Source organism: Mesorhizobium sp. P2_E9 (genome assembly GCF_056403815.1).
This window is the reverse complement of the sequence record NZ_JBFUET010000003.1, coordinates 55,135-280,006: the sequence shown is the minus strand read 5'-3', so window position 1 is coordinate 280,006 and position 224,872 is coordinate 55,135. Positions and strand designations below refer to the sequence as shown.

The following is a 224,872-nucleotide window of genomic DNA, read 5'->3' as shown; positions in this document are numbered from 1 at the left end:
GATTTCATCCAGACCGACGCGGCGATCAACCGCGGCAATTCGGGCGGACCGCTGTTCAACAGCGCCGGCGAGGTCATCGGCATCAACACCGCGATCATCTCGCCGTCCGGCGGCTCGATCGGCATCGGCTTCTCGATTCCCTCGCAGCTTGCCTCGGGTGTCGTCGACCAGTTGCGCCAGTTCGGCGAGACGCGGCGCGGCTGGCTCGGCGTGCGCATCCAGCCGGTGACGGACGACATCGCCGAAAGCCTCGGCATGGCGACCGCCAAGGGCGCGCTGGTCGCCGGCGTCATCAAGGGCGGACCAGTCGACAACGGCACCATCCAGGCCGGCGACGTCATCATCAAGTTCGATGGCAAGGACATCCATGAAATGCGCGACCTGCCGCGCGTCGTCGCCGAAAGCCCCGTCGGCAAGGCCGTCGACGTGCTGATCGTGCGCAAGGGTGTCGAGCAGACTGTGAAGGTGACGCTCGGCCGGCTCGAGGATGGCGAGAAGCTCGCCAGCGGCGAGAACGGCAACACCGACCAGGACAAGGGCGACAAGGCTCCGGCCGTTTCGACCGCTTCGGTGCTCGGCATGACCGTCGGCGAACTCAATGACGAGACGCGCAAGAAATTCAGCATCGCCGCCGATGTTTCCGGCGTCGTCATCACCGATGTGGCTAAGGACTCGGCCGCCGCCGAACGCGGCATCCAGCCTGGCGAAGTGATCACCGAGATCGCGCAGGAATCGGTCGCCACGCCAAAGGACGTCATGGACCGAATCGGCGCGCTGAAGGAGCAGGGCCGCAAGAACGCGCTGTTGATGCTGGCGTCGAAGACCGGTGAGTTGCGCTTCGTGACGATCCGGATGGATTGAGATTTCAATCCGTCGATTTCAAAAAAGGCGGCTAACCAGCCGCCTTTTTTCTTGCCTGCCAATTCTCGCGCGCCAGCCGGTAGAGCACATGCCGCTTGAGCGCGGGATGACTGTCGGGAATGCCGGGATGATCGAAATCGGCCGAGGGATCGGCTGTCATGCCGAGGCGTTTCATGACGGCGGTCGAGCGGTGGTTTTCCGTGACGGCGAAGGAGACGATTTCGCCGACGGCCAATGTCTCGAAACCGTAGGCCAGCCAGGCTTCCGAGGCCTCGGTGACATAGCCTTTGCCCCAGAATTCGGGGGCCAGCCGCCAGCCGATCTCGATCGTACCCGCCGGCAGGGACGGCACATGATCGGTATCGAGGAGGCCGACGAAGCCGATGCATTCGCCCGTTTCGATGATCTCGGCGGCGGCGAACCCGTAGCCATCCTCGGCGATCCAGGCGCGCAATTCGTCCATCTTGGCGTCCGCCTGGGCGCGGTCGCGGCGAAACGGGAAGAACTCCATGACCCGTTCATCGGAATTGATGCGATGGAAGAGTTCGCGGTCGCGATCCTCCCAGTTGCGCAGGATCAGGCGCTCGGTACGCATTGGTATCATTCGGCGAATTCTTCCTGGCGATAGCCTTGCAGATAGAGCAGGGCCGTCAGGTCGCCATGGTCGATGCGAACCTTCGCCTGCGCCGCCACTGTCGGTTTGGCGTGAAGCGCGACACCGGTTCCGGCGAGGCGGATCATATCGAGATCGTTGGCGCCATCGCCGACGGCAATGGCATCGGCCGGCGTCAGGGCGAGGCGCGCCGAAATCTCGAGCAGGGCGTCGGCCTTGGCGGCGCGGCCGAGGATCGGCTCGCCGACCAGTCCGGTGAAGCGTCCGCCCTGTTCGAGCAAGCGATTGGCGCGGTTTTCCTGAAAACCGAGCATGGCCGCGATGCGCGTGGTGAAGACCTCGAAGCCGCCCGAAACCAGTGCCGTCCAGGCGCCGTTGGCGCGCATGGTCTGGACGAGCGCACGGCCGCCCGAGGCCAATGTCAGCCGATTGGCGACGATGCGGTCGACGACGGCGGCATCGAGCCCCTTCAACAGTGCGACGCGCTCACGCAAGGCCGGCTCGAAGGCGATCTCGCCATTCATCGACCGCGCGGTAATCGTGGCAACGCGATCCTTGACGCCGATCTCGTCGGCCAGTTCGTCGATGCATTCCTGGTCGATCATGGTCGAATCCATGTCGGCGATGAGGATTTTCTTGCGCCGCCTTTCGGCCTGCTGGAGGATCACATCGACCGGTTCGGCGGCCAATGCGGCGCGGAGCGCAGCGGTGGTGTCAGCGGCGTCAGCCTCTTGCGGCAAGGCAAGATCGCAGGCAATGCCTTCGGCCAGCCAGACGACAGCGCTTGCGCCCACCGACCGCGAGGCCATATTCGCAAGCGACGGCGACAGAGCGCGGTCGGCGGGACGGGAAACAAGCGTGGCAATGAGCGGCATGGAGAATTCCGGCACGGATGCGGGCGAAGGCCGCGTGAAGAACGCGATCCTGATAGCCGGGCCGACCGCCAGCGGCAAGTCGGCACTGGCGCTCGATCTGGCCGAACGCTCGGGCGGCGTCATCGTCAACACCGATTCCATGCAAGGCTATTCGGTGCTCGACGTGGTGACCGCGCGGCCGGAGGCGGCCGACCTCGCACGCGTGCCGCATTTTCTCTACGGCCACGTCCATCCCGGTACCGCCTATTCGACGGGCGCGTGGCTGCGCGATGTGATGAAGCTCATCGACGATGGAATGCTGTCGCGGCGGCCGGTTTTCGTCGGCGGCACCGGCCTCTACTTCCGCGCGCTGGCCGAGGGTATCTCGGAAATGCCCGACATTCCGCCGCGCATCCGCGACCGCTGGCGCTACGAGTTGAAGGAGCAAGGCGCAGTCAAGCTGCACAGCCTGCTGCTGCGCGAGGATTCGAGAGCCGCGATGCAACTCAAGCCAACCGACAGCCAGCGCGTCGTGCGGGCGCTCGAGGTGCTCGACGCCTCCGGCCGGTCGATCCTGGATTGGCAGGCAGAGCGCGGCCGGCCGCTCATCGACAGGCAGACGGCGCGTTTCCTGGTCATCGAGCCGGACCGGGCCGCGCTTGTTGACCGCATCGAGAGGCGCTTTGACCAGATGCTCGACAAGGGCGCGCTGGAGGAAGTCAGGCAGCTCACAGCTCTTGGCCTCGATCCGGACCTGCCGGCGATGAAGGCGATCGGCGTTCGCGACCTGCAGGCCGCGATGGCCGGACTAACCAGCTTCCCCGAGGCGATCGAGCGCGCCAAGATCGCAACCCGGCAATATGCCAAGCGGCAGGCGACCTGGTTTCGCCATCAGCTGGGGCCGGAATGGCAGAGATTACGCCCCGGTGACGATCTCGAAACCACGATCCAAACACTTGTTGCTAATGCAACTTAAAAAGTTGACCCTGAGGGAAGGGTTCCCGCCGAAGTTGTCGGAATTAACGCTCCGTAAGGCGGGGCGTGCCATAAGGTCGATGGGCACTTTTGCATTGGGGAGCAGATGCGTTTCCATAAGGCGGAATCCGCATTTTTCGTCTTTATTTTCGTGATCCTGGCTGCGGGCCTGGTGACGCTGCACGCCTATGGACTCTTGCAATCCTTCGCCACGGAACTCCATACGCAGTCAGGCCTGGACAAGGTCATCTACCTCAACAAGCTGTTGTTCGCGACGGGCGTGCTGCTTGCGACCGCGCTGTTTTTCGGCATCTTCTTCATCTATCCGCTGATCCGCAAACAGGCGACGGAAGAAGGCAAGCTGCGCGCCATGACGGTTTCGCTCAGCGCCCGCTCCGAAACGCTCGAGCACGCCGCCCTGACCGACGGTCTGACCGGTATGCAGAACCGGCGGTATTTCGACGATGCGCTCAAGGAATATCTCGAGGAGTTCCGGCGCATCGAAAAGCCTGTCGGGCTGATGATCCTCGATCTAGACCATTTCAAGCAGGTCAACGACACCCACGGCCACGATGTCGGCGACGAGGTGCTCAAGGCTGTCGCCAGCTGTCTCAAGGACATGACACGTTTCCACGATGTGGTGGCGCGGCTGGGCGGCGAGGAGTTTGCCGTCGTCACGCCCAATATGGAGGCGGAACTGCTGGCCAAGTTCGCCGAGCGCATCCGCAAGGCGATCGCCAACATGTCGATCCTTTCGGGCAATGTGCGGCTCAAGATCACCACCAGCGTCGGCCTTGCCGTCTGGGACCGCAAGGAAACGGCCGAGGAATTCTATCGCCGCGCCGACCGCCAGCTCTATGAAGCCAAAAGGCAAGGCCGTAACCGCGTCTGCGCCTAAAATCCCATCATTGAATTCGTCAGGCCGGCCGTCTGCTGCCGTTTTCTGCGCTTCCGGTGCTGACGGACTTAATGTCCGCTCCGCTCCGGTTCTCGAAAACAGCCCCAGCCGATTGGCCTGACGAATTCCCTGACGGGATTTACCCAGGCTGGCCAACGAGCTTGGCCCTTGGATGTTTGACGTAGGTGCTCAGAGTTATCGGCAGACGGACTTGACGCCAGGCTCAGTCGTTCTGGGGGCGCAGGCCGAAGGTGGCGGGCTTCAGGCCGTAGCGCATGTCGAAATCGTCGTCCGATGGCGCGCGGGTGGCCGGCGGCTTGCGGTAGTCTGGGTCGCCGGCCTGCCGGCTGGAGTCGACCACTTCAGCGAAAGCCATCGCCTGCGGCGTCGGTTTCGGCACGTTGCGCAGCCGCTCGACGATCGCCACCAGATCGACATCGTCGCTGGCCTTTGGCGCCTCGGTCTCTTCGCGCTTGGACGTGCCGGGAAGCAGATGGCTGGGCAGTCTTTCGAACTTCAGTCGCATGGTCGTCGCGACACCTTCGCCGAAGGCAATGGCTTCGCGCTGGCCCATCGACGACAGGAAGGCAAGCGTCGAGGCGGACGAGTCGGCGATGGCCGAACGGATGATCGCCTGGTCCTGCTCGTTGGCGAGCCGCATGGCGAAGAAGGTCGAGCATTGCGACAGGATGGTCGGGTCAAGCTCACCCGGACGCTGGGTGACGACGCCGAGATAGCAGCCATATTTGCGGCCTTCCTTGGCGATGCGCGACAGCGCGTGCCTGGTCGGCGCGAAGCCGAGGCGCGGATCGGCCGGCATATAGCGATGCGCTTCCTCGCACAGAAACAGGAGTTGCAGCTTGCCCTCGCTCCACAGAGCGAGGTCGAAAGCCAGGCGCGCCAGCACCGAACAAACGGAGTTGACCACTTCGGAGGGCATGCCGGCCATCTCGAAGCAGGTCACCGGGCGGCCGTGATGCGGCACGCGGAAAATGTTGCCGATCGTTTCGTGGATGGTGTCCTCGATCAGGCGTGAACTGAACATGAAACGGTAGCGCGGATCGGCAGCGGCCGATTCGATGCGCGTCTTCAGCGATTTGAGCGTCGGACGCTCGTTCTTGCTTTCGAGCATGCCCATCCGCTCGTCGATCTGCTTGAGCAGGTCGGCGATGCGGTAAGGCACAGGCGTATCGGCGGTCAGCGCATCATTGCCGCGCCTGAGATAAGCACCTGAATTCGGGTTGCGGTAGAGGTTCTTGGCGAGTGGGATGAGGTCGCGCAGAGCGTCGATCTCCTCCGCGTCGGTCTCACGACCGCGAAACAGCACCTCGGCGAATTCCTCGAGCTTGAACATCCAGAACGGCAGGTCGAGCGTCTTGGAATCGACCCTGACGCAGTATTCGGGTAACGAGCTCGCGAACTCGTTGTGCGGATCGAGGATCAGGATGCGCAGATCCGGCCGCGCCGCGATCGATTTGCGCAGCAGCAGCGAAACGGCCGTGGATTTGCCGACGCCGGTGGTGCCGACGACAGCGAAATGGCGCGCCAGCGTGTCGTCGATGGCGATGTTGGCGGCGATTGTCTCGTCCTGCGCCAGCGAGCCGATGGTGATGGAATGGCGGCCGGCGAGATCATAGACCGCCTGCAGGTCGCGGGTGCGGATGCGATGCGCGACGGCACCGATATGCGGATAGGCGGTGATGCCGCGGTCGAAGATCGGCTTGGCGCCGGGCTCGGCACCATCGCGCACTTCTCCGATCAGCTCGATGCTGACCTCGATGGGGTTCTGGCCCTCATTGCTCCAGGCGCGGTTCGATTTGCCGATCGCGTAAACGAGACCCACGGTTCGCGTCGTGCCCAGATTGATCGAGATCATCTTGCCGACCGTCCATAGGCCGGTCACAGACCCGTCAATGTCATCGGCATAGGCGGCGATGGTGGCGCGCGCGCCGTCGCATTGCACGACATTGCCCAGGATGCGCCGGTCGTTCTGCTCTGCGTTGCGGCGCTCCTGCGATGTCGGTTCGCCGACGGAAGCTTCGCGTTCGACATACATGGACAGACCAATCCCCATTTCCCTGGAGATCGGACCCTACCGGAATGGGGTTAAGGTCGGATGAGGTCGGATGGTGTAGAGAGGATTAAGCTCCTGGCGAAAATTGTCGCCAAATGGCTCTTCTCCAATACACGTCTTTCACTATAATGGACGAATGGATGATATAGCGAACGACATTTCCTCGACCATCGGCAGGCGGATCCACGCCGAAAGGGCCATGCGGGATTGGTCGCTGGCCAAGCTCGCCGAGCGGTCCGGCGTTTCCAAGGCGATGCTGAGCACGATCGAGCGCGGCATGACCAGCCCGACGGCGGCCCTTCTGGTGCGCATCGCGGCGGCCTTCGGCATGACGCTGTCGACCCTCATCGCGCGCGCGGAATTGCAAGGCGGCGGGCTGCTGCGCGAGGCCGACCAGCCGCTGTGGCGCGATCCCGATACAGGCTATGTCAGGCGGCATTTGTCACCGGCCAGCGACATGCCGCTCGAACTGATCAAGGTGCATTTGCCGGCGGGCGCCAGGGTCAGTTTCCCGGCGGCCTCCTATGCCTTCATCAAGCAGCAGATCTGGTTGATTTCCGGACGGCTCGACTTCACCGAGGGCGATGTGGTGCACCAGCTCGAACCTGGCGACTGCCTGGCGCTCGGCGCGCCGTCGGACTGCACCTTTCACGCCCCGGAGGCGGGCGCCGACTATCTCGTCGCGCTGGTCAGGGGCTGAGATCATGGCGCGACGGCCAAAACGCTCCCACAATGGGGGGCCGCCTCTTGATGAGTATAAGGGACCACCCTGGGGCAAGGGCGATCCTTACATCTTCCTGGCCTGGCAGGCCGCGCACGCCAAGGCGTGGAAGGCGCCAAGCCGCGAAGTCATGCTGATGCGCATGGACAAGGCCGAGCGGCTGGGCCTGACCTATGAGGAATACACGCTCGAGATCCTCGAGCGCGGACGGCATCTCAGGGAAGAAGACACCGAGCGCATCAGCGCCATCAAGGCAGCGCGCAAGCGGCGGCGCGTGCGTCATCTCGACTGATGTCGGCACGCTGTCGAACCCATTCATCGTTTCCAGGGGAGCAAGCATGAATTCCATCGAAATCGGAGCCCTGGGCGCCAGTGCGGAAACGCTGGCAATGCTGGCTGATCTGCTGGTCGAAACGGTTGCCGGCGGTGGTTCCGTCAGCTTCATGCATCCGCTGGCGGCGGAAGCGGCAAGCATATTCTGGGAGCGATCGCTGGACGCGGCGGCGAGAGGGGAACGAGTGGTGCTTGGCGCCTGGGACGGTAAGGTCCTTGTCGGCACGGTCACGCTGCTGCTCGACTTCCCACCCAACCAGCCGCACCGGGCAGAGATCGCCAAGCTCATGACACGTCTTGATCACCGGGGCAGGGGCGTCGGTACGCGTCTGATGCGGGCCGCCGAGCGTCTTGCCGTCGAGAAGGGGCGCACGCTCTTGGTTCTGGATACGGCGACGGAAGAGGGCGCTTCTGGCCTCTACGAAAAACTCGGTTTCACCTTGGCCGGCGAAATACCGGACTTTGCGCTGAAGCCGCATGGCGGGCTGACCGGCACGCTGATCTACTGGAAGCGCATCGGCGCCACGTCGCTATAGAGCCCGCGCCGGTCAGGCCGAGGCCTCTCCCGAGAGGTGCCCCAGCAGCCACTGGCGGAAATCCTGCTCGGCACCAGTCAGGCGCGCGGTCGATGCTCTGGTCAGGAAGTGGCCCGAGGTGCTGGAGAGCTCGAAATCGGAAAGCGGCACCAGGCTTCCGCTCTTGAGCGCCGCGTCGACAAGCGGCCGCGAGCCCAGGAGCACGCCGGCCCCGGCGCTAGCTGCTTGCATAGCGGCGACGAAACTGTCGAAGCGGTGCGACCGCTGGGGGTGGCCGGCCAATCCGGCCGCCGCGAACCATTCCGCCCACATTTCGCGCGCGCCGGCGACCAGAAGCAGTGGCAGGGAGGTCCAGTCGGCGGCACCGGCCAAAGCTGGGCTTGCGACCGGCACAAGCCGCTCGGTGGTCAGCCTGTCGGCTTCGCGCCCGGGAAAGGAGCCGTTGCCAAAACGGATGTCGAGCGCCGAGCCTGGCAGGTCGTAGTCGGTCGGGCGATGGATCGTCACCAAATCGAGCTGGATGCGCGGCAGCGCCTCGGCCAGATCGGGCAGCGCTGGGACCAATACCAGCAAGGCGAAGGAGATCGGCACCCGGATCGAGACGGTCTGGACGGCGCGCGGCTCGAACAGCTCCGTCGTGCTGCTGGAGATGGTGGCGAAGGCCGACTGGATGTGGGGCAGGTAGGCGGCACCCTCCGGCGATAGCGCGACGCCTCGCGCCAATCGCGAGAACAGACGCGTCTTCAGCCGATCCTCGAGCAGCCGGATATGCTGGCTGACGGCCGCCTGTGTGAGGCCGAGTTCGGCTGCTGCCGCCGTGAAATTCGACAGCCGCGCCGCTGCCTCGAAACTGCGCAGCCAGTCGAGGGGAGGCAAGGCCGGGATGGTTCTTTGAGCCATTAGTTATTTGATGCCATTGGCCAAAAAATGATAATTTGAGTTATGCCTTTCGCACGGCCAACATGCAATCGAAACCCTGCGGATCGGGCCGTGGGGTGCAACGGACAGGAACGGCATCTCCCATGCTCACCCACGCGCTGGTTGGCGACGAAGGCAAAACAATCGAACTTGGCTGGGAGGACGGGAGGCGCACCCGCTTTCACGCCATGTGGCTGCGCGACAACGCGCTGGACGACAAGACGCGCAGCGCCGGCAACGGCCAGCGGCTCATCACCATCCTCGACATTCCGGCCGAGACAAGGATTGGCGCGGCAGCGATCAAGGGTGGCGCGCTGGAGGTCAGCTTCGTGCCGGAAGGAAAGACCGTCAGCTTTCCCGCGCAATGGCTGAACGCCAACGCCTATGATCGCGACGAACGCCGCCAGCCCGGCTGGACAGGCGATATCATTCAGCGCTGGACCAAGGCGACGATGCAGAATTCGGTGCCGCGCGCCCGATACGCGGCAGCCTTTCACAGCCGCAGCGTCCTGCGCGAATGGCTTTCGGCGGTGAGGACCTACGGCTTTGCGGTGATGGACGGCCTGCCGGCCGAATCCGGTTCGCTGTGCAAGGTCTCCGATCTGTTCGGCTATATCAGGGAGACCAATTACGGGCGCTGGTTCGAAGTGCGCGCCGAGGTCAATCCGAACAATCTCGCCTACACCAATCTCGGCCTCCAGGCGCATACCGACAATCCCTATCGCGATCCGGTGCCGACGCTGCAGATCCTGTCCTGCATCGAGAATACGGTGGAGGGCGGCGAATCGAGCGTCGTCGACGGTTTTGCCGTCGCGGCCGCGCTGCAGGCTGAAAACCCCGAAGGCTTCCGGCTGTTGAGTTCCTGTCCGGCACGCTTCGAATATGCAGGCTCCTCGGGTGTGCGGCTGCAGGCGAAGCGGCCGATGATCGAACTCGGGCCGGATGGCGAGCTGATCTGCATCCGCTTCAACAACCGCTCGCTTGCGCCTGTCGTCGGCGTGCCGTTCGCCGACATGGATGCCTATTATGGCGCCTATCGCCGGTTCGCCCAGCTGATCGAGGATCCCTCTTTCGAAGTGACGTTCAAACTGGAAGCTGGGCAGGCCTTCATCGTCGACAACACGCGCGTCATGCATGCCCGCAAGGCGTTTTCGGGCACCGGCAAGCGCTGGCTGCAAGGCTGCTACGCCGACAAGGACGGCCTGTTGTCGACGCTTGCCGCGATCGAGCACAGCTTCAAGGAGGCCGCGGAATGAGCGGCCAGGATTTGAACGCGGACACCATCGTCGAGTTTATCGCCGACATCTTTGAACGCCGGGGTGCCGAATCCTATCTCGGCGAACCTGTCACCATGTCGGAGCACATGCTGCAGGGCGCCTGGTTTGCCGAGCAGGACGGCGCGCCGGAAGCGCTGGTGGCAGCGGCACTGCTGCATGACATCGGCCACTACACCAGCGAGTTCGGCACCTATTCGCCCGAGGATGTCGAGGACAAGCATCACGACGAGGCCGGCGGCGAGGTGCTGGCGCCGTTCTTTCCGCCTGTCATCGTCGAATGCGTGAGGCTGCACGTCGCGGCAAAGCGCTATCTCTGCGCCACCGACCCGACCTATTTCGGCAGGCTTTCGCAGGCGTCTGTCCATACGCTGTCGCTGCAGGGCGGGCCGATGAACGCCGAGGAGGTGGCCGAGTTCCGCAAGAATCCTTTCCATGAGGAGGCGGTGCGGGTTCGCAGGTGGGACGAAGCCGGCAAGATCGCCAACATGAAGACGCGGACGTTTCGCGATTATGTGCCGTTGCTGCAGCGCGTCGTGCGCGATTTTGCCAATCGCATCTGACGGCGGTTCATCACCAGGAGGGGACAGCCATGTGTTTCTGCTTCGATGGTGAAGGTGCGGTCAGGTCGCACAGGCCAGACAACTGTCGGGAACGTGCCGCAGGCGCTCCTGAGGGGCTGCGGGCGCCTGTTGGCGAGACGCTCCTCTTGGAGAGATGGGGCGTCTCGACGTGGCCGGTAAGTCCGAACCGGTCGAGCCTCGCACTTGAGCAACTAACGACGGTGTAGCTTTGGTGCGGCATTCGCCGTACCAAAGCTGGTTGTTCCTTGTTCGGTCTCGCTATCCCTTGTGGTGCACCTTCTGCAGCCCGTAGACCGGCGTCGCCAACCCTGCCTGTCTGGCCTTCAATTGCAGCGCCAGGAACTGCGAATAATGGCGCGACTGATGCAGATTGCCGCCATGGAACCACAACGCTTCCTGCTGCGTCGGCTTCCACATGTTGCGCAACTCGCCTTCCCAGGGGCCGGGATCCTTGGTGGTGTTGGAGCCGAGGCCCCAGCATTTGCCGACCTTGTCGGCGGTTTCGCGAGAGATCAGATCGGCGGCCCAGCCGTTCATCGAGCCGTAGCCGGTGGCGTAGACGATGAGGTCCGCGGGCAGTTCCGATCCGTCACTGAGCAGAACCGAATGCTGCCTGATCTCTTCGACGTCGACGCCGCTCTTCAGCTTGATCGAACCATCGATGATCAATTGGGAGGCGCCGACATCGATATAATAGCCGGAGCCGCGCCTGAGGTACTTCATGAACAGGCCGGACTCGTCGTCGCCCCAGTCGAGCATGAAACCGGCCTTTTCCAGTCCCTTATAGAACGCCGCGTCGCGTTTCTTCATCTCGGCATAGGCCGGGATCTGGAATTCGTGCAGGATCTTGTAGGGCAGGGACGCAAAGATCAGATCGGCCTTTGCCGTGGTGATGCCGTTCTGCACTGCCTGCTCCGAGTAGAGCGAACCCAGCCCGATTTCCATCAACGTGTCGGATCTGGAGATATGGGTGCTCGAGCGCTGCACCATGGTGACGTCGGCACCGGCTTCCCATAGTGCGGCTGCGATGTCGTGGGCGGAATTGTTGGAGCCGATGATAACGGCCTTTTTGCCGGCATAGGCGTCGGGGCCGGGGTGCTTCGAGGAGTGGTGCTGGTCACCCTTAAAGTTTTCCATGCCCTTGAATTTTGGCAGATTGGCCTTGCCGGACTGTCCCGTCGCCAGCACCAATTGCTTGGGCTTCAAGGTGATGTCCCTGCCGTCGCGGTGGACGACGACGGTCCATTCCTTCTTCTTGTCGTCATAGGAAGCGCTCTTGGCCTCGGTCGAGGACCAGTAGTTCAGCTCCATCACCTTGGTGTACATTTCCAGCCAGTCGCCGATCTTGTCCTTGGGCGAGAAGACCGGCCAGTTCTTCGGGAAATCGATATAGGGCAGATGGTCGTACCAGACCGGATCGTGCAGGCAGAGCGACTTGTAGCGCTTGCGCCAGCTGTCGCCGGCCCGCTCGTTCTTCTCGACGATGATGGTCGGCACACCGAGCTGCCGCAGCCTTGCGCCGAGCGCAATACCGCCCTGGCCGCCGCCGATGATGAGCGTATAGGGCTGCGTCTTGAAGCCGAGTTCGGCGGCTTCCTTCTCGCGCTCTTCCTTCCATGTCGGACGGTTCTTGCCCGAGCCATGCTTGGCACCCATCGGCCGCGCGAAGCCGGCCTTCTCCTCATGACCTTTCAATTCGGCCATGGTGGTCAGCAGCGTCCAGATCTTGCCGTCCTTCAGCCTGACATGGCCAAAGCCGCGCGCCAATTCGGTCTCGAAACTGATCCAGCCCTCGATCAGCCCGCCGCTCTCGGTCGCGTCCTCACCCTTGGCGAGCGTCCAGTGTGACGGCTTTGTCCTCGCCAACTGGCTTTTCAGCATGTCGCGGACCTGGTCCTTGCCTTCCATGGTCTTGATGTTCCAGGTGAAGGTGACGAGGTCGCGCCAGTAGCAGTCGTCCTGGAAACAACCGACCGCCTTCTCGATGTCATTGGCGGCCAGGGCGGCGCCGAATTGGTCGAGCAGGTCGGACAGTTTCTTGTTTGGGGCCTTGTCGAGCATAAGTCTTCCTCCGTGAAATCCTGGCCGTCATGGTGGCTCCTCCCGAGCCGGACGATCAAGTATCGGCAGAGACGGCGGCCTTCGTCACGCCCCACCATAGTTTCACGTGGCTTCAAGGACTTATCCGGAAAACGCTGCGGCCTAACTGGTCGGGGAGCGCCTTGCCGAGGGCGATGGAAGGGACGTTGCGGTTTGCGCGATGGCGGCACGATGTGGCGTCGGTCGCGAAATCGTGACGGCCATCTGTCGAATTGCGAAACACCTTCATCGCCGACGCGATTTTTGCCGTTGACAGGCTGCCTTGCCCGCCCTTAGTGTCCGCGACCATGAAAAAGGCACTCATTCTCGTAGGAAGGCGCGTGGGCAAGGCGGTGTAACCGCCGGGCGAAAACCTCCCATGCGCAACACACAGGCTCCCTCGGGGGCCTTTTTTATTGCCTGAAACACGACTAAACGACCAACAACACCCAAATGGCAACGCCCAGATGGCGACAGTACGGGACCAGACCGATGAGCAACGGACAGAGTGAGCGGCGCGAAATGACGGGCGCCGAAATGGTGGTGCAGGCGCTGAAGGACAATGGCGTCAAGCATGTCTTCGGCTATCCGGGCGGCGCCGTCCTTCCGATCTACGACGAGATCTTCCAGCAGGACGAGGTCGAGCACATTCTGGTGCGCCACGAGCAGGGCGCGGGCCATGCGGCCGAGGGCTATGCGCGCTCGACCGGCAAGGCCGGCGTCATGCTGGTGACCTCCGGCCCCGGCGCCACCAATGCGGTTACGCCGCTGCAGGACGCGCTGATGGATTCGATCCCGCTGGTCTGCCTGACCGGGCAGGTGCCGACCTCGCTGATCGGTTCGGATGCCTTCCAGGAATGCGACACGGTCGGCATTACGCGCCCCTGCACCAAGCACAACTGGCTGGTGAAGGACGTCAACGAGCTCGCTGCGACCATCCACGAAGCCTTCCATGTCGCCACGACCGGCCGTCCCGGTCCGGTGGTGGTTGACATCCCGAAGGACGTGCAGTTCGCCAAGGGGTTTTATGTCCCGCCGCAGATCGCGCCGCGCACCAGCTATCAGCCCAAGGTCCAGGGTGACCTGGAGAAGATCAAGGCAGCCGTCGAGCTGATGGCCGGCGCCAAGAAGCCGATCATCTATTCGGGCGGCGGCGTGATCAATTCAGGCCCGGAAGCGAGCCATCTGCTGCGCGAACTGGTCGATCTCACTGGCTTCCCGATCACCTCGACGCTGATGGGCCTCGGCGCCTATCCGGCATCGGGCAAGAACTGGATGGGCATGCTGGGCATGCATGGCACCTATGAAGCCAACATGGCCATGCATGATTGCGACGTGATGATCTGCATCGGCGCGCGCTTCGACGACCGCATCACCGGCCGACTGACGGCGTTCTCGCCGAACTCGCGCAAGATCCACATCGATATTGATCCGTCGTCGATCAACAAGAACGTGCACACCGAAGTGCCGATCATCGGCGATGTCGGCCGCGTGCTGGAGGATATGGTGCGGCTGTGGCGCGCGAGCGCCAAGGCAGACAAGAAGGCGCTCTACCCCTGGTGGGAGCAGATCGCCAAGTGGCGCGGTCGCGATTCACTCGCCTACAAGATGAACCACGACGTGATCATGCCGCAGTATGCGATCCAGCGGCTCTACGAGCTGACCAAGGGCATGGACACCTACATCACCACCGAGGTCGGCCAGCACCAGATGTGGGCGGCGCAGCACTATCATTTCGAGAAGCCGAACCGCTGGATGACATCGGGCGGGCTGGGCACGATGGGCTACGGCCTGCCGGCGGCGCTTGGCGTGCAGATCGCGCATCCCGACGCGCTGGTCATCGACATTGCCGGCGATGCCTCGGTGCAGATGACGATGCAGGAGATGAGCGCCGCGGTGCAGCACAATGCGCCGATCAAGATCTTCATCCTCAACAACCAGTATATGGGCATGGTGCGGCAGTGGCAGCAGCTGCTGCACGGCAACCGGCTGTCGCATTCCTACACCGAAGCGATGCCGGACTTCGTCAAGCTGGCCGAGGCCTATGGCGGCCATGGCATACGCTGCGAGAAACCGGACGAGCTGGACGACGCCATCAAGGAGATGATCTCGGTCAGGAAACCGGTGCTGTTCGATTGCCGCGTGGCGAACCTCGCCAATTGCTTCCCGATGATCCCGTCGGGCAAGGCGCATAACGAGATGCTGTTGCCGGACGAGGCAACCGACGAGGCGGTGGCGAATGCCATCGACGCCAAGGGCAGGGAACTGGTGTAGCCGACAAGCCGGGGCAGGGCTGTCGCGAGAAGCCGTGCGGGAACAGAGAGTTAGATCAAGAGTTTGAAATCGAGATTCATGTCATGAACGCACAGCTACAACCGACCGGGTCGGCCTACTTCATCGCCAAGGAAACCGAGAAGCCGGAGAACCACACGCTTTCCGTGCTGGTCGACAACGAGCCGGGCGTGCTTGCCCGGGTCATCGGCCTGTTTTCCGGGCGCGGCTACAACATCGAGAGCCTGACCGTTTCCGAGACCGAGCATGAAAAGCATCTGTCGCGCATCACCATCGTGACGCGCGGCACGCCGCATGTGCTGGAGCAGATCAAGCATCAACTCGAGCGCATCGTGCCGGTGCACCGCGTGGTCGACTTGACCGTGCGCTCGCATGAATCCGGCCAGGAGCGGCCGCTGGAGCGGGAACTGGCGCTGGTCAAGGTCGCCGGCACCGGCGAAGCTCGCGTCGAGGCGCTGCGGCTGGCCGACGCGTTCCGCGCCAGCGTCATCGACGCCAACACCGAGCATTTCATCTTCGAGATCACCGGCAAGGGCACCAAGATCGACCAGTTCATCGCCATCATGAAACCGCTCGGCCTGGTCGAAATCTGCCGCACCGGCGTGGCGGCTTTGAACCGCGGCCCGCAGGCGATGTAGCTCCCATCGCATTTCAGACACCCCTGCAAGGATGACAGAGCCTGGCTCGGTCACGGGTAGGCTCTGGCCTTTGTGCGTCAACCGAAAAGAGACAATAGTGCTGACGTATCGGGGGGGATACCATGTCACTCGACGCATTCCTCGCACTGCTCGTCTATGCCTTCGTGACCTCAATCACGCCGGGGCCGAACAATCTCATGCTCTTGGCCTCCGGCGTCAATTTCGGCATTGCCAGGACTGTGCCGCATATGTTGGGCATCAGCATCGGCTTTCTCGTCTTGCTGCTCGCCGTCGGCTTCGGGCTTGGCGCGGTGCTGACGGCATTTCCGGCGCTGCACAACGCCCTCAAGATCGCCGGTGCCGCCTATCTGCTCTATCTCGCCTGGAAGATCGCGATGTCGCGCTCGTTGAGCGGCAAGGGCGCGACGGAAGCGCGGCCGATGCGCTTCATTGATGCCGCCGCATTCCAGTGGGTCAATCCGAAAGCCTGGGTGATGGCGATCACCGCCATGGCCGTCTATGCCAATGCCGAGCACCCGTTCCTGTCGGTGCTGTTGATCTCGATCGCCTTCACCATCGTCAACCTGCCGAGCGTTTCGATATGGGCGGGATTCGGCACGGCGCTGCGTGGATTCCTGTCGGATCCGGTGCGGCTGAAATGGTTCAACATCGCCATGGGCGTGCTGCTGGCGGCGACGCTTTGGCCGATGCTGCGCTAGCCTCAGGACTCATTGATTGGAGCCAGAAGCAGATCGCCGACTTGGAATCTGTTTTGCAGCCCTTGGAAATCCCTCCGCTTCAAGACAAGATCATCCAGTTCTAACTCTTTGTCTTGACGCAATTCCGGACGGAAAACCGTTTCACACTTTTCCTGGAATTGCTTCAGCCTCTTTGGGGGAGCGTCTGATGGAAAGCCACGAGCCGTTTTTACGCGAGGCGATTGCGCTCTCGAGATCCGCGGTGGAACGCGGCGACGAACCGTTTGGCTCGGTGCTGGTGAAGGACGGCGAAGTTATCCTGCGCGCCGAAAACAGCGTCTTCACCGGCCACGATATGACGAACCACGCCGAGTTGAATCTGGTTAAACTGGCGGCGCAACACTACGACACTGCTTTTCTCGCGGACTGCACACTCTACACCAGCACGGAGCCGTGCGCGATGTGCTCCGGGGCGATTTACTGGTCGGGCATCGGGCGTATGGTGTTTGCGTGCTCCGAAGCGCGGCTTGGCGAGATCGCCGGGATCGGGTTGAACGTGCCGAGCCGGGCGGTGCTGCAAACCGGCGCACGCATCGTCACTGTGGTTGGCCCGAACCTCGAAGACGAAGCCGCCGAAGTCCATCAGGAATTCTGGCCGAAGCATCTGGGCAAGGCTTAAAGCCCAGCTTTTGGAGCCTATGACGGGCTTCGACCCGCGACCATAGCTGGCTGCCTATCCATTGTGCAGTGCACATTAAATCTTCGTAATCCCGTGTTTTGGCCCTTTTCCAACAAATGCGTGTCCTATCTATTCGGCGAAATCGCGGCAATCAGCCGTGAGTTGCGCTAGAATACGACCACCTGGCTATGGCGTGTCGGACGGAGAGGCCTTTGTCGATGCGTGGAAAAGTCATTCTTTCATTGCTTGCCGTCGCCTGTGCGGGCGCGGCCTGGCTCTACCTTTCGCCCGAGACGCTGAGCAAGGTTCAGCAACTCATTGGCGTAAAGCAGGTCGCGGTATCGGACAAGGCGGCAACCGACAAGCAGGCAGCAGGAGCCAAGCAAGGGGGCGGCACTGGCGCCCGTTCGGCCTCGATCGTCTCGGCGACGGCAACTACAGCCGATTTCCCGATCCGGCGCTATGCCATCGGCTTCGTCTCCTCTCCGGCAGTGGTCAACATCAATGCGCGGGTCTCCAGCCAGATCGTGTCGATCGACGTCAAGGACGGCCAGATGGTGAAGACCGGCGATGTTCTGTTCTCGCTCGACGACCGCGCGCTGAAGGCGCAACTCGCCAAGGACCAGGCCACGCTCGCCAAGGACCAGGCGATGCTTGCCAGTTCGAATTCCGATCTCCAGCGCGCCAAGGACCTTGTCGCCAAACAGGCCGGCACGCAGCAGACCTACGACCAGGCCGTTGCCGCGCAGAAGGCGGCGGCGGCGACCGTCGATGCCGACAAGGCAACAATCGACGCCGACAATGTCCAGCTCGGTTTTGCCACCATAACGGCGCCGATTGCCGGCAGGCTGGGCGCCGTCAGTGTTGCCGTGGGTGACCTCGTCACCGTCAGCAATGGCAACAGCAGCACGGCGACCCCGCCGGTGACGATCACCCAGATGGACCCGCTGCAGGTGAACTTCAATCTGCCGGAAAGCAACCTAGCGCTGCTGCACAAGGCGCTTGCAAATCCGCAGCAAGGGGCCGTGACCTTGACCAAGGACGGCGACCCGACGCCGGTCGGCAAGGGCACGCTTGATTTCGTCGATTCCAGCGTCGACACCGCGTCCGGCACGATCGCGACACGGGCAAGCATTCCAAACAGCGATCTTTCGCTGTGGCCCGGCCAGTATGTGAATGTCATCCTTGATGCCGGCGTCATGCCGCAGATGACGTCTGTTCCGACCGTCGCGGTCCAGCCCAGCCAGAAGGGGCCGTTCGTCTATGTGGTCAAGTCCGACAACACGGTCGAGCTGCGGCCCGTGCAGGTGGCCCTGACCGAAGGCCAAAACAGCGCCATCAGCCAGGGTGTGAAGGCGGGTGAGAAAGTGGTCACGGAAGGCCAGACGAGGCTGAAGAATGGAGCCGCCGTGCACGAGGGCAACTCGACGGGCGCGCCCAAGGTGGCTCAAGCGACCAACACGGGCGAGGCGGCCCAATGATCTCCGAATTCTGCATCCGCAGGCCTGTTGCCACCCTTCTGATGTCGTTCGCCCTCGTGCTGGGCGGACTGTTTGCCTACAAGTTCCTGCCGGTGGCGGCACTGCCCAGCGCCGAATTCCCGGTGGTCAACGTCTCGGCCTCGCTACCGGGCGCCTCGCCGGAAACCATGGCGACATCGGTGGCGACGCCATTGATCAAGCAGTTCGCGACCATCGCCGGCATCGATTCTATCTCGACCACGAACTCGCTCGGCCAGACCTCGATCGCCATCCAGTTCGTGCTCAACCGCGACATCGATGCGGCTGCGGCCGACGTGCAGGCGGCGATCGCGCGCACGCAGAAATCGCTGCCGCCGCAGATGACGTCACCGCCGAGCTACCGCAAGGTCAATCCGGCCGACGCGCCGATCCTGTTGATGTCGCTGGTCAGTGACACGGTTCCGCTGACCGATCTCGATGCCTTCGCCGAAAACGTCATCTCGCCGTCGCTGTCGACGATCGATGGCGTTGCGCAGGTTTCAATCTTCGGCCAGCAGAAATATGCCGTGCGCATCCAGATTGATCCGACGGCGCTTGCGGCACGCGGCATCTCGATCGACCAGTTGCAGGCGGCGGTCTCATCGGCCAACAGCAATACGCCACTCGGTGTTCTTCAAAACAACAAGCAGCAGCTGACCATCACCGCCAACACCCAGCTGACCAACGCTGCCGGCTTCTCCAACCTCATCATCGCCACCAAGAACGGCCATCCGGTGCGGCTGGGCGAGGTGACCCGCGTCGTCGATTCGGTGCAGACCACGACAACGGCGAGCTGGTATGACGGCACGCGCGCGATCATCATGGCCGTGCAGCGCCAGCCCGACGCCAACACCGTCGACGTCGTCGACAAGGTCAAGGCGATGCTGCCGTCCTTCCAGGACCAGATGCCGGGAGACGCCCAGATCAAGCTGCTGAACGACCGTTCGACCTCCATCCGCCAGGCCGTCAACGACGTGCAGTTCACGCTGCTGTTGACCATCGCGCTGGTGGTCATGGTGATCTTCGTGTTCCTGCGCCGGGTGACGGCGACCATCATCCCGGCCGTGGCAGTGCCGATCTCGCTGATCGCCACGCTTGGCGCCATGTTCCTGTTCGGCTTTTCCATCGACAACATATCGCTGATGGGCCTGACGCTCGCCGTCGGCCTCGTCGTCGACGACGCCATCGTCATGCTCGAAAACATCTTCCGTCATATGGAGGAGGATGGGTTGTCGGCCTTCGATGCATCGCTGAAGGGCGCGCGCGAAATCGGCTTCACCATCATCTCGATCTCGATTTCGCTGGTGGCCGTGTTCATCCCCGTGCTTCTGATGGGCGGCGTCATCGGACGCATCTTCAACGAGTTCGCCGTCGTGGTGACGGTCGCCATCCTCGCCTCGATGTTCGTGTCGCTGACGCTGACGCCGATGCTGTGTTCGCGCTTGCTGTCGGTCACCAAGGCCGATCGCGACAAGCATGGCTCTGGCCACAAGCAGGATTTCGTCACACGCAGCTACGACCGGGTTCTGACATTCTGCTTGCGGCACACCTTCCTGGTGTTCCTGGTCTTTGTCGGCACCGCGGCAGCGTCGGTGTGGCTGATCGAAATCTCGCCGAAGGGCTTCTTTCCGCAGGAGGATATCAGCCAGATCTCGGTGACGACCATCGCGCGCCAGGACATTTCCTTTGACGCCATGGCCAAGTTGCAGGGGCAGGTCGCAAGCGTCTTTTCCCATTCGCCCTATGTTGCGCATGTGGCGTGGTCGGCAGGCAGCGGTAACAATGCATTGAACCAGGGCCAGCTCTATGTGCAGTTGAAGGACAAGAGCCAGCGACCCGACATCGAGAAAGTGCAGGCGGATCTGCGCAAGCAATTGGCTGGCGTGCCCGGCATCGAGACCTACATGCAGCCGGTGCAGAATTTGAGGCTCGGTTCGCGCTCGTCGGCCAGTGCCTACCAGCTCGTCGTGCAGGGCCTCGATACCGGCCTGACCGACCAATGGGCGCAGAAACTGAATGACGCGATGGCGGCCGACCATACGACCTTCACCGACGTCACCAGCGACCTGCAGAACAACGCCTTGCAGGCATCGCTGGTCATCGATCGTGACAAGGCCGCCCAGCTCGGCATCGATACCGACACGCTGCGCTCGGCCCTCTATGGCGGCTTCGGCACCGACCAGGTTTCGACGATCTTCGGTTCGGCCGACAGCTATGAAGTCATCACAGAGCTCGACCCCAAGATCGAGTGGTCGCCCGAGCGCATGCTCGCCATTCAGATGAGAACGGCGAGCGGCAGTCTGGTTCCGCTTGGCGCCTTCGCCCGGGTCGATCGCACGGCCGGCGCCCTGACGGTCAACCAGCTCGGCCAGCTTCCGGCCGTGACCATCTCCTACAATCTGCCGCAGGGCGTCGCGCTCGGCGACAGCGTGACCCGCATCAACGCGCTCAAAGAGCAGATCGGCATGCCGACTGCGATCTCGACCAGCTTTGCCGGCACGGCCAAGACCTTCCAGGATTCTCTGGCCAACCAGGGCCTGCTGGTCGGCGGCGCGATCCTGACCATCTATATCGTGCTCGGCATCCTCTACGAGAGCTTCATCCACCCGCTCACCATTCTCACCGGCCTGCCGTCGGCGGTGCTGGGCGCGGTCGTTGCCTTGCGCTTTGCCGGCATGGACCTGTCCGTCATCGCGGTGATCGGCATCCTGATGCTGATCGGCATCGTCAAGAAGAACGGCATCATGATGGTCGACGTCGCGCTCGAATTGCGACGAGAAGGCATGTCCGCCAAGGACTCCATCCACAAGGCGTGCCTGATGCGCTTCAGGCCGATCATGATGACGACGCTGGCCGCACTGATGGGTACGTTCCCGATCGCGCTCGGCACCGGCGCCAGCGCAGAACTGCGCCAGCCGCTGGGCGTGGCCGTTGTCGGCGGCCTGCTGGCCTCGCAGGCGCTGACCCTGTTCGTGACACCGGTGATCTACGTCTACATGGAGAATTTCTCGGGCTGGCTGGTCGGGCTGTGGTCGAGGGGCAAGGCCAAACCACAGATGGTCAAAGAGAGTGGCGACCAGCCTTCGCTGTTCGGCACCAATGACGACATCCCAGCTGACGCGCAAAAGACCGCCGCCGAATGACAGGCTGACACGGCAAGGATGGAAGCTGGCCCAAGCTGTCGTGCTTGCGGCCGGCAGAGCAGAGCCGTAATTTGTGGCCATGTCCCATGATCATGACCACGACAACGAACTCGATCCGTTTGCCGCCCGCGTGCGGGCGCTGGAAACCATCCTGACCCGCAAGGGATTGATCGATCCGGCGGCGATCGACGTCATCGTCGACACCTACGAGACCAAGATCGGCCCGCGCAATGGCGCCAGGGTGGTGGCCAAGGCCTGGAGCGATCCTGCCTATGCCGACTGGCTCAAGCGCGATGCGACGGCGGCGATCGAATCGCTGAGCTATACCGGCCGGCAGGGCGAGCACATGCAAGCGGTGTTCAATACGGGGGATACGCACAACCTCGTCGTCTGCACGCTGTGCTCCTGCTATCCATGGTCGGTGCTCGGCCTGCCGCCGGTCTGGTACAAGGCGCCGCCCTATCGCTCGCGCGCGGTGATCGATCCGCGCGGCGTGCTCGAGGAATTCGGGCTGACGCTGCCGGCCGCAACCAAGATACGCGTCTGGGACTCGACGGCGGAGCTGCGCTATCTCGTGGTGCCGATGCGGCCGGAGGGCACCGAAGGCTGGAGCGAGGAGCAACTGGCCGAACTGGTGAGCCGCGATGCGATGATCGGCACCGCGCTGGCCAAAGAGCCGGAGGGGGAGCCGGCATGAACGGGCCGCAGGATCTCGGCGGGCAGATGGGGTTCGGCCCGGTCGCGCCCGAACAGGACGAACCCTATTTCCACGCTGCCTGGGAAAGGCGGGCGCTCGGCGTTACGCTCTGCGCCGGCGGCATGGGAGCCTGGAACATCGACGAGAGCCGGCACGCACGGGAATCGCTGCATCCGGCAGACTATTACTCCTCCAGCTACTATCAAATCTGGATCAAGGCGCTGGAGACCTTGCTCAAGCGCCATGGTTTCGTCAGCGAACGCGATCTCGATGCGGGCGAGGCGATCGATGCGGCGGCGACCCCGAAACGGGTGCTGAAGGCGGAAAATGTCCCGGCCGTACTGGCCAAGGGTGGCCCTTGCGACCGGCCGATGGTGCAACCGGCGCGCTTCAAGGCCGGCGACGCCGTGCGGACCAGAAACTTCAATCCGACCGGCCACACCAGGCTGCCGCGCTACGCGCGCGGCAAGCGGGGCACAATCGAGGCGGTGCGCGACGGTTTCGTCTTTCCCGACAGCAACGCGCATGGACAAGGCGAAAACCCGCAATGGGTCTATACGGTGGTTTTCGAAGGCACGGAGATCTGGGGCGAGGGTGCCGATCCGACGCTGACCGTCTCGATCGATGCCTGGGAGAGCTATCTTGAGCCGGCCTGACGGGACCGCCGCCGATTTACCAGCGAGCCTCGATGCGCCTGTCTTCGCCGAGCCCTGGCAGGCCGAGGCGTTCGCCATGACCGTGGCGCTGCACGACAAGGGCCTGTTTTCGTGGGGCGAATGGGCGGATGCCCTGTCGGCAGAGGTGAAGAAGCCGGGTGCGGCAGCCGACGGTCATGACTATTACGAGCTTTGGCTGGCGGCGCTGGAAGGGCTGCTGGCATCGAAAGGATTGGCTGCCAGGTCCGATGTCGACGCGATGGCTGAAGCCTGGGAACGCGCCGCACACGCCACGCCGCACGGCAAGCCGATCCTGCTCGAGAACGATCCCCGCGCCAGCAGATGATCGCGCGTGCGGCTGGTGCTTGTTCCCTTTACGTTCTTGTTTGCGCCTGATAGCATCGTTGTTAGGGGAGTTCGCTACCGCCAGTGTCGATGGTGGTGGCGGCTGTCTTGTCTTTCCCTTGCGAATCCGGTCTGTCGCACTGATGGAATTTTCACCCCAACAGGACGAGGCGCTGCAGGCGGTTGCCCGCTGGCTGCAGGTCGGCAAGCCGCAGCTGTTCCGACTGTTCGGCTATGCCGGCACCGGCAAGACGACGCTGGCGCGCTATTTCGCCGAACATGTCGACGGTCAGGTGCAGTTCGCCGCCTTCACCGGCAAGGCAGCACAAGTGCTGCGCTCCAAGGGGGCGGTCAATGCCCGCACCATCCATTCGCTGATCTACAGGCCCAAGGGCGAGGAATCGGTTGAGAACGAGGTGACCGGCAAGACTTCGATGTCGCCGACCTTTTCGCTGAACCGGCAGAGCCCGATCTCGCGCGCCAAGCTGGTGGTCATCGACGAATGCTCCATGGTCGACGAGCAGCTTGGCCGCGACCTGATGAGTTTCGGCACGCCGATCCTGGTGCTGGGCGATCCCGGCCAGTTGCCGCCGATTTCCGGCGGCGGCTTCTTCACCGATCACGAGCCGGACTTCCTGCTCACCGAAATCCACCGGCAGGCACGTGACAATCCGATCCTGCGGCTGGCGCTCGACGTGCGCGAAGGTCGAGAATTCATGCGCGGCGACTACGGAACGGCGCAGGTGATCGGCAAGGAAGACGTCACCCAGGAACTGGTGCTGAAGGCGGACCAGGTGCTGGTCGGCACCAACCGCACGCGCCGCCGCTACAATCAGCGTCTGCGCGAACTCAAGGGCTTCAATGCCGATTATCCCCAAGCCGGCGACAAGCTGGTCTGCCTGCGCAACGATCCCGCCAAGGGGTTGCTCAACGGCTCGCTGTGGAAAGTGATGACCTCGTCGCGCGAGACGATCAAGCCTGGCATCAACCTGCTGGTGTCGCCCGAAGAGGACGATCCGGACCGCGGCGTCGCCAAGATCAAGCTGCTCAAGGCGGCGTTCGAGGATCCCGACGCCGACATCCCCTGGCAGCAGAAGAAGCGCTTTGACGATTTCGACTATGGCTATGCGCTGACCGTGCACAAAGCGCAGGGTTCACAGTGGAACGAGATCGTGCTGTTCGACGAAAGCTGGGCCTTCAAGGAAACCCGCCAGCGCTGGCTCTATACCGCGATCACGCGCGCCGCCGAGCGGCTGACCATTGTCAGATAGTGCTACGACGATAGCTTTTCTCGCACGCCGACCTGCCGGACCCCAAGCCATTCCCAGGCTTCGGCTTCGTCCTCGGCGTTGAAATGGCGGAATTCTAGGGGCGACGACGTGGGCAAAGCGTGCCGTGCGTCCGGCGTCCAGTCCGGTGTGCCGATCGCCGCGCAACGGTCGATATGCTCCAGTGCGTGGACGGCACCCTGTTTGAGGGTTTCGTCGGAGATGTCGGCCCAATCGACGCCATCGTGATCGACCATGCGCACGGCGACGTCGATTCGCTGGTGGAGCGCGTAGGCCGCCTCCAGCAGGCCGAACAGGTTTTCTGCATCGGCGGCCGAGAGATGACCGACCACATCGATGGCGAACAGGTCGTCGCGACCGGTGTCGATGCGACGGATCGCCGGCACGGATTGCAGGAAATTCACGGTTGGTGCCTCCTTTTGTGGACTAGCGTTGGTCTTCTGGAACACCCGAAACCCCTATCTGTTCCCGTCAAAGACGCTATAGATGCCCAGTCTCAAGCGCGCCGTGGCCGAACAGTGGCGCGCCTCAACCGCCTGTTTTCACGGACGCCAGCCCATGCCTGCAAAGCTTTCCGTCAACCTCAATGCCATCGCCATGCTGCGCAACCGCCGCGATTTGCCGTGGCCCAGCGTGATCGGTGTCGGCCGGCTTGCCCTTGCCGCCGGAGCGCATGGGCTGACCGTCCACCCGCGTCCCGACGAACGTCACACACGGCATTCCGACGTACCCGAGATCAGGGCGCTGATCGACGACGAGTTTCCGCAAGCCGAATTCAACATCGAGGGCTACCCGAGCGAGGATTTCCTGGCGCTTGTGGAACAGCACCAGCCCGAACAGGTGACGCTGGTTCCCGATGATCCGGCACAGGCAACCTCAGACCATGGCTGGAACTTCACGGCACAGGCCGCGTTCCTGACACCGATCGTCAGGCGTCTGAAGAAGGGCGGTTTCAGGGTGTCGCTGTTTTCAGACGCCGATCCTGCCGGTATGGCGGTCGCGCGCGATACCGGTGCCGACCGGATCGAGCTCTATACCGGCCCTTATGGCAGCTACCATTCCAATTCCGAAAAAGCGGCCAAGGAGCTGGAAAGATTGGGGAAAACAGCCGATGCGGCATTTGCCGCCGGTCTCCAGGTCAATGCCGGGCACGATCTGACGGTGGCCAATCTGCCTGCTCTGGCGAAGCGCATTCCGGCATTGGCCGAAGTGTCGATCGGACATGGGTTGACAGCCGACGCGTTGGAGTATGGCATGGCCGGCACGGTGGGGCGGTTTCTCAGAGCCTGCGGCTGGTAGGGGTAGAGCTTCGCCTTGCAGGCATGGCAGCCATAGCGTGCAATTAAGATCGCATCGCAGCATGCGTGAAGCACCGCGCGCTTGTCGGGGAGTGGTCCATGGACCTTGCCAGTCGCGGTAGCGAGGCCGAAACCGTCGATCGATCGAGCCATTCCGGGGCCGAACAGCATAGCACCAAGGTGCTGATGCTGGGTGCGCTCGGCGTTGTCTATGGCGATATCGGCACCAGTCCGATCTATGCCTTCCGTGAGGCGCTTCACGCTTCGCCGGGTGTCGATACGCGCATTCACGTGCTTGGCGTGCTGTCGCTGATCGTCTGGGCGCTGACGATCATCGTGACCATAAAATATGTCGCCTTCGTGCTTCGCGCCGACAACAAGGGCGAAGGCGGTACGTTGTCGCTGATGTCGCTGGCGCGCACCGCCTACCCCAAAGGCGCGCGGCTCATCCTGGCCATCGGCCTTTGCGGCGCGGCGTTGTTTTTCGGCGATTCGATCATAACGCCGGCCATCTCCGTGTTGTCGGCGGTCGAAGGCCTCAGGGTGGTGACCCCGACGCTGGACGCTTACGTCGTGCCGATCACGCTGGTCATCCTGGCCATCCTGTTCTCGGTGCAACGCTTCGGCACGGGAAAGGTGGCGGCGGTGTTCGGGCCGGTGACCGCGCTGTGGTTCCTGGCTATCGGCGTCGCCGGGCTCTATCACCTGATGGACGATCCATCGATCCTGCTGGCCATCAATCCGTATTACGCGGTCGCCTATCTCGTCAGCACACCCACGGCCGCCTTTGTCACTGTCGGCGCGGTGTTCCTGGCTGTCACCGGAGCCGAGGCGCTCTATGTCGATCTCGGCCATTTTGGACGCAAACCCATCGTTCTGGCTTGGTTTTCCGTGGTCTTCCCTTGCCTGCTGCTCAACTATTTCGGGCAGGGTGCCTTTGTGCTGGCCAATGGCGGGAGGCCGACCAATCCATTCTTCCAGATGCTGCCTGACTGGGCGCTGATGCCGATGGTGGGACTGGCGACGGCCGCGACCGTCATCGCCAGCCAGGCAGTCATATCAGGTGCTTTTTCGCTGACCCGCCAGGCAGTGCAGCTCAACCTTCTGCCACGCATCGAGGTGCAGCATACGTCCGAAATGCAACTCGGCCAGATCTACATGCCCCGCGTCAACCTGCTCATCGCGCTCGGGGTGATGCTGCTGGTCGTCGGTTTCGGCAGCTCGAGTTCGCTGGCTTCCGCCTACGGCATCTCGGTGACCGGCGAAATGCTGATGACGACGATCCTGCTGTTCGTTGTCATGCGCAAGTTGTGGAAATGGACACTGGCGGTCGCCCTGCCGCTGACCTTGCTGTTCGGTGTCATCGACAGCGGCTTCTTCCTGGCAAACATCGTGAAGATCTTCGAAGGCGGCTGGGTATCGATCACGGTTGCCTGCCTGATGGGGCTGATCATGGGGACCTGGATACGCGGCACCCGCTATCTCTTCGACAAGACGCGCCGCAACGAGATCCCGCTCGATTTCCTCGCCGCCAATCTGTTGAAGAAGAAGCCGCACCTGGTCTCAGGCACGGCGGTGTTCCTGACCAGCGATCCTCTCAGCGCGCCGACAGCACTGATGCACAGCCTGAAGCACTACAAGGTGCTGCATGAGCAGAATGTCATCCTTTCGGTGGTGACGGCGCCGCAGCCGGTGGTGCCCGACAGCGAGCGGGTCAAGATGGAGACGGTCAACGAGCTGTTCATGCGGGTGACACTGACCTTCGGCTACATGGAACACCCCAACATCCCGCGTGCGCTGGCGATCTGCCGCAAGCAGGGCTGGAAGTTCGACATCATGACGACGTCCTTCTTCCTGTCTCGTCGCTCGCTCAAGGCATCGCCGAATTCCGGCATGCCGGTGTGGCAGGACCGGCTGTTCATCGGCCTGGCGCGCACGGCGGCCGATGCGACCGAATATTTCCAGATCCCGACCGGACGTGTTGTGGAAATCGGTACACAAGTCGCTATTTAAGGCAGATAAGGCAGGTATTATTGAGTGCCAGCCATACCCGCAGCCGCGAATTTAGCCCGTAATCGTTGGATTTACAGGCCATTTCCCAAGAGCCTAGCGTTGCCGGCATGGGAGCCATCACGCGACGGCACTTGATATTGCATTGCAGCAAGCGTAGAGCACCGCGCGCTTATCGGAGTGTCGTCCATGGCCCTTGCCAATACTGGTAGTGAGGCAGAACCCGTCGAACAGTCGAGCCATCCGGAAATCGAACAGCATAGCACCAAGGTGCTGATGCTGGGCGCGCTCGGCGTTGTCTATGGAGATATCGGCACCAGCCCGATCTATGCCTTTCGCGAGGCGCTGGTGGCGTCGTCCCATGGCACCGTCGCTGATCGCGGCGATATCCTCGGCGTGCTGTCGTTGATCATCTGGTCGCTGACGATCACGGTTACGATAAAATACATCATGTTCGTGCTACGCGCCGACAACCGCGGCGAGGGCGGCGTGCTGTCGCTGATGGCGCTGGCACGTGGCAGTTTCCCGAAGCGCTCGGCGGTGATCCTGGGTATCGGTATCGTCGGCGCCTCGCTGTTTTTCGGCGATGCGGTCATCACACCGGCGATTTCAGTGCTTTCGGCGGTCGAGGGCATGAATGTCGTTACGCCTGCTTTCCAGCCTTATGTGGTGCCGCTGACCCTGGTCATCCTCGCCATGGTGTTCGCGGTGCAGCGCTTTGGCACGGGTGGGGTGGGGCTGGTGTTCGGCCCGGTGACCGCGGTCTGGTTCCTGGCCATCGGCCTTTCCGGCCTGAAACATATCATCAACGATCCGGAAATCCTGCTGGCGATCAGCCCGCACTATATCGTCGCCTTCCTGATCCACTCGCCCGACGTGGCCTTCGTCACTGTCGGCGCAGTCTTTCTCGCCGTGACCGGCGCCGAAGCGCTCTATGCCGATCTCGGCCATTTCGGCCGCAAGCCGATCGTGCTTGCCTGGCTGGCGATCGTTTTTCCTTGCCTGCTGCTCAATTATGCCGGGCAGGGCGCCTTCGTGCTGGCCAAGAATGGCATCGTCGGCCATCCGTTCTTCGAGATGAACGAGGGTTGGGCTCTGATTCCCATGGTCGTGCTGGCGACCGCCGCGACGGTCATTGCCAGCCAGGCGGTGATTTCGGGTGCCTTCTCGCTGACCAGGCAGGCGGTGCAGCTCAACATGCTGCCGCGGCTGGAAATCCTGCACACGTCGGAAAGACAGTCCGGCCAGATCTACATGCCGCGTGTCAATCTGTTGCTTGCGCTGGTGGTGATGATGCTGGTGGTTGGCTTCGGCGAGTCCAGCAAGCTCGCCTCGGCTTACGGCATCTCGGTGACCGGCAACATGCTGGTGACGACAGTGCTGCTCTATGTCGTCATGACCCGCATCTGGAAGTGGAAGCTGAGGGTGGCGATCCCACTGACCGCACTGTTCGCCTTCATCGACGTCGGCTTCTTTGCGTCCAACATCGTCAAGGTGTTCGAAGGTGGCTGGGCTTCGCTTGCGGTGGCCTTCACCATCGTGCTGGGCATGTGGACCTGGGTGCGCGGCAGCCGCTATCTCTTCGACAAGACCCGCCGCAACGAGATCCCGCTCGATTTCCTTGCCGGCAATCTGTTGAAGAAGAAGCCGCAGCTGGTGTCAGGAACGGCGGTGTTCCTGACCAGCGATCCACTCAGCGCGCCGACAGCGCTGATGCACAGCCTGAAGCACTACAAGGTGCTGCACGAGCAGAACGTCATCCTTTCGGTGGTGACGGCGCCGCAGCCGGTGGTGCCCGACAGCGAGCGGGTCAAGATGGAGACGGTCAACGAGCTGTTCATGCGGGTGACACTGACCTTCGGCTACATGGAACAGCCCAATATTCCGCGCGCGCTGGCGATCTGCCGCAAGCAGGGCTGGAAGTTCGACATCATGACGACGTCGTTCTTCCTGTCGCGGCGCTCGCTCAAGGCATCCCCCAATTCCGGCATGCCGGTGTGGCAGGACAAGCTGTTCATCGGCCTGGCACGCACGGCGGCCGATGCGACCGAATATTTCCAGATCCCGACCGGGCGTGTGGTAGAAATCGGCACGCAGGTGGCGATCTGATCGGCTTGATCGCCTCGACCTTAGGGAGGCGGCATGAGCGGCGAATTGGTACTTGTCACCGGCGGATCGGGCTTCCTTGGCGCCCACTGTATTGTTGAACTCTTGAAGGCCGGCTACCGCGTGCGCACGACGGTGCGCACCGCCAAGCGGCAAGCCAATGTTCTGGCCATGCTCAGAGCAGGCGGCGTCGAGCCGGGCGACAGGCTGTCCTTTGCCATAGCCGACCTCATGAGCGACGCAGGCTGGCCGCAAGCGGTCGCCGGCTGCGACTATGTCCTGCACGTCGCCTCGCCATTTCCGCCCGGCGTCCCCAAACATGAGCATGATCTGATTGTCCCGGCTCGTGAAGGCGCATTGCGGGTGCTGCGGGCGGCGCGGGACGCTGGTGTGAAACGCGTCGTGCTGACCTCGTCCTTCGCGGCCATCGGCTATGGCAAGATGCCGCCCGGGCCGTTCACCGAAGAGAGCTGGACCGATCCGACGGCCAAGGTCAGCGCCTATGTGAAGTCGAAGACGCTTGCCGAGCGCGCGGCCTGGGATTTCATCGCCGCCGAGGGCGGCAGGCTGGAACTGGCGGTCATCAATCCGGTCGGCATTTTCGGGCCGGTGCTCGGGTCGGACCATTCGACCTCCACCGAATTTGTCCAGCGCATGATGAACGGTGCCATGCCTGGGCTGCCGCGCCTGTCCTTCGGCGTCGTCGATGCACGCGACGTGGCGGACCTGCATGTGCGCGCCATGACCAATCCAGCGGCGAAGGGCGAGCGCTTCCTGGCTGTATCAGGTGATTTCATGACCGTGCGGGAGATCGCGCAGACCTTGAAAACGCGGCTCGGTGATGCGGCGGCACGCGTTTCGACCAGGCAGCTTCCCGATTGGCTGGTGCGGATCGTCGGATTGTTCAACCCGGAAGCCGCGCAGCTGGTGACGGAGCTTGGCAAGGTCAAGAATGCCACCAACGCCAAGGCGGTGCGCATGCTCGGCTGGGCGCCGCGCTCGCGCGAGGATGCGCTGGCTGCCACCGGCGAAAGCCTAATCCGGCTCGGCCTGCTCAAGAAGTAGCGCGGCGGCAGGAAGACCAGCCGCCGCGCGGTTTCAACCGGCCAATGCGGCTTTGTTGGCTTCCAGAAACTGCTTCAGTGTCTGGGGTTTCCTGCCGGAAAGCGTTTCGACCGCGTCCGTCACCATGGCGATGCGGCCGGACCGGGTGTTGGCGTCGAAGGAAACGATGATGCGGGCGAAGTCTTCCGGAAGGCCTGCTGCCTTGACGCCCTCGGTCAGCGCCTCATCCGGCAACTGGATGACCTCCAGCGGCTTGCCGGTGACTTCCGTCACCAGAGTGGCAATCTCGCTCGTGGTATAGGCGTGCGGGCCGGTCAGCGTGTAGATATTGCTCTCCTTTGTGCCGGATGCGAGGCCTGCCGCGATCGCAGCGGCCATGTCGTCGCGGGCGCCGTGGGCGATGCGGCCATCGCCGGCCGAGGAGTACCACTTGCCGGATGCAATGGCGTGCGGCAGCGCCAGGAACAGGTTCTCCTGATACCAGCCATTGCGGAAGATGGTGTAGGGGATGCCGCTCGCCCTGATCGCCTGCTCGGTGCCGTAATGGTCGCCGGCGAACAGCACCGGCGAAACAGGTTCAGGATTGGGCATCGACGTATAAAGCAGATGCGAAACGCCTGCTTTCTTCGCAGCCGCCACCGCCGCCTCATGCTGCTTCAGACGCCTGCCGGTTTTGAGATCGAGATCGCCGGTCGAGACGATCAGCACGCGGTCGGCGCCGGCAAACGCCTTCTCCAGCGAAGCCGGATCGTTGAAGTCGGCCGCCCTGACGGTGACGCCAAGTGCCGCCAGGTCGGCGAGGTTTTCGGGATCGCGCGTGGTGGCGATAATGCTTGCCGGCGCGACTTTCTGAGCGTCCAGCAGATGGCGGATGACGGCGCGGCCAAGCTGGCCGGAAGCGCCGGTGACTAGAAGGGTTTCGGTCATGGGGAGGTCCTGATTTTGCGCCAGCATGGCGGGTGTGTACATAGTCTCAAAAAGAGACCAGCACTAAAATAGGAATTGACCTGGTGCCGTAAAGAAGGCAGTTTTTCGGGAGGTAGGCACACGCAGGGAACCAGCCATGGACAGCCGGATCGTCAACCTGAGATCCAAACTCGACGTCTACAAAGCCATGACCGGCGGCGGAAATCTTGCAGATTGCCCGGTTCGCGACGTCATCCAGGGTCTCAATGGCAAATGGAGCTCGCTGTTGATGGCGGCGCTCGCCGAGCAGCCCTATCGCTTCGGCGAATTGCGGCGGCTGGTGCCCGACATTTCGCAGCGCATGCTGACCCAGACGCTCTACGATCTGCAGCGCGACGGTTATGTGCATCGCGAAGTGTTCCCGACCAAACCGCCGAGCGTCGAATACAGCCTGACCGATCTCGGGCGCTCGATGTTCGGCGCCTTGCAGCATCTGCTCCAATGGGCCGAACTCAACCACGATGCCGTGCGCGAGGCGCGTGCTGGTTTCGACGCAACGTTGGCTTGAGCAGCACGACGGCGTTCGGCGCCGCGACTTGATTTCATCAGGCGGCTGAAGGATTGTCCCGGCCAGTTCGGCTTGGGGGCATCGGCATTTCCTACGACATCGCAATTGCAGGCGCCGGTCCGGCGGGGCTGGCCATGGCGCTCTATCTCAAACGCGCCGGGCACAGGGTCACCATCTTCGAGCGCTTCGAGGAGCCCAAGCCCGTCGGCTCCGGGCTGATCCTGCAGCCAACCGGTCTGACGGTCCTGGCCGATCTAGGCCTGTTCGATGACATACTGGGGCTCGGCGCCCGCATCGACCGCCTGCATGGCGCCGATGCCTCGACCGGGCGCACAGTGCTCGATGTCCGCTACGACGCGCAGCGCGGCCGCCGTTTCGGCCTGGCGGTGCACCGGGCGGCCCTGTTCGGCGTGCTGTTTCGCGCCGCCCGGCGTGAGGCGATCGCCATCGAGACCGGCGTCGAGATCGAGACCGTGGAGGCAGGCGAACGGGCGACGCTGATCTGTGGCAATGGACGAAGGGCGGGGCCGTTCGATCTGGTCGTCGACGCCAGCGGCTCAAAGTCGAAACTGCGGCAGAGCGTGGCCAATGCAGGTGCGCCACGGCCGCTCACCTATGGCGCGTTCTGGGCATCGCTTGATTGGCGCGGCGAGGGCTTTGACGAGCACGCGCTCTTGCAGCGCTACGACAGGGCCAGCGTGATGATCGGCGTGCTGCCGATCGGCCGGCCGGAACCCGGCGCCGAGAAGATGGCGGCCTTCTTCTGGAGCCTGAAGCCTGATGATGCCGACGCGGTGCGCGCTGTCGGCATCGACGCCTGGAAGGAGCGGGTGGTGCGGCTGTGGCCGCAAAGCGAGGCGTTCACCCGCCAGATCGACAGTTTCGACCAGCTGTCGCTGGCCCGCTATGGCCACCACACGATGAAGTTTCCCGCCGGCCGCAGATTGGCCGTCATCGGCGACGCTGCGCATTCGACCAGCCCGCAGCTTGGACAAGGAGCCAATATGGCGCTGCTCGACGCGGCGGCGCTCAGCCATGCGCTGGGACGCACGCAGAGCGTCGAAGCAGCGCTCGAAGCCTATGCCAAGGCGCGGCGCTGGCATGTGCGTGTCTTCCAGGCGCTGTCGCTGGCGTTTACGCCGTTCTACCAGTCGGATTCGGCGGCGCTGCCCTTCATCCGCGACAGGCTGGTGGCGACGATCGCAAAAATCCCGCCGGCTCCGCAGATTCTGGCCTCGATGGTCGCCGGCACGGTGATCGATCCATTCAGGCGGGCAGGGTTGACGGAAGCGCGGTGGGATTTCGGACAAGATCCAGGTCATGATACGAACGCATAGTAGTTTTCGCTCAGGCCGGTTCGCATGCACGCCATGTTCAGAGCGCGAAAATCGCAACATCTGATGCGCATCGTTGCATCGTTCCTGTTGATGCTGGTCGTGGCATTGCCTTTCCCTCAGGCGCAAGCCCAGACGCCAGGCCAGGCCAGTCAGCAGGGGGCGGCTGACAGTGAAGAGGCGCTGAAAGCGCGCATCGCCGCGGCCTACAAGCTGATGATGGACGCAGGACGCTTCGATGAAGGCTACGCGCAATTGCGGGCAGCGCTGCTCGATGCCGCCAGAAGCGACCTCTACGAATTCACCGTGGAGAGTTACTCGAACGCAGGCGCGACGTTCCTGAACAACCAGATCCTCGATGACGCCGAGGAGATTTTTGCCGAAGGCCTGAAAACCCGGGCGATGCAGCAGGATGTCGAGAAGAGGGCCGACTTTTATCTCAACTACGCAATGCTGAAACAGGCCGAGAAGGACTATCAGGGCTTCGTTTCCATGTGCGCGACAGCAACCAATCTGTACGCCCACTACCACGGCAAGGACTCCCAGGAACTCATGTATGCCAACGATGTGTTGGCGACCGGGGTCGCCGCATTCGGTCAAATCGCTTCAGCCATCAATATCGAACAGCGCAATCTGAAGTTGGCCCAGCAGGTGACCGGCGCCGATGATCGTTTCATCTGGAAGCTGCAGAACAATCTGGCCGACATGCTGCGCCAGATGGGGGCTCCGACACGTGCCTTGCAGTACGATCTGGCCGTGCTGGACAAGCGGATCGGCTACTACGGCCCAGATCATTTCAACGTTTTGGTTAGCGCCAACAACACGGCGCAGGACTATCTAGACCTTGGCAAGTACGACGAGGCCTTGCGCCACTTCCAGCAGGACCGGGACATTGCCGTCGTTCTCAAGCAGGAAGGCAATCTGGTCGAACAGGCCGATGCTTGGCTACTCTACACCAGGGCGCTCTCTGGTGCGCAGCCGCTCGATCAGCCGACGCTGGCACGCCTGCAACAACTGACCACCGACCCGAACTATCCCGAAATACTGGCAATCAACATCGCCAACCTGCTCGCCGCACATTTCATCGCAGTGGGTGATACGCAAAACAGTATGAGCCAACTTGAGCGAGCCCAAAGCATCGCCGAAGCGACATACGGCGTGGTGCACCCGCTGACCTTTGCCGCGCGGCAAGGTACGGCTAATCTCAAGGCGAAGACAAATCCGGAGGCGGCGGCCGCCGATTTCGCGGCTCTCGACGATGACATGCTGCGTTGGAATTGGTTTCAGGTAAGCACAGCCGGCAACCCAATCGTGGCCGAGGCCAGCCGCGCCTTGGCTGACGACATGCTGTACGACTATGCGCGGCTTGCAAAAGACAATGCATCGGTGGTGCCGGCATTTGCCGAAGCGGTGCGCCGCTGGCCGACGCTTGAAAATGAAAAACGCGATCTGTTGCGAAGACTGTCTCGCTTGATCGATCCGGACGATACGGAGACACGGTATTTGATCAAGACGGGGATTCGACTCTCTCTGGCCTATCAGGAGGCGGCTTCCAGCGGTGACAGTTCCGACGATCCAGGTGCGGTGCAGCCGGAACAGGTCGAGGCGGCATACCAAAAGGCCACCGCCAGAGTCATGGCCAAATACAGTTTCAGCCAGAGCGTGGTGGACAAGCCGCTGCCGTCGGCTGATACCCTGCTGAAGCCCAACCAGGCGCTGATCGACTACTTCATCACCCGCAAGTGGCGGGCGGATCGGGAGAGCGCCGATCCGCTGGAAGATGAGCGCCTCTATGCCATCGTTACACGCAAGGACCAGCAGCCTAGCCTGTACGATCTCGGCGATCCGCGACGGATCATTCCGGCCGCTCGCGAAACACGCATGGCAGACCTGAGGTCCGTGCGTTCCGCGCAGGAGCGCGGCGCCGTGACGTTGATCGATCTGAACGCTGCATTTACCGGGCTTTACGCCGGTCTGATCGCGCCGTTGGAACCGTCGCTTGGCGGCGCCGACACGCTTTTCGTGGTGCCAGACGGCAAGCTGTTTTCCGTGCCGTTTCCCTTGCTGCAGGACGGCAAGGGCGGGGCGCTCGATGACCGCTTCGTCGTGCGCATGCTGACGCGGCCGGAATCGCTGTTAAATGCCGGCGTCGATCAGGGTTTTCCCAAGACCGGTAAAGCCTTGCTGGCCGGCGGCCTGGACTATGCGCGCGGGCCGGAGAAGGGGGCGGAGCCGCTGCCGGGCACAGCCAAGGAGGTCGACGCGATCGCCTCGATCCTGCGTGCCGATCACTATTCGGTCGAAATGCTCACCGGGACGGGGGCCAGCGAGCGGACGCTGCGGAAGGATATGGAGCAGGCGACGATTGCGCATCTGGCCACCCATGGCGCCTATCGCGACGAGAAAGAGGGCGGCGTGAGCGCTGTGAATGCGCTTTGGCAGAGCCAGGTCGTGCTGTCGCAGTCGGGAGACCGGCAGTCGATGAAACGCGACGATGAGGACGGCCGGCTCTATGGCATGGAGCTGATGAACTGGGATCTGTCGGGCCTCGACCTGCTTGTCCTGTCTGCCTGTGAGACAGCCCGTGGCCAGGAGACATTCGTCGGCGGCTTGCGCGGCCTGCCGACGGCAATCGACATTGCCGGCGCCAAACGCGCGCTGCTGACGCTGTGGCCGGTGGACGACGCCGGAACCGCCGCCTTCATGGTCGGGTTCTACAACCATCTTGCCGGCGGACAGACCTATCCGGAAGCGCTGCGCCAGACCCGCCGCGATGCCCGCGACGGCAAGATAGCGGGCGCCCAGGACCCGCGGGTCTGGGCTGCCTTTGTCATGTTCGAGAACTGAGACCGCTCAAAGCGACTGCTTGTTCGTGATCCGAGCGTTCAAGCCGATCGTGCCAACGCAAATGGTCCGGCTTGATCGTTCCGATGGATGAGGCTCGACAGAAATGATCCCTTGGCTTGCAGGAACGCGTGCAGGCGCTGCGGATAGTCAGCCGCCACCGCGTGCCTGATCGAGGGACGATCACGCAAGGCCTGCCGCCAGGCCTGGACATGCGGCTTGCCGTCCAGGATTCCGAAATCGCCGATCCGGTCGAAGGCGTCGAGATATCGGAAAACCGGCCCATAGACCGCATCGACGAGCGAGAAGCTGTCGCCGGCGAACCATGGGCCATTCCGATCGGTGCCATCAGCCAGTTCGGCCTCGAGGCGATCAAACATCCCCGACAGCGCGCCGGATTCGGCAAGGAAGCCGGCCTCGGTCGGTGCTGAATAGAAGCGGCCGATGGCGTTGAGGGTGGCCGAGCCGAACTCGATCCAGGCACGGTGCCGGGCACGGGCGTAAGGATCGGCGGGGTGGAGGGGATTGGCCTGGGTCTCTTCGAGGAATTCGAGGATGACCGCGGATTCGAAGATTGTCGTTTCCTCGCCATTTCGCTGCACGCGCAGCAGCGGCACCTTGCCGAGCGGCGAGATCACCTTGAACCAGTCCGGCTTGTCGGCGAGGTCGATGTCGACGCGTTCGAACGGCACGCCCTTTTCGGTCAGCGAGATCGCCGCGCGCTGGACATAGGGGCAGAGAGGATGGCTGACGAGAACGAGTTTGTCGGACATGATTTGCCTTTCGGTATTAATGCAATTGCATCTATGTAAATGCAGATGCATTGATCGTCAAGCTTGATGCAATTGCATCTATCTCTTATGGTACGGTCATGACCGAGAAAGCCACGCCTTCGCCGCAAGCCATCAACGCCTGGGCTCGCCTGATGCGCGTGTCGCGCCAGCTGGTGGAGAGTGCCGAAGACGCGCTGAAGCAGGGCGGCCTGCCGCCGCTTGCCTGGTACGACGTGCTGCACGAGCTCGCCGAGGCGGGCGAGGGCGGCTTGCGGCCGTTTCAATTGATCGAGCGGACCCTGTTTGCGCAGTACAACATCTCGCGGCTTCTGGCGCGGCTCGAGGCCGATGGGTTGGTCGAGAAGCTGCCGGTGGCGGACGACGGCCGCGGCCAGACCATCCGCATCACGGCCAAGGGGCGAGAGACGCGCCGGCGGATGTGGGCCGTCTACGGCCGGTCGATCGCCGAACTGGTTGGCGCCAGGCTTACGCCCAACGAGCTGAACACGGTGTCGGCACTGCTTGGCCGGCTGCGCCATCCGCCTGCCGGCGATTGAGGCTGGCCCGGTAAGATCCGACCGATGTCAGGCCAGATAGCTGCCCCAGAAAAAGGCCAGTGTCGCCAGCACGCCAAGGGCCACGCGAACCAGGTGCAGATTGCCCCATTTGACGATCAGGAGCCTGGCTTGCGGATTGGCGGCGCCGGCATCCATCGCTTCCAGCACCCTGTTGGTCGGCATCATCGCAATGAGCGTCCACGGCCAGGGCAGGATAATCAGCACCGCGCCGACAAGAATGGCGAGGCCGCCGATCAACCACCAGGCAATCAGCCCGAGGACGCAGGCGACAATGGCAATCGACGCCTGCATGGCGGCGCCGCGCTTGTAGGAGGGCTGCCATTCCTGCAACAAAGCACTGTCGTCTAGGCGAAGCCGTGCCGGCTGCTCGGCGACGCTGACATAGACCGCGGCGCCGGCAAACACGGCTGACATGGTGAAGGCAAGCAATCCGACCAACATGTTTCTTTTCCTTGCAGGACGCCAACAGTGAAGTCGTCCAGAGAGAAATAGGGCTTGCAAGGTCCGGTGCAATACGCCATAGAGGTGCCGAACCGTAACGTACGGTACGGCATGCCGGATATTGACGGCTTGCCCGTCCTTGAGGGAAGAGCGTGTTGCACATCGTGCCCGATATCGACACCAGCGAGACGCTGACGGAGCGGCAGAAGGCCGTTCTGGATGCGGCGTTGCGGCTGTTGGTCGAGGAGGGCGATCAGCTGACCATGACCGCCGTGGCCAGGCGGGCCAGCTGCTCCAAGGAAACGCTCTACAAATGGTTTGGCGACCGCGACGGGCTGTTGACGGCAACCGTGCAGTGGCAGGCCTCCAAGGTGCGGGTGGCGTCCGTCGACGGCAAGGGCCTCGACCTTGCCTCGCTGACGGCAAGCCTCGAGCGCTTTGCTTCCGACTGGCTGAAGGTGATTTCCAGCGATACGTCGATCGCGCTCAACCGGGTGGCGGTCAGCCATGCAGGGTCGGGCAAGGATAATCTTGGGGCCGTCGTGTTGGAAAATGGCCGCTTCGCGCTGGCCAAGCGGCTGAAGCCGGTGCTGGAGGCAGGCCGGCAGGCAGGGCTTTTGGATTTCGCGGATGCCGAGACGGCGTTCCGTAGCTTTTTCGGGCTGGTCGCCCGCGACGTGCAGATCCGTCTGCTGCTCGGCGACCGGCTGGAATTGACTGAGGCGACGATCGGTGGCGATGCCGTCCGCGCGACGCAGCAGTTTCTCGCTCTTTTCGGAGCAAAAACCGGGCCGTAAGGCCTCTGATTTATAAAACGGGAAGGAAGACAAAATGCGTGTTTATTACGATCGTGATGCCGATCTCAACCTGATCAAGGGCAAGAAGGTCGCTATCATCGGCTATGGCAGCCAGGGCCGGGCACATGCGCTCAACCTCAAGGATTCCGGCGCCAAGGAGATCGCCATCGGCCTCAAGGCCGGCTCGGCGACCGCCAAGAAGGTCGAGGCCGACGGTCTCAAGGTGATGAGCGTGGCCGATGCCGCCAAATGGGCCGACCTGATGATGATGGCGACGCCCGACGAGCTGCAGGCCGACATCTACAAGAACGAAATCGCGCCGAATATCCGCGATGGTGCAGCGATCGCCTTCGCGCACGGCCTCAACGTGCATTTCGGCCTGATCGAGCCGAAGTCGACCGTCGACGTCGTCATGATCGCGCCGAAGGGCCCGGGCCACACGGTGCGTGGCGAATACCAGAAGGGCGGCGGCGTGCCGTGCCTGGTCGCCGTCAACCAGGACGCTTCGGGCAACGCGCTTGATCTCGCCCTGTCCTACGCCTGCGGCGTCGGCGGTGGCCGTTCGGGCATCATCGAGACCAATTTCCGCGAGGAATGCGAGACCGATCTGTTCGGCGAGCAGGTCGTGCTCTGCGGCGGTCTGGTCGAACTCATCCGCGCCGGCTTCGAGACGCTGGTGGAAGCCGGCTACGCGCCCGAGATGGCCTATTTTGAGTGCCTGCACGAGGTCAAGCTGATCGTCGACCTGATCTATGAAGGCGGCATCGCCAACATGAACTACTCGATCTCGAACACCGCCGAATGGGGCGAGTATGTGTCGGGCCCGCGCATCATCACCGCCGAGACGAAGGCCGAGATGAAGCGCGTGCTGAAGGACATCCAGACGGGAAAATTCACCTCGGAGTGGATGCAGGAATATCGCGCCGGCATGTCACGCTTCAAGGGCATCCGCCGCAACAACGACAGCCACCAGATCGAGGAAGTCGGCGCCAAGCTGCGTGCGATGATGCCGTGGATTTCCAAGAACAAGCTGGTCGACAAGGCCAAGAACTGAGCGAAATCCACGCTCTTGCCCTTGCGCATCCTCGGGCTTCGCTCCGCGGGTGCGCTGGGATTTCCAAGAATACGCAATCTGGCCCGCTGCTGCGAGTTGGCCGCAGTGGGCTTGTCGCAGGCGTCTACGCGGGCACGAGCCCGTGGCGCAGCATGACCTCGTTCGCCTTGGCCAGGTCGGGCTTGCCGGGGACATTGATCACCTCGGCAATCTCCTCGAAGTAGCGGCGCCCGATGGACCCCGGCGTCAACACGGCCAAAGTCCGCGACACACCGTCGTGCAGATTCTCGTGGTGGTGGACACTGCCCCGCGGAATGAAGACGGCATCTCCCACGCCGAGTTCCTGCTTTCGGTCATTGACGGTGATCGTCAAAATGCCTTCCAGCCCATACAGCGTTTCGTCCGCCTCCTGATGGTAGTGGGGCGCGGGTACGCGGGCGCGGGACGGGACAACGAATTCAAACACGGTTGCACCCTTGTCTGAGACCAGGAAGCGCAACTCCAGCTCACCGATCCTCAGGACGCTCTGTGTACTCGCTTCCATCGACATGTTCCTTGTTGTAAAGTGGCTTTACGAAATTTGTAAAAGGACTTTACAACAATGTCAACAGCCGTTCAGACGACAGAACCGCCGGAGCCCGAAAGAGAGCTTGGCCCGCCGTTCTTCGGGGCTCTCCTGCGCATCACTTGGCAGCACGTTCGCGACCAGATGCACAGGGCCATTCATGACGCCGGCTTCACCGACTTTCAGGACGCTCACTTCGCCGTGTTCTCGTATCCCCTTCCGGATGGCGTAAGGCCGTCGGAACTGGCTCGCCAGAAGCGAATGTCGAGGCAGGCGGTCAACTACCTCCTCATCCAGCTCGAGGAGCTCGGCTATATCGAGAGGCGCTCTCGCGAGGGCAGCGACCGGCGCCTCATCTACCTGAGTGCGCGCGGGTGGCAGCTTGTCGAGACGATTTTCACCTGCCTGCGGCGGTTGCATGCGGAATGGGCGCAGGAGATCGGTGAGCAGCGGTTCAACGACTTCCTTGGCGTGTTGAGGCAGCTGTCCGAGAGGGCGCAGGAGGATTACGCCAAAGATCCAGGCCAGTAGCCGACCGATCGCGGCGGAGCGCTGCGCGTCACTGTGCTCGCGGTTCCGTTGAGCCGTGGTGCCAGTGAGGCTTAGGCTCGGTGCCAGCGCACGAAATGGCGCCGCGATGCGCGGCGCCGTTTCGTGTATTCGTCTGTCAGCGTAGCTCAGCTATAAGGCGACCAGCACTGCTGGCGCGGGCCGTTATAGGGCTGGAACGTGTTGTCGTAAGCGCGATACGACCGGTACCTGTTGTAGCACCACCGGACATGGGCGTTGGAAAGTCGCCCGGCGCGATAGTAGCGGCGCGGCGGTGGCGCATAGTAATCGTAGTTGTTGTAGTTGTTGTACATGCTGCCAAGCCCAAGCCCCAGACCAAGGCCCAAAACCGCGGCAGCGCCATCGTCATAGCCGCCGTGATAGTGGCGGCGACCATGGCGCCAGCGCCAATCGTCACCGCCGCCGTTCCAATTGCCGCCGTTCCAATTGCCGCGGTTCCAGTTGCGACGCCAGTCATGGCGGCGCCATCTCCAGTCGTCGTTGCCGCCCGCCCAGCCATCACGAACCGGCGTGACCGTAGGTGCCGCGGTGCTGGCGGGAATCGACAGATCCGGCTGCAGGATCGGTCCGGCGGCCGACGGTGCCGTGATGCCGGAGACAATGCCGAGCGCTATCAGCCCGGATTTGATGGTGGAAGAAAAGAGCGAATTCATTGCACTCTCCAAGAGATACAGGCCCCACGCCTACCCTGGGAATGGGCCTACTGTGGATCTTTGCGTCTGAACGGCGGATGAACGGAAAGGTTCCGTCAACCATGGCGCGAATGCCGCCAGGGCCAATCGATCCCTGCTTGTGGTCCTGTGATCTTGTCTTCTCCAGCACTTGCAGGCAAAGGTCAGGGCATGTCGCTGCGCATTGCCACCTTCAATGTCGAGAACCTGATGAACAGGTTCGATTTTTCCGGCTATCGCAACCAGCTCAATGAGGATCGGACGCTGGCGCTGTTCGATATCCAGAGCGAGGCCGAGTACAAGATGCTGGAGCAGGCCCGCGCCATCGCCCAGTCCGACGACACGCGCCAGCTGTCGGCGCTGGCGATCGCCGCCACCCGTGCCGATATCATCTGCATGCAGGAGGTCGACAACATCGAGGCGCTGAAGGCCTTCGAATATGGCTATCTGTTCAAGATGGTGGGGCAGGGCTACCGCCAGAAATACACCACATCGGGCAATGATTCGCGCGGCATCGATGTCGCCCTGATGATGCGCAACGAGACCGCGCAGGGCCAGCCGATCGAATTCGTGCGCATGACCAGCCACGCCTACGTCACCTACGAGCAGTTCGGGCTGCACACGGCGGAGCTGGCGGCGCTCGGCAACCAGGCCAATGAGCGCATCTTCCGGCGCGATTGCCTGGAGGTCGACCTCACCATCGGCGGCGTGCCGCTGACGCTCTATCTCGTGCACTTCAAGTCGATGGGCTCGCCGCGCAATGGGCTCGACGGACGCGAGGCGACGATGCCGGTGCGCATCGCCGAGGCCCTGGCCGTGCGCCGCATCATCGAGGAGCGCTTCGGTGGGGAGCATGCCGCCGACAAGCGCTGGGCGATCTGCGGCGACATGAACGACTACCGCCAGCGCGTGAAGATCGCCGGCGACGAGGTCGACGGTTATCGTTTCGAGGTGGTCGACGAGAACCAGTCCTGCATCAATGTGCTGACGGCTGGCGGCTTCTGCGAGAACGTCGTCGAGCGGCGGCCGGAAATGAACCGCTGGACCTTCTATCACACGCGCGGGCCCGACGAGCGGCATCTCTGTCAGCTCGACTATATCCTGCTGTCCAAGGGGCTGGCGGCGAAGAACGCCACCGCGGTACCCGACATCATCCGCAACGGCCAGCCCTGGCGCACCATTTTCCCCCCGGGCCAGGAGGTCGAACGTTTCCCGCGCGCCGGCTGGGACCGGCCGAAAGCGTCGGACCATTGCCCGGTGGCGATCACGCTGGATATGGCCTGAACCGCATGAGTTTCGACCTGCCGCGCAATGTCATCCTGCCGGTCAATGCCATCGACGTGCGGCTCGACCCCGGCCCGCATCCGTTCGCTCGCGACAACGAGCAGGCGATCGCCGAGAACTGGCAGCGTGAGATCGCTGCCAATCCGGCACTGTTCGACGGCACCGTGGTGCTGCTCTCCCAGCTCGCCTGGCGCGACAATCGCCTTGTCGGCCGCTGCCACGCGGTCAACTACTCCACCTTCATGCTCTGGCGGCAGCGGCGCGAGAACTCCGGCGCCGAGCACGCCTATGCGCATGCTGTGCTGGTGGCTGGTGACAACGCGCTGGTGGCGATCCGCATGGGGCCGCGCACCGTCAATGCCGGCCGCGTCTATTTCGCCGCTGGTTCGTTCGAGCCGATCGATTTTCGCGACGGGCTGGTTGATGTCGATTTCAACATGATCCGCGAAGTGCGCGAGGAGACCGGCCTCGACCTGTCGGCTGCCAGGCGCGGCATGCGCTGGCACGCTTTGTCGACCGCGAGCGGTACGGTCATTTTCCGTCGCTATCATGTCGATGAGCCGGCCGATGAGATCGCGCGGCGGATCTCAGCCTTCGTCGCAGCAGAGACCGATCCAGAGATCGAGGGGCCGGTGATCATCCGTCATGCCGCCGACCTGCCGGAGGGGCTATCGCCGCACATGAGGCCGCTGATCGAGTGGCATTTTGCCGGCGAGGATTAGCGACGCGTCCCGTCCTGCGCCGCCTTGCGATCGTTGCGGGCGGCGACCAAGAACAGGATAGCGCCGATGCCCAGCAACCCACCCATGGCCATTCCCATGGTCTGGCCGACGACCACCTGGAAATCTGATGTGACGCGATCGGGATTGGCCATGCCGTAACGGGCGAGGTACCACCAGATGCCTGCCAGGAAGGCCTCGATGATGATCATCGCCAGGATTACGCGTGCCTTCTTGCTCATGCGTCGTTCCTCGACCGGAGATGTCTTGCCTTAGCATCGTCGGTCGAAGGACGACAGTGTGGTCGGTGCAGGCAAACGCCCAAGGTTGGGGATAGCCGCTCGCGGTGGCGGAGCCTGCCCTTTACTCGTGCCGCAGCGCGTCGATCGGATCGAGCCTGGCGCCACGCAGGGCGGGGAAGAAGCCGAACACCATGCCGATCAGCGCGGAGAAGCCGACGGCGAGCAGGATGACGGCCGGACTGGGCGCAAAGGGTATCGTCAGCGTCACCGCGGCGAGGCCGGCCAGCGCCAGGCCGATCAGGATGCCGATGATGCCGCCGAGCAGCGACAGCACCGTCGCCTCGACCAGGAACTGGATGAGGATGTGCTTTTCATGCGCGCCGATGGCCAGCCTGATGCCGATCTCGCGGGTGCGTTCGGTGACCGAGACCAGCATGATGTTCATGATGCCGATGCCGCCGACCAGCAGGCTGACGCCGGCGACGGCGCCCAGCATGCCGGTCATGGTGGTGGTGGCGCTGGCCATGGCGTCGGCGATCTGGGTCATGTCGCGTATGCCGAAATCGCTTTCGCGGTCCGGGGTGATGCGGCGCGAATCGCGCAAAATGTCCTCGACGCGCGGCTGTAGCTCGCTGGTCGGCGTGCGGTCGTCGGCGGCGATGTAGATGTTGTCGATGTCGCGGTTGCCGGCGATGCGGCGCTGATAGGCGTGCAGCGGCATCAAGACGACATTGTCCTGGTCCTGGCCGAAGCCGGTATAGCCCTTGGGCTCGAGCAGCCCGATGATCTTGCAGGAGGTACGGTTGACGCGGATGATCTCGCCTTCGGGGTCGCCGGCGCCGAAGAACTGCTGGCGCACCGTCTCGCCGATCAGGCAGACGCCGGTGCCCGAACGGGTTTCGGAATCGCTGAACGGGCGGCCCGACACCAGCTTCCAGTCGCGCGCGTCGAGATAGGCGCTGTCGGTGCCGGTAACGCCCGAGGTCAGGCTCTCGGTGCCGAAGATGACACGCACCTGCTTTTGCGAGGCCGGCGAAATGGCGCGCGCGCCGGTCAAATGCGCAACCAGGGCTTCGAGGTCCTTTTCGGCCAGTGGGCGCACCACCTGGTCGAGCCCGCCCGGACCGCCGGGACCGGCCGGCCGGCCGGAACGGACGACCAGCAGGTTGCTGCCGAGTTTGGAAATGTCGGCCTTGACCTTTTCGGTGGTGCCGGAGCCGATGGTGAGCATGGCAATGACGGCGGCAACGCCGATGACGATGCCGAGCAGCGTCAGAAACGAGCGCAGCACGTTGCGGCGGATGGAGCGCAGCGAAAGCCGGACGGTTTCCCAGATCATGCCAGCTCTACCTTCATGGTGTCGGAGGCGACATGGCCGTCGAGGAAGCGGATGGTGCGCTCGGCGTAACCGGCAACGTCGGCCTCATGCGTGACCATGGCGATGGTCAGGCCGAGTTCGGTGTTGAGCTGGGTCAGCAACTCCATGATCTCATGCGTACGGGCGGTGTCGAGATTGCCGGTCGGCTCGTCGGCGACGAGCAAGGTCGGCCGTGTGACGATGGCGCGCGCGATCGCCACGCGCTGCTGCTGGCCACCGGAGAGTTCCGCCGGCGTGTGATGCTCGCGGCCGACAAGGCCCACCTGGGCGAGGGCCTGCATGGCAAGGTCGCGGCGCTCGCGGGCGGCGACACCGCGATAGATCAGCGGCAGTTCGACATTTTCAGCCGCGGTGGTGCGGGCCAGCAGATTGTAGCCCTGGAAGACGAAGCCGACATAGAGGTTGCGCAGCATGGCGCGGCGGTTGCGGTCGAGCCGGCCGGCATCGATGCCCATGAAAGAGTAGGTTCCGGCCGTCGGCGTGTCGAGGCAGCCGATGATGTTCATCGCCGTCGATTTGCCGGAACCGGACGGACCCATGATGGCGACAAACTCGCCGCGCTTGATGGCAAGGTCGACGCCGGCCAGCGCATGCACGCGGGCCTCGCCCTGGCCATAGCTCTTCCAGACCTTGTCGAAGGTGATGAGGGGGGCGCCGGCGGCCACGGGCTTTAGCTCCGCTGCTGCGAGGCGGTGATGACCTGCGCGCCTTCCTCCAGGCCTGACGTGATCTCGGTCAGTTCGCCGTCGGTCGAGCCGATCTTGACGTTGACCGCATGCGGCCGGCCGTTATCGAGCACATAGAGCGTGCGCGAGCCATCGGTTGGGGCCGTAGCGGCCTGGCGCTGACGGTTGCCGCCCGGGCGGCCCATACGGCCGGTGAACAGGTCGCTGAGGCTCCACGCACGGGCCGTCTGCTGCACCGGGCGGTAGCGGAAGGCGGTGGCGGGCACGGTGAGCACGCCCTTGGCTTCCCTCGTGACGACCGAAACGGTGGCGGTCATGCCGGGGCGCAGCAGCAGCTCGTTGTTGTCGACTTCGAGCCGCGCATTGTAGGTGACGACGCCGTCGGTGGTGACCGAGGCATAGGAGATGTCGCGGATCTCGGCATCGAACGGCCGGTCCGGGAAGGCATCGACGGTGAAGCGCGCGTGCTGGCCTGACTTGACGGCGCCGATGTCGGCTTCGTCGACCGCCGCCACCAGTTCCATGTTCCTGAGATCGGCGGCGATGATGAACAGCACCGGCGCCTGCAGCGAGGAGGCGACCGTCTGGCCGGGGTCGACCGAGCGCGTCAGCACGATGCCGTCGATCGGCGCATAGATCGTGCTCTTGGCAAGATCGGTCTGCTGCGCCTTGAGGTCGGCCTGGGCGATGGCGAGATTGGCTTGCGCACTGTCGAGTGCTGCCTTGGCGCGGTCGCGCGTCGCGGTTGCCGCCTCGAGCGACTGGTCGGTCGCCATGCCGCGCTTGGTCAAGGCCGCCGCGCGTACCAGCGCGCTTTCGTTCTCGGCCAGCGTCACCGTGGCGTCTTCGACATTGGCAGCGGCGCCCTTGGCGGATGCCTCGGCGCGTTCGATCTGGACCTCGAGTTTCACCGTATCGAGCGTCGCCAGCACGTCGCCCTTCTTAACCTGCTGGTTCTCTTCGGCGGAGACCGAGCGGATGATGCCGGACAGTTCGCTGGAAATGTCGACCTGGGTGAGCGGCTGCAGCGTGCCTGTCGCCGACACCTGGACGGTGAGATCGGCCTTGGCGGCCGGCACGGTGGTGTAATCGATCTTGGCGGGCGTGCCGGCATACCATTGGTAGAGGCCAAGACCGGTGGCAAGCACGATCAGGGTCAGCAACGCATAGAGCCAGCCACGCCGGCGCGACTTGCTCCGCCCGTTTTTATCGAGCCCAAGCGCCGTCTCGATGGCGGAATCCGATTCCGTCTTTGGCAGATTGACAATCTGGTCCACGTCGGACCCCTATGATGCGTAATGTCCCTATCTGTGCACAGATCAGGCTTGCCGGTTCAAATATCAAATTAAATTTCGCCCATGTTGGGAATGAGGCAGGAATGCAAACCCGGAATTACTTGCTTTACGATGTGTTTACGACCGAGCGACTGGCCGGAAATCCGCTGGCGGTGGTGTTGGATTGCAAAGGTCTGGACACGGCAGCGATGCAGGCCATCGCGCGCGAATTCAATCTGTCCGAGTCGGTCTTTGTGCTGCCGCCGGACAATCCCAAGCACAAAAACCGCATCCGCATCTTCACGCCCGACTATGAAATGCCGTTCGCCGGCCATCCGACCGTCGGTTCGGCAATCGCGCTTGCCGAACTCTCCGGCGAGGGTGGGGCCGGCATTTTCGTGCTGGAAGAGAATATCGGCCCGGTGCGCTGCGCCGTCAGCACGCATGATGACGCGACCTTCGCCGAGTTCGACCTGGCGAAACTGCCGGAGCCGCTGGAGCTTGAGGCCGATCCGCAGGCGATCGGTGCCGCCCTTGGCCTGGCGCCGCATGAGATCGGTTTCGAGAATCACCGCGTCGCCTTCTGGTCGGCGGGTGTGCCCTATGTGACCATTCCGGTCGCCAATCTCGAGGCGGCGGGCCGCATCCGGCTGGACAACCAGGCGTGGTCGGAACTGGCGCCGCGCAAGAGCGAGTGGGCCTTCGCCAGCCCCTATGTCTATTGCCGCGAGACGGTGAACCACGAAAGCGCGTTCCATGTGCGCATGATCGTGCCCGGCACGCCTTCCTATGAAGACCCGGCGACGGGTTCGGCGGCGGCGGCCTTTGCCGGCGCCATCATGCATTTCGACGGCCCGACCGATGGCATTTCACAGCTGTGGATCGAGCAGGGCCTGGAGATGGGCCGGCCGTCGCGCATCCGCCTCGAACTGACCGTGCAAGGCGGAAAACTGGCCTCGGCGCGCATTGGCGGCCATGCCGTGAAGGTGGCGGAAGGCAAGCTGTTCGTGTGACCATCTGCGTCACTTCAGCGATTTGTCGGGAAATGATTCCGGCAGGGCTAGACATGACCGATGGTGGCGGCTATATGCCCGCCAACGCCGGTTTTTGCCGGCCGAGTGGGTGCGTAGCTCAGTTGGTAGAGCAGCTGACTCTTAATCAGCGGGTCCACAGTTCAATCCTGTGCGCACCCACCAAATTCTTCGAAAATTGGTGGAAAGACCCTAAAAGTGGGACGTTTCGCTGCTGTCCGTTGGCAGCACCGTTCGACTGCTATTGCACAGTTGGTCGCAGATAGGTGAGAATCGCCCGGGTTATAGCGATGACGCCGTCGACAGCTTCGAAGTCTGTCTTGCTTTTGCCGATCATCCATTCCAGCTCGGGAGCTTCCGGCAATTTAAGCGCCCGATTTATTCCCCAGCCTGAGAGCGCAAGAAGTTCAAAAGATGTCGGCTCGCCAAGCTCGTAATAGGGAAAGCGAAAATACAACCGAACCGGCCCGCCATATCCAAGCTTGAAGGTCATGGTGACCGAAACATTGTGACCAAATCTGTCTTCAAAGGCTCCGCCAAAACTGAGGTCCCTGGCATCGTAGCTATGCCATTGCCTCGCCGATCCCAAGGCACCCCATGCCTTCAGGGTATGGGCCTTCAGTTCCTTGCGGTTCGGGAATTTTGCCTTTTCAGGATCATAACGAGCGGGCGGGTCGATGTAAGCTGTTTCGGTTCTCCACTCCTCAGCGGCACTGCGAAGATCTTCGAAAATCTGAATGATTTTCAAATCTGTCGCCTCGCCGGAAAACATCGAAATCCGCCATTGAGAAATCATCTCGCACAGCTCTTCGACCGTATGGCCTGATCGCTCTGCCCAATCCTGTGTTGCCAGTATCCACGGCGAATTGTAATTCAGCCCGGCAAAAGCTCCGCTCTTGCTGTCGAAATCCCGGATAATCCTCGCAAGAATATCCCGAAGTCCCTGTTTGGGGTCTCCGAATATTTGCGAGGGCTCATTCATCGGGTGTGATCCGGCGTTGCGAATCTACTTCTCCGACACGCCAGCCTCAGCGAAACTCGCCATCCTTGCATGGCACTCCAGCGCCGAGCGGACGATGTTGACGGCGAGGCAAGCGCCGGAGCCTTCGCCGAGCCGCATGCCGAGGTCGAGCAGCGGCGGCAGGCTGAGCGCTTCGAGCAGGCCACGATGACCCGATTCGGCCGAGACATGGGCGGCGATGGTGTGCGCGAGGCCGGTCGGGTGCAGCTTGGCCAGCGGTGCCGCGGCGGCGGTGCAGACGAAGCCGTCGAGCAGCACGGGTATGCCGAGATGACGGGCGGCAAGCGTGGCGCCGAAGATGGCGGCGAGTTCACGGCCTCCGAGGGCAGCGGCAATGCCCAGTGGATCAGCCAGGGCGACGGCATGGCGCTTCAGGCCGGCCTCGATGGCGACCACCTTGCGCTTCAGGCCGGCATCGTCGACGCCGGTGCCGCGCCCGGTCCATTTTTCCGCGCCGCCACCGAACAGCGCGGCCGAAATAGCGGCGGCCGGCGTAGTGTTGCCGATGCCCATTTCGCCGAAGCAGACGAGGTCGAGGTCTTTCGTTACCGCGTCATAGCCGGCTGAGACAGCGGCGAGGAAGGACTTCTCATCCATCGCCGGCACTTGCGTGAAATCGCCCGTCGGATGGTCGAGATCGAGCGGAATGACATCAAGTTCGGCGCCGGCGATGCGGGCGAGCTGGTTGATGGCGGCACCGCCACCGGCGAAATTCGCCACCATCTGCACGGTCACTTCCGAGGGAAAAGCCGACACGCCTTGGGCGGTGACGCCGTGATTGCCGGCGAAGACGAACACCTTCACCCGATCGAGCCTGGGCATGTCGCGGCCCTGCCAGCGCGCCAGCCACGCGGCGATGGTCTCCAGCCGCCCGAGGCTGCCTTGCGGCTTGGTCAGCGTGTCCTGGCGGTTGGCAACCGCCTTTGCGGCCGTATCGCTGCCGGCGGGCAGGTCGAGGCAGGCGGCGCGCAGTTCATCGAGGGATTTGAAGGGCATGGGGGCAAGGTCTCCGGAAGGGAATCAGGTCAAGGGATTCAGGAAAGCGCGACGGAAGCGACGAGCAGCACCGCGATTTCGCTCACCTGCTGCAAAGCGCCGATCGTGTCGCCGGTCTGGCCGCCGATCTGGTTGAGGCAAAGGGCGTGGAAGGCGGCAAACAGCAGGCCAAGCAGGATGAGGGCGGCGATGGCGCCGCCGAGCCCAAGCAGCAGAAGCGGGATCGCGCCGAGCACGGCTGCGGCGATCGCAGTTTCAAGCGAGACGGTGCCGGCGCCGGCCGAGAGGCCGTCATCGCGCGCTGGCGGCAAGAGATGCATGAAGGCGCCCAGCACGCCACGCGAGGCCGCGTGGGCGGCAACAAGGGCAAAGAGCGCCTGCGTCGGGTCGACCAATTGCGACAGCGCGCTCCAGCGGATCAGCAGCGACAGACCCAGCGCCATGGCGCCATAAGCGCCGATGCGGCTGTCGCGCATGATCTCCAGTTTGCGGCCGCGCGATTTGCCGCCGCCAAAGCCGTCGGCGACGTCGGAAAGCCCGTCCTCGTGCAGGCAGCCGGTTGTGATCACCGTGGCGACGAGGGCAAGTGCTGCCGCCGGCCCCATGGCGAGGCCGAATCGCTCCGCCGTGGCAAAGACGATGGCGCCGATCAGCCCGACGACGAGGCCGGCGATCGGTGCGGCCCAGATCGCGGCGGCAAGGCCGCGGCCGCGAAAGTCGAAGACGGGGAGCGGCAGTCTGGTGAAGAAGACCAGGCAGAGCGCCACGTCGTCGAGGATTTGACGAGGCGAAACGATGATGTTCCGGACCATGAGCCTGATCTTTTCCGAAAACCGGTCGCCATTTTTCGGCATCTTGTTCTAGCCCCTCGCAATGGCGTGGAAGAAGGTGCCGCTGACATGGCCGCGTCGGTAGCCGGAGGCGCCGATCGGATTGCCCTGGCCGTCGGCGAGGTCGGCCAAAGGCTCATCATTGCCGGTGGCGGTCATCTGCGCATAGTGGAATTCGTGGCCGCGGATCAGCGCGCCCGTAGATCCCAGGGGGCAGTCGGCGCGCAGCCGCGCCTCGCGGTAGCCGAGGTTCATCTTGCGTTTGGCGAAGCTGGTGGCATGGCCGAGCAGGCCAAGCATCCCGTGCGTCTCGCCCGATGCATCCTCCAGCGCTTCGCCGAGCACCATGAAGCCGCCGCACTCGCCGTGGATGGGCTTCGTCGCCGCAAATCTTGCCATGCCGGTTTTGAACGTCTCCGCCGCTGCGAGCTTGCCGGCATGAAGCTCGGGATAGCCGCCGGGCAGCCAGCAGACATCGCAGCTGTCGTCGGGCGCGTCATCGGCTAGCGGTGAGAACGGAACGATTTCCGCGCCGGCCTTGCGCCAGTAGGCGGCGACATGCGGGTAGAGGAAGGTGAAGGCGGCATCTTCGGCCAGCGCGATGCGTTGGCCGGGCGGCTGCAGCGCGCCGGCGAAGTCGCCGGGCGCCGGGGTGAGGGGCGTTGCCAGCCTCATCACAGCATCGAGGTCGAGCGATTTCTCCGCCATGTCCGCCAGCCGGTCGAGATGCGCCATCAGATCATCATACTCGCCGGCCTGGACGAGGCCGAGATGGCGTTCGGGCAAATTGAGCGTGGGATCGCGCAGGATGGCGCCGACGACGGGCAGGCCGATCGCCTCGATGGCGTCGCCGGACAGCCGGCGGTGGCGCTCGCTGCCCAGCCGGTTGAGCACGACGCCGGCCATGCGCACATCCGGGTCGTAGGTGGCAAACCCCTTGGCGACGGCCGCAGCCGTGGTCGATTGTCCGGAAACGTCGAGCACCAGCAGCACCGGCAGGCCATAGAGCCGGGCGAGGTCGGCCGCAGAGCCGGTGCGCCCCGGCGCGGCCGGAATGCCGTCGAACAGGCCCATGGCGCTTTCAAGGATGACGAAATCGGTGTCGTCGGCCTGTTGCGCGGCGAGTGCGTTGAGCAGCGACGGCGGCATGGCCCAGCTGTCGAGATTGACGCCGGACAGGCCGGTGGCGGCGGTATGGAAACCAGGATCGATATAGTCGGGGCCGGATTTGGCGCCACGCACTTTCAGCCCACGCCGGGTGAGCGCGCGCAGAATACCGATGGTGACGCTGGTCTTGCCCGAACCGGAGCGGGGCGCGCCGATGATGATGGCGCGGGCCGTCATGCCTGCCCCGCCAGTGCCGCGCGCATGGCGACGATGCCGCCGACGACGATCAGTGCCGGCGAGGCGAGGCCTGCGGCTGCCGCTTCCTCGGCGATGGTGGCGAGCGTGGCGACGACGGTTCGTTCCTGCGGCGTTGTCGCGGCGACGATCACCGCCGCTGGCGTCGATGGCGCCAGCCCACCGTCGAGCAGGGCGGCTGCGATCAGCGGCAGATTGGCCATGCCCATATAGACGACGACTGGCTGGCCGGTGCGGGCGATCGCCGCCCAGTCGATGTCATCATCGGTGCCGGCGGCGTGGCCGGTCGCCAGGATCACCGCCTTGTTGATGCCGCGCATGGTGGCCGGAATGCCGGTCGCGGCCAGCGCGCTCAGACCCGAGGTCAGGCCGGGCAGCACGCGGAACGGGATGTTTTCCCGCGCGAGCGCCAAAGCCTCTTCGCCGCCGCGACCGAAAATATAGGGATCGCCGCCTTTCAGCCTGACGACGCGGCGGCCTTCGCGCGCAAGCCGCACCAGCAGGGCGGTGATGTCGTCCTGCTTCATCGACGGTTTTCCGCCGCGCTTGCCGGCAAAGAACAGCTCGGCGTTTGCGGCCACCGCGACAACATCGGGCGAGACGAGCGCGTCGTAGACCAGCGCGTCCGCTTCGGCCAACGCTGCCAGCACTTCCAGCGTCAGGCAGCCGGGGTCGCCAGGACCGGCGCCGGCGAGCCAGACATGGCCCGGCTCGAGCCGGCGCGGCTTGAAGTTCAGCCGGGCAAGCGCTTGTTCGAGCGCGGCGTTGTCGCCCTTGTTTTTGGTGCTGCCGCTCACAATCCGTCCCGTCCGCGAAAACGCCGCTGATAGTGGGCGTCGTACAATGAACTCTCGCCAAAGCCTTCCGCCGCCAGCGAGCGGCCGACGAAGATGATCGCGGTGCGCTCCATCGGGTCAGAGGCGAGTTGCGCCTCGATGGTTTCCAGCGTTCCCGTCAGCACGCGCTCGTCCGGCCAGGAGGCGCGGAAGACGATCGCCACCGGGCAATCGCCGCCATAATGCGGCGTCAACTCGGCGACGACTCGGTCGATGGCGTGAATGGCAAGATGGATGGCCAGCGTGGCGCCGGTGCGGCCGAAACCGGCCAGCGTTTCGCCGGACGGCATCTTTGACGCACGGCCGGAGATACGGGTCAGCACCAGGCTTTGCGCGACTTCGGGAATGGTCAGTTCACGGCGCAGTGCGGCGGCCGCGGCGGCGAAGGAGGGGACGCCCGGCGTCAGCGTGTAGGGGATGCCGTGCTTTTCCAGCCGGCGAATCTGCTCGGCAACGGCGCTCCACACCGACAGGTCGCCGGAATGCAGCCGGGCGACGTCGTGGCCGGCCTTGTAGGCGTCGAGATAGGCGGCCTCGATCTCGTCAAGCGACATCGGCGCAGTGTCGATCAGTTTCGTCCCCGGCGCGCAGTGCTGCAGCAATTCAGGCGCCACGATCGAACCGGCGTGGAGGCAGACCGGACAGCTTGCCAGGAGCTTCGCGCCGCGCAGCGTGATGAGGTCGGCGGCGCCCGGACCGGCGCCGATAAAATGGACGGTCATGGCGCGTCTCCGCTGATGGCGATGGCGCAGGTGACCGGGCCGAGCACGGTGCGCGGGCCAAGCAGCGTGGCGCCTTTGCCGGCCGCCGCAAGGGCTGACGCCTCCGAAACCGAGGGTGTGCCGGTCAGCTCCTGCGAGAGGCTGGAACTGCTGAGTGTCGCCGGCGAGGCAGCTTGAAGTGCTGCATCATCGACGATGATGACCGGAAGGTTCAGCGCGCGGCCAGCAGCAGTGATCGCTTCTTCATCCTTCTTGAGCGGGGCGGTGGCCAGCGCCGACAGCGCGGTCATTGCCAGCCCATGTGCTTCGAGAGCGGTTTCAATCGCGGCAAGCACGTCTTCAACTCCAACGCCTTTTCGGCTGCCGATGCCCGCGACCATCATGGCTTTCCCCAGCTCCATTGGGTGACCGGCATGGCCGGCCGCCATGCCTGCATCGAGCCGACGGGCGAGGCGCGCGAAATGTTTATCCGGGTGAGATCGCCACCGAGTTTCGTGTGCTGGGCGAGCAGCAGGGCCTCCATCTCCAGCGTCACCGCATTGGCGACGAGCCGGCCACCAGGGCGCAGCGCCTTGATGGCGGCCTTCAACACGCCGGTGTCGCTGCCGCCGCCGCCGATAAAGATCGCGTCCGGCGTGTCCAGCCCGGCAAGCGCCTTGGGCGCGCTGCCTTCCACGACGACAAGGCCGGGAACGCCACAGGTAGCAGCGTTATGGCCGATGCGGGCGGCGCGGATCGGGTCGGCTTCGATGGCGATAGTGCGCATCAGGGGATGGGCCAGCATCCATTCGATGCCGATGGAGCCGGAGCCGGCGCCGATGTCCCACAGCAATTCGCCGCGCCTCGGCGCCAGCGCCGAAAGGGTGATGGCGCGGATTTCGCGCTTGGTGATCTGGCCGTCATGATCGAACAGATGATCGGCAAGGCCGAACGCCAATGGCAGAACGCGCGCATCTGGACCGGATTCAACTTCGACCGCCAGCACGTTGAGCGGATTGATGTTTTCGAGATCGAAGGCATCGGCGCGAGCCGTGCGCTGCGTTTCCTTTGGCCCGCCCAGCGCCTCCAGGACCGTCAGCCGCGAGGCGCCGAAATCGAGTTCGGTGAGCAGGCGGGCAATTGCCGCCGGCGCTTCGGCATCCGACGTCAATGCCAGGATGCGCGCGTTCGGCTGCAGCAGCGGTCGGATCAGGTCGAGCGGACGGCCATGCAGCGAGATCGTCTCGATGTCCTGCAGCGCCCAGCCCAGGCGAGCGGCTGCCAGCGAAATGGCCGACGGCGCCGGGATGACGTGCATCGCCTGTGGCTTCACTTTGCGGGCGAGGGTGGCGCCGACCCCGTGGAAGAAGGGATCGCCGGAGGCGAGCACGCAGACTTTGCTGCCGGCAAGCGCCAGCACATCAACCATTCCCGCATCGAAAGGGACCGGCCAGGGGCGTGGCTTGCCCTTGGCGAAGGACTCGACCAGCGCCAAATGCCGCTTGCCGCCGAAGATGAACTCCGCTTCGGCGATCCGCTGCTTGGCCTCGTCACCGAGACCGGCTAAACCGTCCTCGCCGATGCCGACGATTGTGAGCCATCGTGAGTTGAGCTTGGCACCGCGCGGACCCTCAGCAGGCATGATGACCCACCGCATTCTGATCCTCGGCGGCACCACGGAAGCCCGGCAACTGGCGGGCAGGTTGGCTGTCCGCGCGGATCTCTCCGTCACGCTGTCGCTGGCCGGGCGCACCGAGAACCCGATCGCCCAGAACGTGCCGATAAGGGTCGGTGGCTTTGGTGGTGCTGGCGGGCTGGCGGCCTATCTCAATGACATGCGGATCGACCTGTTGGTTGACGCCACGCATCCCTATGCGGCGCGAATCTCCGCCAATGCCGTGCAAGCGGCACGCATGGCCGGCGCGCCGATTTTCGCCTTGCGGCGCCTCGGCTGGGAGCCCGTCGAGGGAGATCGCTGGACTCAGGTTGATGCGGTCGGCGAGGCCGTGCAAGCGCTTGGATCGGCACCGCGCCGGGTCTTCCTGGCGCTTGGCCGGCAAGAGGTTTCCGCGTTCGAAGCAGCCCCCCAGCATCATTATCTCATCCGTAGCGTCGATCCGGTCGAGCCGAAGCTGGCGGTGCCGGATGCCGACTATCTGCTGTCGCGCGGGCCGTTTCGGGAGGACGACGAACGCATGCTGCTCGAAAATCATCGCATCGACGTCGTCGTGTCCAAGAACAGCGGCGGCGCGGCGACCTACGGCAAGATTGCCGCTGCACGGGCTCTCGGCATCGAGGTGGTCATGGTGCGCCGGCCAGCGCTGCCGGAGGTGCCCTCGGCCGCAACCGTCGAAGCGCTGGTCGCGATGGTCGATCATTTTGTCGAGCCCGCCGCCGAACGCGGCGTATAGACCAGCGCCGGCTTGTCGCCGCGCTTGATGATGCGGGTCTCCGGCGAGCCGATGATGATGCAGGTCGCCATGTCAGCCTTCTGCCCGTCGACGTCGGCCAGCAGATAGACCTCAATACGCTCGTCCGGGCGGCCGGCGGCGCGGCCGAAAATCACGGGCGTGGTGCCGGGCAGGATCGCGGTCAGGCATTCGAAGGCGCGGCCAAGCTGCCAGGGCCGCGCCTTGCTGATCGGGTTGTAGAGCGCGATGACGAAACCGGCGCCGGCAGCGGCCAGCAAGCGCAGTTCGATCAAGTCCCACGGCTTCAGATTGTCGGACAGCGAAATGGCGCAGAAATCGTGGCCAAGCGGGGCGCCGATGCGGGCGGCGACCGCGAGCATGGCGGTGATGCCGGGCACGACGGCGACGTCGACCGCGCGCCATTCGGGCGGACCGGCCTCGATCGCCTCGCAGACGGCGGCGGCCATGGCGAAGACGCCGGGATCCCCACCCGAAACCACGGCGACCTCATGGCCCTCGGCCGCCTTGGTCAAGGCATCCTTGGAGCGGGCGAGTTCTTCGCGGTTGTCGGAAGCGACGCGGGTCTGGTCCGGGCGCAGTTCCAGCCGGTCGAGATAGGGTTTGTAGCCATAGAAGAATTTGGCTTGCGCGACGGCGCTGCTGGCTTCCGGCGTGACCTGATCGGCATTGCCAGGCCCAAGGCCGATGACGGTGATGCGGCCGCTCATGCCTGCCCTCCCAGCACGCCGGGGCGGCCGGACCAGCCGGCGACCAGCACAATGGCGAAGTAGGGCGCCTTGTCGTCCTGTTTGTCGGCGAGCTTCATCGACACACTGCTGGCCATGGTGCCGCGCTCGACATAGACGGCGCGTGTCAGCTTGCCGGTGGCTTCCAGCGCCCGCCTGATCTTGGCCAGGTTGCGGCCGACCTTCATGATGACGGCGGCATCGGTGTCGGCGAGGCGGCGAGTCAGCTCGAATTCGCTCATCGTGCCGGGCAAAACCGTCAATACGTCGTCGCCCTGGACGATCGGCACACCGGTCTGCGACCAGCAGCCCGACATGGCGGTGACGCCGGGGATGACCTCGGTCGGGAAACGATGCGCGAGGCGCACATGCAAATGCATGTAGGAGCCGTAAAACAGCGGGTCGCCTTCGGACAAGACGGCAACCATCTTGCCGGCTTCGAGATGTTCGGCGACCTTCTCGGCCGACTCCTCGTAGAAACCGGTGATTTGCGAGCGGTAGTCGTCGTGATCTTTGTCGATTTCGGTCGTGACGGGATAGAGCAGCGGCAATTCCAGCATGTCCGGCCGGAAGCGCGTTTCGACGATGGCGCGAGCATTGCTGTTGTTGCCGCGCTTGGCGAAATACGCCACGACATCGGCCTCGGCCAAGGCACGCGCGGCCTTCAGCGTCAGCAGTTCGGGGTCGCCGGGACCGGTGCCGACGCCGACGAGCCTTCCTTTGGGAAGCGCGTTCATAGGCCAGGCCTCGCCAGCGAATTGAGCGCGGCGGCGGTCATTGCGCTGCCGCCAAGCCGGCCGCGTACGATGGCATAGGGAACGCCATAGGAATTCTCGGCCAGCGCATCCTTGGATTCGGCGGCACCGACGAAGCCGACCGGCATGCCGATGATGGCCGCTGGCTTCGGCGCGCCGTCGCGCAGCTTTTCCAGGAGATAGAAAAGTGCGGTCGGCGCATTGCCGATGGCGACCACCGAACCGGCCATGCGGTCGCCCCACAGGTCGATAGCAGCGGCCGAGCGGGTGTTGCCGATCGCCTTGGCGATATCATGTGTGCGCGGGTCGCGCAGCGTGCAGATCACCTCGTTGCCGGCGGGCAGGCGGGCGCGGGTGACGCCATGCGAAACCATTTCCGCGTCGCAGAAGATCGGCGCGCCGGCGGCGAGCGCTTTGCGCGCGGCAGTGACGAAGTCAGGCGAGAAAACGAAATGGCTCGATGCTTCGACCTGGCCGCAGGCATGGATCATGCGGATCGCGACATCGGCCTCGGCATCCGAGAAGCGCGAGAGGTCAGCCTCGGCGCGGATGATGGCGAAGGAGCGCTCGTAGATCGCCGTGCCGTCGTGGATGTAGTCGTAGGCGGCCATGCTCATTTCCGTTTTTTAGTTTGGGCCTGTCGGTAAGCCTCGGCGATTGCTGCCGGCCCAAGCCTTGTCAGGCAAGCGGCGGCGGTTTCGCCCTCAAATCGTGCGCTGCGGATCACCGTAGCGACGCGACTGAAGCCGCGCGCGGCGTCATAGCCCGGCCTGTAGCCGGCAGGAAGGGCCTTTGCCGTCGCGTTCACGACAAGTCCGGCTCCATTTTCGCCGCCGACGATCGTCAGCGCCGCCGGGCCGGGATGCGCGCAGCCCTTGGCGCAGCCGGAAATGTGCAAGGTGAAGTCGAGGATGTCGGCGTTTTCGGCGGCGATCGTCTCGGCGATGTCGCGCGTGGCGATGCGTCCGGAGGCACAGGCCGGCGTGCCGGGGCAAGCGGCGATGCGGGTGCGCGGGTCGGTGGGAGAGGTGACGAAGCCGAGGGTGGAGGCGGTTTGTTGGAGGGGCTCGTTAGCGGTTGCCGGTTGGCCGAGAAAGAGCAGAGCGCGGCCTGGGGCGAAGCGGATTTCGGTTGTGCCGAGAGTGAGGGCGTGTTGGGCGAGTGCGATCATCTTGTGCGCGGGCATGCTGCCATAGGGCAGGCCGATGCCGAGGGCGATGGCGCGGCTTACGTTGAAGAAGCCAATTGGCCGGCAAGGGTGCCCTACGGCGCCCCCCTCTGTCCTGCCGGACATCTCCCCCACTAGGGGGGAGATTACGCTGTCATCTCGGCTTTCGCCAATCTCCAATGTTGTTGGAAGAGAGCCGGCGTCCGAGCTGCCGATCTCCCCCCTTGTGGGGGAGATGTCCGGCAGGACAGAGGGGGGCGCCTCACGCAAACTTGTCAGGCATAGCCAACCGGCGAGAGACGCCAACTGCCTCTCCGACAAGTCCCTCGCATGGGCGTCGCGGCCCTTCTCGGCAACCATTCGGAGAGCAGCGACAGTAATATCGCGCGCTGCATCGTCCTCAACCGTCGCAAGCAGTTTCGGGCTTTGGCCGTCAACAGCGATAGATACAGTCCACAGAACGCCTTCGTCGCTCTGCACGGCCACAAGGCGCACATCGGCCGTCACCGTATCCAGCGTCAACTGCCCGCCACCGTCGACGACAACCGAAACCTTCGGCCCAAGCCGTTGCGTCAGCCCAGCTTCCTCGACCGCCACCCTGATCCGCTCAGCCAGCGGTCGCGGATCGGCGATCTCTTGCGGATCGATGCCTGCCAGCGGACCTGTCTCGATCGGCACGCCGGTGCGCACCGCAATGCCCAGTGCATCCACCTCCGGTGCCAGCAGCGCAGCACCTTCCGTTGTCAGGCCGCGTATCTGCAAGCTACCGCGCGAGGTGACTTCCATGATGCCATTGCCATATCGGACAGCGGATTCAGCCAGCCCGATCAACAGCTTCGGCGACAATCCTTCAGAAGATGGGCCTCCGGCGACCGGGTTCAGCCGCACCAGCAGCCCGTCGCCGGTCTGCATCGGCGCCGACAAAGCCGGGCAGGCGCCGCGACGCGAGAAGGCGTTCATGCCGCCACCCCGAGCGCTTCTGCCTCGGCAATCAGCGCGGCGAGGTCGTCGTCAATGGAATTGCGCAAGGGATGCCAGAGACCGCGCCGGCGCGCCGACAGGAAGCGCTCGGCGATGACCTTCGCGGCGGCCGGGTTTTCGCGCAGAATGAAGGCGCGAACCTCGGGATCGCCGACATAGGCGTCATGCACGGCCTCGATCAGCGCGCCCGATATGGCATGGGTGGTCTCGGCAAAGCCGACCAGCCGGTCGACTGTCTCGGCGAATTCGGAGGCGCCCCGCGGGCCGTGGCGCATCTGGCCTGATATGAAGTGTGGGTTAACGGCGCGGGCGCGCACGACGCGTGATACAGCCTCGCTGACCGAGCGCGGCTTCGGCTTTTGCGGGTCCGTTGTGTCGAGCACGATGACGTCGGCATTTCTGCCGAGAGCTGCCAACGCCGCCGAAAAACCGCCGATGAAGGCGACATCGGCGGAGCCCTCGAGGATGTCGCGGCCGGGGTCGTCGCCGGTGTGGACGAGAAGGTCAGCCTCGGCGATGCGGCCTTCAAACGCGCCGGGCGCCGAAATGCCTTCGCCGCCGGCACCGCCATAGGCATGCGAGGTGGCGTCGAGATAGGCGCGGCCGATCTCTTCACGCACTGCCCAGTCCCCACGGGACAAAAGTTCCTCGACGCCGGCACCGTATGTGCCGGGCGAGGTGCCGAAAATGCGCGGGCTGATCTTGCCGTCGGCGCGGGTCCGGGCGGCGAGGGGGTTTTCCGAGTCCTCTTCGTCGCGCGCGGCAACGGCGTTGGCGGCGGCATCGATCAGCGCGATCTGGGTCGGGAACATGTCGCGGAACAGGCCCGAGATGCGCCAGGTGACGTCGACGCGTGGGCGGCCGAGTGCCGCAGGCGGCAACACCTCGATGCCGGTGATGCGGCCGGTGGCGGCATCCCATTGCGGCCGGCAGCCCATCAGCGCCAGGCCTTGTGCGATTTCCTCGCCGCCGGTGCGCAGCGAAGCCGAGCCCCAGAGGTCTATGACCAGCGAGCGTGGCCAGTCGCCATGCGCCTGCATGTAGCCGCGCACGACTTCCTCCGCCGCCGCGCGGCCGAGATCATAGGCGGTGGGCGTCGGCATGGTGCGCGGGTCGGATGTGAACAAATTGCGGCCGGTGGGCAGCACATCGGAGCGCCCCCGCGCGGGCGCGCCGGCTGGACCAGCCTTGACGTGGCGGCCGTCGAGCGCGGCCAGCAGCGCCGCCTTTTCGTCTGCCGCACTTTGCCGACGCATGGCGTCGGGCTCGCCCTCGGGAGCGCGGCCATAGATATGCAGCCCGTCCTTGATGGTGAAATCCTTGAGGTCGCAGAGCCAGGCGTCGATGCGACGCAGTGCTTCGTCGGGGGCGTCGGTCCTGGCGACGCCGGCTTCCGAGGCAAGGCCGGTCCTTTGCGCGGTGTCGACGATCAGCTTGGCGAGACGATCGCGGCGGCGGCGGTCAAGCCCGTCGGCCTGGGCGTATTCGTCGACCAAGCGCTCGAGCCTGTGCTGGTTTTCGTCCAAACCGGCGCCGGTGAGCGGGGGCGGCAGATGGCCAAGCGTGACGGCGGCAATGCGCCGCTTGGCTTGTGCGGCCTCGCCGGGGTTTGAGACGATGAAGGGATAGATCACCGGCAAGGGGCCGGTGACGATCTCGGGAAAGCAGTTTTGCGACAGGGCGACCGTCTTGCCCGGCAGCCATTCGAGTGTGCCGTGGGCGCCGACATGGATCAGCGCGTGGATGCCAAGGGATTTGCGCAGCCACAGGCCGAAGGCGAGGAGGGCATGGCGCGGGGGGAGGGTCGGGTCGTGATAGTCGGCGCGGCGATCGGCGGAGCGACCGCGATCGGGGGCGAGGGCGATGGTGATGTTGCCGAAGGTGGCGGCGCGAAAGGGGAAGTGTTTCTTGCTTGATAGCGAAGGTCTGCGCGAGGCGCCCCCCTCTGTCCTGCCGGACATCTCCCCCACAAGGGGGGAGATTGAGCTGTCATCCGCGCATTCGCCAATCTCAAACATTGCAGAACGGGTGCCGGCGAAGGAGCTGCCGATCTCCCCACCTGTGGGGGAGATGTCCGGCAGGACAGAGGGGGGCGCCTCGCGCGGACCTGCCTCTTCTGCCTTACCCCAAGCGGCTTCTACCGCGACAACAGCCTCAACCGGCAGACCCTTCGAGAAGTCCAGATAGTCGTCCAGCCCCAGCCCACTATTGCCCCGCTCCAGCAAATCCAACAATTCACGCGGCGTTTGCGGAATCCCCTCAACCACATAGCCCTGTTCCTTGAGGTCGTTCAGCATCGCCAGCACACTGGACGGCACATCGAGGCCGACAGCATAGCCGGTACGGCCGGGAGCACTGGGATAGTCGGGGATCAGGATAGCCAGCTTGCGCTCGGCGCGAGGCGTGTCCTGCAAACGGATGAACGCCGCCACACGGTCCGCCACCTGCGTCACGCGATCCGGTTCCGGCCGGTTGGCGAAGGCGCGGTGGCCAAGTGCTGGATCGACATCGCTCTCGCCCTTGAAGGAAATGGCGCCAGCCAAGATGCGGCCGTCGAGTTCAGGCAGCACGACATGCATGGCGAGGTCGGCGGGCGCCAGGCCGCGCTGGTTGTTCTCCCAGACGTCGCGGCGGGTGGTGGCGACGATGACCTGGAAGACGGGGACGCCGGCACGGTCGAACAGGGTTTCGACGCCGGGTTCGGCGCCGGAGGCGAAGGCGGTCGCGGTGATGATGGCGGCGGGGTTCATGGATGCGATGGCGGTTTCCACGAAGGCCAGCGAGGTCGGGTCTTTCAGGCTGGAGACGAAGATCGGGACCGGGGCGATACCGCGTTGGCGCAGCGCTTCAAAAAGGGCGTCGACGGGCGCGACATCGGCGGCGAGCAGCATCGAGCGATAGAACAGGATTGGCACGACCTTTCCCTCCCCCTCGAGGGGAGGGTGGCCCGAAGGGCCGGGTGGGGTCGGTACGACCGGGCGCGACGTTTCTTCGAGTCGGCGCGTTTCGGAGAGGACCCCACCCCCGGCCTGCGGCCGGACCCTCCCCTCGAGGGGGAGGGGGACGACACCGCGTGTGGGTTCGTAGTAGCCAGCTTTTGGCACTGCGACCGGCTCAACAGTTTCCGCCTGCGCCCCCGCCAACCTTCCGAGCCTCTGCACCAGCGCGCTCATATTGGCCGGGCCGCCCTCGCGGAAATAACCGAGCAGTGCGTCCAGCTCTTCGCGCGGTAGCGTCGAGGCTTCGATCAGCCTGAGATCCTCGTCGTGGCTTTCGCCGGGAAGCAGCGCCAGTTTTATCCCGCGGTCGCGGGCGATGGCGGCAAGCTGGTCGCAGCCATAGCGCCACCAGTCGTAGCCGCCGAGGATGCGCACCAGGATGATCTTGGCGTGGCGGGCGACACTGTCGATCCAGAGGTCGACGGACATGGGATGGCGCAGGTCGCGTAGCGCTGCCAGTCGCATCGAGGGTAGGCGGCCGGCATCCGCCTTCCACGCGGCCGCCAAGCCGGCGAGATCGCTGTCGGTGAAGGACAGGGCCACGATATCCGCCGGCGTCTGCCGCAGATCGACCGGCTCGGCGAGATCGTCGAGCGAGGCGGAGGTCGTGGTGAGGATGTGCATCGCGGCCCGTGTCTGAAATCAGCCGGCGAGTATACGCTCGATCGCCGGGCGGTTCAGCCCCTTGAGGCCGATGACGACGAGGCGCGAGCGGCGGTCGTCCTCAGCCGTCCAGGCGCGGTCGTAGTAATGGTTGACGCGCGGGCCGACCGCCTGCAGGAGGAGCCGCATCGGCTTGCCGCCGACCTCGACGAAGCCTTTCACGCGCAGCACGTTTTCCTGTTCGGCGGCGGTGGCGACGCGCTTTGCCAGCTCGTCCGGATTGGCGATCGAGGCAATGTCGACGATGAAGGTGTCGAAATCGTCATGCTCGTGGTCGAATGCGCCGTCATGATGGGACTTGCGGTTCTCGATATCGTCCTCGACGGCGAGACCGAGCCCGAGCAGCACGGAAGGATCGACCTTGCCGTGCGAGGTCGGGACGATTTTTACCGCGCGGGCGGAGTGTTCGCCAATGATGGCGTTGGCACGCGCCGAACCGGCAGCGTCCATCAAATCGCTCTTCGACAGGATGATCAAATCGGCACAAGCGATCTGATCCTCGAACACTTCCTCGACCGGGTCGTCATGGTCGAGGCTGTCATCCCCGGCGCGCTGCGCCTGCAGGGCATCCATGTCGTTGGCGACACGGCCTTCGGCCAGTGCCGGGCCATCGACAACCGCAATGACGCCATCGACGGTCACACGGCTCTTCACCGTCGGCCACTGGAAAGCCTGGACCAGCGGCTTGGGCAGAGCGAGGCCCGAGGTCTCGATCAGGATATGGTCGACCTTCGGCGTCAGCGACAGGATCTTGTCGAGCGCCGGCACGAAATCATCGGCCACGGTGCAGCAGATGCAGCCATTGGCCAGTTCGACGATGTTTTCCTCGGGGCAGGTGTCGATGCCGCAGCCTTTCAAAATCTCGCCGTCGATGCCGATGTCGCCGAACTCGTTGACGATGATCGCAATGCGCTTGCCGCCGGCATTTTCCAGGAGATGGCGGACCAGCGTCGTCTTGCCGGCGCCGAGAAAGCCGGTGACGACGGTGCAGGGAACACGGGAGACGGAAGCGGTCATGGTTAGTCCTTCAGCATGTCGAGAGGTGGAATGCGGGCAACGAGGCCGCGCTTGAGGGAATCAGGCCGGCCGCGCCATGGGATGAGGCCGTCGGTCGAGGTGGCGAAGAGCTTTGCGCCGGTGACGAGGTCGGCGCCGCTGGTCGCGGTCAGGTCGCCGAAGACGTAGCTCCAGCAGCCATCGCGCAGGATGGCAGCACTGAGGCGGCGCTTGCAATTGCCGAGGCATTCGACCGTGCGGACGCGGATCGTGTCGGCCGCTGCGGCTTGGCGCGTATCTTCGGCCAAAAGTTCGCCGGCACGGGGATGGGCATCCGAGCCGGATTCATCGCGGCAGGAGGCGCAGACGATAACGGTGACGCCGGCCAAAGCATCGCTGTTGGCGGACGAAATATCCGCTGTGCCAGCCGAAAAACTGCTGTTCTGGTCCAAAAACCGGGCTCCTTGCCCGGAAACCCGCCGGGCGATCGGATACTTCTGTCGCAGACGGCAGGTCTCCTGGCTCGCGCGTCATCGCCTTCGGTAGCCGCCTTCCCGGGAACCTCCCAGTGGCTTTCGGCCTTGGCTCTTCGCTTACAGTTGCGGGGACAGCCGCGGATTTGAGATCGAAATCCCGCACCGCATTCCCTCTTAGCCCTTGCCGTTGCGGGCAAGGGACCGTCTGGACCGGATTTAGGCTTTTGCAGGCGGCGGTGTCAACGCGCGGCTACGACACCGCGATGTCGGCCAGCGCCGGACCCAGATCTCCGGCCGGCGTCACTTCCATGCGTTCAAGGCCAAGCCAGCGCTGCATCTGCTTCAATTCCTCGAACAGTTGCGCGGCGGTTTCAGGCGGCGCGCCCGGCTCGGGGTAGGCCGCGTGCACGCGCAGGATGCTCGCCGGCCGGTCGGCCCTAAGATCGACGCGCGCCACGATCCGGTCGCCGAGCAGGAAGGGCAGGACGTAATAGCCATATTGCCGCTTCTCGGCCGGTGTGTAGATCTCGATGCGGTAGTGGAAATCGAACAGCCGCTCCGAGCGCGATCGTTCGAAGACGACCGGATCGAACGGCGCCAGCAAGGCGCGGGCCTCGATTTTTCGGGGCAGGCGCGCGTCCTTATAGAGGTAAGCCGGCTTGTCCCAGCCTTCGACACGCACCGGCACCAGTTCGCCGGTCTCGACCAATTCCTCCAGCCGGCCCTTCATGTCGGCCGGCGACAGGCGGAAATAGTCGCGCAAATCGCCTGATGTCGCGATGCCGTGGGCGCGGGCTGAAATGCGCAGCAATTCGCGATGCGCGTCCTCGGTCGCCGGCACCGGAAGGTCGAGGATCGCCTGCGGCAGCACCCGCTCGGGCAAGTCATAGAAGCGCTCGAAGCCGCGACGGTGCGCCGTGGTGATGCGTCCGGCCCAGAACAGCCATTCGAAGGCGTGCTTGGCATGGCTCCAGCCCCACCAGCCGCCCGAGCCTTTCTGACCTTCCAGAGCCGAAGCAGCGATCGGACCGCGCGCGACGACCTCGCGGTAGATCTCTTCTATATAGGCGGCGTGCTCGCGGCCCCACTTGGCCAGCCCCAGATACATTTCGTCGCCTTGCGCGGCGCGCTGCATGCGCCAGCGCATCAGCGGGTAGGTCTCGACCGGCAGGAACGAGGCCTCGTGCGCCCAGTATTCGAACACCGTGCGCTTGCGCGTCACCGCGGCATTGTCGAGCAAAGCGAGCGGGTAGGGGCCAAGCCGCGAATAAAGCGGCATATAATGAGCGCGCACCACGGCGCTGACGGAATCGATCTGCAGCAGGCCGGTGCGAGAGAGAACGCGGGCGAAGTGGCGGCGGTCGGGTGTGCCATTTGGGCGCGGATCGAGAAATCCTTGAGCGGCGAGCGCGATGCGCCGGGCGGCGGCAAGCGAGATCTTTTCCTTCATTCGGATGCGACTCTTATGGCTCGTTGACCGTCATACAGACGGGTGATTCCGGGCCATGCTAGCAGGGTTTTGGCGGTAACCCTGTCAGGAGAGAAAAGTGGAGTAGAAAACGAAGGAAATCAAACAGGAGCGTATCGGATCAGTTTCTTCGGATATGCCGTCCAGCACTGCGTTTTGAACAAGGTTTGACTTGCTTCGCTGGAAGTGCTGCGCTAACCCTCGCCGCGTTGCAGCATAGGCCCCTTAAAACGGTTCAGCGGTTAAACTGTCACGCTTCCGCATTAAGGTCCGGTGCTGTAATCAAAGTGGATTGGCGCCAACGGAAAACCGCTGCATGAACGCACTCCTCAGTTCATACCTGCCCATCGTCCTGTTCATCGGCGTGGCTCTGGTCGTCGGCTTGGCGCTGCTGGCTGCACCGTTCCTGGTGGCCTACCGCAATCCCGATCCCGAAAAGCTTTCCGCTTACGAGTGCGGTTTCAACTCGTTCGACGACGCCCGCATGAAATTCGACATCCGTTTCTACCTGGTGTCGATCCTGTTCATCATCTTCGACCTGGAAGTGGCCTTCCTGTTTCCTTGGGCCGTATCCTTCTCGAAGATCGGCATGCTCGGTTTCTGGTCGATGATGGTGTTTTTGGCAGTGCTGACCATCGGCTTTGCCTATGAATGGAAAAAAGGAGCGCTGGAATGGGATTGAACGGCAGTTCAGGCACCCTCGTCGCGCCGAAGCCCAAGGGTATCATCGATCCCAACACCGGCAGGCCGGTGGGGGAGGACGATCCCTTCTTCCTTGAGATCAACAACGAGCTTGCCGACAAGGGCTTTCTGGTCACCTCGACCGAGGCGCTGATCACCTGGGCGCGCAGCGGCTCGCTGATGTTCATGACCTTTGGTCTGGCATGCTGCGCGGTCGAGATGATCCACACCTCGATGCCGCGCTACGACTCGGAGCGGTTCGGCGTCGCGCCGCGCGCGTCTCCGCGCCAGTCCGACATCATGATCGTCGCCGGCACGCTGACCAACAAGATGGCGCCGGCGCTGCGCAAGGTCTACGACCAGATGCCGGAGCCGCGCTACGTCATCTCGATGGGCTCGTGCGCCAATGGCGGCGGCTACTATCACTATTCCTATTCGGTGGTGCGCGGCTGCGACCGCATCGTGCCGGTCGACATCTATGTGCCCGGCTGCCCGCCGAGCGCCGAAGCCCTGCTCTACGGCATTCTTCTCCTGCAGAAGAAAATCCGCCGCACCGGCACGATCGAACGGTAAATCCATGGCCGCATCCCTTAGCGAACTGTCGACCTATCTCGGCGAGAGGCTTATCGGCCGTGTCACTGACGCTGATATCGCCTATGGCGAGCTCACCATCCATGTCGAGCCGAGCGACCTCATCGAAGTGGTGACCTTCCTGCGCGACGATGCGCGCTGCCAGTTCATCTCGATCATCGATGTCTGCGGCGCCGATTATCCGTCGCGTGCCAAGCGCTTCGACGTCGTCTACCACCTGCTGTCGCCGAAACAGAATGTGCGCATCCGCGTCAAGGTTCTGGCCGATGAGGAGACAATGGTGCCGTCGATCACCGGCGTTTTCCCCGGTGCCGACTGGTTCGAGCGCGAGACCTACGATCTCTATGGCGTGCTGTTCTCGGGCCATCCGGATCTGCGCCGCCTGTTGACCGATTACGGTTTCGAAGGCCATCCGCTGCGCAAGGATTTCCCGCTGACCGGCTTCGTTGAAGTGCGCTATGACGACGAAGCCAAGCGCGTCATCTACGAGCCTGTGGAATTGAAGCAGGAATTCAGGAACTTCGACTTTTTGAGCCCGTGGGAAGGAACCGACTACGTTCTTCCCGGGGACGAAAAAGCCAAGACGAATTGAGGCGCCACAATGGCTGAAACCTCCGTCCGCAATTTCAACATCAATTTCGGGCCGCAACACCCTGCGGCGCATGGCGTTTTGCGCCTCGTGCTGGAGCTCGACGGCGAAGTCGTCGATCGCGTCGATCCGCATATCGGACTTTTGCATCGCGGCACCGAAAAGCTGATCGAAGCAAAGACCTATCTACAGGCCGTGCCTTATCTCGACCGGCTCGATTATTGCGCGCCGATGAACCAGGAGCACGCCTTTGCGCTCGCCGCCGAGCGCCTGCTCGGCATCGAGGTGCCGAGGCGCGGCCAGCTGATCCGCGTGCTCTATTGCGAGATCGGCCGCATCATGTCGCACATCCTCAATGTGACGACGCAGGCGATGGATGTCGGTGCGCTGACGCCGCCGCTGTGGGGCTTCGTCGAGCGCGAAAAGCTGATGGTGTTCTATGAGCGGGCTTCGGGCTCGCGCATGCATGCCGCCTATTTCCGCCCCGGCGGCGTCCACCAGGACCTGCCGCGGCAGCTGGTCGAGGACATCGGCAAGTGGATCGACCCGTTCCTGAAGTCGATCGACGACCTCGATCGTCTGCTGACCGGCAACCGTATCTTCAAGCAGCGCAATGTCGATATCGGCATTGTTTCGCTGGCGGATGCCTGGGCCTGGGGTTTTTCCGGCGTCATGGTGCGCGGTTCGGGTGCGCCCTGGGACCTGCGCAAGTCGCAGCCCTATGAATGCTATTCGGAAATGGATTTCGACATCCCGATCGGCAAGAACGGCGACTGCTACGACCGTTATCTCGTGCGCATGGAAGAAATGCGCCAGTCGGCTCGGATCATGCGCCAGTGCGTCGACCTCTTGCTCGGCAAGGAAAGCACCGGCCCGGTATCGAACCTCGACGGCAAGGTGGTGCCGCCGAAGCGTCAGGCGATGAAGCGCTCGATGGAAGCGCTGATCCATCACTTCAAGCTCTACACCGAGGGCTATCGGGTGCCGGCCGGTGAGGTCTATGCGGCGGTCGAGGCGCCGAAGGGCGAATTCGGCGTCTATCTCGTCTCCGACGGCTCGAACAAGCCATACCGCTGCAAGCTGCGCGCGCCCGGTTTCGCGCATCTGCAGGCGATGGATTTCCTCTGCCGCGGCCACATGCTGGCCGACGTCACCGCCGTTCTCGGCTCCCTCGACATCGTGTTTGGTGAGGTCGATCGCTAAATGTCAGTCCGCCGTCTCGCAGAAGCAAGCGTTCAGCCAGCCTCCTTCGCCTTCAACCGGGCGAACGCGGCAGCGGCGAAGCAATGGATCAAGAAATACCCGAAGGGCCGCGAGCAGTCGGCGATCATCCCCTTGCTGATGATCGCGCAGGAGCAGGAAGGCTGGGTCACCAAGGCGGCGATCGAGACGATTTCGGATATGCTCGGCATGCCGCGTATCCGTGGGCTCGAGGTCGCGACTTTTTACACGCAGTACCAGCTCAATCCCGTTGGCACCCGCGCGCACATCCAGGTTTGCGGCACCACGCCCTGCATGCTGCGCGGTTCGGAAGCGCTGATGGATGTCTGCCGTTCAAAGATTCATCACGACCAGTTCCACACCAACGACAAGGGCACCTTGTCGTGGGAAGAGGTCGAGTGTCTCGGCGCCTGCGTCAACGCACCGATGGTCATGGTCTTCAAGGACACGTTTGAGGATCTGACGCCCGAACGGCTGGCCGAAATCATCGATCTCTACGATGCGGGCAAGGGCGCCTCGGTGGCGCCGGGGCCGCAGAATGGCCGCACCGGCTCCGAGCCGGCCTCCGGCCTGACGACGCTGAAGAGCGAAAAGGCGATCCTCAAGTCGACCCGCGACAAGGAAGCCAAGGCGGCCACCAAGGCCGCCCAGAATGCTGCGCCGACCGCTGCCGCCACCCCGGCTGCAGCAGCCGTGCCGGCTGCTCCAGCGGCGCAAGCACCGGCTGCGGCTCCTGTCGCGCCGTCCAATGCCAGCAAGCCGAAGACCGACGCGCCTGAAACCAGCCCGGCCCTGAAGACGCCCTCGGCGACCAAGGTGGCGCCGGCGGCGGAGAAGGCGGTGAGTGTTTCGGCACCGCTGCATTCGGCCGCCAACGCCAACACGGCAGCACCGGAAGTCGAGAAGGTTGCCAAGCAGCGCAATGGCCCGTTGGCCAAGGCCGAACCGGCCGCTGCCTTCAAGGCGCCGGAAACCAAGGCGCCGGCGGCAAAACCGGCAAAACCGTCGCTCGAGGACAAGAACCGTCCGGCCGGTATCGACAGGCCGGCCGCGGTCGACGATCTTAAGCTGATCTCCGGCGTAGGCCCGAAGATCGAGGGCATCCTGCACACGCTGGGCATCTTCACCTTCGCGCAGGTCGCCTCCTGGAAGAAGGCCGAGCGCGAGTGGGTGGACGGCTATCTCAGTTTCCCGGGCCGCATCGACCGCGACGACTGGGTCAAGCAGGCCAAGGCGCTCGCCAAGGGCGGCGTCGCCGAATACATCCGCGTTTTCGGCAAGAAGCCGGTCTGACAGTCATGAGCGCGCTAGGAAGTCATAGCGAATTTTTGACCCGGCTTGAGGGGCTGCTCGGCAAATTCGGGCACGTGGGAGCAGGGGCGGCCAGCGAAACCGGAATTTCATCCAACAAGGTGCCGCATACGTCTCTGAACAAGCGTGCAATTGCAGAATACGACTACAATGTTGGTAAAGTGGATGGCGACTGGTGTAATGCGAGAAAAGTTGGATATCTCGCGACTTACGTGGATTTTTTTGGCCCCAGTTTTTCATATGAGCGGCTGGAGTTTTCAGACGGTTACGTCCACCCCGATATGGCAAATATGAAAACGCATCTCAAATACGGCTGCATCGCCCCCGGGGCCGACGGGCATTTTGTCCTCACGGAAAAAGGTCGAGCGTTGATAGCCCCGTTCGTTATCTTGACGGACATTGACATGGAGGCGGCAAGTGCTGGCTGATAAAGACCGCATCTTCACCAACATCTACGGCCTCTTCGACAAATCGCTGGCCGGCGCAATGGCGCGCGGCGCCTGGGACAACACGCCCGGCATCGTCGCCAAGGGGCGCGACTGGATCGTCAACGAGATGAAGGCATCGGGCCTGCGCGGCCGCGGCGGCGCCGGCTTCCCGACTGGTCTCAAATGGTCGTTCATGCCCAAGCAGAGCGACGGCCGGCCGAGCTATCTCGTCATCAACGCCGACGAATCCGAGCCCGGCACCTGCAAGGACCGCGACATCCTGCGCAACGATCCGCACACGTTGGTCGAGGGCGCGCTGCTCGCCGGCTTCGCCATGGGCGCGATTGCGGCCTACATCTATGTGCGCGGCGAGTTCATCCGCGAGCGCGAGGCGCTGCAGCGGGCCATCGAGGAGGCTTATGAGGCCAAGCTGATCGGCAAGAACAACACGTCCGGCTATGATTTCGACGTCTACATGCATCACGGCGCCGGCGCCTATATATGCGGCGAAGAGACGGCGCTGCTCGAAAGCCTCGAAGGCAAGAAGGGCCAGCCGAGGCTGAAGCCGCCATTCCCGGCCAATGTCGGCTTGTACGGTTGTCCGACAACGGTCAACAACGTCGAATCGATCGCGGTGGCGCCGACCATCCTGCGTCGCGGCGCTGCCTGGTTCTCGTCCTTCGGCCGGCCCAACAATGTCGGCACCAAGCTGTTCTGCATCTCCGGTCACGTCAACAACCCGTGCACCGTCGAAGAGGCGATGTCGATCCCGTTCCGCGAGCTGATCGAAACGCATTGCGGCGGCATTCGCGGCGGCTGGGACAATCTGCTGGCGGTCATTCCGGGCGGCGCATCGGTGCCGCTGGTGCCGGCCGAGCAGATCATCGACACGCCGATGGATTTCGATGCGTTGCGCGATCTCAAATCCGGTCTTGGCACGGCGGCTGTCATCGTTATGGACAAGTCGACCGATGTCGTGAAGGCGATTGCCCGGTTGTCCTACTTCTACAAGCATGAGAGCTGCGGCCAGTGCACGCCCTGCCGCGAAGGCACCGGCTGGATGTGGCGGGTGATGGAGCGGCTGGTGCGCGGCGAAGCGCAGAAGCGCGAGATCGACATGCTGCTCGACGTCACCAAGCAGATCGAAGGCCACACTATCTGCGCGCTGGGCGACGCGGCGGCATGGCCAATCCAGGGCCTGATGCGGCATTTCCGCGGCGAGGTGGAGCGCCGTATCGACGAGTTTTCGCGCAATGCGCACCGGGCCGAACCGGTGATGGTGGCGGCGGAATAGACGAATTTGTGACTGCGGGCGAAAGCCCGAAGCGAGACTAGCGGGGCGGGGCGAACGAAGAAACGACCAGGAGAACTTCTATGGCGCCGTATTCGACACCCTACTCAATGATGCCCAATTTGGACCAGCTCGAGAAGATGAACCAGGACCTGACCAGGATGATGCCGAAGGAGATGGCCAGCGCCGTCAACCTTTTCGTGCACCCTGTCGCGGGTGCGGCGGCGATGTCGGCGCTTGGCATCGGGCTCGCGAACCATGCGTTCGGCGTCTGGCTGGGGGCGCTTTCGGGAGCTGCCGAGGCATCACAGCGCCTGATGCAGCCGCTGATCGAGGATTTCGAGGCACGCGTCGAGCAGTTCGAGGACGCGAACTCGTCGTCCACCAAGGCGCGGGCGACGGCGAAGACCATGATTGCCGAGGCGCAGTCTTTCGCCCAAGAGGTCACCGACATCGCCGCCAAGGAAGCCGCCACCACGGCGCCTGCGGTGAATGTCGCTCCGGCAACGAGCGAGGCCGCCGATGTGCTGCTGCCCGAGGATTTCAGGCAGCCCAAGGCTATGGACAGACCGGCGAAACCGTCTGACCTCAAGGCGATTTCGGGCATCGGCCCGAAGCTGGAAAAGGTGCTGAACGGGCTCGGTATCTGGACATATGCCCAGATCGCCGCCTGGTCGCCGCAGGAGATCGCCTGGGTCGACGACTATCTGTCGTTCAACGGTCGCATCGGCCGTGACGACTGGACTGCCCAGGCGGCTGTGCTGGCTGCGAAGAAATGACTGAAATGTCGGGCGCTGCGTCTGCCGCGCCCGGGAAATGAGATTGCGGGAAATCCGCAGGGGTTTGAAGCGAAATGGCAAAGCTCAAGGTCGACGGGAAAGAGATCACTGTACCCGACCACTACACGCTGCTGCAGGCGGCGGAAGACGCGGGCGCGGAAGTGCCGCGCTTCTGCTTCCATGAGCGGCTGTCGATCGCCGGCAATTGCCGCATGTGCCTGATCGAGGTGAAGGGCGGCCCGCCCAAGCCGCAGGCCTCCTGCGCCATGGGCGTACGCGACCTGCGCCCCGGTCCCAATGGCGAGCCGCCGGAAATTTTCACCAACACGCCGATGGTCAAGAAGGCCCGGGAAGGCGTGATGGAGTTCCTGCTGATCAACCATCCACTCGACTGCCCGATCTGCGACCAGGGCGGCGAGTGCGACCTGCAGGACCAGGCGATGGCCTTCGGCGTCGATTCCTCGCGCTATCACGAGAACAAGCGCGCCGTCGAAGACAAGTATATCGGCCCGCTGGTCAAGACGGTGATGAACCGCTGCATCCACTGCACGCGCTGCGTCCGCTTCACCACCGAAGTCGCCGGCATTTCGGAGCTTGGCCTGATCGGCCGTGGCGAGGATGCCGAGATCACCACCTATCTCGAAAGTGCGATGACTTCGGAATTGCAGGGCAATGTCATTGATCTCTGCCCCGTTGGTGCGCTGACCTCCAAGCCGTTCGCCTTCCAGGCGCGGCCGTGGGAGCTGACCAAGACCGAATCCATCGACGTGATGGACGCTGTCGGCTCGGCGATCCGTGTCGATAGCCGTGGCCGCGAAGTGATGCGCATCCTGCCGCGCGTCAACGAGCAGGTGAACGAGGAGTGGATTTCCGACAAGACCCGCTTCATCTGGGACGGATTGCGCACGCAGCGCCTCGATCGCCCCTATGTGCGCAAGGATGGCAAGCTGGTTCCGGCAAGCTGGGCCGAGGCTTTTGCGGCGATCAAGGACGCGGTGTCGAAGGCCGCGCCCGAGAAGATCGGTGCTATTGCCGGCGATCTCGCGGCGGTCGAGGAAATCTACGCGCTGAAGCAACTGATGGCTTCGCTCGGTTCGAAGAACACCGACTGCCGCCAGGATGGCGCCGCACTCGATCCGTCGCTCGGCCGCGCCAGCTACATCTTCAATTCGACCATCGAAGGCATTGAGCAGGCCGACGCGGTGCTGATCATCGGCGCCAACCCGCGCTATGAAGCCTCGGTGCTCAACGCGCGCATCCGCAAGCGCTGGCGGGTCGGCAATCTGCCGGTCGGCGTCATCGGCGATGTCGGCGACACGCGCTACGAGTACGAATTGCTGGGCGCCGGACCGGATTCGCTGAAGGATCTGGCCGACGGCAATGGCAAGTTCTTCCAGACGCTGAAGAAGGCGACTCATCCGCTGATCATTATCGGCCAGGGCGCGCTGTCTCGTGCCGATGGTGCGGCCGTGCTCGGCCAGGCGGCGAAGCTCGCCGCCGCCGTCAATGCCGCTCGCGCCGATTGGAACGGTTTTGCCGTGCTGCACAACGCGGCCGGTCGCGTCGGCGGCCTCGACCTCGGCTTCGTGCCGGGTGAGGGCGGCAAGGATGTCGCCGGCATGCTGGGCGAGACGGACGTGCTGTTCCTGCTCGGCGCCGACGAGATCGACATGGGCAAGACCGGCGGCGCCTTCGTCGTCTATATCGGCACCCATGGCGACCAGGGCGCGCACCGCGCCAACGTCATCCTGCCGGCGGCCGCCTACACCGAAAAGTCGGCCACCTATGTCAACACCGAAGGCCGCGTGCAGCAGACCAACCGCGCCGGCTTCGCGCCTGGCGATGCGCGCGAGGACTGGGCGATTCTCAGGGCTCTGTCGGACGTGCTGGGCAAGAAGCTGCCGTTTGATTCGCTGCCGCAGCTGCGCGCCAAGCTCTACGGCGAGTATCCGCATCTGGCCCGCATTGACCATGTCGAGCCGGGCAATGCCGAGGACGTCGCCAAGGTGGCGAAGCTCGGCGGCCGGCTGAACAAGGGTACCTTCACCTCTCCGGTCAAAGATTTCTATCTGACCAACCCGATTGCGCGGGCGTCCGCCGTAATGGCGGAATGCTCGGCACTGGCCAAGAGCGGCTTCAAGCAGGCGGCGGAATAAGCATGGACACCTTCTTCTCCTTCTACGTGCTGCCGGCGCTGCTGATCCTCTTGAAGTCAGTCGTGCTGATCGTGGTGCTGCTGGTCTTCGTCGCCTACATTCTCTACGCCGACCGCAAGATCTGGGCGGCGGTGCAGCTGCGCCGCGGCCCGAACGTCGTCGGCCCCTGGGGCACGCTGCAGGCCTTTGCCGATCTGTTGAAATTCGTCTTCAAGGAACCGGTCATTCCGTCCGGCGCCAATAAGGGCGTTTTTCTGCTGGCGCCGCTGGTCTCCGCCGTGCTGGCGATCTCGGCCTGGGCGGTCATTCCGGTCAACCAGGGCTGGGCGATCGCCAACGTCAATGTCGGCATCCTCTATGTCTTCGCCATCTCCTCGCTCGAGGTCTATGGCGTGATCATGGGCGGCTGGGCGTCCAACTCGAAATACCCCTTCCTCGGCGCGCTGCGTTCGGCGGCCCAGATGGTGTCCTACGAAGTCTCGATCGGCTTCGTCATCGTCACCGTGCTGCTCACCGCCGGCTCGCTCAACCTGACCGATATCGTACTGTCGCAGCATGATGGGATTGGCACTCGGCTCGGCCTGCCCAACACCTTCCTCGACTGGAATTGGCTGGCGCTGTTCCCGATGTTCATCATCTTCTTCATCTCGGCGCTGGCCGAGACGAACCGTCCGCCTTTCGATCTGGTCGAAGCCGAATCGGAGCTGGTCGCCGGCCACATGGTTGAATATTCATCGACGCCGTTCCTGCTGTTCTTCCTCGGGGAATATGTCGCGATCGTGCTGATGTGCGCGCTCGCCACCATCCTGTTCCTCGGCGGCTGGCTGCCGCCCTTCGACTTCGCGCCCTTCACCTGGGTGCCCGGCGTCATCTGGTTCGTGCTGAAGGTCTGCTTCGTGTTCTTCGGCATCTCCATGGTGAAGGCCTTCGTGCCGCGCTACCGCTACGACCAGCTGATGCGTCTGGGCTGGAAAGTGTTCCTGCCGATCTCGCTGTTCATGGTGGTCGCCACCGCAGCCTTCCTCAAGATCACGGGGTTTGCGTGATGTCCGCTCTTTCCCAGGCCGCAAAATCGCTGCTGCTGCAGGATTTCGTCAGCGCCTTCTTCCTGTCGATGCGCCAGTTCTTCGCGCCGAAGGAGACGATCAACTATCCGCACGAGAAGGGGCCGGTCAGTCCGCGCTTCCGTGGCGAGCATGCGCTGCGCCGCTATCCCAATGGCGAGGAACGTTGCATCGCCTGCAAGCTGTGCGAGGCGATCTGCCCGGCGCAGGCCATCACCATCGAGGCCGGCCCGCGCCGCAATGACGGCACGCGCCGCACCGTGCGTTACGACATCGACATGGTGAAGTGCATCTATTGCGGCTTCTGCCAGGAAGCGTGCCCGGTCGACGCCATTGTCGAGGGGCCGAATTTCGAATTCGCGACGGAGACGCGCGAGGAACTCTACTACGACAAGGACAGGCTGTTAGCGAATGGCGACCGGTGGGAGCGCGAACTGGCGCGCAACATCTCGCTGGACTCGCCCTACCGCTGATATTTGACGCATGGACGGGGCGAGGGGCCTCGTCTAAGGACAACGCGGCTTGGGACCCGGAGGCGGGACCAGGCTACAGAAGCGGACAGGGCGAGAGCCCGTCCGGACAGGAACCCGGGGGAACCCCATGTTGAGTGGACTAGAGGCGGCCTTTTTCTACCTCTTCGCCTTTGTCGCCGTGGCGTCGGCGTTCATGGTCATTTCATCGCGCAACCCCGTGCATTCGGTGCTGTTCCTGATCCTGACCTTCTTCAATGCCGCCGGCCTGTTCTTGCTTACCGGGGCAGAGTTCCTGGCATTGATCCTGCTCGTCGTCTATGTCGGCGCGGTCATGGTGCTGTTCCTGTTCGTCGTCATGATGCTCGACGTCGACTTCGCCGAGATGAAGGAAGGCGCCCTGCAATATGCGCCGATCGGCGCGCTGGTCGGGCTGATCCTGGCGGCGGAGCTGATCGTGGTTCTCGGCGGCTACACCTTCGCGCCGAAGCTGGCTGCGACGGTCTCGAAGCCTATACCCGATCTCGCCGCGCGCTCGAACACGGCCGCACTCGGCGACATCCTCTATACCGACTACCTCTACTACTTCCAGATTTCGGGCCTCATCCTGCTGGTCGCCATGATCGGCGCCATCGTGCTGACGCTGCGCCACAAGGAAGGGATCAAGCGGCAGTCGATCGCAGCCCAGGTCGGCCGCACGCCGGCAACAGGCATGGAAATTCGCAAGGTCAAGTCGGGCGAAGGAGTCTGAGATGGTCGTCGGCATCGCACATTATCTGACCGTATCGGCGATCCTGTTCACGCTCGGCGTGTTCGGCATCTTCCTGAACCGCAAGAACGTGATCGTCATCCTGATGTCGATCGAGCTGATCCTGCTTGCGGTCAACATCAATTTCGTCGCCTTTTCGGCGGCTCTCGGCGATCTCGTCGGCCAGGTGTTCGCGCTGTTCGTGCTGACGGTCGCGGCGGCCGAGGCGGCCATCGGACTTGCCATTCTCGTCGTCTTCTTCCGCAACCGCGGCTCGATCGCGGTCGAAGACGTGAACATGATGAAGGGTTGACGGAACCACCATGTATCAGGCCATCGTCTTCCTTCCACTGCTCGGCTTCCTGATCGTCGGCCTGTTCGGCAATTCGCTCGGCGCCAAGGCATCCGAATACATCACCTCCGGCTTCCTGGTGATTTCGGCGGTGCTGTCGTGGGTTGCCTTCTTCAGCGTCGGTTTCGGCCATGGCGAGGTGTTCGTCGTGCCGGTGCTGCGCTGGATCCAGTCCGGCGGGCTCGAAGCATCCTGGGCGCTGCGCATCGACACGCTGACGGTGGTGATGTTGGTGGTGGTCAACACGGTCTCGGCGCTGGTCCACATCTATTCGATCGGCTACATGCACCACGATCCGAACCGGCCGCGCTTCTTTGCCTATCTGTCACTGTTCACCTTCGCCATGCTGATGCTGGTGACCGCAGACAACCTCGTGCAGATGTTCTTCGGCTGGGAAGGGGTGGGCCTCGCGTCCTACCTGCTGATCGGCTTCTGGTACAAGAAGCCCTCGGCCAATGCCGCGGCCATCAAGGCCTTCGTTGTCAACCGCGTCGGCGATTTCGGCTTCGCGCTCGGCATCTTCGGCTTGTTCGTGCTGTTCGGCTCGGTCAATCTCGGCACCATCTTCGCCAACGCAGCAACGTTCATCCCGGCTGAAGGCGCGCCGCAAGGTGCGGCGGTGCTGACCTTCCTCGGCCATGCGCTGGACAAGCAGACGGCGATGACCGTCGTGTGCCTGCTGCTGTTCATGGGGGCCATGGGCAAGTCGGCGCAGGTGCCGCTGCACACCTGGCTGCCGGACGCCATGGAGGGCCCGACGCCGGTCTCGGCGCTCATCCATGCCGCCACCATGGTGACGGCCGGCGTGTTCATGCTGGCGCGGCTGTCGCCGCTGTTCGAATTGTCGCATTCGGCGCTGACAGTCGTCACCGTCATCGGCGCTTTCACCGCCTTCTTCGCGGCGACCGTCGGTCTCGTCCAGAACGACATCAAACGCGTCATCGCCTACTCGACCTGCTCGCAGCTCGGCTACATGTTCGTGGCGCTCGGCGTCGGCGCCTATGGCGCGGCGATCTTCCATCTGTTCACGCACGCTTTCTTCAAGGCGCTGCTGTTCCTTGGTTCGGGCTCGGTCATCCATGCCGTCTCCGACGAGCAGGACATGCGCAAGATGGGTGGCCTGCGGAAGTTGATCCCGACCACCTACTGGATGATGGTGATCGGCACGCTGGCGCTGACCGGCGTCGGCATTCCGGTGACGGTCATCGGCACCGCCGGCTTCTTCTCCAAGGACGCGATCATCGAAAGCGCCTTTGCCGGACATAACTCGGTCGCTGGCTTTGCCTTCATCCTGCTGGTCATCGCCGCCTGCTTCACCTCCTTCTACTCCTGGCGGCTGATCTTCATGACCTTCCACGGCAAGCCGCGGGCGAGCCATGAAGTGATGCACCATGTGCATGAATCGCCGCCGGTGATGCTGGTGCCGCTGTTCATCCTGGCCGCCGGTGCGCTTTTTGCCGGCATCATCTTCCACAATTCGTTCATCGGCGAAGGCTATGCCGAGTTCTGGAAGGCGTCGCTGTTCACGCTGCCGAACAATCACATCCTGCACGACATCGAAGAACTGCCGCTGTGGGTCGAGCTGTCGCCCTTCATCGCTATGCTGATCGGCTTCGCGCTGGCCTGGAAATTCTACATCCGCTCGCCGGAAATGCCGGTGAACTTGGCGAAGCAGAATCGCGGGCTCTACGCCTTCCTGCTCAACAAGTGGTATTTCGACGAGCTTTACGACTTCCTGTTCGTGCGGCCCGCCAAGCGCCTCGGCCATTTCCTGTGGAAGACCGGTGACGGCACCATCATCGATGGGCTCGGGCCCGATGGCATTTCGGCGCGCGTCGTCGATGTCACCAACCGCGTCGTCAAGCTGCAGACCGGCTACCTCTACCATTATGCCTTCGCCATGCTGATCGGCGTTGCCGCACTCGTCACCTGGATGATGCTCTGATGACCGCCTGGCCAATCCTCTCGCTGGTCACCTTCCTGCCGCTGGTTGGTGTGCTGCTGATCCTGTTCATCAGGGATGACAGCGAAAACGCACGCCGCAACATCCGTGCCATCGCGCTGCTGACCACGACATTCACCTTCATCATCTCGCTGTTCATCTGGACCGGTTTTGACAATTCGCAGGCCGGCTTCCAGTTCGTCGAGAAATTCGCCTGGCTCGACTCCGGCATTTCCTACCATATGGGCGTCGACGGCATCTCGATGCTGTTCGTCATCCTGACGACCTTCCTGATGCCGCTCTGCATCCTGGCGTCGTGGGAATCGATCGAGAAGCGCGTCAAGGCCTACATGATCGCCTTCCTGCTGCTCGAGACGCTGATGATCGGCGTGTTCTGTGCGCTGGACATCGTGCTGTTCTACGTCTTCTTCGAAGCCGGCCTGATCCCGATGTTCATCATCATCGGCGTCTGGGGCGGCAAGCGGCGTGTCTACGCCTCGTTCAAGTTCTTCCTCTACACGCTCGCCGGCTCGGTGCTGATGCTGCTCGCCATCATGGCGATGTTCTATCAGTCCGGCACGACCGACATCCCGACGCTGCTCACGCACAGCTTCCCGGCCCACATGCAGACATGGCTATGGCTGGCCTTCTTTGCCTCCTTCGCGGTGAAGATGCCGATGTGGCCGGTGCACACCTGGCTGCCCGACGCGCACGTCGAAGCGCCGACGGCAGGCTCGGTGATCCTGGCCGCCATCCTGTTGAAGATGGGCGGGTACGGCTTCCTGCGCTTCTCCTTGCCGATGTTCCCGCTGGCGTCCGAGATGTTCGCGCCGCTGGTCTTCACGCTTTCCGTCGTCGCCATCATCTACACCTCACTGGTGGCGCTGATGCAGGAGGATATGAAGAAGCTGATCGCCTATTCGTCGGTCGCCCATATGGGTTTCGTCACCATGGGCATCTTCGCCATGAACCAGGAAGGCGTGCAGGGCGCGATCTTCCAGATGCTCAGCCATGGCCTCGTCTCGGGCGCGCTGTTCCTGTGCGTCGGCGTCATCTATGACCGCATGCACACGCGCGAGATCGCCGCCTATGGCGGGCTGGTCAACAACATGCCGAAATACGCCACCGTGTTCATGGTCTTCACCATGGCCAATGTCGGCCTGCCGGGCACATCAGGCTTCGTCGGCGAATTCCTGACCATGCTCGGCGTCTTCCGGGTCAACACCTGGGTGGCGTTCTTCGCCGCCACCGGCGTGATCCTGTCGGCGGCATACGCGCTCTGGCTCTACCGCCGGGTGATCTTCGGCGCGTTGACCAAGGACAGCCTGAAGGGCCTGCTCGACCTGTCGCCGCGCGAGAAGTTAATCATCTACCCGCTGGTCGTGCTGGTCATCTTCTTCGGCGTCTATCCCGCTCCCGTCTTCGACGCGACGGCCCAATCGGTCAAGTCGCTCGTCACCAATGTCACCGCATCCATCGGCGCCGCGCAGACCGCGGCGGCGAACTGACCAGAGGTTTTGCGAACCATGACGCCGGACCTTCTCTCCAGCCTGTCGCTCTCGACGCCCGAGCTGATCCTTGCCATCGGCGCGCTCACGCTGCTGATGGTCGGCGCCTATTCGCGCGCCAACACCGCCAACTTCGTCACGGGCCTGGCGGTGGCCGTGCTGGTGATCGCCGGCTTCTGGCTGATCTTCCAGACCGGGCAGGGCAGTGCCTATGGCAACGCCTTCATCCAGGATTCCTTCTCCCACTTCATGAAAGTGCTGGCGTTGGTCGGCTCGGCGGTGACGCTGATCATGTCGATGCGCTTTGCCAAGGCGGAGCGTTTCGACAAGTTCGAATATCCGGTGCTGATCCTGCTGTGCACGCTCGGCATGATGCTGATGATCTCTGCCAACAGCATGATCGGGCTCTATCTCGGCCTCGAACTGCAATCACTGGCGATCTATGTGCTGTGCGCGATCAACCGCGACAATCTGCGTTCGACCGAAGCTGGCCTGAAATACTTCGTCCTCGGTGCGCTGTCGTCGGGCATGCTGCTCTATGGCATCAGCCTGGTCTACGGCTACACCGGCAACACCGGCTTCCAGGAGATCGCCTCGGCGCTCGGCAGCGGCGAGCGCCAACTCGGGCTGGTTTTCGGCCTCGTCTTCGTGCTGGCCGGACTTGCCTTCAAGATCTCGGCGGTGCCGTTCCACATGTGGACGCCTGACGTCTATGAAGGCGCGCCGACGCCGGTGACGGCCTTCCTGGCGGCAGCGCCCAAGATGGCGGCGATGGCGCTGATCGTGCGCGTCACCATGGGGGCGTTCAAGCCGATCGCCGCCGACTGGCAGCAGATCATCGTCTTCATCTCGATCGCCTCGATGGCGCTCGGCGCCTTCGCCGCGATCGGCCAGACCAACATCAAGCGGCTGATGGCCTATTCCTCGATCGGCCATATGGGCTACGCGCTGGTCGGCCTTGCCGCCAACAGCCAGGCCGGCGTGCGCGGTGTTGCCATCTACATGCTGATCTATCTGGTGATGACGCTCGGCACCTTCGCCTTCATCCTCGCCATGCGGCGCAAGGAAGGCAATGTCGAGCAGATCAGCGACCTGGCTGGCCTGTCGTCGACCAATCCGATCATGGCGACGATCCTGACCATCCTGATGTTCTCGCTGGCCGGCATCCCACCGCTCGCCGGCTTCTGGGGAAAATGGTACGTCTTCCTCGCCGCCATCAACGCGCATCTCTACGCGCTGGCGATCATCGGCGTGCTGGCCTCGGTGGTGGGCGCCTATTACTATCTGCGCATCATCAAGATCATGTGGTTCGACGAACCGGTCGGCGGCTTCGTGCCGATGGCCAGCGAACTGCGTGTCGTGCTCGGCGTCTGCGGCGCCTTCGTGCTGTTCTATGTGCTGATCGGCGGTCCGATCGGCACCTATGCCGAAGCCGCCGCCAAGACATTTTTCTAGACGGGATGGCATTTCGGCTGGCCCCAACCTCGGCGTCGGAAGGGTTCCGGCTCGAGGCCCATGACAGCGTCGGTTCCACCAATACGGTGGCGCTAGACCACGCGCGGGCAGGCGACCCGGGCAGGCTGTGGATCGTTTCCAAGAAGCAGGAAAGCGGGCGTGGCCGGCGTGGCCGTGCCTGGGTGTCGCCCGAAGGCAATCTGGCGGCGACCTTGCTCGTCCTCACCGGCGGTGAGCTTCGCCTTGCCGCGACGCTGGGGTTCGTCGCCGGCCTGTCGCTTGCCGATGCACTCGACGCCGTGGTGCCGAAGGGCCGGATATCAATCGGCCTCGATGGCGGGAGCCAGGGACAAAACCGTTTCGAGCTGAAATGGCCGAACGACGTGCTTGCTTCCGGTGCAAAGCTCGCCGGCATCCTGCTGGAGTCGGCGATATTGGACGGTGGCCGCTTCGCGGTCGCCGTCGGCATCGGCGTCAATGTGGTGGCGCATCCGCCGGATTTGCCGTATCCCGCGACATCGCTGCAAGCTCTTGGCGCGACATGCGATGCGGAAACGCTGTTCCTGGCGTTGTCGGATGCCTGGAGCGAGAATGCCCGCCTGTGGGATGAAGGGCGCGGCCTAGCCGCCGTCAGGCGGCGCTGGCTGGCGCGCGCGGCGGGGCTTGGCGGCGAGGTTGCTGTCAGAATTGACGGTAATGTGGTGCGTGGGGTGTTCGAGACCATTGACGAAGACTGTCGTTTCGTGATCCGCGACGATGAGGGGTCTGTTGTGACGATCGCAGCCGGCGACGTGCATTTCGGCGCGGTGGCCTCCGCCCGGGTTTAGAGCGGTTCATTGTTCGATATGAACAATGACGGCTATAACTGTTTGTTTCTGCGCAATTCCTGTGGGAAAGCCGTTACACGCTTTTCCTGGAATTGCTTCAACGGCTTGGCCTGAGGGCCAGGAAGGAAAAAATCATGGCGAAAGCCGAAAACGCTGAACTCGTCTTCGTGCCGCTTGGCGGCGTCGGCGAGATCGGCATGAACTTCGCCCTCTACGGTTACGGCCCGCCGAGCGCGCGCGAATGGATCGTCATCGATGTCGGCGTCACCTTTCCAGATGCCAGCCTGCCCGGCGTCGACCTGGTGCTGCCCGATACGCGCTTCATCGAGGAGAATCTCGCCAATCTGCGCGGCATCATCATCACCCACGCGCATGAGGATCATTATGGCGCGCTGCTCGACACCTGGCCGAAGCTGAAGGCGCCGGTCTGGATGACGCCGTTCAGCGCCGGGCTGCTGGACGCCAAGCGGCAGGGCGAGCAGGGTGCGCCGAAAATCCCGGTGACGATCTACCGGGCCGGCGAAAAATTCACGGTCGGCCCGTTCGAGATCGAAGCCATTCCGGTGGCGCATTCCATTCCCGAACCAATGTCGCTGGCGATCACCACGCCGGCCGGCACCGTCATCCACACCGGCGACTGGAAGATCGATCCGGAACCGACGATCGGCCCCAAGACCGACGAGGCGCGCTTTCGCGCCTATGGCGACAAGGGCGTGCTGGCACTGATCTGCGATTCGACCAATGCGCTCAGGGAAGGCGAGTCGCCTTCGGAAGTCGCCGTCGGCGAGGGCCTGAAGGGCGTCATCCAGAGTGCTGTCGGCCGCGTCGCCGTCACCACCTTCTCCTCCAATGTCGGGCGCATCGTCTCCATCGCGAGAGCGGCACGCGATGCCGGCCGCCAGTGCCTGGTGCTGGGACGCTCGCTGAAGCGCGTTATCGATGTCGCCGACGAGCTTGGCTACATGGACGGCTTGCCGGAATTCATCGCTGAGGAAGATTTCGGCTTCATCCCGCGCGAAAACCTCGTCATCATCTGCACCGGCAGCCAGGGCGAGCCGCTGGCGGCGCTGGCGAAACTGTCGCGCGACGAGATGAAATCGGTGTCGCTGACGGCAGGCGACACGGTGGTGTTTTCCTCGCGCACCATCCCCGGCAATGAGAAGGCGATCCTCGAAATCAAGAACCGTCTCATCGATCTCGGCGTCAAGATCATCGAGGACGGCGATGCGCTGGTGCACGTCTCCGGCCATCCCCGCCGCAGCGAGTTGCGCAAGATGTATGAGTGGGTGCGCCCGCAGATCGGCGTTCCCGTGCATGGCGAGGCGGCGCATCTGGTGGCGCAGGGCTCGCTGATGTCGACCTCCGGCATCGGCCAGGTGGCGCAGGTTCGCGACGGCGACATGCTGAGGCTCGCTCCCGGCCCCGCCACCATCATCGACCAGGTGCCGTTCGGCCGCATCTACAAGGACGGCAGGCTGATCGGCACCGACCAGGCGATGGGCATTCGCGACCGGCGCAAATTGTCCTTTGCCGGCCATGTCGCGGTCAATGTCGTGCTTGACGACAAGTATGAACTGGCCGGCGATCCCGATCTGGTCGCCATCGGCGTCGCCGAGGCCGATGCCAGCGGCGAGACGCTGGAAGATTTGATGATCGATGCGGCCGTCGGCGCGGTGGATTCGATTCCTCGTCAGCGGCGGAAAGACCTCGACCTGGTGCAGGAAGCGGTGCGTCGCGCGGTGCGCGGCGCCGTCAACGAAGCCTGGGGCAAGAAGCCGCTGGTGACGGTATTCGTCACCAGATAGAGCGGTGCTGATCGCTCTATAGCGTTTCACCGTTTCATGGAAACGGCGAACCGCTCTAACTCTTTGTTTTGACGCAATTCCGGACGGAAAACCGCTCACACTTTTCCTGGAATTGCTCTAGACGTTCAGCTGATAGCTGACCGGAAGCCAGCGAAAAGAACCGTTCGCCGATTCGATGTAACCCAGGCCTGGAAATGGCATGTGGTGGCCGGCGACCAGCAGGCGCTGTTCAGCGGCCATCTTCAGCAGACGCTTGCGGGTCTCTACGGCCTGCTCTTTGTCGTCATCGAAATCGGCATGCCATTCGGGATGCTGGATGGACACGACATAGTGCAGGAAGGCGTCCGACCAGATCAGCAATTGCTGGCCGCCGCTTTCGACGAGAAATGCCAGCAGGCCGGGCGAATGGCCTGACGCATCGATGGCGGTAATGCCCGGCAGTACCTCGTCTCCAGGCGCTATGAATGTTGCCCGCTCGGCCAGCCCGGTGCAAATCTGCCTGAACAGATCACGGTTGGCCAATCTGGCCTCGCGAACCGCTGTTCCCTCGGTCCAGAAGGCGAATTCCGCGGCGCCGAATACATAGCGTGCCCGGCTGAAAACCGGCTCCCCATTTCTGACAAGCCCGCCGATGTGATCCGGGTGTCCGTGTGTGATGACCACCACGTCAATGTCATCAGGCCCGAGCCCAAGGTCTCGCAATCCGTCCAGGAGTGAACTGCCCTCATCTCCGCATCCGGTGTCGAACAGGATCTTTTCGGAACCGGTGTCGATCAGCGTCGGGATGAAACAATGCTCGTACCGATCCCGGTCGATGAAGTTCGAGACCGCGAGTTCGAGCACCGCACCTGGCGACTGTCCGGCTGCAAAGGCCGATGCAAGGTTGTCACGAACATCGACGTCGTCGAGCAAGGCGGCAATCTTGAATGACCCGAGATCGAAGTTGAAAACGCGGGCGCGGGCAGAGCGGATGTAAGACATTGCCGTTTGTACTTTGCGGTTGCCGGTCGGAACAGCCTCGATCGTGATTTGGGAGAATGTTCACCAAAGTGCGACAGTGCGCGCCTCGTGAATGGCTGTTGATCTCAGCCGATTTGACGTATGACGCCAGCCATTGGACAGAGGAGAGACAGCTCGGACATGCTCGGACGGCTGAACCATGTCGCGCTTGCCGTGCCGGACCTGGCTGCCGCCATTGCCGCTTACCGCAACACGCTCGGCGCCGAAGTGACGGAGCCGCAGGCTTTGCCGGAGCATGGCGTCACGGTGGTGTTCGTCAATGTCGGCAACACCAAGATCGAATTGCTGGAGCCCTTGGGCGAGGGCTCGCCGATCGCCGCTTTCCTGGCGAAGAACCCGTCCGGCGGCATGCATCATCTCTGCTACGAGGTCGACGACATCCTGGCCGCGCGCGATCAGCTCAAGGCCGCCGGCGCCCGCGTGCTGGGCGACGGCAACCCGAAGATCGGCGCGCATGGCAAGCCGGTGCTGTTCCTGCATCCGAAGGATTTCTTCGGCACGCTGATCGAACTGGAGCAATCATGAGCTGGGTTTCGTTCACCGCCCTGTTTTTCGCGACCTGGTGGGTAGTGTTGTTCGCCGCGCTGCCGTTCAGCGTCCGCACGCAGGACGACGATCATGACGTGACGCTGGGCACGGTTCCAAGCGCGCCGCGCGGGCCGCACATGCTGCGCGCGGTGGTCCGCACCACCATCGCCACGGCGATCCTGATGGGCATTTTCTATGGCCTGACGCACGGGCTCGGATACAGCCTCAACGACATCCCGCACATCGTGCCGGATTTCGGCCAGACCCCGGCTAAATAGATATCCCGGCAAGGGTGCTCCGAAGACATCGGAACGCTGCGGATGGGATTGAAATGCCGCCGAATCTTGCGGCCATATGCCTGCTGACGCTAGGTCATGTAATCTGGCAACTCACCGCGCTAACCAGATGATTGCACAAAAAAAATGCAAGGCACGAGGCCTTGCAATTAAACGCGTCCGATCTGTTTCCGTTTTCCGGCGGCAGCGAATAACCGCGCCTAGATCGCATCCTCCCAAGACTTTGACCGCGTAGGAGAGCAGATTTTTCTCCGCCCTCTCGGTTATCGCGGGACATTAGCCTAAGGCGAATGAAAATGTCACGAAGAATTTTGCCTCGAAACAGGCATTCTCGTGCTGCACTGCACAATAGTATGGCATGCTTTGCTTTCGAAACGACCACAGAGCCTTTGCGGCATGTCCTCAGTTGACGCGCGCAAAGAATTGGCGACCAAATCCGAAGACGTTCGCCACGCTCGATACCGGCACGGCCTAGTCCGGAAACCGGAGGAATCCGGGCGCTAGGGCGTCAATGTGCCGCCATGGCCGGGTTCCCATTGTGCCATGAAATGGCTATGAAGCCGGGTCAAGCAAGCTTGTGTCGCGCCGATTCTGGCGTGGCCGTTCTCATTCACGGACCAGTCCATGCGTTTGTCGCGCTATTTCCTGCCTATCCTCAAAGAAAATCCGCGCGAGGCCGAGATCGTCTCGCACCGGCTGATGCTGCGTGCCGGCATGATCCGCCAGCAGGGGCAGGGCAGTTTTTCCTGGCTGCCACTCGGTAAGCGGGTGCTGGACAAGGTCTGCCAGATCATCCGCGAAGAGCAGAACCGCGCCGGCGCGCTGGAAATCCTGATGCCGACCATCCAGTCGGCCGATCTGTGGCGCGAAAGCGGTCGCTATGACGACTACGGCAAGGAGATGCTGCGCATCAAGGACCGCCAGGACCGCGACATGCTCTACGGTCCGACCAATGAGGAAGTGGTCACCGAGATCGTCCGCGCTTACGTTAAGTCCTACAAGGACCTGCCGCTCAATCTCTACCACATCCAGTGGAAGTTCCGTGACGAGGTGCGGCCGCGCTTCGGCGTCATGCGCTCACGCGAATTCCTGATGAAGGACGCCTATTCCTTCGACCTCGATTTCGAAGGCGCAAGGGCTGCCTACAACAGGATGTTCGTGTCCTATCTCAGGACCTTCACGCGCATGGGCCTGCAGGCGATCCCGATGCGGGCCGATACCGGGCCGATCGGCGGCGATCTCAGCCACGAATTCATCATCCTGGCCGATACCGGCGAGAGCCAGGTCTATTGCGACCGCGAGTATCTGTCGCTTCAGGTGCCCGGCGAAAACACCGACTTCGCCAATGACGCCGAGATATCGGACATCGTCAAAACGTGGACGACGCCTTACGCCGCCACCGACGAGATGCATGATGAGGCGGCGTGGGACAAGCTCGGCGAAGCCGACCGGGTCTCGGCGCGGGGCATCGAGGTTGGCCACATCTTCCATTTCGGCGACAAATATTCGAAGCCCATGGGCGCCAAGGTGACCGGACCCGACGGCAAGGATCATTTCGTCTCCGGCGGCTCCTACGGCATTGGTCCGTCGCGGCTTGTCGCGGCGATCATCGAAGCCAGCCACGACGAGAACGGCATCATCTGGCCGGACGCCGTGGCGCCGTTCGACATCGGCCTGATCAACATGAAGGTCGGCGACGCCGAGTGCGACCGAGTCTGCGACGAGCTCTATGCCGCCTTCACTGCCAGCGGCAAGGATGTGCTTTACGACGACACCGACCAGCGGCCGGGCGGCAAGTTCGCCACCGCCGACCTGATCGGCCTGCCCTGGCAAGTGATCGTCGGGCCGCGCGGCGTGGCTGCAGGCGAGATCGAGATCAAGAATCGCAAGACCGGTGAACGCGAAACACTGCCGCTGGCCGACGCGAAAAAACGCTTCGGTGCGGCCGCATGAGCGAGGCGGCGGCGACAAGATCGGCGGGCGCCGGCCCTTTCTCCATCTTCGAACGCATGGTGGCGTGGCGCTATTTGCGTTCGCGGCGCAAGGAGACGGTGATTTCTGTCATCGCCTCGATCTCTTTCCTAGGCATCATGCTTGGAGTAGCGACGCTGATCGTCGTCATGGCCGTGATGAACGGGTTCCGCGCCGAGCTGTTGACGCGCATCCTTGGCGTCAACGGCCACCTGATCGTGCAGCCGCTCGATTCGCCACTTGAGGATTACGCCCAGGTCGCCGGCCGCATCAACGGCGTGCCCGGCGTCAAATACGCCATCCCGCTGATCGACGGCCAGGTGCTGGCGCAAGGCAATGTCGGCGGCGGCACCGGCGCACTGGTGCGCGGTATCAGGGGTGAAGATCTCAGCAAGATCGCCATCGTCGCCAGCAACATCAAGCAGGGCTCGCTCGCCGATTTCGATAGCGGCGAGGGCGTCGCCATCGGCAAGCGCATGGCGGAGAATCTCGGGCTGACGCTCGGCGACACCATTACGCTCATCTCGCCCGATGGCGACGTGACGCCGATCGGCACGACACCGCGCATGAAAGGCTACAAGATCGCGGCGATCTTCGAAGTCGGCATGTCGGAATATGACACCTCCATCGTCTACATGCCGTTCTCCGAAGCGCAGCTCTATTTCAACATGGATGGCCGTGCGCAGACGATCGAGATCTATGTCGACAATCCCGATAATGTCGACGCGCTGAAACCGAAGGTGGAAGAGGCGGCGCAGCGGCCGATCGACATGGTCGACTGGCGCCAGCGCAACGAGACCTTCTTTTCCGCCCTGCAGGTCGAGCGCAACGTCATGTTCATGATCCTGACGCTGATCGTGCTGGTGGCGGCGCTCAACATCATTTCCGGACTGATCATGCTGGTGAAGGACAAGGGGCACGACATTGCAATCCTGCGCACCATGGGCGCGACGCGCGGTGCAATCTTGCGCATCTTCCTGATGACGGGGGCGGCGATCGGCGTCACCGGCACGCTCGCCGGCGTGCTGCTTGGCGTCGTCATCTGCACCAACATCGAATCGATCCGGCAGTTCTTCTCCTGGATGACCGGCAAGGTGCTGTTCAATCCGGAGCTCTATTTCCTCAGCCAGCTGCCGGCAAAGATGGATCCGCGCGAGACGACCTATGTCGTCATCATGGCACTTGGACTGTCCTTCCTGGCGACGGTGTTTCCAGCATGGCGGGCCGCCCGCCTCGATCCCGTCGAAGCCCTGAGGTACGAGTAGTGGCCGAGGTCATTATCGAACTAAAGAGCGTCGAGCGGCACTATATGCAAGGGCCGCGCAAGCTCACCATCCTGAACGGCGCCGATTTCTCGCTGAAGCGCGGCGAGATGGTGGCGCTGGTGGCGCCGTCGGGCACCGGCAAGTCGACGCTGCTGCACACGGCCGGCCTGCTGGAACGCCCCGACGCCGGCGACGTGATCCTGTCCGGCCGGGCCTGCGGGCGGCTGTCCGACGACGAACGCACGTCGATCCGCCGCAACGATGTCGGCTTCGTCTACCAGTTCCATCACCTGCTGCCGGAGTTTTCCGCACTGGAAAACATCATGATGCCGCAACTGATCAAAGGCCTGTCGCGCAAGGAGGCGGCCGAGCGCGCCGCACAGCTGCTCGACTATATGCAGATCGGCAAGCGCGCCTCGCACCGGCCGGCCGAATTGTCCGGCGGCGAGCAGCAACGCGTCGCGATTGCCCGTGCGGTCGCCAACGCGCCGCTGGTGCTGCTGGCCGACGAGCCGACCGGCAACCTTGACCCGGTCACCGCCTCCTATGTCTTCGACGCGCTGGGCGCACTGGTCAAGCAATCGGGCCTCGCCGCGCTGATCGCGACCCACAATCACGACCTGGCATCGCGCATGGATCGGCGCGTTACGCTGGCCGATGGCAAGGTTGTCCCATTGTAGGCTGCGCGATGGCGCGTCTGGCTGCCTGTGGTTCGCACACCCGGCTCGTGTTATCGTAGGCTCTGGGAGACGGCGGACGCGCCGTGAGTGCCCGCCCGCTCCCTATTGTGGGAGGAACAAATGGCCTATTACGTGCTGCTGTCGAATTTCACAGATCAAGGTATCAGGAGTGTAAAGGATACTCAGAAGCGTTCTGAGGCCTTCAAGGCGATGGCCAGCAAAAGCGGTGTCAAAGTCCACACCCTGTTGTGGACGCTTGGCCAGCATGATGTGGTGGCGATTGCCGAAGCAGACGACGACATTGCTGCGACCGCACTAGCCCTGTCGATAGCGTCGCAAGGTAACATCAGAACTCAGACGCTGAGGGCGTTCGACACGGCAGATATGACCAAGATAATGGCAAAGATGGCCTGACCGGAGCGTAGGCATTCACGCCATTCCGGCTAGTCACCGCGGCTCACACCAAGGTGCGGTGGAGGCTTCCCGCCCGCAGCGGGCTTAATGGCAGCAATCGCAGTTGCGATTTCCGGACCATCGGGAACTGCCCGACTGTGGGCGAGAAGATCGCTTGCCGCAGAGTTGAGATCACCAAGGGCGAGGTGCGCCATCCGCCACGCTTGGCGTGATCGCGAACCGCTTCGGCATGGTACGTTCCCGGGCACTCGCTGGTCGGAGGCCGCCGTGAAAAAGATCATTCTCGGGGTTGCTGCGTTGCTGTTCTTGGTAGCCGTCCTGGCGACCGTCTATTCATTGATCTTCGGTTGCCCGCATGGCGGTTCATACCGGTGCGTGCAGGGCTTCAACCGGGAAGTCTGTGGCTGCCCCCGCAATCGTAACCTTCGCTGCGCTGCTCGCGGATGGTCTGCCTCGTGGGTCAATAGCAGCTTCACTCGCCTCCCAGCGAGCGGTTAATCTTTTGCTAACCGTTCCAAATTCCCGTCCTATCTCCATATCTCCGTGGGCGTTGACATTGAAACAAAATTAGAACAAATTGCGAACATATCAACAACAGGAGAGAGTTATGACCGATCTGGTTCAGGATGTCATCTCACTGGTTTGCATGAGTGCGTTTCTCGTTTCCATGGCGATCTGGATCGGCGCCATGTGATTTGGCGGCCCTTGCCGCCGTCGTTTCCGGCGATTGAAACCCGCTTCGCAGTTAAGTCTTTCTTGCCGCCGCGGCGCTAGTGTGCGTCTCCAAGGCAGGAGCAACGTCCAGGTGTCGCCGATCGTCACGGCCATTCTCGTGGCCAGCAATCTCGGGCTGATCTTTCTCTTGATGACCGCGCCGCTTGGTTTGCGCACGGTCAGGGTCAGCCGCGTGATTGCGACGGACCGCCAGCGCCTCTGGCAGGCGCTGTGGCCGCTTGGCAGCGACGCCGGCTGGTCCGGCGAGATCCTGTCGGCGCAGCCGCTGGACGGCGAGGGCGTGTCCTGCATCATGCTGTCGTGGGAAGGCCGCGACGGCAAGCCGATCGAGCGCAGGGCGCGGTTTGAAGACGTCGTCGAGGGCAGCCGATTCGCCATGCGCGTCCTCGAGGATACCGCGCTCGATCTCTCGTTCTGGAAAGACTATCGCGAAACCGCCGAACTCGTCTCCGAAGGCAGCGGCACGCGGGTGACGCTCAGCCAGACGGATCGTTACCGCGGTATTGCCTTTCTGGTGTTCCGTTACTTCGCCATGCGCCGCGAGCTGTCCAAGCTGCAGCGTTGGGCGATATCAGGGCAGTATCGCAAAGGCGGCTGGTTCGAGCATCCGCTGAGCCAGGTCGGCTTTGCCGTGCTGTCGGCATTGATCCTGTGGCCGTTCTTCGGCCTCCATCTCGGCGGGCTGGCGCTGGCCGCGATCCTGACGTCGGTCGTGGCCTTGCACGAACTCGGCCACATGGCGGCGTTTCGGCTGATGGGCCACCGCAAGGCGCGGATGATCTTCATTCCGCTGCTCGGCGGCATCGCCATTGGTGGCCGGCCCTATAACAGCCGTTTCGAGGTGGCGTTCGTGGCGCTGATGGGGGCGGGTTTCTCCGCCTTCCTGGTGCCGATCGTCATCGCCGCCAGTGCGTTTGCGGGCGGCGAGGGGCACAAGGGCGCTGCCGTGCTGCTGGCGGCGCTAGCGGGCTGCGCGGCTCAGTTCAACATCGCCAATCTGGTGCCGGTGTGGAAATTCGACGGCGGCCAGGTGCTGCGCCAGATCTGCCCCGGGCCGATCGCGCTGGCGCTGGCCTCGTTCTTCCTGCTTTCCGTCTTCCTGGCACTCGGCCGACAGGCAGGCTTCTCCTCCGGCTTTCTAATCGTGGCGGGAGCGGTCTTTTCGATCCTCAGCCTGCTCACTGTCGGCAGCGGCGTGAAGCCGCGCCACGAGTTGGAGCCGATCCGCACCGTTGACCGCTTCGCCATCGCCGGCGCGCTGCTGGCGGTGTTCACCATTCATGGCTGCGGCGTGTTGTGGGCGTCGGCGCAACTGCTTTGAACTCGCGCTGAGCCCGAAAGGGTCAACCAGCCCTGCGGGCCGCTTCGACAGTCAAGGCAGTGGCAGGACCGAACACGTCCTCGAAGGCTGATTTCAGCGCCAGGTCAAGGTCGGCCATACCAACGGGAAGGCCAAGGTCGACGAGGCTGGTGACGCCGTGGTCCTGCACGCCGCAGGGCACGATGCCGCCGAAATGCGCGAGATCCGGCTCGACATTGATGGCGATGCCGTGAAAGCTCACCCAGCGCCGCAGCCGAATACCTATTGCCGCGATCTTGTCCTCCGCCGGAGAGCCGTCCGGCAGCGCAGGGCGATCGGGCCGCACCACCCAGACGCCAACACGGTCCTCGCGGCGCTCACCATGGACGTTGAAGGCGGCAAGCGTGCCGATGATCCATTGTTCGAGCGCGGCGACGAAGGCGCGCACGTCCTCGCGCCGCCGCTTCAGGTCAAGCATGACATAGGCGACCCGCTGGCCGGGCCCATGGTAGGTGTATTCGCCGCCACGGCCGGCCGCGAAGACCGGAAAGCGATCAGGATCGATCAAATCCTCGATGCGGGCGCTGGTGCCTGCGGTGTAGAGCGGAGGATGTTCGACCAGCCAGACCATTTCGCCGGCGGCACCGCTGCGGATCGCCTCGGCACGCGCTTCCATGAAGGCCAGCGCATCGGGATAGGCAGTAAGGCCAGGCTCGATGCGCCACTCGACTGGTGCCGAGCCGGGCAGGGGCAGGAAGGACGTGGCGATCTGGCTGCGTTCTGGCATGACGTGTCGCTTTCTGCTCATGCATGTCGTGGCCCCAAAACCGCCTTGCACTTTTGGGCGACATGCAACGCCTCCCATATGGCGTCAATCGTCCAAAACGTCCAGTTCCGGCCGTTCATTCCAATCCTGTGGACCGTTATGCCAATCGCCTGAGATTATTGCGTGCGGCGCACTTGTTTCGCCGGAAACGATTTGCTACACGCCGCGAGCCGGTCGGTTCCGGCTCCTACCACGTGCGGTCGTGGCGGAATTGGTAGACGCGCAGCGTTGAGGTCGCTGTGGGGCAACCCGTGGAAGTTCGAGTCTTCTCGACCGCACCATTCTCTTTCTGAAGCAAGTCTTCGGACGCCCAGAAATCACCTCCGGCAATCTGGCGGTCATCAGACCCCGAGCATGGCTCTGGCCGTCCTACAAATGCTGGACCTTTGGCCCATTCGGCAGATCGACGGTAACGACGAGGCCGGTTGGCTGGTTGTCGTGCAACTCGATCTTGCCACCGTGGCCCTGGATGATGTCGGCTACGATCGAAAGGCCCAGGCCGAAGCCGTGCTTCGAGGCAACTCCGCGTGACATGTCCTCCTTGAAGAAGGGTTCGAAAACGCGCGAGCGCGCCGTCATCGAAATGCCCGGCCCATCATCACCGACCGCGATGCGCGCCGCCGTGTCGGTCTGCGTCAATGCGACGGTGACATTGCCGGCGAATTTGACCCCGTTGTCGCACAGGTTGGTGATCGCACGCGCCAGCGCATTGGGCTTGCACCAGCCCAGAAGCCTGTCCGGTCCGGAATAGGAAACCGAAAACCCGACATCGGAGAATTCGGCGCAGACGGTTTGCAGCACGCTGGCAATGTCGGCCCGCTGCAGCTTTTCCGTCGAAACATCGTTGCGCAGATAGGTCAGGGTCTCGTCGATCAGGTCTTCGATGTGCCGAACGTCAGACAATATGGTGGTTCGGACGGGGCCGTCCTCCATGCGCTCGGCGCGAAGCCGCAGCCGTGTCAACGGCGTGCGCAGATCATGGCTGACGCTGCGCAACATGCGCGTGCGGTTTTCGATCATCGTGCGGATACGCGCCCGCATCCTGTTCAGCGCGCGTGCCAGGCCGACCATTTCGATGGAGCCGTGTTCGGCGAAAAGCTCGTTGCCGTTCTCGATCTCTGCCTCTCCCAATGCGTTCGAGATGCGCTTCAGCGGCTCCGTCACGGCCCATACCGCAAACAGCCAAAGCAGCACGGGCAAGGCGACAAAAGCCATGAACCGGTAAAATGAGACACGCACGAAGCCTGACGTCAGCCAGGAATCGGGCATGCCGAAATGCGCCAGGACGCTCTGCTGGTCCAGATCGATAACAAACGCGTATCGGCCGCCAATCCGTATCCAGCGTCCAGCAACCGAGCTGCTCTCGATCTGCAGAAGCCATGTGATGCTTCGCCATTGCAGATAGGAATCTGGAATATTGCTGATCTGTTGCCTGGGCAGGATCTTGAAATCAAAGCCGGCGTGCGTCGCAGCAGCCAGAACGGCGCTGCGGGCCTCGGTTGGCGTTTCGCGCAACAAGGCAGCAACAACGGCAGCTCGCCTGGCGCTGTCTTCCACGACCGGGAGGTCGGCATTCTCTATCAAGCCTTCGAAGGCCGATCCGGCGGACATGATCACAATCACGGCGATGAAAATGATCGCCGCGAACTGCCCACGCACCGACCGGGGCAGGAAACGGCGGACCAAACTCCTCACGCTTCCTCCACTGTCGCGGTGAAGATGTAGCCGCCCAGTCGAACCGTCTTGAGAAGCACCGGATCGCGTGCGTCCTTTTCGATCTTCTGGCGGATCCGGCTGACATGGACATCGACGCTGCGCTCGATCGGGCCGGCAAGCCCGGCATGGGTTACGCTGAGCAGTTCCTCGCGCGACAAAACCCGGCCCGCATTGCGGCAGAACGCCAGCAACAGATCGAATTCATGTGTCGTGGTCGCAACCCGCGCGTTACTCGGATCATGCAATTGCCGGCGAACAGGATCGAGGCGCCAGCCGTTGAAGCAAAGCACTTTTGTCCGGTCCCGTTCGTCGGGAGCGTAAGCCGTGCGGCGTAGCAGCGCCCGTATCCTTGCCGTCAGTTCGCGCGCGCTGAACGGTTTCGTCACGTAGTCGTCGGCGCCGATCTCCAGCCCGAAGATGCGGTCGATTTCCTCGCCAAGCGCGGTCAGCATCAGGATCGGAACATTTGTTTGCGCGCGAAGCCGGCGGCAGATGCTGAGGCCGTTTTCACCCGGCAGCATGATATCGAGCACGATCAGATCGAATTTCTGGTTGCGAAGCGCGGCGTTCATGCGGACGCCGTTGCCGGCGACTTCCACGATCATGCCGTTTTCGGTGAGCGTCTCGCCCAGCATGCGCGCGATCTCGAGATCGTCTTCGACAATGAGGATATGCGGGCCTTGCCTCGGCGATTTGAACTCGGCGTTCAGATCGATCCGGCTGGAGCTTGCCGCGGCCTGCATTGCATTTTGTGTGGGCATCAAAACCGATATCCGACGAGAAGCATCCCCGAGGGCTGGACCTTGTCGACGACAACAGGGCTGTCGGCAGCGTCCCCCATAAGAATGCCGACCCCCGCCTGGCCACGCACCATCCAGTTCCGATTGAGCATATATGTGGCGGAAATCGAAAAATCGGTGCGCTTCAAGCCAGCGCCGGCATCATCGCGCGCCAACCCCGAGCGAGCCGATTGCTCAGGCGTGACGCCAAAATAGGCCTGCATGTAATTTTCGTCGGCGAAGACGACCGATGCGCTGGCGCCGACCATCAATGATTGCGACAGCGGCTGGTTCACCTCGATGCCAAGCGTGCCTTGCAGGCCATCGCTGCCGCCGATGGTCTTGTCCAACTGCGCGAAGATTTCCGCCGGGCCGAACTTCACCGCCGCCTTGGCGCCGACGACCGCGCCCATGTCGACATCCCCCAGGCCGCGCAGATGATCGGAATCGTCTTCCTTGCGGCCCATGTCATAGCCAAGCCGTGCACTGAACTCGAACGGCCCTTGTTGATAGAGGGCGATGTTGGCGCCGGTCGGATCGATCGTCACCGTGTCGAGGAATGTCGCCGATACGAAAGGTACCGGCATGACCTTGAACTCGTTGCTGCCCTCGTATTTGGGAGCGATGATGGCGCCACCGCCAAGGACGACATGCCAGTCGGCCAGTTTCTGTTCGAAGCGCCCGAAACGGGACGGCTCGGGCGGCGGGGTCAAATCCCCAGTATCGGCATCCGTGTCGACGGCAATAGCGTCCGCCGCCAGCACGATCTGCGAATGCGTTGAAAACAAAATTGCCATCGCCGCGAGGGAGGCCCGGCCGGCGACCATTCCAGAAATCATTTTGAACATGCATGCTCCAGAGCAGCGAGGCAGTAAGAGCCCCTGATGCTCGGACTATTTCAGGTGAAAGTGGCTGCATGCGTGAAGTGATGTTAAGTTTTGTTGCGCAATCTTGGTCTGATCTTGTCGCGTGTGCGGGCGCGCCGAAACGGCAGGAGCGTCGGTTTGCTAGTACGGCGTGTACGCAAACTCCTGAATTCGATTTCCCAAGGCACTGGCGGCGGGTCATGCCGACCGCGCCGCCGCTTGGTGTTTCTGCAACAGCCGCCTGACAGTGGGAATCAGGCCGCCTTCTTCATCCGCGCCAGCGTATCGGCCACAACCTCACCAAACGACGACGGCGTCGGCACGATGATCACCCCGGCCTCTTTCAGGATTTCGACCTTCTCCTGCGCCGACTCGCCGAAGGCCGAGATGATGGCGCCGGCGTGGCCCATGCGGCGGCCTTTGGGGGCGGAGAGGCCGGCGATGTAGGCGATCAGGGGCTTGCGCATGTTGTCGCGCGCCCAGATCGCGGCTTCGGCTTCCTGCGGCCCGCCGATCTCGCCGATCATCACCACGGCGTCGGTGTCGTCGTCATGCTCGAACAGCTTCAGGATGTCCTTGAAGGACGAGCCGTTGATCGGATCGCCGCCGATGCCGACGCTGGTCGACACGCCAATGCCGAGCGCCTTCATCTGCGAGGCGGCCTCGTAGCCCAGCGTGCCGGAGCGGCCGACGATGCCGATGCGGCCGGGAAGGTAGATGCTGCCGGGCATGATGCCCATCAGCGCCTGTCCGGGGGTGATCATGCCGGCACAGTTCGGCCCGATCAGCCGCATGCGGTCCTCGAAGCGGTAGCGGCGCATGTAGCGCTTGACCTGCATCATGTCCTGCGAGGGGATGCCGTCGGTGATGCAGACGCAGAGTTTTATCCCGGCATCGGCAGCTTCCATGATCGAGTCGGCGGCGAAGGGCGGCGGCACGAAGACGATGCTGGCCTCGGCGCGGGTCTCGCGCACCGCGCCCTTGACCGTGTTGAAGACGGGCAGGCCGAGATGCGTCTGGCCGCCCTTGCCGGGGGTGACGCCGCCGACCAGCTTGGTGCCGTAGCGTTTCATGTCCTCGGCATGGAAGCTGCCGATCTTGCCGGTAAAACCCTGGACGATGACGCGGGTGCTGCGGTTGAGCAGGATTGCCATTTTTTCGACCTCCCTCAGGCTGCTTTTTTCTTGGTGGCCGCACGCCAGGCGGCAACGGCTTTTTCGGCGGCTTCGGCCAGCGTGTCGGCGACGATCACCGCCTCGCCGGAATCGGCCAGGATGCGGCGCCCTTCCTCGGCCTTGGTGCCGGAGAGCCGCACCACCAGCGGCACGTTGACGCCGACCTCGCGGATTGCCTTGATGACACCTTCGGCGACCCAGTCGCAGCGGTTGATGCCGGCGAAGATGTTGACCAGGATGGTCTCGACATTCTTGTCGCCAAGCACGGCGCGGAAGGATTTCGCCACCCGCTCGGGCGAGGCGCCGCCGCCAATGTCGAGGAAATTGGCCGGTTCGCCGCCAGCGATCTTGATCATGTCCATGGTCGCCATGGCCAAACCGGCGCCATTGATGATGCAGCCGATATTGCCGTCCAAGCCGACATAGGAGAGGCCGCGGTCGCTGGCGAAGGTCTCGCGCGGGTCTTCCTGGCTCTTGTCGCGCAGTTCGGAGATTTCCGGCCGCCGGAACAGCGCGTTCTCGTCGAACGACATCTTGGCGTCGAGCGCGATCAGATTGCCGTCGCGGGTGACCACCAGCGGATTGATCTCCAGCATCGAGGCGTCGTAATCGCGGAACACCTGGTAGCAGCTGAAGATGGTCTCGGTCGCCTTGCCGATCAAATCGTGGTCGAGGCCGAGCCCGAAGGCGATCTCGCGGGCCTGGAAGCGCTGCATGCCAACGCCGGGGTCGACCGATGTGCGCAGGATGGAATCGGGCGCCTTCTCGACGATGTCCTCGATCTCCATGCCGCCGGCGGCCGACGCCACGATCATGACGCGCTCTTCCTTGCGGTCGAGGACGAAGCCGACATAGAGCTCCTGCGCGATATCGACGGCTTCCTCGAGATAGAGCCTGGAAATCAGCTTGCCGCGCGGGCCGGTCTGCTGGGTCACCAGCTTGCGGCCGAGCATGGCTTCGGCAGCACTCGAGATCTCCTCGTCATTGGCGCACAGCTTGATGCCGCCGGCCTTGCCGCGGGCACCGGAATGAACCTGCGCCTTCAGCACCCATTTGCCGCCGCCGATCTCGCGTGCCCGGTAGGTCGCCTGTTCGGGGCTGTAGGCCAGCCCGCCGCGCGGCACATGCACGCCGTGCCGTGCCAGCAGTTCCTTGGCCTGATATTCGTGAATGTCCATTTTTCCCTCCCAGGAACCGTCAGTGCGCGGCGACGCGGGCTTGGCCGGCGCGTTCGATCGCTTCGTTGACCACCAAAACATTGCGCGCCATGCGCTCCGACGCGGCGTCGATCATCTTGCCGTCGAGTGCGGCTGCTCCCTTGCCAGCCGCCTCGGCCTCCTTCAGCACTTCGAGGATGCGTCTGGCCCGCGTCACCTCCTTTTCAGGCGGTGAGAAGACGTCGTTGGCGAGCGCGACCTGCGAGGGATGGATCGCCCATTTGCCTTCGATGCCAAGGGCGGCGGCACGCCTGGCGCCTGCGATATAGCCCTCCGGATCGGAGAAATCGCCGAACGGCCCGTCAATGGCGCGCAGGCCATAGGCGCGGCAGGCGACGGTCATGCGCGACAAAGCGAAATGCCACTGGTCGCCGGGATAGTCGGGGTTGAGGCCGCCAATGTTGACGGTGCGCGCCTTGCAGCTCGCCGCATAGTCGGCGACGCCGAAATGCATGGCCTCCAGCCGGCCGGGCGTCGCGGCAATGGCCTCGACATTGGCCATTCCGAGCGCGGTCTCGATCAGCGCTTCGAGGCCGACACGGGTCTTGAAACCCTTGGCCATCTCGATCTGGTTGACCATGGCCTCGACCATGTAGAGATCGGCCGGCACGCCGACCTTGGGCACCAGGATGGTGTCCAACCGGTCGCCGGCCTGCTCCATCACATCGACCACGTCGCGGTACATGTAATGGGTGTCCAGCCCATTGATGCGCACCGAGACGGTCTTGCCCTTGGCGCGCCAGTCGATGTCGTTGAGCGCCTGGATTATGTTCTTGCGGGCGCGTTCCTTGTCGGGCGGGGCGACCGCGTCCTCGATGTCGAGGAAGACGAAGTCGGCGGCGCTATTGGCCGCCTTGTCGATCATCTCCGGGCTGGAGCCTGGAACCGCCAGTTCGCTGCGCTGCAGCCGTAATTTCTTCAGGTGGTTGATGGTGTGGCTCATCGTCGGCTCCCTCAGGCGGCTTCGGCGACCGGCACTGCGGCCGAGGCGCGAAAATGCTGGATGGCGGCACCGACACCGGAGCCCGGTGCCAGCCTGACACCGCAGTCGAGCAGGGCCATTTCGGCGGCCGACAGCGATGCGAGCACCATAACCTCGTTCAGCCAGCCAAGATGGCCGATGCGGAAGACCTTGCCGAACACCTTGTTGAGGCCGCCGCCGAGCGACGTCCGGTAGGTCTGGTAGGCGCGCTTGACGATGTCGCCGCTGTCGATGCCTTCCGGCACCAGAATGGCGCTGACCGTATCGGAGTGCCATTTCGGCGCCTTGGCGCAGAGTTTTAACCCCCAGGCGTCGACCGCCTTGCGCACGCCTTCGGCCAGGCGATGATGGCGGGCGAAGATATTGTCGAGCCCTTCGTCGGCGATCAGGTCGAGCGAGGCGCGCAGGCCGCGCAACAGCTGTGTCGCCGGCGTATAGGGGAAATAGCCGGCATCATTGGCGCGGATCATGTCCTCGAAGGAGAAGAAGCAGCGCCGGTGGGTGGCGCTTCTTGAAGCGACAAGCGCCTTCTTGCTGACCGACAGGAAGCCGAGGCCGGCAGGTAGCATGAAGCCTTTCTGCGAGCCGCTGACCGCGCAGTCGACGCCCCATTCTTCCTGGCGGAAGTCGATCGAGCCGATCGACGACACGCCGTCGACGAAGAGCAGGGCAGGGTGGTTTGCGTCGTCGAGCGCGGCGCGGCAGCCGGCGACGTCGCTGGTCACGCCCGTCGCGGTCTCGTTCTGCGTGCAGAAGATTGCCTTGATGCGGTGCGTCTTGTCCGCCTTCAGGCGCTCGGCATAGAGCTCGAGCGGCACGCCGGTTCCCCATTCGCAATCGATGACATCGACCTCGAAGCCGAGGCGTTCAGCCATGTCGACCCACAGATGCGAGAACTGGCCGAAGCGCGACATCAGCACGCGGTCACCGGGGCTGAGCACATTGGTCATCGCCGCTTCCCAGGCGCCGGTGCCGGAGGATGGGTAGATGAAGACGCGGCCGGTCTCGTTCTTGAAAACCTTTTTGATGTCCTCGAACAGCGGCAAGGTGAGATCGGGGAAGGATGCGGCGCGCATGTCCTCCATCGGCAGGTTCATCGCCTGCCGGACCTGTTCGGGGATGTTGGTCGGCCCGGGAATGAAGAGATGGGTGAAACCGGCCATGGTGCGAACTCCTCCTGATCCAGCAAAGCGGTGGAGGGGAGTTTCGTTTCGACGGCTAATGCCGACAACACCTTGGCGGGTAAGATCTCGCCGCGCCCGGGTGGGTTCGGCCTACCCGGCCAGGTACAAGCTTGGCCTACCCGAAAGGCTGCTTCTGGGTGCGCCGCTCTCGCGAATAGAGCGCGACGGCCATTGCCCGGTTGCGGACGTCGAGCTTGTCGTAGAGATTCTTGAGGTGATATTTCACGGTGTTCTCGGAAATGCCGGTCCGCGTCGCGATCTGCAAATTGGTCCAGCCGTCGGAGAGCACCGCCAGCAGCTCGCGCTCGCGCACCGTGAGCTGCGCCAGGGGCGTATCGTTGACCTTGTTGATATCGATATAGGGGATGCAGATGCGGCCATGCGCGACCGCCAGGATCGTGTCGAAGATGATGGCCGGGTCATCGAATTGGAAGCAATAGCCCTGGGCGCCGAGCCGCACGCATTGCTTCAGGATGCCGATGTCATGGTCGTTGGAAAAGACGGTGATGCGCACATCGAGCTTGCGGCTCTGGACCTCGGCCAGCACATCAGCGCCGTCCATGTCGGAGAGCTTCCAGCCGATGACCGCGACGTCGAACCCCCCTTTGTCAGCCAGATCCAGGAATTGCTTGCCGCTCTGCACGGTGCTCAGCAATTCGAAACGGCCGTCGCATTCGAGCATTTCGCGCAGTGCCGATATGACGAATGGATTGCGCTCGGCGACGACAATGCGCATGCGCCGGTCGCCAATTGCCTTGCTCGTTTTCCCGGGCTTGCTGTTCAAGGGCCGTTTCTGTCCTGGGCTGATTGTGCGGCGACTGTGGGGCCAGGTTTCAGGTCTGGACCCGTATCATGACAATTCTGCCCCAATCGCGCTGGGGTGCTCTTTCCCCAGCGACATCGGCTGTCGCGCCGTCTGAAGCCGGAGCGCATCGTGTTTTGATGAAATCGGCCGGGTTCGTGCCCGCATGACGACGCCGCACTGACGGAAACCGACGGCGGTCGGCAAGCGTGCATTTTGCCGGAAATTCCAATGGCTTAGGGCGGCTGATTGCGAAGTCGAATCGCCTCTCCACCCTATCCCTCTTTTGTTTTGCGCCTCGGACCCAAAACCGGTTTCCACTTTGCAGAGTCATGGTCTAGACCTGACAGGCACCTTTTCGGGATTCTGACGGCGGGAGGCGCTGGTGCAGGGCCAGGACAAGCAGATGACCTCCGCCAGAGCGGCTGACGACGCCCATGCCGACATCTATGGCGAGGACGGCGCCGTCCTTTCGTCCTTCCTTGCCCAGATCGGGGCCGCGATCGCCGACCGCGATACGGCGACGCTGAAGCATGAAGTCGACCATCTGCACCAGTCGGAACTCGGCGACCTGATCGAGGCGCTGCATCCTGAGCAGCGGCGGACCCTGGTCGAGCTGCTGGGCGCCGATTTCGACTTTTCCGCGCTGACCGAGGTCGACGAGGCGATCCGCATGGAGATCGTCGATCATATGCCCAATGCGCAGATCGCGCAGGCGGTGCAGGCGCTCGATTCCGACGATGCGGTCTACATTCTCGAGGACCTTGAAAAGGAAGACCAGGACGAGATCCTGTCGCAGCTGCCGTTCACCGAGCGAATCAGGCTGCGCCGCTCGCTCGACTATCCCGAAGAGACCGCCGGGCGGCGCATGCAGACGGAGTTCGTCGCGGTGCCGCCGTTCTGGACCATCGGCCAGACCATCGACTATATGCGCGAGGACAAGAATTTGCCTGAGCGCTTCAGCCAGATCTTCGTCATCGACCCGACCTTCAAGCTGCTCGGCGCCATCGACCTCGACCAGATCCTGCGCACCAAGCGCACGGTCAAGGTCGGGGAGATCATGCACGAGACGCGGCACGCCATTCCGGCGACGATGGACCAGGAAGAGGCCGCGCGGGAGTTTGAGCAGTACGATCTGCTTTCGGCCGCCGTCGTCGATGAGAACGAGCGGCTGGTCGGCGTGCTGACCATCGACGATGTCGTCGACGTCATCCAGCAGGAGGCGGAGGAGGATCTGCTGCGTATGGGCGGCGTTGGCGACGAAGAGCTTTCCGACAGCATTTTTTCGACCTCGCGCTCGCGCGTTCCCTGGCTGCTGATCAACCTCTTGACGGCCTTCCTGGCGGCGTCGGTGATCAGCCTATTCGACCGCACGATCGAACACATCGTGGCATTGGCCGTGCTGATGCCGATCGTCGCCGGCATGGGCGGCAATGCCGGCTCGCAGACCATGACCGTCACCGTGCGGGCGCTGGCGACCAGGGATCTCGACATCTACAATGCCGGCCGCATCATCCGCCGCGAAATGGGCGTCGGCTTCATCAACGGCATCATCTTCGCCATCCTGATCGGCATCGTCGCAGCGGCCTGGTTCCGCGATCCCAATCTCGGCGGCATCATCGCGGCGGCGATGATCATCAACATGTTCGTCGCCGCCTTGGCCGGCATCCTGATCCCGCTGCTGCTCGACCGGTTCAAGATCGATCCGGCGGTCGCTTCGGCGGTATTCGTCACCACCGTCACCGATGTCGTCGGCTTTTTCGCCTTCCTCGGTCTCGCCACATGGTGGTTCGGCGTCGCGTGAAGGCACAAGTGACCCTCAATTGACTTTTACGTAAATGCCGTGCGAGGCTCGCGCGGGGTGCTGCATCGATTCCGGCGTGGCAAGGGTTTGGTTCGGGACAGGAGGCGACGCCGCATGGCGATCGCCAGGGATTCCGGGGTGCGGGAGTGACAATGCGGGAATATTATTCGATCACTGAGCTGACCCGCGAATTCGACGTGTCGACGCGGACGCTGCGTTTCTATGAGGACGAGGGGCTGGTGCAACCGGTGCGGCGCGGCCGCACACGGCTGTTTCGCCCGTCCGACCGCCATCTCATCCGGCAGATCATGCGCGGCAAAAGGCTCGGCTTCTCGATCAACGAGATCCGCGAAATCATCCAGATGTACAAGGAACCGCCGGGCGAGGTCGGTCAACTCAAGCTGATGATCAAGCGCATCGAGGAAAAGCGTGAGGATTTGAGGCAAAAGCGCCGCGACCTCGAGGAGACACTCGCCGAACTCGACCAGGCCGAGGAATCCTGCGTCGAGCGGCTCGTGGAGCTCGGCGTCAACACCTGAGTGCTGCTCAAATCCAGCGCCGAACCCTTTTGGCGTAGTCGCGGTATTTCTTGCCGAATTTCGCCGCCAGGATCTTTTCCTCGCCCTCGATCGCGGCCTTTTGCGTGGCGAAGGCCGCGATGAACGCCAGCGGCAGGAACCAGACGATCCCCGAGACTAAGGCGACGCCGATCAACAGCAGCGTGTTGGCCAGATACATCGGGTTGCGGGTGATGCCGAAGGGGCCTGTGGTGACGAGGTGGTCGGGTACCGCGTTGGGGTTGAGCGTTGTCTTGGCCCGGATCATGGTGCGGATGGCGGTGAACCAGAGTGCCGCGACGCCGAACAGCGCCACCCAGCCGGCGGCGAACAGGATGTCGCCCAGAAGGTCGCCGATCCAGGGCAGGGGAAAGAAAAGACCGAGGGCAATGCTGATGGCGATTGCCGCGGTGTAGATCACCGGCGGCCATGGGATCACCCCGGGTTTCGGCTGGGTTTCGGTCATTGCGTTCCTCCCTCGTCCATCTTGTCTTCGGTCTGGGCCGTGCAACTGGCGGCCAGATCGCCCAGATGCGCCCGGAATTCCGCACTCTGGTCGTTGTTCTCGAGCCGATCAAGCGTGGCCTCGCCCTCGATCGTCGTCAGCATGCAACCGCAATAGCTGGTGCAGAAGGTTGCGTTGCGCATCTGCTCGCATGAGCGCTGGCAGGTTTTCAGGAAATTGACCTGCGGGGTTTCGACCTGGGCCGGCATGATTTGCGAAAACAGCCAGACGCAGCCGATCAGCAGTGGCTGGTGGATCAGGTAGAAAGCGAGGCTGTGGCGGCCGATGAAGAGCAGCGGATTGGCCCAGCGGCCGGGCGCCAGGCTTGCCAGCCGCGCCCGCAGGCCGGACGCCGAAGCGAGTTTCGCCACCCCGATGCCGATCAGCACGGCGCCGAACCATGGAAACAGCGGCACATAGTCGTTGGAGCGCGGATTGATCGCCGACAGGCCGATCCACCACAGCCAGGGGTGATCCAGCGCCTCGAAGCGCAGATAGACGGGCGCCGCGATGACGAGCGCGGCAACGACAAGCGTCAGCAAGGCCGGCAGCCGCAGGAAGGCGAGGCCGAGCAGGCTGGCGAGCGCGATCTCGTGCAAGATGCCGAAGAAAATGAATCCATCCGGCGTGGCGATGCGGGTGACCACCGAAATGGCGATCGCCGCACCGGCGACCATGGCGAAACGCTTCCAAAAACCGTTCCAGCGGATTTGCGGGTCGTGGGCGAGGTAGAGGCTGACGCCGACCAGGAACAGGAAGGTCGAGGCGATGCAGCGTGCGTAGATCTTCCACCAGCCGAAGGCGGTGAGGCCGGGGTCGGTGTAGCCGAAGAATTCCAGGTCCCAGGTGAAATGGTAGCTCGCCATCGCCAGCAGCGCGATGCCGCGCACGATGTCGATGGCGACGATGCGCTTGGATGGCTCCGGAACGGGTGCGGTCGGCGTGTCGATGGTCATGGTCTCGCGATCTGATTCAGGCCCGCCTGAGGACTACCACGGTTGGACGGGACAGAAGAAGGCCGGGAGCACGGCGATGCAGGCGCCTGGGTCGAGCGACGCTTTAGGCCAGCATAGGAAAGCCTTTGACCGGTTTCGCTTTTTGCCGGTTATGCGTCGGTTTCCTCTTAATCGCCCGGGACTGAGCGCGGCAGATTTGAGCGGTGATTCTGCTTTGGGGAAGCAATGTCCACCCATGTGCGCCACCCGATCTGGCTCCCGGCCCTCAAGGCCGCGGATGCGCGCACCTTCGCCTCGCTCTATGCGGTCGAATCCTTCGCCCGCGCCACAGTGTCGAGCGTCATCCCGATCCAGGCCTACGAAATCCTGCACAATGAGCAGATCGTCTCGATCCTCTACACCATCGTGGCGCTGCTCGGCCTGTCGGTGACGTTGTTCATGCCGATGCTGATCCGCCGCTTTGCCCGGCGCTGGGTCTACACCGCAGGCGCCTGCCTGCTCGCCATCGGCTCGCTGTTCTTCGTCACGCACACGCTGGCCGGGCAGTTGGCGGGCATGCTGTGCCGCGTCATGGGCGCCAGCGCGCTGTCGATCACGCTCAACCTCTACATCATGGACCACATCCGCAAGACCGACTTCATGCAGGCCGAATCGCTGCGCATGGCATGGTCGATGTTCGCCTGGACCGGCGGGCCGACGCTTGGCATCTTCCTCTACACGCGCTTCGGCATCTATGCCGCGCATGGCGCGGTGGCAGTGTTCGCGCTGGCCCTGCTGGCCCTGTTCTGGGCCTATCGGCTGGGCGACAACCAGTCGATCCGGCCCGGCAAGACCCGGCCGGCCAATCCGCTCGCCAATATCGGCCGTTTCGTCGCGCAGCCGAGGTTGAGGCTGGCCTGGCTGATCGCCTTCGGCCGCTCCTGTTTCTGGACGACTTTCTTCGTCTATGGGCCGCTGTTCATGGTGATCACCGGCGAGGGGAAGCTGGCCGGCGGCCTGCTGGTCTCGGCCGGCAATGCGCTGCTGTTCATGGCGATCTTCTGGGGCAAGGCGGGCAAGCGCTTTGGCGGCCGCAAGACCATGACCTTTGCCTATTTCGCCATGTCGGCGATGCTGCTGGCGGCGGGCACGGTGGGAGCGAGTGCGCCGCTGCTGACCGGCGCTTTCCTGCTTGGTGGCGCGTTCTTCACCATCGCGCTCGACGCGCTGGGTTCGACCGCCTTCATGCGCTCGGTGCGCTCCTATGAGCGGGCGCAGATGGCGGCGGTCTATCGCACCTATCTCGATTTTTCCGAGCTGACGCCGCCCTTGGTCTATTCGGTGGTTCTGGCCTTCTTCGGACTGGGCTCGGTGTTCATCACGCTCAGCCTGCTGGCCGCCGTATGCGGCTTCGTGACCTGGCGTTACCTGCCGAAATCGCTGTGAGGATCACGGCAAAAGCGCTGCGTGCCGCTCGCGCACCCAGTTGTGGAAGCGGTGCAGGTCGTACTCCTCTGGCATCAGCACGCCGGCTTCGTGGCGCATCGAGCGCAGGCCCCTCTGGTTGACCTCGCAGATCGCCGCATCCTCTTCCAGCACCTGTGTGCAGAAAGCGACGATGTTGTCGATGTCGGTCGTGGCCAGCGCCTCGGGCGCGAACAGCCATTCGGCGACAAGTTCGGTCTGCTCCGGGCCGAGCGGCACCAGGCGCACGGTCCTGACATAGTCGACATGACCGACGATGAACATCGAGGGCAGGCTGGTGGCATAGGTCTGGCCGGCGGCATGTTCGGCTGGCGTCAACCCCGAGAAGACCGGCCCATGCGTCTGGCCATCGCGTGACCAGGTTTCGGCGCCGGCGCGCAGGCCGCCGGAAAACTCCGGCGCGTCATTGTCGGCGTGGCGCGTCCATTCGGGATCGTCATGCCGGCTCATCAGGCCGCGGCCATAGATCGGCACCAGCCGCGACAGATCCTTATGGACGCCCGGACAATGCAGGCACTCGTTGAAGTTTTCCCAAAAAATCTTCCAGTTGCAGTTCATCACCTTGCGCAGCACATGGCCTGAGACCAGCGTTTCCAACGGCCAGTTGCCGAGATTGCCGGAGGCGGGATCAAAGGATGCGTGTGCCGAGCCGGCTGCGTCCTCCTGCAAATTGATGAAGACGAAGCCGCGCCACACCGACAGCGCGACGCGATAGAGCGGGTGGTGGGCCTTGTCGAAGCCGTCAGGCAGCGATTTCGACGGCACGCGCACGAGATCGCCGCGCAGCGAATAGGACCAGGCGTGATAGGGGCATGTGATCAGCCGCGCCTTCAGCCTGCCTTCGCTTTCCTGGCAAAGCTGCGAGCCGCGATGCCGGCAGGTGTTGTGGAAGGCGCGCAACTCGCCGGTGTCGTCGCGCAGCACGATGATGTCCTGCGTGCCGATGCGGAATCGGCGGAAGGCGAGCGGCTGGGCCAGATCGGCCTCGCGACAGACGAGCAGCCAGTTTTTATACCAGATAGCATCAAGGTCGCGTTGATAGGCTGCCGCATCCCAATAGGCCGACGAGGGTAGCGTCGGCTCGGCCCGGGTCAGGCCGTTATAGGGATCGCGCTCGCTGGCAATGGGCTGCATGGCTGGCTTCCTGTGAGGGCGCCAGCCGACACCCGGCCAGTGCAATTGTCAATTGTTGTGCCGAGAACCATGCGGGTGTTGCCGGCATGGCGCAATCGCGCTGTTTGCCGGCGGAATTTGGTTTGCCGCGTGTCGTGATTTTCCCTATAGTCGCGCAAGTCGTCGGTTCCGTTTTGGAGCCAAGAGGGAATGCGGTTCGGGCTCGTTTGTTGCCCAATGCCGTGGCTGCCCCCGCAACTGTGTGCGGTAGTCCTCTCCATATGCCACTGAAGATTCGTCTTCGGGAAGGTGGAGAAGGGCGCTGATCCGCGAGCCAGGAGACCTGCCGACGACGGCAAAACTGACAGGCCCTCGGGTGGAGGGTGAAAGGACAAGATATGACTACCGCTTCCGTCTCCCTCGGCGCCTCCGTCTCCTCGCAGTCGCGCTTCATGCAGCTGGCGCTCGCCGCGCTGCTCGGCACCTTCATCATCGGCTTTGTCGGCTTCTCGCATATCGATGCGGTCCACAATGCCGGTCATGACAACCGGCATTCGATGGCGTTTCCCTGCCACTGACGAGGATCTGACATCATGAATCTGTTTCGCAACGTCGTGTTCATCGCGGCGATCGCAGGGCTCGTGGCCGGCGTCGTCCTCGCCTGCATGCAGGCCTATGCCACGGTGCCGCTGATCCTCAAGGCGGAAGTCTACGAACAGGCCGAAGGCGGCCACAAGCATGAGCACGCCGCGGCGCCGACTGATACCGCCAGTGGCAACGCAATGAGCTCCGCCGCACCGGCGGCATCAAATACCATGAGCGCCGCGACCCCGGCACCGGCTGAGGCTGCTGCTCCGGCCGAAGACGAGGGCTGGGCGCCGGCCGATGGCTTCGAGCGCTTTGCCTTCAACATCGTCTCCAACGTCGTCACCGGCATTGGCTTCGCGCTGATCCTGGTCGCGGTTTCGGAATTCGCCGGCGGCATCGGCAATTGGCGCCAGGGCGTGTTCTGGGGGCTGGCCGGCTTTGCCGTGTTCACCCTGGCGCCGGGCCTCGGCCTGCCGCCGGAACTGCCGGCCATGCCGGCAGCCGACCTCACGCAGCGCCAGATCTGGTGGGTGGCAACCGTGGTCGCGACCGCCATCGGGCTCGGCCTGATCGCGTTCCGCAAGTCGCTGCCGCTGGCCATCCTTGGCGTGGCGCTGATCGTTGCCCCGCACATTGTCGGCGCGCCACAGCCCGACAGCTTCGAGACACCGATCCCGGAAGGCCTGCACCACCAGTTCGTGGTGGCGGTGACGGTGACCAATCTGGTGTTCTGGCTGGTGCTTGGCGCTGTCGTCGGCGTGGTGCGCGGACGCTTCACCGGCACCGCGACCAGCCTGCGCGACAGCTTTGCCTGATCGAAGCTCGCTGACCTTCATCATCGGCGGCGCGCGCTCCGGCAAGAGCGCGCACGCCGAAACCCTGGCGACGGCGTTGCCGTCACCATGGACCTATATCGCCACGGCTGAAGCCTATGACGACGAGATGCGTGAACGCATCGCGCTGCATCGCTCGCGGCGCGGCGAGGGCTGGATAACCGTCGACGCACCGCTCGATCTTGCCGGGGCGCTCGAGGCGTTGCCCGACAATCAGCCGGTGCTTGTCGACTGCCTGACGCTGTGGCTGACCAATCACATGCTGGCCGATCACGCTCTCGAGCTGGAATGCCGGCGGCTGGCGGATGTGCTGTCGCGGCCGCGCGGGCCGTGGTTCGTGGTCTCCAATGAAGTCGGCCAAGGCATCGTGCCGGACAATGCCCTGGCGCGCCGTTTTCGTGATGACGCCGGACGGCTCAACCAGCAGGTCGCGGCGATTGCCGACACGGTGCTGCTGATGGTGGCGGGGTTGCCGCTCAAGGTGAAATGAGATGACCGACATCGACGACAAGGATGAAGAGCGCCATCGCGCCAAGATGGCCAAGCGCAAGGCGGTGCAGGATGCGGAGGTGGCGAGCAAGACGGTTGAGAAGGGGCTGCTGATCGTCAACACCGGCCCGGGCAAGGGCAAGACGACGGCCGCCTTCGGCCTGGCGCTCAGAATGCTCGGCTACGGCAAGCGCGTCGGTGTTGTCCAGTTCATCAAGGGCAAGTGGCACACGGGCGAGAAGGATGCTTTCGCCGCCTTCGGCGACCGCGTCGTCTGGCACGCGATGGGCGAGGGCTTCACCTGGGAAACGCAGGATCTGAAGCGCGATATCGCGGCGGCGGAAGCTGCCTGGGCCAAGGCGCTGGAGTTGATCGCAGATCCCTCGATCAGCCTTGTCGTGCTCGACGAACTCAACATCGCGCTGCGTTATGACTATCTCGACCTCGACAAGGTGGTTGCAGCGCTGAAGGCCCGTCGAGAAGGCCTGCATGTTGTCGTTACCGGCCGCAACGCCAAGCCGGCATTGGTGGAGGCCGCTGACCTTGTCACCGAAATGGGCGTGACCAAACACCATTTTTCGGCAGGCGTGAAAGCGCAGCAGGGGATCGAGTTCTAGAACACCAGAACCGTGATCGCCGAGACCAGCCCGAACAACCCGATCAGCAGATAATCGGCGACGCGATAAAGTTTCAGCGCCCGCCTGATGTCGCCGCTGTCGACATCACGGCGGCCGCCTTCGCCCATGAAGACGTCGTCGACCACGATGCCGCCATAGCTGCGCGGCCCAGCCAGCGCCAGACCAAGCGCGCCGGCCATGGCGGCTTCCGGCCAGCCAGCATTGGGCGAGCGGTGCCTTCTTGCATCGCGCCCCACCGCTTGCCAGGCACTGCGGGGGTCGGCATCCTTGACCAGGAAAGCCGCCAGCACGATCAGCAGTGCGGTCAGCCGCGACGCCGGCAGGTTGATCCAGTCGTCGAAGCGCGCGGCGGCCCAGCCGAAAGCCTCGTGGCGCGGGGTGCGGTGGCCGATCATCGAATCGGCGGTGTTGGCGGCCTTGTAGGCGGCACCACCGGCCAATCCGCCGACACCGGTCCAGAAGGCGGGGGCGACGATGCCGTCGGAAAAATTCTCGGCCAGGCTTTCGATCGCCGCGCGGCAGACGGCGGCGCGGTCGAGCGCTTCGGGATCGCGGCCGACGATGCGCGAGACGGCGACGCGGCCCATGGCGAGGCCGCCGCTGTCGAGCGCGTCAGCGACGGCCTCGACATGGTCGTAGAGGCTCTTCTGCGACAGCAACGATGTCGCCAGAAGGGCGGCGATGAAGAGCCCGAACGGAACGAACCAGAGTAGGACAAGCTGCACGGTAAGGCCGATCACCGCCGGCATCAGCACGATGACCAGCAGCGCCTGGACGCCACGTTGACGACGCAGCGCGTCGGGATCAGTGGCGCGGTTGAGCCTGCGATCGAGAAAGGATATCAGCCTGCCGAACCACGTTACGGGATGGCCGATGGCGCGGAACAGCCAGTCCGGGTAACCGAGGGCCAATTCGACGGCCAATGACAGGAAAGCGATCAGGATTGACATGAAGCTTCTTGATGGAGCGGTGGACCACGGTGGAAGTCTTGGCCGGGCGCGGGTGCTTTTCCCCAACGCCGTGCTGCCTTTTGTCGACCTCTCGACTGGTATCAACCCGCACTCCTATCCGCTTTTCGACCTGCCCGCCACCTCGCTGTCGCGATTGCCGGAAGCCGGGCGCGGGCGCGAGCTGACGGAAATCGCGGCTGGAACCTATGGCGCGCCGTCGCCAGCCAATCTCGTCGCGGCGCCCGGCACGCAGATCCTGCTGCCGCGAGTGGCCTCGCTGGTCAGGCCCGGCAAGGCGTTGGTGCTTGGCCCAACCTATGCCGAACACGCGCGTGCCGCGGCGATCGCCGGTCACGAGGTGGCCGAAGTCAGCGATTTTCCGGTGCTGGCGGACGCCGACCTTGCCATCATCGTCAACCCCAACAATCCGGACGGTCGCGTCATCGAGCGCGACCGGTTGCTGGCGCTGGCCGCCGGCCTGCGCGCAAAAGGCGGGCTGCTGGTCGTCGACGAGGCCTTCATGGATGTCGGCCCGCGCGAGCACAGCCTCGCCGGTGACGTCGGTCAAGGCGGCATCGTCGTGCTGCGCTCGTTCGGCAAGTTCTTCGGCTTGGCCGGTCTGCGGCTTGGCTTTGCGCTGTCCGATGCAGCAACCGTGGAACGGCTGGAGACGCAGTTCGGCCCATGGGCCGTCGCCGGTCCGGCGCTGGAATACGGCATTCGCGCGCTTGCCGATATTGGCTGGCAGGACGCAATGCGGGCATCCCTTGCCGAGGCAGCGACGCGGCTCGACCAACTGTTCGGCCGTTTCGGCGTGCCTGTCGCCGGCGGCACCACGCTGTTTTGCTATCTCAGCCTGCCGGATGCGGCCGGCCTGTTTTTCGCGCTTGGCGAACGCGGCATCCTGCTTCGGCATTTCTCCGGCCGGCCGCATGTCTTGCGCGCCGGCCTGCCGGGGAGTCAGGAGGAATGGCTGCGGCTCGAATCCGCCCTTGCCGAATGGGCGGCGCGGCGCGAGGATCGATCAAAGGGTTCAGAACAATGATCCATGTCTGCTCGCTGGCGAAGATCGAGGAAACGGTGGCAAGGACCGGCGCCGATCGGGTATTGTCGCTGCTCTCCGCTGGAACGGAGGTGGTCCGCCCGGCCTCGATAGCGCGAGAAAACCATCTGCACCTGGTCATGCACGATATCGCGGTGGCGCAGGACGGCATGACCATGCCGGGCGAGGAGCATGTCCGCAATCTGCTCGATTTCGCGCGTCGCTGGGACCGGGCGAAGCCGATGGTGGTGCATTGCTATGCCGGCATCAGCCGCTCGACCGCTTCGGCCTACATCATCGCCGCCGCACTGGCGCCGAAACGTGACGAGGTCGATCTGGCCCGGACGTTGCGGGCGCTGTCGCCCTCGGCGACGCCCAATCCGCGGCTGATTGCCGTGGCCGACACGCTGCTTGCGCGCAACGGCCGTATGATCGAGGCGATCCAGTCGATCGGACGCGGCGCCGACGCCTTTGAAGGCACGCCGTTCGCGCTGAGGATCGACAGCTAGCTGCGCCCATATATCGTTGTTGGATATTATCGAGTGCCTTCATTCGCCCAATCTTCGTGCGCGTGGCGTACCCGGACAATGAACACTGCGCCGTCGGCTTCGATCCGGTAGACGACAAGATGGGCCTTGAAGGGATGGATACGCATCGGTGGCGCCAACTCAAGCCGCTCCCGCGCAATCCGCGGATTGGTAGCGATCAGGTCAAAAATCGCGAACAACTCGTCATGATACTGTCTGGCCTGCACAGCGCCGAACAGGCGCAGCCCTTGCTCGGCAATACCGACGATGTCCTCTTCCGCGGCTAAAGAAAGGCGAAATCCCATTACTCGTTGCCGGGTGACTTTCCAGCGCGTTTGACCGCCTCAGTAAAAAGCGCGTCCCTGGATCGATTGCCGATGCCACTCTTCAAGCCGTCATCGACAAAGCGCTGCATGGCGGCAATCTTGTCGTTTCGCTCCTGATCCCGACGGATCAAATCGCGCACATAGTCGCTCGCGTTGGCGTAGCGACCCGTTTCGGCTTGCGCTTCAACCCAGGCCTTCATCGGATCGGGCAATGATACGTTCATTGTTGCCATATCGGCCTCCATATCCCATCCAGTATGATCTATTTTGGCAAAGTTTGTCAAAATCTCATATGCGGGGGTCTTTTTCTGCGAAGGCGCGATTGTGGCTAGGCGCCTACTTCAGCCAGTCGGCGAGCTTCACCTTGCGCACATCCCTGAGCAGGCTAATGAAACCATCGGCCTGATATTCAGCGGTCAGCCGACCTTTCTCTGATGTCGCGATGCTGGCGTCGCCGACCACGCCGTTCGGGTTGAGGTCGCTGGCGATCCAGGCAAAGGCGTGGGTGCCGGTGTGGCGCAGCAGCGCGAATTCCTTCTCGGCCTTGGCGACGTTGGAAACGAAATTGTCGGCCGTGCCCATGTCGACCAGATCCGGCCGGAAATGCAGCATCAACGAGGTCTCGACATCGCCGCCATGGATGCCTTGGCGGTCCTCGAGTTCGGTGTACATGCCGGCCGGACGGCCAAAGCGCTGCCAGCTGGTCTTCACCGCCAGCATCTTTTCGCGCACACGCAGTTCGCGCGTGATGATGCCCATGATCTCTTCATTGCCGCCATGCGAGTTGACGACGACGAGCTTGCGTACGCCGGCGCGCGCGATCGACAGCCCAAGCTCGGTCCAGGCCTCGACCAGCGTCGTTGCCGGCAAAGTGAGCGTGCCTGGCGCATGCAGGTGCTCGTTCGACTTGCCGACCGCCTGGACGGGCAGGATGCGGATGTCGAGATCGTCGGGCAGGCGGGCGATCACGGTGTCGAGCATGCCGTTCATGATCGAGGTGTCGGTTGAGACAGGCAAATGCGGCCCATGCTGCTCAATCGCCGCCACCGGCAGAACGGCAATCGTCGCCTCCGGATCGATCGAGGCATATTCGGTTGTCCGGTAGTCGCCCCACCAGACGCGTCTTTTGGCTACGGTCATATCATGCCTCTTCAATGGTCAGGGCAGACCTAACGCGGGACAGGCTTCCTGTCGATCACCCGGCCGCGATGGCCTCGACCTCGACCTTGAATTCGGGCCGGGCAAATCCGCTGACGATCATCAGCGTCGAGGCCGGCGCAGGGCTCGAAAACAGCCGGTCGCGGACATCCATATAGGGCCGCAAATGCACGCGGTCGGTGACGTAGGCGTTGATGCGCACGATATCCTGGAGTCCCAGTCCGGCCTCTCCAAGAATCGCCTCGATGTTGCGGAAGCAGAGTTCGGCCTGGGCGCCGGCGTCCTCGGGAATCTGGTCGTCCGCCGTGATCGCCACCTGGCCGGAGCACAGCACCAGCCGCTTGCCCGGTGGCACCTCGACGCCGTGGCTGTAGCGGGCAAAAGGCGGCTTGATCGACTTCGGGGTGAGGAATCTGAACATGGCAATCTCCTGGATACTGCCAGCCTAAGGCGGGATGCGTTACAGCTTCAAGATGGCGGTGCATGTTGCCCGTGCGATTGTGGACAGGCGTTCAAAAAATAGGCACGATGCCTCCGGTGCAGCACGACCTTTCCGGCTTTCGCAGATGGCTGTGGTGCAGGCGGGCGGGTCCCGGCGCGAGACGCCGGTGGCATGTGTCTTGCTTCTTGAATCTTTGGTGTCGAGCCTGGCGCGTGGCGCCGGAGCAAACAGAGGGTGGTTGTCGATGTACGCAAAACAGAAGATCTCGGTGGCGGTGGTGGCCTTGCTGGCCGCCAGCACGCTGGGTGCCGCGGCGAATGAAAAAGTCACCTTCGGCACCAACTGGTTGGCCGAGCCGGAACATGGCGGCTACTACCAGGCCGTGGCGGACGGAACCTACGCCGCCTGCGGTCTCGACGTCACCATCATGCAGGGCGGCCCGCAGGTCAGCGGCCGGCCGATGCTTTTGGCCGGCAAGATCGATTTCTACATGGGCGGCAATCTGCTGTCGGCCTTCGACGCCGTCCAGCAAGGCATTCCGATGCGCGTGGTAGCGGCCGACTTCCAGAAGGACCCGCAGGTCATCATGTCCCACCCCGGCGAGGGGCTGGACAAGTGGGAAGACCTGAAGAACGCCGACCAGTACATACTGGGTGACGAAGGCGTGCAGACCTTCTTCCAGTGGATGGTCACTGCGCTCGGCTTCGACGCCGCCAAGCGCGCGCCCTACACCTACAACACGGCTCCTTTCATCGCCAACAAGAAGTCGATCCAGCAGGGCTACGTCACCTCGGAGCCGTTCGCGGTCAAGAAGGAAGGCGGCTTCGTGCCGAACCAGTTCCTGCTCGCCGACTATGGCTGGGACACGTATTCGACGACGATCGAGGTGATGCAGGACACGATCGACAAGAAGCCGGAGGTGGTTCAGTGCTTCGTGGATGGCTCGGCCAAGGGCTGGTACAAATACCTCTACGGCGACAACAAGGCCGCCAACGACATGATCAAGAAAGACAATCCCGACATGAGCGACGAGCAGATCGCTTTCTCGATCGAGCAGATGAAGAAGTTCGGCCTTGCCGATTCGGGCGACACCGAGAAGCTCGGCATCGGCGCCATGACCGACGCGCGGATCAAGAGTTTTTACGACAAGATGGTCAAGGCCAAGGTCACGCCTGAAGGTATCGACATCACGAAGGGCTATACGTTGGCCTTCGTCAACAAGGGCGTCGGGCTCGACCTGAAGAAATAGGCCAGCCTGGGCATGATAGGGGAAAAGGTGGCGCAAGCGCCGGCATCGGACGTTGCTCCGGCCTTGCTGGCGCTGCGCGGCGTCGGCAAGGTGTTTTCCAACGGCGTGACGGCGCTGAGCGCTGTCGACCTGACGATCCGGGAAGGCGATTTCCTCAGCCTGCTCGGGCCGTCCGGCTGCGGCAAATCGACGGCGCTGCGGCTGATCGCCGGCCTGTCGACGCCGACCTCCGGCGTGCTCGACTGGCGCGGCGGCGGTTCGCTCGACCGCGCCAATATCGGCTTCGTCTTCCAGGAGCCGACGCTGCTGCCTTGGGCCAGCGTCTTCGACAATGTCTGGCTGCCGCTGAGGCTAAAAGGCATTTCCCGCGCCAAGGCTGCGCCGGCGATCACTGAGATGCTGGCGCGGGTTCACCTGACCGGTTTCGAAGCCGCCGTGCCGCGCGAATTGTCGGGCGGCATGAAGATGCGCGTGTCGATCGCGCGCGCCATGGTGACCAAGCCGCGCGTGTTGTTGATGGACGAGCCGTTTGCCGCGCTCGACGAGATCACCCGCTTCAAGCTCAATAACGACCTGCTGGAACTGTGGCAGGACGAGCGCTTCACTGTCGTCTTCGTCACCCACAGTGTCTTTGAAAGTGTGTTTCTCTCCAACCGCGTCGTCGTCATGGCGGCGCGGCCGGGCAGGGTGTTCGACGAACTTGCCATCGAGGCCTCCTATCCGCGCGACGAGGTGTTTCGCACCTCGCCCGACTATGCGGCGCTTTGCCGGCAAGCCTCGGACGTGCTGGTCAACGCCATCAATTCAACAGCAGGCGCGCATCATGACGGTCATTGACGAGCAGGTGCTCCAACTCGATCCCGAGGAAGCGCGCCGCGTGCGCCAGGAGCAATTTGAACGGATCGGCCGCTGGGTGCTGCCGCTGGCGATCATGACCCTGGCGATCTGCCTGTGGGACCGCATCTGCGTCTGGAACGAAATCCCGCAATACATCCTGCCGCGCCCCGGCGTGGTGTTGCAGACACTCTTCAACGACGCTGGCCTGCTGTTCTCCTCGCTGCTGGTCACCTTGCGCATCACCTTCCTCAGCCTTGCCTTGGCCGTCATCGGCGGCGTCGGCCTGTCGGTGCTGTTCACGCAGTCGAAATGGGTGGAGATGTCGTTCTTCCCGTTCGCCATCGTGCTGCAGGTGACGCCGATCGTGGCGATCTTTCCGCTGATCAACATCTATGTGAACAATCAGACGACCAAGCTTCTGCTCTGCGCCTGGATCGTCGCCTTCTTCCCGATCCTGTCCAACACCACGCTCGGCCTCAACTCCGTCGACCGCAATCTGCGCGATCTGTTCAAGCTCAATGGCGCGACGCGCTGGCAGCAGCTTCGCTATCTCAGACTGCCGGCGGCGATGCCGTATTTCCTCGGCGGATTGAAGATCGCCGGCGGCCTGTCGCTGATCGGCGCCGTGGTGGCGGAGTTCGTCGCCGGCACCACCGGCCAGTCGTCAGGGCTCGCCTCGCGCATCATCGAGGCCGGCTACCGGCTCAACGCGCCAAGGCTGTTCGCGGCGCTGTTCCTGATCTCGCTGACCGGCATCCTGATCTTCCTCGTGCTGTCGCTGATTTCGCATCTCATTTTGCGGCGCTGGCACGAAAGCGCGCTGAAGCAGGAGCGGTAGTGCCTTGATCCCGGACTCAGCTTCATATCGGCTCGCCAACGCCCGTCTTCACGCATCGCTGACGCCGGGGCTTGCTGCTGCCCGTGACGGGGATGGCTTTGCGCTGGTCGACATCGCTGTCGCCGATGGCAAGATCGTGGGGATTGCCCCGTATGATCGGGCAGCGGCACCAGCCGATGCCATCGACCTCGCCGGTCGCATCATGCTGCCGTGTTTCGTCGACTGTCATACGCATATCGACAAGGGCCATATCTGGCCGCGAAAGCCCAATCCCGATGGCACCTTCATGGGCGCGCTCAATGCCGCGGGCGCCGACCGCGTCGCGCGCTGGAGCGCCGAGGATCTAGCCAAGCGCATGGATTTTTCGCTGCGCTCGGCCTATGCGCACGGTACAAGGGCACTGCGCACCCATCTCGACAGCGTCGCGCCGCAAGAGGAAATCTCCTGGCCGGTGTTCGAGACGATGCGTGAGGCTTGGCGCGGCCGCATCGAATTGCAGGGCGCCTGCCTGCTCGGCATCGAGGGCGTGCGTGACAAGAAATGGTTCGACAGGCTGGCGAAACGGGTAGCCGCCGCCAAGGGCGTGCTCGGTGTCGTCACCTATATGGTGCCGGACCTGGAAGAACTGCTCGACCACGTCTTCGCGCAGGCGATCAAGCATGGCCTCGATCTCGATTTCCATGCCGACGAGACCGACGACGTCGCGGCGATCTCGCTGAAGAAGATCGCCGAGGCGGCACTGTGGAATGGCTTTGAGGGTAACATCCTCGTCGGCCATTGCTGCTCCCTGGCGCGCCAGCCTGACCTCGAGGTGCTGGACACGCTGGACAAGGTGGCGAAGGCGGGGCTGGCGGTGGTGTCGCTGCCGATGTGCAATCTCTATTTGCAGGACCGCCGCTCCGATCAGACCACGCCGCGCTGGCGAGGCGTGACGTTGCTGCATGAAATGAAGGCGAGGGGCATTCCGGTCGCCGTCGCTTCCGACAACACGCGCGACCCGTTCTATGCCTATGGCGATCTCGACATGCTGGAGGTCTACCGCATGGCGACACGCATCCTGCATTTCGACCATCCGGTCACCGACTGGCCGCAAGCGGTGACCGCGACGCCGGCCAAGGTGATGCGGCTCGAAGGTTTCGGCACGCTTGCCGTCGGCGGCGATGCCGACTTCATCCTGTTCAAAGGTCGAAGCTGGACCGAATTGCTGTCGCGGCCCGAATCGGATCGCATCGTCGTGCGCGCCGGACGAACGATCGACCGGCAATTGCCCGACTATGCCGAACTCGACGAACTGATGGTGGAATGATGGACGTTTCGGCGCTCAAACGCGATCTCGACGGGCTGAAACTCGACGACAATCCGGCCATCGTCCAGCAGAAGAGCCGTGACTTCTACTGGTACAGCCCGGTACTGAAGCAGCAGCTCGACCATGTCACCGGCGACCTGATCGTGACGCCGAAGACCGAAGCCGAGCTGATCCGCGTGCTGGCCGCCTGCCACCGGCATGGCATTCCGGTGACGCCGCGCGGCAGCGGTACTGGCAACTATGGGCAGGCAATGCCGTTGTCGGGCGGTGTGGTGCTCAATCTCGCCGAGATGAACGAGATCAAATTGATCGCGCCGGGACGCGTTGTGACCGGACCGGGCGCGGTGCTGGCAGATATCGACAAGGCGACACGGGCGCATTCCGGGCAGGAGTTGCGGCTGTCGCCCTCGACCTACAACACCGCCTCGATCGGCGGCTTCATCGCCGGCGGCTCGGGCGGCGTCGGCTCGATCAATTTCGGCGGGTTGCGCGATTTCGGCAATGTGCTGCGGCTGCGCGTGGTGACGATGGAGGCCGAACCGAAGGCGCTCGAACTCACCGGCGAAGACCTGCACAAGGTCACCCACGCCTACGGCACCAATGGCATCATCAGCGAAGTCGAGATGCCGCTGACTGCGGCCTATGAATGGGTCGATGTCATCGTCGGCTTCGATGCCTTCATGGATGCGGCGCGCTATGGCAATGCGCTGGCGTGCCAGGACGGCATCCTGACCAAGCTGATCACGCCGATCGCCGCACCCGTGCCGCAGCTCTATTTCAAGCGCCACCAGAAATTCCTAGGGGAAGGGCAGAGCATCTGCGTCGTCATGGTGGCGCAGCATGGGCTGGATGCCTTCCTCGCCTTCACTAGGCGCGCCGGTGGCGAGGTGATCTTCAACGCCGCGACCGCCACGCCCGAGGAGAAAAAAGGCCTGCCGCCGGCCTATGAGCTGGCCTGGAACCACACCACGCTGAGAGCGCTGCGCGTCGATCCCGACATCACCTATCTGCAGTCGCTCTATCCCTTTCCCAACCAGCTGGCGCTGGTCGAGAAGATGGATGCGATGTTTCCCGGCGAAGTGTTCTCGCATCTCGAATTCGTCCGGTTGGACGGCAACATCACCTGTTTCGGCCTGCCGCTGGTGAAATTCACCACCGAGGCGCGGCTCGACGAGATCGTGCGCCTGCATGAGGAAAATGGCTGCCCGATCTTCAACCCGCACCGCTACACGCTGGAAGAAGGCGGCATGAAGCAGACCGATGCCGTGCAACTCGCCTTCAAGCGCGAGACCGACCCGCAAGGCCTGCTCAACCCCGGCAAGATGATCGCCTGGGAAAATCCGGATTATGACTACCGTTCCGGACGGACGTTTTTGTTCAAGGGGCTGCAGAAGGCAGGTTGATGAACATCCTCGTCCTCTACGCCCATCCGGTCGAGACCAGCTTCAATGCCGGCCTGCATCGGTTGATCGTCGGGCGGTTGACGGCGGCGGGCCATACGGTCGATGACTGCGATCTCCACGCCGAGGATTTCGACCCGCGGCTGACGCGCCAGGAGAGGCTGGACTATCACAATCCGCGCGGCTCCGCGGATCCGGCAGCACCCTATGTCGAGCGCCTGTTGCGGGCCGATGCGCTGGTGCTTTCCTATCCGGTCTGGAACTACGGCTTTCCAGCGATCCTGAAAGGCTTCTTCGACCGCGTCTTCCTGCCCGGCGTGTCGTTCAGGCTGGTCGACGGCAAGGTGCAGCCGTCACTGCACAACATCGGGAAGGTCGCGGCGGTCACCACCTATGGCGGCAGCCGTTTCCGCGCCATTGTGATGGGCGATCCGCCGCGCAGACTGATCAAGCGCATGTTGCGTGCGACGGTAAAGCCGGGCGCACCGGTGACCTACCTCGCTCATTACGCGATGAACCTATCGACCGACCAAACGCGGAAATCCTTCATGACGAAGGTTGCAGCGAGCATGGATGCATTCTGATGCGGGTCCTCGTGGTCTATTGCCATCCGGTGCCGGAAAGTTTTTGCGCCGCGATCCGCGACACCGCTCTGGACGTACTGAAGGCGAGGGGCTGGGAGGTGCGGTTGCTCGACCTGTATGCCGAGAAATTCGACCCGGTGATGGGCTGCGAGGAGCGGCGCACTTACAATGACCAGGCGCCGCAGGACCCGGGGCTGAAGCCGCATTTCGAACTGCTCGGCTGGGCTGAAGCGATCCTGTTCGTCTATCCGACCTGGTGGTATGGGCTGCCGGCGATGCTGAAGGGCTGGCTCGACCGGGTGTGGGCGACGGACGTTGCCTTCAAACTGCCGGCGGGCAAGGGACGGATCAAATCGCTGATGACGCATGTGACCAAGGTCGGCGTCATCACCACCTGCGGTGCGCCGACCTGGTGGAGTGTGGTTGTTGGCCAGCCCGGGCGCAAGACATTGCTGCGTGGCATGCGGGCGCTGTGCGCGAGAAGATGCAGGACGTTCTTCCTGGCGCATTATCTGATGGATGCCTCGACGCCGACGACGCGGGCGGCGTTTCTGGCGAAGGTGCGGGTGAAGCTGGAACGGTTTTAGCTTTCTTCGCCCCGTTTACGGGGAGAAGATGGCGGCAGCCAGATGAGGGGCAGCGCGAACTTGGGAGAGGCTGGCGCCGCCCCTCATCCGCCCTTCGGGCACCTTCTCCCCGTAAACGGGGAGAAGGAAGAGGGCGCTATATCCTCGTCCGCTCGGCTTTCGGGTCATACATCGGCTTCAGCGATGCTTCCGCCGCAAACCTTTCACCAGCGATCTCGATTTCATAGGAGGAGGCCAGCACATCTGCCTCGCTCTCGCCCTGGCACGGCACATAGCCCAACCCGACGGCGCCACCGAGATGGTGGCCGTAATTGCCTGACGTGATCGGGCCGACGATCTTGCCGTCGCGCAGGATCGCTTCATTGTGGAAGAGCAGGGGCTGCGGGTCTTTCAGGCGGAACTGCACCAGCCGGCGGTTCCATCCGGCTTCCTTCTTCTTCAGCACGGCATCGCGGCCGATGAACTCGCCCTTGGCCGTTTTGACGGCAAAACCGAGCCCGGCTTCCAGCACGTTATCCTCATCGGTGATGTCATGGCCGAAATGGCGAAAGGCCTTTTCGATGCGGCAGGAATCCAGCGTGTGCAGGCCACAGAGTTTCAGGCCGACATCCGCGCCGGCCTCGTCGATCGCCTCGAAGACATGGGCTGCCTGGTCCGTTGAGACGTAAAGTTCCCAGCCGAGTTCGCCGACATAGGTGACTCGGTGAGCGCGGGCGAGACCCATGCCGATTTCTATCTCCTGAAACGTCCCGAACGGATTTTTCTCATTTGAGAAATCGTTGGGGCTGACTTTCTGGATCAGCTTTCGCGCATCGGGACCCATCAGGCAGAGCACGCTTTCGGCGGCCGTCACGTCGGTGACGACGACGAATTCGTCGGCGAGATGTTTTCTGAGCCACGCCAGATCGCGCTGTAGCGTGGCACCTGGCACGACGAGGAAGTAGGCGGTTTCCGACAGGCGTGAGACGGTGAGGTCGCTCTCGATGCCGCCGCGCCGGTTGAGCATCTGGGTGTAAACGATCTTGCCCGGCGCCACGTCCATGTCGTTGGCGCACAGTCTTTGCAGGAAGGCGCAGGCGTCGCGGCCTTCGACGCGGATCTTGCCGAACGAGGTCATGTCGAACAGGCCGACGCGGTTCCTGACCGCCAGGTGCTCCTCGCGCTGATTGTCGAACCAGTTCTGCCGCTTCCAGGAATAGCGGTATTCGCGCTCCTGGCCCTCGCGGGCGAACCAGTTGGCGCGCTCCCAGCCGGCGACTTCGCCAAACACCGCACCGCGCGCCTTCAAATGTTCATGAAGGGGCGAACGCCTGACATTCCTCGACGTTGCCATCTGGCGATAGGGGAAATGGTCGGCATAGAGCAGGCCGAGCGTTTCGGAGACGCGCTCCTTGAGATAGCGGCGGTTCTTCTGGAAGGGCTGGGCACGGCGGATGTCGACTTCCCAGAGATCGAAGGGCGCTTCGCCATCGTTGATCCATTGCGCTAGCGCCATGCCGGCGCCGCCGGAGGAGACGATGCCGATCGAATTGTAGCCGGTCGCCATCCAGTAGCCGGACAATTCCGGCGCCTCGCCGAGATAGTAGCGGTCGTCAGGCGTGAAGCTCTCGGGGCCGTTGAAAAAGGTGTGGATGCCGGCGGTGGCCAACATCGGCATGCGGTTGACGCCCATTTCGAGGATCGGCTCGAAATGGTCCATGTCCTCAGGCAACTGGTCGAAGCAGAAATCCTCGCGGATGCCATCCATGCCCCAGGGCTTGGCCACTGGCTCGAAGGCGCCGAGCATCATCTTGCCGGCGTCTTCCTTGTAGTAGGCGCACTCGTCCGGCACACGCAGCACCGGCAGGCGGCTGAGGCCCGGGATCGGCTCGGTGACGAGATAGAAATGCTCGCAGGCGTGCAGCGGGATGGTGACGCCGTTCTGGGCGCCCAGTTCGCGCGCCCACATGCCGGCGCAGTTGACGACGATGTCGGCCTCGATGGTGCCTTGTTCCTCGCCCTGTGCCCAGGACACGCCAGTGACGCGGCCCGCCTTGGTGTGGACCTTCGTCACCTTCACATTCTCGACGATGGTGGCGCCGCGCTGGCGCGCACCCTTGGCCAAAGCCATGGCTATGTTGGCGGGATCGCATTGGCCATCGAGCGGCAGGTGGACGGCGCCGACGACGTCGGAGACATTGAGATGCGGGTACATCTGCTTGACTTCATTGGGTGAAATCTCGCGCACATCGACATCGAAGGCGCGGGCGAGCGACGCCTGCCGGTAGATTTCGTGCTTGCGCTCCTCGGTCAGCGCCACGGTGATCGAGCCGACCTGGCGCATGCCGGTGCCGACTTCGGTCTCGGCTTCCAGCTTGACGTAGAGGTCGGCGGAATATTTCGCCAGCCGCGTCATGTTCTGCGAACCGCGCAACTGGCCGATCAGGCCGGCGGCATGCCACGTCGTGCCCGACGTCAGCTGCTTGCGTTCGAGCAGCACGATGTCGGTCCAGCCGAGCTTGGCCAGATGATAGGCGACCGAACAGCCGGAAACGCCGCCGCCGATGATGACCGCGCGGGCCTTGGTAGGGATAGTCTTGGTGGTCATGCGGCCTCGCGGCGATAGGTGGAAGCAAAACGGCGCAGCCGAAGTGCTGCTTCCTGGAGAATCGGCTCCGGCTGGCAGAGGCTGATGCGGATGTGGCCGGCGGCGGCTTCGCCGAAGCTGGAGCCCGGCATCACGCCGACATTCTCCTTGTCGAGAAAGGCAAAGGCGAATTTCTCGTCGTCGGGTTCGACCTCGGATATGTCGAGCATGACATACATGCCGCCTTCGGACCCGCGCACGGCGACATCGTTCATGCCGCGCACGGCATCAAGGAAGACGGTGCGGCGCGCCGCGTAGCGCTCGGCAATGTCCTTCACGCCGTAATGGTTCTCCAGCGCCTCGGCACAGGCGACCGAGATGAAGGCCGGCAGGCCGTAGGTGGTCACCAGGTTGAGGTTGACGAGCAGGGTGATCATCGCTTCAGGACCGGTCAGCCAGCCCATGCGCCAGCCGGTCATGCCATGGCTCTTGGACATGGAATTGATGACAAGCGTGCGCTCGGCCATGCCGGGCAGCGAGCGCGGCGAGACATGCTCGCCGCCGCCCAGCGTCCAGTAGACCTCGTCCGACAGCAGCCAGAGGTCGTACTCCCTGCAGATCTCGGCCAGTTGTTCGAGCCGCTCACGCGAATAGACCGCACCGGTCGGGTTGTTCGGCGTGTTGATCAGGATGGCGCGCGTGTTGGGCTTGAGCGCAGCGCGGATCATGTCGGCGTGCGGCTGGAAACCGTCCTCGGCCGGCGTCTCGACGACGGTGAAACTGGCGCCTGCGGCACTGAACGTGTTGGGGTAGGTGGCGTAGTAGGGGGCAACGACGATGGCGTGGTCGCCCTGGTCGAGCACGGCCTGCACCGCCGCATAGAGTGCGGCCTGGCCGCCTGGCGTGGCGATGACCTGATCCGGCGTCGTCTCGACGCCGGTGCAGGCGCTGGAGGCTGCCGCCATTGCCTGGCGCAGGCGCGGCAGGCCGGGCAGCGGCGTGTAGTGGTGATTGCTGCCGCGAACCGCGGCCACGCAGGCCTCGATCGTTTGCGAGGGCGTGTCGAAATCATGGTCGCCGACCGACAGCATGATGATGTCTTCGCCGGCCGCCTTGCGGGCCCAGGCGGCCGAGTGGACCTCCCAGCCGTCCTTGCCTGACGGGACGATGCCGGAAATGCGCGATGATGGTCTAGGCATGCAAAACTCCCGAGATTTCGTAACCATCCTGCCGCAGTCGATCGCGCAGCGCGGCGATATGCGGCGGTCCGACTTCGCAGCAGCCGCCGACGATGTCGGCACCTGCCTCCACCCAGCCGATCGCCTGCTCGGCATAGGCGTCCGGGCCGAGGTCGTGGCGGGCATGCAGCACATCGACGGTACCGCCGTGCTTGAGCGCCTCCGTGGAGGTGAAGCCATTGGCATAGGCGCCGACCGGGCCGCCGAGATCGATCAGTTCAGGCAAGGCGGCGGCGATCGCTTCCGGCCGGCAGCAGTTGAGCAGCCGCGCGGCTATCGGCAGGCCATCGAGCGCGCTGGCCGCGGCGGCTATTGTTTCGCCGCTGCGCAGCCGCGGCGTGCCGTGATCGGCGAGCGTCCACGACACCCAGACAGGCTTGCCGCTCTCAGCGGCCGCGGTGACGGCCGCACGCGCTTCATCGGCAGAGGCCATGGTTTCGCACAGGAAGAGATCGACGCCGTCCGCCTGCTCGGCGACGATGCGGCGGTAGATGTCGAGCGTCTCCTGGTAAGAGATCGTCAGCGCCGGGGCGTAGCTGCCGAAAAGCGGCGACAGGCAGCCGGCGATCGCTGCGTCGCCAGCTTCGTCGCAGGCTTGCCTGGCCAGTTCGATGCCACGCTTCTGCAACGGCTTGAACAGGTCCTCGGCGCCCTCGCGCGCCAGGCGTTCGGGTGTCGCCGAATAGGTGTTGATGGTGATGACGCGGGCGCCGGCGCGGATGAATTCGGCATGCAGGTCGCGCACCAGATCGGGTTCGTCGATCAGCACCCTGGCCGACCACAATGGCGTCGGCTCGGATTTGCTGCGCCGGACCAGTTCCTGACCCATACCACCGTCGGTGAGGATGACTTTCTTCATGCTCTCAGTCTTTCGTTCTTCGGATCCCACAAAGGTTCGTCGTTCTGCACGATCGCCTTGAAACGGTCGCCAAAGATTTCGACCTCGACTGATGTGCCGGGCGCGGTCAAATCGGCGCGCAACATGCCGAGCGCGATCGACTTGCCGATGCGATGGCCCCAGCCGCCGGACGTGGTCTCGCCGACGATCTGGCCGCCATGCCACAGCGTCGACATGTAGGGTGCGTCGCAATCGCCGGGGTTTTCGACGACCAGCGTGACGAAGCGCTTCTTCACGCCTTGCTGCTTCTCGTTCTGCAGCGCGGCTTTGCCACGGAAGTCGGGCTTTTCCCATTTGACGAAGCGCTCGAGCCCGCCCTGCAGGATGGAATAGTCGGTAGAGAGATCGCCTTTCCAGGTGCGATAGCCTTTTTCGAGCCGCAGCGAATCCAGAGCGTACATGCCGAACGGCTTCAGGCCATGCTGTTGTCCTGCCACACAAACGGCATCGAAGATGGCGGCTGTGTCGTCGACCCTGGTGTGGATTTCCCAGCCGAGTTCGCCGGCGAAGGAAACACGCACGAGCTTGGCCCAGCGGCCGGCGATCTTCGTTTCCTGATGCGTCAGCCACGGCAGGGTAAGGTCGGCGTCGCAGACTTCGGCGAGGATTTGTCGCGAATTGGGGCCGGCCAGGATCTGGGTGGAGAATTCCTCGGTCCGGTCGATCAGCTTGAATGGCGCGTCCTTGGGAATGCGCGATTTCAGCCACTCGAAATCATGCCATTGCGCGACCGCGGCGGTGATCAGCGTCATCACATTCTCGTCGTGGCGCACGACGGACATTTCTGTGACGATGCGGCCCTTGTCGTCAGCGAAGTAGACGAGGCCGATGCGGCCGGGCTTCGGCACCAGTCCGGTGACCTGCAGGCTCAGCCATTCTGCGGCACCGTGGCCTTCGAGGTTGAAGCGCGAGAAGCCCGGCAGGTCCAAAATGCCGGCGGCGTCGCGCACCGCCAGGCATTCCTCGCGCACGCGATGCTGCCAGGGACCTTCGCGGCGGAAGGTCAGCGTGGCTTCTTCGGAGATGTCGTCGCCGGGCTGCGCATACCAGGTGGCGCGCTCCCAGCCATTATAGGCGTCGAAGCGACCGCCGAACGCCTTGATGCGGTCGTGGATCGGCGACAGTTTCCGGTCACGTCCTTCCGGCCAGGCATGGCGCGGGAACTGGATGGCATACTCATTGCCGTAGATCTCGAGACCCTTGGCGACGCAATAGTCGGGTGCGGCGGCAAAAGAGGTGAAGCGGCGCGGATCGCAGGACCACATATCCCATTCCGTCTGGCCTTGCGTGACCCATTCGGCCAGCACCTTGCCGGCACCACCGCCTTGGGCGATGCCGAAGGTGAAGACGCAGGCCTCGAAGGCGTTGGGCACGCCAGGCATCGGGCCGATCAGCGGATTGCCGTCCGGTGCATAGGGGATCGGCCCGTTGATGACCTTGGACAGGCCGGCCGTGCCGAGGATCGGCACGCGGGCGACGGCGTCGGCCAGGTAATGCTCCAGCCGGTCGAGATCGTCGGGGAAGAGCTGGAAGGAGAAATCCTCCGGCATGGGATCATTGTGGGTGGCCCAATGCGCGCGGCAATTGCGCTCATAGGGGCCGAGATTCATGCCGGCCTTTTCCTGGCGCAGATAATAGGAAGTGTCGACATCGCGCAGCAGCGGCAGTTTCTTGCCCTGTTCCTTCGACCAGGCCGCGAGTTCGGGGATTTCCTCGAACAGGATGTATTGGTGGCTCATCACCATCATCGGCACTTCGCGGCCGAACATCCGGCCCACTTCAGCGGCGCGGTAGCCGGCGGCATTGACGACGATCTCGCAGCGGATCTCGCCTTGCGGCGTGGCTACCACCCATTCGTCGTTTTCGCGGCGCACGCCGGTGACCGGGCAGAAGCGGATGATTTTCGCACCCATGTCGCGCGCGCCCTTGGCCAACGCCTGGGTAAGCTGCGCCGGGTCGATGTCGCCGTCGCTCGGGTCGTAGAGAGCGCCTTTCAAATCATGCGTTTCGATGAAGGGATAGCGCAGCTTGATCTCGTCGACGCCGACCACGTCGATGTCCATGCCCTGATAGCGGCCCATGCCCTTGGCACGCTGGAATTCCTGCATGCGCTCTTTCGAATGGGCAAGCCGCAGCGAACCGGTAACGTGGTAATTCATGGGGTAGTCGACTTCGGCACCCAGCCGGCGATAAAGCTCGGTCGAATAGCGCTGCATGTTCATCAGCGACCAGGACGAGGAGAAGGTGGGCACATTGCCGGCGGCATGCCAGGTCGAGCCCGAGGTCAGCTCGTTCTTTTCCAACAGCACGCAGTCGGTCCAGCCCGCCTTGGCAAGATGATAGAGCGAGGAGGTGCCGACAACACCACCTCCGATGATCACCACGCGCGCCGTGCTCGGCAAACCCGCCATGTTTGTCTCCCAGACCGAAGCGCGTCGCGCTTCTATTTTTTGTTTTGATGCATGTCGTTATCCCAAAACCGCTGCACACTTTTGGGCGACATGCATTTCAATAAACCGGTGGTGAAACCACCCAGATGACAACCGCCGGCTCGGTGCCCGGATTGCGCCAGCGATAGGGCTTGCCTTCGAAGCGGAAGGAATCGCCTTCGCCGAGCCGGTGCCAGACGCCCGCTATCTCGATCTCGAAAATACCGGAGGCGATATACCCGGCTTCCTCGGTCGGCCGCAGCTGCTCGGTCTTCATCTCCGCGCCCGCCGCGAAGATCGAGCGCACCATCTCGAAGCTACCACCGAGATCGGGCGACAGGAGTTCTTCCACCAGGCCGGATTCGCTGGTGCCAAGCGTGCGGCGCCTGCCGGCGCGAACAATGACACCACGCTCGCTTTCGACCGGTACGTCATGGCTGAAGAACAGGCTGATCGGCACGCCGAACAGTTCGGCAAAGGCCCTGAGGTCGCTGAGCGATGGCGTCGACAGGCCGCGCTCGACCTGGCTGACCCAGCCGACCGAACGGCCGAGCTTCAGGGCGATTTCGGTGAGCGTCAGCCCACGTGCCCGGCGCAGCGCTCTGATATCGCCGGCCAGCACGCGTTCGTCAGGTCCCTGCAATGTTCGTGCGCTAGGAGACGCCAAAACGCTCACTTCATGAAAATTTCGATCCGAATTTCATGAGAAATCAAGCTCATGAAAAAATCAAGCAGAATTTCACCAATGCTCAAGATTTACTTGCAGGATTTTGACGGTTCATGCAAAGGCTCCGCCGCGAGCGGCGAGTGGGGACGTCCGATCGATACAAAGGCTAAGGGACGGCCCATGCTGGAAAAGAAGGCTCGAATTGCCGATGAGGCCGAGATCGTCGACGAGGCGATCGTGTCGCGCCGTTCGGTGCGCGCATTTCTGCCCGATATGATCGACGACGAGACGATCCGCGACATTCTCGCGGTTGCGGCACGCGCTCCCTCCGGCACCAACATGCAGCCATGGCGGGTCTACGTCACCAAGGGCGAGACCAAGAAACAGATATCGGATGCTATCCTGAATTCCGGTATCCGCGCCGAAAAGGCCGACTGGGACGAGTATCGCTATTATCCGACCCAGTTCTTCGAGCCGTATCTCACCCGCCGCCGTGCCAATGGTTTCGGGCTTTACGGCGCGCTCGGCATAGGCCGCCGCGAGGTCAACAAGATGCGTGCCCAGCACGACCGCAACTTCGTTTTTTTCGACGCGCCGGTCGGCATGATCTTCACCATCGACCGCCGCCTCAATCAGGGCTCGTGGATCGACTACGGCATGTTCCTGCAGAACATCATGGTCGCGGCGCGGGGCAGGGGTCTGCACACCTGCCCGCAGGCGGCCTTTGCGCCCTATCACCGGCAGATCCGGCCGGTGCTCAACATTCCCGACGAGGAGATCGTCGTCTGCGGCATGGCTCTTGGGTATGAGGACGTTTCCAAGCCGGAAAACGCCTTCCGCACCGACCGCGTGCCGCTGGAAGAGTGGGTGACGTTCAGCGAATAGTTTCGCCACGCCGGTAGCACGCCGACGCGAGCGACACGTCCTATTCCGTATTCATCTGCATGCCGTGGCCGCTGACATGGGCGCCGTCCTGCGGCGTCAGCTTGAGATAGGCAAGCAGCGCGCAGAGCGTGATGACGCCTTCGATCGCGAACAGGATCCGGAAATCATTGGTCACCGCAGGCCCGCCGCCGGCCAGGAACGACAGCATCGCCGCCGCCAGGCCGACGCTGATCGCCACCGCCAGCTGCCAGAGGATGTAGTAGAGCGCGCTGAAGCGGGCGAGCTGTTCGGGGGCGATGTCGGAATAGGCGAGGTTTCCGGTCGAGGCCCATTGTATGGACCGGAAAACACCGAAAATGAAGATGTAGCCAAGCACGATCCAGACCGGCGTCGTCGCCTGCATCAAGGCGAAACCGGCAACCATGACGGCAATAACCGGCGTGTTGAAGACCAGGACGCGGCGGAAACCGAACCGGTTGAGGACGCGCGGCATGAAGAAACGCATGATCACGGAGCCGAGCGCGGCGACGAAGGTCAGCGATCCCGCCTGCACCGCGCTCATGCCGAAACCGAGCTGGAACATCAGCGGCAGCAGGAAGGCGACGGAACTGAGGCCGATCGTGTCCAGGCCGCCGCCGGTGAGGAACGAGATACGGAAGGTGCGGATGCGCAGGAGCTTGAGGTCGAGCAGGGGATTGGGCACGCGTAGGCAGTAGAGCGAGGCGATCGACAGGATGACGACCGCCAGCGCCAGTTCACCGGCGATCATGCCGCCGACCGCGTCTTTGGCGGCAAGCGAGTCCATGCCGAAGACCAGCAGGATCATGCCGCTGCCGACCAGCAGGAAGCCTGGAAAATCAAACCGCGTGCGCACTGGCTTGGTCACCGTCGGAAACAGTGAGGCGGCAAGGACTGCCGCGGCCAGCGCAAACGGCACGTTGATGAAGAAGATCCAGCGCCAGGAGATGTAAGTGGTCAGCGCGCCGCCGACGAGCGGCCCGACCAGCGGCCCGGTCTGGCTGGCCACGGAGATATACATGTTGACCTTGAGCGTGCGGCTGCGCGGAAAGCTCGACAATATCACGACCTGGCCGAGCGTGCCCATCAGCGCACCGCCGAAGCCCTGCAGAGCGCGGGCACCGACCAGCATCCAGATGTTGTCGGACAGTCCGCACAGCGCCGATGAGCCGGCGAACACCAGCAAGGCAAAGCAGTAGACGTTTCGCAGGCCGAAGCGGTCGGCGGCCCAGCCACCAAGCGGCATCGAGATGATCAGGCTGGCGACATAGACGGTGATCAGAAGGCCGAGTTGGCTCGGCGGGCGGGCGAGGCTTTCACCGATGCCGGGCAGGGCCGTCACCACGACATTCTGGTCGAGGCTGGTCATGAACACGCCGCAAGCGACCGTCAGCGGCAGCAGGAGCAAGGCTCTGGCCGACACATCGGCGCGATCCGTGGCGCCGGCGGATAGTTCTGCGGTCATGGGGATGTTCGAACCAAACGAATGTGCCGAGTCAGAGACGGGATTTTTATACCCCTTGGGCCGATCCGGCGGCCACGTTTTTCCACCATGGCCGCCCGCGGCGCGATTCTCTAGCGGCAGAACCGGCCGGCATTGAGGCCAGAAGCAGCAGTGGCGCGGCCATCCGGCTGCACCACCTACTGCACCTCGTAGCCGACTTCCTCGCTGGCGTGGCAGAGCGCCTTCCAGAATGAGCGCGCGAAGGAGCGGAAGACGTAGATGTCGAACTGGTCGGCGCCGGTGCGCTGGATCTGGGCGAAGACATCGTGATGGGTGGTCGAGCGGCCAGCGCCGGCCGGGAACGCCGGCAGCGCGAAGTCGATGGCGAAGAATTTCGCCAGCACCCATTCTGCTTTCGGCCCGGCGATGCGTATGGCGGTGCGGCCGTGCGACAGGTCGGTCACCGTGCCGATGGCCGGCGTCACCACCTTGACGAAGGAAGCGGCCAGCCCTTCGGCTTCATCGGCCACGGTGAACTTTCCCGGCGCGAAGCCGAACACCGATTTCACGCCGTCGCTCAGGCCGCCGCCGGCGCCGTCGGGCAGGGCAAGCCCGGTGACGGTGCGGATGGCAGCGATCAGCGTCTTCTCTTCGCCCGGCCAGGCGGCGAGCTGCACGATCGAGCCCGGCCGCGTTTCGGTGAGGATGATCTCGACGCCATGCTCGAAATTGCCATGCGAGCCGACATGAAACTCCGGCTCGAGAGGGGATTGGCGCTCAACCATGCATGCGGGTCCCTTCCGGATCGTAGAAATGGTTGGAGACGATTTCGACCGGCCCGAAGCGGTTGCGCAAGGGATCGGAGACATGGGCGCGGGTGCCGTGCCTTACCTTACCGCCCTCGACCAGCGCCAGCGCGATATGCTTGCCGAGCGCCGGCGAATAGCAGCAGGCGGTGATGTGGCCGATCGAGCCGTGCGGATCGGCCTCGTCAAGCTCTTCGACAATGTGCGCGCCGCCATTGAGCGGCCGATTGTCGAGCGCGATCAGGCCGACCAGTTCCAGACGGTCGGATGCGATCAGGCCTTCGCGGTCCATCATCGCCGAGCCGATGAACGGCTTCTTCTTCGACAGCATCCAGTCGAGATGCAGGTCGCGCGCCGTGGTGCGGCCGTCGATCTCGGCGCCGGTGACATGGCCCTTCTCGATGCGCATCGTGCCCAGCGCCTCAAGCCCGTAGGTGACCAGCCCGAACGGCTTGCCGGCCTCGACCAGCGCTTCCCAGACATGGGTGCTGTGGCCGGCGCCGGAATAGACCTCAAAGGCCATTTCACCGGAGAAGGACAGGCGGCAAATCATCACCGGCACGCCGGCTATCTCGCCGCGCACGATGCCCATGAAGGGCAAGGTCGCATTGTCGACGGCGGTGCCGGTGACGCAGGCGGCGAGGATCTGCCTGGCCTTTGGCCCGCCGATCGCGGCCCCCGCCCATTCGTCGGTCACCGAGGTGACGTGAACCTTCAACTCCGGCCAGATCACGTCGAGGAAATATTCCAGATGCTGCATCACCTTGCCGGCATTGGCGGTGGTGGTGGTCATCAGGAAATCCTGCTCGCCGAGCCGCCAGGTGGTGCCGTCGTCAAAGGCGAGGCCGTCCTCGCGCAGCATCAGGCCATAGCGCGCCTTGCCGACGGCGAGCGTCGAAAACATGTTGGTGTAGACGCGGTCGAGGAATGCGGCGGCGTCGGGGCCCTGCACGGCAATCTTGCCCAGCGTCGAGACATCGACGATGCCGGCGCTCTCGCGTGTCGCCTTGGCCTCGCGCACATAGGCCTGCTCGACCGTTTCGCCTGAAAGTCCGTAGATCATCGGCCGGTACCAGAGGCCGGCCGAATACATCGTCGCGCCATTGGCGATGTGCCAGTCATGCATCGGCGTCAGCCGCTCGGGCCTCAGGTCGCCAAAGCGTTCCGCCGCCAGCGAACCGATCGAGACCGGCGCAAAGGGCGGCCGGAAGCGCGTCGTGCCGACCTCGGGGATAGGTTTGCCCAGCGCTTCTGCCATGATGGCGAGGCCGGGAACATTGGAGCTCTTGCCCTGGTCGGTCGCCATGCCAAGCGTGGTGTAGCGCTTCAGATGCTCGACCGAGACGAAGCCTTCGCGATGCGCCAGGCGGACATCTTCTGCGGTTACGTCATGCTGGAAGTCGACGAAGCTCTTGCCCTTGGCCCTGATCTCGAAGACCGGCGCCGGATCAGGATCGCCGGGTACGGCTTCGACCGTGGGCAATGCCGCCGGCGTGCTCGTTCCACCTGCGGCAGCAAGACCGGCGGCGCGGCCTTCGGCGATCGCCTCGGCCGTGGAAAAACTGCCGGTGAAGGCGCCGGCGCCGATCCATTGCTGTGTCGGCTTCGGCGGCAGAAAGGCCTGCCGTGCGGCATTCCATTCCGCTTTGGCGCCGGCCTGGCTGGCGAGATGGATGGTCGGCGACCAGCCGCCGGACATCAGCAGGCAGTCGGCATGGATGCTGCGTTCATCGCCGCTCAGCGCACCGGTGACCATGTCGAAACGCTGGACCTTGACGCCGGAGACCGCCTTGCCGCCCTCGGTGGCGACGACGGCGTGACCGGCCAACAGTTCGGCTCCGGCCTCCGTCGCCAGCTTGCGCATCTCTGGCGAAAGTTCGGACCTGACGTCGGCGATGGCGACAATCGCCGCACCGGCCCTCTTCAAGGCAACGGCCGTGCGATAGGCACTGTCATTGTTGGTGAACAGCGCGATCCGCTCGCCCGGCAGCACGCCGAACTCGTTGGCATAGCGCTCGGCGGCATGGGCCAGCATCACGCCCGGCCGGTCATTGCCCGGGAAGACCAATGGACGCTCGAAGGCGCCGGTAGCAAGGACCACGGATTTGGCGCGGATCGCCCAGTAGCGATGGCGCGGCTCGCCCTTGGCGGGCTGCTCCTTGTGGTCGCTCACCCGTTCGAGTGCCGCAAGCGTGTTGTTGTCGTAGTAGCCCCACACCGTGGTGCGCGGCAAAAGCCGGACGTTGTCGCGACCTTCGAGCTGGGTAACGGTGCGGCGCGCCCAATCGGCTGCCGGCGCGCCATCGATGGTTTCATCGGACCAGTTGGTGGTGCCGCCGAAACGCCGTTCGAGATCGGCCAGCATGACGCGGGCGCCCTGATCGGCGGCGGCCTTGGCGGCCATCAGGCCGGCCGGACCGGAGCCGACCACCAGCACGTCGCAAAAGGCGTTCATGCGTTCGTAGCGGGCCGGGTCCTTTGCCGATCCGGCGCTGCCGAGACCGGCGGCGCGGCGGATGAAATGCTCGCACAACATCCAGAAACGCGTGCCCTTCAGCGGGCCGACCACCGGTCCCATGAAGGTCTTGTAGTAGAAACCGGCCGACAGGATCTTGCCGCCAAGCTGGTTGATGGCATTGACGTCCCAGGCCAGCGACGGAAAGCGGTTCTGGCTGATCGCCACCAGCCCGTCATGGATCTCGACCATGGTCGCCGGAATGTTGGGCTCGCGCACCTCGCCCTTCAGCACCGTCACCAGCGCATTCGGCTCCTCGACGCCCGCCGTGAGCAGGCCGCGCGGGCGATGGTATTTGAACGAGCGCCCGAAAAGCGTGACACCCTTGGCCAGCAGCGCCGACGCCAGCGTGTCGCCGGCATGGCCGGTATAGGCAACGCCGTCGAAGGTGAAGCGGATCGTCTTCAGCCGGTCGATGCGGCCGCCAGTGTCGGTGCGGCGCGGGCTCATGCCTTGTCCTCCGCCTTGCGGCGCGTGGCCGAGGTATGATCGCCGCGCACGAAGGCGACGCTGGAGATCTCATGCGTCAGGGTGTTGCGCACGACCCTCAGATGCGCGCGGCAACCGCCGGAATGCTGCCAGATTTCATTGTGATCGCCGGCCGGGTTCAGCCGGTCATAGACATAGGCGTTCCATGCCTCGAAATTCTGCGAGGCCGGGTCAGGCCGCTCACGATTGCCGTCACCCTGGTAGGTGAACTCGATGACGTCGCGCGGGCCGCAGTAGGGGCAAGTGATCAACATTCAATTGTATCTTCTTGTTTGACCATGATCTTATCGGAAAACCGGCGTCCACTTTTCCGGATCATGGTCTAATGCAGCCTCGGATTCGCGCCCTGGCCCTTGTCGTCGATGACGAGGCCGCGGTGGAAACGGTCGAGTGTAAACGGCGCGTTGAAATCGTGCGGCTCATCCTTGGCGATGGTCCAGGCGAAGGTCCATCCGGAGGCCGGCGTCGCCTTGAAGCCGCCATAGCACCAGCCGCAATTGAGATACATGCCGGGTAGCGGGCCGGTGGTGATGATGGGCGAGCCATCCATCGACATGTCGCAGACGCCGCCCCAGGAGCGCAGCATGCGCACGCGGGCGAGGCCCGGGAACAGCGCCAACATCTCGCTCATCACCTCGTCGACGACGGGCAGGTTGCCGCGCTGGGCGTAGCTGTTGTAGCCGTCGATATCGCCGCCATAGATGAGACCGCCCTTGTCGGACTGCGACATGTAGAAGTGGCCCATGCCGAAGGTCACGACCGTGTCGATGAAGGGTTTTAGCGATTCCGTGACGAAAGCCTGCAGCACATGGCTCTCGATTGGCATCGTCTCGATGCCGGCCAGTTGCATGACGCGCCCGGTGCTGCCGGCCACCGCAACCGCCACCTTCTTGGCCCTGATGTCGCCGCGCGAGGTGGTGACACCGGTGACGCGGTCGCCATCGCGCAGGAAACCGGTGACCTCGCAATTTTCGACGATGTCGACGCCACGGCGGTCGGCGCCGCGCGCATAACCCCAGGCGACGGCATCGTGGCGGGCAGTGCCGGCGCGCCGCTGCATCAGGCCGCCGACCACGGGAAAGCGCGCCTCGCTGGAAATATCGAGCGCCGGGATCAGGCGCTTGATCTCGGCAGGCGTCATCAGTTCGGCATCGACGCCGAGATGGCGCATGGCATTGCCGCGCCTGGCATAGTCGTCGAACTGGGCCGGCGTGTGCGCCAGGTTCAGGCAGCCGCGCTGCGAGAACATGACGTTGTAGTTGAGCTCGTGCGAGAGGTTCTCCCACAGCTTCATCGAATGCTCGTAGAAGCGGGTATTGGCCGGCAGCAGGTAGTTCGAGCGCACGGCCGTGGTGTTGCGGCCGACATTGCCGGAGCCGAGCCAGCCCTTTTCGAGCACCGCGACATTGGTGATGCCATGTTCCTTGGCCAGATAGTAAGCGGTCGCCAGTCCATGGCCGCCGCCACCGATGATGATGACATCATAGGAAGCCTTCGGGTCGGGCTTGCGCCAGGCCGGCTTCCAGTCCTTGTTTCCCTTGAGCGCGTTCGCGAGCAGCGAAAAGGCCGAGTACTCTGCCATCATTGTCATCCGGTTCAGGCGATGCGGCAGACTATAGAGCAGGCCGCATCCGCAAAGCCAATATTGCGCCATGGCCTTTCGACTGACCGACGCCGCGATGCGACGGCTTGCCCCATGATATGGCCGTCTTTATCAAGGACAGGCTTTTTGAATGCCTTTGCCGCCGATGAGTCGCCAACAAATCATGCTTTTTCGATTGCTTCGCCTCTTCCTGATCCTCGCGCTCGTCGTTTCGGCGCAGCCTTCGTTCGAGGCGATGGCGCAGGCGCTTGGCCAGGGCTCCGCCGGCCTGATCACCGATCAGCAGAAAGTTATCCAGGGCCTGACGGCCAAGACGGACGATCTCGAGAAGAAAATACAGCAGGACGGTGAGGACGATGCCTCACTCGTGGATATCCGCCTGCAACTGGAGGATCTGTCGCGGGCGGCACTCACCAGTGCGCTGGCCTTCCGTTCGCGGCTCACCGACATCAACAATCGCATCGAGGTGCTCGGCCCGCCGCCGGCGGCAGGCCAGCCGCAGGAGCCCGACATCGTGACCGGCGAACGCCAGGCGCTGGCGTCGGAAAAGGCCGAGATCAACGCTGTCGTCGCCAGCGCACAGAACCTGTCGATACGCATCAGCGGGCTGATCGACAAGATCGGCAATATGCGCAGCGAGCTGTTCCGCAACTTTTTGAGCAAGCGCTACGTGCTAACGGATGCGTTGAGCCCACAGGTTTTTTCCGACGCCCGCGACGAGTTCAACAATTTCTACAAGGCGGTGTCGTCCTGGTTGAGCTTCGCCTTCAAGTTCAAATTCCAGGCCGTCCTCGCGGCAACTTTCGTGGCGCTCGGCTTGGCGCTGGTGCTGCTGGTCGGCGGCAGGCGCCTGTTCGGGCGCATGTTCGAGGCCGACCCCAGCAACGAAGACCCATCCTATCTCAGCCGCCTGACGGTGGCCTTCTGGTCGACATTGCTGCCGACCCTGGCGGTCGGCGCCTTTCTCGGCTCGACCATTTTCTTTTTCAATTACTACAACGTATTGCGTGGCGACATTGGCCTCTTCCTGAACGCGATGGCGACGGTCATTGGCGTGGTGTTCTGCGTCAACCGGCTGACCAATGCGGCGTTGGAGCCGCGGCTGCCAAACTGGCGCCTGATCCCAGTCGAGACCGGGCCGGCGCGCTGGCTGGTGCGTCTGGCCACCGCCATGGCGGTGGTCATCTCAGTCAACACCTTCCTGTCTGTTATCAACGACAAGATGGGATCGCCGCTGTCGCTGACCATCGCGCGCAGTTTCGTCGCCACCATTGTCGTCGGCATCATCCTGATCCTGATGGCGATGCTGCGACCGTTCAAGGCGCGCGACGGAAGCTGGCGGCCGTGGCCGGCATGGCTGCGCTACCTGGCGCTGGCGCTTGGCCTGTTCACCATCATAGCCGCCTTGCTTGGCTATATCGGCCTTGCCCTGTTCGTCTCGTTGCAGGTCGTGGTCACCGGCACGGCGCTGATCACCGCCTATATCGGCTTCCTGTCGGCGCGCGCGATCGGCGAGGAGGGGGCTTTCGCCAACACATCTGTCGGGCGCTGGCTGTCGACCAATTCGAGTTACGAAGACACCGCGCTCGATCAGCTCGGCCTTGTCGTCAGCATAGCCATCAACCTCTTGATCGTGCTGGTTTTCCTGCCGCTGATCCTGTTGATGTGGGGCTTCCAGCCCGGCGACATCCAGGCCTGGGCCTACAAGCTCGCGACCGGGATCAATATCGGTTCGGTGACGATTTCGGTCACCGGCATCCTTTCGGGCATCATCGTCTTCGTCATAGGCTACTTCCTGACACGCTGGTTCCAGGGCTGGCTCGACGGCTCCGTCATGGCGCGCGGCAAGGTCGATACCGGCGTGCGCAACTCGATCCGGCTGGCGGTCGGCTATGCCGGCGTGGCGCTGGCGGGGCTGGTCGGCATATCAGCGGCGGGCATCGATCTCTCCAGCCTGGCGCTGGTCGCCGGTGCGCTTTCCCTCGGTATCGGCTTTGGCCTGCAGAATGTGGTGTCGAATTTCGTCTCCGGCCTGATCCTTTTGGCCGAACGGCCGTTCAAGGTCGGCGACTGGATCGTCGCCGGCGACGTCAGCGGCACGGTCAAGAAAATCAGTGTGCGCGCCACCGAGATCGAGACGTTCCAGCGGCAGTCGGTGATCCTGCCCAATTCAAACCTGATCAACAATGCCGTCGGCAACTGGACGCATCGCAACAAGCTCGGCCGCATCGACATCAAGGTCGGCGTCGCCTATGGCAGCGACGTCAAGCAGGTCCATGCCATCCTGCTCGAGATCGCACGCAGCCACCCGATGGTGCTGAAGAACCCCGAACCCTTCGTGCTGTTTTCCAATTTTGGACCGGCGGCACTCGAATTCGAGATCCGTGTGTTCCTGGCCGATGTGATGAACGGCAACATCGTCCAGAACGACGTCCGCTTCGCCGTGCTGGAGAAATTCAGCGACCAGCATATCGAAATACCCTCGACGCCGCGCGCCGTTATCGAGACCAAACATGCGAAGGCCTGGCCGACCGACGACGACAAGATCGAGGCCGACTTCGCCGAACAGGAACAGGCGAAGGTGGAAGCCGCGGCCGAAGCGAAACGGGCCGCCAAGCCGCGCAAGTCAAGGAAGCCCGATCCGGACTAGATCGGGAATCCGTAGGCCTCAAGTCCATCCAAAACCAATTGCGGCATGAATGCGGCATTCAGTTGCGGTTCAGCTTCCATCTCATATAAGCTCCCATGCAAAGGGCGAAAATGCCTTGCGAAATGCAACAGAGGCGGTGGGAACACCGATACTGCAAAATGTGGAAGTCTCTCGTCGCTGCCGTCGCCTTGCTCGCTGTGAGCGGCTCGGCTCATGCCGCCAGCGCGGTCAACAAGGACGCCGAGACCCGCACGCTGGTCGTGACGGAGGGCGGCAGCAAGACCGAGCTTGCGCTGGCCGGCGGTGAAACCGTCGAGTTCTGCCAGAACGGCTGCTTCGTCATGTTGCCGAACGGTGACCTCGAAGCCCTGACCGGTTCGGAAACCGTCGAAATCTCGGGCGGTGTCGCCCGCATCAAGTAATCTCAATGGCATGACTGGAAAGGCCGGGCAATTTGCTCGGCCTTTTATCGTTTCCGGTAGCCGTTGTTTAACAATGACGCCGGAAATACCGGTGCGGCAGCCGCCTGCAACCAGGCGTTTTAACGTTCGCTACGCCATCCCCCGCTATACCAGCGTCAAGACGCCGAAACGGCGCGCAACCAGATTCCGGTTTCCCGGATCATACGCTGGCAGGGCAGGACGGACATGGACGCGCGGTCGGACAGGAACGCAATACCGCTTGCGGTCGATCTCGACGGCACGCTGATCGCAACCGACCTGTTGTGGGAAGGCTTGTTCCTTCTCCTCAAGAAGAACCCGCTCTATATTTTCCTGGTGCCATTCTGGGCTGCCGGCGGGCCGGCGCGGCTGAAACAGGCGATCGCGCAGCGCATCGACATAGACCCCGCGACACTGCCCTATCGCGCGCCGCTGCTCGACCGGCTGCGCACTGAGCACAGCGAAGGCCGCAAGATCGTGCTGGCGACCGGCACGCCGCGCAAATTCGCCGACGCCATAGCAGCCCATCTCGGCATTTTCGACCGGGTGCTGGCGACCGATGGTTTCGACAATCTCACCTCCGGCAAGAAGCGCGCCTCGCTGATCTCAGCCTATGGCGATGGCGGTTTCGACTATGCCGGCAACAGCCGCCATGACCTGCAGGTTTTCGACGCCGCGCGCAATGCGATTGTCGTGGCACCCGACCGTCATGCCGCGCGCTGGCAGGCGGCGCATGGCGCCGAAACAATGCCGGTGCCGAAGCCGACCTTGCGGACCATCGTCAAGATGCTCCGCGTGCATCAGTGGCTCAAGAATTCGCTGATCGCCGTGCCGATGGTGCTGTCGCACGAATATTTCAACACCAACATGATCTGGCAGTGCCTGCTGGCGTTCATCTCGTTCAGCGCGGTGGCGTCCGCCATCTATATCCTCAACGATTTCTTCGACCTCGCACTCGACCGCAAGCACGTCACCAAGCGCAACAGACCGTTCGCCAGCGGCGCACTGTCGATCCCGTTCGGCCTCGGTGCGATCGTCGTGCTGTTGGCGATCGGCATCGGCACCAGCCTGTTTTTGCCGATCCAATTCCTCGGTGTGCTCGGCGGCTACTTGGTCGTCACCACAGCCTATTCGCTGTCGTTCAAGCGCATGCTGCTGGTCGATGTGCTGACGCTTGCCGGCCTCTACACGATCCGCGTGCTCGCCGGTGCGGCGGCGACCGGCGTCGACGTCTCGTTCTGGCTGCTCGCCTTCTCGATCTTCTTCTTCTTGTCGCTGGCGCTGGTGAAGCGCTTCGTCGAATTGCGCACCACCGCCATTCCGCCCGGTGAACGCATTGCCGGCCGCGGTTATCGCACCGAAGACCAGGAGATCGTCGCCCAGGCAGGCATGGCCTCGGCCTTCTCCTCGGCGCTGGTGCTGGCGCTCTACATGGACAGTGTCGCGGTGCGCGAACTCTATCCGCATCCCTGGCTGATCTGGCCGCTGCCGCCGATCGTGCTTTACCTCACCATGCGCGTCTGGATCCTGGCGCGCCGCGACGAGATGCATGACGACCCGGTCGTCTTCATCATCCGCGACTGGCGCAGCCAGATCGTGGTGCTGATCGGCGCCGTGCTGCTGGTCATCGGGGGCTGGTAGGCATGGCCGAACGGTTCCAGAGCTTCGGCCTTGCCACGCCATCGGCGCCGCGTGCGATCCACGCCGACGACGCCATTGCGCTGCTGAAGGGCGGCCAGGCGAAGGAAGGGTCGCTGTTGGCCTATGGCAATGGGCGGTCCTATGGCGATTCCTGCCAGAATCTGGCCGGCGCGGTCGTCGATATGCGGACCCTGAACCGTATCCGCGCCTTCAATGCCGAGAGCGGTGTGATCGAGGCGGACGCCGGCGCGTTGTTGTCGGATATCATCGCGCACGCAGCACCCTACGGCTTCTTCCCGGCTGTCGTTCCGGGCACGCAATTCGTGACGCTCGGCGGCGCCATTGCCAATGACGTGCACGGCAAGAACCATCACCGGCGCGGCACGTTCGGCTGCCATGTCGAGAGCTTCACGCTGCTGCGGTCCGATGGGAAGAGCTATCGTTGTTCGGCCACGGACAATCCGCGACTGTTTGCGGCGACGATCGGCGGCATGGGGCTGACCGGCCTGATCCTGTCGGCCTCGATCCGGCTGATGCGGGTGCCTTCGCTCGACATCGTCGAGAAGACGACGCCGTTTGCCGATCTCGGCGAATTCTTCGATCTGGCCGAGGTGGCGGACCAGGCCAATGAATATGCCGTCGCCTGGATCGACCAGCTCGCCAGTGGCCACAACAGCGGGCGCGGCCTGCTGTTCACCGGCAACCACGCCGAGCATGGCTCGCATGCGGCCGCGCGCGCCGGCGGCACTCTTGCTGTGCCGTTCCAGCCGCCCTTCAATGTGCTCAGCCGGCCGTTCCTGATCGCTTTCAACGCCGCATATCGGTGGAAGAAGAGCCGGGCCACGGTACCGCGCCAGACCGGCTATCAAGGCTTTTTCTTTCCGCTCGACGGCGTGCGCGACTGGAACCGGCTTTATGGCCCCAAAGGGCTGTTCCAGCACCAGAGCGTGGTGCCGGAAGAGGCCGCGCGGATCGTCGTGCCGGAACTGCTCGCCACGGCCCGGCGGGCCGGGCAGGGCTCTTTCCTCACCGTTCTGAAACGCTTCGGTTCGATCCGCTCGCCGGCGCTGCTGTCATTCCCCAGGCCCGGTTACACACTGACGCTGGATTTCCCCAACAAGGGAGCGGCGATGTTTGCCCTGCTTGGTGAACTCGACCGCATCACCATCGCGGCCGGCGGGGCGGTCAACCCCTACAAGGATGCGCGCATGAGCGCTGCAGTTTTCGCCGCCTCCTTTGCGGACTGGCCGAGGCTGGAAGCGCTGCGCGACCCTGCCTTCATGTCCGATTTTTGGGCGCGCACGGCTGGCGGCATCGACCTGCGGCGGCGTGGCGCCGACGTCGCGGAATAGATAAAATTGGAATGAATCGTGGTTAGAGAATGATTAATTATAAGATTTACTCAAAACATTCTTATGAGTTCACGAAATCTTTTCAGCTTTGTATTACTCGATGACACGGGGTGGGTGAGCAGGCATGAAATATATCGTCTTCATTCTCTTTACGGTCATGACCAATGCCGCTGCGCAGCTGATGCTGAAGCAAGGCATGATGTCGCTTGGACCGATCTCGTTCGAGGGCGTCAATCCGCTCGTCAAACTGCTGCAGATCGTCTTCAGCCCCTGGGTGTTCCTCGGCCTTTGCACCTTCGTCATTTCGATGGCCTCGCACCTTTATGTGCTGTCCAAGGTCGAGCTTTCCTTCGCCTATCCTTTCCTCAGCCTCGCCTATGTCGCCGTCGCCATCTTCGCCTATTTCGTCTTCCGCGAAGACCTCAATGGCTGGCGCATCGCCGGCATCGCCTTCATCTGCGTCGGTACCGTGCTGATCGCGCAAAGTGGGCGAGTGCATGAGGACCAGACCGCTTCCATCACGCCCGACAAGATCCCTGCAAACGAGACCGTTCGATGAGACATGTGATTTTCGGCGGTGACGGCTTCGTCGGCCGTCACCTTGCCCCGAAGCTTGTGGCCGATGGCGAAGAGGTTCTCGTCGCCGATATCGTCAAGAGCGACCTTGCGCATTACCGCAATGTCCGCTTCGTCCAATGCGACGTCACCGATCCTGCCTCGGTCACGGCGGTTGGGCTGAAGGCCGACGACATGGTCTACAATCTGTCGGCCAAGATGCTGTCGCCGATCCAGGTGCGCGCCAAGCGGCACGATTTCTTTTTTCCGGTCAATTTCCATGGCACCGAGCACATCATGCAGGCCATGGACAAGGCCGGTGCACCAAAACTCGTCCACTACACGACCGACATGATCTACGGCCACACGGTCACCCAGCCGATGACCGAGGAGCATCCGGTCGCGCCGCTCGGTGAGTATGGCTGGTCGAAGCAGAAGACTGAGGAACTGGCAGCCGAATGGCGCAAGCGCGGCATGTCGATCTCGCTGTTCCGGCCGCGTCTGATCATCGGCCCCGGCCGGCTGGGCATATTGGAAAAACTGTTCAAGCTGATCGACTGGAATTTTCCCGTGCCGATGATCGGTTCGGGCAGGAACCCTTATCAATTCATCTCGGTGTTCGACTGCGCCGAGGCCGCGCGTGCGGCCTGGAAAGCCGGCGTGCCCAACGAGGCCTACAATCTCGGCTCGCTCAACCCGCCGCCGGTGAAGAAATTGCTCGGCGACCTGATCCGGCATGCCGGCTCGAAATCGATCCTGCTGCCGACGCCCGGCTGGGCGGTCAAGCGCACGCTCGACCTGCTCGATCTCATGAACATGCCGATCATGGATCCGGAGCAATATCTGATCGCCGACGAGGAGTGCGTGCTCGACGTGTCCAAGGCCGAGCGCCAGCTCGGCTGGGTGCCGCAGTATCGCGACGAGGACATGCTGATCGCCGCCTATAGCGAGTACCGCGCCAAGAAGGCCGGTCCCACTGTGGCCACCAAACATGTGCCCGCCGAATAGCGGGCCTGCCAAACGTTTTATGCGCACGACTCGGGTCGTAAGCGCGGACAGGAGATTGAAATGACCGTCATGGCCAAGCCCGAACAGACCAATGCGCGCACCATGGTCAGCGCGCCGGCGCTGTCGCCCGCCACCATCGCCAAGCCCGATTTGATCAGCGTCGAGCAGGCCAAGGCGATGGATGTCGCCCGCATGACCGATCTGTTCAAGGCGCATCTCAACCCCGGCCAGCTGCATTTCATGAAGCTGCTCGGCTTCCACAAGATCAAGATCGAACGTGCCGAAGGCATGTTCTACATCGACCAGAACGGCCGCAAGATCCTGGACTTCTTCGGTGGCTTCGGTTCGCTGGCCTTCGGCCACAACCATCCGCGCATCCTCGAAGCGCGCAGAAAATTCCAGGAGGAGAAGCGCCAGGAGATCGCCATCGCCTTCATGTCGCAATATGCGGCCGCGTTGGCGCACAACATCGCCAAATGCTCGCCCGGCGATCTCGACATGGTGTTTTTGGGCTCGTCCGGCTCCGAAGCGATGGAAGCGGCAGTGAAGCTCGCCGAGCGCGCCGCCGGCCCGAAGCGGCCGAAAATCGTCTATGCCGAGAATTCCTTCCACGGCAAGACCAAGGGCGTGCTCGGCATCACCGACGGCCAGCTTTATCGCGCTGATTTCAAGATGGCCGAGAACACGGTGCGCATTCCGTTCGGCGACATCGAGGCGGTCGAGCGCCTGTTCCGTTCCGATCCCGAGGTCGGCGTCATCGTGCTGGAAACCATCCAGGGCGGCGGCGGCATCATCCAGGCGCCGTCGGAATACTGGCAGAAGCTGCGCGCGCTGTGCGACCAGTATGGTGTGCTGTGGGTCGCCGACGAAGTGCAGTGCGGCTATGGCCGCTCGGGCCGCTTCTATGCCTTCGAGCACTACGGCGTTGTGCCCGACGTGACGGCGCTGGCCAAGTCGCTTGGCGGTGGCAAGGCGGCGGTCGGTGCGATGATCGCCAAGCGCGACGTCTACATGAAGGCCTATGGCACGCCGAAGACGGCGATGATCCATGCCATGGCGACCTTCGGCGGCATGGGCGAGGCCTGCGTCACCGCGATCGAGGGTATCAACGTGCTCTATGACGAGGGGCTGATCGACAACGCCGCCGTCACCGGCGATTATTTGCTGCAGCGCCTGCAGGCGCTCAAGGACAAATATCCCAAGATCATCAAGGATGTACGCGGCAAGGGCTTCATGGTCGGCCTGGAGTTCCACGACTTCTCGCAGACCTTGCCGATGGTGCTGCGTCCGATCGTCAGCGTGCTGGACGACAAGCTGAAGGGCTCGTTGTCCGGCTTCGTCGGCGCGCTGCTGCTGCGCGACTATGACGTGCTCGTCGCCTTCACCGAATACAACCGCAATGTCATCCGGCTCGAGCCGCCGCTGATCTGCCAGCGCGAGCATGTCGACCGCTTCGTCGATGCCTTCGACAGTCTGCTGTCGCGCGGCATCGTGTCGATCGTGAAGGATTTCGTCAAAAGCCAGGTTCGTTGAGCGCAACAATGCTGACCAAATCTCCCGCTGCGAAAGGCCCGCTCGACCGGCTCACCGAGACCGGTCTGGCGTGGGGCGAGGGGACCTATGCGCGGCTGGCCGCACCGATCGGCGCGGCCGCCTTCGCGCTCTACCTCCTTCTGACGGCGTTCACGGCGTGGGTGATGCCCGACGCAAACTGGGACATGCTGCCCTATCTCGCAATATCGGAGGAAGGCAGCTATCCCGACGCGCAGGCGCTGCATGACTATGCCTACAGCACCGCCAAATCAGGCGTTTCGGCCGGCGACTACAAGGCGCTGACCGACGATGGCGGCGGCTTCCGCAGCCACATGACGGACAATGCCGCCGACTTCCATTCGCTGCTCGGTATGTACCGGATAAAATTCCTCTACGCCGAAATCCTTTCAACGCTGAGCGCGGTGATGTCGCCGGTCGAGGCGATGCGCTTGGTGCAGGTGTTTTCGGTGCTGCTGTTTGGCGCGATCACGCTGCTCTGGCTGCGTTCGGAAAAGGCTTTGGCGCTGGCGCCAGTGGTCGGCGCAGTGCTGATCATGGCCGATTTCGGCGACGCGGCGCGGGCTTCGACGCCGGACCTGCTCACGTCGGCGCTGCTGCTCGGCGGGCTCTACGCGTATATCAGAGGCCGCGAGGTGGCGACGGCGGTCCTGCTCTTCCTCGCCTTCATGGTGCGGCCGGACAATATTGTTTTCCTTGCCGTTTTCGCGGTGCTGCTGGTCGTCTTCCGGCAAAAGGCCTGGGGCGCGCTGGCCGGCTTTGCCGCGTCCTTCGTCGCCTATTTCGCCATTTCGCACTGGGCCCAGCATCCCGGCTGGTGGCCGCATCTGTGGTTCTCCAGCATCGAGCAGCACTACAATATGGACGGCTTCGAGCCGGCGTTTTCGGTCACCGCTTATCTCAGGGCGTTTGCGACATCGCTGCTGCGCGCCGTCAACCTGGACAGCTGGGTCGGCGTTTCGGTGCTGGCACTGGCCGGCTGGTTCGCAGCCGGCCGCGCCGGCTTCCGCCTCGACCGCCGTGCCGGCATTTTGTTCGCGGCGCTGGTGCTGGGGGCACTGGCCAAGTTCACGGTCTTTCCGATCCACGATACACGCATCTATTTTCCACACCTGATCCCGCCCTTCCTGCTGCTGGCGACGCCGTTCATGGCGCTGTGGGCAGCCGTGGCGCGTGGTCAGCATCGCGCCGCCTTGCACATCATTCCCGGAGACAAGCCATGAGTTCGCTACCCAACCTGGCGCGCATCGCCTTGTCGCTCGGCCTTCCCTCAGGCCTGCTCGATCGTGGGCCGTCGCTGCGCGGTACGAAATTCTTGGCCAAGGCGGCCATGAAAGCACGCTTCGGTGGGGCAGGGCAGCCGTTCCAGATGGTCAATGTCGGCGCCTGTGATGGCGCGCTGTTCGACGATGTGACGCCATGGCTGCACAAGATTTCCGGCGCCCGCGCCATGATGGTCGAGCCGATCCCGTACAATCAGAAGCGGCTGCGCGCCAACTATCCCGATGCGGATCGCTTCATCATCGAGCCAGTGGCCGTCACCAGGACCAAGGGCACGATCACCGTCCATACTTTCGATGCCGCAGCCCTCGAGGCCGGTACATTGCCCCTTGAATTCATAGGCTGCTCGTCGGTCACCGACACCAATCTGATGTCGGGCAAGAATGCCTGGGGCGAGGCCGACGCCAACTTCAACAAATTCGCACCGCACCTCAGGGACATCGAGGTGCCATCGGAAACACTGCAGACATTGCTCGACCGCAACGGCATCACCCACATCGACGCCTTCCTCGTCGATTGCGAAGGCGCGGACTGGATCGTCTTCGAGCAGCTCGACCTCAAGCGCTATCGTCCTGGCATGATCAAGGTGGAAGTCGGCGCGTTGCCGGCCCCGGAGATCGGCCAGGTCGTGGTCAAGCTGAAGACGGCGGGCTACCAGGTCGGCTTCCAGGCCGAGGATGTCTGGGCGTTCGCCTGACGCTGCCGTTTCTGCCTGATCATATCGGGTCGCGCCGCACCTGCGGCGTGTCGCAAACAGGCGGTAGCGTCGTCCCGGTCGCCTGCATATTGTGCGCCGATCAAGACGGGCGCCGACGCTGCCCGGAATAGCTTTGGAGTTGCGGGCAATGGCAGAGTTTCCGAAAAAGGCGAAGGTCGTCATCATTGGCCTCGGCGGTATTGTCGGGGCATCGATCGCGCATCACCTGATCGAGCGCGGCTGGGACGATATTGTCGGCATCGACAAGTCCGGCATCCCGACCGATATCGGCTCGACCGCGCATGCTTCCGACTTCTGCTACACGACCAGCCACGATTTCCTGTCTTGCTGGACGACGCTTTATTCCATCGATTTCTACGAGAAGATGGGTCACTACGCTCGCATCGGCGGCCTCGAAGTGGCTCGCATCGGCGACGACGGCCGCATGGACGAGATCAAGCGCAAGATCGCTTCGGCCAAGGCTTTCGGCACGCGGGCGCGCCTGATCGAGCCGGCTGAGATCAAGGAAAAGTTCCCGCTGATCGAAGAAGCGATGGTGCAGGGCGGCCTGTGGGACCCGGACGCCGGCCTCGTCATCCCGCGCTCGCAGACCGTTGCCGGCAAGCTGGTCGACCAGGCGGAAGCGTCTGGTAAGTTGAAATCCTTCGCCAACACTTCGGCCAGGTCGCTCGTCGTCAAGGACGGCCGCATCACCTCCGTGGTGACCGACCGCGGCACCATCGAGGCCGATTATGTCATCGTCTGCGCCGGCATCTGGGGCCGGCTGATCGCGGAAATGGTCGGCGAGGACCTGCCGGTCATGCCGATCGACCATCCGCTGACTTTCTTCGGCCCTTACAATGAGTTCGCCGGCACCGGCAAGGAGATCGGCTGGCCGCTGCTGCGCGACCAGGGCAACTCGGCCTATATGCGCGACACGGGTGACCCCAAGACCGCCGAGGGCGGCCAGATCGAATGGGGCTATTACGAAGAAAACAATCCGCGCCTTTGCCATCCGCGCGACCTCTTGGAAAAGCACGAGGCGCGGCTGTCGCCGTCGCAGCGCGACCTCGACATGGAACAGATCCTGGCGCCGCTCGAACGCGCCATGGAACTGACGCCGATCCTGGGCGAACTCGGCTACAACGAAAGCCATTCCTTCAACGGCCTGCTGCAAGTAACCGCCGATGGCGGCCCGTCGATGGGCGAAAGCCAGAAGGTCAGGGGCCTCTGGTATGCCGTCGCCATCTGGGTCAAGGACGGTCCCGGCATGGGCAAGCTGATCGCCGACTGGATGACCGACGGTCGTACTTCGATCGACCACCACGCCATCGACTATGCACGCTTCTATCCGCACCAGACCAAGGAGCAGTTCATCTGGGATCGCTGCACCGAGACGGCGATGAAGGTCTATAATCCCGCGGTGCATCCGCGCGAGCCGTTCTCCAAGGGCCGCAACATCAGGCGCTCGCCGTTCTGGGAGCGCGAGAAGGAACTCGGCGGCTACTTCATGGAACTGGGCGGCTGGGAGCGCGCCCATGGCTATGCCGCCAACGAGCACCTTTTGGAGAAGTATGGCAACCGCGTTCCCATACGTGAGAACGAGTGGGACAACCGCCATTTCTGGCGCGTCTCCAATGCCGAGCATCTGGCGATGAGCGAGGATTGCGGTATCGTCAACCTGTCGCATTTCTCGATGTATGACATCGAGGGACCCGACCATGTCGCGCTGCTGGAATGGCTGTGCGCGGCAAAGGTCGGCGGCGACAACAATATCGGCAAGGGCATCTACACCCACTTCCTCGACGAGGAGGGCATGGTGCGCGCCGACTTTACCGTCATCCGCATGGCCGACCGCTGTCGTTTGATCGATGGCGCCGACGCCGGCCCGCGCGACTTCCGCTACATGCAGCGCACCGCGCAGGACAAAGGTTTCGACGTCACCATCACCGATGTGACGGAAAAATACGTCACCATCGGCATCTGGGGTCCGAACGCGCGGGCAACCCTGCAGAAGGTGGTCGAGAATCCGGACGGGCTGTCGCTCGAAAACTTCCCCTTCGCGGCAATCAAGCCGGTCAGGATCGGCGGCAAGGATGTCACCGCTTTCCGCATCTCCTATGTCGGCGAGCAGGGCTGGGAACTGCATATGCGCTATGAGGACGGCCTTGCCGTCTGGGATGCGCTGCGCTCGACCGGCGTGATGCCGTTCGGCGTCGAGACCTATGCCAATACGCGCCGCATGGAAAAGAGCCTGCGGCTGCAGAACGCCGATCTTCTGACCGAGTACAATCTGCTCGAAGCCGATCTGGCGCGGCCGAAGGTCAAGGAGAACGATTTCTGCGGCAAGGCCAAGCATATCGAATACCGCGCCCGCGAGCATCAGCCGGCGACTTTGTGCACGCTGGTGATGACCGAAAACACCGATTCGAAAGGCGTCGCGCGCTTTCCGGTCGGCATCATGCCGGTGCTGGATCCGGCGACCGGAGAGACGCTGGTCGACGAGCTCGGCCGCCGCTCCTTCACTACATCGGTCGCCTACGGCCCGACCATCGGCAAGAACATCGCGCTCGCCTACCTGCCGCATTCGTATGCGCAGGAAGGCCGCAAGCTCAAGGTCGAGTATTTCGGCGAAACCTATCCGGTCGAAGTCGCTGGCGTCGGCTACAAGCCGCTCTACGACCCGGAGAATCTCAAGCCGCGCAGCTGATCTCCTGATGGAGCAACGGACCGACTGCAAAAGCCTGGCTTCGAGCCGGGCTTTTGTCTTCTTAACCGAGCGGTTTTCGCTTACCCTTGCGGCATGTCTGCTTTCCCGTGTGCAAGACATCTCCTTTCCGGCTGCGCCGCGCTGGTGCTGATGCTCTGGCTGGCGCCGGGATCCCGCGCGGATGAGCCGGTCGATGTCGAGCTGGTGCTGGCGGTCGACGTTTCGCTGTCGATGTCGGCGGACGAGCTCGAGATCCAGCGTCATGGCTACGCGGCGGCGCTGACGCATGACAATGTGCTGCAGGCGATCGCCGATGGCGCCTATGGCAAGATCGCCGTCACCTATGTCGAATGGGCCGGCACCAGCTGGCAGAAGGTCATCGTGCCGTGGACGGTTATTGCCAGCCGGGCCGATGCGGAAAAAGTGGTGGCGCAACTCGATGCCCATCCTCCCGACAGCGCGCGGCGCACGTCGATCTCCGGGGCGATGGAGTTCGGTGCCGATCTGTTCGCCGAGAGCGGCTACCAGGGGACCAAGCGGGTCATCGATATTTCCGGTGACGGACCCAACAATCAGGGCGCGCCGGTCAATCTCACCCGCGACGGCGTGGTCAGGCAAGGCATCATCATCAACGGCCTGCCGCTGATGACGCGTGGCGGCTTTTCCGGCGCCTACGATGTCAACGATCTCGACCGCTACTACAGCGACTGCGTCATCGGCGGCCCCGGCGCCTTCATGATCCCAGTCAACGACTGGACGCAATTTCCCGAAGCCATACGCCGCAAGCTGGTGCTGGAGCTCGCCGGCCCGGCGTCGCCGCAGTGGGCGGCGGAGGAGGCGGATCATCCGCCCGTGGTGCTGGCACAGGACAAGCCCGCCAGCGACTGCCAGATCGGCGAGAAGATGTGGCGCAACCGCAGCTGGATGTTGGACAGCCGCTAGGCCTTATCCCGGGGACATGCCTCACCATCCTGTTGATTGACAAGCCGATTGGCGTCTGTGAGACAATTCCCCCGAGATAAAACAAAAGGGGAACTCACATGAACAGGATCGCCGTTTTCGCCTCAACCTTGACGCTTGCCGCCGGATTGTCCGCGCCGGTGATGGCCGCCACCTCGGTCACCATCGGCATCAGCGGCTGGACCGGCTTTGCACCGCTGACGCTTGCCAAGCAAGCGGGGCTCTTCGAGAAGCACGGCCTCGACGTGACCTTGAAGAAGGTGCCGCAGGCCAGCCGTCCGCTCGCCATCGCCAGCGGCGACCTGCAATGCGCTGCCACCACCGTCGAGACCTGGCTGGTGTGGAATGCCAGCGGCGTGACCACCAAGCAGATTTTCCAGCTCGACAAATCCTATGGCGCCGATGGCATCGTCGTGCGCAACGACATCAAGAGCGTCGCCGATCTCAAGGGCAAGAACGTCGCCTCCTCGGCGCCGGGCACGTCGCCCTATTTCATGCTCGCCTGGGTGCTGAACAAGAACGGCATGTCGACCAAGGACGTCACCGTCGTCAATCTGGAGCCGGATGCGGCCGCGCAGGCCTTCCTCGCCGGCCAGAACGATGCTGCCGTCACCTATGAGCCATTCATCTCGGCGGTCCGCGACAAGTCCGACCAAGGCCATATCCTGGCGACCACGCTCGACTACCCGATGGTGCTCGACACGGTCGGCTGCACGCCTGAATTCCTCAAGGCCAATCCGGATGCCGCCAAGGCGCTGGCCGACAGCTATTTCGAAGCGCTCGACCTGATCAAGAAGGACCCGCAGAAATCCTACGAGATCATGGGCGCCGACGTGAAGCAGTCGGCCAAGGAATTCGAGGATTCGGCGAAGTACCTGAAATGGGCCGACAAGGCCGAGAACAAGCAGTTCTTCACCAAGGAGTTTTTGGATTTCTCCAAGACCGCCGGCGATCTGCTGCTGCAAATGGGGCTGATCAAGGAAGCGCCCGATGTTGCCACGCTGGCCGACACCAGCGCGGTGTCCAACTGATCGTCCGGCCTTTGCCCATCCTGCGGCGGCGCCTGGCGCCGCCGTCCTCTCCTGGACACGTGACCATTTGATGGGGACGATGTGAAGATGCGCCCCTTGCACCCAGTCTCGCCGGGCCTGCGAACCGTGCTCGGCATTTCCTTCTTCGTGCTGTTCGTCGCCTTCTGGGCCTGGATCACGCTTGGCGGCCACGTCAACCGCATCTTCCTCGCCGATCCGCTGTCAATGCTGCGGGATGGCTGGCGGCTGCTGGTCGAGGACCGTTTCTGGCTCGACATACTGATCACCATCTGGCGTGTCTTTGGCGGCTTCGTGCTGGCCTCGGTCGTCGCCGTGCCGATCGGCATCGCCATGGGCGCCTGGAAGCCGGTGGAAGCGTTCCTGGAGCCGTTCGTCTCCTTCGCCCGCTATCTGCCGGCGTCGGCGTTCATTCCGCTGCTCATCCTGTGGGCCGGCATCGGCGAGCTGGAAAAGCTGCTGGTCATCTTCGTCGGCTCGGTGTTCCAGATCATCCTGATCGTCGCCGTCAAGGTCGGCTCCACGCGGCGCGATCTGGTCGAGGCGGCCTACACGCTGGGCTCGACCAACAATGGCATCGTCAAACGGGTGATCATGCCGGCCAATGCGCCCGAAATCGCCGAGACGCTGCGGCTGGTGCTCGGCTGGGCCTGGACCTATGTCATCGTCGCCGAGCTGATCGGCTCATCGTCCGGCATCGGCTACATGATCATCAACAGCCAGTCGCGGCTGGCGACAGGGCAGATCATCTTCGGCATCATCGTCATCGGGCTGATCGGACTGTTGTCCGATTTCGCCTTCAAGGCCTTCAACCGCTGGCTCTTTCCATGGAGCCTGGCGTGAGCAAGCTTCTCATCGAGGGCGTCTCACGCACCTTTGCCGGCGTGCGCGGCGGACAGCCGGTCAAGGCGCTGATGCCGGTCGACCTGAAGGTCGCCGCCAACGATTTCATCACCATTCTCGGGCCATCAGGCTGTGGAAAGTCGACGCTGCTGAGGATCGTCGCCGGCCTGGAGGCGCCGAGCGAAGGCCGTGTGCTGCTCGACGGCAAGGCGGTGACGCGGCCGGGGCCGGATCGCGGCATGGTCTTCCAGTCCTACACGCTGTTCCCGTGGTTGACGGTCGCCGAAAACATCGCCTTTGGCCTGCGCGAACGCGGCATGGCGCAAAAGGAGCGGGACGGGATCGTCGCCTCCTATGTCGACCTCGTCGGCCTGAAGGGATTCGAGAACCATTGGCCGAAGCAGCTGTCCGGCGGCATGCAGCAGCGCACGGCGATTGCCCGGGCGCTCGCCAACGATCCGGAAATCCTGTTGCTGGACGAGCCGTTCGGCGCCCTCGACAACCAGACCCGTGGCCTGATGCAGGAACTGCTGCTCGGCATCTGGGAACGGCGCAAGAAGACGGTGCTGTTCGTCACTCACGACATCGAGGAGGCGATCTTCATGGCCTCGCGCGTCATCGTGATGACGGCGCGGCCCGGCCGCATCAAGTCGGATGTCGCCATCGACCTGCCGCATCCACGCCACTACACGCTGAAGACCAGCCAGGAATTCTCAGGCCTGAAGGCGCGGCTGACCGAGGACATCCGCGTCGAGGCGATGCGGACAGCTCAGGGGCAGCCGGCCGAGGCCTGATCGCGGATCAAGGCTTGATCCAGGGATCAGGCCGCCAGCAGCTGCTTGCGGTCGACGCGCTCCTGCTGCGGCGAGCGGGCATAGAGTTCGCGGTAGCATTTGGAGAAATGCGAGGCCGAGACGAAGCCGCAGGCGACCGCCACTTCGACCACCGGCATCGACGACTGGATCAGCAGATGCCTTGCGCGGTCGAGCCGGATTTCCAGATAGTAGCGGGCAGGGGAGCGGCCCATCTCGGTGCGGAACAGCCGCTCGATCTGGCGGCGCGACAGGTCGACATGGTCGGCGATCTCGATCAGCGACAGCGGCTCGGACAGATTGCCTTCCATCAGCTCGATAATGGTCAGCACCTTCGAGTTCTGCACGCCGAGGCGGGCGCGCAGCGGCAGGCGCTGGCGGTCGGTCGGGCTGCGCACGCGGTCGGTCAGCACCTGCTCGCACACACGATTGACGAGGCTCTCGTCGAAATCGTCGCCGATGAGCTTCAGCATCATGTCGAGCGCGGCGGTGCCGCCGGCGCAAGTGTAGATGTTCTGGTCGATCTCGAAGAGGTCGGCAAAGACATTGGCCTTCGGGAACGCTTCGGAAAAGCCCGGCAGGTTTTCCCAGTGGATGGCGCAGCGCTTGTTGGACAAGAGGCCGGCAGCAGCAAGGATATGGGCACCCGTGCACAGGCCGCCGACAGCGACGCCGCGATTGTACTCTTCGCGCAGCCAGGCGAAGGCCGACTTGTTCTGGTAGCGCTCGACATTGATGCCGCTGCAGACGATGGCCATGTTGGGCCGATCCGGCCCGGCCATCTTCTTGCGCTCTTCCTCAAGCGAGGTGTTGACCGCGCATTCGACGCCGTTGGAGGCGCGCACCGGCTTGCCGTCGATGCTGGCCAGACGCCAGCGATAGGCCTCGTAGCCGAGCATGCGGTTGGCCGAGCGCAACGGGTCGAGCGCGGTCGCAAAAGCGATCATGGTGAAATCGGGGATAAGGAAGAACACAAACGATCGCTTGATCGGATGCTTTACGGCGTTCAAGGGAACCTCACGCAGCCATGACGCGAACAGGATGTCGCGAATAGCATAGCGTCATCAGGAAAAACCATGCTTGTCAATCGGCTACGCTGCCTCAGTGAGACAAAATTTGCGACATGGGTCGCAAATGGGCAATTGCTGTGCGGCGTTGCCCCGAAGAGCAGCAACAACTGTCCAGCCGGTGGGCAAATGCGCAAAGGCAAAACAAAAACGCCGCCGTGGCTGGAGCCAGGCGGCGTTACAGTCTTAAGCAGCGGCAGGGAGGCGCTGCCTGGGAGAAATCTTCAGGCGACGAAGCCGAGGCGCGCCGCAGCCATGGCGCCGGTCTGGCCGGGCATGGTGTTGGCAAGGCGCTGACGCTCGAGAGCGGTCGTCAGGTTCATTTCGCGGCGGGCGAAGAGGCGGGCAAAAAGCTTCATGATCATCTCCAATCGGTTGCTCAGACGGGTCGCCTTCGCTTGATGGAGTGGGGCAGCTCGTTTGCTGGTGGTGATATAGGCTTGTGCTGCGTGAAACCAAATCGCAAAAGCGAAGCGCTTGATATGAAATGCGACACCGAATGCGACAAATTTGGGCAGCGTGCCTGAAATTTACGATTATTTACAAGGCATTAATCGGAAACATGAGCCGCTATGCGGCTTGCTCATATGCGCCATGCGTTGGCGACATGGCTCCAAAACTCATTTGAATACAAATAAAGTGCAGAGGGCCAAGGGGTAAAGTAGAGAAGGCCTGCCGGGCTGGGTGCGCGCGGCAGGCCTTCAGCATTTGGTACACACGGTTTACTTTGCTCCAGCCCAGGATCCAACGCCGTTGCGAATGCCGGACTTGCTGTCGGAAGCTTCAGGCCAGCCGATATCCTTCTGCAGTTCGATCGGCAAGGAGCGGATGGCGCGTTCGGTCTGGTAGCGGGCGCGGGCCGCGCTGAATTCAGTCGCGATGCGACCGAGGGACGACAGGATAGACATTTCCTTCTCCTTTGGTGGCGGGTCGGAGATATTCCGGCCTTTGATGGGGCCTTACACGCGGCGTGTTTCAACCCCATTTCATGTCGATTACAGGTCTGTGTCGTGGTCGTTTCGTGGCTGCTTGTGGCAGCTACCTGCTTCGATGGAGTTGACTATCCTCCTGATCTGATGTTCAATCAAACGAAATGGAATGATGCTTTGTATCAGAAAAATTGAAGGTCGCTTCCCATGAACGCCCCGCTCAATCATCCGCTACCACTGCTCGATCTCGACGTTTTGCGCACTTTCGTGGCGATCGCCGAGACCGGCAGCTTCACCACCGCCGCCAATGCCGTCTTCCGCACGCCGTCGGCCGTCTCCATGCAGATCAAGAAGCTGGAGGACATTCTCGGCCGCTCGGTGTTCGCGCGCGACGCCCGCTCGGTGTCGCTGACCACGGACGGCGAGATGCTGCTCGGCTATGCCCGCCGGCTGCTGTCGATCAACCGCGAGGTGGTCTCGAAGTTCATCATTCCCGAGATTGTCGGCGTGGTGCGGCTCGGTTCGCCGGATGATTACGGCGAGCGTGTGCTGCCGCATGTGCTGAAGCGCTTCGCGCAGTCGCATCCCTCGATCGCCGTCGACGTCACCATCGACCAGAGCAGCAATCTGCGCCGGCGCATGGACGACCGCGCGCTCGACATCACGCTTCTGACCAATTCCTACAAGACCAGCGCGCTCGGCGCCGAGGTGCTTTTGACCGAGCCGATCGTCTGGGCCGGCGCCAAGGGCGGCTGCGCGCATCTGCGCGAACCGCTGCCGGTGTCGCTGTGGGAGGAGGGCTGCGCCTGGCGGGCCGGTGCGCTCGATGCGCTGGGACGCGAAGGCCGCAACTACCGCATCGCCTATATGAGCGCACACACGGCCGGCCAGCGCGCCGCGATCATGTCCGACCTCGCGGTGGCGCCGCTGCCGAAGTCGTTTCTGGGCAACGACATGGTCGAACTCTGCCCGAAGGACGGCATGCCCGATATCGGCACCTACAATCTGGCCATGGTGGTGGCGCCGGACGCCAGCGCGCCGGTCAAGGCCGTCGCCGACCATATCCGCGCGACGTTCGAAGTGTTCCGGGAAACCGGCAAGTTCTGATCCGTCCGGATCAGACCGAAAGCAGAAGCGCTACTCCGCCGCCTCGGCGGAGGGCGCTTCGAACCTTGTTTTCGTGTCTTGCCTGATCGGCGAGGGGCTCTCGTTGAGAAACGCCACGATGTGCAGGCGGGCGCGCCGCGATTCCGGCATGTCGAACAGTGGCCAGACGTGGAACATGCCTTGCTCATGGATAACGTCGACCTCGGCGCCGGCGGCACGCGCCTTTTCCGCGAAGACCAGATTGTCGGGGGTCAGGAGATCACGCGAGCCCGTCAGAAGCAGTGTCTTGGGCAGCACGGAGAGATCACCGTAGAGCGGGCTGATGTGCCAGTCGCTGCGGTCGATGCCGGCACTGTACATCCGGATCGCTTCGAGGCCGCCTGGAATGCCGAGCCAGGGGTCGTTGCGCTCGGCCTCGAACAGCTTTGGGTTGGAAAGCGACATGTCGACGCCGGGCGAGATCAGCACATGGCGCGACGGCAGTGGCAAGCCTTCTTCGGCAGCCATCATGGTCAGCACCACGGCCATGTTGCCGCCGGCGGAATCGCCCATGAAGATGATGTCTTCCGCCTCCGTCTCGTCGAGCATCTGGCGATAGACGTCGCCGACCATGCCGAACATGGCGTGGAAATCGTGTTCCGGGGCGATGGGATAGATCGGCACGGTGATGCCGTATCCCAGCTGGTCGGCCATGTCGGCGATCAGGTGCCAGTGATAGGGCGTGATCTCAAACACATAGGCGCCGCCATGCAAATAGAGGATGCGCTTGTGCTCGCCGGCCCTCGGAGCGATTTCGTAGACCGGAAAACCGTCGACGGTGCGTGTCTGGATGTCCAGGCGCTGCTGCAGCGAGGCGGGCGGGTGATGATCCTCGGTCTTGCGCGCGGCCGCGATCCAGCGCTGCAGGTTTTCCGGGCTGGAAAACGCCTTTTTGCGGCTGTACCTGAGCACGAAGGACACGACGTGGCTTTTGAAACTTGGCATGCGGATACACGAACTTCGGCAAGAGCCGACTAAGAGAAACCTCCACTATTTCCGAAGATCGTACCTTGGCCGAGAAAGTCAAGTTTTACGCAGTGTCCACACGGCGCTGTGATCCGCGCCGCCGTGGTCAGCGGCGCGGCAAAAGTGCCGCGCGCAGCTGGTTGCTGGTTGCCGCCGGGGACGTGCGAGACCCCCGGCGCTTGCCGAGCAATTTGCATTTGTCGGCGAAGCTCATCAGCGCGACGTACCCAGAAGCAGCGAGGTGAGCGCGGCCTGCGGGTCGCTGGGCGGAGAAGCCGGCCAGCCGATGTCCTTCTGGACATGCGCCGGCAGGCTGTTCAGCGCGCGGATCGCCTTGTTCCTGGCATGGGTCTGCCTGATGGCCGCACCGAAGCGACCGAGATTTCCGAACATCGACATTTTCATCTCCCTTGAAGAACGGCCTCGGCCGAGGTCTATCTTCGGCCGCCGTTCGATGCGGGGTAAATGCGCCTGCCATGTATCGGATGGATTTCGCGAAAACAGCGTTTCGGTTTCCGGATCGGTTCGATCCGGAAACATTTGCATGCAAATGAGTTGAGATTCGAGGCGACCTGTGAAGGTCGCTTCTATTCCCGGCTGCGTCTTGCCGCGTGGCCTTCGCGCGAGCGGCGGCGCGGGGCGGCGTCGCCGGCGACACCGTCCTCGCTAACCGTCTTGCGCGGCGGCAGTTTCACCGCCGCCGACAGTTTCGGGAACGGATCGACCTTGTTGGGCAGCGCCATGGCGTAGACGAAATGCTCCTGGAATTTTGGCTCCAGCGCGGTCTCGATCTTTTCGATCTGGCTCACCGTCTCCTCGATTTCGCGGCGATAGCCACGATTGAGCAGCGCCATGCGTGCACCGGCACCAGCGGCGTTGCCGACGGCCGAAACCTTGTCGAGGTCGCAATCGGGGATCAGGCCCAGCACCATGGCGTATTTCGGATCGATGAAGGAGCCGAAGGCGCCGGCGAAATGGATGCGGTCGACATGCTCGGTGTTCTGCTTTTCCATCAAAAGCTTGGTGCCGGCATAAAGCGCTGCCTTGGCGAGCTGGATGGCGCGCACGTCGGTCTGGGTGATGGTGATCTTCGGCTCGCCTTCCTTCAGCACATAGGAGAAGGTGCGGCCGTTGGCGATAACTCGCGGCGAGCGCGCGGACAGTGAGCCGTCGACGACGCCGTCCTCCGAGATGATGCCGGCGAGATACATCTCCGCCACGATCTCGATGATGCCGGAGCCGCAGATGCCGGTGACGCCGGTCGCCTGCACGCTGTCGAGGAAGCCCGGTTCGTCGGACCACAGCTCGGAGCCGATGACCCGGTACTTTGGTTCCAGCGTCTCGGGATCGATGCGCACGCGCTCGATGGCGCCGGGCGCGGCGCGCTGGCCGCCGGAGATTTCGGCGCCTTCAAAGGCCGGTCCGGTTGGCGAGGAGGCCGCGACTACGCGCGTGCGATTGCCAAGCACGATCTCGGCATTGGTGCCGACGTCGACGATCAGCATCATCTCGTCCTGGCGATGCGGACCTTCCGACAGCGTGACCGCCGCCGCGTCAGCGCCGACATGGCCGGCGATGCAAGGCAACATATAGAGGCGCGCGCCCTGGTTGAGCTTCAGGCCGATGTCGGAGGCCTTGATGCGCACCGCGCCCGAGACGGCGAGCGCGAAGGGGGCGCCGCCGAGTTCGGTCGGATCGATGCCGAGGAACAGATGGTGCATGATCGGATTGCCGACGAAGACGGAATCCAGGATGTCGTTGCGCTGGACATTGCCTTCCGCACAGACCTTGTCGACGAGGCTGGAGATCGCCTCGCGCACGGCCACCGTCATGCCTTCGCGGCCGTCCGGGTTCATCATCACATAGGAGACGCGGCTCATCAGATCCTCGCCGAAGCGGATCTGCGGATTCGAGGTGCCGGAGGAGGCGGCGACGCGGCCCGACAGCAGCGACACCAGATGCATGGCGATGGTGGTCGAGCCGATGTCGCAGGCCAGCCCATAGGCCTCGTTCTTGAGGCCCGGCCACAAGGCAATGACCCGCGCGATGTCGCTGTCGGCATCCTTGTGGATGGCGGCGGTGGCGGTCCAGGTGCCCTTGCGCAGGATGCCCTGCACCTGCGGCAGCAGGTAGAAATCGAATTCGAGGTTTTTAAAGCCCCAATCCTTCATCAGCGCGATCTTCAGCCGGTCGAGATCGCCGAGCGGCTTGTGCATGTCGGGCTCTTCGATCTCGACATAGCACATGCGGATCGCCGTATCGCGGGCGATCACCCTGGTGTCGGCATCCTTGCGGATGGTCTGCGCATTGATGACCGTATCCTGCGGCACGTCGATGACGAGGTCGCCGAGGATCTGCGCCGAGCAGGAAAGGCGGCGCCGTTCGGGCAAGCCGCGCACGCGTTCGTAGCGCTCTTCCTTGGGTCCCTTGGGCGAAATGTGGTCGTTGGAGGAGACGATCTTGTGCTTGGCGAAATTGCCTTCCTGCACCTCGATCTGACAGCGTCCGCAGGTGGCACGGCCGCCGCACACGCTCTCGACATAGACGCCAAGCTGGCGCGCGGCATCGAGCACGGGCGTGCCGACGGGAAACCGCCCGCGCTTGCCTGACGGCATGAATAGCACGAGCGGATCGGTGATGTTGGCAGGTGAATTCACGATTGCGCGCTTATCCCCGACCCATCCGGGCTTCACGGCCGCCGCGGCGGCGGCCGCCGTTGGCGGCGCCGTCGCCCGGTGCATTGACCTGCGTCGGTGCCGCAACTGCCTGGCCACCTTCGGCCGGCTTGTAGTCCTTGTAGGTGCGGATCCAGTTGGTGCAGTTCTCGTCGGTGCCGTTGAGCACATTGGCCCCGCGCACGGCTTCCATTTCCTGCGGACGCACCGGGTTCATGATCGCCGAGGTCATGCCGGCGCCGATCACCATCGGGATGAAGGCGGCATTGATGCCGTGGCGATGCGGCAGGCCGAACGAAATGTTGGACAGGCCGCAGGTGGTGTTGACCTTGAGCTCTTCGCGCAAGCGGCGCAGCAGCGCAAAGACCTGGCGCCCGGCATCGCCCAGCGCACCGATCGGCATGACCAGCGGATCGACGACGACGTCGTGCGCGGGAATGCCGAAATCGGCGCAACGCTGCACGATCTTCTTGGCAACGGCAAAGCGCACGTCCGGATCCATCGAAATGCCGGTCTCGTCGTTGGAGATGGCGACGACCGGGACGTTGTATTTCTTGACCAGCGGCAGGATGGCTTCGAGTTTTTCTTCCTCGCCGGTGACGGAGTTGACCAGCGGGCGGCCCTTGGCGACCTTCAGCGCCGCTTCGATCGCGGCGGTCACCGAGCTATCGATGGACAGCGGCAGGTCGACCAGCCCCTGCACGATCTCCAGCGTCTGCACGAGAAGGCCGGGTTCGGTCTCGTTCGGGTTGACCGAGGTGACGCCGGCGTTGACGTCGAGCATGGTGGCGCCGCAGGCGGCCTGTTCCAGCGCGTCCCTGATCACGGTTTCGAAATTGCCGGCGATCATCTCGGCGGCGAGCTTCTTGCGACCGGTCGGGTTGATGCGCTCGCCGATGACGCAGAAGGGCTGGTCGAAGCCGATGATGATCTCTCGTGTCGCCGAGGCGACGATGGTCCGGGTCATGAAGTCTCTCCGCCTTGATATAAAGTGCTTCTTTATATCGTCTCTGGTTTCGTTCCAGGGTCTGGTTGGGCCGCGCTCAGTGCGCGGTCTTTACCATGTCCACCTGTGTTTCGGTAATCTCGTCGTGCAGTATGTGGTCGAGTCGGTCGGCAACCATCTGGTCGTCGCGACGGATCTCGCGCTTCCACGGCTGGCGGCCCTTCAGCACGCCCGATTCATCGACGATCTCGGCGACATATTCCTCCTGGCGATAGGCCATCACATGGATGCCCGAGATACCGGGGATTTCCTTCACCTCATTAATGATGTCGATGCAGAGCTGCTTGCCTTCCTTCTTCTGGTCCTGCGCGCCTTCCAGCCGCTTGATGATAGCGTCCGGGATGTGGATGCCCGGCACGTTGTTGCGGATCCACTTGGCCGTCTTGGCCGAGGCGAGCGGGCCGACGCCGCACAGCACGAACACTTTTTCGGTGTGGCCGAGATCGCGCGCCTTCTGCATGAAGGTCCTGAACATCGGCACGTCGAAACAATACTGGGTCTGCACGAACTGCGCGCCGGCGGCGATCTTCTTGCCGAGATGGATCGGGCGAAAGTCGAAGGGCGGCGCGAACGGGTTGACGGCAGCACCCAGGAAGACCTGCGGCGGGGTCGTCAACTTGCGGCCGGACAGGAACTTGCCGTTGTCGCGCATGATGCGGACGGTTTCGAGCAGCGACATGGAATCGAGGTCGAACACCGGCTTGGCGCCGGGCTGGTCGCCCGCCTGCACACCGTCGCCGGTCAGGCACAGCATATTGGCGACGCCCATGGCCGCGCCGCCCAGCACGTCGCCCTGGATGGCGATGCGGTTCTTGTCGCGGCAGGCGATCTGCATGATCGGCGCATAGCCCATGCGGGTCAAAAGCGCGCAGATGCCGACCGACGACATGTGGCAGTTGGCGCCCGAGGCATCGACCGCATTGATGGCGTCGACCCAGCCATCGAAAATCTTCGCCCTGTTGTAGACGTCTTCCGGGTCGGCACTGTCTGGGGGATTGAGCTCGGTCGTCACCGCGAATTCACCGCGCCGCAGCACGCGCTCCAGCCGGCCGCGCGAAGAATGGCCGGGCAGGGGATCGAGCGGCAGATCAATGCCGGCCGGGTTTTCGTCGCGTTGACGGCCGATCATGCGGCGGCTCCGGTCTTTGGCGCGGCCGCGGCTTCACGGGCTGCCGCCGCCTGCGCGGTGACCCGCAGCCAGGCTGAGGTTTCGCGCAAAGACTGGTCGACAGGTTTCTGCACGGTCAGGATCTTGTCTGAGTTGACCATGTTCTGCGAGCCTTCCCAGGCCTTGACCCAGACGCAGGGCATATCGGGCTCGACCTCGCAATTGCCATTGGCGCGCACACCGCCGCAGGGTCCATTCCGCAGCTGCTTGGGGCAATTCATCGGGCACGACATGCCGGTCGAGGACAGGATGCACTGGCCGCACATGCGGCAGTCGAACATGAAGCCTTTTACGCGTTTTTCGACGAACTTGATGGGGGCCTCGACGCGCCCATAGCCAAGGCCTTTCCAAAGCGGGTGGAGCAACAGAAACATGTCGGCAAAACGGGCATAAAACCATTCGAGCAGGCGCGAATGGCGGACCGACCACAGCCTGATCGCAAACGAGCGCTGCACGCGCCGCTGCGGCGACACGTCGGCCGGCTTGTAGTCGGATTTCGGCGCTGCCTTCTTGACCTGAGTGGCCTGGGTAACCGCCGGTTGTGGATCAGACATTTTCTTTTCCGCCCGCCTTGACCAGAGCGACCAGCCGCTCGCGGTCATATTTCGTGTCGAGGTCCTGAAAAGCCTTTTCGACTTCGGCTTCGAGATCGTCGCCGACCGGAATCGGATCGGCCTTGCGCCATTCGGCGAGATAGTCGTCGGTGCCGCCGGCGCCGGTGCGCATGGCGCACATGTCGATGGCCTCGGTGAAGCGCAGCGGCAGTTCGCGCTTGGCGTTTTGCCGGCCCTTCTTGACGATGACCTGGGCAGGGATGTCGCGCCAGTAGACGACGATAAGATCGGCCATGAATTCTCGCTCCTCGAACTATCGAGCATTGCCGCATGCGCCGTGGGGCCGCTTGTTATGGGACGACGCGCGCGCATTCAAAAGCGACGCATTTCAATGTCGTAAAATGAAAGGTGCGTTTATTCGTTTGCGATGTGTGCCGGCGGCAGGGTCGACGTGCCAAAAAGGCCGTCGCGTCTTATGCGGTTCCGGGCTGAAAAAACCTACCAGATTCCGGTTCTGAGGCCGGTCCAGACGTAGAACCAGATCGTCGGATGATACCACAGTTTCGAAGGCAGGCCGGGATCGATCGTCGTCAGTTTTCCTGCCAGTGCATCGCGGACGGCCTCGACGCAGATGTCGCGCGAGAACGCCGTCTGGCGTAGCGCGTGACTTGAGATAGTGTCGCCTTTTTTCGATCTGCCGCGCGCCTGCTTCAGCACGCCACCGGTGTCGACGCCAGCGTCGACGAGGTGGACAGTCGTGCCGAAATTCTGCACATCGCCGGATACCAGAGCCCAATAGCCGCCATTCATGCCGCGATATTTCGGCGTGATGCCCGCATGGTAGTTGAGCACGGGGCAGGGCATTTTGCTCAGCATCTCGGCCGAGATCAGTCGGCAACCGTTGAGCAGCACCACGCCTGGCTGGATTTTCTGGATCGCCTGCAGACATTCAAGCCCATTGGCCGAGGCTACTTGGATGATCTCCTGGCCCGGTCGGGGCTCGACCTCCAGCTTCTCCTCTGCAATCAACCGCTCGGCATGGTCAGCGAGGAGCCGTTTGCCCAGCCTGCTCAACACCATCGTGCCAAGCTGGCCCATGGCCGAGATCCAGCCCTGGCGGCGAGCCCGACCACGCAGCAATTGCTTTTTGGATTCAGGGGTTTCGAGGACGACGCTGACACGACCAACGCGATCGGCGATTGCGTTGATCATAGCCCAGACATGCTGGCCGCCGCCGGTCACGACGACGATCGGCGCGCTGTTTCCACCCGGTGAAGACATTGCCCACTTCCCTGCCTTGCACGCGGCCGCCTGCCGCATGCTGCTGGCAGGAATTTGTGCCGGATTGGGGTTAAATCTTGATGACCACGCTCAGCGCTTGAACTCGATGATGTCGAGCTTCGATTCGTAATAGGGCGCGGGCAGTTCGATGCGCCATTCCTTGGCGCCGGTGCGGAAGGCATAACCGACCTGGTCGGTTTGCGGGCCGCTGCCATAGGGTTTTGCCCGATCGTCGTTGACGGAGCCGGAGCCGAGATAGATCGCGCGCTTCTCGTTGTCGTCGAAAAAGCGGCCCTGGGTTCGCTGCGAGCCGCTGATCTTTTCCAGCCGCCAGCCGGAGCCATCGTCGGTCACCTTGCATTTGAACCAGCCATAGATGACGAGCGGGCTCAAGCCACCCGCCTTGATGGTGCGGCACTGCCAGTTGCCAGTCAGGTCCTTGTCGGAGAACGACACCAGCGGCTTGGCCAGCAAGGCATCGAGCTGCTTGACCTCGGCTGGGTCGCCGGCCTTCGCCTCGGCAAGGGCTGCCTTGCGCGTCTCACCATATTTGTCGAGGCGGGCTTTGTCGGCCGGCGTGATCAGCTTCTGCACCGCGCCGTCGGCAAGAGCGGGCAGGGTGCAGCAGAGCAGGCCGATGGCGGCGAAAAGGGGACGAAGGATCATCTGGAACTCCCTGAATCTCTAAAATGGCAGTCGATAAAAATGGCAGTTAATGTCTGGAGCGGCGCCCCTGCCGGCTAATGCCTGACTTTACCGGGTCGCTCGCGCCTGTCATCCGTGCTTAACAGCGTCACCGTCAAAAATCATGGTGTGACGCATGCGAATCTTGCTCACGGGATCGTCGGGTTGGCTGGGCAGCGCGCTGGCGCCGCGACTGCGCAGCCTTGGTCACGAGGTGATCGGGCTCGATCCCGCTCCATCAACGGAGACGCACATTGTTGGCTCGATTGCTGATCGTGACCTGGTCATGCGGGCGGTCGGAGATAATGGTATCGAAGCGATCATTCACAGCGGCGCGCTGCACAAGCCCAATATAGAGAGCAGCGCCAACAGCGATTTCGTCGCCACCAACGTGCAGGGCACGTTGAACCTGCTCGACGCGGCGGTGGCGATCGGCGTGCAGCGCTTCGTCTTCACCTCGACCACTTCGCTGATGATCTCGCAAGCGATACGCGACGGGTTCAAAGGCGGCGCGCGCACGGCCGCCTGGTTGACGGAGGCGATGTCGCCCGAGCCGCGCAACATCTATGGCGTGACCAAGCTTTCGGCCGAACATCTCTGCCGTCTCTACCATCTTCAGCACGGCCTGCCGGTGGTCGTGCTGCGCACGGCCCGCTTCTTTCCCGAAGCCGACGACATGGCGCATGCGATCGAACAATCGGATGCCAACACCAAGGCGAACGAGTTTTTGTTCCGGCGGTTGACGGTGGAAGATGCGGCGCAGGCTCATATCGCTGCGCTGGAGAGGGCGCCGCTTCTCGGCTTCGACACGTTTATCATCTGTGCGCCGACTCCGTTTCAGCCCGACGACCGCGATGCGCTGATCAGAGACGCGCCATCGGTCGTCGCGCGCTATTACCCGGACTTTCCAGCACTCTACGCGCGAAAGGGCTGGACGATGTTTTCCTCCATCGACCGGGTCTATGACGCGTCGCGGGCGAGAGACCGGCTGGGTTTTGTCTGCAAGACGAGTTTTGCCGATGTGCTGGCACAATTGCGGGCTGAGGAGAGCGTCTCCTAGGAGTCGTCAGGCGTGCGCGGCCGCTTGCGCCATCCCGGCCGTCAGGTCGCCATAGCCGGTCGGGCGCCGCTCATAGGCGAGGCCGAGCAGGCTTGCTGCCTTTTCCGCAACCTTGTCGAGTTCCGGATCGTCGGTCTGGGCGAGGTAGATCAGCTTCTCGTAATTGCCAAAATAGTCCTTGATCAGCTCCGGGTGCTTGTCGAGGCCTAGCGGCTTCATGAAGAAGGCATCGAACTGACGGCACAGGAAGTCCGTCATGTAGAAGGACATCATGTCGTCGTCGGCGATTTTCGCGTAGGCCTCCATGCCTTGATAGAAGGCGAAGCAATGCGGTCCGGCCATGCGCTCGACGCCATGCTTCTCCAGGACGCGGTCAAGCAGGCCGCCGGTGCCGCAATCGGCATAGCCGACGAAAATGTGCTCGTATCCCTCCGCCTTGGCCTTCTCGATCGCCTTGTCCATGGCGGGCGCGATGCGGTCGGGATAGAAATGAAACTCCGCCGGCAGACAGGTCAATTCGAGGTGACTGAGGCCGAGCTGTTCCTTGACGGCCAAGACCTCGCGCGCAATCATCCCGCAGGCGATGACCAGCAGCCTGTCTGCTTGATTCGGTTTCGTTTTCTGTGTCTTGGCCATGGAACCAGTCAAAGCGGGCCTTCGTTGCTGTGGGGCTAACTTATCTGTTGAGGGAGACACCGTCCATGAAACTGCTACGCATCGCACCGATTGCCATTCTTGCCTGTGCCCTGGCCCTTTCCGCTTGCGCGAACACCGTTCGCGGCGTCGGCAAGGATGTCAAATCGACAGCCAGGGCGGTCAAGGACACTGTCGCCAACTGATCGGCAGCCTCGTCCATCATCTGGGAACAAAAAAGCCGCGCTGCAAGGCGCGGCTTTTCTTGTCGGTCCATCCTGATGCCTTGGGTCAGGCCGAAGCGCGGACGTTGTGCTTGCGCTTCATGAAGTCCTTGGCGGTCTCGACCGCCACCGCGGCATCGCGGCAATAGGCGTCGGCGCCGACGGCCTTGCCGAATTCCTCGTTGAGCGGCGCGCCGCCAACCAGCACGACGTAGTCGTCGCGGATGCCCTTTTCCTTCATCGTGTCGATGACGACCTTCATGTAGGGCATGGTCGTGGTCAAAAGCGCCGACATGCCGATGATGTCGGGCTGGTGCTTTTCGATCGCATCGAGATATTTCTCGACCGCATTGTTGATGCCGAGATCGATGACGTCGAAGCCGGCGCCTTCCATCATCATGCCGACGAGGTTCTTGCCGATGTCGTGGATGTCGCCCTTGACGGTGCCGATCACCATCTTGCCCTGCTTGGGCGCGCCGGTGGCGGCGAGCAGCGGACGCAGGATGAACATGCCGGCCTTCATGGCGTTGGCCGACAGCAGCACTTCGGGAACGAACAGGATGCCGTCGCGAAAATCCTCGCCGACGATGCGCATGCCTTCGACCAGCGCTTCGGTCAGCACCTTATAAGGCACCCAGCCGCGCTCCAGCAGGATGTTGGTGCCTTCCTCGATCTCTTCCTTCAGCCCGTCATAGAGATCGTCGTGCATCTGCTGCACCAACTCGTCGTCGGAAAGTTCAGAAAGGATGATCTCGTCGTCGGACATTTTAATCCAGCTCCTCACGGCATCGCGACTGCGTCGCAAGGCACAAAATATTGGCGTTCATACCTAACCCGCAACGGGCGGGTATCCATAGCTGATTTGCGACTTCCCACAAAAGGAAAGCGACTGGAAAATCTATTGGTTTTCTTGTCGATTTTGCGACAGGCGTTGGCGCGGACGGGCCGTTTCGAATAGGGTGCATGGCTACGATCCGGCGAAAGCCGCGCCACGCGGCCGCAACGGTTACGGACCAGCCATCGTCAGGCCAGGCCATATTCAGGGAAGAGCGATCATGAGCGAACACGCGGCAGTCGACCAGGAAGCGTCAAACGCACGGCGTGGACGCGCTGCCAGCGGCGGCGCGGCGGCAAGGCGCGCCGCGCGCTCCGGCGGTGGCCCCGGCACGCAACTCACCTACATCAAGCGCAAGATCAACGTCTATGAGGTGCTCGACGAGGAGGGCCTGGCGCTGATCGAGAAGAACACCGACACGGTTCTGGAAGAGATCGGCATCATCTTCCGTGACGACGCCGAAGCGCTGCAGCTGTGGAAAGAGGCCGGCGCCGACGTCAAGGGCGAGCGCGTGCATTTCCCGAAGGGACTTTGCAGGTCGCTGCTGAAGACCGCGCCGTCCGTCTACACCCAGCATGCCCGCAATTCGGAACGCTCGGTGCAGATCGGCGGCAACGCCACTGTCTTCGCGCCGGTTTACGGCCCGCCCTTCGTGCGCGATCTCGACGGTGTCAGGCGCTACGCGACGATCGAGGATTTCCAGAATTTCGTGAAGCTCGCCTACATGGCGCCGTCGATCCACCATTCGGGTGGCACGGTCTGCGAGCCGGTCGATGTGCCGGTCAACAAGCGCCATCTCGACATGATCTACAGCCACATCAAATATTCCGACAAGCCGTTCATGGGCTCGGTGACCGCACCGGAGCGCGCCGAGGACACGGTGGCGATGGCCAAGCTCGTGTTCGGCGACGATTTCGTCGAAAACAACACGGTGCTGACCAGCCTGATCAACGCCAACTCGCCGATGGTGTTCGACGAGACCATGCTTGGCGCGCTCAAAGTCTATTCGCGCCACAACCAGGCCTGCATCGTCACGCCGTTCATCCTGGCCGGCGCGATGAGCCCGGTGACGGTCGCCGGCACGCTGACGCAGGTTCTGGCCGAAGTGCTGGCCGGCGCCTCGTTCACGCAGCTCATCCGGCCGGGCGCGCCGGTGCTGTTCGGCACCTTCGCCTCGTCGATCTCGATGCAGTCGGGTGCGCCGACCTTCGGCACGCCGGAACCGTCGCTGGTGTCCTATGGCGCGGCGCAGCTCGCACGCCGTCTCGGCCTGCCGTTCCGCACCGGCGGTTCGCTCTGCGCGTCCAAGGTTCCGGACGCGCAGGCGGCCTATGAGAGCGCCAACACGCTGAACTCGACGATCCTTGCCGGCACCAATTTCGTGCTGCATTCGGCCGGCTGGCTCGAGGGCGGGCTGGCGTCCTGCTATGAAAAATTCATGATGGACATCGACCAGCTCGGCATGACGCAGAAATTCTCCGAAGGCGTCGACCTGTCGGAGAACGGCCAGGCGATGGACGCCATCCGCCAGGTCGGGCCGGGCAGCCACTATCTCGGCTGCGACCACACCCAGGCGAATTTCCAGACCGCCTTCTACCGCTCCAACATTGCCGACAACAATTCCTACGAACAGTGGCTGGCCGAGGGCGAGAAGACCGCGCCGCAGCGCGCCAACGAACTCGCCCGCCGCTGGCTGGAAACCTACGAGGCGCCTTATCTCGATCCGAGCATCGACGAAGCGCTGAAGGACTTCATCGCCAAGAAGAAGGGGTCGATGCCCGACGCCTTCACTTGAAAGGAGCCCGAGTCAGGCGGGGCTAAAGTCGCCAACATCATCCACAAGGAAGTCTGGCGGAGCGCCTTCTCCGATCCGGACAAGAAGGGATGATTGCGCGAGGCATGATCGAAGAGATCACGGCCGCGCTCGGCGCCAACGGCCTCATCCTGCGGGGTGGTTTTGTTTTTCCTGAGAACGAGGACGCCCCTCATGGCGCCTCGGGCGCTTCCGCCAAATCCGTGCTGCTGGTGGGGCAGGCGGGGACGGCACCCTGGCCGCATTTCCTGCGCTGGCGCGAAAACCAGCCGCAGCAAATCGCCAATCCACTCGACAGCTGGTCGCGAGAGGTCATCGGTGATGTTGCGCAGGCATTTGGCGCGCGCGCGGTTTCGCCCTCGGACAAGCCCTATTTGCCGTTCCAGCAATGGGCGATGCGGGCGGAGGGGTTAAAACCGTCGCCACTCGGCATCCTCATGCATCCGCAATACGGACTTTGGCATGCCTATCGCGGTGCGCTGCTGTTCGAGGACGAGATCGCGCTTCCGGAGCGGGGCGAGGCAATCCACCTTTGCGACGCCTGTGTCGACAGACCTTGCCTGAAATCGTGTCCGGTCGACGCCTATTCCATCGAAGGATTCGCCTACCCGGCCTGCCTGGCGCATGTGCGGGGGGCGAATGGCGAACCGTGCCGGAGCGGTGGCTGCCTCGATCGCAATGCCTGCCCCTATGGCACGGAATATCGCTATCCGCCTGATGTTCAGGCCTTCCATATGGCGGCATTCGCCGGCCCGTAGTCGTCACGCGATCCTGCACGAAATGTTGACGGCCATCTCTAGGGAATGCCTTGCCGTGGCAGGCCGCGCGGATATGTATCGCGCATCTGACAAACGGAGCAGGCAATGACGAAGCAGGACCTTCAGATCAAGACCCGTGATGGTACAGCCAAGGCGGGCCTGTTCCGATCGGCCAAGACCTCCCCGGCCAAGGCCGGTGTCATTCTCTATCAGGATGCCTTTGGTCCGCGCCCGGCGCTCGACGGCATGGCCGAGCGGCTGGCGAGCGAGGGCTATGCGGTGCTGGTGCCCGATCTCTTCCATCGCAATGCGCCCTATGGTCCGTTCGACGCCAAGACCGCCTTCACCGAGGAAAAGACCAAGGCAGCGCTGATGGCGCTGGTCACCGGGACGACGCAAGAAATGACCATCAGCGATAGCGCGGCCTTTCTCGAAGCGCTCGCCGGCGAAGGTGTTACGGGTCCGATCGGCACCGTCGGCTATTGCATGGGCGGCGCGCGCGCGTTGAACGCAGTCGCAGCCTATCCCGACCGGATCAAGGCCGCCGCCAGTTTCCACGGTGGCAATCTCGCCAGCGATGCCGCCGACAGCCCGTATCGCCACGCCGCGTCCATCAAGGCGCGTGTCTATGTCGGCATGGCGGGCGTCGACAGGAGTTTCCCGCCGGAGCAGTCGACGCGATTGGCCGAGGCGTTCAGGGAAGCAGAGGTCGATCATGTGCTGGAGAATTATGTCGGCATGGCACATGGCTGGTGCGTGCCCGACCACAGCGTCTACAACGAAGCCGGCGCCGAGCGCCATTGGAGGCGATTGACGGCGCTGTTCGCCGAGACGCTGGTCTGAGTTTTCGCACGGCTGTTCTTGCCTGTTGGCGACCCGACCCGTTCGCGGTATCAGGCAGCCTGAAGGACGGCCCCCCGAATTGAGCGGGGGCCGAGCGGGAACAACTGGCCTGATGCAATCCTACGATGTCGTGATCATCGGCGCTGGCGCCGCCGGAATGATGTGCGCTATGGAGGCTGCCAAGCGGGGCCGTTCGGTGCTGATCCTCGATCACGCGGCAGCGCCTGGCGACAAGATCCGTATCTCAGGCGGTGGCCGCTGCAATTTCACCAACATCCACGCCAGCCCGAAGAACTTTATCTCGGGCAATCCGCATTTCTGCATCTCGGCGCTCAGCCGCTACACACAGCGCGACTTCATCGCGTTGGTCGAACGGCATAAGATTGCCTATCACGAGAAGACGTTGGGGCAACTGTTCTGCGACGGCTCCGCGCGCCAGATCATCGACATGCTGGTCTCGGAAATGCAGGGCAGGGGCGTCGAGCTGGCGCTCTCCGCCGAGGTCAGGGATATCAGAAAAACCATGGAGGGGTTCGAGCTCACCCTCTCCACCGGTACGGTCACTTGCCAGTCCCTGGTGGTGGCGTGCGGCGGCAAGTCGATCCCCAAGATGGGCGCAACGGGTTTCGGCTACGAGGTCGCCGAGCGGTTTGGACTTGCCATTGTCGAGACGCGGCCGGCGTTGGTGCCGCTGACTTTCGATGCCAAAACGCTCGAGCGGCTGGCGCCCTTGGCCGGCAACGCAGTCGACGCGGAAGTCAGCTGTGGCAAGACGCGCTTTTCAGAGGCCATGCTGTTCACGCATCGCGGCGTCAGCGGGCCATCCATCCTGCAGATCTCATCCTATTGGCGCGAGGGCGACGAAATCCGCATCGCCATGCTGCCCGGGATCGATGTGGCGGACGTCATCCGCACAGGCAAGCGCGCCAATGGACGGCAGGCGGTGCAGACAGTGCTCGCAAATCACCTGCCGAAACGGCTTGCACAGTCGATCGCGGAGCGCACCGGGTTCGACGGCAACCTTGCCGATTTTTCGGATGCCCAGATTAAAACGGTCGACGCCGCGGTCAACGACTGGCGCATCAAGCCGGCCGGTTCGGAAGGCTACCGCACCGCCGAAGTGACGTTGGGCGGGGTCGACACCAACGCACTGGACCAGAAGACGATGCAGGCGAAATCCCTGCCGGGCCTGTTCTTCATCGGCGAAGTCGTCGATGTCACCGGCTGGCTGGGTGGCTATAATTTCCAGTGGGCGTGGTCGTCGGGCTGGGTGGCGGGGCAGGCGGCGTAAGGTCGAAAGCGCCAATTCGAAAAAAACTTTGCATCACCCCAAGGATTAGCCATTAGCCTTCGTCCAACAGGCAAATGATGGCGATGATGCTGGATGAGAGCGAAGCCTCCGACGCCGAACTGATCGGGCGGGCGAAGGGCGGAGACAGGGGGGCCTTCGGCAAATTGCTGGAGCGCCACTACGACTTCGTCTATCGCGCCGCCTATCGCTGGTGCGGCAAGAAGGCCGATGCTGAAGACATCGCCCAGGAAGTCTGCGTCCGGCTCGGCAAGGCGATCCGCGATTACCGCGGTGGCGGCGCTTTCACGACATGGCTCTATTCCGTGACGATGAACGCGGCGCGCGACATGATGCGCAAGACCGCCCGCGAGACGGTGAGGACCGAAGCCTACGGTGTCCACGCGCTGATTTCCGGCGAGGCGCCGGCCGAGAGCGAGGATCCGGCCGAGGCGCTGTGGGCGGCGGTGCGGCAGCTGCCGGACAAGCAGCGCGACGCCGTGCTGCTTGTCTATGGCGAGGGCTTGAGCCACGCGGCTGCCGCCGAAGCGATGGCGATCTCGGAGACGACGGTTTCCTGGCACATCCATGAAGCGAAGAAACGGCTGAAGACGCTGATGCGCTCGGCCGGGGAAGTGTGACCATGGTCGACGACAACGAACTCAACAGACTGCGCGATATCGCAGCACCGGCACCGGGCGAGAGCGCGAAGGCGCGCGCTTTCGAAGCCGCCCTGCGCGCCTATGATCAGGAAAATATTTCTGCCGTCACCCAAGGATCGGTCGGCGGCCTTCGTCTCACAGAGCGAGCACAAAAGCTCTGGAGCGAGATCATGCAAAAGAAACTCATTGCCACGCCGGCCATTGCCGGGCTCGTCGCCCTGCCGATCGCCGGATACGCCACCTTTCATCTGCTGAGGGAACAGCCGCCCAAATTCGGCGGCGACGAAAAGATCACCGAGACGCTGGCCGACAAGCCGGCGACTTTGAAGCCGGCCGAGCCGAAGCCGGTTCCGACCGGGTTGGAGAAGGACAAGAAAGCCGACGCGGATGTAGAAAGCCGCGACGCGACCGATGCGCTTGTAGCGCCGGCTTCGCCGCCCAAATCCGAATCGGCCCAGGCCGGTGGCGTCGCTCAGCAAACTGCGGCGGAGCGCGGGGTGGTGACCGAGCCGGCACCGCCGGCGCCGACGGGTGAGTTCGCGCTGGATGGAACAGTAAACGCGCCCAGCACATCGCGGGTCGCCCGCATGCCGGCTGCCGAGTCCAAACTGATGGCGCCGCAGTCCGCCGTGGCACCGGCGGATCAGATCGCGCCGCAAGAGGAAAACCGCAACCGCATCGAGGGCGTCAAGACCAATCCGGTGCATGCGGCACTCGAAGAGCCGATCTCGACCTTCTCGATCGACGTCGACACCGCCTCCTATTCCTTCGTGCGCCGTTCGTTGAAGGAAGGCTCGGTGCCGCAGGCCGACACGGTGCGCGTCGAGGAGATGATCAATTACTTCCCCTATGACTGGAAGGGGCCGGATTCGGCGTCGACGCCGTTCAACTCGACCGTCAGCGTCATGCCGACGCCGTGGAACGCGCACACCAAGCTGATGCATGTCGCTATCAAGGGCTTCGACATCAAGCCGACCGAGCAGCCGAAGGCCAATCTGGTGTTCCTGATCGACGTCTCGGGCTCGATGGACGAGCCGGACAAGCTGCCGCTGCTCAAATCGGCATTCCGGCTGCTGGTCAGCAAGCTGAAGGCCGACGACACGATCTCGATCGTCACCTATGCCGGTGAAGCCGGCACCGTGCTGATGCCGACCAAGGCTGCCGAGAAGGACAAGATCTTCAACGCCATCGACAATCTGACGCCCGGTGGCTCGACCGCCGGCGAGGCCGGCATCAAGGAGGCCTACAAGCTTGCCCAGCAATCCTTCGTCAAGGACGGCGTCAACCGGGTGATGCTGGCCACCGATGGTGACTTCAATGTTGGCCAGAGCGACGACGATGATCTCAAGCGCCTGATCGAACAGGAGCGCAAGAGCGGTGTCTTCCTGTCGGTGTTCGGCTTCGGCCACGACAATCTGAACGACCAGATGATGCAGACCATTGCCCAGAACGGCAACGGCACCGCCGCCTATATCGATACGCTGGCCGAGGCGGAGAAGGTGCTGGTCGAGGATGCCTCCTCGACGCTGTTCCCGATCGCCAAGGATGTGAAGATTCAGGTCGAGTTCAACCCGAACAAGGTCTCCGAATACCGCCTGATCGGCTACGAGACCCGGGCGCTCAACCGCGAGGACTTCAACAATGACCGCGTCGATGCCGGCGATATCGGCTCGGGCCATTCGGTCACCGCGATCTACGAGGTCACGCCGAAGGGCAGCGGCGGCGAGCAGATCGACCCGCTACGCTATGGCCAGGCGACGGTCAACAATGGCGGCGTCGCCAATGCGGATGAATATGCCTTCGTCAAGATCCGCTACAAGCTGCCGAATGAAGACATCTCGAAGCTGATCACCACGCCTGTGACATCGGCCAACGAGGTGGCGTCGTTCGACCAGGCCAGCACCGACCAGCGTTTCTCCGTCGCCGTCGCGGCCTTCGGCCAGAAGCTGCGCGACGAGGATGCGACCGCGAAGTTCGGTTACGACAAGATCATGGAGATTGCCACTGCCGCCCGAGGAGCCGACCCGTTTGGGTACAGGTCCGAGTTCCTTTCGCTTGTGCGCCTTGCCTCGGCGCTGGGCGGTAACCGGTAGTGGCGATGACGGCCGGTTTCTTTCAGATGGGATCGTTCTGATACGGGAAACCGGCCTACGGGCGGGTGAGGCAGGCCGGCGAGGGATCATTCCCTTGCCGGCCTTTTTTTCGGATCCATTGATATTCAGGTGAGGCCGGCCTGCAAACTATGGTTTCCTGTGCTTCCGGTGCTCACGTACCCAAAAGTACGCTCCGCTCCGGTTCTCGGAACCCATCGTTTTCGGCTCGGCCTGACCTGAATCTCAACGGATCCTCGGGACGGCGATACCCGCATGATCGTTAAACTTCGCGGCATTTCCGGTACCGGATCGCAATGTCCTCTTGTTACACCGGACAGGTCTACGGGGCTTGAGGGAGCCGGAATTGCAGATCAGGACTATCGCCAACTCGATACCGCCGGCACGAGACGCTTCGTCGGTTTCGTCGGCCCCATCATCCGAATCCAGGCGCATCAGCGACGATGTCGCGCAGGCGCGTAACACTGCCATGTCGGCGCTGACCAACGACCGCTTCCGAGCAATGTTGGAACAGATCAGCGATCCGGCGTCATCCGGCGCGCTGATGACGATGCGCGGCGACAACGTGGTCGACTTCAAGTCGGCGCAGTCGAGCTACGCCGACAACAGCGAATAATCAAAAACGATCGCGTCAGGCCCGGCTGCGGCGCCGCTCACGGCGGGCTTCGCTGGTCTCGGCGGTGTTTTTCGTCGCCACCTTGTTGCGCATCGGGCCGATGCGCTCGACGATCGCCGCGACCGTCGGACGATCCGCCTTGGTGTGGGCGTCGAGCGCCTTGCGCATCGCGGCAAGGTGCTGGAACGAGGTGCCGCAGCAGCCGCCGACGATTTTCGCACCGGCATCGACCGCGAGACGGACATAATCCGCCATCAGTTCCGGCGTGCCGGAATAATGGATCTCGGTGCCACGGAATTCGGGAATGCCGCAATTGCCTTTGACGATGACGGTCGCCTGCGGCTTCGCCTCGGTCATGTCGAGCAGCGAGGCCAGGATGTCGGAGGCACCGACGCCGCAATTGGCGCCAACGCCGAGCGGAGCTTCAGACAGCCCGTCGACGACGCCGTGGATGTCCTTGGGCAGCAGGCCCATCATGGTGCGGCCGGCGGTGTCGAAGGAGCCGGTATAGGTGTAGGGCAGGCCGACGCGGATCGCGGCTTCTGCGGCGGCGCGGATTTCGTCGGGCGCCGACATGGTCTCGATCCAGGCAACTTCGGCGCCGCCTTCCTTGAGACCCTCGATCTGCTCGGCAAAGGCATCGACCGCCTCGTCATAGGTCATGGCGCCAAGCGGCACCAGCAATTCGCCGGTCGGACCGACGGAGCCAGCGACGATCACCTTGCGGCCAGCCTTGTCGGCAACGGCGCGAGCGATCTCGGCGGCGCGCTTGTTGAGTGCATGCACACGGTCCTGCGCATGGTGGAGCTTCAGCCGGTGGCGGGTGCCGCCGAAGGAGTTGGTCAGGATGATGTCGGCGCCGGCATCGACGAAGTTCTGGTGCAGGCTGGTGATGGTGTCGGGGGCGGTCTCGTTCAGCAGTTCCGGCGCTTCGCCGGCCTCCAGGCCCATGGCGAACAGATTGGTGCCGGTGGCGCCATCGGCCAGCAGCACGCCCTTTTCAGCCAGCAGGGCATCGATCGGATTGGTCGTCGTCATCGGATTGGCTTTCGTGTTACGAATTCGAATAAGGATATAAAGAAGTCTTTATGTCCAGTCAATGATTTGCCGCGACCTTCCGGCAAGGCGATTGGCTTGGCCCTCGACCATGTCGGGGCCAAGCAATCGAATGACCACGACTGCCATCGATCAGACAGAGCCTGACGGGAACGACATGCCGGCCAGATTGCGCGCATAGGCGGCAGCCTCGTGCGGGTTGATGTCGGCGGCACGGATCAGATTGTCGAAATGCTGGGTCAGCGCCTGGATCGGCTGGGTGGCGTTCAACACGACATACATGTCGCCGACGTAGATGGCGGCGCGGTAGGGGCCGAAGATGGTGAGCGGGATCGAATAGCGCATGCGGCCGTCGTAGAGAAACAGGCGGAAGGTCGGGTAGAGGTCGTCGAGCAATGTCGCCATATGGGCGAGCTGTTGCCTACGGTCGGCTTCGGGAAAGCGATCCCAGACACCGAGGCCGCGCGCGAAAATCTCCAGCGTGTGGCGCGGCATGCAGACTTCCATGTCGGTTTCCGGGCGCCGGTTGTATTCGATGCGGTATTGGGTCTCGCTGGCCTGGGCCAGACGGCTCCTGTTGGTGATGTTGGCCTCGTAGTCGACCAGCGCGCGGGTTCGCAGCAGGTCGGGAATGCCTGCCGGCACATAGCGGATCTTGGTGCCTGCGGCTTCAGCGAACCATTTGGCGAGCAGCGTCCGGTCGAAACCATCCGGCGCTTCCTCGATCTCCAGGCTTTCGCGGATTTCGCCGGTGACGCCTTCGTCCTGGCTCAAGCCCAGCAGCCAGTCGAGCGACACTTTGAATTCGGCGGCGATGTTGAGCAGCGTTTCGGCGCGCGGCAGGCGCGTCGAGGCGCCGGACATCAGCTGCGACAACGCCGATCGATCGATGCCGACAGCTGACGCGAATGCCGACTGGTTGAGGTCGGACCGTGTCAGGAGCAGCTTCAAACGCTCCCGAAAGATTGCTGACAGGTCGCGTTTGTCCATCGTCCGCTCCTCCGAATCTTGAGGAAAAATTTGCGCCGAATCGGTCCAGCCGGGTGCCTCAGGCGTAAATGAATCCCTAAGCTTGTTTACAATGTGTAACATGTGCGGTCAAATATGCGCAATCGCAACATTTTGTACACTTTGTCTCGTTGAGTGGAATCACTTCTCCTGACACTATGCTGTCAGGAACCACTGGGGGTTCCGGCGACTGAGGGACAGTGGTCGATAGCATGACAGGCAAGAGCATCAAGCGACGCAACGCACCGGCCATCGAGTGGCCGACCGTGGTTCTCGCTTTCTTCTGTTACGGAACATGGCTCGCCACCGGTTTCCTGCTCTGGCCCTCTTACCCCATCCTCGCGCTTGCCATCCTTGGCTTCATCCTGGCATTGCAATCATCGATCATGCACGAAGTGCTGCATGGCCATCCGACGCGCAGTGCGCTGATCAATGAAGCCTTCGTCTTCCTGCCGATCGGTCTGGTCTGGCCGTTCCGGCGCTTCAAGACGCTGCACTTGCGCCACCATGCCGACGAGCGGCTGACCGATCCGCTCGACGATCCGGAAAGCTATTACCAGGCGATGTGGCAGCATGACGAACTGCCGCCGACGATGAAATTCCTGCTCAAGATCAACAACACCATGGCCGGCCGTTTCTTCCTTGGTCCGTGGCTGTCCTGCATCGGCTTCTTCATCGACGATGCCAAGCATATGATGGCCGGCGACAAGGCGATCCGCAAAGCCTGGCTGCTGCATGCGATCGGCCTCGCCATCGTGGCGCCGATCGTGCAATTCGGTTTCGGCATTCCGCTCTGGCTCTACATTCTGGCGCCGGTCTGGCTCGGCCAGTCGCTGATTGCGATCCGCACCTTCGCCGAGCATCAATGGTCCGAGCACCCGGAAGGCCGCACGGTGATCATCGAGCGCTCGCCACTATCGTTCCTGTTCCTCAACAACAATCTGCACTTCGTTCACCACAAGACGCCTGCTGTGGCCTGGTACAGACTGCCCAAGCTGTTTCGCGAGCGTCGTGACGAGTGGCTGCGAATGAACAATGGCTATGCTTACCCGAACTATTTCGCGCTGATCAAAGCCTACGCCTTCAAGGCGAAGGAGCCGATCGTGCATCCGGTGCTGCGGCGCGCGCCTGAGCACGGCCGGGCCTTCCAGCCGCGCATCCGGGCGCGCAACGTCAGTGGGCTCGGCACCGCGCCGGTGCCCGCCGAGCCGCCCAAGGAATAATTCGGGCATCCCTGGGGCCCGTGTCGGCCAATTCTGATTGGACGCCGCGTTTTTGCGATCCTTTCTTCAGACGTGATGATTGAGTGTCGGCATGAGCGAATTGATTGCGGCGTTGCCGATGTATGACTGGCCGGAAGTGCGCGGCGAGGTTGACGCGCAGTGGGCACGTCTGCGCGATGCCTTCGGCCTAAAGGGCCTCGATGCGCCGCAAACCATCGTGCGCCGCAATGGCGATCTGCCGCCGGTGCCGGGCGGGATATTTGATGCCGAGGGAGCCTTGATCGCGCCGGACCCAGCGACATTGCCGCCCGACGAACTCGATTATCACAAGCTTTGGCTGCACCCCGCGCTTCTGTTCGCACAGACCTGCTGGGGGCCGATGGAGCTTGGCCTGTCCAGCCATGTGCAGGTGGTCGGCCAGCCGAGCTACGACGCCTATGAAGGCGGGCAGGGCGAGCTATATTCCAGTGCGCTGGTGATGCGGACAGGCGAGGGGCCGGAGGTTCGGTCACCCGCGGACGGCAAGGCGGTGCTGCCGCTCGATCTCATCCGCGGCAAGCGCATCACCTTCAACAGCCTCGATTCGATGTCGGGCATGATCGGGCTGACGCGCGACCTGCAGGCAGCCGGCGAAAGCCTCGACATCTTTTCGTCGCGCATTGAAAGCGGCGGTCATCGCGCCTCGATCGTCACCGTTGCCGAGGGCAAGGCGGATGTCGCTGCGATCGACTGCGAAAGCTGGGCGCTGGCGCAGCGTTTCGAACCGGCGGCGCAGAAAGTGGCGATTGTCGGTTGGACCGCACGGCGCAAGGGCTTGCCCTTCATCACGGCCAAGGCGACGCCGGAAAAGACAGTCAAGGCAATGCGCGAAGCCCTTGCTGGGTTAGCCGAGCAGCCTCGCATCCAACGGGTAGATTGAAAGTTTCTGGTTGCCGGTCTCGGTGATCAGAATCTGCTCCTCGATCTTGACGCCCTCGCGGCCGCCAAGCCTGCCAATATAGCTTTCCACGCACAGCACCATGCCTGGTTCCAGCACGCCGTCCGGCGTGTCCGGCGTCCAGTCGCTGGCATGCGGCAGCGTCGGGTATTCGTCGGCCAGGCCGACGCCGTGATAGAGCACGCCATAGCGGGTCGGGAAACAGTCTCCAGGCGGCACCGCTGAGCGTTCGACAAGGTCGCGGAACGAGGTTCCGGGCCGCATCAATTCAGTGTTGTGCGTGATCTGGTCGGCGGCAATGCGGAACAGATCGCGCTGTTCATTGGTCGGCTTTGCGTCGCCGCACAGCCAGGTGCGCGACAGGTCGGCGCAGAAGCCGTAGGGGCCGATCAGGTCGGTGTCGAAGGCGACGAGGTCGCCGGATTCGATCTTTCGCGACGAGCATTCCTGGAACCACGGATTGGTGCGCGGGCCTGATGCCAGCAGCCGCGTTTCGATCCACTCGCCGCCGCGCGCAATGTTGCCGCGATGCAGTTCCGCCCACAATTCGTTCTCGGAGATGCCGGGCTTCAGAGCCTGTTCCATCTCGCCCATCGCCGCCTCACAAGCGACGATGGCGCGGCGCATGGCGAGGATTTCGTCCGGCGATTTGATCAGCCGGGCATTCTCCATCACCGCTTCGCCATTGCCGATGGAGACACCAAGCCGCGCCAGTTCCTCGACACCTTCCGGATTGATGTGATCGACGGCGATGCGGCTGTTGCCGCCGCCATGTTCCCTCACCAGGTCGGCAATGCCGGCGGCCCAGCGGCGGACTTTCTGCTCGGTCAGTTCGCCGCCGTAGAGATACATCCACGACACGGCCGGGCGCACCTCGTCGACGACGCCGGAATGATCGGACAGATGCTCGCAGGAGAAATAGTCGAACAGGACCACCGGCCCTTCGGTGGCGACGAAACAATGCCGCGTCGGATTGTGCGCCACCCACAGCTGCATGTTGGTCGAGTCGGTGGCGTAGCGGATGTTGACGGGGTCGTAGAGCAGGGCGCCGGCGTAACCGCGCCGTTTCAGCTCGGCGCGGATGCGCTCCAGCCGGTATCCTCGCATCGCCGGAAGATCGGGCGCGGCAATGCCTGCCGCAGCCCATTCAGCTTCAGCCTGGGCTCCAAAGCCCAGCACATGCTGGTTAAGCGAAGCCGCTTTCTGGCGGGAGGCGTCGCGCAGGGCCTCGATCGAGCCTGGCTCGAACGGCATGATCTTGCGGTGGCGGCCGAAGCCGCCTTTTGGCCCCGCGCTGTCCATGGTCGAACCTCAGGTCCGCATCTTCTCGCCGCTCGGGTCGAAAGGCGCCTCGACATTGATGCGCGCCGGACGCCGATGTCCGAGGATCTCGATCTCGAACAGGCCGGCACTCTCGTCCTCGGCAAGGGCTGCCGGCACATAGCCTTGCGCCATCGACTTCTGGACATAGTGGGCATAACCGCCCGATGTGATCCAGCCAACCACGCGCCAGTCGCCATCGACGATGCCGCGCACGGCGGAAGCGCCTTCAGCGGCCTTGGAACCACGGATTTCCTTGCCTGATGTATCGAAGCGCGGCGCACCGTAGCCATGCGGCTTTTCCACCGTGCCAAAGTCCTTGCTGACCTTGGCCCAGATAGGCTCGTCGCCCATGACGTCGGCGTCGGCGGCGTCGACGATGAAGGATACACGGCGCAGTTTCGGGCCTTCCGCCTGTTCCTTGGCGGCCGCTTCGCGGCCGATGAAATCGTTCTTCTCGAGCTTGATGAAGCGGTCCATCGAGCCTTCGAACGGGCCGTAGATCGGCCGTAGCTCGCGGAACCAGGTCGGGAAGTTCTTTTCGAGACGCATGGACAGCAGCGCGCGCATGCCGAAATCGACCAGGCCGAATTCCTCGCCGGCATCCTTGATCGCCTTATACACCAGCCGCTCATAGGCCGGTGCCATCCAGATTTCGTAGCCGAGGTCGCCGGTATAGGTGATGCGGTTGACCAGGCACGGTGCACCGCCGACCGCCATCTCGCGGAAATCCATGAAGCGGAAGGCTTTTGTCGAGATGTCGACATCGACCAGCTTCTGAAGCAAGTCGCGGGATTTCGGCCCGGCAATCGAGAGGCCGACCAGCGTCTGGTCGAAACGGTGGATGCGCACGGAACCGTCCTTCGGCAGGTGCTTTTCGAACCAGCGCATGTGGTATTTCTGCGCGGCCGACGAGCCCCAGATCATGAAGCGGTCTTCACCGGCCTTGGCGATGGTGAAGTCGCCGATTAGTTTGCCGAATTCGTTGATCATCGGCGTCAGCACAATGCGGCCGGTCTTCGGCATGCGGTTGGTCATCAGCCGGTTGAGGAACTCTTCCGCACCCGGTCCCGACACTTCGTATTTGGCGAAGTTGGCGATCTCGGTGACGCCAACGCGCTCGCGCGTGGCGCGCACTTCCTCGCCGATCGGGCCAAAGTCGTTCGAGCGATGGAAGGAGACGATGTCTTTCGGCTCCTTGCCCTTCGGCGCGAACCACAGCGGGGTTTCGAGGCCCCAGCTGTCGCCCATGACGGCATTGTTGACCAGCATGGTGTCGTAGAGCGGCGTTGTCTGCGCCGGGCGTGCCGCCGGCAGTTCTTCGTTAGGGAAGCGGATGGAGAAGCGGCGCGAGTAGTTTTCGCGCACCTTGGCGTTTGTGTAGCGCAGGCCCGCCCATTCGCCGAAGCGGGCGACGTCCATGCCCCAGACGTCGAAGCCCGGATCGCCATGCACCATCCAGTTCGACAGTGCGAGGCCGACACCGCCGCCCTGGCTGAAGCCGGCCATGACGGCGCAGGCGCACCAGAAATTGGTCAGGCCCTGCACCGGACCGACCAGCGGATTGCCGTCGAGCGCGAAGGTGAAGGGGCCGTTGATGATCTGCTTGATGCCGGCCTTTTCGATGCCGGGGAAATGCTTGAAGCCGATCTCCAGCGACGGCGCGATGCGGTCGAGGTCCGGCGGCAGGAGTTCATGGCCGAAATCCCAGGGCGTGTTGACCGGCGACCACGGCTTGCAGGCCTTCTCATAGGTGCCGAGCAGGATGCCATTGCGCTCCTGGCGGGTGTAGATCTCGCCCTTGAAGTCGAGCACGCCGATCATCTCGCGGCCGGTCGACTTGTTGAACTCCTCGACCTCCGGCATCGGCTCGGTCAAGAGATACATGTGCTCCATGGCCAGCACCGGCAGTTCGACGCCGACCATGCGACCGATCTCGCGTGCCCACAGGCCGCCGCAATTGACGACATGCTCGGCGTGGACCGTGCCCTGTTCGGTGACGACGTTCCAGGTGCCGTCGGGCTGCTGCGTCAGGTCGACGACGCGGTTGCGCAGCACGATCTCGGCGCCCAGCTTCTTCGCCGCCTTGGAATAGGCGATGGTGGTGCCGGACGGGTCGAGATGGCCTTCGACCGGATCCCACATGGCGCCGACGAAGTTGGTCTCGTCCATCAGCGGGAACATCGCCTTGGCTTCGGACGGCGTGATCAGCTCGGTGTCCATGCCGAGATAGCGGCCCTTGGCGTGAGCAAGGCGCAGGAAGTCCATACGCTCGGGCGTATCGGCCATCATCACGCCGCCGGTCAGATGCAGCGAGCAGGACTGGCCGGAGATTTCCTCGATCTCCTTGTAAAGCTGCACGGTGTAGGCCTGCAGCTTGGCGACGTTCGGGTCGCCGTTCAGCGTATGGAAGCCGCCCGCCGCGTGCCAGGACGAGCCGGAGGTCAGTTCCGAGCGCTCGATCAGCATGATGTCGGTCCAGCCGGCCTTGGCCAGGTGATAGAGCACCGAGCAGCCAACGACACCGCCGCCGATGACAACCGCTTTTACGTGGGATTTCATGAAGATAGGTCCGTTTTTGCGTAAACTGAATCAGGGTGGGTGAGCGAGCGTGGCGACGCAGGCTTCCCGATCAAAAATCGGTCGGCGCGCCGCCTTCGGCCGTGCGCTTCTGGACGAAATCGTTGAGCTCCTCGCGGATCGCCGGGTCCATGTAGGGCTCGTCATAGGACGCCAGCCGCTCTTTCCAGACCTTGTTGGCCTTTTCCAGCGCGGTCGGCGAGCCGGCTTCCGCCCAGGTCTCGAAATTGCGCCAGTCGGAAAGGATCGGCGAGTAGAAGGCGGTCTTGTAGCGGTCCTGCGTGTGTTGGGTGCCGAAGAAATGGCCGCCGGGGCCGACCGACTGGATGGCGTCGAAGCCGAGCGCCTCTTCGGACAAATCGAGCGGGGTCAGGAATTCGGCCACCATCTGCAACAGGTCGATGTCGAGAATGGTCTTTTCGTAGGAGCAGCGCAGGCCGCCTTCGAGCCAACCGGCGCCGTGCATCATCAGATTGCCGCCCCCTTGTATGGCGCCCCACAGCGAGAACACGCTCTCATAGGCCGCCTGCGCGTCGACCGTGTTGGCGGCGCAGGTGTTGGAGGTGCGGTAGGGGATGTTGTAGCGGCGGGCAAGCTGGCCGCCGACGAGCTGCGCCTTCATATATTCGGGCGTGCCGAAGGCCGGTGAGCCGGACTTCATGTCGACATTGGAGGTGAAGCCGCCATAGCCGACAGGCGCACCCTTGCGCACCATCTGGGCGAAGGCGATGCCGGACAGCGCCTCGGCATTCTGCTGCACCAGTGCGCCGGCGATGGTGACCGGCGCCATGGCGCCCGACAAAGTGAAGGGCGTGACGACAACGACCTGGCCCTTGCTCGACATCTGGATGATGCCTTCCATCATCGGTACGTCGAGCTTGAGCGGCGAATTGGTGTTGATGATGGTGAAGACGGACGGCTCCTCGAGCAGTTGCTCGTGGCTGATGCCGCGCGCGATCCTGGCGATCTCGATGCCGTCGACATTGCGCTCCTTGCCGAGCGAATAGATGTGGAACACCTTGTCGGTCAGCGTGGCGAGGTCGCGGATGCATTCGAGGTGGCGGACCGACGGATGGATATCGGTCGGCTCGACCGGATAGCCACCAGTGCAGTTCAGGATGTTGTGCATCTGCGCCAGGCGCAGGAAGTTGCGGTAGTCCGCCTGGTTGCCGGGCCGGCGGCCGCGATCGATGTCGGAGCAGTTCGGCGCCGACGCCATCATCGACAGGATCACATTGTTGCCGCCGAAGCGGACGTTGTGCGCAGGGTTGCGGGCATGCAGCGTGAATTCCGACGGGCAGTTCGAGATCAGATCGAGGATCATGTCGCTGTCGAAGCGCACCCGCTCCGAGCCTTCGCGCACATCGGCGCCATGTGCCTTCATGATGCGGCGGGCTTCGTCGTGCAGGACGTCGACGCCGATCTCCCTGAGCACCCGCAAGGAGGCGAGGTGGATCGATTCCAGCTCGTCATCCGAGACCAGCTTGGTCGGCGTGAGCGGGTTTCTAAGCTGGCGGAAAGCCGGCTGCTCGAACGCGGCCGAGCCTCCGGCGCGCTTTCCGGCGCGGCCGCCACGGCGGGCACGGTCGGGCGCCAAAGCCGGTTCTAGGGGGTGTAGGGCGGCGGTCATGATGGTCCTCGTACGATGCGAACAGCGGGCGGCATAATGGACCGGCGGCCCGCCGGCCATTGCGGAGGCGGCGACCACTAGGGCGAGGGAAGCGACATGCCGGAACGGCAGCTTTGCGAGAGTCTCAAATGACCGGTTGATTGATCTCGCGCTCTTGAGTTTGGGTGTCGGTCCTCAGTTCCAACCGAGGATGGTGACGGACGGCTCGCGATGAAAGACAAAGTAGCTGCGGTATACATAGTCCAATGAATGTATCGCCATTGCCCGCGCCGCGCGCGACGAAACGTGAAAAGTTGAGCGGTAGTAGGACGTTAGGGACGACACTGCTTTCGGATACTGCCTGCGTAGGACGCGATAGGCCTTGCGGTAAGCTGGACCTTGCATCGCCCATTTCTTCAGTCCGTCATCAACTTCGGCACGTGAGTTGTAGAGTTCGCGTTTCAACGCCCACGGACGTATGGCGGCGTTGGCCCAAGCCTGCTCCACCTCATATGCTATACGCGCGGTCGGCTGAAGCGTGCCTTCATCTTTTCCCGGCCCCAGCGCCGCGGCAAGCAGGGTTGCCAAGCGTTGCACCGGTTTGGGGACCAGCAGCACCGCTCGGGTCAACTCAGGCATGAAGGCGATGTGACAGTGGGGGGACATCCCGGCTTCGTCCAGAATGTATACGTCCCAGCTTCCTTCCTGATTTTGGTCGATTGCCCACAGTTGGCCCGACGCCGAATTCTGCAACAGTTGCAGCGGGCGCCAAACCTCTTGGATGACGGGCCGCAGACCATGTGTTTGTGCCTGCTGGGGATCGACCAAGAACGTTTCAACGGGAAGCGAAGGGTCGACCAGATAATAGCTGTACCAGTCGCCGCGCCAGCCAACTGCGCTCTCCGCCACGATCAGTCGCTTCCCATTCTGTGGCGAGATTTGCCAATACAGATTGCGCAGCGTGTTCGGGTCGCCCGGATAAGCGATTTTGTCGAACACTTCGGGGTCGGCGATCTGGGCGTTGCCAGCCTCGATATGCTCTTCGCCGATGCTGAGCACCAACCGGGACATGGCAGCGGCCGCGATGGGCAAGGGCGCCCTCATGCTGAACGTGTCGGACCTGAATTGCGCCGAGGCCATCGCCAGAGCCTCGACACACTCCGAGCGCCGTGTGTCACCCGTCATCTGCGGCCATGCGAACGCTGTGCCGGCGGTGAAAAGCATGCAGGCGCCGGCAATCGCAGATTGCTTGAAGACGGTGGAAACGGTCATTGCATCCTCGCTCGTAACCCGTACGAACGATGCGCTTCCTGACGCCAGCCGGCGTAGCGTTTTGTTTGGCCTTGATTGGCATCGGCGGTCGCGCGATGTATGCCGTTGTGCGGATTTGTCCGGTGCAATATGAGGCCAGATATCGAACCTTCAGAGAACGTAGCGATGGCGGAGCGCGTTCGGGAGGAATTAGCCCGCCGTCGCATGTCTCGTCAGACGCTGGCCGATAGCGCCAAAATCAGCATTTCGACCCTTGAAAAGGCACTGAACGGAAGCCGTCCTTTCACCATCGCGAGCGTCGTTCGGCTGGAAACCGCCTTGGGCATTTCGCTACGCGTTCAGGTGCCCAAGGTCTCTTCGTCGAGGCCGGATCTGGGTGGATATGCCAAAGCCGGTGTTGCGTGGCTGGAGGGAGATTATCTGACGCTGCGGCCTTCCTTTGAGCTTGCCGGCGCCATCTATGCTTATCGCACGCAAATCTATTGGGACGGGGATCAAGAGTGTCTGGCGTTTCGCGAAATGGATCGCCTGGACGCGCCGTTTTCGCAAAAGGGCGTGGTCTCGATTCCCAACAGGTCCGGGCAAATCTATCTCTACACCAACGATCAGGGGCAGATGCGTATCGCCATCCTGAACCGTCCTCATATCCGTGGTGAGATCTACGGACTGCTGGCGACGCTGGCCGTCGGCGCGGGCAGCAATCTTACCCCTGTTGCGGCGCCGATCGCGCTGTTGCCTTGGCCGGGCGTTGGAAATCCGAAATTGGGGCGTATTCTTGAGGGCGATATCGAATACGCGGACTATCAAAGACATCTCACTATGATCGTTGATGCCGGCTACGCAAAGTTGTTGACGTAGTCGTCAAGAGCCGACCCGATGAAGAGAGGCCGCCGGACGATCCCGGACAATTGGATTTCCGCGCCTGGACCTTCCTTTTCCGGCAATGAACCGATAGCTGGGGCTCGCCGGCCTGATGGCCGGCAAATGGGCTGGCAAGTGTCCGGGCGAAGAGAGCTGTATGGTCGCAACCAACGCCGCCGAAGGCGAAGCGGGAACGCAGTGGGCAGCGCTCGCCGGCGTCACCGCGGCACTTGCCATGTTCGGCGCCGCGCAAGGGCTGAGCTCCCCGCTGTTCACGCTTCTGATGCAGAAGCAAGGCCTGTCGCCCGGGCTGATCGGACTGTCGGCGGCGATGATGCCGCTCGGGCTGATCCTGTCGGCCTCGTTCGTGCCGGCGGCGGTGCGGCTGGTCGGCGCGCGCAACCTGGCGGTCGGCTGCTCGCTGATCGGCGCGCTGTGCTTTCTGGCGATCGGCTATCTGCAGAACTGGGTCGCCTGGTACGTCATCCGCTTCATCATCGGCGTGGTCATCAACCCGCTCTATATCCTTGGCGAGGTGTGGGCGCTGTCGCTTTCGCCGCCTTCGCGGCGTGGCCGGGTGATGGGGGTGTTCAACACGCTGATGGGCGCCGGCTATGCCGCCGGACCCTTCACCTTGACCTTCGTCGGCACATCGGGCTGGGCGCCGTTCAGCGTCGGTGTCGGCGGCTTCATGCTTTGCGCCGTCATTCTGCGCCTTGTCTCGTCAAAACTCACCGGCTTCGAGGATGACGGTCAGCCGGCCGGCAGCTTTGTCGGTTTTGCCCGGGTGGCGCCGGCGCTGCTGCTGGCCGTGCTGGTGTCGGCCGCCGTCCAGCAAAGCACCTATGCGCTGGTCCCGGTCTTCGGCGCCGGCTATGGCCTGCCGGAAGCCGTGCTCGCCGCACTGGTGATGGCGCTGTCGCTCGGCAACATCCTGCTGCAGATCCCGCTCGGCCTGCTGGCCGAGCGCTTCGGCGGCCGCCCCATGATCGTGGCCTGCGCGGTGGCGACAATGGTTTGCGCGGCGCTGCTGCCGCTGCTGATCACCACACCGCTGATCTGGGGCGTGCTGCTGGTGATGGGCGCTGTCGGTTACGGCGTCTACACGATGGCGCTGGTCGAACTCGGCAGCCGCTTCAAGGGCACGCTGCTCGTCACCGGCAATGCGGCCTTCGCCTTGCTGTGGGGCGTTGGCGGCATTGTCGGCCCACCGGGCGCCGGCCTGCTCATGCAAGGCATCGGTTCGCTGGGGCTGCCGGTGGTGATCGCCGGTCTCGACGCTGTTCTGGTCGCCTTCGCTCTGTACCGCTCCTCGCAACGTCGAGCCTCCTGACATGCATCTGGCTGGAGCAAGCGCTTCCCAGCGGCGGGGCTTACCGCTGTTTGGCCAAACCGCTAATTCTGCCGCGCACCAACGGTAGGACCATGGCCGCGGCGGATTCGGAAACTGGCGAAGGAATGCAGTGGGCAGCGATCACCGGCGTGATCGCGACCGTCTCGGTGTTCGCCATCGCGCAAGGGCTGTCCTATCCGCTGCTGAGCTTCATCCTGCAGCGCCAGGGCGTCTCGCCGGCGATGATCGGCCTGTCGGCGGCGATGACACCCGTCGGCTTCATCGTCTCCTCGCCACTGATCCCGGCGCTGGCGCGGCAGTTCGGGGCGGGGCGCACGGCGCTCATTTGTGCCGCGCTCTCGGCTGTCGTGCTGGCGCTGATCGGCTGGACGCAGAATGTCTATCTCTGGTTTCCCCTGCGCTTCCTGATCGGCGTGGTGACCAATCCGCTCTATGTCTTGAGCGAAATCTGGGTGATCGCGCTGGCGCCCCCGGCGCGGCGCGGGCGCATCATGGGCGTCTATTCGACGATCATCTCGGCCGGCTTCGCGGCTGGCCCGCTTTGCCTGCTTGCCGTTGGTACACAGGGATGGCCGCCCTTCCTCGTCGGCATTTGTGCCTTCGTGCTGTGCGGCGTCTGCCTGGCGTCGGTGCTGCCGCGCCTGCCGAAGGTGGACGAAGCCGGTCACCAGGTTTCCGTCCTGAACTTCGTGCCGATGGCGTGGCTGCTTCTGTTCGCGGTCATCGTGGCTGCGGGTTTCGAACAAGGGGCGCTGGCCCTGCTGCCGGTCTATGGCACCCATCACGGCATCGCTGAAGTCCGCATGTCGGCGCTGCTGTCGATGATGATCGCCGGCAACATCGCCATGCAAGTGCCGCTCGGCCTGCTGGCGGAGAGGCTGACCGCACGCCTGGTGCGGCTTGCCTGTGTTTCCTTGACGGTGCTCGGATGCGTGCTGCTGCCGCTTCTCATCGAAACGCCACTGATCTGGCCGATGATTTTCGTCTGGGGCGCGGTGTCCTACGGCATCTACACGATGTCGATCATCGAGCTTGGCGAGCGCTTCACCGGCTCGACGCTGGTCGCCGGCAACGCGGCCTTTTCGCTGATGTGGGGCGTTGGTGGCATAGCTGTGCCGCCGCTGGCTGGTAGCGCCATGGACATATTGGGTGCAGGAGGCCTGCCGATCACGCTCGGCCTGCTATGCCTGGTGCTGGCGGTTGCGAGTGTTTTTGGCCGCAGATCAGCGTGAGCCTCTCATTTGCTTTGTCGTCTGAAAATTGCCCAGAGGTCACAATCGGCATGGTGTTCTGGCGGGTAATATTTGCTGCGCAGCATCCTTTGAATTTCAACAGCGCGATCAAAGTCTGGGATTAGTCCGACATCGGACAGCTCCGAATTCTCAAATGCTTCTGGAAAGCCGCCGCAGTTGGTCAGTGCGCTTGTTGAAACGTCCTGGTCCAGCAGGTCGTAGCCGAGGAACGCAAATCCATCCCAGTCAAGTTGGCGCACATCCGTCGAAGGTCTTCGTATCACGCCAAGGATGTTGACGGCGCTCTCATCGGCCAACTCTGAAAGAAGGAAGTTCAGGTCGACGAAGAAATCGAGCATATAATCTTCGTTCACAATGTGGGGCCAATAGCTGTCCTTTGTGTCTTCGAGAGCGGCGGGGCAAAGCATTGTGTCGAGCGTGACGACCTCGGTCAGTTGGGTGAGGCCCGACCACTCGACGTATTTGGTCCATCCGGTGCCGTCGGATGGACCAAATCTCTCTTTCGCAATGTACAGACGCTGCACGAGTTTTCCCCTATGGCGATGGTGGCTCGATAAGGTTTTCGCAGTTGATACGGTATCGCTGGGATCGCTTCTTTCGTGCGTTCCAATTGAATTTCGGTAGTGGCATGACGATGTTTGCCACACCGCGCCTTGATGAGTTTATCGGAGACCATATGACCAAGTCGACCTCACAGAGCCTGCCGAATTCCATGGCTGACGACCCCTTCCTCTGGCTGGAGGACAGGACAAGCAAACCGTCGCTCGACTGGGTGCATGGCCAGAACGAGATCACGACAGGTGAATTGCAGGGCGATCCATCCTATCAGGCGTCGTTCCAGACCGCGCTCGACCTGATGACGGCCGAGGACAACATCGCTGTCGGCGCGGCCATCGCAGGCCATGTTTATAATTTCTGGCAGGACAAGACCAATGCGCTCGGGCTGTGGCGCCGCACGACGGTGGCTTCCTACAAGACCGAGAAGCCGGTCTGGGAAACGATCATCGACTTCGACCAACTCGCGGCGAAGGAGGGGATCAAGTGGGTGTTCAGCGGCGCCAGCCGGCTCTATCCGGATTTCAGCCGCTGCCTGCTGTCGATGTCGCCGGACGGCGGCGACGCCAGCGAGATGCGCGAATTCGACATCGAGACCAAATCGTTTATCGAAGGTGGGTTTCGCGCGCCGGCGTCGAAGTCGGGTTTCAGTTGGCTGGATAAGGACACGGTCATCGTCTCGGCTGCCTTCGAGGACACTGACAAGACCGAGTCCGGCTATCCGCGCGTGATCAAGCTCTGGAAGCGTGGCACCAAGCTGGAAGCGGCGACGCCGATCTTCGAGGCGCAGAAAGACGATCTCGCCGCTGGAGCCGGCGTCGAGTTCGACGGCGACAAGCGTCATGTGTTTCTGGCGCGGGCAATCAATTTCTTCGCATCGCACAGTTTCCTGCATCTCCCGTCCGGTGAAAACAGGCGCGTTCCGCTGCCCGACGATGTCACCGACACATCGCTGTTCAAGGACCAGCTGCTGTTCGGGGTGCGCACGCCATGGACGGCGCCGGACGGCACGCTGTGCCAGCCGGACGGGCTTTATTCCCTCGATTTCGCACACTGGATCGAAACCGGCAGTTTTGGCGCCATCGATACCCTGTTGGCGCCGGCCTATCGCGTGTCGATCGCCGGCATTGCCCGCACGCAGGACCGGCTGTTCATCAGCCTGATGGACAATGTGCGCGGCAAGGTTCTTGTCTGCGAGCGTAGGGATGGCGCCTGGTCGATGAAACCGGTTGCGCTGCCTGAAAATGGCACTGTCGGCATCAGCCATGCCGAGCATTTCGGCTCAAGCGTGTCCTTCTCCTTCACGGATTTCCTGACGCCGAGCTCGATCATCTGGTCCGATGACGATGGCGAGACGCTCGCCACGGTGAAGTCGCAGCCGGCGCGTTTCGATGCCTCGCCGCTGATCTCGGAGCAGTTCGAGGCACGGTCGAAGGACGGCACGATGATCCCGTATTTCGTCGTCCGGCGGCGCGACCAGAAGGGGCCGGCGCCGACGCTGCTCTATGGTTATGGCGGGTTCGAAGTGCCGCTCTTGCCCGGCTATGCCGGCGTGCGCGGCAGGCTTTGGCTGGAGAAGGGCAATGCCTATGTGCAGGCCTGCATCCGCGGCGGCGGCGAGTTCGGGCCGGCCTGGCACCAGGCGGCGCTGAAAGGCAATCGCCAGAACGGTTTTGACGATTTCGCCGCGGTGGCCGAGGATGTCGTCAAGCGCGGCATCGCGACAGCAAGCTCGCTCGGCATCCAGGGTGGCTCGAATGGCGGCTTGCTGACCGGCGTTTCCCTGACACAGCATCCGGAACTTTTCGGTGCGGTCATTATCGAGGTGCCGCTGCTCGACATGCTTCGTTACACCGAACTGCCACCCGGCGCCTCATGGATGGCAGAGTATGGCGATCCGTCGAAGCCGGAAGATGCCACGTGGCTTGCGGCCTATTCGCCGTATCAGCATGTAGAGTCCTCTGCCGCCTATCCGCCGGTCCTTCTGACAACCTCGACCGCCGATGATCGCGTCCATCCCGGCCATGCGCGCAAGATGGCGGCCCGACTGCAGGAGGCCGGTCATGCCAGGACGCTGTTCTTCGAGGAAACCGAAGGCGGACATGGCGGGCGTGGCGACCGCCGGCCGCAAGCGGCGCAGACGGCGATGAAGTATGTGTTCCTGCAACGGGCGCTCAGCGCCAAGGCCTAGACGTATTCCGTCATGGGTCAAGCAAAGGGTGGTTCACCTCGGCCAGCCTTTGCTCTAAGGTGCCCTCCATGGCTCCTGCTATGACCTTTGTCTGCACGTTCGGGGTCGCGGTGACACCGTCACCGCGCACGCTGCGTGCGGAGCTTTTGCGGTTGTGCGCCCGCATCGGTTATTCACCACCCGCCATCCTCTGACGAATTCGCCCCGGCGCCAGCCGGAATAATTTCAGAGGAAAGATCCAGACATGACCTATCAGAACTATTCGCTGAAGCAGCTTCAGCAGATCGACGCCGCGCATCATCTGCATCCCTTCACCGACCACAAGGAATTGCGCGAAGCGGGTTCCCGCATCATCACTCACGCCAATGGCCCGTTCATCTACGATTCCGAAGGGGCCGAACTGCTCGACGGCATGGCCGGCCTGTGGTGCGTCAACATCGGCTATGGTCGCGACGAACTGGCCGAGGCCGCCTATGCGCAGATGAAGGAACTGCCATACTACAATTCCTTCTTCAAATGCTCGACCCCGACGCCGGTGCTGTTGTCCAAGAAGCTGGCCGAGATCGCGCCGAAGAACGTCAACCAGGTCTTCTACGGGTCCTCAGGTTCGGAAGCCAACGACACCGCATTGCGTCTTGTCCGCCACTACTGGGTGCTGGAAGGCAAGCCGGAGAAGAACCGCATCATCTCGCGCAAGATGGCCTATCACGGCTCTACCATCGCCGGCACGTCGCTCGGTGGCATGGATGCCATGCACAAGCAGCTCAACGGGGCCGTGCCCAACATCGTCCATGTGATGATGCCCTATGCCTACGAACTGGCGCTGCCGGGCGAAAGCGACCATGATTTCGGCCTGCGCGCGGCCAAATCGGTCGAGGACGCCATCCTCGAAGCCGGCGCCGACAAGGTCGCGGCTTTCATCGGCGAGCCGGTGATGGGCGCGGGCGGCGTCAAGATCCCGCCGGCCAGCTACTGGCCGGAAGTGCAGCGCATCTGCCGCAAATACGATGTGCTTTTGATGCTCGACGAGGTCATCACCGGCTATGGCCGCACGGGCGAATGGTTCGCGGCGCAGACCTTCGGCATCGAGCCCGACACCATCACTACGGCAAAGGCACTGACCTCTGGCTACCAGCCGCTGTCGGCACTGCTGGTCGGCGACCGCATCACCTCGACGCTGGTCGAGAAGGGCGGCGAGTTCAACCACGGCTACACCTATTCCGGGCACCCCGTGGCCTGCGCCGTGGCCTTGAAGAACCTGGAGATCATCGAACAGGAAGGCCTGGTCGACCGCGTCAGGGACGACACCGGTCCTTACTTCGCCAAGGCCCTGCAGGAGCGCATTGCCGGGCATGGCCTGGTCGGCGAGGTGCGCTCGATCGGGCTGATGGGGGCGATCGAGATCGTCAAGGACAAGGCGACCAAGGAACGGTTCCTGCCGTCGGGAAGTGCCGCGGTGACGGTGCGCGACCATGCCATCGCCAACGGCATGATGCTGCGCGCCACCGGCGACACGATGATCCTGTCGCCGCCGCTGATCTGGACCCGCGACACTATCGACATGGCCTGCGAGCGCATCGGCAAGGCGCTGGATCTGGCACAGGCGGATCTGCGCAAGCGCTAGAGCGAACCTCGACCCGGGCGTTTCCAGAGGGAACGCCCGGCCTCGAGAAACATACTGCCGCGATGGGGAACAACTTCATCCTCCGCGCGTAGTGTGTGAGGCAGCGGCCGGCCCGGTTGCGACAAGGGGTTCATTTTCCATGAGAAAAACCGGCAAGAGCCGACGCGCGCAAGAAGCAGCCAGCATCGGCGGAGACCTGATGCTGGCGCCGCTGGTGGCAATGATGCGTATGCCATTGATGGCGATGGACGCCGGCAGCAGCCAGCCCTGGAGCACCGAGACCGCGCGCGCGGTGAGCGAGAAGACTGCGGCCATGGCCGAAGGCGCGTTCGCGGCGCAGATGTCTTTCCTGCAGTCGGCATCGCGGTTCTGGCCGGAACTCCTTTCCGGTCGCACGCCGTCGCTGTTCAACGGCGTCGCGGCGGAGCGGTCGATCAATGCCGGGCTGAAGCCGGCCAGCCGCGCGGTGAAGGCGAATTTTCGCCGGCTGTCGACAAAGGCTTGAAATGAGGCCTGGCGGAACTTTGATTTTGCGCATTGTCGGGATCATGCGCTAGAACCGATCGGCGTACGCACCGATGGGGGATTTCATGGCCGGACAACCGCTCAACCAGCCCGCTGAAATTCCGCCCGAACTCGACCGCTGGAACTGGGGCGCCTTCTTCCTCAACTGGATCTGGGGCATTGGCAACAGCACCTTCATCGCGCTGCTGGCGCTGATCCCTGTCGTCAACCTCATCATGATCTTCGTGCTTGGCGCCCGTGGCAGCCGCTGGGCCTGGCAGAACCGGGCCTGGCGCGACGCTGAGCAATTCCGCAAGACGCAGCGCAACTGGGCGATCGCTGGCCTTGCCGTCTGGGTGGTCAGTATCGGGGGCTGTGCGACGATCGTCGGCAGCGTCCCCTTCATGCTCAAAGGCAGTGATGCCTACCACATGACCATGGATGCCATTGGCGCCGACACCCGCGTTAAGGCCGTGATCGGCGACGATGTGACCGACAATTTCTGGGTTGGCGGCAGCCTCAGCGTCAACGCGAACGGGGCGGGCGACGCCCAGTTCAGCATCCCCGTCCATGGCGCCAAGGGCAAGGGCACTGTGTTTTCCCGCTTGGTTCGCAATGCAGGCACATGGAGCATGCGCCTGCTGGTGGTCAGGGTGGATGGGGTGGATGCGCCGATCGTATTGACCAACGAAGATCATGTGCCAATTCCGAACGCGGCGATCGGGATATAAACATCAGCCTGGATATGACGCGGCAGAAACGCAAAAACCGCGCTCCATCGGGAACGCGGCTTTGCCAGATACGCATGGCGCTTCGCTACTGAAACACTGCGAAACTTACGGGCTCCGGTACGCGAGACCTGATCCGGAGCGCCGGGCGGATGCGATATGTCCGCCTCGCCATCCGTTTTATAGGGACATCGTTACCGCCGAGTTATCGAGAGCTTAAGCAAATCTAAATTTGCGGGTTTTCTGTGCGACGATTCCGGAAAAAGCCCATCAAATCCATTGGTTACGCTGGGTTACCCCTGAGAAAATTAATTATGCCGGAGAAATCGGCGCCGCCATGCCCCTGGGCGTTGAACAGGGCGTAGAGCTGTGCCGCCTCGGCGCCAAGCGGCGTCACCGCGCCCGCGGCAAGTGCTGCTTCCTGGGACAATTTCAGGTCTTTCAGCATAAGGGCCGCGGCAAAGCCCGGTCTGTAATCCCTGTTGGCGGGCGAGGTGGGCACCGGGCCGGGCACCGGGCAATAGGTGGTCAAGGACCAGCACTGGCCTGACGAGGTCGAGGCGACGTCGAACAGCGCCTGATGCGATAGGCCGAGCTTTTCCGCCAGCACGAAGGCTTCGGCGACGCCGATCATCGAAATGCCGAGGATCATGTTGTTGCAGATCTTTGCCGCCTGGCCGGCACCATCGCCGCCGCAATGGACGATCCGCCCTGCCATCGGCTTCAGGATCGGCTCGGCGGCGGCGAAGGCATCGTCGGAGCCGCCGGCCATGAAGGTCAGCGTGCCAGCCGTCGCACCGCCGGTGCCGCCGGAGACCGGTGCGTCGATCGACAGCAAGCCGTGCTTTGCGGCCGTCGCATGCGCCTTGCGCGCCGAGTCGACGTCGATCGTCGAGGAATCGATGAACAGCGCGCCCTTTTTCGCCTTGGGCGCGATGTCCTCGTAGACGGACAGCACGTGCTTGCCGGCCGGCAGCATGGTGATCACCACATCGGCGTCCTTCACTGCGGCCGGCGCATTGGCCATGACGGTCACGCCATGTTCCCTGGCGGTTACCAGGTTTTCCGGCACCAGATCGAACCCGTTCACGGCATGCCCCGCCTTGACTAGGTTGGCTGCCATCGGATTGCCCATGTTACCGAGGCCGATGAAGGCAATCGTCGTCATTGTCTCTCTCCGAATTCTGGTGATCTCAACGGCCAATCAGGGCGCGGGCGATAATGACTCGCATGATCTCGTTGGTGCCTTCGAGGATCTGGTGGACGCGCAGGTCGCGCACCAGTTTCTCGATGCCGTAGTCGTGCAGATAGCCGTAGCCGCCAAGCAGTTGCAGCGCATCGTTGGCGACGGTGAAGCCGGTGTCGGTGACGAAGCGCTTGGCCATGGCAGACCATTTGCCGGCATCCGGCGCCTTGCGGTCGAGCTTGGAGGCCGCCGCATAGAGGAAGATGCGCGCTGCCTGCAGTTCGGTCTCCATGTCGGCCAGCCTGAACTGCAAAGCCTGGAACTGGTTGATCTTCGAGCCGAAGGCCTTGCGCTCAGCCGTGTAGGACAGCGCCTTGTCGAGCGCCGATTGGGCGCCGCCCAGCGAACAGGCGGCGATGTTCAGCCGGCCGCCATCGAGCCCGGCCATGGCGATGCCGAAGCCGGCGCCTTCACCCGACAAAAGGTTTTCCGCCGGCACCTTGCAGTCCTCGAAAATGACCTGGCGGGTCGACTGCATATGCCAGCCCATCTTGTGCTCGTTGGCGCCGAAGGAGAGGCCGGGCGCATCTTTCGGCACGACGATAGTGGAAATGCCCTTTGGCCCGTCGGCGCCGGTTCGCACCATGACGGCATAGACATCGCTGTCGCCGGCGCCGGAGATGAACTGCTTGGCGCCGTTGAGGACATAGTCGCCGCCGCTCTTCACCGCGCGTGTCTTCAGCGCCGCGGCATCGGAGCCGGAGCCCGGTTCGGTCAGGCAGTAGCTTGCTAGCCATTCCATCGAGGTCAGCTTCGGCAGGAAGCGCTGGCGCTGCTCCTCATTGCCGAAACGGTCGATCATCGAGGCCACCATGTTGTGGATCGAGATGAAGGACGAGAAAGCCGGATCGGCATGCGACAGCGCCTCGAAGATCAGCACGGCGTCGAGGCGGCCCAGCGCCGAGCCGCCGACATCGTCCCTGACATAGATGCCGCCGAGGCCGAGCGGGCCTGTCTCGCGGATCACATCGGCGGGAAAGTGCTTCCTGCGGTCCCAGTCGAGCGCGTTCGGCGCGACGCGGTCGGCGGCGAAGGCCTGCGCCATCTCCTGGATGGCGCGTTGTTCCTCGTTGAGTTCGAACTGGCTGGTGCTCGCATCGACCGCAGCGTCCATGGCGTGCTCCCTATGTGCTGGCCAGCTAGTCCGCTGGCCTGTCGTTTTTGGCTTTGCGCGCGCACCAATCTAGACCAATGATGCCGCCGCGCAACCCGATCCCCTGCGGAGCGGCTGTGCATCAATGCATGTCCGGAGCGAGATGTGACGACAAAATTTGATGAACTGCTGCGGCGCTTCCACGCCTATCTCGCTTCCGTGGATGACGCCCTGGTCCGCGACGCCGTGGCGCGGATCGGTTGGGACATGGCGGCCCGTGCGCTGGAGCCGCATCCGCTCGGCTGCCTGCGTCATCTCGATCGCGCGGCAGAGTTGGCGCCGATCGCTGCGAAGCCGCTGGTGCAAGTGCTTGCCAAGCAGCGCAACCAATTGCGCTGGGGGCAGACCTACACCGAGGCTGATTTCGGCAAAGCCTTCATCGACAATTACGGCTGGCTGGAAATGTTCGGCACACGCGGCCATTTCGCCAATGACGCGGTGGCGGCCGGCCTGCTGATTCTTGGGCCTGGGATCATCTATCCCGACCACCATCATGTCGCCGAGGAGATCTACATTCCGCTGACCGGCGGTACGGAATGGCGCATGGGCGAGGGCGGTTTTCGCAAGCGGGAGGCCGGCGAGGTCGTGCACCACGCTTCCAATGTCAACCACGCCATGCGAACCGGCAACGAGCCGCTTCTGGCGCTCTACATCTGGCGCGGCGGGCCGCTGGCGCAGAAATCCACGATCACCGGAACCACGGCGCAGGGCCGGAACTGATGGCCAAAGCGATCATGCTGCAAGGCACGGGTTCGGATGTCGGCAAGACGGTGCTGGTCGCAGGCCTGTGCCGCGCCGCCAGGAATCGTGGCCTCAAGGTGCGGCCGTTCAAGCCTCAGAACATGTCGAACAACGCGGCGGTCGCCGATATTCCCGGCGACAACAGCAAAAGCGGCGGCGAGATCGGCCGCGCGCAATGGCTGCAGGCAATCGCTTGCGGGGTCGCGCCATCGGTCCACATGAATCCGGTGCTGCTCAAGCCGCAGACCGATGTCGGCGCGCAGGTCATCGTGCAGGGCAAGGTATTCGGCGAGGCACGGGCGCGCGACTACCAGGCGCTGAAGGGCCGGCTGATGAATGCCGTGCTGGACTCCTGGGCCAAGGTCGGCGAGGGCGCCGATCTGGTCATCGTCGAGGGCGCCGGCTCGCCGGCCGAGATCAATCTTCGCAGCCGCGACATCGCCAATATGGGCTTTGCCACGCGTGCCAATGTGCCGGTGGTGCTGGTCGGCGACATCGACCGCGGCGGCGTTATCGCCTCGGTCGCCGGAACGCATCTGATCCTGCCGGAAGAAGACCGGCGCATGATCGTCGGCTACCTCATCAACAAGTTTCGCGGCGATGTCTCGCTGTTCGATGACGGCCTGAAGGCGATCGAAACATTTACGGGATGGCGCTGCTTTGGCGTCGTGCCGTGGCTGAAGGCGGCGGCGCGGCTGCCCTCGGAGGATTCGGTGGTGCTGGAGCGGCTGGCATCCGGCGAGGCGCGCGCGCTGAAAGTGGCGGTGCCGATGCTTGGCCGCATCGCCAATTTCGACGATCTCGACCCGCTCAAAGCCGAACCGCAGGTCGAAGTGGTGTTCGTGCCGCCGGGCAAGCCGCTACCGACCGATGCCGGGCTGGTGGTCATTCCCGGCTCCAAGTCGACGATCGGTGATCTCCTGAAATTCCGCGAGAATGGCTGGGACCGGGATCTGGCCGCGCACCGCAAGCGCGGCGGCCATGTCGTCGGCATTTGCGGCGGTTTTCAGATGCTTGGCCGTCGGGTGCGCGATCCCGATGGCATCGAAGGCAGCGTCACCGAGGCTGAGGGGCTCGGCCTGCTCGACATTGAAACGGTGATGGAACCGGAGAAGACGGTGCGCAATGTCAGTGCGCGCTCGGTCCAATTCGATCTGCCGCTCGAAGGCTACGAAATCCATCTCGGCCGAACCACCGGCCCGGACACCATGCGGCCGTCGGCGATCATCAATGGTGTCGCGGACGGCGCGATCTCGGCTGATGGCAAGGTGTCGGGCACCTATATGCATGGCCTGTTCGGCGCCGACGCCTTTCGCGGAAAATTCCTCGAAAGCCTCGGCATCAAGGGCGGCGGCATCGACTATCGCGCCGAGGTCGAACGGGCGCTGGACGAGGTCGCGGCCGAGCTGGAGACCCATCTCGACTGCGACGCGATCTTTGGGCTGGCGCGTTAGACCCGGCCTACGCTTTCTCCGCCGCCTTCGGCCAGTAGGTGCCGAACGACCAGACACCGCCTTCCGGATCGCGGCAGATAAATTCGCGGCTGCCATAGTCGCGGTTCGTCAGTTCCTGGATGATCGTGGCGCCGGCTTTCCTGGCCTTGGCATAGGCGGCGTCGGCATCGTCGACGGCGATATAGATCGACTTGCCGCCACCGGAACCGGGCTCACCGACCATCTTGCCGTAGTCGTCGTCGCGCACCGTGCCCAGCATGATCATCGAGGAACCGAAGACCAGTTCTGCATGGTGCACGATTTCGCCTTCGCCATAGCGGGCGCGGACGCTGAAGCCGAAGGCTTCGCCCAGCCAGTCGATCATTTTCGCCGCGTTTTTATACCGTAAAGCGGGGTAGAGGCGGGGGGCTTCAGTGGTGGTGGGCATGGGAACTCCTTCATCTGGGTTGGTCGATGAATCCTGTTTGTGCATGTCGTTGTCCCAAAACCGCTGCGCACTTTTGGGCGACATGCATCACTCTGTTCGAAGGCCGTTCCAGCGTCTTGAAGAAATGTTACCTGCTGACAAGTGCCGTCGGCGTCTCGCCGGCAAGGTCGCGGAACTCGCGCACCAGATGCGCCTGGTCGGCATAGCCGCAATCGGCCGCGATATCGGCCCAGTCCACCGTTTGTTGCCGCGACAGGCCGAGCGCCCGGTTGAAGCGGACGATGCGTGACAGCGTTTTTGGGCCGATGCCGGTTGCGTCGGTGAATTTTTCGGCGAGGTGCTTGCGGCTCCAGCCCAGTCGTTCCGCGATCGACGCAATGCGGGTTCGGCCGCCCGATGTGATGATGCGGTCATAGGCCCAGGCGATTTCCAGCGGCGTTTCGGCAGCGCTCGCAAGACGGGCGGTGACGAAGGCTTCGGCTAGGTCGAAACGCGTCGTCCAGTCCGGCGCGTTGCCAAGCTGTTCGCGCAGCGCCATGCCTTCGGTGCCCAGCACGTTGTCGAGGACGACCATGCTGTCGGTCAGTTCGCTCATCGGCAGGCGGAAGAAGCGGCGCGCGCCAAGCGGGGTGAAGTTGATCTGCACACAGCAAGCGGCACCGAAGGATTCGATCATCACCGGCCCGGCAAAGAGGCCGGCGGCGAAGCTGGCGAAGCGGTCATTGTCGCCGGGTGTCTTGCCGAGGCCGATGGCGAAGGGCTCGGCGAAGCTGATGACCAGCGGCACGGTCAGCGAGGCGTATTCGACATTGCGGAAATGGCCAGGCGCCGTTTCGCGATAGCCGCAAATGTCGGTGACAACGCCATCAAGTGCAGGATCGGCAAGGCGCCGGCGCATCTCGAAACGCCCCGCGATGGAGCGGTCCAGTTCCTTCCGGCGCTGCATCTCGATCGGCATCGGCCATCCTTCCGCCGGGATAAATCTACAGCAATTCCAGGAAAAGTGTGAGACGGTTTTCCGTCCAGAATTGCGTCAAAACAAAGAGATAGCCATGGGCCGGAATCAAAAGCGCCCGGCTTTTGGCCGGGCGCTTCCAGTCCCCACTTCAAGGGAAACTTGTCAGGCGCCGCGCATCAGGCAGCCGCCGGCCAGCACGACGAAAGCGATGGTCACAATCCAGACCGAGGCCAATGGAATGAACGCCAGAATACCGAGGGCTGCGAGAACCCCAATGATGGCGATAACAACTGCAATGATGAAAACGATCTGTGTGGGTGCGCTGAGATTCATGTTTGGCTCCTCCTCAACATGATTCGAACAGCGGCAGTCTATCACACACCGATCATGACACGCAGCGGATTGGCCGGATCGGCCAGCAGCTTCACCGCCAGCGCCACGCAGACGATCACCAGCAGCGGCTTGATCAGCCTGGCGCCGATGCGCATGGCGAGGCTCGCACCGACACGGGCGCCGAGGAACTGGGCAACGCCCATCATCAGGCCGATCTTCCAGGAGATGACGCCGACAGCGGCAAAGACGATGAAGCCGCCGATGTTCGAGGCGAAATTGAGCAGCTTGGTGTGCGCCGTCGCCTTGAGCACGCCATAGCCGGCAAGCGCGACGAAGGCCAGCATGTAGAAGGAGCCGGCGCCGGGACCGAACAGGCCGTCATAGAAGCCGATCGCCGGCACCAGGGTCAGTCCGAACAGGAATGGCGACAGACGTTCGGCCCGGTCGACATCGTTCATGTTGGGCTTGAGCGCGAAATAGAGCGCGATGGCGATCAGCACTAGCGGCAGCAGGGCGCGCAGGAGATCGCCCGGAACGATGGTGGCCAGCAAAGCGCCGATGGCACTTCCAACAAGTGCCAGCAATGCAGACGGCAATTGCCGGCGCAGGTCGACATGGCCTTTCGAGGCATAGTGGATGGTCGCCGACCCGGAGCCGAACATGCCTTGCAGCTTGTTGGTTCCAAGCGCCTCGACCGGCGAGAAACCGGCCAGCAGCAGTGCCGGAATGGTGATCAGCCCGCCGCCGCCGGCGATCGAATCGACAAAGCCCGCGGCAAAGGCGGCGAAGGCGAGCATGGCGATTGTCTGGGTGGTGAGGTCGATCATCTGATATGCGGAGACGTCCGGTCGGCGGGATAACGGCGTTCGACCACGACAGCCCTGTTTGCGCAAGGCCGATTCCGCGCTACCTCTATCCAAGCGCATCGCGCTAGGATTTCTATTTGTGTGCAGTTAACCCGGAAAGAGGCCCCGATGGCATTCGCATTGCTGGACCAGATACGCTCCATCTTCGACGGCGACCCCGGTGTGCGCAAGGTCGCCGACGATCCTGTCCTGTCGGCCGAACTGCTGATGCTGTTCCGCATGATCCTCGCCGACGGGACGGTCAGCGAGAGCGAGATGGTTGCCTTCCGGCGCATCTGCAAGGACGCCTTCGGCATTCAGGAAACCAGCGTCGACGCCGTCATCGAATATCTCAACGAGTTCGGCTACGAGACCAACGGCTCGCAAGCAATCGCGCTGTTTCGCGACCTCGACGTCGAACGGCGCAAGCAATTGGCCCAGCACATGGCGGAGATCGCCAAGGCGGATTCGCAACTGGCCGAGAGCGAGGTGCGCCTCTTGCGCCGCACGCTCGACCTGCTCGACATCAGCCCGGTCGATGTGGTGAAGCCGGAAGAATAGGGACAAACAAACCGGTCACCCCTGTTCCTGCATCCGTCGGGCGATCGCCCGATGCAGATCAGGAGCCGCGGCGACCAGCGCATTGGCTGCTTCGGATTGCGGATGATCCAGCACCTCGCTGGTCTTGCCGCGCTCGACGATCTTGCCGTCATGCATGACCAGCACCTCGTCGGTGATGGCACGGGCGACGGTCAGGTCGTGGGTGATGAAGAGATAGGCGATGCCGAGCTTCTGGTTGAGCTCGGCGAACAGATCGAGGATTTGCGCACGGATCGAGACATCGAGCGCCGAGACGGGTTCGTCGGCGACGACCAGCTTGGGGCGGGTGATGATGGCGCGGGCGATCGACAGGCGCTGGCGCTGGCCGCCGGAAAATTCGTGCGGGTATTTGTCCATGTCGCGCTGGTCGAGGCCGACCTCGTGCAGCGCGTGCGCCACCATCTCGCGGCGCTCGGCGCGTGGCGGTTTCTTGTCCAGCACATGCAGAGGTTCCGCGACCAGTTTTTCGACCTTTTGGCGTGGATCGAAGGAGCCGTAGGGGTCCTGGAAGACAACCTGCATGTCGCGCCTGGCCGGCTTCAATTCGGCTTCGCCCTTGCCGGTGATGGTTTCGCCGCGAAATCGGATCGTGCCCGAGCTGGGCTTGTCGAGCGCCAGGATCATGCGGGCAAGCGTGGACTTGCCGCAACCGGAGCGGCCGACCAGCGCTACCGATTGGCCCGGCGCCATCGACAGCGATACGTCGTCCACGGCGCGGATCGGTGCGGCGCGCCTGAACAGAGAGGTGCGCCGGCCCGGATAATCGCGCGTCACGCCTTCGACCTCAAGCAGCGGCTTGGCCGATCCGACGGCGTGAACCTTGGCGCGCGCCGGCACATGCATCGAAGCCTGCGCCAGCTGGCGCGTGTAGGGGTGGAGTTGCGCCGACAGCGTGCGCGCCGTGTCGCCGGCCTCCATCACCTCGCCATGGCGCAGGATGGTGATGCGGTCGGCCATCTCGGTCACCACCGCAAGGTCGTGCGAGATCAGCAGCAGGCCCATGCGGCTCTCCGCGACGAGATCGCGCAAGAGGTCGAGGATTTGTGCCTGCAGCACCACGTCGAGCGCCGTCGTCGGCTCGTCGGCGATCAAGAGCTTGGGTTTCAGCGCGCAAGCGATGGCGATGACGACACGCTGGCGCTGGCCGCCGGAGAGTTCATGCGGATAGCGCGACAGCGGGAATTTTGCTTCGGGCAGGCCAACCCGGTCGAGCATTTTTCGCGCCCGCTCTTCAGCCGCCGCGCGCGTGGCCTTGGTGTGCCAGCGTATGCCTTCGGCCACCTGTTCGCCGATGGTCTTGACGGGATTGAGGGCCGTCATCGGCTCCTGGAACACCATGCCTATGTCGTCGCCGCGCAGCGCGCACATCTGGTCCTCGGTTGCTCCGAGAATGTCGATACCGTCGAAGGTGACGCGACCGGTGGCGCGAGCGGCGTGTGGCAAGAGCTGCATGAGCGTCAGCGCGGTCATAGATTTGCCGGAGCCGGATTCGCCGACCAGCCCCATCACCTCTGCGGGCGCGACGGAGAGTTCGACCCCCTTCAGGATCGGCGTGTCGCCGATCGCCAACGACAGGTTCTCGATCTCCAGCAAGCTCATCGCTGCCGCCGCGATTTCGGGTCGAGGATGTCGGCGATGCCGTCGCCCAGCAGGTTCAGGCCGAGCACGGTGATGACGATCGCCATGCCGGGAAAGATCGCCATCCACGGCGCCACCACCATGCGCGTCTGGGCGTCGAACAGCATGCGGCCCCAGCTCGGCATCGGCGGCTGCGCGCCGAGGCCGAGATAGGAAAGCCCGGCTTCGGCCAGGATGCCCAACGCGAACTGGATAGTGCCTTGCACCAGCAGCAGCGTGGCAATGTTGGGCAGCACATGTTCGATCGATATCTGCGTGCTGCTCTTTCCCGCGGCACGCGCGGCAAGGATGAACTCGCGCGGCCAGATCGCCAGCGCGCCGGCGCGGGCGACGCGGGCAAACACCGGAATGTTGAAGATGCCGATGGCGATGATGGCATTGACGGCGCCCGGCCCGAAAATGGCGGTGATCATGATCGCCGACAGCAGTGCAGGGAAGGCGAAGACGAGATCGTTGATGCGCATCAGCGCCTCGTCGACCAAGCCGCCGCGCGCGGCGGCAAAGGCGCCGAGCGGCACGCCGATGCCCATGCCGATGCCGACCGCGACCAGCGCCACGGCGATCGAATTGCGGGCGCCGACCATGATCATCGACAGGATGTCACGGCCGAAATGGTCGGTGCCGAACCAATGCGCCAGCGAGGGACCTTGCGTTTTGTCGGCTATGACCAGCTTTGTCACATCGTACGGCGTCCAGATATAGGAGACGAGCGCCATCGCCAGGATCAGCAAGGTGATGACGAAGCCGGTTACGAAAGCGGTGTTCCTGAAAGCCTTGGCCAGGATGGAGCTGAACGTCTCTTCGGGGATGTCGATGTGCAGCGTCATTGCCGGCTTCTCAGGCGCGGATCGACGACCGCATAGGAAAGGTCGACGACGAGGTTGACGGCAATGACGGCGGCGACCAGCAGCATGACGACGCTTTCAACGACGATCAGGTCGCGCTGGGTGATCGCCTGGAACACCAGACGGCCGAGGCCGGGCAGATAAAAGACATTCTCGATGATGATGGTACCGGCGAGCAGGAAGGCGAATTGCAGGCCGAGAATGGTTAGCACCGGGATCATGGCGTTGCGCAGTGCGTGCCGCCACAGCACGGCGCGATAGGGCAGGCCCTTGGCGCGGGCGGTGCGGATATAGTCCTCGTTCAGCACCTCGATCAGCGCCGAGCGGGTCACGCGCGCCAGGATCGCCGCCTGCGGCAAGGCAAGCGCGATCGCCGGCAGCAGCAGCGATTTCAGCGCCGGCCAGATGCCGGCGCCCCAGCCGGGAAAGCCGCCGGCCGGTACCAGTCGTAGCCAGACGGCGAAGACGTAGATCAGCATCAGTGCGAACCAGAAATTGGGCACGGCGACGCCAAGCTGTGCCGCACCCATGGAAATCGTATCGCCGGCTCGTCCACGCCGGCTGGCGGAAAACAGGCCGACGGGAATGGCGATGAGGGTGGAGAGCGCGAGCGCGATCAGTGCCAGCGGCAGAGACACGGCTAGCCGTTCGCGCACGAGATCGATGACCGGCACGGAATAGGTGTAGGAGCGGCCGAAATCGAGGCTGAGCAGGCCGCCGGCCCAGTGCAGATAGCGCAGGGCAAGCGGCGCGTTGAGACCCATCTGGTTGCGCAGGAGTTCGACCTGGTCGGCGCTGGCGTTCATGCCCAGCATCAGCCGCGCCGGATCGCCTGGCAGGATTTCGAGCACTGCGAACACCACGATGGAGGCCAAGACCAGCGTGGCAAGGGAGATGGCCAGGCGCTTGAGGAGATAGGCGGTCATCCGTTCCAACGTGCCGGAAAAAGGCAGGCTCCGGAAGCCGTTTTGCTTCCGGAGCCACTCATTTCTCGGAAGGGCGAAATCAATCGGACCACTTCACCTTGGTCAGGTCGTTGGCGGGAATCGGTGCGTTTTCCCACAGCCCTTGCAGCTTGGCGTCCCAGACCCCGACCTTGGGCAGTTCGTAGAGGAAACCGACCACGGCATTGTCGGCCAGGATCTTCTGCGCTTGCACATACAACTCCTTGCGCTTGGCCTCGTCGGACGTCAGTTCCAGGTCGGCAATGACCTTGTTGAAGGTGGGGTTGTCGTAATTGAAGTAGTAGTCCTTGCGGGAGTAGATATCGATGTCGTTCGGCTCGGTATGGGAGACGATGGTCAGGTCGTAGTCCTTCTTGGTGAACACCTGGTCCAGCCACTGCGCCCACTCGACGGGGATGATCTCGAGGTCGATGCCGACATCGCGGAGCTCCGAGGCGATGATCTCGCCACCGAGCCGTGCATAGGACGTCGGCGGCAGCTTCAACGTGGCCTTGAAGCCGTTCTCCAGTCCCGCCTCCTTGAGCAATTCCTTGGCCTTGGCCACGTCGTGCGGATAGCGGCCGGTGAGGTCGACATAATATTTATTGGCCGGCGACATGTGCGAGCCGATCGGCAGGCCAAGCCCGGCCGAGGCGCCGTCGATGATCGCCTTGCGGTCGAGCGCGTAGGAGATCGCCTGCCGCACCTGCAGCTTGTCGAAGGGTGGCTTCTTGTTGTTGATGGACAGGATGGTCTCGCCTTCGGTCGCGCCGACCACGACCTTGAAGCGCGGATCATCCTTGACCTGAGAAACGCTGTCGGGATCGAAGAAGGGGAAAGCCTGTATGTCGCCGGACAGCAGCGCCGGCACCGCCGCCGCGGCATCGGGAACGATGCGGAACTCGACCTTTTCGAGGAAAGCAGGGGCGCCCCAGTAATGGTCTGTTTTCACCAGGGTGACCGATGAACCCTTGGCCCAGCTGTCGAATTTGAAGGGGCCGGTGCCAACAGGCTTTTCCTTGTTGGTGTCGGCGGACTTCGGCGACACGATCACCGCGTCGCCCCAGCCCATATTGTAGAGGAACGAGCCCTGCGGGTGGGTGAGCGTCACCTTCACGGTGGCGGGGTCGACCACGTCGACCTTGTCGATGGCGGCAAACAGCTGCTTTTGCGCATTGAGGGAGTTTTCCGCGCGGGCACGGTCGAGCGAGAACTTCACGTCGTCGGCGCTGAAATCGGCGCCGTCGTGGAATTTCACGCCGGTGTGCAGCTTGAAGGTGTAGACCTTGCCGTCATCGGAGATGGTCCAGCTTTCGGCGAGATCCGGCAGAACCTCGCCATTGGGGCCGATCCGGGTCAGGCCCTCGAACACATTGGCGTAGGTGACCTCCCTGATCGCCGCGGCCGCTCCCGCCGTCGGGTCGAGATGCGGGGGTTCAAGCGGAATGCCGATGACGAGATCGGTCCGGGCGGCAAACGCCGAAGTGGCGGTTGCGAACGCCAGCACGGCAGCGGCCAGAAGGGTCTTCCAAAGTTTCATCGCTGAACTCCCAATGTGCTCAAATGCTCAAGCCGGCGGATAGAAGCGTGATTTCGCGCGGGAGTAAATTGCGTTTCGTGCTGTCGCATCGCGCCAGGAGAAATGTTTTTGCGCTTGAGGCCGCTCATCCAGTTGTGCCGCGCAGCAGCACGTTGAGCCCGATCGCCATCACCTTGGCCGATTCCACCATGTCCTCTATGCCGACCCATTCGTCCGGCCGATGGGCGAGGTCGAGAATGCCGGGGCCATAGGCGATGCAGTCGTAGATATGGCCGATGCGGGCTATGTGCTTCTGGTCGTAGGTGCCGGGCGAGATGACGTAGTCGGGCTCACGGTCGAAGATGGCCATGATGCCTTGCGCCACCGCCTTGACCACCGGCGCATCGCGCTCGGTCATCAGCGGCAGTACCTCCATCAGGTCGCGGATCTCATAATCGAATTTTTTGCGCTCGCGCTTCAGCCGCTCGAGAATACCGGTCACTTCGCCTTTGACCGTGGCGAGATCTTCCTCAAGCAGGAAGCGGCGGTCGATGGTCAGCCGGCAGGAATCGGGCACGTTGGGCGAGGGCAGGCCGGGCCGGAAATCCTCTGTCTGGCCGCCATGGATGGAATTGATGTTCATGGTCGAGCGTTTTGCACCTTCGGGCACGACCGGCATGCGCGTCATCTTGCGGTCGAGCGCCGGGAACAGCTCGTCCTCGAAAGCCCTGAGCACGGCGCCCATATGGCGCACTGCATTGTCGCCGAGAAACGGCATCGAACCGTGCGCGATCTCGCCCTTGGTCTCGATCTCCGCCCACCAAACACCGCGATGGCCAAGGCAGATGCGGTCCTTGTTGAGCGGTTCGGGGATGATGACGTGGTCGACCCTGGGTTTCGAGAAATAGCCGAGCTTGGCCAGATGGGCGACGCCGCCGAAGCCGCCGGATTCTTCATCGACCGTGCCCGATATTTCGATGGCGCCGGGAAAGTCGGGATAGACTTCCATGAAGGCTTCGGCGGCGATGATCGAGGCGGCCAGGCCGCCCTTCATGTCGCAGGCGCCGCGGCCATAGACCCTGCCGTCCTTGACGATGCCGGCAAAGGGATCGACGCTCCAGCCGTCGCCAGCCTCGACCACGTCGATATGCGAATTGAAATGGACGCAGGCACCGGGCGAGCGGCCGTCGAAACGGGCCATGACATTGACGCGCGGGTAGCGATCGGTGTCGCCGGGCGTGCCTTCGGCGCGGATGAATTCGGTCTCGAAGCCGCGCTTCTTCAGCCGCGCGCCGATATATTCGGCGCATGGCCGGTAGGCCTCGCCAGGCGGATTGATGGTCGGAAAACGGATGAGGTCGGCGGTCAGCGCGACGACTTCATCGCGCCTATCATCGATTGCTTGAAGGAGTCGTTCGTTCATCAGCAGAGTTGAGCAAAGAACGACGTTGCATTGCAAGCCCGCCAGCAATCAAGTCCGTGCGACGTGTCGTTGCGGCAACTATCGCGGGAAATCGTTCAAATTCGCTGCTTCGGATTGGGGAATTGATCAAGGAGTGTGTGGTATCCCGTTCACCTGCCATTAAAAAGATGAAAAACATCGTGAGGGCAGACAGGTAAGGGCAATCAAAGGGGTTTGGTCGCATGAAGAAGTCTTTTCTAGTCGCAGCGGCGATGTTGGCAACCGCGCTGTTTGGTGCGCCGGCCGCAAGCTACGCGGCCATGTTGGAAGCAAATATCGACGTGTCGTCGCAGACGATGACGGTCAGATATGGCCTGGAGGTCTATCGGTGGACCGTGTCCACCGCGCGCCCCGGCTATTTCACGCCGCGCGGCACGTACCGGCCGCAGCGCACGGCGCGGATGTGGTATTCGAAAAAGTACCATATGTCGCCGATGCCTTATTCCGTGTTCTTCCACGGCGGCTATGCCATCCATGGCACGGGCGCCGTCAGGCAACTCGGCCGCCCGGCCTCGCATGGCTGCGTGCGGCTGCACACGGCCAATGCTGCGGCCTTCTATTCGATGGTGCGGGAAGTGGGCTTCGGCAATACGCGCATTGTGGTCACGAACTAGCAGCAAACGCGAATTCTCGTTGCCGGGCCGGAGCCCGACGCGAGACTTTCTACTGATGGCAACAACAATCGGCCACGGTTTTACCTGTTCCGATGTCGGCAGCTATTGCCGAGGGATATGGGGTGTGCTTTCCATGCCATCGCCTGACTGAGGACAATCAGCAGACCGGGCGGTTTGAATTATTAGAGTTTGCTTAAATATTGCAGGCGGTCAATCGGTTCGCCGGGAAACTTGCCATTGCGTGCCGTTGCCGGAATTGAAGATGCATCCCCAGCCAGAGACGGACGATCGTGTTCCCAGTCGGCCCGCCGGGGTGCTCATTCTTGGCGGGGCGCACGGGACGCTGGCGCTGGCCAGGAGCTTGGGCATGCAGAAGGTGCCCGTCTGGCTGGTGAGCAACGACACGCCGTTGCCCAGCTTTTCGCGGTATGCCCGCCGGACAATGACGTGGCCGGGTCCCGATGACGATGGTGCCGTGGCCTTCCTGCTCGATCTGGCCAAGGTTCAGCGGCTTGACGGCTTTCTGCTGATCGCCGGCGGTGACCCCGAAGTTCGTTTTGTATCGCAGTCGATCGACCGGCTGTCCGCCGTATTCGACGTGGTGCTGCCGCCATGGCAGCAACTGAAATGGGTTTGTGAAAAGCCGCTTCTCTACCGCCGGGCGCACGAACTGGGGCTTGCCGTTCCGTTGACTTATGAGGTCACGTCGCTTGAGCAGGCGGCGGCAGCCGAGCTTCGCTTTCCTGTTATCCTGAAGCCGAACATGGGCGGGCGCAGCCGTTTTGCGCGCGCCAAGGCCGTTCTCACCCATGATAAGGCATCGTTTTTGACAGCCTTCAGATGGGCTGCCGAAGAAATCGGCAGTGAGAATGTCGTCGTTCAGGAATTGATATCGGGTGGAGGAGAGGGGCAGTTCTCCTACGCGGCGCTCTGGAACGAGGGCGCGCCGGTGGCGGAATTCACCGCCCGCCGCACGCGCCAATATCCGGTCGATTTCGGCTATACCAGCACCTTCGTGGAGGTCGTCGACGAACCGCAATTGATCGAGGCTGCGCGCCGGCTGCTTGGGTCGATCGCGCATCACGGACTGGTCGAGGTCGAATTCAAGCGCGACGCGCGCGATGGCTCGATGAAGGTGCTCGACGTCAATCCACGACCCTGGACATGGTTTGGGCTGGGCGCCGCCGCCGGCGTCGATCTCGGCGCCATGCTTTGGGCAATCAAATCGGGCCAAACGGTAAAGACAGCTGCTGTGCGGCACAATACGTCCTGGATGTATCTGGTTCGGGATATTGTGGCGGCCGGCAAGCTGATCTCGAGCGGCCGGCTGACGAAGCGGGCCTATTTCAGCTCATTTGCCAAAGTGCGAGCGTGGGCGACATTCCAAGCAAAGGACCCGATGCCGGGTCTGATCGACGTGCCCTTGACGGGCTGGCGAGTGCTGACGCGGCGACTACTTCGGCTGTTGTGAGCAAGGCAATACCTGGCCTCTCTTTCCGCAATCTTAACCGGGCAATGTTTAGGACGGCGGCGTGACTGAGTGAGTTCCACGGCTGCAGAAACCGACAGGCGAGACCACTGAGATGACCGCTCCCATGCCCAGGACCGACTGCGAGGTGGCCGTGATCGGTGCTGGTCCTTTTGGGCTGGCCGTTGCGTCTTCCCTCAAGGCGACAGGCGTCGATACGCTCACACTCGGCGGGGCGATGTCGTTCTGGCGCGATCACATGCCGAGAGGCATGCGGCTGCGCTCGCCCTGGCACGCGACCTATATCGGCTACGCGAAAGGTCCGCTCTCGCTCGATTCCTACGCGAAAGTCCTCGGAATTTCGCCCCGTGAACCGCTGCTGCTCGAAAACTTCGTCGACTATGGATTGTGGATCCAGGCCCAGGTGGTTCCGGATCTGGACACGCGCAGGGTAGGCCGCGTTGAGAAGGCGGACGGCGGATTTCGTCTGGCGCTGGTTGACGGCGATGCCGTCAAGGCGCGCCGCGTCGTCGTTGCCACCGGCCTGATGAACCAGCAGCTGATCCCCGCCGTCTTTGACGGAATTCCTCGCGAACTGGTCAGTCATGCCAGCGAACATACTGGTTATGAGGCCTTCCGTGGCAAGCGCGTCGCCGTCATCGGGCGGGGGCAAAGCGCCTGTGAATCCGCGGCGCTGCTCAAACGCAGCGGGGCCGATGTCGAGCTCATCTGCCATGGCGACATCCATTGGCTGGGGTATCGGGCGCTGTCGGGAAAGCAGAGCTGGAGCTTGCGCGACTTTCTTTCGGAACGGCTCGCATCGCCTTCCAGGGTCGGCCCGTTCCCGATTTCCTGGCTGGTCGAAGTCCCAGGCTTCGTGCATCGGTTTCCGGAAGCAGCCCGGGCCGGGCTCAACCGGCGCAGCCTCGGCGCCGGCGCGACGGGCTGGTTGAAGCCGGATTTCGACGGCATAAAGGTCAATGCCGGCAGCAGGATCATCAGTGCGTCCGCCAAGGGCAATGCCATTGAACTGCGGTTCGAGAAGGGTGCCGCCACCTTCGATCACGTCCTGCTCGGCACGGGCTACCGGATCGATATCGCCAAGCTCGGTCTGTTCGCACCCGACACGCTTGCCGCGATTGCACGCCGGGAGGGATTGCCCCTGCTTTCCGCGGGATTCGAATCCAGCATCCCCGGCCTGCATTTCGTCGGCGCCAGCGCGGTCGGCAGTTTCGGCCCGCTGATGCGGTTCACCGCCGGCACACCGTTTGCCGCGCGCACGGTCGCGCGTTTCATTCAAAGAGCCAAGGACAGAAGCTACACTGCTGCCTGAACCTGAAACACCGCATAGTCGATCGGCCGGATCGCATCGAGGAAGCCGGGCATCGCCGGCACGGACAATTCCCTGAAAATACCGGTATCGCGGATTGCGGGCTTCGCCCAGTCAATGGCGCGGTGGCTCGAGCTTCCGTAGACGACGACACAATCCCGCGGGTGGCGTTCGAGCGACGACACGAGATTTTTCAGCACGATATCGAAAACGTCCTTTGAAAAGGGGTTGTAGAAATAGACCACCAGGGGCACTCCGGGAAAATCGTAAGCCGCCGCATCGGCCTCGACGACGCTGAGGGCCCGGCATTTCTGCGACGGATCCCTGAAACGCTCGAAGTTGCTTCGGGCGATGTCCACCAATTCCCTAGCGAACTCCACGCCGATGATCTCCGCGAACGGATATCGCGACGCCAGCAAAAGCGTTCGTGATTTTCCGGAGCCGATGTCGATGAATGCATGGTCATGGAGATCGCGGGGCAGCGACTTCATGATGAAATCGAAGGTTCTGGGCGACGTGCAGACGGCTTCGTTGCCCTTTGCGCGGTGCGGCCCGACGACAGTCAGCGCACCGAGCTGGATCGAGCCGGCCGTATCGACGCCGTGCCGGCGATCCCATTTCCGGGCGAGACGGTCGGCCAGGATATGCCTGATGTTGCGCCGGACAAAGCCAACGCTTGCGCCGAGCCCATGCCGGTGAATGAGCCTTATTGGCTCCAGCAAGCCATGCTGACGGAGATGGGACCATACTCGGCCAAGACGACCGACCGAACGATCTTCGAGGCCATCCCGATCCAGACGCGGCATCTCGATATTCGTCATGCCACGGGCTCCATCCCAGTCGATGAACATCTCCTGGGGTATCTGCACCGCGCCGGTTTAAGATTCCCTGACCAGTAAAGTTACGAATGTCTGGATCGTAGGCCCATGAGTCCCGGAAATGGCTGCGGCAAACACTCCAGCGTGCGGGGTCAGCTGTTCGCGGCCGGCGCCTTTGCCTGCGCCCGCCTTCTGCGCCGCCAGTTGGTGATCTCCCACCTTTTGTGGAACCACATCCACTGGCCGGGATCCTCGCGCACCCAGCGCTCGACCACGTCGTTCAGCATCTGGGTGGTGGCGTGGACGTCGACGCTGCCGTCGGCGGTGCGCGGCAAGACCAGCTTGTCCTCGATCTCGAGCCGGAAGCGGTTGCCCGGCAATCTGATGCAACGCGCCGGATAGACGTCGCAGTTATAGTGGCGGGCAAGAGTGCCGAGCACGCGGTTGCTCTGGCAGGGACGGCCGAAGAAGGTCGTGTCGAGGCCATTGGAGAATTTCTGGTCGACGAGGACGCCGATATTGCCACCATTTTCCAGCACTCCGGCCAAGGCGAATGAGGCGCCGGCCATCGACGGCAGCAGCGATCCCATGGTCGAGCGCCGTGTCGAGAGGATGTAGTCGGCGAGGTAGGGGTTGTTGGGCGGGCGAAACAGCGCCGTGATATTCATGCCGAAGGTTGCCGCCGCCACTGGCAACAGTTCGAAATTGCCGAGATGTCCGGTGAAGACGATGTGCGGCTGCTTTTCGGCGGCGATCTCAACGAAATGCTCTGTTCCCTTGACCTCGACGCGGCCGGGCTTGCTGGCGGCTGGGTCATAGTCGAACAGGGCGTCGAGGAAGATGTATTCGGCGGCAAGGCGGGCCATGTTGCCCCACATATCGGAGGCGATGGCCTGGATTTCGTCCTCGCTCTTGTCCGGATAGGCCTTGCGCAGATTGTCGATGGCGACCTGATGACGCCCCACCCTGGGGCCGATCAGGCGCGCCACGCGGTCGGCGAAATTCAGCGCGCTGTCGGCCGGCAGCAGGCGCAGTATCGAGATGATGATCATCGCCGCGCGGGCAACCAGCCAGTAGTTCAGCTGGCGCAGTTGCCTGCCGTAGCGATATCTCAAATCCCGGCGAAACTTCTTGAACACAGGCTTTAGCCGACGCGCAGGATGATCTTGCCGAAGACGTCGCGGCCTTCCATGCGCTTCAGCGCGGCATCGATATCGCTGAAGCCGACCTCGGTGTCGATGACCGGTGCGACCTGTCCGGCCGCCATCTTCTGCATGGCGTTGGCCATGTTCTCCATGCGGCAGCCGAAGGATCCCAGCAGTTTCAATTGCTGCTGGAAGAGCTGCATGAGATTGATCTGCGTCGACACGCCCGAGGTCGAACCGCAAGTGACCAGGCGGCCGCCGCGCTTCAGGCACAGCATCGAGCCGGCAAAAGTGTCGGCGCCGACATGTTCGAACACGACATCGACGCCCTTCTTCCTGGTCAGCTTGCGCACGACGCCTTCGAAACGGTCGTCGCGGTAGTTGATGACGTGGTCGGCGCCCAGCGCCTTGGCCTTGTCGATCTTGTCGTTGGAGCCGACCGTGGTGATGATGGTGCAGCCCATCCGCTTGGCCAACTGGATCGCCGCGGAGCCGATGCCGGAGCCGCCGGCATGGACGAGGATGGTTTCGCCGGGCTGCAGCTTGGCATTGTCGAACAGCATGTGCTCGACGGTGCCGAAGGTGACCGGCGCGACAGCAGCGCCGATGTCGGTCACGCCGGGCGGGGCCGGCACGAGCAGGCGCGCCGGCAGGTTGATCTTCTCCTGTGCGAAGCCGTCGAGATGGAAGCCGTGGACGCCGGAAACATGTTCGCAGAGATTGTCGCGGCCTTCGCGGCAGGCGCGGCAAAGGCCGCAGGTGCGCGCGCCATAGATCGACACCAATTGTCCGGGCAGCAGGCTGGACACGCCGGGACCCACCGCCTCGACCTCTCCGGAGGCTTCGGCGCCGACGACCAGCGGCAGCTTGCGCTTGGCGAAGGCCATGCCGCGCCAGCCCCAGACGTCGATATGGTTCAACGCCACCGCCTTGATGCGCAGCGTGACTTCGCCGAGTGCGGGTGGCGGCGGGGGCGGCAGGTCCACCGTTTCAAGACGGCGGTCCTCGATAAGTTGCAGTGCGCGCATAAAACCTGCCGGTTCTGTTCTAAAGCGCGTTGCGCTTTAGTTCGTTGTTTTATGCATGTCGTGGTCGCAAAACCGAGTTCACTTTTGCGCGACATGCATTGGCGGAAGCGCTCGCTTAGACCGGTTCCCGTGCCATGACAAGGCAAGTGTTCTGGCCGCCGAAGCCGAAGGAGTTCGACAGAACGCTGCGAACCTCGGCGTTGCGCTTCTTGTTGGGCACCACGTCGAGCACGATCGCCGGGTCGGGATTGTCGTAGTTGATGGTCGGCGGAATGACGCTTTCACGCATCGTCATCAGCGAAAACGCCGCCTCGACGGCGCCCGCCGCAGACAGGGTGTGGCCGATCATCGACTTGTTCGACGAGACCGGCATAGAGCTTATGCGCTCGCCGAACACGGTCGACAGCGCCAGATGTTCCATCTTGTCGTTCTCGGGGGTCGACGTGCCGTGGGCGTTGACATAGTCGATCTCGTCTTCACTCAGGCCGGCATCGTCGAGGGCGGCGCGAACCGCGGCAATGGCCGGCGAAGCGTCCGGCTTCGAGCGGGTGCGGTGGAAGTCGTCGGCCTTCTCGCCGCAACCGCCCAGGACGCCAAGAATAGTCGCGCCGCGAGCCAATGCCGCCTCAAGCGATTCCAATACCAGCGCCCCGGATCCCTCGGCCAACACGAAGCCGTCGCGATCCCTGGAGAAAGGCTTCGATGCCTTTTCGGGAATGTCGTTGTGCGTGGAGAGTGCCGAAAGCAATGAGAAACGGATCAATGCCTCGGCGGTGGCGGAACCGTCAGCGCCGATCGATAGCGCACGGTCGCATTCGCCGCGTCGGATCGCCTCGACACCGAGCTGGATCGCGGTGGCACCTGAAGCGCAAGCCGTCGACAGGGTGATCGGCAGACCGCGTGTGCCAAGGCGGTCGGCAAGGCGATCGGCGATCGAACCGAACTGGGTGGTCTCGAAAATATCCAGCTCTTTCAGGCTACGCGCCACCCGAAGCAGTCTTTCGGCGGCGGTGTCATCCTTGTCCTTGTCAGAATTGTAGAGCGAGAAGCGCTCGGCCCAGTCGAGTTCAACCGGCGGCGATGCGAGGAAGAGCGGTCCGCCGAAATCGCTGGAATTAAGACCGGCTTCAGTCACCGCTTCGAGGCCAGCAAGCTCGGCTAGCTCATAGGTGAGCGGGCTGGCACCTTTCGAACTCGACGGCAGGAAATCGACCATGCCGGAGATGCGGGTGTTCAGTTGATCGATGGGAAAGCGGGTGATCGGGTGAATGCCCGACTTGCCGGAGGTCAACGCCGCCCAATTGTCTGATTTGCCGACGCCAAGCGATGTGACCACGCCGATGCCGGTGACGGCGACGATTGGCCTGCCCATGTGATCGTTCAGATTGGCCATCCGGGAGCCCTCGAGCGTTTATCGTTGCAGCATGGATCGCGGGCGCCGCCTTACGCGGCGTTGACCAGCGCCATGCCCTCGAATTGGTGATAGCCGATCGCCGTTGCAAGGACGCTTGCGGGAATGCCTTCGAATGGCTTCTCGGTTGCGGCATCGAAGACAGGGTAGGCGGCCTTGCGGTCGACGGCGAGTGCCGCCAGCGCCACGGCGAACGGAAACTGCGCTTCCTTCATATGCCCGGTCAGCGTCGAGAAGCCGCGCGCTGATATCGCCGGATTGGCATCGAGCGCTGCCTTCTCGGCAGTGGTCGCGGCATGCGCGCCCGAGGCGCCGGAAAGTGCCAGCAGCTTGCCGTTCGGCAGCGCCGCCTGGCCGAGCAGTGCGGCGATCTCGGCATCGAGTTCTCCACGCGACCGCCTGGCGCGGCCGGAAACGACCGGTCCGAGCTCTGCATAAATCTTGCGCCCGCGGCTCATCGCGTGTTCGCGCTGTTCCAGCACCAGGAAGGCACCGCCGGAGCCAGTTACAACACCGCCGCCCTCGGCGCCCTGTCTTTGCCAGACAGGTTTCCAGGCGCCGCGATGCAGATAGCCGGCGAGCTCATAACCCAGCAGCATGTCGGAGTGTTCTGTCTGGAAAGCGCCGCCGACCAGGACGTGGGTGGACTGGCCGGAGCGGATGCGGGCAGCGGCCGTCTCGACGGCGGAAACACCGGCGCCTTCTTCGCCCATGAAGGTGCGCGACGAGCCGGTCACCTTGTGGACGATGGAGATGTTGCCGGCGAGCAGGTTGGAGAGTTGGGCCAGGAACAGGGTCGGCCGCAATTCGGTGGTCAGCTTCTCGTTGAGCAGCACGTCGCGGTCGTTGCGGCTCTCGGATGCGGCGAGAATGGCGGCATCGACAGCCTCGTCGCGCTCGCCGCCGCCGGCAGCCACCACCATGTCCATGGTTGTGCAGAGCTCGTCATTGCCTTTGATGCCGGCGTCGTCGAGCGCAAGCCCGGCGGCATAGGTGCCGAGCCGCTGCCATGTCTCCATCTGCCGCTGGTCGCCGCGCTTGGCGATCTGCAGGTTCCAGTCGATTTCCGGCAGCGGATGGACGGTGTAGGGCGCAAAGCGCGCGGCTTCGAGCACCGGCTGCAGGCCCGGCTGCGCCAGCTTCTGCCAGTGGGCGTCAGGGCCTTCTCCCAGCGAGGAGACAAGGCCGATACCAGTGATGACGACGTCGCGGGGGCTGCTCATGAGCGGCTTTGTGGGTCAGGTGGCAGAGCGCGTCAAGGTCGCGCGCTCAACTGACGTCAGGCGGTCTTGGCGGCGACCAGCGCGTCGATCTTGGCGCACAGGTTCTTCATGACGAAGTAGTCGTCGGTCGAAGCCTTGCCGTCATTGACTTCCTGGGTCCACTTTTCCAGCGGCACCTTGATGCCGAATTCCTTGTCGATGGCAAAGACGATGTCGAGGAAATCGAGGCTGTCGATGCCGAGATCGTCGATCGTGTGGCTTTCGGGCGTAATGGTGTCGATATCGATCTCGCTGGTGTCGGCAATGATCTTGGCGACTTTGTCGAACGTGGTGGACAAGGGCTTTTCCTTCTTTGCGGGCGGAATCTGTCCGCATCTTGTTTGGGCGCTGTCTAATCGGTTTTTCCCGGCAGGAAAAGGCCTGATAGTCCGGGCGCAGATGGGAAGCGTGCCTAGGAAACGCAAGAAGGGCCGCCGGTCAACCCGGCGGCCCTTCCCGTTACCGTTACGTCAGCTCAACTCTCACGGAGCTTGACCAGGTCGTTCAGCAGCCCGCCCGTTCCGTTGTGAACGGTCAGCCGCTCGACCTTACCGGCGATGGTTTCCAGAGCCTCGAGCTCCTTCAGCCGCAGCATCACCGGGTTCTCCGCCATCACCCGGGCCGTGTTGAGCAGCGAACGCGTGGCGTTCGTCTCCTCGCGGCGGCGGATGACGTTGGCCTCGGCCTGCTTTTCGGCCGACACCACCTGGTTGAGGATCTCGCGCATCTCGCCCGGGAGGATGACATCCTTGAGCGTGATATCGCTGACCTCGACCCCGATCTCGGCCATGTCGGCACGGACCTTGGCCGCGGCTTCCTCGTCGACTGTCACCTTCTTTTCAAGGATCTGGTCAAGCGTCAGCCCGCCAAGCGTCTTGCGGAAGGCGTACTGCAGGGCGCGGTAGAGGGCTTCGGAGAAGTCCTTCACCGCGCTCACCGCCTTGACCGGATCGACGACCCGGTATTCGGCAGCGATGTTGACCCGGATCGTGACGCGATCCTTGGTCAGCACTTCCTGCCCGGCGACGTCGAGCGACTGGCGCTTGCGGTCGACGACCTTGACCTGCACCATGCGTCCGACGCTCCAGAAAGCATGCACGCCCGCAGCCAGCGTCCGGACCAGGACACCGTCGACGAACAGCAGCCCCGCCTGGCCGTCGATGACCGGATAGACCGACATCAACTCTGCCTTCCGGGCCTGGCCGAGCCGGCGCATGACGGCCGGATCGATGGCGAGGTCGGCCGAAGTGTCGACCATTGTCACCTTCCACGGTCCGGCATCCGTCCACAGCACCAGCTTGCGGTCCGGGGCCAGAACGGCATGCAGATTGCCGTCACGCTCGATGACGGCGACGTCCGTGCGCCCGGTGCGAACGACGGTGAAATGACGCGCGGCCACATCCGGGAGCTTGTCGAACAACGCCTTCTCGTATGCCGAAACGAATTCCGGGTTCTTCAGATCGTGCCGGGATACTTCCAGGCTTCCGCGCCGGTTGGCGAGCCAATGCTCACCCGGCAGCAGGACAGCCTTGATCTCCCCCTTGTAGAGGGTGAGGGCACGTTCGTTTTCCCTTACGAGGACGCGCTCGCGTCCAAGAATCTTGTCGAGAACAGTCATTGTCTTACTCCTGTCGGGCATGGCCCCATGCGAGGCGTCAACTCATGCGTCGATCTTCCCTTCGTTTCTCGTTTCACGTCGTCATG

Annotated in this window: 213 protein-coding genes, 2 tRNA genes and 2 riboswitches (1 of these 217 cut by a window edge); of the genes, 117 read left to right on the top strand and 98 right to left on the bottom strand. The window is 63.2% G+C overall.

The annotated features are described in order from the left end of the window. On the top strand, positions 1-861 hold the 3' portion of the coding sequence (locus AC1D05_RS07380; RefSeq protein ID WP_477439584.1) for a DegQ family serine endoprotease. 654 nt of this gene lie to the left of the window's left edge; the window shows 861 of its 1,515 coding nt (coding positions 655-1,515); the start codon falls outside the window, past its left edge; it ends in the stop codon at positions 859-861. A 31-nt stretch (positions 862-892) separates the two neighbouring features. Here the strand turns inward: AC1D05_RS07380 and AC1D05_RS07375 are convergent, their stop codons facing one another. Next, positions 893-1,465 carry a GNAT family N-acetyltransferase gene (locus tag AC1D05_RS07375; RefSeq protein ID WP_477439582.1) on the bottom strand — a complete coding sequence of 191 codons (573 nt, stop codon included), beginning with the start codon at positions 1,463-1,465 and terminating at the stop codon, positions 893-895. Then, positions 1,462-2,349, bottom strand: coding sequence for a phosphoserine phosphatase SerB (gene serB, locus AC1D05_RS07370; RefSeq protein ID WP_477439580.1), 888 nt, complete (start codon positions 2,347-2,349; stop codon positions 1,462-1,464). Before serB ends, AC1D05_RS07375 begins: the two co-directional genes overlap by 4 nt. On the opposite strand from serB, the gene miaA reads away from it, so the two are divergent. Both miaA and AC1D05_RS07360 read left to right on the top strand, forming a co-directional pair. After that, complete coding sequence (gene miaA / locus AC1D05_RS07365) at positions 2,339-3,304, top strand: tRNA (adenosine(37)-N6)-dimethylallyltransferase MiaA (protein ID WP_477439945.1); 966 nt, start codon at positions 2,339-2,341, stop codon at positions 3,302-3,304. The two genes, serB and miaA, sit on opposite strands and share 11 nt — an antisense overlap. 105 nt (positions 3,305-3,409) lie before the next feature. Continuing rightward, the gene (locus AC1D05_RS07360; protein WP_258583011.1) at positions 3,410-4,201 is read left to right on the top strand and encodes a GGDEF domain-containing protein; all 792 of its coding nucleotides are present in this window, start codon (positions 3,410-3,412) and stop codon (positions 4,199-4,201) included. 223 nt (positions 4,202-4,424) lie between these two features. Here the strand turns inward: AC1D05_RS07360 and AC1D05_RS07355 are convergent, their stop codons facing one another. After that, positions 4,425-6,257 (bottom strand): ATP-binding protein, encoded by a 1,833-nt coding sequence (locus AC1D05_RS07355; RefSeq protein WP_477439578.1) that lies wholly within the window; start codon positions 6,255-6,257, stop codon positions 4,425-4,427. Positions 6,258-6,411: 154 nt separating this feature from the next. Here AC1D05_RS07355 and AC1D05_RS07350 point away from each other — a divergent pair, with 154 nt between their 5' ends. Genes AC1D05_RS07350 through AC1D05_RS07340 form a run of 3 tightly spaced genes read left to right on the top strand, consistent with a single transcriptional unit; the run spans position 6,412 to position 7,865 of the window. After that, the gene (locus tag AC1D05_RS07350) at positions 6,412-6,975 is read left to right on the top strand and encodes a helix-turn-helix domain-containing protein (RefSeq protein WP_477439576.1); all 564 of its coding nucleotides are present in this window, start codon (positions 6,412-6,414) and stop codon (positions 6,973-6,975) included. A 4-nt stretch (positions 6,976-6,979) separates the two neighbouring features. Continuing rightward, a complete protein-coding gene (locus tag AC1D05_RS07345) occupies positions 6,980-7,288 on the top strand; it encodes a hypothetical protein (RefSeq protein ID WP_095202239.1) in 309 nt (102 codons plus the stop codon). Positions 7,289-7,334: 46 nt separating this feature from the next. After that, entirely contained in the window at positions 7,335-7,865 is a 531-nt protein-coding gene (locus AC1D05_RS07340) for a GNAT family N-acetyltransferase (RefSeq protein ID WP_477439574.1), read from the top strand. Between the two features lie 12 nt (positions 7,866-7,877). Here AC1D05_RS07340 and AC1D05_RS07335 read toward each other — a convergent pair whose 3' ends face one another. Continuing rightward, positions 7,878-8,765, bottom strand: a complete 888-nt coding sequence (locus AC1D05_RS07335; protein ID WP_477439572.1) for a LysR substrate-binding domain-containing protein — start codon at positions 8,763-8,765, stop codon at positions 7,878-7,880. A gap of 122 nt (positions 8,766-8,887) precedes the next feature. Between AC1D05_RS07335 and tmpA the strand changes: the two genes are divergently transcribed. Together tmpA and tmpB are read left to right on the top strand one after the other, a co-directional pair. Beyond that, the gene (gene tmpA / locus AC1D05_RS07330) at positions 8,888-10,039 is read left to right on the top strand and encodes a 2-trimethylaminoethylphosphonate dioxygenase (RefSeq protein WP_477439570.1); all 1,152 of its coding nucleotides are present in this window, start codon (positions 8,888-8,890) and stop codon (positions 10,037-10,039) included. Beyond that, positions 10,036-10,620: a (R)-1-hydroxy-2-trimethylaminoethylphosphonate oxygenase gene (gene tmpB, locus AC1D05_RS07325; protein ID WP_477439568.1), complete on the top strand. Its 585-nt coding sequence runs from the start codon at positions 10,036-10,038 to the stop codon at positions 10,618-10,620. The genes tmpA and tmpB overlap by 4 nt, the downstream gene beginning before the upstream one ends. Before the next feature lie 279 nt (positions 10,621-10,899). On the opposite strand, the gene AC1D05_RS07320 is transcribed toward tmpB, so the two are convergent. After that, the gene (locus tag AC1D05_RS07320) at positions 10,900-12,702 is read right to left on the bottom strand and encodes an NAD(P)-binding domain-containing protein (protein ID WP_477439566.1); all 1,803 of its coding nucleotides are present in this window, start codon (positions 12,700-12,702) and stop codon (positions 10,900-10,902) included. Positions 12,703-13,212: 510 nt separating this feature from the next. Between AC1D05_RS07320 and AC1D05_RS07315 the strand changes: the two genes are divergently transcribed. The 10 genes from AC1D05_RS07315 to AC1D05_RS07270 all read left to right on the top strand — a co-directional run bounded on the left by AC1D05_RS07315 (position 13,213) and on the right by AC1D05_RS07270 (position 24,638). Then, entirely contained in the window at positions 13,213-14,994 is a 1,782-nt protein-coding gene (locus tag AC1D05_RS07315; protein WP_475450183.1) for an acetolactate synthase 3 large subunit, read from the top strand. An 83-nt stretch (positions 14,995-15,077) separates the two neighbouring features. Then, positions 15,078-15,650 carry an acetolactate synthase small subunit gene (gene ilvN / locus AC1D05_RS07310; protein WP_027044849.1) on the top strand — a complete coding sequence of 191 codons (573 nt, stop codon included), beginning with the start codon at positions 15,078-15,080 and terminating at the stop codon, positions 15,648-15,650. A 122-nt stretch (positions 15,651-15,772) separates the two neighbouring features. Then, on the top strand, positions 15,773-16,369 hold the full coding sequence (locus tag AC1D05_RS07305) for a LysE family translocator (RefSeq protein WP_477439564.1): 597 nt from the start codon (positions 15,773-15,775) through the stop codon (positions 16,367-16,369). A gap of 187 nt (positions 16,370-16,556) precedes the next feature. Next, on the top strand, positions 16,557-17,027 hold the full coding sequence (locus AC1D05_RS07300) for a nucleoside deaminase (RefSeq protein WP_477439562.1): 471 nt from the start codon (positions 16,557-16,559) through the stop codon (positions 17,025-17,027). A 218-nt stretch (positions 17,028-17,245) separates the two neighbouring features. Then, positions 17,246-18,508 carry an efflux RND transporter periplasmic adaptor subunit gene (locus tag AC1D05_RS07295; RefSeq protein WP_477439560.1) on the top strand — a complete coding sequence of 421 codons (1,263 nt, stop codon included), beginning with the start codon at positions 17,246-17,248 and terminating at the stop codon, positions 18,506-18,508. Continuing rightward, complete coding sequence (locus tag AC1D05_RS07290) at positions 18,505-21,669, top strand: efflux RND transporter permease subunit (RefSeq protein ID WP_477439558.1); 3,165 nt, start codon at positions 18,505-18,507, stop codon at positions 21,667-21,669. The genes AC1D05_RS07295 and AC1D05_RS07290 overlap by 4 nt, the downstream gene beginning before the upstream one ends. 79 nt (positions 21,670-21,748) lie before the next feature. Then, positions 21,749-22,366, top strand: a complete 618-nt coding sequence (gene nthA / locus AC1D05_RS07285) for a nitrile hydratase subunit alpha (RefSeq protein ID WP_477439556.1) — start codon at positions 21,749-21,751, stop codon at positions 22,364-22,366. Then, entirely contained in the window at positions 22,363-23,022 is a 660-nt protein-coding gene (nthB, locus tag AC1D05_RS07280) for a nitrile hydratase subunit beta (protein WP_477439554.1), read from the top strand. The genes nthA and nthB overlap by 4 nt, the downstream gene beginning before the upstream one ends. Then, the gene (locus AC1D05_RS07275) at positions 23,009-23,368 is read left to right on the top strand and encodes a nitrile hydratase accessory protein (protein ID WP_477439552.1); all 360 of its coding nucleotides are present in this window, start codon (positions 23,009-23,011) and stop codon (positions 23,366-23,368) included. The genes nthB and AC1D05_RS07275 overlap by 14 nt, the downstream gene beginning before the upstream one ends. 142 nt (positions 23,369-23,510) lie before the next feature. Further along, the gene (locus tag AC1D05_RS07270) at positions 23,511-24,638 is read left to right on the top strand and encodes an ATP-dependent DNA helicase (protein WP_477439550.1); all 1,128 of its coding nucleotides are present in this window, start codon (positions 23,511-23,513) and stop codon (positions 24,636-24,638) included. A gap of 2 nt (positions 24,639-24,640) precedes the next feature. On the opposite strand, the gene AC1D05_RS07265 is transcribed toward AC1D05_RS07270, so the two are convergent. After that, entirely contained in the window at positions 24,641-25,060 is a 420-nt protein-coding gene (locus AC1D05_RS07265) for a SpoIIAA family protein (protein ID WP_477439943.1), read from the bottom strand. Positions 25,061-25,214: 154 nt separating this feature from the next. On the opposite strand from AC1D05_RS07265, the gene AC1D05_RS07260 reads away from it, so the two are divergent. From AC1D05_RS07260 to AC1D05_RS07245, 4 genes are all read left to right on the top strand, one after another. Further along, positions 25,215-25,955 (top strand): pyridoxine 5'-phosphate synthase, encoded by a 741-nt coding sequence (locus tag AC1D05_RS07260; protein ID WP_477439548.1) that lies wholly within the window; start codon positions 25,215-25,217, stop codon positions 25,953-25,955. A gap of 98 nt (positions 25,956-26,053) precedes the next feature. Further along, the gene (locus AC1D05_RS07255; protein ID WP_477439546.1) at positions 26,054-27,967 is read left to right on the top strand and encodes a potassium transporter Kup; all 1,914 of its coding nucleotides are present in this window, start codon (positions 26,054-26,056) and stop codon (positions 27,965-27,967) included. A 186-nt stretch (positions 27,968-28,153) separates the two neighbouring features. After that, entirely contained in the window at positions 28,154-30,073 is a 1,920-nt protein-coding gene (locus AC1D05_RS07250; RefSeq protein WP_477439544.1) for a potassium transporter Kup, read from the top strand. Between the two features lie 33 nt (positions 30,074-30,106). Beyond that, a complete protein-coding gene (locus AC1D05_RS07245; protein WP_477439542.1) occupies positions 30,107-31,135 on the top strand; it encodes an SDR family oxidoreductase in 1,029 nt (342 codons plus the stop codon). 33 nt (positions 31,136-31,168) lie between these two features. On the opposite strand, the gene AC1D05_RS07240 is transcribed toward AC1D05_RS07245, so the two are convergent. Beyond that, entirely contained in the window at positions 31,169-32,062 is an 894-nt protein-coding gene (locus tag AC1D05_RS07240; RefSeq protein ID WP_477439540.1) for an SDR family oxidoreductase, read from the bottom strand. A gap of 136 nt (positions 32,063-32,198) precedes the next feature. Here AC1D05_RS07240 and AC1D05_RS07235 point away from each other — a divergent pair, with 136 nt between their 5' ends. The 3 genes from AC1D05_RS07235 (at position 32,199) to AC1D05_RS07225 (ending at position 36,790) form a co-directional block, all read left to right on the top strand. After that, complete coding sequence (locus AC1D05_RS07235; protein WP_477439538.1) at positions 32,199-32,609, top strand: winged helix-turn-helix transcriptional regulator; 411 nt, start codon at positions 32,199-32,201, stop codon at positions 32,607-32,609. A 53-nt stretch (positions 32,610-32,662) separates the two neighbouring features. Next, entirely contained in the window at positions 32,663-33,946 is a 1,284-nt protein-coding gene (locus tag AC1D05_RS07230; RefSeq protein WP_477439536.1) for an FAD-dependent oxidoreductase, read from the top strand. Between the two features lie 90 nt (positions 33,947-34,036). After that, positions 34,037-36,790: a CHAT domain-containing protein gene (locus AC1D05_RS07225; RefSeq protein WP_477439941.1), complete on the top strand. Its 2,754-nt coding sequence runs from the start codon at positions 34,037-34,039 to the stop codon at positions 36,788-36,790. A gap of 38 nt (positions 36,791-36,828) precedes the next feature. Here AC1D05_RS07225 and AC1D05_RS07220 read toward each other — a convergent pair whose 3' ends face one another. Continuing rightward, positions 36,829-37,560: a glutathione S-transferase family protein gene (locus AC1D05_RS07220; RefSeq protein ID WP_477439534.1), complete on the bottom strand. Its 732-nt coding sequence runs from the start codon at positions 37,558-37,560 to the stop codon at positions 36,829-36,831. Positions 37,561-37,658: 98 nt separating this feature from the next. On the opposite strand from AC1D05_RS07220, the gene AC1D05_RS07215 reads away from it, so the two are divergent. Beyond that, a complete protein-coding gene (locus tag AC1D05_RS07215) occupies positions 37,659-38,117 on the top strand; it encodes a MarR family winged helix-turn-helix transcriptional regulator (RefSeq protein ID WP_477439532.1) in 459 nt (152 codons plus the stop codon). Between the two features lie 27 nt (positions 38,118-38,144). On the opposite strand, the gene AC1D05_RS07210 is transcribed toward AC1D05_RS07215, so the two are convergent. After that, complete coding sequence (locus AC1D05_RS07210) at positions 38,145-38,579, bottom strand: anthrone oxygenase family protein (protein ID WP_477439531.1); 435 nt, start codon at positions 38,577-38,579, stop codon at positions 38,145-38,147. A gap of 152 nt (positions 38,580-38,731) precedes the next feature. Between AC1D05_RS07210 and AC1D05_RS07205 the strand changes: the two genes are divergently transcribed. Then, positions 38,732-39,376, top strand: coding sequence for a TetR/AcrR family transcriptional regulator (locus tag AC1D05_RS07205; protein ID WP_477439529.1), 645 nt, complete (start codon positions 38,732-38,734; stop codon positions 39,374-39,376). A gap of 34 nt (positions 39,377-39,410) precedes the next feature. Then, complete coding sequence (ilvC, locus tag AC1D05_RS07200) at positions 39,411-40,430, top strand: ketol-acid reductoisomerase (protein ID WP_013531065.1); 1,020 nt, start codon at positions 39,411-39,413, stop codon at positions 40,428-40,430. A gap of 124 nt (positions 40,431-40,554) precedes the next feature. Here ilvC and AC1D05_RS07195 read toward each other — a convergent pair whose 3' ends face one another. After that, positions 40,555-40,974, bottom strand: coding sequence for a cupin domain-containing protein (locus tag AC1D05_RS07195; protein ID WP_477439527.1), 420 nt, complete (start codon positions 40,972-40,974; stop codon positions 40,555-40,557). A gap of 57 nt (positions 40,975-41,031) precedes the next feature. Between AC1D05_RS07195 and AC1D05_RS07190 the strand changes: the two genes are divergently transcribed. Continuing rightward, positions 41,032-41,526, top strand: a complete 495-nt coding sequence (locus AC1D05_RS07190) for a MarR family winged helix-turn-helix transcriptional regulator (protein ID WP_477439525.1) — start codon at positions 41,032-41,034, stop codon at positions 41,524-41,526. 146 nt (positions 41,527-41,672) lie between these two features. Here AC1D05_RS07190 and AC1D05_RS07185 read toward each other — a convergent pair whose 3' ends face one another. Further along, positions 41,673-42,218 carry a BA14K family protein gene (locus AC1D05_RS07185; RefSeq protein ID WP_477439523.1) on the bottom strand — a complete coding sequence of 182 codons (546 nt, stop codon included), beginning with the start codon at positions 42,216-42,218 and terminating at the stop codon, positions 41,673-41,675. A gap of 189 nt (positions 42,219-42,407) precedes the next feature. On the opposite strand from AC1D05_RS07185, the gene AC1D05_RS07180 reads away from it, so the two are divergent. Both AC1D05_RS07180 and AC1D05_RS07175 read left to right on the top strand, forming a co-directional pair. Then, positions 42,408-43,520 (top strand): endonuclease/exonuclease/phosphatase family protein, encoded by a 1,113-nt coding sequence (locus AC1D05_RS07180; protein WP_477439521.1) that lies wholly within the window; start codon positions 42,408-42,410, stop codon positions 43,518-43,520. Positions 43,521-43,525: 5 nt separating this feature from the next. Beyond that, complete coding sequence (locus AC1D05_RS07175) at positions 43,526-44,242, top strand: NUDIX hydrolase (protein ID WP_477439519.1); 717 nt, start codon at positions 43,526-43,528, stop codon at positions 44,240-44,242. Here AC1D05_RS07175 and AC1D05_RS07170 read toward each other — a convergent pair. The 4 genes from AC1D05_RS07170 to AC1D05_RS07155 form a co-directional block, all read right to left on the bottom strand. Next, on the bottom strand, positions 44,239-44,481 hold the full coding sequence (locus AC1D05_RS07170; protein ID WP_477439517.1) for a hypothetical protein: 243 nt from the start codon (positions 44,479-44,481) through the stop codon (positions 44,239-44,241). The genes AC1D05_RS07175 and AC1D05_RS07170 overlap by 4 nt on opposite strands. 121 nt (positions 44,482-44,602) lie before the next feature. Continuing rightward, positions 44,603-45,820: an ABC transporter permease gene (locus AC1D05_RS07165; protein WP_477439515.1), complete on the bottom strand. Its 1,218-nt coding sequence runs from the start codon at positions 45,818-45,820 to the stop codon at positions 44,603-44,605. Continuing rightward, positions 45,817-46,524 carry an ABC transporter ATP-binding protein gene (locus tag AC1D05_RS07160; RefSeq protein ID WP_477439513.1) on the bottom strand — a complete coding sequence of 236 codons (708 nt, stop codon included), beginning with the start codon at positions 46,522-46,524 and terminating at the stop codon, positions 45,817-45,819. Before AC1D05_RS07160 ends, AC1D05_RS07165 begins: the two co-directional genes overlap by 4 nt. Before the next feature lie 5 nt (positions 46,525-46,529). Next, positions 46,530-47,822, bottom strand: a complete 1,293-nt coding sequence (locus tag AC1D05_RS07155; RefSeq protein WP_477439511.1) for an efflux RND transporter periplasmic adaptor subunit — start codon at positions 47,820-47,822, stop codon at positions 46,530-46,532. A 101-nt stretch (positions 47,823-47,923) separates the two neighbouring features. Between AC1D05_RS07155 and AC1D05_RS07150 the strand changes: the two genes are divergently transcribed. Continuing rightward, positions 47,924-48,832 carry a PhzF family phenazine biosynthesis protein gene (locus tag AC1D05_RS07150; protein WP_477439509.1) on the top strand — a complete coding sequence of 303 codons (909 nt, stop codon included), beginning with the start codon at positions 47,924-47,926 and terminating at the stop codon, positions 48,830-48,832. A 107-nt stretch (positions 48,833-48,939) separates the two neighbouring features. Continuing rightward, positions 48,940-49,015: transfer RNA gene (locus tag AC1D05_RS07145), tRNA-Lys, on the top strand. Positions 49,016-49,091: 76 nt separating this feature from the next. Here AC1D05_RS07145 and AC1D05_RS07140 read toward each other — a convergent pair. From AC1D05_RS07140 to cbiE, 8 genes are read right to left on the bottom strand one after another with little or no spacing between them, the layout of a single operon-like run. Further along, positions 49,092-49,832, bottom strand: coding sequence for a hypothetical protein (locus tag AC1D05_RS07140; RefSeq protein ID WP_477439507.1), 741 nt, complete (start codon positions 49,830-49,832; stop codon positions 49,092-49,094). 24 nt (positions 49,833-49,856) lie between these two features. Continuing rightward, on the bottom strand, positions 49,857-50,867 hold the full coding sequence (gene cobT / locus AC1D05_RS07135; RefSeq protein WP_477439505.1) for a nicotinate-nucleotide--dimethylbenzimidazole phosphoribosyltransferase: 1,011 nt from the start codon (positions 50,865-50,867) through the stop codon (positions 49,857-49,859). A 38-nt stretch (positions 50,868-50,905) separates the two neighbouring features. After that, positions 50,906-51,679, bottom strand: coding sequence for an adenosylcobinamide-GDP ribazoletransferase (gene cobS / locus AC1D05_RS07130; RefSeq protein WP_477439503.1), 774 nt, complete (start codon positions 51,677-51,679; stop codon positions 50,906-50,908). Positions 51,680-51,727: 48 nt separating this feature from the next. Further along, positions 51,728-53,041, bottom strand: a complete 1,314-nt coding sequence (locus tag AC1D05_RS07125) for a cobyrinate a,c-diamide synthase (RefSeq protein ID WP_477439501.1) — start codon at positions 53,039-53,041, stop codon at positions 51,728-51,730. Then, positions 53,038-53,856 (bottom strand): uroporphyrinogen-III C-methyltransferase, encoded by an 819-nt coding sequence (cobA, locus tag AC1D05_RS07120; RefSeq protein ID WP_477439499.1) that lies wholly within the window; start codon positions 53,854-53,856, stop codon positions 53,038-53,040. Before cobA ends, AC1D05_RS07125 begins: the two co-directional genes overlap by 4 nt. Beyond that, the gene (gene cobM / locus AC1D05_RS07115; protein WP_477439497.1) at positions 53,853-54,617 is read right to left on the bottom strand and encodes a precorrin-4 C(11)-methyltransferase; all 765 of its coding nucleotides are present in this window, start codon (positions 54,615-54,617) and stop codon (positions 53,853-53,855) included. Before cobM ends, cobA begins: the two co-directional genes overlap by 4 nt. Then, complete coding sequence (locus AC1D05_RS07110; RefSeq protein ID WP_477439495.1) at positions 54,614-55,000, bottom strand: cobalamin biosynthesis protein; 387 nt, start codon at positions 54,998-55,000, stop codon at positions 54,614-54,616. The genes cobM and AC1D05_RS07110 overlap by 4 nt, the downstream gene beginning before the upstream one ends. Then, positions 54,997-56,238, bottom strand: a complete 1,242-nt coding sequence (cbiE, locus tag AC1D05_RS07105; RefSeq protein ID WP_477439493.1) for a precorrin-6y C5,15-methyltransferase (decarboxylating) subunit CbiE — start codon at positions 56,236-56,238, stop codon at positions 54,997-54,999. The genes AC1D05_RS07110 and cbiE overlap by 4 nt, the downstream gene beginning before the upstream one ends. Before the next feature lies 1 nt (position 56,239). Here cbiE and AC1D05_RS07100 point away from each other — a divergent pair, with 1 nt between their 5' ends. After that, positions 56,240-57,007: a cobalt-precorrin-6A reductase gene (locus tag AC1D05_RS07100; protein WP_477439939.1), complete on the top strand. Its 768-nt coding sequence runs from the start codon at positions 56,240-56,242 to the stop codon at positions 57,005-57,007. Here AC1D05_RS07100 and AC1D05_RS07095 read toward each other — a convergent pair. The 8 genes from AC1D05_RS07095 to AC1D05_RS07060 all read right to left on the bottom strand — a co-directional run bounded on the left by AC1D05_RS07095 (position 56,971) and on the right by AC1D05_RS07060 (position 67,241). After that, positions 56,971-57,735, bottom strand: coding sequence for a precorrin-3B C(17)-methyltransferase (locus AC1D05_RS07095; protein WP_477439491.1), 765 nt, complete (start codon positions 57,733-57,735; stop codon positions 56,971-56,973). The genes AC1D05_RS07100 and AC1D05_RS07095 overlap by 37 nt on opposite strands. Further along, positions 57,732-58,490, bottom strand: coding sequence for a precorrin-2 C(20)-methyltransferase (locus AC1D05_RS07090; RefSeq protein ID WP_477439489.1), 759 nt, complete (start codon positions 58,488-58,490; stop codon positions 57,732-57,734). Before AC1D05_RS07090 ends, AC1D05_RS07095 begins: the two co-directional genes overlap by 4 nt. Continuing rightward, positions 58,487-59,119 (bottom strand): precorrin-8X methylmutase, encoded by a 633-nt coding sequence (locus AC1D05_RS07085; protein WP_477439487.1) that lies wholly within the window; start codon positions 59,117-59,119, stop codon positions 58,487-58,489. Before AC1D05_RS07085 ends, AC1D05_RS07090 begins: the two co-directional genes overlap by 4 nt. Positions 59,120-59,121: 2 nt before the next feature. After that, entirely contained in the window at positions 59,122-60,636 is a 1,515-nt protein-coding gene (gene cobG, locus AC1D05_RS07080; protein ID WP_477439485.1) for a precorrin-3B synthase, read from the bottom strand. Further along, complete coding sequence (locus AC1D05_RS07075; protein WP_477439483.1) at positions 60,633-64,280, bottom strand: cobaltochelatase subunit CobN; 3,648 nt, start codon at positions 64,278-64,280, stop codon at positions 60,633-60,635. Before AC1D05_RS07075 ends, cobG begins: the two co-directional genes overlap by 4 nt. Before the next feature lie 18 nt (positions 64,281-64,298). Continuing rightward, the gene (gene cobW, locus AC1D05_RS07070) at positions 64,299-65,336 is read right to left on the bottom strand and encodes a cobalamin biosynthesis protein CobW (protein WP_477439481.1); all 1,038 of its coding nucleotides are present in this window, start codon (positions 65,334-65,336) and stop codon (positions 64,299-64,301) included. 2 nt (positions 65,337-65,338) lie between these two features. Further along, positions 65,339-65,767 carry a DUF1636 family protein gene (locus tag AC1D05_RS07065; protein ID WP_477439479.1) on the bottom strand — a complete coding sequence of 143 codons (429 nt, stop codon included), beginning with the start codon at positions 65,765-65,767 and terminating at the stop codon, positions 65,339-65,341. Positions 65,768-65,806: 39 nt separating this feature from the next. After that, a riboswitch (cobalamin riboswitch) is annotated at positions 65,807-66,012 on the bottom strand. 29 nt (positions 66,013-66,041) lie between these two features. Next, on the bottom strand, positions 66,042-67,241 hold the full coding sequence (locus AC1D05_RS07060) for a winged helix-turn-helix domain-containing protein (RefSeq protein ID WP_477439477.1): 1,200 nt from the start codon (positions 67,239-67,241) through the stop codon (positions 66,042-66,044). Between the two features lie 334 nt (positions 67,242-67,575). Here AC1D05_RS07060 and AC1D05_RS07055 point away from each other — a divergent pair, with 334 nt between their 5' ends. The 18 genes from AC1D05_RS07055 to AC1D05_RS06970 all read left to right on the top strand — a co-directional run bounded on the left by AC1D05_RS07055 (position 67,576) and on the right by AC1D05_RS06970 (position 86,477). Continuing rightward, positions 67,576-67,941: an NADH-quinone oxidoreductase subunit A gene (locus AC1D05_RS07055; RefSeq protein WP_010910112.1), complete on the top strand. Its 366-nt coding sequence runs from the start codon at positions 67,576-67,578 to the stop codon at positions 67,939-67,941. Next, complete coding sequence (locus tag AC1D05_RS07050) at positions 67,932-68,513, top strand: NuoB/complex I 20 kDa subunit family protein (protein WP_477439475.1); 582 nt, start codon at positions 67,932-67,934, stop codon at positions 68,511-68,513. The genes AC1D05_RS07055 and AC1D05_RS07050 overlap by 10 nt, the downstream gene beginning before the upstream one ends. A 4-nt stretch (positions 68,514-68,517) precedes the next feature. Further along, entirely contained in the window at positions 68,518-69,123 is a 606-nt protein-coding gene (locus AC1D05_RS07045) for an NADH-quinone oxidoreductase subunit C (protein WP_477439473.1), read from the top strand. A gap of 9 nt (positions 69,124-69,132) precedes the next feature. Continuing rightward, on the top strand, positions 69,133-70,323 hold the full coding sequence (locus AC1D05_RS07040; protein ID WP_095204095.1) for an NADH-quinone oxidoreductase subunit D: 1,191 nt from the start codon (positions 69,133-69,135) through the stop codon (positions 70,321-70,323). Next, positions 70,324-71,634 (top strand): NADH-quinone oxidoreductase subunit E, encoded by a 1,311-nt coding sequence (locus AC1D05_RS07035; RefSeq protein ID WP_477439471.1) that lies wholly within the window; start codon positions 70,324-70,326, stop codon positions 71,632-71,634. A 5-nt stretch (positions 71,635-71,639) separates the two neighbouring features. Continuing rightward, complete coding sequence (locus AC1D05_RS07030) at positions 71,640-72,080, top strand: hypothetical protein (RefSeq protein ID WP_477439469.1); 441 nt, start codon at positions 71,640-71,642, stop codon at positions 72,078-72,080. Beyond that, complete coding sequence (nuoF, locus tag AC1D05_RS07025; RefSeq protein WP_477439467.1) at positions 72,070-73,374, top strand: NADH-quinone oxidoreductase subunit NuoF; 1,305 nt, start codon at positions 72,070-72,072, stop codon at positions 73,372-73,374. The genes AC1D05_RS07030 and nuoF overlap by 11 nt, the downstream gene beginning before the upstream one ends. An 80-nt stretch (positions 73,375-73,454) precedes the next feature. Continuing rightward, complete coding sequence (locus tag AC1D05_RS07020) at positions 73,455-74,150, top strand: NADH-ubiquinone dehydrogenase (RefSeq protein WP_477439465.1); 696 nt, start codon at positions 73,455-73,457, stop codon at positions 74,148-74,150. Positions 74,151-74,224: 74 nt separating this feature from the next. Then, positions 74,225-76,306 carry an NADH-quinone oxidoreductase subunit NuoG gene (gene nuoG, locus AC1D05_RS07015; protein WP_477439464.1) on the top strand — a complete coding sequence of 694 codons (2,082 nt, stop codon included), beginning with the start codon at positions 74,225-74,227 and terminating at the stop codon, positions 76,304-76,306. Between the two features lie 2 nt (positions 76,307-76,308). After that, positions 76,309-77,352, top strand: coding sequence for an NADH-quinone oxidoreductase subunit NuoH (gene nuoH, locus AC1D05_RS07010; RefSeq protein ID WP_172227648.1), 1,044 nt, complete (start codon positions 76,309-76,311; stop codon positions 77,350-77,352). Further along, positions 77,352-77,843: an NADH-quinone oxidoreductase subunit NuoI gene (gene nuoI, locus AC1D05_RS07005; RefSeq protein ID WP_023763316.1), complete on the top strand. Its 492-nt coding sequence runs from the start codon at positions 77,352-77,354 to the stop codon at positions 77,841-77,843. Before nuoH ends, nuoI begins: the two co-directional genes overlap by 1 nt. Positions 77,844-77,970: 127 nt before the next feature. After that, on the top strand, positions 77,971-78,591 hold the full coding sequence (locus AC1D05_RS07000; RefSeq protein ID WP_477439461.1) for an NADH-quinone oxidoreductase subunit J: 621 nt from the start codon (positions 77,971-77,973) through the stop codon (positions 78,589-78,591). Between the two features lies 1 nt (position 78,592). Further along, positions 78,593-78,901: an NADH-quinone oxidoreductase subunit NuoK gene (nuoK, locus tag AC1D05_RS06995; protein WP_027025980.1), complete on the top strand. Its 309-nt coding sequence runs from the start codon at positions 78,593-78,595 to the stop codon at positions 78,899-78,901. Positions 78,902-78,911: 10 nt separating this feature from the next. Continuing rightward, positions 78,912-80,885, top strand: a complete 1,974-nt coding sequence (gene nuoL / locus AC1D05_RS06990) for an NADH-quinone oxidoreductase subunit L (RefSeq protein ID WP_477439459.1) — start codon at positions 78,912-78,914, stop codon at positions 80,883-80,885. Next, positions 80,885-82,390 (top strand): NADH-quinone oxidoreductase subunit M, encoded by a 1,506-nt coding sequence (locus tag AC1D05_RS06985; RefSeq protein WP_477439457.1) that lies wholly within the window; start codon positions 80,885-80,887, stop codon positions 82,388-82,390. Before nuoL ends, AC1D05_RS06985 begins: the two co-directional genes overlap by 1 nt. Positions 82,391-82,408: 18 nt before the next feature. Continuing rightward, positions 82,409-83,845 carry an NADH-quinone oxidoreductase subunit NuoN gene (nuoN, locus tag AC1D05_RS06980; protein WP_477439455.1) on the top strand — a complete coding sequence of 479 codons (1,437 nt, stop codon included), beginning with the start codon at positions 82,409-82,411 and terminating at the stop codon, positions 83,843-83,845. A 5-nt stretch (positions 83,846-83,850) separates the two neighbouring features. Next, positions 83,851-84,672: a biotin--[acetyl-CoA-carboxylase] ligase gene (locus tag AC1D05_RS06975; RefSeq protein ID WP_477439453.1), complete on the top strand. Its 822-nt coding sequence runs from the start codon at positions 83,851-83,853 to the stop codon at positions 84,670-84,672. A 134-nt stretch (positions 84,673-84,806) separates the two neighbouring features. Next, the gene (locus tag AC1D05_RS06970) at positions 84,807-86,477 is read left to right on the top strand and encodes a ribonuclease J (RefSeq protein WP_477439452.1); all 1,671 of its coding nucleotides are present in this window, start codon (positions 84,807-84,809) and stop codon (positions 86,475-86,477) included. A 117-nt stretch (positions 86,478-86,594) separates the two neighbouring features. Here AC1D05_RS06970 and AC1D05_RS06965 read toward each other — a convergent pair whose 3' ends face one another. Further along, a complete protein-coding gene (locus tag AC1D05_RS06965; protein WP_477439450.1) occupies positions 86,595-87,458 on the bottom strand; it encodes an MBL fold metallo-hydrolase in 864 nt (287 codons plus the stop codon). Positions 87,459-87,617: 159 nt separating this feature from the next. Between AC1D05_RS06965 and mce the strand changes: the two genes are divergently transcribed. The 7 genes from mce (at position 87,618) to AC1D05_RS06930 (ending at position 94,707) form a co-directional block, all read left to right on the top strand. Then, positions 87,618-88,022, top strand: a complete 405-nt coding sequence (gene mce / locus AC1D05_RS06960; protein WP_208702194.1) for a methylmalonyl-CoA epimerase — start codon at positions 87,618-87,620, stop codon at positions 88,020-88,022. Then, on the top strand, positions 88,019-88,303 hold the full coding sequence (locus AC1D05_RS06955) for a DUF1467 family protein (protein ID WP_477439448.1): 285 nt from the start codon (positions 88,019-88,021) through the stop codon (positions 88,301-88,303). The genes mce and AC1D05_RS06955 overlap by 4 nt, the downstream gene beginning before the upstream one ends. 642 nt (positions 88,304-88,945) lie before the next feature. After that, positions 88,946-90,274, top strand: a complete 1,329-nt coding sequence (gene proS, locus AC1D05_RS06950) for a proline--tRNA ligase (RefSeq protein ID WP_477439446.1) — start codon at positions 88,946-88,948, stop codon at positions 90,272-90,274. Beyond that, positions 90,271-91,557 carry a lipoprotein-releasing ABC transporter permease subunit gene (locus AC1D05_RS06945; protein ID WP_477439444.1) on the top strand — a complete coding sequence of 429 codons (1,287 nt, stop codon included), beginning with the start codon at positions 90,271-90,273 and terminating at the stop codon, positions 91,555-91,557. The genes proS and AC1D05_RS06945 overlap by 4 nt, the downstream gene beginning before the upstream one ends. After that, positions 91,509-92,237, top strand: coding sequence for an ABC transporter ATP-binding protein (locus AC1D05_RS06940; RefSeq protein WP_477439442.1), 729 nt, complete (start codon positions 91,509-91,511; stop codon positions 92,235-92,237). The genes AC1D05_RS06945 and AC1D05_RS06940 overlap by 49 nt, the downstream gene beginning before the upstream one ends. 120 nt (positions 92,238-92,357) lie before the next feature. Continuing rightward, entirely contained in the window at positions 92,358-92,651 is a 294-nt protein-coding gene (locus AC1D05_RS06935; RefSeq protein WP_095204077.1) for a GYD domain-containing protein, read from the top strand. Positions 92,652-93,456: 805 nt separating this feature from the next. After that, entirely contained in the window at positions 93,457-94,707 is a 1,251-nt protein-coding gene (locus AC1D05_RS06930; RefSeq protein ID WP_477439440.1) for a site-2 protease family protein, read from the top strand. 22 nt (positions 94,708-94,729) lie between these two features. On the opposite strand, the gene lipB is transcribed toward AC1D05_RS06930, so the two are convergent. After that, positions 94,730-95,473, bottom strand: a complete 744-nt coding sequence (gene lipB / locus AC1D05_RS06925) for a lipoyl(octanoyl) transferase LipB (RefSeq protein ID WP_477439438.1) — start codon at positions 95,471-95,473, stop codon at positions 94,730-94,732. A gap of 235 nt (positions 95,474-95,708) precedes the next feature. Here lipB and AC1D05_RS06920 point away from each other — a divergent pair. Continuing rightward, positions 95,709-95,793 (top strand) — tRNA-Leu (locus AC1D05_RS06920). Between the two features lie 88 nt (positions 95,794-95,881). On the opposite strand, the gene AC1D05_RS06915 is transcribed toward AC1D05_RS06920, so the two are convergent. The 8 genes from AC1D05_RS06915 to AC1D05_RS06880 form a co-directional block, all read right to left on the bottom strand. Beyond that, positions 95,882-97,207, bottom strand: a complete 1,326-nt coding sequence (locus AC1D05_RS06915) for a HAMP domain-containing sensor histidine kinase (protein ID WP_477439436.1) — start codon at positions 97,205-97,207, stop codon at positions 95,882-95,884. Beyond that, complete coding sequence (locus AC1D05_RS06910) at positions 97,204-97,971, bottom strand: response regulator (RefSeq protein WP_477439938.1); 768 nt, start codon at positions 97,969-97,971, stop codon at positions 97,204-97,206. The genes AC1D05_RS06915 and AC1D05_RS06910 overlap by 4 nt, the downstream gene beginning before the upstream one ends. A gap of 17 nt (positions 97,972-97,988) precedes the next feature. After that, positions 97,989-98,855 (bottom strand): MipA/OmpV family protein, encoded by an 867-nt coding sequence (locus AC1D05_RS06905; RefSeq protein WP_477439435.1) that lies wholly within the window; start codon positions 98,853-98,855, stop codon positions 97,989-97,991. A gap of 272 nt (positions 98,856-99,127) precedes the next feature. Further along, positions 99,128-100,027: a succinate--CoA ligase subunit alpha gene (gene sucD, locus AC1D05_RS06900; protein ID WP_477439433.1), complete on the bottom strand. Its 900-nt coding sequence runs from the start codon at positions 100,025-100,027 to the stop codon at positions 99,128-99,130. A gap of 14 nt (positions 100,028-100,041) precedes the next feature. After that, positions 100,042-101,226: a malate--CoA ligase subunit beta gene (locus AC1D05_RS06895; protein WP_477439431.1), complete on the bottom strand. Its 1,185-nt coding sequence runs from the start codon at positions 101,224-101,226 to the stop codon at positions 100,042-100,044. A gap of 19 nt (positions 101,227-101,245) precedes the next feature. Further along, positions 101,246-102,208, bottom strand: a complete 963-nt coding sequence (locus AC1D05_RS06890; protein WP_477439429.1) for an HpcH/HpaI aldolase/citrate lyase family protein — start codon at positions 102,206-102,208, stop codon at positions 101,246-101,248. 11 nt (positions 102,209-102,219) lie between these two features. Then, on the bottom strand, positions 102,220-103,410 hold the full coding sequence (locus AC1D05_RS06885) for an aminotransferase class V-fold PLP-dependent enzyme (RefSeq protein WP_477439427.1): 1,191 nt from the start codon (positions 103,408-103,410) through the stop codon (positions 102,220-102,222). Between the two features lie 136 nt (positions 103,411-103,546). Next, positions 103,547-104,167: a response regulator transcription factor gene (locus AC1D05_RS06880; RefSeq protein WP_477439425.1), complete on the bottom strand. Its 621-nt coding sequence runs from the start codon at positions 104,165-104,167 to the stop codon at positions 103,547-103,549. Between the two features lie 472 nt (positions 104,168-104,639). Here AC1D05_RS06880 and mgtE point away from each other — a divergent pair, with 472 nt between their 5' ends. Together mgtE and AC1D05_RS06870 are read left to right on the top strand one after the other, a co-directional pair. Continuing rightward, positions 104,640-106,037, top strand: a complete 1,398-nt coding sequence (mgtE, locus tag AC1D05_RS06875) for a magnesium transporter (protein WP_477439423.1) — start codon at positions 104,640-104,642, stop codon at positions 106,035-106,037. Between the two features lie 152 nt (positions 106,038-106,189). Further along, positions 106,190-106,576, top strand: coding sequence for a MerR family transcriptional regulator (locus AC1D05_RS06870; RefSeq protein WP_006203215.1), 387 nt, complete (start codon positions 106,190-106,192; stop codon positions 106,574-106,576). 7 nt (positions 106,577-106,583) lie between these two features. Here AC1D05_RS06870 and AC1D05_RS06865 read toward each other — a convergent pair whose 3' ends face one another. Further along, the gene (locus AC1D05_RS06865; protein WP_477439422.1) at positions 106,584-107,060 is read right to left on the bottom strand and encodes a methyltransferase family protein; all 477 of its coding nucleotides are present in this window, start codon (positions 107,058-107,060) and stop codon (positions 106,584-106,586) included. Then, positions 107,057-108,055, bottom strand: a complete 999-nt coding sequence (locus AC1D05_RS06860) for a heparan-alpha-glucosaminide N-acetyltransferase (RefSeq protein WP_477439420.1) — start codon at positions 108,053-108,055, stop codon at positions 107,057-107,059. The genes AC1D05_RS06865 and AC1D05_RS06860 overlap by 4 nt, the downstream gene beginning before the upstream one ends. Before the next feature lie 225 nt (positions 108,056-108,280). On the opposite strand from AC1D05_RS06860, the gene AC1D05_RS06855 reads away from it, so the two are divergent. Next, positions 108,281-109,480, top strand: a complete 1,200-nt coding sequence (locus tag AC1D05_RS06855; RefSeq protein WP_477439418.1) for an MFS transporter — start codon at positions 108,281-108,283, stop codon at positions 109,478-109,480. 3 nt (positions 109,481-109,483) lie between these two features. On the opposite strand, the gene AC1D05_RS06850 is transcribed toward AC1D05_RS06855, so the two are convergent. Then, positions 109,484-110,653 carry an aromatic ring-hydroxylating oxygenase subunit alpha gene (locus AC1D05_RS06850; RefSeq protein ID WP_477439416.1) on the bottom strand — a complete coding sequence of 390 codons (1,170 nt, stop codon included), beginning with the start codon at positions 110,651-110,653 and terminating at the stop codon, positions 109,484-109,486. 146 nt (positions 110,654-110,799) lie between these two features. Then, positions 110,800-110,997, top strand: a riboswitch (cobalamin riboswitch). A gap of 33 nt (positions 110,998-111,030) precedes the next feature. Here AC1D05_RS06850 and AC1D05_RS06845 point away from each other — a divergent pair. Genes AC1D05_RS06845 through cobO form a run of 4 tightly spaced genes read left to right on the top strand, consistent with a single transcriptional unit; the run spans position 111,031 to position 113,159 of the window. Next, positions 111,031-111,210, top strand: coding sequence for a CbtB domain-containing protein (locus AC1D05_RS06845; protein WP_027029535.1), 180 nt, complete (start codon positions 111,031-111,033; stop codon positions 111,208-111,210). A gap of 15 nt (positions 111,211-111,225) precedes the next feature. Beyond that, positions 111,226-112,035 carry a CbtA family protein gene (locus tag AC1D05_RS06840; RefSeq protein ID WP_477439414.1) on the top strand — a complete coding sequence of 270 codons (810 nt, stop codon included), beginning with the start codon at positions 111,226-111,228 and terminating at the stop codon, positions 112,033-112,035. Further along, on the top strand, positions 112,028-112,543 hold the full coding sequence (gene cobU / locus AC1D05_RS06835; protein WP_477439412.1) for a bifunctional adenosylcobinamide kinase/adenosylcobinamide-phosphate guanylyltransferase: 516 nt from the start codon (positions 112,028-112,030) through the stop codon (positions 112,541-112,543). The genes AC1D05_RS06840 and cobU overlap by 8 nt, the downstream gene beginning before the upstream one ends. 1 nt (position 112,544) lies before the next feature. Continuing rightward, positions 112,545-113,159 carry a cob(I)yrinic acid a,c-diamide adenosyltransferase gene (gene cobO / locus AC1D05_RS06830; protein WP_095204055.1) on the top strand — a complete coding sequence of 205 codons (615 nt, stop codon included), beginning with the start codon at positions 112,545-112,547 and terminating at the stop codon, positions 113,157-113,159. Here cobO and cbiB read toward each other — a convergent pair. Next, positions 113,156-114,130: an adenosylcobinamide-phosphate synthase CbiB gene (gene cbiB, locus AC1D05_RS06825; protein ID WP_477439410.1), complete on the bottom strand. Its 975-nt coding sequence runs from the start codon at positions 114,128-114,130 to the stop codon at positions 113,156-113,158. The two genes, cobO and cbiB, sit on opposite strands and share 4 nt — an antisense overlap. On the opposite strand from cbiB, the gene cobD reads away from it, so the two are divergent. Both cobD and AC1D05_RS06815 read left to right on the top strand, forming a co-directional pair. Then, positions 114,129-115,175 (top strand): threonine-phosphate decarboxylase CobD, encoded by a 1,047-nt coding sequence (gene cobD / locus AC1D05_RS06820; RefSeq protein WP_477439408.1) that lies wholly within the window; start codon positions 114,129-114,131, stop codon positions 115,173-115,175. The two genes, cbiB and cobD, sit on opposite strands and share 2 nt — an antisense overlap. Next, positions 115,172-115,681 carry a tyrosine phosphatase family protein gene (locus tag AC1D05_RS06815; RefSeq protein WP_477439406.1) on the top strand — a complete coding sequence of 170 codons (510 nt, stop codon included), beginning with the start codon at positions 115,172-115,174 and terminating at the stop codon, positions 115,679-115,681. The genes cobD and AC1D05_RS06815 overlap by 4 nt, the downstream gene beginning before the upstream one ends. 26 nt (positions 115,682-115,707) lie before the next feature. Here the strand turns inward: AC1D05_RS06815 and AC1D05_RS06810 are convergent, their stop codons facing one another. The 4 genes from AC1D05_RS06810 to AC1D05_RS06795 form a co-directional block, all read right to left on the bottom strand. Beyond that, complete coding sequence (locus AC1D05_RS06810) at positions 115,708-116,004, bottom strand: type II toxin-antitoxin system RelE/ParE family toxin (protein ID WP_477439404.1); 297 nt, start codon at positions 116,002-116,004, stop codon at positions 115,708-115,710. Then, positions 116,004-116,258: a type II toxin-antitoxin system ParD family antitoxin gene (locus AC1D05_RS06805; RefSeq protein WP_477439936.1), complete on the bottom strand. Its 255-nt coding sequence runs from the start codon at positions 116,256-116,258 to the stop codon at positions 116,004-116,006. Before AC1D05_RS06805 ends, AC1D05_RS06810 begins: the two co-directional genes overlap by 1 nt. Positions 116,259-116,361: 103 nt before the next feature. After that, positions 116,362-117,165: a creatininase family protein gene (locus AC1D05_RS06800; protein WP_477439402.1), complete on the bottom strand. Its 804-nt coding sequence runs from the start codon at positions 117,163-117,165 to the stop codon at positions 116,362-116,364. Between the two features lie 55 nt (positions 117,166-117,220). Continuing rightward, positions 117,221-117,604 (bottom strand): RidA family protein, encoded by a 384-nt coding sequence (locus AC1D05_RS06795; protein WP_477439400.1) that lies wholly within the window; start codon positions 117,602-117,604, stop codon positions 117,221-117,223. A 265-nt stretch (positions 117,605-117,869) separates the two neighbouring features. On the opposite strand from AC1D05_RS06795, the gene AC1D05_RS06790 reads away from it, so the two are divergent. The 7 genes from AC1D05_RS06790 to AC1D05_RS06760 are packed head-to-tail and all read left to right on the top strand — an operon-like array spanning position 117,870 to position 124,426. Then, positions 117,870-118,874: an ABC transporter substrate-binding protein gene (locus AC1D05_RS06790; RefSeq protein ID WP_477439398.1), complete on the top strand. Its 1,005-nt coding sequence runs from the start codon at positions 117,870-117,872 to the stop codon at positions 118,872-118,874. A gap of 12 nt (positions 118,875-118,886) precedes the next feature. Continuing rightward, complete coding sequence (locus tag AC1D05_RS06785) at positions 118,887-119,711, top strand: ABC transporter ATP-binding protein (RefSeq protein WP_477439396.1); 825 nt, start codon at positions 118,887-118,889, stop codon at positions 119,709-119,711. After that, positions 119,698-120,549 carry an ABC transporter permease gene (locus AC1D05_RS06780; RefSeq protein ID WP_477439394.1) on the top strand — a complete coding sequence of 284 codons (852 nt, stop codon included), beginning with the start codon at positions 119,698-119,700 and terminating at the stop codon, positions 120,547-120,549. The genes AC1D05_RS06785 and AC1D05_RS06780 overlap by 14 nt, the downstream gene beginning before the upstream one ends. 4 nt (positions 120,550-120,553) lie before the next feature. After that, entirely contained in the window at positions 120,554-121,855 is a 1,302-nt protein-coding gene (locus AC1D05_RS06775; protein ID WP_477439392.1) for a cytosine deaminase, read from the top strand. Continuing rightward, entirely contained in the window at positions 121,855-123,258 is a 1,404-nt protein-coding gene (locus AC1D05_RS06770; RefSeq protein ID WP_477439934.1) for an FAD-binding oxidoreductase, read from the top strand. The genes AC1D05_RS06775 and AC1D05_RS06770 overlap by 1 nt, the downstream gene beginning before the upstream one ends. Further along, positions 123,258-123,839, top strand: a complete 582-nt coding sequence (locus AC1D05_RS06765) for an NAD(P)H-dependent oxidoreductase (RefSeq protein WP_477439390.1) — start codon at positions 123,258-123,260, stop codon at positions 123,837-123,839. The genes AC1D05_RS06770 and AC1D05_RS06765 overlap by 1 nt, the downstream gene beginning before the upstream one ends. Then, positions 123,839-124,426, top strand: coding sequence for an NAD(P)H-dependent oxidoreductase (locus AC1D05_RS06760; protein ID WP_477439388.1), 588 nt, complete (start codon positions 123,839-123,841; stop codon positions 124,424-124,426). The genes AC1D05_RS06765 and AC1D05_RS06760 overlap by 1 nt, the downstream gene beginning before the upstream one ends. 136 nt (positions 124,427-124,562) lie before the next feature. On the opposite strand, the gene AC1D05_RS06755 is transcribed toward AC1D05_RS06760, so the two are convergent. From AC1D05_RS06755 to AC1D05_RS06735, 5 genes are all read right to left on the bottom strand, one after another. Beyond that, positions 124,563-127,013, bottom strand: a complete 2,451-nt coding sequence (locus AC1D05_RS06755; protein WP_477439386.1) for a GcvT family protein — start codon at positions 127,011-127,013, stop codon at positions 124,563-124,565. Then, the gene (locus AC1D05_RS06750; protein WP_477439384.1) at positions 127,010-128,191 is read right to left on the bottom strand and encodes a pyridoxal phosphate-dependent aminotransferase; all 1,182 of its coding nucleotides are present in this window, start codon (positions 128,189-128,191) and stop codon (positions 127,010-127,012) included. The genes AC1D05_RS06755 and AC1D05_RS06750 overlap by 4 nt, the downstream gene beginning before the upstream one ends. Next, a complete protein-coding gene (locus AC1D05_RS06745) occupies positions 128,184-129,089 on the bottom strand; it encodes a homocysteine S-methyltransferase family protein (RefSeq protein WP_477439382.1) in 906 nt (301 codons plus the stop codon). The genes AC1D05_RS06750 and AC1D05_RS06745 overlap by 8 nt, the downstream gene beginning before the upstream one ends. Then, positions 129,086-131,539, bottom strand: coding sequence for a GcvT family protein (locus AC1D05_RS06740; RefSeq protein ID WP_477439380.1), 2,454 nt, complete (start codon positions 131,537-131,539; stop codon positions 129,086-129,088). Before AC1D05_RS06740 ends, AC1D05_RS06745 begins: the two co-directional genes overlap by 4 nt. Positions 131,540-131,636: 97 nt before the next feature. Beyond that, entirely contained in the window at positions 131,637-132,179 is a 543-nt protein-coding gene (locus AC1D05_RS06735) for a helix-turn-helix domain-containing protein (RefSeq protein ID WP_477439932.1), read from the bottom strand. A gap of 225 nt (positions 132,180-132,404) precedes the next feature. Between AC1D05_RS06735 and AC1D05_RS06730 the strand changes: the two genes are divergently transcribed. Beyond that, positions 132,405-133,109, top strand: coding sequence for a nitroreductase (locus AC1D05_RS06730; protein WP_477439378.1), 705 nt, complete (start codon positions 132,405-132,407; stop codon positions 133,107-133,109). Positions 133,110-133,149: 40 nt separating this feature from the next. On the opposite strand, the gene AC1D05_RS06725 is transcribed toward AC1D05_RS06730, so the two are convergent. The 5 genes from AC1D05_RS06725 to AC1D05_RS06705 form a co-directional block, all read right to left on the bottom strand. After that, positions 133,150-134,592: an MFS transporter gene (locus AC1D05_RS06725; RefSeq protein WP_477439376.1), complete on the bottom strand. Its 1,443-nt coding sequence runs from the start codon at positions 134,590-134,592 to the stop codon at positions 133,150-133,152. 176 nt (positions 134,593-134,768) lie between these two features. Next, positions 134,769-135,356 carry a sarcosine oxidase subunit gamma gene (locus tag AC1D05_RS06720; protein ID WP_477439374.1) on the bottom strand — a complete coding sequence of 196 codons (588 nt, stop codon included), beginning with the start codon at positions 135,354-135,356 and terminating at the stop codon, positions 134,769-134,771. Continuing rightward, positions 135,349-138,342 carry a sarcosine oxidase subunit alpha gene (locus AC1D05_RS06715; RefSeq protein WP_477439372.1) on the bottom strand — a complete coding sequence of 998 codons (2,994 nt, stop codon included), beginning with the start codon at positions 138,340-138,342 and terminating at the stop codon, positions 135,349-135,351. The genes AC1D05_RS06720 and AC1D05_RS06715 overlap by 8 nt, the downstream gene beginning before the upstream one ends. After that, a complete protein-coding gene (locus AC1D05_RS06710; protein ID WP_477439370.1) occupies positions 138,339-138,635 on the bottom strand; it encodes a sarcosine oxidase subunit delta in 297 nt (98 codons plus the stop codon). The genes AC1D05_RS06715 and AC1D05_RS06710 overlap by 4 nt, the downstream gene beginning before the upstream one ends. A 68-nt stretch (positions 138,636-138,703) precedes the next feature. Then, complete coding sequence (locus AC1D05_RS06705; protein WP_477439368.1) at positions 138,704-139,963, bottom strand: sarcosine oxidase subunit beta; 1,260 nt, start codon at positions 139,961-139,963, stop codon at positions 138,704-138,706. A gap of 184 nt (positions 139,964-140,147) precedes the next feature. Here AC1D05_RS06705 and AC1D05_RS06700 point away from each other — a divergent pair, with 184 nt between their 5' ends. The 14 genes from AC1D05_RS06700 to AC1D05_RS06635 all read left to right on the top strand — a co-directional run bounded on the left by AC1D05_RS06700 (position 140,148) and on the right by AC1D05_RS06635 (position 157,515). Beyond that, positions 140,148-142,634 carry a mechanosensitive ion channel family protein gene (locus AC1D05_RS06700; protein ID WP_477439366.1) on the top strand — a complete coding sequence of 829 codons (2,487 nt, stop codon included), beginning with the start codon at positions 140,148-140,150 and terminating at the stop codon, positions 142,632-142,634. A gap of 158 nt (positions 142,635-142,792) precedes the next feature. Next, the gene (locus AC1D05_RS06695) at positions 142,793-143,056 is read left to right on the top strand and encodes a hypothetical protein (RefSeq protein ID WP_027043909.1); all 264 of its coding nucleotides are present in this window, start codon (positions 142,793-142,795) and stop codon (positions 143,054-143,056) included. Between the two features lie 225 nt (positions 143,057-143,281). Further along, positions 143,282-144,715, top strand: coding sequence for a UbiA family prenyltransferase (locus AC1D05_RS06690; protein WP_477439364.1), 1,434 nt, complete (start codon positions 143,282-143,284; stop codon positions 144,713-144,715). A 2-nt stretch (positions 144,716-144,717) separates the two neighbouring features. Continuing rightward, positions 144,718-146,067: an FAD-binding oxidoreductase gene (locus tag AC1D05_RS06685; protein ID WP_477439362.1), complete on the top strand. Its 1,350-nt coding sequence runs from the start codon at positions 144,718-144,720 to the stop codon at positions 146,065-146,067. 124 nt (positions 146,068-146,191) lie between these two features. Beyond that, positions 146,192-146,626, top strand: a complete 435-nt coding sequence (locus AC1D05_RS06680; protein WP_477439360.1) for an EamA family transporter — start codon at positions 146,192-146,194, stop codon at positions 146,624-146,626. After that, positions 146,623-147,630: an NAD-dependent epimerase/dehydratase family protein gene (locus tag AC1D05_RS06675; protein ID WP_477439358.1), complete on the top strand. Its 1,008-nt coding sequence runs from the start codon at positions 146,623-146,625 to the stop codon at positions 147,628-147,630. Before AC1D05_RS06680 ends, AC1D05_RS06675 begins: the two co-directional genes overlap by 4 nt. A 102-nt stretch (positions 147,631-147,732) precedes the next feature. Next, a complete protein-coding gene (locus AC1D05_RS06670) occupies positions 147,733-149,163 on the top strand; it encodes an aspartate aminotransferase family protein (RefSeq protein ID WP_477439930.1) in 1,431 nt (476 codons plus the stop codon). A gap of 8 nt (positions 149,164-149,171) precedes the next feature. Continuing rightward, complete coding sequence (locus AC1D05_RS06665) at positions 149,172-150,404, top strand: hypothetical protein (RefSeq protein WP_477439356.1); 1,233 nt, start codon at positions 149,172-149,174, stop codon at positions 150,402-150,404. Continuing rightward, a complete protein-coding gene (locus AC1D05_RS06660; RefSeq protein ID WP_477439354.1) occupies positions 150,401-151,159 on the top strand; it encodes an FkbM family methyltransferase in 759 nt (252 codons plus the stop codon). The genes AC1D05_RS06665 and AC1D05_RS06660 overlap by 4 nt, the downstream gene beginning before the upstream one ends. 148 nt (positions 151,160-151,307) lie before the next feature. Beyond that, complete coding sequence (locus AC1D05_RS06655; protein ID WP_477439352.1) at positions 151,308-153,869, top strand: GcvT family protein; 2,562 nt, start codon at positions 151,308-151,310, stop codon at positions 153,867-153,869. 93 nt (positions 153,870-153,962) lie between these two features. Continuing rightward, entirely contained in the window at positions 153,963-154,811 is an 849-nt protein-coding gene (locus AC1D05_RS06650) for a DUF1194 domain-containing protein (protein WP_477439350.1), read from the top strand. Between the two features lie 98 nt (positions 154,812-154,909). Then, on the top strand, positions 154,910-155,860 hold the full coding sequence (locus AC1D05_RS06645; RefSeq protein ID WP_477439348.1) for an ABC transporter substrate-binding protein: 951 nt from the start codon (positions 154,910-154,912) through the stop codon (positions 155,858-155,860). Between the two features lie 87 nt (positions 155,861-155,947). Beyond that, positions 155,948-156,721, top strand: a complete 774-nt coding sequence (locus AC1D05_RS06640) for an ABC transporter permease (RefSeq protein WP_183460440.1) — start codon at positions 155,948-155,950, stop codon at positions 156,719-156,721. Continuing rightward, complete coding sequence (locus AC1D05_RS06635) at positions 156,718-157,515, top strand: ABC transporter ATP-binding protein (protein WP_477439346.1); 798 nt, start codon at positions 156,718-156,720, stop codon at positions 157,513-157,515. The genes AC1D05_RS06640 and AC1D05_RS06635 overlap by 4 nt, the downstream gene beginning before the upstream one ends. Before the next feature lie 26 nt (positions 157,516-157,541). Here AC1D05_RS06635 and AC1D05_RS06630 read toward each other — a convergent pair whose 3' ends face one another. From AC1D05_RS06630 to AC1D05_RS06620, 3 genes are all read right to left on the bottom strand, one after another. Beyond that, a complete protein-coding gene (locus AC1D05_RS06630; RefSeq protein ID WP_348647147.1) occupies positions 157,542-158,480 on the bottom strand; it encodes a GlxA family transcriptional regulator in 939 nt (312 codons plus the stop codon). A gap of 344 nt (positions 158,481-158,824) precedes the next feature. After that, complete coding sequence (locus AC1D05_RS06625) at positions 158,825-158,959, bottom strand: hypothetical protein (RefSeq protein ID WP_013894968.1); 135 nt, start codon at positions 158,957-158,959, stop codon at positions 158,825-158,827. 363 nt (positions 158,960-159,322) lie between these two features. Continuing rightward, on the bottom strand, positions 159,323-159,508 hold the full coding sequence (locus tag AC1D05_RS06620) for a hypothetical protein (RefSeq protein ID WP_477439344.1): 186 nt from the start codon (positions 159,506-159,508) through the stop codon (positions 159,323-159,325). 228 nt (positions 159,509-159,736) lie between these two features. On the opposite strand from AC1D05_RS06620, the gene AC1D05_RS06615 reads away from it, so the two are divergent. After that, positions 159,737-160,636 carry a LysR substrate-binding domain-containing protein gene (locus tag AC1D05_RS06615; protein WP_013531163.1) on the top strand — a complete coding sequence of 300 codons (900 nt, stop codon included), beginning with the start codon at positions 159,737-159,739 and terminating at the stop codon, positions 160,634-160,636. Positions 160,637-160,666: 30 nt separating this feature from the next. On the opposite strand, the gene AC1D05_RS06610 is transcribed toward AC1D05_RS06615, so the two are convergent. The 9 genes from AC1D05_RS06610 to AC1D05_RS06570 all read right to left on the bottom strand — a co-directional run bounded on the left by AC1D05_RS06610 (position 160,667) and on the right by AC1D05_RS06570 (position 168,991). Further along, entirely contained in the window at positions 160,667-161,620 is a 954-nt protein-coding gene (locus AC1D05_RS06610; RefSeq protein ID WP_477439342.1) for an alpha/beta hydrolase, read from the bottom strand. A gap of 234 nt (positions 161,621-161,854) precedes the next feature. Then, a complete protein-coding gene (locus tag AC1D05_RS06605; protein ID WP_477439340.1) occupies positions 161,855-162,040 on the bottom strand; it encodes a hypothetical protein in 186 nt (61 codons plus the stop codon). Between the two features lie 188 nt (positions 162,041-162,228). Continuing rightward, positions 162,229-164,298: an ASKHA domain-containing protein gene (locus AC1D05_RS06600; RefSeq protein ID WP_477439338.1), complete on the bottom strand. Its 2,070-nt coding sequence runs from the start codon at positions 164,296-164,298 to the stop codon at positions 162,229-162,231. A 10-nt stretch (positions 164,299-164,308) separates the two neighbouring features. Beyond that, positions 164,309-165,283 (bottom strand): methyltetrahydrofolate cobalamin methyltransferase, encoded by a 975-nt coding sequence (locus AC1D05_RS06595; RefSeq protein ID WP_477439336.1) that lies wholly within the window; start codon positions 165,281-165,283, stop codon positions 164,309-164,311. 76 nt (positions 165,284-165,359) lie between these two features. Continuing rightward, a complete protein-coding gene (locus tag AC1D05_RS06590; RefSeq protein WP_172227910.1) occupies positions 165,360-166,451 on the bottom strand; it encodes a methylenetetrahydrofolate reductase in 1,092 nt (363 codons plus the stop codon). Next, positions 166,448-167,044: a methylenetetrahydrofolate reductase C-terminal domain-containing protein gene (locus AC1D05_RS06585; RefSeq protein WP_477439334.1), complete on the bottom strand. Its 597-nt coding sequence runs from the start codon at positions 167,042-167,044 to the stop codon at positions 166,448-166,450. The genes AC1D05_RS06590 and AC1D05_RS06585 overlap by 4 nt, the downstream gene beginning before the upstream one ends. Further along, positions 167,037-167,339 carry a virulence factor gene (locus AC1D05_RS06580; protein ID WP_227346844.1) on the bottom strand — a complete coding sequence of 101 codons (303 nt, stop codon included), beginning with the start codon at positions 167,337-167,339 and terminating at the stop codon, positions 167,037-167,039. Before AC1D05_RS06580 ends, AC1D05_RS06585 begins: the two co-directional genes overlap by 8 nt. Positions 167,340-167,542: 203 nt before the next feature. Then, positions 167,543-168,364 (bottom strand): formyl transferase, encoded by an 822-nt coding sequence (locus AC1D05_RS06575; protein ID WP_477439332.1) that lies wholly within the window; start codon positions 168,362-168,364, stop codon positions 167,543-167,545. Between the two features lie 51 nt (positions 168,365-168,415). Beyond that, positions 168,416-168,991: a DUF4893 domain-containing protein gene (locus tag AC1D05_RS06570; RefSeq protein ID WP_477439330.1), complete on the bottom strand. Its 576-nt coding sequence runs from the start codon at positions 168,989-168,991 to the stop codon at positions 168,416-168,418. Positions 168,992-169,145: 154 nt separating this feature from the next. Here AC1D05_RS06570 and AC1D05_RS06565 point away from each other — a divergent pair, with 154 nt between their 5' ends. Beyond that, positions 169,146-170,069 carry an NAD-dependent epimerase/dehydratase family protein gene (locus tag AC1D05_RS06565; protein WP_477439328.1) on the top strand — a complete coding sequence of 308 codons (924 nt, stop codon included), beginning with the start codon at positions 169,146-169,148 and terminating at the stop codon, positions 170,067-170,069. A 6-nt stretch (positions 170,070-170,075) separates the two neighbouring features. Here the strand turns inward: AC1D05_RS06565 and AC1D05_RS06560 are convergent, their stop codons facing one another. Beyond that, a complete protein-coding gene (locus AC1D05_RS06560; protein WP_477439326.1) occupies positions 170,076-170,705 on the bottom strand; it encodes a DUF1638 domain-containing protein in 630 nt (209 codons plus the stop codon). Positions 170,706-170,770: 65 nt separating this feature from the next. Here AC1D05_RS06560 and AC1D05_RS06555 point away from each other — a divergent pair, with 65 nt between their 5' ends. Continuing rightward, on the top strand, positions 170,771-170,908 hold the full coding sequence (locus tag AC1D05_RS06555; protein WP_172227922.1) for an EncA/B family entericidin: 138 nt from the start codon (positions 170,771-170,773) through the stop codon (positions 170,906-170,908). A gap of 85 nt (positions 170,909-170,993) precedes the next feature. Here AC1D05_RS06555 and AC1D05_RS06550 read toward each other — a convergent pair whose 3' ends face one another. Beyond that, entirely contained in the window at positions 170,994-171,692 is a 699-nt protein-coding gene (locus AC1D05_RS06550; RefSeq protein ID WP_172227924.1) for a corrinoid protein, read from the bottom strand. A 289-nt stretch (positions 171,693-171,981) separates the two neighbouring features. Between AC1D05_RS06550 and AC1D05_RS06545 the strand changes: the two genes are divergently transcribed. The 7 genes from AC1D05_RS06545 to AC1D05_RS06515 all read left to right on the top strand — a co-directional run bounded on the left by AC1D05_RS06545 (position 171,982) and on the right by AC1D05_RS06515 (position 179,852). Beyond that, on the top strand, positions 171,982-173,556 hold the full coding sequence (locus AC1D05_RS06545; protein WP_477439324.1) for a trimethylamine methyltransferase family protein: 1,575 nt from the start codon (positions 171,982-171,984) through the stop codon (positions 173,554-173,556). A 104-nt stretch (positions 173,557-173,660) separates the two neighbouring features. Next, positions 173,661-174,332: a hypothetical protein gene (locus AC1D05_RS06540; protein WP_477439322.1), complete on the top strand. Its 672-nt coding sequence runs from the start codon at positions 173,661-173,663 to the stop codon at positions 174,330-174,332. A 105-nt stretch (positions 174,333-174,437) separates the two neighbouring features. Continuing rightward, positions 174,438-175,175, top strand: a complete 738-nt coding sequence (locus AC1D05_RS06535) for a dienelactone hydrolase family protein (protein ID WP_477439320.1) — start codon at positions 174,438-174,440, stop codon at positions 175,173-175,175. A gap of 112 nt (positions 175,176-175,287) precedes the next feature. Beyond that, the gene (locus AC1D05_RS06530; protein WP_477439318.1) at positions 175,288-176,466 is read left to right on the top strand and encodes a BaiN/RdsA family NAD(P)/FAD-dependent oxidoreductase; all 1,179 of its coding nucleotides are present in this window, start codon (positions 175,288-175,290) and stop codon (positions 176,464-176,466) included. Between the two features lie 77 nt (positions 176,467-176,543). Continuing rightward, positions 176,544-177,104, top strand: a complete 561-nt coding sequence (locus AC1D05_RS06525; RefSeq protein ID WP_477439928.1) for an RNA polymerase sigma factor — start codon at positions 176,544-176,546, stop codon at positions 177,102-177,104. A gap of 2 nt (positions 177,105-177,106) precedes the next feature. Then, positions 177,107-179,218, top strand: a complete 2,112-nt coding sequence (locus AC1D05_RS06520) for a vWA domain-containing protein (protein ID WP_477439316.1) — start codon at positions 177,107-177,109, stop codon at positions 179,216-179,218. A gap of 364 nt (positions 179,219-179,582) precedes the next feature. After that, positions 179,583-179,852 carry a hypothetical protein gene (locus AC1D05_RS06515; RefSeq protein ID WP_477439314.1) on the top strand — a complete coding sequence of 90 codons (270 nt, stop codon included), beginning with the start codon at positions 179,583-179,585 and terminating at the stop codon, positions 179,850-179,852. 15 nt (positions 179,853-179,867) lie between these two features. Here AC1D05_RS06515 and bmt read toward each other — a convergent pair whose 3' ends face one another. Together bmt and AC1D05_RS06505 are read right to left on the bottom strand one after the other, a co-directional pair. Continuing rightward, positions 179,868-180,890, bottom strand: coding sequence for a betaine--homocysteine S-methyltransferase (gene bmt / locus AC1D05_RS06510; RefSeq protein ID WP_477439312.1), 1,023 nt, complete (start codon positions 180,888-180,890; stop codon positions 179,868-179,870). 150 nt (positions 180,891-181,040) lie between these two features. Beyond that, on the bottom strand, positions 181,041-181,898 hold the full coding sequence (locus AC1D05_RS06505; RefSeq protein WP_477222167.1) for a helix-turn-helix domain-containing protein: 858 nt from the start codon (positions 181,896-181,898) through the stop codon (positions 181,041-181,043). A 230-nt stretch (positions 181,899-182,128) separates the two neighbouring features. Between AC1D05_RS06505 and AC1D05_RS06500 the strand changes: the two genes are divergently transcribed. Together AC1D05_RS06500 and AC1D05_RS06495 are read left to right on the top strand one after the other, a co-directional pair. Beyond that, the gene (locus tag AC1D05_RS06500; protein ID WP_477439310.1) at positions 182,129-183,139 is read left to right on the top strand and encodes a fatty acid desaturase; all 1,011 of its coding nucleotides are present in this window, start codon (positions 182,129-182,131) and stop codon (positions 183,137-183,139) included. A gap of 91 nt (positions 183,140-183,230) precedes the next feature. Beyond that, complete coding sequence (locus AC1D05_RS06495) at positions 183,231-184,058, top strand: phosphate/phosphite/phosphonate ABC transporter substrate-binding protein (protein WP_477439308.1); 828 nt, start codon at positions 183,231-183,233, stop codon at positions 184,056-184,058. On the opposite strand, the gene AC1D05_RS06490 is transcribed toward AC1D05_RS06495, so the two are convergent. The 4 genes from AC1D05_RS06490 to AC1D05_RS06475 all read right to left on the bottom strand — a co-directional run bounded on the left by AC1D05_RS06490 (position 184,023) and on the right by AC1D05_RS06475 (position 190,857). After that, the gene (locus AC1D05_RS06490) at positions 184,023-185,378 is read right to left on the bottom strand and encodes a M24 family metallopeptidase (protein ID WP_477439306.1); all 1,356 of its coding nucleotides are present in this window, start codon (positions 185,376-185,378) and stop codon (positions 184,023-184,025) included. The genes AC1D05_RS06495 and AC1D05_RS06490 overlap by 36 nt on opposite strands. A gap of 9 nt (positions 185,379-185,387) precedes the next feature. Further along, complete coding sequence (locus AC1D05_RS06485) at positions 185,388-187,958, bottom strand: GcvT family protein (protein WP_477439304.1); 2,571 nt, start codon at positions 187,956-187,958, stop codon at positions 185,388-185,390. Positions 187,959-188,028: 70 nt separating this feature from the next. Then, the gene (locus AC1D05_RS06480; RefSeq protein ID WP_202350065.1) at positions 188,029-189,606 is read right to left on the bottom strand and encodes a trimethylamine methyltransferase family protein; all 1,578 of its coding nucleotides are present in this window, start codon (positions 189,604-189,606) and stop codon (positions 188,029-188,031) included. Positions 189,607-189,780: 174 nt separating this feature from the next. Next, positions 189,781-190,857, bottom strand: coding sequence for a hypothetical protein (locus AC1D05_RS06475; RefSeq protein ID WP_477439302.1), 1,077 nt, complete (start codon positions 190,855-190,857; stop codon positions 189,781-189,783). A 165-nt stretch (positions 190,858-191,022) separates the two neighbouring features. Between AC1D05_RS06475 and AC1D05_RS06470 the strand changes: the two genes are divergently transcribed. The 3 genes from AC1D05_RS06470 (at position 191,023) to AC1D05_RS06460 (ending at position 194,304) form a co-directional block, all read left to right on the top strand. Then, positions 191,023-191,715, top strand: a complete 693-nt coding sequence (locus tag AC1D05_RS06470; protein ID WP_477439300.1) for a helix-turn-helix domain-containing protein — start codon at positions 191,023-191,025, stop codon at positions 191,713-191,715. Between the two features lie 160 nt (positions 191,716-191,875). Continuing rightward, positions 191,876-193,051 (top strand): MFS transporter, encoded by a 1,176-nt coding sequence (locus tag AC1D05_RS06465; RefSeq protein WP_477439298.1) that lies wholly within the window; start codon positions 191,876-191,878, stop codon positions 193,049-193,051. Positions 193,052-193,176: 125 nt separating this feature from the next. Continuing rightward, on the top strand, positions 193,177-194,304 hold the full coding sequence (locus AC1D05_RS06460) for an MFS transporter (protein ID WP_477439296.1): 1,128 nt from the start codon (positions 193,177-193,179) through the stop codon (positions 194,302-194,304). A 5-nt stretch (positions 194,305-194,309) separates the two neighbouring features. Here the strand turns inward: AC1D05_RS06460 and AC1D05_RS06455 are convergent, their stop codons facing one another. Further along, the gene (locus tag AC1D05_RS06455) at positions 194,310-194,849 is read right to left on the bottom strand and encodes a hypothetical protein (RefSeq protein ID WP_477439294.1); all 540 of its coding nucleotides are present in this window, start codon (positions 194,847-194,849) and stop codon (positions 194,310-194,312) included. Between the two features lie 152 nt (positions 194,850-195,001). Here AC1D05_RS06455 and AC1D05_RS06450 point away from each other — a divergent pair, with 152 nt between their 5' ends. From AC1D05_RS06450 to AC1D05_RS06435, 4 genes are all read left to right on the top strand, one after another. Continuing rightward, complete coding sequence (locus AC1D05_RS06450; protein ID WP_477439292.1) at positions 195,002-197,071, top strand: prolyl oligopeptidase family serine peptidase; 2,070 nt, start codon at positions 195,002-195,004, stop codon at positions 197,069-197,071. Positions 197,072-197,315: 244 nt separating this feature from the next. Then, entirely contained in the window at positions 197,316-198,695 is a 1,380-nt protein-coding gene (locus tag AC1D05_RS06445) for an aspartate aminotransferase family protein (RefSeq protein WP_477439290.1), read from the top strand. A 199-nt stretch (positions 198,696-198,894) separates the two neighbouring features. Beyond that, positions 198,895-199,200, top strand: a complete 306-nt coding sequence (locus AC1D05_RS06440; protein ID WP_477439288.1) for a hypothetical protein — start codon at positions 198,895-198,897, stop codon at positions 199,198-199,200. 85 nt (positions 199,201-199,285) lie between these two features. Continuing rightward, positions 199,286-199,930 carry a cytochrome c oxidase assembly factor Coa1 family protein gene (locus AC1D05_RS06435; RefSeq protein ID WP_477439286.1) on the top strand — a complete coding sequence of 215 codons (645 nt, stop codon included), beginning with the start codon at positions 199,286-199,288 and terminating at the stop codon, positions 199,928-199,930. Between the two features lie 280 nt (positions 199,931-200,210). On the opposite strand, the gene mmsB is transcribed toward AC1D05_RS06435, so the two are convergent. After that, positions 200,211-201,095 carry a 3-hydroxyisobutyrate dehydrogenase gene (mmsB, locus tag AC1D05_RS06430; RefSeq protein WP_477439284.1) on the bottom strand — a complete coding sequence of 295 codons (885 nt, stop codon included), beginning with the start codon at positions 201,093-201,095 and terminating at the stop codon, positions 200,211-200,213. A 25-nt stretch (positions 201,096-201,120) separates the two neighbouring features. Then, a complete protein-coding gene (locus AC1D05_RS06425) occupies positions 201,121-202,287 on the bottom strand; it encodes an isobutyryl-CoA dehydrogenase (protein ID WP_477439282.1) in 1,167 nt (388 codons plus the stop codon). Positions 202,288-202,431: 144 nt separating this feature from the next. On the opposite strand from AC1D05_RS06425, the gene AC1D05_RS06420 reads away from it, so the two are divergent. Both AC1D05_RS06420 and AC1D05_RS06415 read left to right on the top strand, forming a co-directional pair. Then, entirely contained in the window at positions 202,432-203,046 is a 615-nt protein-coding gene (locus tag AC1D05_RS06420) for a dimethylsulfonioproprionate lyase family protein (RefSeq protein WP_477439280.1), read from the top strand. Beyond that, entirely contained in the window at positions 203,046-204,521 is a 1,476-nt protein-coding gene (locus AC1D05_RS06415) for a cobyric acid synthase (protein ID WP_477439279.1), read from the top strand. Before AC1D05_RS06420 ends, AC1D05_RS06415 begins: the two co-directional genes overlap by 1 nt. 7 nt (positions 204,522-204,528) lie before the next feature. Here AC1D05_RS06415 and AC1D05_RS06410 read toward each other — a convergent pair whose 3' ends face one another. From AC1D05_RS06410 to AC1D05_RS06395, 4 genes are all read right to left on the bottom strand, one after another. Further along, complete coding sequence (locus AC1D05_RS06410) at positions 204,529-204,948, bottom strand: VOC family protein (RefSeq protein WP_477439277.1); 420 nt, start codon at positions 204,946-204,948, stop codon at positions 204,529-204,531. A gap of 127 nt (positions 204,949-205,075) precedes the next feature. Then, positions 205,076-205,906, bottom strand: coding sequence for a helix-turn-helix domain-containing protein (locus AC1D05_RS06405; RefSeq protein WP_477439276.1), 831 nt, complete (start codon positions 205,904-205,906; stop codon positions 205,076-205,078). A 162-nt stretch (positions 205,907-206,068) separates the two neighbouring features. Beyond that, positions 206,069-206,239, bottom strand: coding sequence for a hypothetical protein (locus AC1D05_RS06400; protein ID WP_081850490.1), 171 nt, complete (start codon positions 206,237-206,239; stop codon positions 206,069-206,071). Positions 206,240-206,280: 41 nt separating this feature from the next. Then, positions 206,281-207,066, bottom strand: a complete 786-nt coding sequence (locus tag AC1D05_RS06395; protein WP_477439274.1) for a TSUP family transporter — start codon at positions 207,064-207,066, stop codon at positions 206,281-206,283. Between the two features lie 147 nt (positions 207,067-207,213). On the opposite strand from AC1D05_RS06395, the gene AC1D05_RS06390 reads away from it, so the two are divergent. Then, positions 207,214-207,645, top strand: coding sequence for a TerB family tellurite resistance protein (locus AC1D05_RS06390; RefSeq protein WP_477439272.1), 432 nt, complete (start codon positions 207,214-207,216; stop codon positions 207,643-207,645). A 15-nt stretch (positions 207,646-207,660) separates the two neighbouring features. Here the strand turns inward: AC1D05_RS06390 and AC1D05_RS06385 are convergent, their stop codons facing one another. The 5 genes from AC1D05_RS06385 to AC1D05_RS06365 all read right to left on the bottom strand — a co-directional run bounded on the left by AC1D05_RS06385 (position 207,661) and on the right by AC1D05_RS06365 (position 214,053). Next, positions 207,661-209,283: an ABC transporter ATP-binding protein gene (locus tag AC1D05_RS06385; RefSeq protein ID WP_477439270.1), complete on the bottom strand. Its 1,623-nt coding sequence runs from the start codon at positions 209,281-209,283 to the stop codon at positions 207,661-207,663. Further along, a complete protein-coding gene (locus AC1D05_RS06380; protein WP_477439268.1) occupies positions 209,280-210,149 on the bottom strand; it encodes an ABC transporter permease in 870 nt (289 codons plus the stop codon). The genes AC1D05_RS06385 and AC1D05_RS06380 overlap by 4 nt, the downstream gene beginning before the upstream one ends. After that, positions 210,146-211,093 carry an ABC transporter permease gene (locus AC1D05_RS06375; RefSeq protein ID WP_477439266.1) on the bottom strand — a complete coding sequence of 316 codons (948 nt, stop codon included), beginning with the start codon at positions 211,091-211,093 and terminating at the stop codon, positions 210,146-210,148. The genes AC1D05_RS06380 and AC1D05_RS06375 overlap by 4 nt, the downstream gene beginning before the upstream one ends. 79 nt (positions 211,094-211,172) lie before the next feature. Then, complete coding sequence (locus tag AC1D05_RS06370) at positions 211,173-212,651, bottom strand: ABC transporter substrate-binding protein (protein ID WP_477439264.1); 1,479 nt, start codon at positions 212,649-212,651, stop codon at positions 211,173-211,175. A gap of 124 nt (positions 212,652-212,775) precedes the next feature. Further along, a complete protein-coding gene (locus tag AC1D05_RS06365) occupies positions 212,776-214,053 on the bottom strand; it encodes an acetylornithine deacetylase/succinyl-diaminopimelate desuccinylase family protein (protein ID WP_477439262.1) in 1,278 nt (425 codons plus the stop codon). A gap of 221 nt (positions 214,054-214,274) precedes the next feature. Between AC1D05_RS06365 and AC1D05_RS06360 the strand changes: the two genes are divergently transcribed. From AC1D05_RS06360 to AC1D05_RS06350, 3 genes are all read left to right on the top strand, one after another. Then, positions 214,275-214,706 carry a L,D-transpeptidase gene (locus AC1D05_RS06360; protein WP_477439260.1) on the top strand — a complete coding sequence of 144 codons (432 nt, stop codon included), beginning with the start codon at positions 214,275-214,277 and terminating at the stop codon, positions 214,704-214,706. 241 nt (positions 214,707-214,947) lie between these two features. Then, positions 214,948-216,177 carry a carboxylate--amine ligase gene (locus tag AC1D05_RS06355; protein ID WP_477439259.1) on the top strand — a complete coding sequence of 410 codons (1,230 nt, stop codon included), beginning with the start codon at positions 214,948-214,950 and terminating at the stop codon, positions 216,175-216,177. A 112-nt stretch (positions 216,178-216,289) separates the two neighbouring features. Beyond that, positions 216,290-217,507: an NAD(P)-binding domain-containing protein gene (locus AC1D05_RS06350; protein WP_477439257.1), complete on the top strand. Its 1,218-nt coding sequence runs from the start codon at positions 216,290-216,292 to the stop codon at positions 217,505-217,507. Here AC1D05_RS06350 and AC1D05_RS06345 read toward each other — a convergent pair. Continuing rightward, positions 217,492-217,995 carry a class I SAM-dependent methyltransferase gene (locus tag AC1D05_RS06345; protein WP_477439255.1) on the bottom strand — a complete coding sequence of 168 codons (504 nt, stop codon included), beginning with the start codon at positions 217,993-217,995 and terminating at the stop codon, positions 217,492-217,494. The two genes, AC1D05_RS06350 and AC1D05_RS06345, sit on opposite strands and share 16 nt — an antisense overlap. Between AC1D05_RS06345 and AC1D05_RS06340 the strand changes: the two genes are divergently transcribed. Next, entirely contained in the window at positions 217,963-218,403 is a 441-nt protein-coding gene (locus tag AC1D05_RS06340; protein WP_477439253.1) for a hypothetical protein, read from the top strand. The two genes, AC1D05_RS06345 and AC1D05_RS06340, sit on opposite strands and share 33 nt — an antisense overlap. Before the next feature lie 71 nt (positions 218,404-218,474). Here the strand turns inward: AC1D05_RS06340 and AC1D05_RS06335 are convergent, their stop codons facing one another. The 6 genes from AC1D05_RS06335 to AC1D05_RS06310 all read right to left on the bottom strand — a co-directional run bounded on the left by AC1D05_RS06335 (position 218,475) and on the right by AC1D05_RS06310 (position 224,786). Then, on the bottom strand, positions 218,475-219,461 hold the full coding sequence (locus AC1D05_RS06335; protein ID WP_477439251.1) for a lipid A biosynthesis lauroyl acyltransferase: 987 nt from the start codon (positions 219,459-219,461) through the stop codon (positions 218,475-218,477). 5 nt (positions 219,462-219,466) lie between these two features. Continuing rightward, positions 219,467-220,495: a zinc-binding dehydrogenase gene (locus AC1D05_RS06330; RefSeq protein WP_477439249.1), complete on the bottom strand. Its 1,029-nt coding sequence runs from the start codon at positions 220,493-220,495 to the stop codon at positions 219,467-219,469. Between the two features lie 115 nt (positions 220,496-220,610). Further along, positions 220,611-221,888: a beta-ketoacyl-ACP synthase gene (locus AC1D05_RS06325; RefSeq protein ID WP_477439248.1), complete on the bottom strand. Its 1,278-nt coding sequence runs from the start codon at positions 221,886-221,888 to the stop codon at positions 220,611-220,613. Between the two features lie 50 nt (positions 221,889-221,938). Next, entirely contained in the window at positions 221,939-223,129 is a 1,191-nt protein-coding gene (locus AC1D05_RS06320) for a beta-ketoacyl-ACP synthase (protein ID WP_477439246.1), read from the bottom strand. Between the two features lie 56 nt (positions 223,130-223,185). Continuing rightward, entirely contained in the window at positions 223,186-223,467 is a 282-nt protein-coding gene (locus AC1D05_RS06315; protein ID WP_010909964.1) for an acyl carrier protein, read from the bottom strand. 176 nt (positions 223,468-223,643) lie between these two features. Further along, entirely contained in the window at positions 223,644-224,786 is a 1,143-nt protein-coding gene (locus AC1D05_RS06310; RefSeq protein ID WP_477439244.1) for a slipin family protein, read from the bottom strand. Positions 224,787-224,872 lie beyond the last annotated feature (86 nt).

What these genes read in the sequence shown, in the direction of transcription:
- AC1D05_RS06410 (WP_477439277.1), bottom strand. Translation starts at nt 204,948, where the DNA reads ATGCCCACCACCACTGAAGCCCCCCGCCTCTACCCCGCTTTACGGTAT.
- AC1D05_RS06780 (WP_477439394.1), top strand. Translation starts at nt 119,698, where the DNA reads ATGACGGTCATTGACGAGCAGGTGCTCCAACTCGATCCCGAGGAAGCG.
- AC1D05_RS07225 (WP_477439941.1), top strand. Translation starts at nt 34,037, where the DNA reads ATGCTGGTCGTGGCATTGCCTTTCCCTCAGGCGCAAGCCCAGACGCCA.
- AC1D05_RS06645 (WP_477439348.1), top strand. Translation starts at nt 154,910, where the DNA reads ATGAACAGGATCGCCGTTTTCGCCTCAACCTTGACGCTTGCCGCCGGA.
- AC1D05_RS06385 (WP_477439270.1), bottom strand. Translation starts at nt 209,283, where the DNA reads ATGAGCTTGCTGGAGATCGAGAACCTGTCGTTGGCGATCGGCGACACG.
- AC1D05_RS06765 (WP_477439390.1), top strand. Translation starts at nt 123,258, where the DNA reads ATGAACATCCTCGTCCTCTACGCCCATCCGGTCGAGACCAGCTTCAAT.
- AC1D05_RS06525 (WP_477439928.1), top strand. Translation starts at nt 176,544, where the DNA reads ATGGCGATGATGCTGGATGAGAGCGAAGCCTCCGACGCCGAACTGATC.
- AC1D05_RS07095 (WP_477439491.1), bottom strand. Translation starts at nt 57,735, where the DNA reads ATGAGCGGCCGCATCACCGTCATCGGCCTTGGGCCTGGCAATGCCGAT.
- AC1D05_RS07260 (WP_477439548.1), top strand. Translation starts at nt 25,215, where the DNA reads ATGCCTGCAAAGCTTTCCGTCAACCTCAATGCCATCGCCATGCTGCGC.
- AC1D05_RS07090 (WP_477439489.1), bottom strand. Translation starts at nt 58,490, where the DNA reads ATGAACGCGCTTCCCAAAGGAAGGCTCGTCGGCGTCGGCACCGGTCCC.
- AC1D05_RS06545 (WP_477439324.1), top strand. Translation starts at nt 171,982, where the DNA reads ATGAGCGAACACGCGGCAGTCGACCAGGAAGCGTCAAACGCACGGCGT.
- AC1D05_RS06360 (WP_477439260.1), top strand. Translation starts at nt 214,275, where the DNA reads ATGAAGAAGTCTTTTCTAGTCGCAGCGGCGATGTTGGCAACCGCGCTG.
- AC1D05_RS07000 (WP_477439461.1), top strand. Translation starts at nt 77,971, where the DNA reads ATGTTGAGTGGACTAGAGGCGGCCTTTTTCTACCTCTTCGCCTTTGTC.
- AC1D05_RS06400 (WP_081850490.1), bottom strand. Translation starts at nt 206,239, where the DNA reads ATGAATCTCAGCGCACCCACACAGATCGTTTTCATCATTGCAGTTGTT.
- AC1D05_RS06560 (WP_477439326.1), bottom strand. Translation starts at nt 170,705, where the DNA reads ATGGCCAAGACACAGAAAACGAAACCGAATCAAGCAGACAGGCTGCTG.
- AC1D05_RS06460 (WP_477439296.1), top strand. Translation starts at nt 193,177, where the DNA reads ATGCAGTGGGCAGCGATCACCGGCGTGATCGCGACCGTCTCGGTGTTC.
- AC1D05_RS06810 (WP_477439404.1), bottom strand. Translation starts at nt 116,004, where the DNA reads ATGGGATTTCGCCTTTCTTTAGCCGCGGAAGAGGACATCGTCGGTATT.
- cobM (WP_477439497.1), bottom strand. Translation starts at nt 54,617, where the DNA reads ATGACCGTCCATTTTATCGGCGCCGGTCCGGGCGCCGCCGACCTCATC.
- AC1D05_RS06715 (WP_477439372.1), bottom strand. Translation starts at nt 138,342, where the DNA reads ATGAGCCCGCGCCGCACCGACACTGGCGGCCGCATCGACCGGCTGAAG.
- cobO (WP_095204055.1), top strand. Translation starts at nt 112,545, where the DNA reads ATGACCGACATCGACGACAAGGATGAAGAGCGCCATCGCGCCAAGATG.
- nuoG (WP_477439464.1), top strand. Translation starts at nt 74,225, where the DNA reads ATGGCAAAGCTCAAGGTCGACGGGAAAGAGATCACTGTACCCGACCAC.
- AC1D05_RS06340 (WP_477439253.1), top strand. Translation starts at nt 217,963, where the DNA reads ATGGTCATGGAGATCGCGGGGCAGCGACTTCATGATGAAATCGAAGGT.
- AC1D05_RS06320 (WP_477439246.1), bottom strand. Translation starts at nt 223,129, where the DNA reads ATGAGCAGCCCCCGCGACGTCGTCATCACTGGTATCGGCCTTGTCTCC.
- AC1D05_RS07360 (WP_258583011.1), top strand. Translation starts at nt 3,410, where the DNA reads ATGCGTTTCCATAAGGCGGAATCCGCATTTTTCGTCTTTATTTTCGTG.
- cbiB (WP_477439410.1), bottom strand. Translation starts at nt 114,130, where the DNA reads ATGTCAATCCTGATCGCTTTCCTGTCATTGGCCGTCGAATTGGCCCTC.
- AC1D05_RS07320 (WP_477439566.1), bottom strand. Translation starts at nt 12,702, where the DNA reads ATGCTCGACAAGGCCCCAAACAAGAAACTGTCCGACCTGCTCGACCAA.
- AC1D05_RS06855 (WP_477439418.1), top strand. Translation starts at nt 108,281, where the DNA reads ATGTCCACCCATGTGCGCCACCCGATCTGGCTCCCGGCCCTCAAGGCC.
- AC1D05_RS07335 (WP_477439572.1), bottom strand. Translation starts at nt 8,765, where the DNA reads ATGGCTCAAAGAACCATCCCGGCCTTGCCTCCCCTCGACTGGCTGCGC.
- AC1D05_RS07020 (WP_477439465.1), top strand. Translation starts at nt 73,455, where the DNA reads ATGGCGCCGTATTCGACACCCTACTCAATGATGCCCAATTTGGACCAG.
- mmsB (WP_477439284.1), bottom strand. Translation starts at nt 201,095, where the DNA reads ATGACGACGATTGCCTTCATCGGCCTCGGTAACATGGGCAATCCGATG.
- sucD (WP_477439433.1), bottom strand. Translation starts at nt 100,027, where the DNA reads ATGGCAATCCTGCTCAACCGCAGCACCCGCGTCATCGTCCAGGGTTTT.
- tmpB (WP_477439568.1), top strand. Translation starts at nt 10,036, where the DNA reads ATGAGCGGCCAGGATTTGAACGCGGACACCATCGTCGAGTTTATCGCC.
- AC1D05_RS06465 (WP_477439298.1), top strand. Translation starts at nt 191,876, where the DNA reads ATGGTCGCAACCAACGCCGCCGAAGGCGAAGCGGGAACGCAGTGGGCA.
- AC1D05_RS06690 (WP_477439364.1), top strand. Translation starts at nt 143,282, where the DNA reads ATGGACGCGCGGTCGGACAGGAACGCAATACCGCTTGCGGTCGATCTC.
- AC1D05_RS07060 (WP_477439477.1), bottom strand. Translation starts at nt 67,241, where the DNA reads ATGAAGGAAAAGATCTCGCTTGCCGCCGCCCGGCGCATCGCGCTCGCC.
- AC1D05_RS06680 (WP_477439360.1), top strand. Translation starts at nt 146,192, where the DNA reads ATGAAATATATCGTCTTCATTCTCTTTACGGTCATGACCAATGCCGCT.
- proS (WP_477439446.1), top strand. Translation starts at nt 88,946, where the DNA reads ATGCGTTTGTCGCGCTATTTCCTGCCTATCCTCAAAGAAAATCCGCGC.
- AC1D05_RS06880 (WP_477439425.1), bottom strand. Translation starts at nt 104,167, where the DNA reads ATGCGCATTGTCGTCGCCGAGCGCAATCCATTCGTCATATCGGCACTG.
- AC1D05_RS06325 (WP_477439248.1), bottom strand. Translation starts at nt 221,888, where the DNA reads ATGGCCAATCTGAACGATCACATGGGCAGGCCAATCGTCGCCGTCACC.
- tmpA (WP_477439570.1), top strand. Translation starts at nt 8,888, where the DNA reads ATGCTCACCCACGCGCTGGTTGGCGACGAAGGCAAAACAATCGAACTT.
- AC1D05_RS06535 (WP_477439320.1), top strand. Translation starts at nt 174,438, where the DNA reads ATGACGAAGCAGGACCTTCAGATCAAGACCCGTGATGGTACAGCCAAG.
- AC1D05_RS06665 (WP_477439356.1), top strand. Translation starts at nt 149,172, where the DNA reads ATGCTGACCAAATCTCCCGCTGCGAAAGGCCCGCTCGACCGGCTCACC.
- AC1D05_RS06910 (WP_477439938.1), bottom strand. Translation starts at nt 97,971, where the DNA reads ATGCAGGCCGCGGCAAGCTCCAGCCGGATCGATCTGAACGCCGAGTTC.
- nthB (WP_477439554.1), top strand. Translation starts at nt 22,363, where the DNA reads ATGAACGGGCCGCAGGATCTCGGCGGGCAGATGGGGTTCGGCCCGGTC.
- AC1D05_RS07050 (WP_477439475.1), top strand. Translation starts at nt 67,932, where the DNA reads ATGGGATTGAACGGCAGTTCAGGCACCCTCGTCGCGCCGAAGCCCAAG.
- AC1D05_RS06490 (WP_477439306.1), bottom strand. Translation starts at nt 185,378, where the DNA reads ATGGACAGCGCGGGGCCAAAAGGCGGCTTCGGCCGCCACCGCAAGATC.
- AC1D05_RS07305 (WP_477439564.1), top strand. Translation starts at nt 15,773, where the DNA reads ATGTCACTCGACGCATTCCTCGCACTGCTCGTCTATGCCTTCGTGACC.
- AC1D05_RS07165 (WP_477439515.1), bottom strand. Translation starts at nt 45,820, where the DNA reads ATGATCTGGGAAACCGTCCGGCTTTCGCTGCGCTCCATCCGCCGCAAC.
- mce (WP_208702194.1), top strand. Translation starts at nt 87,618, where the DNA reads ATGCTCGGACGGCTGAACCATGTCGCGCTTGCCGTGCCGGACCTGGCT.
- AC1D05_RS06695 (WP_027043909.1), top strand. Translation starts at nt 142,793, where the DNA reads ATGTGGAAGTCTCTCGTCGCTGCCGTCGCCTTGCTCGCTGTGAGCGGC.
- AC1D05_RS06740 (WP_477439380.1), bottom strand. Translation starts at nt 131,539, where the DNA reads ATGGCGGGTTTGCCGAGCACGGCGCGCGTGGTGATCATCGGAGGTGGT.
- AC1D05_RS06675 (WP_477439358.1), top strand. Translation starts at nt 146,623, where the DNA reads ATGAGACATGTGATTTTCGGCGGTGACGGCTTCGTCGGCCGTCACCTT.
- AC1D05_RS06610 (WP_477439342.1), bottom strand. Translation starts at nt 161,620, where the DNA reads ATGCCAAGTTTCAAAAGCCACGTCGTGTCCTTCGTGCTCAGGTACAGC.
- AC1D05_RS06480 (WP_202350065.1), bottom strand. Translation starts at nt 189,606, where the DNA reads ATGACCGCCGCCCTACACCCCCTAGAACCGGCTTTGGCGCCCGACCGT.
- AC1D05_RS06655 (WP_477439352.1), top strand. Translation starts at nt 151,308, where the DNA reads ATGGCAGAGTTTCCGAAAAAGGCGAAGGTCGTCATCATTGGCCTCGGC.
- AC1D05_RS07110 (WP_477439495.1), bottom strand. Translation starts at nt 55,000, where the DNA reads ATGATGGTCGCGGGCATCGGCAGCCGAAAAGGCGTTGGAGTTGAAGAC.
- AC1D05_RS06895 (WP_477439431.1), bottom strand. Translation starts at nt 101,226, where the DNA reads ATGGACATTCACGAATATCAGGCCAAGGAACTGCTGGCACGGCACGGC.
- AC1D05_RS06795 (WP_477439400.1), bottom strand. Translation starts at nt 117,604, where the DNA reads ATGTTCAGATTCCTCACCCCGAAGTCGATCAAGCCGCCTTTTGCCCGC.
- AC1D05_RS06965 (WP_477439450.1), bottom strand. Translation starts at nt 87,458, where the DNA reads ATGTCTTACATCCGCTCTGCCCGCGCCCGCGTTTTCAACTTCGATCTC.
- cobW (WP_477439481.1), bottom strand. Translation starts at nt 65,336, where the DNA reads ATGACCGCTTCCGTCTCCCGTGTTCCCTGCACCGTCGTCACCGGCTTT.
- AC1D05_RS06700 (WP_477439366.1), top strand. Translation starts at nt 140,148, where the DNA reads ATGCTTTTTCGATTGCTTCGCCTCTTCCTGATCCTCGCGCTCGTCGTT.
- AC1D05_RS06870 (WP_006203215.1), top strand. Translation starts at nt 106,190, where the DNA reads ATGCGGGAATATTATTCGATCACTGAGCTGACCCGCGAATTCGACGTG.
- AC1D05_RS06345 (WP_477439255.1), bottom strand. Translation starts at nt 217,995, where the DNA reads ATGAAGTCGCTGCCCCGCGATCTCCATGACCATGCATTCATCGACATC.
- AC1D05_RS06970 (WP_477439452.1), top strand. Translation starts at nt 84,807, where the DNA reads ATGGCGAAAGCCGAAAACGCTGAACTCGTCTTCGTGCCGCTTGGCGGC.
- nuoH (WP_172227648.1), top strand. Translation starts at nt 76,309, where the DNA reads ATGGACACCTTCTTCTCCTTCTACGTGCTGCCGGCGCTGCTGATCCTC.
- AC1D05_RS07235 (WP_477439538.1), top strand. Translation starts at nt 32,199, where the DNA reads ATGGACAGCCGGATCGTCAACCTGAGATCCAAACTCGACGTCTACAAA.
- AC1D05_RS07345 (WP_095202239.1), top strand. Translation starts at nt 6,980, where the DNA reads ATGGCGCGACGGCCAAAACGCTCCCACAATGGGGGGCCGCCTCTTGAT.
- AC1D05_RS06395 (WP_477439274.1), bottom strand. Translation starts at nt 207,066, where the DNA reads ATGATCGACCTCACCACCCAGACAATCGCCATGCTCGCCTTCGCCGCC.
- mgtE (WP_477439423.1), top strand. Translation starts at nt 104,640, where the DNA reads ATGACCTCCGCCAGAGCGGCTGACGACGCCCATGCCGACATCTATGGC.
- AC1D05_RS06435 (WP_477439286.1), top strand. Translation starts at nt 199,286, where the DNA reads ATGGCCGGACAACCGCTCAACCAGCCCGCTGAAATTCCGCCCGAACTC.
- AC1D05_RS06785 (WP_477439396.1), top strand. Translation starts at nt 118,887, where the DNA reads ATGATAGGGGAAAAGGTGGCGCAAGCGCCGGCATCGGACGTTGCTCCG.
- AC1D05_RS07035 (WP_477439471.1), top strand. Translation starts at nt 70,324, where the DNA reads ATGTCAGTCCGCCGTCTCGCAGAAGCAAGCGTTCAGCCAGCCTCCTTC.
- cobS (WP_477439503.1), bottom strand. Translation starts at nt 51,679, where the DNA reads ATGGTCCGGAACATCATCGTTTCGCCTCGTCAAATCCTCGACGACGTG.
- AC1D05_RS06505 (WP_477222167.1), bottom strand. Translation starts at nt 181,898, where the DNA reads ATGGACAAACGCGACCTGTCAGCAATCTTTCGGGAGCGTTTGAAGCTG.
- miaA (WP_477439945.1), top strand. Translation starts at nt 2,339, where the DNA reads ATGAGCGGCATGGAGAATTCCGGCACGGATGCGGGCGAAGGCCGCGTG.
- AC1D05_RS06890 (WP_477439429.1), bottom strand. Translation starts at nt 102,208, where the DNA reads ATGAGCCACACCATCAACCACCTGAAGAAATTACGGCTGCAGCGCAGC.
- AC1D05_RS07220 (WP_477439534.1), bottom strand. Translation starts at nt 37,560, where the DNA reads ATGTCCGACAAACTCGTTCTCGTCAGCCATCCTCTCTGCCCCTATGTC.
- AC1D05_RS06905 (WP_477439435.1), bottom strand. Translation starts at nt 98,855, where the DNA reads ATGTTCAAAATGATTTCTGGAATGGTCGCCGGCCGGGCCTCCCTCGCG.
- AC1D05_RS07340 (WP_477439574.1), top strand. Translation starts at nt 7,335, where the DNA reads ATGAATTCCATCGAAATCGGAGCCCTGGGCGCCAGTGCGGAAACGCTG.
- AC1D05_RS06375 (WP_477439266.1), bottom strand. Translation starts at nt 211,093, where the DNA reads ATGACCGCCTATCTCCTCAAGCGCCTGGCCATCTCCCTTGCCACGCTG.
- AC1D05_RS06750 (WP_477439384.1), bottom strand. Translation starts at nt 128,191, where the DNA reads ATGCCTAGACCATCATCGCGCATTTCCGGCATCGTCCCGTCAGGCAAG.
- AC1D05_RS06555 (WP_172227922.1), top strand. Translation starts at nt 170,771, where the DNA reads ATGAAACTGCTACGCATCGCACCGATTGCCATTCTTGCCTGTGCCCTG.
- AC1D05_RS06745 (WP_477439382.1), bottom strand. Translation starts at nt 129,089, where the DNA reads ATGAAGAAAGTCATCCTCACCGACGGTGGTATGGGTCAGGAACTGGTC.
- AC1D05_RS06470 (WP_477439300.1), top strand. Translation starts at nt 191,023, where the DNA reads ATGGCGGAGCGCGTTCGGGAGGAATTAGCCCGCCGTCGCATGTCTCGT.
- AC1D05_RS06885 (WP_477439427.1), bottom strand. Translation starts at nt 103,410, where the DNA reads ATGGCCGGTTTCACCCATCTCTTCATTCCCGGGCCGACCAACATCCCC.
- AC1D05_RS06440 (WP_477439288.1), top strand. Translation starts at nt 198,895, where the DNA reads ATGCTGGCGCCGCTGGTGGCAATGATGCGTATGCCATTGATGGCGATG.
- AC1D05_RS06860 (WP_477439420.1), bottom strand. Translation starts at nt 108,055, where the DNA reads ATGACCATCGACACGCCGACCGCACCCGTTCCGGAGCCATCCAAGCGC.
- nuoI (WP_023763316.1), top strand. Translation starts at nt 77,352, where the DNA reads ATGTCCGCTCTTTCCCAGGCCGCAAAATCGCTGCTGCTGCAGGATTTC.
- AC1D05_RS07075 (WP_477439483.1), bottom strand. Translation starts at nt 64,280, where the DNA reads ATGCACATCCTCACCACGACCTCCGCCTCGCTCGACGATCTCGCCGAG.
- AC1D05_RS06935 (WP_095204077.1), top strand. Translation starts at nt 92,358, where the DNA reads ATGGCCTATTACGTGCTGCTGTCGAATTTCACAGATCAAGGTATCAGG.
- AC1D05_RS07180 (WP_477439521.1), top strand. Translation starts at nt 42,408, where the DNA reads ATGTCGCTGCGCATTGCCACCTTCAATGTCGAGAACCTGATGAACAGG.
- AC1D05_RS07210 (WP_477439531.1), bottom strand. Translation starts at nt 38,579, where the DNA reads ATGTTGGTCGGATTGCTTGCCTTCACCATGTCAGCCGTGTTTGCCGGC.
- AC1D05_RS06350 (WP_477439257.1), top strand. Translation starts at nt 216,290, where the DNA reads ATGACCGCTCCCATGCCCAGGACCGACTGCGAGGTGGCCGTGATCGGT.
- AC1D05_RS06585 (WP_477439334.1), bottom strand. Translation starts at nt 167,044, where the DNA reads ATGTCTGATCCACAACCGGCGGTTACCCAGGCCACTCAGGTCAAGAAG.
- AC1D05_RS06755 (WP_477439386.1), bottom strand. Translation starts at nt 127,013, where the DNA reads ATGACCACCAAGACTATCCCTACCAAGGCCCGCGCGGTCATCATCGGC.
- cobG (WP_477439485.1), bottom strand. Translation starts at nt 60,636, where the DNA reads ATGAACGCCTTCTCGCGTCGCGGCGCCTGCCCGGCTTTGTCGGCGCCG.
- AC1D05_RS06365 (WP_477439262.1), bottom strand. Translation starts at nt 214,053, where the DNA reads ATGAACGAACGACTCCTTCAAGCAATCGATGATAGGCGCGATGAAGTC.
- AC1D05_RS07150 (WP_477439509.1), top strand. Translation starts at nt 47,924, where the DNA reads ATGCAAACCCGGAATTACTTGCTTTACGATGTGTTTACGACCGAGCGA.
- AC1D05_RS07125 (WP_477439501.1), bottom strand. Translation starts at nt 53,041, where the DNA reads ATGACGGCCCGCGCCATCATCATCGGCGCGCCCCGCTCCGGTTCGGGC.
- nthA (WP_477439556.1), top strand. Translation starts at nt 21,749, where the DNA reads ATGTCCCATGATCATGACCACGACAACGAACTCGATCCGTTTGCCGCC.
- AC1D05_RS06720 (WP_477439374.1), bottom strand. Translation starts at nt 135,356, where the DNA reads ATGGTTGAGCGCCAATCCCCTCTCGAGCCGGAGTTTCATGTCGGCTCG.
- AC1D05_RS06495 (WP_477439308.1), top strand. Translation starts at nt 183,231, where the DNA reads ATGAGCGAATTGATTGCGGCGTTGCCGATGTATGACTGGCCGGAAGTG.
- AC1D05_RS07170 (WP_477439517.1), bottom strand. Translation starts at nt 44,481, where the DNA reads ATGAGCAAGAAGGCACGCGTAATCCTGGCGATGATCATCATCGAGGCC.
- AC1D05_RS06650 (WP_477439350.1), top strand. Translation starts at nt 153,963, where the DNA reads ATGTCTGCTTTCCCGTGTGCAAGACATCTCCTTTCCGGCTGCGCCGCG.
- AC1D05_RS06620 (WP_477439344.1), bottom strand. Translation starts at nt 159,508, where the DNA reads ATGTCTATCCTGTCGTCCCTCGGTCGCATCGCGACTGAATTCAGCGCG.
- cobD (WP_477439408.1), top strand. Translation starts at nt 114,129, where the DNA reads ATGAAGCTTCTTGATGGAGCGGTGGACCACGGTGGAAGTCTTGGCCGG.
- cbiE (WP_477439493.1), bottom strand. Translation starts at nt 56,238, where the DNA reads ATGCCTGCTGAGGGTCCGCGCGGTGCCAAGCTCAACTCACGATGGCTC.
- AC1D05_RS06725 (WP_477439376.1), bottom strand. Translation starts at nt 134,592, where the DNA reads ATGACCGCAGAACTATCCGCCGGCGCCACGGATCGCGCCGATGTGTCG.
- AC1D05_RS06710 (WP_477439370.1), bottom strand. Translation starts at nt 138,635, where the DNA reads ATGTTGATCACTTGCCCCTACTGCGGCCCGCGCGACGTCATCGAGTTC.
- AC1D05_RS07355 (WP_477439578.1), bottom strand. Translation starts at nt 6,257, where the DNA reads ATGTATGTCGAACGCGAAGCTTCCGTCGGCGAACCGACATCGCAGGAG.
- AC1D05_RS07375 (WP_477439582.1), bottom strand. Translation starts at nt 1,465, where the DNA reads ATGATACCAATGCGTACCGAGCGCCTGATCCTGCGCAACTGGGAGGAT.
- ilvC (WP_013531065.1), top strand. Translation starts at nt 39,411, where the DNA reads ATGCGTGTTTATTACGATCGTGATGCCGATCTCAACCTGATCAAGGGC.
- AC1D05_RS07175 (WP_477439519.1), top strand. Translation starts at nt 43,526, where the DNA reads ATGAGTTTCGACCTGCCGCGCAATGTCATCCTGCCGGTCAATGCCATC.
- AC1D05_RS06570 (WP_477439330.1), bottom strand. Translation starts at nt 168,991, where the DNA reads ATGATCCTTCGTCCCCTTTTCGCCGCCATCGGCCTGCTCTGCTGCACC.
- AC1D05_RS07240 (WP_477439540.1), bottom strand. Translation starts at nt 32,062, where the DNA reads ATGACCGAAACCCTTCTAGTCACCGGCGCTTCCGGCCAGCTTGGCCGC.
- AC1D05_RS06760 (WP_477439388.1), top strand. Translation starts at nt 123,839, where the DNA reads ATGCGGGTCCTCGTGGTCTATTGCCATCCGGTGCCGGAAAGTTTTTGC.
- AC1D05_RS07215 (WP_477439532.1), top strand. Translation starts at nt 37,659, where the DNA reads ATGACCGAGAAAGCCACGCCTTCGCCGCAAGCCATCAACGCCTGGGCT.
- AC1D05_RS06945 (WP_477439444.1), top strand. Translation starts at nt 90,271, where the DNA reads ATGAGCGAGGCGGCGGCGACAAGATCGGCGGGCGCCGGCCCTTTCTCC.
- AC1D05_RS06520 (WP_477439316.1), top strand. Translation starts at nt 177,107, where the DNA reads ATGGTCGACGACAACGAACTCAACAGACTGCGCGATATCGCAGCACCG.
- AC1D05_RS06500 (WP_477439310.1), top strand. Translation starts at nt 182,129, where the DNA reads ATGACAGGCAAGAGCATCAAGCGACGCAACGCACCGGCCATCGAGTGG.
- AC1D05_RS06815 (WP_477439406.1), top strand. Translation starts at nt 115,172, where the DNA reads ATGATCCATGTCTGCTCGCTGGCGAAGATCGAGGAAACGGTGGCAAGG.
- AC1D05_RS07030 (WP_477439469.1), top strand. Translation starts at nt 71,640, where the DNA reads ATGAGCGCGCTAGGAAGTCATAGCGAATTTTTGACCCGGCTTGAGGGG.
- AC1D05_RS06840 (WP_477439414.1), top strand. Translation starts at nt 111,226, where the DNA reads ATGAATCTGTTTCGCAACGTCGTGTTCATCGCGGCGATCGCAGGGCTC.
- AC1D05_RS06625 (WP_013894968.1), bottom strand. Translation starts at nt 158,959, where the DNA reads ATGAAGCTTTTTGCCCGCCTCTTCGCCCGCCGCGAAATGAACCTGACG.
- AC1D05_RS06475 (WP_477439302.1), bottom strand. Translation starts at nt 190,857, where the DNA reads ATGACCGTTTCCACCGTCTTCAAGCAATCTGCGATTGCCGGCGCCTGC.
- AC1D05_RS06590 (WP_172227910.1), bottom strand. Translation starts at nt 166,451, where the DNA reads ATGATCGGCCGTCAACGCGACGAAAACCCGGCCGGCATTGATCTGCCG.
- AC1D05_RS06845 (WP_027029535.1), top strand. Translation starts at nt 111,031, where the DNA reads ATGACTACCGCTTCCGTCTCCCTCGGCGCCTCCGTCTCCTCGCAGTCG.
- AC1D05_RS07040 (WP_095204095.1), top strand. Translation starts at nt 69,133, where the DNA reads ATGGCTGAAACCTCCGTCCGCAATTTCAACATCAATTTCGGGCCGCAA.
- AC1D05_RS07185 (WP_477439523.1), bottom strand. Translation starts at nt 42,218, where the DNA reads ATGAATTCGCTCTTTTCTTCCACCATCAAATCCGGGCTGATAGCGCTC.
- AC1D05_RS07300 (WP_477439562.1), top strand. Translation starts at nt 16,557, where the DNA reads ATGGAAAGCCACGAGCCGTTTTTACGCGAGGCGATTGCGCTCTCGAGA.
- AC1D05_RS06445 (WP_477439290.1), top strand. Translation starts at nt 197,316, where the DNA reads ATGACCTATCAGAACTATTCGCTGAAGCAGCTTCAGCAGATCGACGCC.
- AC1D05_RS06485 (WP_477439304.1), bottom strand. Translation starts at nt 187,958, where the DNA reads ATGAAATCCCACGTAAAAGCGGTTGTCATCGGCGGCGGTGTCGTTGGC.
- AC1D05_RS07045 (WP_477439473.1), top strand. Translation starts at nt 68,518, where the DNA reads ATGGCCGCATCCCTTAGCGAACTGTCGACCTATCTCGGCGAGAGGCTT.
- AC1D05_RS07255 (WP_477439546.1), top strand. Translation starts at nt 26,054, where the DNA reads ATGGACCTTGCCAGTCGCGGTAGCGAGGCCGAAACCGTCGATCGATCG.
- AC1D05_RS06615 (WP_013531163.1), top strand. Translation starts at nt 159,737, where the DNA reads ATGAACGCCCCGCTCAATCATCCGCTACCACTGCTCGATCTCGACGTT.
- AC1D05_RS06660 (WP_477439354.1), top strand. Translation starts at nt 150,401, where the DNA reads ATGAGTTCGCTACCCAACCTGGCGCGCATCGCCTTGTCGCTCGGCCTT.
- AC1D05_RS07245 (WP_477439542.1), top strand. Translation starts at nt 30,107, where the DNA reads ATGAGCGGCGAATTGGTACTTGTCACCGGCGGATCGGGCTTCCTTGGC.
- AC1D05_RS06770 (WP_477439934.1), top strand. Translation starts at nt 121,855, where the DNA reads ATGGACGTTTCGGCGCTCAAACGCGATCTCGACGGGCTGAAACTCGAC.
- AC1D05_RS06450 (WP_477439292.1), top strand. Translation starts at nt 195,002, where the DNA reads ATGACCAAGTCGACCTCACAGAGCCTGCCGAATTCCATGGCTGACGAC.
- AC1D05_RS07250 (WP_477439544.1), top strand. Translation starts at nt 28,154, where the DNA reads ATGGCCCTTGCCAATACTGGTAGTGAGGCAGAACCCGTCGAACAGTCG.
- AC1D05_RS06550 (WP_172227924.1), bottom strand. Translation starts at nt 171,692, where the DNA reads ATGTCCGACGACGAGATCATCCTTTCTGAACTTTCCGACGACGAGTTG.
- AC1D05_RS06985 (WP_477439457.1), top strand. Translation starts at nt 80,885, where the DNA reads ATGACCGCCTGGCCAATCCTCTCGCTGGTCACCTTCCTGCCGCTGGTT.
- AC1D05_RS07055 (WP_010910112.1), top strand. Translation starts at nt 67,576, where the DNA reads ATGAACGCACTCCTCAGTTCATACCTGCCCATCGTCCTGTTCATCGGC.
- AC1D05_RS06800 (WP_477439402.1), bottom strand. Translation starts at nt 117,165, where the DNA reads ATGACCGTAGCCAAAAGACGCGTCTGGTGGGGCGACTACCGGACAACC.
- AC1D05_RS07085 (WP_477439487.1), bottom strand. Translation starts at nt 59,119, where the DNA reads ATGGCCGCCTACGACTACATCCACGACGGCACGGCGATCTACGAGCGC.
- AC1D05_RS06310 (WP_477439244.1), bottom strand. Translation starts at nt 224,786, where the DNA reads ATGACTGTTCTCGACAAGATTCTTGGACGCGAGCGCGTCCTCGTAAGG.
- AC1D05_RS07350 (WP_477439576.1), top strand. Translation starts at nt 6,412, where the DNA reads ATGGATGATATAGCGAACGACATTTCCTCGACCATCGGCAGGCGGATC.
- AC1D05_RS07140 (WP_477439507.1), bottom strand. Translation starts at nt 49,832, where the DNA reads ATGAATGAGCCCTCGCAAATATTCGGAGACCCCAAACAGGGACTTCGG.
- nuoN (WP_477439455.1), top strand. Translation starts at nt 82,409, where the DNA reads ATGACGCCGGACCTTCTCTCCAGCCTGTCGCTCTCGACGCCCGAGCTG.
- AC1D05_RS06640 (WP_183460440.1), top strand. Translation starts at nt 155,948, where the DNA reads ATGCGCCCCTTGCACCCAGTCTCGCCGGGCCTGCGAACCGTGCTCGGC.
- AC1D05_RS06805 (WP_477439936.1), bottom strand. Translation starts at nt 116,258, where the DNA reads ATGGCAACAATGAACGTATCATTGCCCGATCCGATGAAGGCCTGGGTT.
- nuoK (WP_027025980.1), top strand. Translation starts at nt 78,593, where the DNA reads ATGGTCGTCGGCATCGCACATTATCTGACCGTATCGGCGATCCTGTTC.
- AC1D05_RS06975 (WP_477439453.1), top strand. Translation starts at nt 83,851, where the DNA reads ATGGCATTTCGGCTGGCCCCAACCTCGGCGTCGGAAGGGTTCCGGCTC.
- AC1D05_RS06630 (WP_348647147.1), bottom strand. Translation starts at nt 158,480, where the DNA reads ATGATCGCTTTTGCGACCGCGCTCGACCCGTTGCGCTCGGCCAACCGC.
- AC1D05_RS06390 (WP_477439272.1), top strand. Translation starts at nt 207,214, where the DNA reads ATGGCATTCGCATTGCTGGACCAGATACGCTCCATCTTCGACGGCGAC.
- AC1D05_RS07295 (WP_477439560.1), top strand. Translation starts at nt 17,246, where the DNA reads ATGCGTGGAAAAGTCATTCTTTCATTGCTTGCCGTCGCCTGTGCGGGC.
- AC1D05_RS06790 (WP_477439398.1), top strand. Translation starts at nt 117,870, where the DNA reads ATGTACGCAAAACAGAAGATCTCGGTGGCGGTGGTGGCCTTGCTGGCC.
- AC1D05_RS06415 (WP_477439279.1), top strand. Translation starts at nt 203,046, where the DNA reads ATGGCCAAAGCGATCATGCTGCAAGGCACGGGTTCGGATGTCGGCAAG.
- AC1D05_RS06425 (WP_477439282.1), bottom strand. Translation starts at nt 202,287, where the DNA reads ATGGACGCTGCGGTCGATGCGAGCACCAGCCAGTTCGAACTCAACGAG.
- AC1D05_RS06865 (WP_477439422.1), bottom strand. Translation starts at nt 107,060, where the DNA reads ATGACCGAAACCCAGCCGAAACCCGGGGTGATCCCATGGCCGCCGGTG.
- AC1D05_RS06530 (WP_477439318.1), top strand. Translation starts at nt 175,288, where the DNA reads ATGCAATCCTACGATGTCGTGATCATCGGCGCTGGCGCCGCCGGAATG.
- AC1D05_RS06705 (WP_477439368.1), bottom strand. Translation starts at nt 139,963, where the DNA reads ATGGCAGAGTACTCGGCCTTTTCGCTGCTCGCGAACGCGCTCAAGGGA.
- serB (WP_477439580.1), bottom strand. Translation starts at nt 2,349, where the DNA reads ATGCCGCTCATTGCCACGCTTGTTTCCCGTCCCGCCGACCGCGCTCTG.
- AC1D05_RS06940 (WP_477439442.1), top strand. Translation starts at nt 91,509, where the DNA reads ATGGCGGGCCGCCCGCCTCGATCCCGTCGAAGCCCTGAGGTACGAGTA.
- AC1D05_RS06580 (WP_227346844.1), bottom strand. Translation starts at nt 167,339, where the DNA reads ATGGCCGATCTTATCGTCGTCTACTGGCGCGACATCCCTGCCCAGGTC.
- AC1D05_RS06955 (WP_477439448.1), top strand. Translation starts at nt 88,019, where the DNA reads ATGAGCTGGGTTTCGTTCACCGCCCTGTTTTTCGCGACCTGGTGGGTA.
- AC1D05_RS07290 (WP_477439558.1), top strand. Translation starts at nt 18,505, where the DNA reads ATGATCTCCGAATTCTGCATCCGCAGGCCTGTTGCCACCCTTCTGATG.
- bmt (WP_477439312.1), bottom strand. Translation starts at nt 180,890, where the DNA reads ATGACGACGACCAATCCGATCGATGCCCTGCTGGCTGAAAAGGGCGTG.
- AC1D05_RS07190 (WP_477439525.1), top strand. Translation starts at nt 41,032, where the DNA reads ATGTCAACAGCCGTTCAGACGACAGAACCGCCGGAGCCCGAAAGAGAG.
- AC1D05_RS07315 (WP_475450183.1), top strand. Translation starts at nt 13,213, where the DNA reads ATGAGCAACGGACAGAGTGAGCGGCGCGAAATGACGGGCGCCGAAATG.
- lipB (WP_477439438.1), bottom strand. Translation starts at nt 95,473, where the DNA reads ATGCCAGAACGCAGCCAGATCGCCACGTCCTTCCTGCCCCTGCCCGGC.
- AC1D05_RS06380 (WP_477439268.1), bottom strand. Translation starts at nt 210,149, where the DNA reads ATGACGCTGCACATCGACATCCCCGAAGAGACGTTCAGCTCCATCCTG.
- ilvN (WP_027044849.1), top strand. Translation starts at nt 15,078, where the DNA reads ATGAACGCACAGCTACAACCGACCGGGTCGGCCTACTTCATCGCCAAG.
- AC1D05_RS06370 (WP_477439264.1), bottom strand. Translation starts at nt 212,651, where the DNA reads ATGAAACTTTGGAAGACCCTTCTGGCCGCTGCCGTGCTGGCGTTCGCA.
- cobT (WP_477439505.1), bottom strand. Translation starts at nt 50,867, where the DNA reads ATGCCCTTCAAATCCCTCGATGAACTGCGCGCCGCCTGCCTCGACCTG.
- AC1D05_RS07100 (WP_477439939.1), top strand. Translation starts at nt 56,240, where the DNA reads ATGACCCACCGCATTCTGATCCTCGGCGGCACCACGGAAGCCCGGCAA.
- AC1D05_RS07270 (WP_477439550.1), top strand. Translation starts at nt 23,511, where the DNA reads ATGGAATTTTCACCCCAACAGGACGAGGCGCTGCAGGCGGTTGCCCGC.
- AC1D05_RS06685 (WP_477439362.1), top strand. Translation starts at nt 144,718, where the DNA reads ATGGCCGAACGGTTCCAGAGCTTCGGCCTTGCCACGCCATCGGCGCCG.
- AC1D05_RS06540 (WP_477439322.1), top strand. Translation starts at nt 173,661, where the DNA reads ATGATCGAAGAGATCACGGCCGCGCTCGGCGCCAACGGCCTCATCCTG.
- AC1D05_RS06575 (WP_477439332.1), bottom strand. Translation starts at nt 168,364, where the DNA reads ATGCGGCAGGCGGCCGCGTGCAAGGCAGGGAAGTGGGCAATGTCTTCA.
- AC1D05_RS06670 (WP_477439930.1), top strand. Translation starts at nt 147,733, where the DNA reads ATGGTCAGCGCGCCGGCGCTGTCGCCCGCCACCATCGCCAAGCCCGAT.
- AC1D05_RS06605 (WP_477439340.1), bottom strand. Translation starts at nt 162,040, where the DNA reads ATGTCGATGTTCGGAAATCTCGGTCGCTTCGGTGCGGCCATCAGGCAG.
- AC1D05_RS06565 (WP_477439328.1), top strand. Translation starts at nt 169,146, where the DNA reads ATGCGAATCTTGCTCACGGGATCGTCGGGTTGGCTGGGCAGCGCGCTG.
- AC1D05_RS06405 (WP_477439276.1), bottom strand. Translation starts at nt 205,906, where the DNA reads ATGCCGATCGAGATGCAGCGCCGGAAGGAACTGGACCGCTCCATCGCG.
- AC1D05_RS06330 (WP_477439249.1), bottom strand. Translation starts at nt 220,495, where the DNA reads ATGCGCGCACTGCAACTTATCGAGGACCGCCGTCTTGAAACGGTGGAC.
- AC1D05_RS06850 (WP_477439416.1), bottom strand. Translation starts at nt 110,653, where the DNA reads ATGCAGCCCATTGCCAGCGAGCGCGATCCCTATAACGGCCTGACCCGG.
- nuoL (WP_477439459.1), top strand. Translation starts at nt 78,912, where the DNA reads ATGTATCAGGCCATCGTCTTCCTTCCACTGCTCGGCTTCCTGATCGTC.
- AC1D05_RS06595 (WP_477439336.1), bottom strand. Translation starts at nt 165,283, where the DNA reads ATGACCCGGACCATCGTCGCCTCGGCGACACGAGAGATCATCATCGGC.
- AC1D05_RS07195 (WP_477439527.1), bottom strand. Translation starts at nt 40,974, where the DNA reads ATGGAAGCGAGTACACAGAGCGTCCTGAGGATCGGTGAGCTGGAGTTG.
- AC1D05_RS06730 (WP_477439378.1), top strand. Translation starts at nt 132,405, where the DNA reads ATGCTGGAAAAGAAGGCTCGAATTGCCGATGAGGCCGAGATCGTCGAC.